Annotated in this window: 204 protein-coding genes, 4 tRNA genes, 7 pseudogenes and 1 riboswitch (2 of these 216 running past the window's edge); of the genes and pseudogenes, 97 read left to right on the plus strand and 118 right to left on the minus strand. The window is 59.2% G+C overall.

The window, feature by feature from the left end:
• A protein-coding gene (ygfZ, locus tag AC3IUA_RS23785) for a CAF17-like 4Fe-4S cluster assembly/insertion protein YgfZ (RefSeq protein ID WP_489357314.1) crosses the window boundary here: on the plus strand, positions 1-74 show its 3' end. The gene continues 868 nt to the left of window position 1, outside the view; 74 of the gene's 942 nt are visible here — the last part of the coding sequence; its start codon lies beyond the left edge, outside the window; it ends in the stop codon at positions 72-74.
• Positions 75-110: 36 nt separating this feature from the next.
• A complete protein-coding gene (locus AC3IUA_RS23790; RefSeq protein WP_489357315.1) occupies positions 111-932 on the plus strand; it encodes an HDOD domain-containing protein in 822 nt (273 codons plus the stop codon).
• A gap of 181 nt (positions 933-1,113) precedes the next feature.
• Here the strand turns inward: AC3IUA_RS23790 and AC3IUA_RS23795 are convergent, their stop codons facing one another.
• Together AC3IUA_RS23795 and AC3IUA_RS23800 are read right to left on the minus strand one after the other, a co-directional pair.
• Entirely contained in the window at positions 1,114-2,505 is a 1,392-nt protein-coding gene (locus AC3IUA_RS23795; protein WP_489357316.1) for a sensor histidine kinase, read from the minus strand.
• On the minus strand, positions 2,498-3,169 hold the full coding sequence (locus AC3IUA_RS23800; protein ID WP_489357317.1) for a response regulator: 672 nt from the start codon (positions 3,167-3,169) through the stop codon (positions 2,498-2,500). The genes AC3IUA_RS23795 and AC3IUA_RS23800 overlap by 8 nt, the downstream gene beginning before the upstream one ends.
• A 234-nt stretch (positions 3,170-3,403) precedes the next feature.
• Between AC3IUA_RS23800 and AC3IUA_RS23805 the strand changes: the two genes are divergently transcribed.
• The 7 genes from AC3IUA_RS23805 (at position 3,404) to AC3IUA_RS23835 (ending at position 15,485) form a co-directional block, all read left to right on the plus strand.
• A complete protein-coding gene (locus tag AC3IUA_RS23805) occupies positions 3,404-4,696 on the plus strand; it encodes an OprD family porin (RefSeq protein WP_489357318.1) in 1,293 nt (430 codons plus the stop codon).
• Between the two features lie 78 nt (positions 4,697-4,774).
• The gene (locus AC3IUA_RS23810; RefSeq protein WP_489357319.1) at positions 4,775-5,752 is read left to right on the plus strand and encodes a Bug family tripartite tricarboxylate transporter substrate binding protein; all 978 of its coding nucleotides are present in this window, start codon (positions 4,775-4,777) and stop codon (positions 5,750-5,752) included.
• A gap of 58 nt (positions 5,753-5,810) precedes the next feature.
• Positions 5,811-6,269: a tripartite tricarboxylate transporter TctB family protein gene (locus tag AC3IUA_RS23815; protein WP_489357320.1), complete on the plus strand. Its 459-nt coding sequence runs from the start codon at positions 5,811-5,813 to the stop codon at positions 6,267-6,269.
• Position 6,270: 1 nt separating this feature from the next.
• Positions 6,271-7,785, plus strand: coding sequence for a tripartite tricarboxylate transporter permease (locus AC3IUA_RS23820; RefSeq protein ID WP_489357321.1), 1,515 nt, complete (start codon positions 6,271-6,273; stop codon positions 7,783-7,785).
• The gene (locus AC3IUA_RS23825) at positions 7,778-8,806 is read left to right on the plus strand and encodes an AbrB family transcriptional regulator (RefSeq protein WP_489357322.1); all 1,029 of its coding nucleotides are present in this window, start codon (positions 7,778-7,780) and stop codon (positions 8,804-8,806) included. Before AC3IUA_RS23820 ends, AC3IUA_RS23825 begins: the two co-directional genes overlap by 8 nt.
• Before the next feature lie 176 nt (positions 8,807-8,982).
• Positions 8,983-12,054 carry a hypothetical protein gene (locus tag AC3IUA_RS23830; protein ID WP_489357323.1) on the plus strand — a complete coding sequence of 1,024 codons (3,072 nt, stop codon included), beginning with the start codon at positions 8,983-8,985 and terminating at the stop codon, positions 12,052-12,054.
• A gap of 329 nt (positions 12,055-12,383) precedes the next feature.
• Positions 12,384-15,485 (plus strand): hypothetical protein, encoded by a 3,102-nt coding sequence (locus tag AC3IUA_RS23835; RefSeq protein WP_489357324.1) that lies wholly within the window; start codon positions 12,384-12,386, stop codon positions 15,483-15,485.
• A gap of 97 nt (positions 15,486-15,582) precedes the next feature.
• Here AC3IUA_RS23835 and AC3IUA_RS23840 read toward each other — a convergent pair whose 3' ends face one another.
• From AC3IUA_RS23840 to AC3IUA_RS23850, 3 genes are all read right to left on the minus strand, one after another.
• The gene (locus AC3IUA_RS23840) at positions 15,583-17,919 is read right to left on the minus strand and encodes an autotransporter outer membrane beta-barrel domain-containing protein (protein ID WP_489357325.1); all 2,337 of its coding nucleotides are present in this window, start codon (positions 17,917-17,919) and stop codon (positions 15,583-15,585) included.
• A 307-nt stretch (positions 17,920-18,226) separates the two neighbouring features.
• A complete protein-coding gene (locus AC3IUA_RS23845; RefSeq protein ID WP_489357326.1) occupies positions 18,227-20,158 on the minus strand; it encodes a hypothetical protein in 1,932 nt (643 codons plus the stop codon).
• Positions 20,159-20,586: 428 nt separating this feature from the next.
• Positions 20,587-22,593, minus strand: coding sequence for a hypothetical protein (locus AC3IUA_RS23850; RefSeq protein WP_489357327.1), 2,007 nt, complete (start codon positions 22,591-22,593; stop codon positions 20,587-20,589).
• 247 nt (positions 22,594-22,840) lie between these two features.
• Here AC3IUA_RS23850 and AC3IUA_RS23855 point away from each other — a divergent pair.
• Positions 22,841-22,984 (plus strand): annotated as a pseudogene (locus tag AC3IUA_RS23855) (AbrB family transcriptional regulator); the annotation flags it as partial.
• Between the two features lie 62 nt (positions 22,985-23,046).
• On the opposite strand, the gene ung reads toward AC3IUA_RS23855, so the two are convergent.
• Complete coding sequence (ung, locus tag AC3IUA_RS23860; RefSeq protein WP_489357328.1) at positions 23,047-23,739, minus strand: uracil-DNA glycosylase; 693 nt, start codon at positions 23,737-23,739, stop codon at positions 23,047-23,049.
• Positions 23,740-23,869: 130 nt separating this feature from the next.
• Between ung and AC3IUA_RS23865 the strand changes: the two genes are divergently transcribed.
• The gene (locus AC3IUA_RS23865; RefSeq protein ID WP_489357329.1) at positions 23,870-24,982 is read left to right on the plus strand and encodes an enoyl-CoA hydratase/isomerase family protein; all 1,113 of its coding nucleotides are present in this window, start codon (positions 23,870-23,872) and stop codon (positions 24,980-24,982) included.
• Here AC3IUA_RS23865 and AC3IUA_RS23870 read toward each other — a convergent pair.
• Positions 24,976-25,110, minus strand: coding sequence for a hypothetical protein (locus AC3IUA_RS23870; RefSeq protein ID WP_489357330.1), 135 nt, complete (start codon positions 25,108-25,110; stop codon positions 24,976-24,978). The two genes, AC3IUA_RS23865 and AC3IUA_RS23870, sit on opposite strands and share 7 nt — an antisense overlap.
• A gap of 827 nt (positions 25,111-25,937) precedes the next feature.
• Between AC3IUA_RS23870 and AC3IUA_RS23875 the strand changes: the two genes are divergently transcribed.
• The 5 genes from AC3IUA_RS23875 to AC3IUA_RS23895 all read left to right on the plus strand — a co-directional run bounded on the left by AC3IUA_RS23875 (position 25,938) and on the right by AC3IUA_RS23895 (position 29,891).
• Complete coding sequence (locus AC3IUA_RS23875) at positions 25,938-27,425, plus strand: sensor domain-containing diguanylate cyclase (protein WP_489357331.1); 1,488 nt, start codon at positions 25,938-25,940, stop codon at positions 27,423-27,425.
• Positions 27,418-27,636 (plus strand): cysteine-rich CWC family protein, encoded by a 219-nt coding sequence (locus AC3IUA_RS23880; protein ID WP_489357332.1) that lies wholly within the window; start codon positions 27,418-27,420, stop codon positions 27,634-27,636. The genes AC3IUA_RS23875 and AC3IUA_RS23880 overlap by 8 nt, the downstream gene beginning before the upstream one ends.
• Positions 27,637-27,669: 33 nt before the next feature.
• Positions 27,670-28,362 (plus strand): pseudouridine synthase, encoded by a 693-nt coding sequence (locus AC3IUA_RS23885; RefSeq protein ID WP_489357333.1) that lies wholly within the window; start codon positions 27,670-27,672, stop codon positions 28,360-28,362.
• Positions 28,363-28,686: 324 nt separating this feature from the next.
• Positions 28,687-29,571, plus strand: coding sequence for an alpha/beta fold hydrolase (locus tag AC3IUA_RS23890; RefSeq protein WP_489357334.1), 885 nt, complete (start codon positions 28,687-28,689; stop codon positions 29,569-29,571).
• A 246-nt stretch (positions 29,572-29,817) separates the two neighbouring features.
• Positions 29,818-29,891 (plus strand) — tRNA-Gly (locus AC3IUA_RS23895).
• 366 nt (positions 29,892-30,257) lie between these two features.
• Here the strand turns inward: AC3IUA_RS23895 and AC3IUA_RS23900 are convergent.
• Positions 30,258-31,175 carry a LysR substrate-binding domain-containing protein gene (locus AC3IUA_RS23900; RefSeq protein WP_489357335.1) on the minus strand — a complete coding sequence of 306 codons (918 nt, stop codon included), beginning with the start codon at positions 31,173-31,175 and terminating at the stop codon, positions 30,258-30,260.
• 196 nt (positions 31,176-31,371) lie between these two features.
• On the opposite strand from AC3IUA_RS23900, the gene AC3IUA_RS23905 reads away from it, so the two are divergent.
• The 4 genes from AC3IUA_RS23905 to AC3IUA_RS23920 all read left to right on the plus strand — a co-directional run bounded on the left by AC3IUA_RS23905 (position 31,372) and on the right by AC3IUA_RS23920 (position 35,404).
• Positions 31,372-32,121, plus strand: a complete 750-nt coding sequence (locus tag AC3IUA_RS23905) for an SDR family NAD(P)-dependent oxidoreductase (RefSeq protein ID WP_489357336.1) — start codon at positions 31,372-31,374, stop codon at positions 32,119-32,121.
• A 98-nt stretch (positions 32,122-32,219) separates the two neighbouring features.
• The gene (locus AC3IUA_RS23910) at positions 32,220-33,518 is read left to right on the plus strand and encodes an MFS transporter (protein WP_489357337.1); all 1,299 of its coding nucleotides are present in this window, start codon (positions 32,220-32,222) and stop codon (positions 33,516-33,518) included.
• A gap of 18 nt (positions 33,519-33,536) precedes the next feature.
• A complete protein-coding gene (locus AC3IUA_RS23915; protein WP_489357338.1) occupies positions 33,537-34,385 on the plus strand; it encodes a transketolase in 849 nt (282 codons plus the stop codon).
• The gene (locus tag AC3IUA_RS23920; protein ID WP_489357340.1) at positions 34,382-35,404 is read left to right on the plus strand and encodes a transketolase family protein; all 1,023 of its coding nucleotides are present in this window, start codon (positions 34,382-34,384) and stop codon (positions 35,402-35,404) included. The genes AC3IUA_RS23915 and AC3IUA_RS23920 overlap by 4 nt, the downstream gene beginning before the upstream one ends.
• A gap of 163 nt (positions 35,405-35,567) precedes the next feature.
• Here AC3IUA_RS23920 and tam read toward each other — a convergent pair whose 3' ends face one another.
• A complete protein-coding gene (tam, locus tag AC3IUA_RS23925; RefSeq protein WP_489357341.1) occupies positions 35,568-36,335 on the minus strand; it encodes a trans-aconitate 2-methyltransferase in 768 nt (255 codons plus the stop codon).
• Between the two features lie 317 nt (positions 36,336-36,652).
• Here tam and AC3IUA_RS23930 point away from each other — a divergent pair, with 317 nt between their 5' ends.
• From AC3IUA_RS23930 to AC3IUA_RS23940, 3 genes are all read left to right on the plus strand, one after another.
• On the plus strand, positions 36,653-36,835 hold the full coding sequence (locus AC3IUA_RS23930; protein WP_489357342.1) for a type II toxin-antitoxin system HicA family toxin: 183 nt from the start codon (positions 36,653-36,655) through the stop codon (positions 36,833-36,835).
• Positions 36,836-36,869: 34 nt separating this feature from the next.
• Entirely contained in the window at positions 36,870-37,277 is a 408-nt protein-coding gene (locus tag AC3IUA_RS23935; RefSeq protein WP_489357343.1) for a type II toxin-antitoxin system HicB family antitoxin, read from the plus strand.
• A gap of 482 nt (positions 37,278-37,759) precedes the next feature.
• Entirely contained in the window at positions 37,760-38,032 is a 273-nt protein-coding gene (locus AC3IUA_RS23940) for a DUF3077 domain-containing protein (RefSeq protein ID WP_489357344.1), read from the plus strand.
• 326 nt (positions 38,033-38,358) lie between these two features.
• Here the strand turns inward: AC3IUA_RS23940 and AC3IUA_RS23945 are convergent, their stop codons facing one another.
• The 6 genes from AC3IUA_RS23945 to yiaY all read right to left on the minus strand — a co-directional run bounded on the left by AC3IUA_RS23945 (position 38,359) and on the right by yiaY (position 44,392).
• Positions 38,359-38,862 carry a DUF4142 domain-containing protein gene (locus AC3IUA_RS23945; RefSeq protein WP_489357345.1) on the minus strand — a complete coding sequence of 168 codons (504 nt, stop codon included), beginning with the start codon at positions 38,860-38,862 and terminating at the stop codon, positions 38,359-38,361.
• Positions 38,863-38,924: 62 nt separating this feature from the next.
• Complete coding sequence (locus tag AC3IUA_RS23950) at positions 38,925-39,092, minus strand: con-10 family general stress protein (RefSeq protein ID WP_489357346.1); 168 nt, start codon at positions 39,090-39,092, stop codon at positions 38,925-38,927.
• 188 nt (positions 39,093-39,280) lie between these two features.
• Positions 39,281-40,624, minus strand: a complete 1,344-nt coding sequence (locus AC3IUA_RS23955; RefSeq protein WP_489357347.1) for a sensor domain-containing protein — start codon at positions 40,622-40,624, stop codon at positions 39,281-39,283.
• 103 nt (positions 40,625-40,727) lie between these two features.
• A complete protein-coding gene (locus AC3IUA_RS23960; RefSeq protein WP_489357348.1) occupies positions 40,728-41,372 on the minus strand; it encodes a LysE family translocator in 645 nt (214 codons plus the stop codon).
• A 675-nt stretch (positions 41,373-42,047) separates the two neighbouring features.
• Entirely contained in the window at positions 42,048-42,956 is a 909-nt protein-coding gene (locus AC3IUA_RS23965) for a LysR family transcriptional regulator (protein WP_489357349.1), read from the minus strand.
• 287 nt (positions 42,957-43,243) lie between these two features.
• Positions 43,244-44,392 (minus strand): L-threonine dehydrogenase, encoded by a 1,149-nt coding sequence (yiaY, locus tag AC3IUA_RS23970; RefSeq protein WP_489357350.1) that lies wholly within the window; start codon positions 44,390-44,392, stop codon positions 43,244-43,246.
• Between the two features lie 155 nt (positions 44,393-44,547).
• Between yiaY and AC3IUA_RS23975 the strand changes: the two genes are divergently transcribed.
• Positions 44,548-45,567 carry a DUF4917 family protein gene (locus tag AC3IUA_RS23975; protein ID WP_489362450.1) on the plus strand — a complete coding sequence of 340 codons (1,020 nt, stop codon included), beginning with the start codon at positions 44,548-44,550 and terminating at the stop codon, positions 45,565-45,567.
• 273 nt (positions 45,568-45,840) lie between these two features.
• Here the strand turns inward: AC3IUA_RS23975 and AC3IUA_RS23980 are convergent, their stop codons facing one another.
• The 3 genes from AC3IUA_RS23980 to AC3IUA_RS23990 form a co-directional block, all read right to left on the minus strand.
• Positions 45,841-46,185: a YegP family protein gene (locus AC3IUA_RS23980; RefSeq protein WP_489357351.1), complete on the minus strand. Its 345-nt coding sequence runs from the start codon at positions 46,183-46,185 to the stop codon at positions 45,841-45,843.
• Between the two features lie 228 nt (positions 46,186-46,413).
• Positions 46,414-46,719 carry a ribbon-helix-helix domain-containing protein gene (locus tag AC3IUA_RS23985; RefSeq protein WP_489357352.1) on the minus strand — a complete coding sequence of 102 codons (306 nt, stop codon included), beginning with the start codon at positions 46,717-46,719 and terminating at the stop codon, positions 46,414-46,416.
• 17 nt (positions 46,720-46,736) lie between these two features.
• A complete protein-coding gene (locus tag AC3IUA_RS23990) occupies positions 46,737-47,318 on the minus strand; it encodes a DJ-1/PfpI family protein (RefSeq protein WP_489357353.1) in 582 nt (193 codons plus the stop codon).
• A gap of 328 nt (positions 47,319-47,646) precedes the next feature.
• Here AC3IUA_RS23990 and AC3IUA_RS23995 point away from each other — a divergent pair, with 328 nt between their 5' ends.
• Positions 47,647-48,570, plus strand: coding sequence for a DMT family transporter (locus AC3IUA_RS23995; protein WP_489357354.1), 924 nt, complete (start codon positions 47,647-47,649; stop codon positions 48,568-48,570).
• Between the two features lie 30 nt (positions 48,571-48,600).
• Here AC3IUA_RS23995 and AC3IUA_RS24000 read toward each other — a convergent pair whose 3' ends face one another.
• From AC3IUA_RS24000 to AC3IUA_RS24015, 4 genes are all read right to left on the minus strand, one after another.
• On the minus strand, positions 48,601-49,818 hold the full coding sequence (locus AC3IUA_RS24000) for a class I SAM-dependent methyltransferase (RefSeq protein WP_489357355.1): 1,218 nt from the start codon (positions 49,816-49,818) through the stop codon (positions 48,601-48,603).
• Positions 49,819-49,983: 165 nt separating this feature from the next.
• Positions 49,984-50,601, minus strand: coding sequence for a TPM domain-containing protein (locus AC3IUA_RS24005; RefSeq protein ID WP_489357356.1), 618 nt, complete (start codon positions 50,599-50,601; stop codon positions 49,984-49,986).
• A gap of 28 nt (positions 50,602-50,629) precedes the next feature.
• Positions 50,630-51,382: a TPM domain-containing protein gene (locus AC3IUA_RS24010; protein WP_489357357.1), complete on the minus strand. Its 753-nt coding sequence runs from the start codon at positions 51,380-51,382 to the stop codon at positions 50,630-50,632.
• Between the two features lie 82 nt (positions 51,383-51,464).
• Complete coding sequence (locus tag AC3IUA_RS24015; RefSeq protein ID WP_489357358.1) at positions 51,465-52,073, minus strand: LemA family protein; 609 nt, start codon at positions 52,071-52,073, stop codon at positions 51,465-51,467.
• 237 nt (positions 52,074-52,310) lie between these two features.
• Here AC3IUA_RS24015 and bglX (AC3IUA_RS24020) point away from each other — a divergent pair, with 237 nt between their 5' ends.
• Positions 52,311-54,602, plus strand: a complete 2,292-nt coding sequence (gene bglX, locus AC3IUA_RS24020) for a beta-glucosidase BglX (protein ID WP_489357359.1) — start codon at positions 52,311-52,313, stop codon at positions 54,600-54,602.
• Between the two features lie 73 nt (positions 54,603-54,675).
• On the opposite strand, the gene AC3IUA_RS24025 is transcribed toward bglX (AC3IUA_RS24020), so the two are convergent.
• The 5 genes from AC3IUA_RS24025 to AC3IUA_RS24045 all read right to left on the minus strand — a co-directional run bounded on the left by AC3IUA_RS24025 (position 54,676) and on the right by AC3IUA_RS24045 (position 59,174).
• On the minus strand, positions 54,676-55,833 hold the full coding sequence (locus AC3IUA_RS24025; RefSeq protein ID WP_489357360.1) for a phospholipase D-like domain-containing protein: 1,158 nt from the start codon (positions 55,831-55,833) through the stop codon (positions 54,676-54,678).
• 1 nt (position 55,834) lies between these two features.
• Positions 55,835-56,425 (minus strand): YceI family protein, encoded by a 591-nt coding sequence (locus AC3IUA_RS24030; protein ID WP_489357361.1) that lies wholly within the window; start codon positions 56,423-56,425, stop codon positions 55,835-55,837.
• A gap of 288 nt (positions 56,426-56,713) precedes the next feature.
• Positions 56,714-57,043 carry an amidase gene (locus AC3IUA_RS24035; RefSeq protein ID WP_489357362.1) on the minus strand — a complete coding sequence of 110 codons (330 nt, stop codon included), beginning with the start codon at positions 57,041-57,043 and terminating at the stop codon, positions 56,714-56,716.
• Positions 57,040-58,134, minus strand: a complete 1,095-nt coding sequence (locus AC3IUA_RS24040; protein ID WP_489357363.1) for a serine hydrolase domain-containing protein — start codon at positions 58,132-58,134, stop codon at positions 57,040-57,042. The genes AC3IUA_RS24035 and AC3IUA_RS24040 overlap by 4 nt, the downstream gene beginning before the upstream one ends.
• A gap of 161 nt (positions 58,135-58,295) precedes the next feature.
• The gene (locus AC3IUA_RS24045) at positions 58,296-59,174 is read right to left on the minus strand and encodes an acyl-CoA dehydrogenase (RefSeq protein WP_489357364.1); all 879 of its coding nucleotides are present in this window, start codon (positions 59,172-59,174) and stop codon (positions 58,296-58,298) included.
• 141 nt (positions 59,175-59,315) lie between these two features.
• On the opposite strand from AC3IUA_RS24045, the gene olsB reads away from it, so the two are divergent.
• Both olsB and AC3IUA_RS24055 read left to right on the plus strand, forming a co-directional pair.
• Positions 59,316-60,071: an L-ornithine N(alpha)-acyltransferase gene (gene olsB / locus AC3IUA_RS24050; RefSeq protein ID WP_489357365.1), complete on the plus strand. Its 756-nt coding sequence runs from the start codon at positions 59,316-59,318 to the stop codon at positions 60,069-60,071.
• A complete protein-coding gene (locus AC3IUA_RS24055) occupies positions 60,071-60,865 on the plus strand; it encodes a lysophospholipid acyltransferase family protein (protein ID WP_489357366.1) in 795 nt (264 codons plus the stop codon). Before olsB ends, AC3IUA_RS24055 begins: the two co-directional genes overlap by 1 nt.
• Positions 60,866-60,966: 101 nt before the next feature.
• Here AC3IUA_RS24055 and AC3IUA_RS24060 read toward each other — a convergent pair whose 3' ends face one another.
• Positions 60,967-61,539 carry an acyl carrier protein phosphodiesterase gene (locus AC3IUA_RS24060; protein ID WP_489357367.1) on the minus strand — a complete coding sequence of 191 codons (573 nt, stop codon included), beginning with the start codon at positions 61,537-61,539 and terminating at the stop codon, positions 60,967-60,969.
• A 155-nt stretch (positions 61,540-61,694) separates the two neighbouring features.
• Here AC3IUA_RS24060 and AC3IUA_RS24065 point away from each other — a divergent pair, with 155 nt between their 5' ends.
• The 3 genes from AC3IUA_RS24065 to AC3IUA_RS24075 are packed head-to-tail and all read left to right on the plus strand — an operon-like array spanning position 61,695 to position 64,259.
• Positions 61,695-61,997, plus strand: a complete 303-nt coding sequence (locus tag AC3IUA_RS24065; protein ID WP_489357368.1) for an ArsR/SmtB family transcription factor — start codon at positions 61,695-61,697, stop codon at positions 61,995-61,997.
• A 25-nt stretch (positions 61,998-62,022) separates the two neighbouring features.
• Positions 62,023-63,189, plus strand: a complete 1,167-nt coding sequence (locus tag AC3IUA_RS24070; RefSeq protein ID WP_489357369.1) for an MFS transporter — start codon at positions 62,023-62,025, stop codon at positions 63,187-63,189.
• A gap of 20 nt (positions 63,190-63,209) precedes the next feature.
• A complete protein-coding gene (locus tag AC3IUA_RS24075; protein ID WP_489357370.1) occupies positions 63,210-64,259 on the plus strand; it encodes an alkene reductase in 1,050 nt (349 codons plus the stop codon).
• A gap of 188 nt (positions 64,260-64,447) precedes the next feature.
• Here AC3IUA_RS24075 and AC3IUA_RS24080 read toward each other — a convergent pair whose 3' ends face one another.
• The 4 genes from AC3IUA_RS24080 to AC3IUA_RS24095 form a co-directional block, all read right to left on the minus strand.
• Positions 64,448-65,077 (minus strand): CoA transferase subunit B, encoded by a 630-nt coding sequence (locus AC3IUA_RS24080; protein ID WP_489357371.1) that lies wholly within the window; start codon positions 65,075-65,077, stop codon positions 64,448-64,450.
• A 2-nt stretch (positions 65,078-65,079) separates the two neighbouring features.
• Positions 65,080-65,778, minus strand: a complete 699-nt coding sequence (locus tag AC3IUA_RS24085; RefSeq protein ID WP_150645146.1) for a CoA transferase subunit A — start codon at positions 65,776-65,778, stop codon at positions 65,080-65,082.
• Between the two features lie 117 nt (positions 65,779-65,895).
• A complete protein-coding gene (locus AC3IUA_RS24090; RefSeq protein WP_489357372.1) occupies positions 65,896-66,780 on the minus strand; it encodes a DMT family transporter in 885 nt (294 codons plus the stop codon).
• Between the two features lie 161 nt (positions 66,781-66,941).
• Positions 66,942-67,574, minus strand: a complete 633-nt coding sequence (locus AC3IUA_RS24095) for a TetR family transcriptional regulator (protein WP_489357373.1) — start codon at positions 67,572-67,574, stop codon at positions 66,942-66,944.
• Between the two features lie 264 nt (positions 67,575-67,838).
• Between AC3IUA_RS24095 and emhA the strand changes: the two genes are divergently transcribed.
• From emhA to AC3IUA_RS24110, 3 genes are read left to right on the plus strand one after another with little or no spacing between them, the layout of a single operon-like run.
• Positions 67,839-68,996: an efflux RND transporter periplasmic adaptor subunit EmhA gene (gene emhA / locus AC3IUA_RS24100; protein ID WP_489357374.1), complete on the plus strand. Its 1,158-nt coding sequence runs from the start codon at positions 67,839-67,841 to the stop codon at positions 68,994-68,996.
• Between the two features lie 3 nt (positions 68,997-68,999).
• Entirely contained in the window at positions 69,000-72,164 is a 3,165-nt protein-coding gene (gene emhB / locus AC3IUA_RS24105) for an efflux RND transporter permease subunit EmhB (RefSeq protein WP_489357375.1), read from the plus strand.
• A complete protein-coding gene (locus AC3IUA_RS24110; protein ID WP_489357376.1) occupies positions 72,161-73,621 on the plus strand; it encodes an AdeC/AdeK/OprM family multidrug efflux complex outer membrane factor in 1,461 nt (486 codons plus the stop codon). Before emhB ends, AC3IUA_RS24110 begins: the two co-directional genes overlap by 4 nt.
• A gap of 163 nt (positions 73,622-73,784) precedes the next feature.
• Here the strand turns inward: AC3IUA_RS24110 and AC3IUA_RS24115 are convergent, their stop codons facing one another.
• The 10 genes from AC3IUA_RS24115 to ltaE form a co-directional block, all read right to left on the minus strand.
• Entirely contained in the window at positions 73,785-74,393 is a 609-nt protein-coding gene (locus AC3IUA_RS24115; protein WP_489357377.1) for a PA3715 family protein, read from the minus strand.
• Positions 74,394-74,640: 247 nt separating this feature from the next.
• Positions 74,641-75,042, minus strand: a complete 402-nt coding sequence (locus AC3IUA_RS24120) for a lysozyme inhibitor LprI family protein (protein ID WP_489357378.1) — start codon at positions 75,040-75,042, stop codon at positions 74,641-74,643.
• A gap of 13 nt (positions 75,043-75,055) precedes the next feature.
• On the minus strand, positions 75,056-77,680 hold the full coding sequence (locus tag AC3IUA_RS24125; protein ID WP_489357379.1) for a hypothetical protein: 2,625 nt from the start codon (positions 77,678-77,680) through the stop codon (positions 75,056-75,058).
• Between the two features lie 600 nt (positions 77,681-78,280).
• Positions 78,281-78,357: transfer RNA gene (locus AC3IUA_RS24130), tRNA-Arg, on the minus strand.
• A gap of 72 nt (positions 78,358-78,429) precedes the next feature.
• Positions 78,430-78,506 (minus strand) — tRNA-Arg (locus AC3IUA_RS24135).
• Positions 78,507-78,614: 108 nt separating this feature from the next.
• Positions 78,615-78,705 (minus strand) — tRNA-Ser (locus AC3IUA_RS24140).
• A gap of 62 nt (positions 78,706-78,767) precedes the next feature.
• On the minus strand, positions 78,768-78,956 hold the full coding sequence (csrA, locus tag AC3IUA_RS24145; RefSeq protein ID WP_002554426.1) for a carbon storage regulator CsrA: 189 nt from the start codon (positions 78,954-78,956) through the stop codon (positions 78,768-78,770).
• Positions 78,957-79,141: 185 nt separating this feature from the next.
• Positions 79,142-80,383, minus strand: coding sequence for an aspartate kinase (locus AC3IUA_RS24150; RefSeq protein WP_489357380.1), 1,242 nt, complete (start codon positions 80,381-80,383; stop codon positions 79,142-79,144).
• Positions 80,384-80,473: 90 nt separating this feature from the next.
• Entirely contained in the window at positions 80,474-83,092 is a 2,619-nt protein-coding gene (gene alaS / locus AC3IUA_RS24155) for an alanine--tRNA ligase (RefSeq protein WP_489357381.1), read from the minus strand.
• A gap of 146 nt (positions 83,093-83,238) precedes the next feature.
• Positions 83,239-84,243, minus strand: a complete 1,005-nt coding sequence (gene ltaE / locus AC3IUA_RS24160; protein WP_489357382.1) for a low-specificity L-threonine aldolase — start codon at positions 84,241-84,243, stop codon at positions 83,239-83,241.
• A gap of 219 nt (positions 84,244-84,462) precedes the next feature.
• A riboswitch (FMN riboswitch) is annotated at positions 84,463-84,634 on the plus strand.
• A gap of 121 nt (positions 84,635-84,755) precedes the next feature.
• On the opposite strand from ltaE, the gene AC3IUA_RS24165 reads away from it, so the two are divergent.
• Positions 84,756-85,265, plus strand: coding sequence for a 6,7-dimethyl-8-ribityllumazine synthase (locus tag AC3IUA_RS24165; protein WP_489357383.1), 510 nt, complete (start codon positions 84,756-84,758; stop codon positions 85,263-85,265).
• Positions 85,266-85,392: 127 nt separating this feature from the next.
• Here the strand turns inward: AC3IUA_RS24165 and astE are convergent, their stop codons facing one another.
• The 14 genes from astE to acs all read right to left on the minus strand — a co-directional run bounded on the left by astE (position 85,393) and on the right by acs (position 101,577).
• Positions 85,393-86,403, minus strand: coding sequence for a succinylglutamate desuccinylase (gene astE / locus AC3IUA_RS24170; protein WP_489357384.1), 1,011 nt, complete (start codon positions 86,401-86,403; stop codon positions 85,393-85,395).
• 12 nt (positions 86,404-86,415) lie between these two features.
• Positions 86,416-86,703 (minus strand): topoisomerase II, encoded by a 288-nt coding sequence (locus AC3IUA_RS24175; protein WP_150806678.1) that lies wholly within the window; start codon positions 86,701-86,703, stop codon positions 86,416-86,418.
• A gap of 63 nt (positions 86,704-86,766) precedes the next feature.
• The gene (gene astB, locus AC3IUA_RS24180; protein ID WP_489357385.1) at positions 86,767-88,113 is read right to left on the minus strand and encodes an N-succinylarginine dihydrolase; all 1,347 of its coding nucleotides are present in this window, start codon (positions 88,111-88,113) and stop codon (positions 86,767-86,769) included.
• A gap of 207 nt (positions 88,114-88,320) precedes the next feature.
• Positions 88,321-89,790 carry a succinylglutamate-semialdehyde dehydrogenase gene (astD, locus tag AC3IUA_RS24185; RefSeq protein ID WP_489362452.1) on the minus strand — a complete coding sequence of 490 codons (1,470 nt, stop codon included), beginning with the start codon at positions 89,788-89,790 and terminating at the stop codon, positions 88,321-88,323.
• Positions 89,787-90,821 (minus strand): arginine N-succinyltransferase, encoded by a 1,035-nt coding sequence (astA, locus tag AC3IUA_RS24190; protein WP_489357386.1) that lies wholly within the window; start codon positions 90,819-90,821, stop codon positions 89,787-89,789. The genes astD and astA overlap by 4 nt, the downstream gene beginning before the upstream one ends.
• A gap of 94 nt (positions 90,822-90,915) precedes the next feature.
• Positions 90,916-91,935, minus strand: coding sequence for an arginine/ornithine succinyltransferase subunit alpha (gene aruF / locus AC3IUA_RS24195; RefSeq protein ID WP_489357387.1), 1,020 nt, complete (start codon positions 91,933-91,935; stop codon positions 90,916-90,918).
• Between the two features lie 134 nt (positions 91,936-92,069).
• The gene (locus AC3IUA_RS24200) at positions 92,070-93,290 is read right to left on the minus strand and encodes an aspartate aminotransferase family protein (RefSeq protein ID WP_489357388.1); all 1,221 of its coding nucleotides are present in this window, start codon (positions 93,288-93,290) and stop codon (positions 92,070-92,072) included.
• 391 nt (positions 93,291-93,681) lie between these two features.
• Complete coding sequence (locus tag AC3IUA_RS24205; protein ID WP_489357389.1) at positions 93,682-94,662, minus strand: GlxA family transcriptional regulator; 981 nt, start codon at positions 94,660-94,662, stop codon at positions 93,682-93,684.
• A gap of 113 nt (positions 94,663-94,775) precedes the next feature.
• Positions 94,776-95,540 (minus strand): ABC transporter ATP-binding protein, encoded by a 765-nt coding sequence (locus AC3IUA_RS24210; protein WP_489357390.1) that lies wholly within the window; start codon positions 95,538-95,540, stop codon positions 94,776-94,778.
• 27 nt (positions 95,541-95,567) lie between these two features.
• Positions 95,568-96,680, minus strand: a complete 1,113-nt coding sequence (locus AC3IUA_RS24215) for a M14 family metallopeptidase (RefSeq protein WP_489357391.1) — start codon at positions 96,678-96,680, stop codon at positions 95,568-95,570.
• Between the two features lie 2 nt (positions 96,681-96,682).
• The gene (locus AC3IUA_RS24220; RefSeq protein WP_489357392.1) at positions 96,683-97,381 is read right to left on the minus strand and encodes an ABC transporter permease; all 699 of its coding nucleotides are present in this window, start codon (positions 97,379-97,381) and stop codon (positions 96,683-96,685) included.
• The gene (locus AC3IUA_RS24225; RefSeq protein WP_008154330.1) at positions 97,378-98,067 is read right to left on the minus strand and encodes an ABC transporter permease; all 690 of its coding nucleotides are present in this window, start codon (positions 98,065-98,067) and stop codon (positions 97,378-97,380) included. The genes AC3IUA_RS24220 and AC3IUA_RS24225 overlap by 4 nt, the downstream gene beginning before the upstream one ends.
• A gap of 91 nt (positions 98,068-98,158) precedes the next feature.
• Positions 98,159-98,932: an ABC transporter substrate-binding protein gene (locus AC3IUA_RS24230; protein WP_489357393.1), complete on the minus strand. Its 774-nt coding sequence runs from the start codon at positions 98,930-98,932 to the stop codon at positions 98,159-98,161.
• Positions 98,933-99,621: 689 nt separating this feature from the next.
• A complete protein-coding gene (gene acs, locus AC3IUA_RS24235; protein WP_489357394.1) occupies positions 99,622-101,577 on the minus strand; it encodes an acetate--CoA ligase in 1,956 nt (651 codons plus the stop codon).
• Between the two features lie 557 nt (positions 101,578-102,134).
• On the opposite strand from acs, the gene AC3IUA_RS24240 reads away from it, so the two are divergent.
• From AC3IUA_RS24240 to AC3IUA_RS24250, 3 genes are all read left to right on the plus strand, one after another.
• Positions 102,135-102,398, plus strand: a complete 264-nt coding sequence (locus AC3IUA_RS24240; protein ID WP_489357395.1) for a DUF2790 domain-containing protein — start codon at positions 102,135-102,137, stop codon at positions 102,396-102,398.
• A 331-nt stretch (positions 102,399-102,729) separates the two neighbouring features.
• Complete coding sequence (locus AC3IUA_RS24245) at positions 102,730-103,014, plus strand: hypothetical protein (RefSeq protein ID WP_489357396.1); 285 nt, start codon at positions 102,730-102,732, stop codon at positions 103,012-103,014.
• A 795-nt stretch (positions 103,015-103,809) separates the two neighbouring features.
• Positions 103,810-105,057: a ribonucleotide-diphosphate reductase subunit beta gene (locus AC3IUA_RS24250; protein WP_489357397.1), complete on the plus strand. Its 1,248-nt coding sequence runs from the start codon at positions 103,810-103,812 to the stop codon at positions 105,055-105,057.
• A 181-nt stretch (positions 105,058-105,238) separates the two neighbouring features.
• Here the strand turns inward: AC3IUA_RS24250 and AC3IUA_RS24255 are convergent, their stop codons facing one another.
• On the minus strand, positions 105,239-105,373 hold the full coding sequence (locus AC3IUA_RS24255) for a hypothetical protein (RefSeq protein WP_489357398.1): 135 nt from the start codon (positions 105,371-105,373) through the stop codon (positions 105,239-105,241).
• Positions 105,374-105,579: 206 nt separating this feature from the next.
• Between AC3IUA_RS24255 and AC3IUA_RS24260 the strand changes: the two genes are divergently transcribed.
• Both AC3IUA_RS24260 and AC3IUA_RS24265 read left to right on the plus strand, forming a co-directional pair.
• The gene (locus AC3IUA_RS24260; protein WP_489357399.1) at positions 105,580-106,296 is read left to right on the plus strand and encodes an HNH endonuclease; all 717 of its coding nucleotides are present in this window, start codon (positions 105,580-105,582) and stop codon (positions 106,294-106,296) included.
• A gap of 285 nt (positions 106,297-106,581) precedes the next feature.
• Positions 106,582-107,544, plus strand: a complete 963-nt coding sequence (locus AC3IUA_RS24265; protein WP_489357400.1) for a hypothetical protein — start codon at positions 106,582-106,584, stop codon at positions 107,542-107,544.
• 207 nt (positions 107,545-107,751) lie between these two features.
• Here AC3IUA_RS24265 and bglX (AC3IUA_RS24270) read toward each other — a convergent pair whose 3' ends face one another.
• Positions 107,752-110,043 (minus strand): beta-glucosidase BglX, encoded by a 2,292-nt coding sequence (bglX, locus tag AC3IUA_RS24270; protein ID WP_489357401.1) that lies wholly within the window; start codon positions 110,041-110,043, stop codon positions 107,752-107,754.
• Positions 110,044-110,431: 388 nt separating this feature from the next.
• Between bglX (AC3IUA_RS24270) and AC3IUA_RS24275 the strand changes: the two genes are divergently transcribed.
• The 3 genes from AC3IUA_RS24275 (at position 110,432) to AC3IUA_RS24285 (ending at position 111,473) form a co-directional block, all read left to right on the plus strand.
• Entirely contained in the window at positions 110,432-110,749 is a 318-nt protein-coding gene (locus tag AC3IUA_RS24275; protein WP_489357402.1) for an XRE family transcriptional regulator, read from the plus strand.
• 105 nt (positions 110,750-110,854) lie between these two features.
• On the plus strand, positions 110,855-111,160 hold the full coding sequence (locus tag AC3IUA_RS24280; RefSeq protein ID WP_489357403.1) for a type II toxin-antitoxin system RelE/ParE family toxin: 306 nt from the start codon (positions 110,855-110,857) through the stop codon (positions 111,158-111,160).
• Positions 111,153-111,473, plus strand: a complete 321-nt coding sequence (locus AC3IUA_RS24285) for a helix-turn-helix domain-containing protein (RefSeq protein ID WP_489357404.1) — start codon at positions 111,153-111,155, stop codon at positions 111,471-111,473. The genes AC3IUA_RS24280 and AC3IUA_RS24285 overlap by 8 nt, the downstream gene beginning before the upstream one ends.
• Before the next feature lie 13 nt (positions 111,474-111,486).
• Here the strand turns inward: AC3IUA_RS24285 and AC3IUA_RS24290 are convergent, their stop codons facing one another.
• Both AC3IUA_RS24290 and AC3IUA_RS24295 read right to left on the minus strand, forming a co-directional pair.
• Positions 111,487-111,783 (minus strand): P-loop NTPase family protein, encoded by a 297-nt coding sequence (locus AC3IUA_RS24290; protein WP_489357405.1) that lies wholly within the window; start codon positions 111,781-111,783, stop codon positions 111,487-111,489.
• 201 nt (positions 111,784-111,984) lie between these two features.
• Complete coding sequence (locus AC3IUA_RS24295) at positions 111,985-113,052, minus strand: MBL fold metallo-hydrolase (RefSeq protein WP_489357406.1); 1,068 nt, start codon at positions 113,050-113,052, stop codon at positions 111,985-111,987.
• A gap of 201 nt (positions 113,053-113,253) precedes the next feature.
• Here AC3IUA_RS24295 and AC3IUA_RS24300 point away from each other — a divergent pair, with 201 nt between their 5' ends.
• Positions 113,254-113,862 carry a TetR/AcrR family transcriptional regulator gene (locus AC3IUA_RS24300; RefSeq protein WP_489357407.1) on the plus strand — a complete coding sequence of 203 codons (609 nt, stop codon included), beginning with the start codon at positions 113,254-113,256 and terminating at the stop codon, positions 113,860-113,862.
• 374 nt (positions 113,863-114,236) lie between these two features.
• Here AC3IUA_RS24300 and AC3IUA_RS24305 read toward each other — a convergent pair whose 3' ends face one another.
• Positions 114,237-115,208 carry an IS110 family RNA-guided transposase gene (locus AC3IUA_RS24305; protein ID WP_489355766.1) on the minus strand — a complete coding sequence of 324 codons (972 nt, stop codon included), beginning with the start codon at positions 115,206-115,208 and terminating at the stop codon, positions 114,237-114,239.
• A gap of 292 nt (positions 115,209-115,500) precedes the next feature.
• Between AC3IUA_RS24305 and AC3IUA_RS24310 the strand changes: the two are divergent.
• Positions 115,501-115,596 (plus strand): annotated as a pseudogene (locus AC3IUA_RS24310) (antibiotic biosynthesis monooxygenase); the annotation flags it as partial.
• A 101-nt stretch (positions 115,597-115,697) separates the two neighbouring features.
• Here AC3IUA_RS24310 and AC3IUA_RS24315 read toward each other — a convergent pair.
• Positions 115,698-116,033, minus strand: a complete 336-nt coding sequence (locus tag AC3IUA_RS24315; protein WP_489357408.1) for a DUF2025 family protein — start codon at positions 116,031-116,033, stop codon at positions 115,698-115,700.
• 247 nt (positions 116,034-116,280) lie between these two features.
• On the opposite strand from AC3IUA_RS24315, the gene AC3IUA_RS24320 reads away from it, so the two are divergent.
• Both AC3IUA_RS24320 and AC3IUA_RS24325 read left to right on the plus strand, forming a co-directional pair.
• Positions 116,281-117,408 (plus strand): glycerophosphodiester phosphodiesterase, encoded by a 1,128-nt coding sequence (locus AC3IUA_RS24320; RefSeq protein ID WP_489357409.1) that lies wholly within the window; start codon positions 116,281-116,283, stop codon positions 117,406-117,408.
• An 84-nt stretch (positions 117,409-117,492) separates the two neighbouring features.
• Positions 117,493-117,807, plus strand: coding sequence for a PepSY domain-containing protein (locus AC3IUA_RS24325; protein WP_489357410.1), 315 nt, complete (start codon positions 117,493-117,495; stop codon positions 117,805-117,807).
• A 47-nt stretch (positions 117,808-117,854) separates the two neighbouring features.
• Here AC3IUA_RS24325 and AC3IUA_RS24330 read toward each other — a convergent pair whose 3' ends face one another.
• Together AC3IUA_RS24330 and AC3IUA_RS24335 are read right to left on the minus strand one after the other, a co-directional pair.
• Complete coding sequence (locus tag AC3IUA_RS24330; RefSeq protein WP_489362454.1) at positions 117,855-118,622, minus strand: methyl-accepting chemotaxis protein; 768 nt, start codon at positions 118,620-118,622, stop codon at positions 117,855-117,857.
• Between the two features lie 165 nt (positions 118,623-118,787).
• Positions 118,788-119,543: pseudogene (locus AC3IUA_RS24335) on the minus strand (methyl-accepting chemotaxis protein); the annotation flags it as partial.
• Between the two features lie 364 nt (positions 119,544-119,907).
• Between AC3IUA_RS24335 and AC3IUA_RS24340 the strand changes: the two are divergent.
• Positions 119,908-120,291: pseudogene (locus tag AC3IUA_RS24340) on the plus strand (LysR substrate-binding domain-containing protein); the annotation flags it as partial.
• A gap of 10 nt (positions 120,292-120,301) precedes the next feature.
• On the opposite strand, the gene AC3IUA_RS24345 reads toward AC3IUA_RS24340, so the two are convergent.
• Positions 120,302-120,733 carry a multidrug/biocide efflux PACE transporter gene (locus tag AC3IUA_RS24345; protein WP_489357411.1) on the minus strand — a complete coding sequence of 144 codons (432 nt, stop codon included), beginning with the start codon at positions 120,731-120,733 and terminating at the stop codon, positions 120,302-120,304.
• 89 nt (positions 120,734-120,822) lie between these two features.
• On the opposite strand from AC3IUA_RS24345, the gene AC3IUA_RS24350 reads away from it, so the two are divergent.
• Positions 120,823-121,677 (plus strand): LysR family transcriptional regulator, encoded by an 855-nt coding sequence (locus tag AC3IUA_RS24350; RefSeq protein ID WP_489357412.1) that lies wholly within the window; start codon positions 120,823-120,825, stop codon positions 121,675-121,677.
• Positions 121,678-124,261: 2,584 nt separating this feature from the next.
• On the opposite strand, the gene AC3IUA_RS24355 is transcribed toward AC3IUA_RS24350, so the two are convergent.
• From AC3IUA_RS24355 to AC3IUA_RS24370, 4 genes are all read right to left on the minus strand, one after another.
• A complete protein-coding gene (locus AC3IUA_RS24355) occupies positions 124,262-125,503 on the minus strand; it encodes an RNA polymerase sigma factor (protein ID WP_489357413.1) in 1,242 nt (413 codons plus the stop codon).
• A complete protein-coding gene (locus AC3IUA_RS24360) occupies positions 125,503-125,994 on the minus strand; it encodes an SRPBCC family protein (RefSeq protein WP_489357414.1) in 492 nt (163 codons plus the stop codon). The genes AC3IUA_RS24355 and AC3IUA_RS24360 overlap by 1 nt, the downstream gene beginning before the upstream one ends.
• Before the next feature lie 26 nt (positions 125,995-126,020).
• Entirely contained in the window at positions 126,021-126,365 is a 345-nt protein-coding gene (locus AC3IUA_RS24365; protein WP_489357415.1) for a YciI family protein, read from the minus strand.
• A 67-nt stretch (positions 126,366-126,432) separates the two neighbouring features.
• The gene (locus AC3IUA_RS24370) at positions 126,433-126,867 is read right to left on the minus strand and encodes a YybH family protein (RefSeq protein WP_489357416.1); all 435 of its coding nucleotides are present in this window, start codon (positions 126,865-126,867) and stop codon (positions 126,433-126,435) included.
• A gap of 196 nt (positions 126,868-127,063) precedes the next feature.
• On the opposite strand from AC3IUA_RS24370, the gene AC3IUA_RS24375 reads away from it, so the two are divergent.
• Positions 127,064-127,549 (plus strand): GNAT family N-acetyltransferase, encoded by a 486-nt coding sequence (locus AC3IUA_RS24375; protein WP_489357417.1) that lies wholly within the window; start codon positions 127,064-127,066, stop codon positions 127,547-127,549.
• Positions 127,550-127,667: 118 nt separating this feature from the next.
• Here the strand turns inward: AC3IUA_RS24375 and AC3IUA_RS24380 are convergent, their stop codons facing one another.
• The 3 genes from AC3IUA_RS24380 to AC3IUA_RS24390 form a co-directional block, all read right to left on the minus strand.
• Complete coding sequence (locus AC3IUA_RS24380) at positions 127,668-128,165, minus strand: GNAT family N-acetyltransferase (protein ID WP_489357418.1); 498 nt, start codon at positions 128,163-128,165, stop codon at positions 127,668-127,670.
• 94 nt (positions 128,166-128,259) lie between these two features.
• Positions 128,260-128,748: a GyrI-like domain-containing protein gene (locus AC3IUA_RS24385; protein ID WP_489362456.1), complete on the minus strand. Its 489-nt coding sequence runs from the start codon at positions 128,746-128,748 to the stop codon at positions 128,260-128,262.
• A gap of 67 nt (positions 128,749-128,815) precedes the next feature.
• On the minus strand, positions 128,816-129,478 hold the full coding sequence (locus AC3IUA_RS24390; RefSeq protein WP_489357419.1) for a LysE family translocator: 663 nt from the start codon (positions 129,476-129,478) through the stop codon (positions 128,816-128,818).
• 278 nt (positions 129,479-129,756) lie between these two features.
• On the opposite strand from AC3IUA_RS24390, the gene alaC reads away from it, so the two are divergent.
• A complete protein-coding gene (alaC, locus tag AC3IUA_RS24395; protein ID WP_489357420.1) occupies positions 129,757-130,974 on the plus strand; it encodes an alanine transaminase in 1,218 nt (405 codons plus the stop codon).
• 120 nt (positions 130,975-131,094) lie between these two features.
• On the opposite strand, the gene AC3IUA_RS24400 is transcribed toward alaC, so the two are convergent.
• Both AC3IUA_RS24400 and AC3IUA_RS24405 read right to left on the minus strand, forming a co-directional pair.
• Positions 131,095-132,447, minus strand: a complete 1,353-nt coding sequence (locus AC3IUA_RS24400; protein WP_489357421.1) for a GntP family permease — start codon at positions 132,445-132,447, stop codon at positions 131,095-131,097.
• An 85-nt stretch (positions 132,448-132,532) separates the two neighbouring features.
• Complete coding sequence (locus AC3IUA_RS24405) at positions 132,533-133,066, minus strand: gluconokinase (protein ID WP_489357422.1); 534 nt, start codon at positions 133,064-133,066, stop codon at positions 132,533-132,535.
• A gap of 214 nt (positions 133,067-133,280) precedes the next feature.
• Between AC3IUA_RS24405 and gntR the strand changes: the two genes are divergently transcribed.
• Together gntR and AC3IUA_RS24415 are read left to right on the plus strand one after the other, a co-directional pair.
• Complete coding sequence (gene gntR, locus AC3IUA_RS24410; protein ID WP_489357423.1) at positions 133,281-134,312, plus strand: HTH-type transcriptional regulator GntR; 1,032 nt, start codon at positions 133,281-133,283, stop codon at positions 134,310-134,312.
• Positions 134,313-134,692: 380 nt separating this feature from the next.
• Positions 134,693-135,130, plus strand: a complete 438-nt coding sequence (locus AC3IUA_RS24415; protein WP_489357424.1) for a GNAT family N-acetyltransferase — start codon at positions 134,693-134,695, stop codon at positions 135,128-135,130.
• A 60-nt stretch (positions 135,131-135,190) separates the two neighbouring features.
• Here the strand turns inward: AC3IUA_RS24415 and def are convergent, their stop codons facing one another.
• The 3 genes from def to AC3IUA_RS24430 form a co-directional block, all read right to left on the minus strand.
• Positions 135,191-135,730 carry a peptide deformylase gene (def, locus tag AC3IUA_RS24420; RefSeq protein WP_489357425.1) on the minus strand — a complete coding sequence of 180 codons (540 nt, stop codon included), beginning with the start codon at positions 135,728-135,730 and terminating at the stop codon, positions 135,191-135,193.
• 2 nt (positions 135,731-135,732) lie between these two features.
• On the minus strand, positions 135,733-136,674 hold the full coding sequence (locus AC3IUA_RS24425; RefSeq protein WP_489357426.1) for a YihY/virulence factor BrkB family protein: 942 nt from the start codon (positions 136,672-136,674) through the stop codon (positions 135,733-135,735).
• A 173-nt stretch (positions 136,675-136,847) separates the two neighbouring features.
• The gene (locus tag AC3IUA_RS24430) at positions 136,848-137,039 is read right to left on the minus strand and encodes a CsbD family protein (RefSeq protein WP_489357427.1); all 192 of its coding nucleotides are present in this window, start codon (positions 137,037-137,039) and stop codon (positions 136,848-136,850) included.
• Positions 137,040-137,238: 199 nt separating this feature from the next.
• Here AC3IUA_RS24430 and AC3IUA_RS24435 point away from each other — a divergent pair, with 199 nt between their 5' ends.
• The 4 genes from AC3IUA_RS24435 (at position 137,239) to AC3IUA_RS24450 (ending at position 141,526) form a co-directional block, all read left to right on the plus strand.
• On the plus strand, positions 137,239-137,616 hold the full coding sequence (locus tag AC3IUA_RS24435) for a hypothetical protein (RefSeq protein ID WP_489357429.1): 378 nt from the start codon (positions 137,239-137,241) through the stop codon (positions 137,614-137,616).
• Positions 137,617-137,856: 240 nt separating this feature from the next.
• Positions 137,857-140,361 carry a glycerol-3-phosphate 1-O-acyltransferase PlsB gene (gene plsB / locus AC3IUA_RS24440; RefSeq protein WP_489357430.1) on the plus strand — a complete coding sequence of 835 codons (2,505 nt, stop codon included), beginning with the start codon at positions 137,857-137,859 and terminating at the stop codon, positions 140,359-140,361.
• Between the two features lie 50 nt (positions 140,362-140,411).
• Positions 140,412-140,810: a YbaY family lipoprotein gene (locus tag AC3IUA_RS24445; RefSeq protein WP_489357431.1), complete on the plus strand. Its 399-nt coding sequence runs from the start codon at positions 140,412-140,414 to the stop codon at positions 140,808-140,810.
• A 26-nt stretch (positions 140,811-140,836) separates the two neighbouring features.
• Entirely contained in the window at positions 140,837-141,526 is a 690-nt protein-coding gene (locus AC3IUA_RS24450) for a DUF4197 domain-containing protein (protein WP_489357432.1), read from the plus strand.
• A gap of 952 nt (positions 141,527-142,478) precedes the next feature.
• On the opposite strand, the gene AC3IUA_RS24455 is transcribed toward AC3IUA_RS24450, so the two are convergent.
• Together AC3IUA_RS24455 and AC3IUA_RS24460 are read right to left on the minus strand one after the other, a co-directional pair.
• A complete protein-coding gene (locus AC3IUA_RS24455; RefSeq protein ID WP_489357433.1) occupies positions 142,479-145,550 on the minus strand; it encodes an efflux RND transporter permease subunit in 3,072 nt (1,023 codons plus the stop codon).
• Between the two features lie 6 nt (positions 145,551-145,556).
• Positions 145,557-146,657: an efflux RND transporter periplasmic adaptor subunit gene (locus AC3IUA_RS24460; protein WP_489357434.1), complete on the minus strand. Its 1,101-nt coding sequence runs from the start codon at positions 146,655-146,657 to the stop codon at positions 145,557-145,559.
• A 94-nt stretch (positions 146,658-146,751) separates the two neighbouring features.
• Here AC3IUA_RS24460 and AC3IUA_RS24465 point away from each other — a divergent pair, with 94 nt between their 5' ends.
• Positions 146,752-147,387, plus strand: a complete 636-nt coding sequence (locus AC3IUA_RS24465; protein WP_489357435.1) for a TetR/AcrR family transcriptional regulator — start codon at positions 146,752-146,754, stop codon at positions 147,385-147,387.
• A 145-nt stretch (positions 147,388-147,532) separates the two neighbouring features.
• On the opposite strand, the gene AC3IUA_RS24470 is transcribed toward AC3IUA_RS24465, so the two are convergent.
• Positions 147,533-148,315, minus strand: coding sequence for a class I SAM-dependent methyltransferase (locus tag AC3IUA_RS24470; RefSeq protein ID WP_489357436.1), 783 nt, complete (start codon positions 148,313-148,315; stop codon positions 147,533-147,535).
• A 93-nt stretch (positions 148,316-148,408) separates the two neighbouring features.
• Between AC3IUA_RS24470 and AC3IUA_RS24475 the strand changes: the two genes are divergently transcribed.
• Positions 148,409-149,026, plus strand: coding sequence for an energy transducer TonB (locus AC3IUA_RS24475; protein ID WP_489357437.1), 618 nt, complete (start codon positions 148,409-148,411; stop codon positions 149,024-149,026).
• 14 nt (positions 149,027-149,040) lie between these two features.
• Here AC3IUA_RS24475 and AC3IUA_RS24480 read toward each other — a convergent pair whose 3' ends face one another.
• The 7 genes from AC3IUA_RS24480 to ppc form a co-directional block, all read right to left on the minus strand.
• The gene (locus tag AC3IUA_RS24480; RefSeq protein WP_489357438.1) at positions 149,041-149,739 is read right to left on the minus strand and encodes an extensin-like domain-containing protein; all 699 of its coding nucleotides are present in this window, start codon (positions 149,737-149,739) and stop codon (positions 149,041-149,043) included.
• A 16-nt stretch (positions 149,740-149,755) separates the two neighbouring features.
• Positions 149,756-150,577: an isocitrate lyase/PEP mutase family protein gene (locus AC3IUA_RS24485; protein WP_489357439.1), complete on the minus strand. Its 822-nt coding sequence runs from the start codon at positions 150,575-150,577 to the stop codon at positions 149,756-149,758.
• Positions 150,578-150,609: 32 nt separating this feature from the next.
• The gene (locus AC3IUA_RS24490) at positions 150,610-151,470 is read right to left on the minus strand and encodes a DUF72 domain-containing protein (protein WP_489357440.1); all 861 of its coding nucleotides are present in this window, start codon (positions 151,468-151,470) and stop codon (positions 150,610-150,612) included.
• Positions 151,470-151,775: a hypothetical protein gene (locus AC3IUA_RS24495; RefSeq protein ID WP_489357441.1), complete on the minus strand. Its 306-nt coding sequence runs from the start codon at positions 151,773-151,775 to the stop codon at positions 151,470-151,472. Before AC3IUA_RS24495 ends, AC3IUA_RS24490 begins: the two co-directional genes overlap by 1 nt.
• Positions 151,776-151,970: 195 nt before the next feature.
• Positions 151,971-152,645, minus strand: a complete 675-nt coding sequence (gene tsaB, locus AC3IUA_RS24500) for a tRNA (adenosine(37)-N6)-threonylcarbamoyltransferase complex dimerization subunit type 1 TsaB (RefSeq protein ID WP_489357442.1) — start codon at positions 152,643-152,645, stop codon at positions 151,971-151,973.
• 90 nt (positions 152,646-152,735) lie between these two features.
• Positions 152,736-153,383, minus strand: coding sequence for an adenylate kinase (gene adk / locus AC3IUA_RS24505; RefSeq protein ID WP_489357443.1), 648 nt, complete (start codon positions 153,381-153,383; stop codon positions 152,736-152,738).
• Positions 153,384-153,673: 290 nt separating this feature from the next.
• Positions 153,674-156,304 carry a phosphoenolpyruvate carboxylase gene (gene ppc / locus AC3IUA_RS24510; RefSeq protein ID WP_489357444.1) on the minus strand — a complete coding sequence of 877 codons (2,631 nt, stop codon included), beginning with the start codon at positions 156,302-156,304 and terminating at the stop codon, positions 153,674-153,676.
• A 200-nt stretch (positions 156,305-156,504) separates the two neighbouring features.
• On the opposite strand from ppc, the gene AC3IUA_RS24515 reads away from it, so the two are divergent.
• The 3 genes and pseudogenes from AC3IUA_RS24515 to AC3IUA_RS24525 all read left to right on the plus strand — a co-directional run bounded on the left by AC3IUA_RS24515 (position 156,505) and on the right by AC3IUA_RS24525 (position 158,518).
• Positions 156,505-156,849 carry a pilin assembly protein gene (locus AC3IUA_RS24515; protein ID WP_489357445.1) on the plus strand — a complete coding sequence of 115 codons (345 nt, stop codon included), beginning with the start codon at positions 156,505-156,507 and terminating at the stop codon, positions 156,847-156,849.
• Positions 156,840-156,923 (plus strand): annotated as a pseudogene (locus tag AC3IUA_RS24520) (OmpA family protein); the annotation flags it as partial. The gene AC3IUA_RS24515 and the pseudogene AC3IUA_RS24520, both read left to right, overlap by 10 nt.
• A 332-nt stretch (positions 156,924-157,255) precedes the next feature.
• Positions 157,256-158,518, plus strand: a complete 1,263-nt coding sequence (locus AC3IUA_RS24525) for an OprD family porin (RefSeq protein WP_489357446.1) — start codon at positions 157,256-157,258, stop codon at positions 158,516-158,518.
• A 151-nt stretch (positions 158,519-158,669) separates the two neighbouring features.
• Here AC3IUA_RS24525 and pcaC read toward each other — a convergent pair whose 3' ends face one another.
• The 8 genes and pseudogenes from pcaC to pcaR all read right to left on the minus strand — a co-directional run bounded on the left by pcaC (position 158,670) and on the right by pcaR (position 166,052).
• Positions 158,670-159,062: a 4-carboxymuconolactone decarboxylase gene (gene pcaC, locus AC3IUA_RS24530; RefSeq protein ID WP_489357447.1), complete on the minus strand. Its 393-nt coding sequence runs from the start codon at positions 159,060-159,062 to the stop codon at positions 158,670-158,672.
• Between the two features lie 10 nt (positions 159,063-159,072).
• The gene (gene pcaD, locus AC3IUA_RS24535; protein ID WP_489357448.1) at positions 159,073-159,873 is read right to left on the minus strand and encodes a 3-oxoadipate enol-lactonase; all 801 of its coding nucleotides are present in this window, start codon (positions 159,871-159,873) and stop codon (positions 159,073-159,075) included.
• An 11-nt stretch (positions 159,874-159,884) separates the two neighbouring features.
• The gene (locus AC3IUA_RS24540) at positions 159,885-161,249 is read right to left on the minus strand and encodes a 3-carboxy-cis,cis-muconate cycloisomerase (protein WP_489357449.1); all 1,365 of its coding nucleotides are present in this window, start codon (positions 161,247-161,249) and stop codon (positions 159,885-159,887) included.
• A 48-nt stretch (positions 161,250-161,297) separates the two neighbouring features.
• Positions 161,298-161,540: pseudogene (locus AC3IUA_RS24545) on the minus strand (alpha-ketoglutarate permease); the annotation flags it as partial.
• Positions 161,541-161,655: 115 nt separating this feature from the next.
• The gene (gene pcaF / locus AC3IUA_RS24550) at positions 161,656-162,861 is read right to left on the minus strand and encodes a 3-oxoadipyl-CoA thiolase (protein ID WP_489362458.1); all 1,206 of its coding nucleotides are present in this window, start codon (positions 162,859-162,861) and stop codon (positions 161,656-161,658) included.
• On the minus strand, positions 162,858-163,640 hold the full coding sequence (locus AC3IUA_RS24555; protein WP_489362460.1) for a CoA-transferase subunit beta: 783 nt from the start codon (positions 163,638-163,640) through the stop codon (positions 162,858-162,860). The genes pcaF and AC3IUA_RS24555 overlap by 4 nt, the downstream gene beginning before the upstream one ends.
• Positions 163,637-164,494 (minus strand): CoA transferase subunit A, encoded by an 858-nt coding sequence (locus AC3IUA_RS24560; protein ID WP_489357450.1) that lies wholly within the window; start codon positions 164,492-164,494, stop codon positions 163,637-163,639. Before AC3IUA_RS24560 ends, AC3IUA_RS24555 begins: the two co-directional genes overlap by 4 nt.
• Before the next feature lie 715 nt (positions 164,495-165,209).
• Positions 165,210-166,052: a pca regulon transcriptional regulator PcaR gene (pcaR, locus tag AC3IUA_RS24565; RefSeq protein WP_489357451.1), complete on the minus strand. Its 843-nt coding sequence runs from the start codon at positions 166,050-166,052 to the stop codon at positions 165,210-165,212.
• A 702-nt stretch (positions 166,053-166,754) separates the two neighbouring features.
• Between pcaR and AC3IUA_RS24570 the strand changes: the two genes are divergently transcribed.
• Both AC3IUA_RS24570 and AC3IUA_RS24575 read left to right on the plus strand, forming a co-directional pair.
• Positions 166,755-166,955, plus strand: a complete 201-nt coding sequence (locus AC3IUA_RS24570; protein ID WP_150641610.1) for a hypothetical protein — start codon at positions 166,755-166,757, stop codon at positions 166,953-166,955.
• A gap of 376 nt (positions 166,956-167,331) precedes the next feature.
• Complete coding sequence (locus tag AC3IUA_RS24575; protein WP_489357452.1) at positions 167,332-168,807, plus strand: inorganic phosphate transporter; 1,476 nt, start codon at positions 167,332-167,334, stop codon at positions 168,805-168,807.
• Between the two features lie 186 nt (positions 168,808-168,993).
• Here the strand turns inward: AC3IUA_RS24575 and ccoM are convergent, their stop codons facing one another.
• From ccoM to AC3IUA_RS24590, 3 genes are all read right to left on the minus strand, one after another.
• Positions 168,994-169,110 carry a cytochrome c oxidase subunit CcoM gene (gene ccoM / locus AC3IUA_RS24580; RefSeq protein WP_318183215.1) on the minus strand — a complete coding sequence of 39 codons (117 nt, stop codon included), beginning with the start codon at positions 169,108-169,110 and terminating at the stop codon, positions 168,994-168,996.
• Between the two features lie 143 nt (positions 169,111-169,253).
• Entirely contained in the window at positions 169,254-169,547 is a 294-nt protein-coding gene (locus tag AC3IUA_RS24585) for a hypothetical protein (protein WP_489362536.1), read from the minus strand.
• A 32-nt stretch (positions 169,548-169,579) separates the two neighbouring features.
• Complete coding sequence (locus AC3IUA_RS24590; protein WP_489357453.1) at positions 169,580-169,921, minus strand: aspartate-semialdehyde dehydrogenase; 342 nt, start codon at positions 169,919-169,921, stop codon at positions 169,580-169,582.
• 154 nt (positions 169,922-170,075) lie between these two features.
• Between AC3IUA_RS24590 and rapA the strand changes: the two genes are divergently transcribed.
• Complete coding sequence (gene rapA, locus AC3IUA_RS24595) at positions 170,076-172,922, plus strand: RNA polymerase-associated protein RapA (RefSeq protein ID WP_489357454.1); 2,847 nt, start codon at positions 170,076-170,078, stop codon at positions 172,920-172,922.
• Positions 172,923-173,117: 195 nt separating this feature from the next.
• Here rapA and AC3IUA_RS24600 read toward each other — a convergent pair whose 3' ends face one another.
• A complete protein-coding gene (locus tag AC3IUA_RS24600; protein ID WP_489357455.1) occupies positions 173,118-174,464 on the minus strand; it encodes a spinster family MFS transporter in 1,347 nt (448 codons plus the stop codon).
• Between the two features lie 284 nt (positions 174,465-174,748).
• Between AC3IUA_RS24600 and AC3IUA_RS24605 the strand changes: the two genes are divergently transcribed.
• The gene (locus AC3IUA_RS24605) at positions 174,749-177,037 is read left to right on the plus strand and encodes a putative bifunctional diguanylate cyclase/phosphodiesterase (protein WP_489357456.1); all 2,289 of its coding nucleotides are present in this window, start codon (positions 174,749-174,751) and stop codon (positions 177,035-177,037) included.
• Here AC3IUA_RS24605 and AC3IUA_RS24610 read toward each other — a convergent pair.
• Positions 176,928-177,824, minus strand: a complete 897-nt coding sequence (locus AC3IUA_RS24610) for an NAD(P)-dependent oxidoreductase (RefSeq protein WP_489357457.1) — start codon at positions 177,822-177,824, stop codon at positions 176,928-176,930. The two genes, AC3IUA_RS24605 and AC3IUA_RS24610, sit on opposite strands and share 110 nt — an antisense overlap.
• A gap of 195 nt (positions 177,825-178,019) precedes the next feature.
• Here AC3IUA_RS24610 and AC3IUA_RS24615 point away from each other — a divergent pair, with 195 nt between their 5' ends.
• Entirely contained in the window at positions 178,020-180,200 is a 2,181-nt protein-coding gene (locus AC3IUA_RS24615; RefSeq protein WP_489357458.1) for a hypothetical protein, read from the plus strand.
• Between the two features lie 497 nt (positions 180,201-180,697).
• Here the strand turns inward: AC3IUA_RS24615 and AC3IUA_RS24620 are convergent, their stop codons facing one another.
• Positions 180,698-181,003 (minus strand): DUF2288 domain-containing protein, encoded by a 306-nt coding sequence (locus AC3IUA_RS24620; protein WP_489357459.1) that lies wholly within the window; start codon positions 181,001-181,003, stop codon positions 180,698-180,700.
• A gap of 328 nt (positions 181,004-181,331) precedes the next feature.
• On the opposite strand from AC3IUA_RS24620, the gene AC3IUA_RS24625 reads away from it, so the two are divergent.
• The 9 genes from AC3IUA_RS24625 to AC3IUA_RS24665 all read left to right on the plus strand — a co-directional run bounded on the left by AC3IUA_RS24625 (position 181,332) and on the right by AC3IUA_RS24665 (position 189,029).
• Positions 181,332-182,459: a branched-chain amino acid ABC transporter substrate-binding protein gene (locus AC3IUA_RS24625; protein WP_489357460.1), complete on the plus strand. Its 1,128-nt coding sequence runs from the start codon at positions 181,332-181,334 to the stop codon at positions 182,457-182,459.
• A gap of 231 nt (positions 182,460-182,690) precedes the next feature.
• Positions 182,691-183,614 carry a high-affinity branched-chain amino acid ABC transporter permease LivH gene (livH, locus tag AC3IUA_RS24630; RefSeq protein ID WP_489357461.1) on the plus strand — a complete coding sequence of 308 codons (924 nt, stop codon included), beginning with the start codon at positions 182,691-182,693 and terminating at the stop codon, positions 183,612-183,614.
• Positions 183,611-184,867 carry a high-affinity branched-chain amino acid ABC transporter permease LivM gene (locus tag AC3IUA_RS24635; protein WP_489357462.1) on the plus strand — a complete coding sequence of 419 codons (1,257 nt, stop codon included), beginning with the start codon at positions 183,611-183,613 and terminating at the stop codon, positions 184,865-184,867. Before livH ends, AC3IUA_RS24635 begins: the two co-directional genes overlap by 4 nt.
• Entirely contained in the window at positions 184,864-185,631 is a 768-nt protein-coding gene (livG, locus tag AC3IUA_RS24640) for a high-affinity branched-chain amino acid ABC transporter ATP-binding protein LivG (protein ID WP_489357463.1), read from the plus strand. Before AC3IUA_RS24635 ends, livG begins: the two co-directional genes overlap by 4 nt.
• On the plus strand, positions 185,632-186,333 hold the full coding sequence (locus tag AC3IUA_RS24645) for an ABC transporter ATP-binding protein (RefSeq protein WP_489357464.1): 702 nt from the start codon (positions 185,632-185,634) through the stop codon (positions 186,331-186,333).
• A 210-nt stretch (positions 186,334-186,543) separates the two neighbouring features.
• Positions 186,544-186,849, plus strand: a complete 306-nt coding sequence (locus AC3IUA_RS24650; protein ID WP_489357465.1) for a BufA1 family periplasmic bufferin-type metallophore — start codon at positions 186,544-186,546, stop codon at positions 186,847-186,849.
• A 22-nt stretch (positions 186,850-186,871) separates the two neighbouring features.
• The gene (bufB, locus tag AC3IUA_RS24655) at positions 186,872-187,765 is read left to right on the plus strand and encodes an MNIO family bufferin maturase (protein WP_489357466.1); all 894 of its coding nucleotides are present in this window, start codon (positions 186,872-186,874) and stop codon (positions 187,763-187,765) included.
• Positions 187,762-188,526 carry an HvfC/BufC family peptide modification chaperone gene (locus AC3IUA_RS24660; RefSeq protein ID WP_489357467.1) on the plus strand — a complete coding sequence of 255 codons (765 nt, stop codon included), beginning with the start codon at positions 187,762-187,764 and terminating at the stop codon, positions 188,524-188,526. Before bufB ends, AC3IUA_RS24660 begins: the two co-directional genes overlap by 4 nt.
• On the plus strand, positions 188,523-189,029 hold the full coding sequence (locus AC3IUA_RS24665) for a DoxX family protein (RefSeq protein ID WP_489357468.1): 507 nt from the start codon (positions 188,523-188,525) through the stop codon (positions 189,027-189,029). Before AC3IUA_RS24660 ends, AC3IUA_RS24665 begins: the two co-directional genes overlap by 4 nt.
• 122 nt (positions 189,030-189,151) lie before the next feature.
• On the opposite strand, the gene AC3IUA_RS24670 is transcribed toward AC3IUA_RS24665, so the two are convergent.
• Positions 189,152-190,060, minus strand: coding sequence for a LysR family transcriptional regulator (locus AC3IUA_RS24670; protein ID WP_489357469.1), 909 nt, complete (start codon positions 190,058-190,060; stop codon positions 189,152-189,154).
• A gap of 102 nt (positions 190,061-190,162) precedes the next feature.
• Between AC3IUA_RS24670 and AC3IUA_RS24675 the strand changes: the two genes are divergently transcribed.
• The gene (locus tag AC3IUA_RS24675; protein ID WP_489357470.1) at positions 190,163-190,762 is read left to right on the plus strand and encodes a short chain dehydrogenase; all 600 of its coding nucleotides are present in this window, start codon (positions 190,163-190,165) and stop codon (positions 190,760-190,762) included.
• Positions 190,763-190,794: 32 nt separating this feature from the next.
• Here AC3IUA_RS24675 and AC3IUA_RS24680 read toward each other — a convergent pair whose 3' ends face one another.
• Positions 190,795-191,148, minus strand: coding sequence for a SecDF P1 head subdomain-containing protein (locus AC3IUA_RS24680; RefSeq protein ID WP_489357471.1), 354 nt, complete (start codon positions 191,146-191,148; stop codon positions 190,795-190,797).
• A 183-nt stretch (positions 191,149-191,331) separates the two neighbouring features.
• On the opposite strand from AC3IUA_RS24680, the gene AC3IUA_RS24685 reads away from it, so the two are divergent.
• Both AC3IUA_RS24685 and AC3IUA_RS24690 read left to right on the plus strand, forming a co-directional pair.
• Positions 191,332-192,003 carry a COG3650 family protein gene (locus AC3IUA_RS24685; RefSeq protein ID WP_489357472.1) on the plus strand — a complete coding sequence of 224 codons (672 nt, stop codon included), beginning with the start codon at positions 191,332-191,334 and terminating at the stop codon, positions 192,001-192,003.
• A 110-nt stretch (positions 192,004-192,113) separates the two neighbouring features.
• Positions 192,114-193,727 (plus strand): NAD(P)/FAD-dependent oxidoreductase, encoded by a 1,614-nt coding sequence (locus AC3IUA_RS24690; protein ID WP_489357473.1) that lies wholly within the window; start codon positions 192,114-192,116, stop codon positions 193,725-193,727.
• 140 nt (positions 193,728-193,867) lie between these two features.
• On the opposite strand, the gene AC3IUA_RS24695 is transcribed toward AC3IUA_RS24690, so the two are convergent.
• Positions 193,868-194,962: a PLP-dependent cysteine synthase family protein gene (locus tag AC3IUA_RS24695; protein WP_489357474.1), complete on the minus strand. Its 1,095-nt coding sequence runs from the start codon at positions 194,960-194,962 to the stop codon at positions 193,868-193,870.
• A gap of 304 nt (positions 194,963-195,266) precedes the next feature.
• On the opposite strand from AC3IUA_RS24695, the gene nhaA reads away from it, so the two are divergent.
• On the plus strand, positions 195,267-196,454 hold the full coding sequence (nhaA, locus tag AC3IUA_RS24700; protein WP_489357475.1) for a Na+/H+ antiporter NhaA: 1,188 nt from the start codon (positions 195,267-195,269) through the stop codon (positions 196,452-196,454).
• 76 nt (positions 196,455-196,530) lie between these two features.
• Here the strand turns inward: nhaA and AC3IUA_RS24705 are convergent, their stop codons facing one another.
• Positions 196,531-196,995 (minus strand): outer membrane lipoprotein, encoded by a 465-nt coding sequence (locus AC3IUA_RS24705; protein WP_150641629.1) that lies wholly within the window; start codon positions 196,993-196,995, stop codon positions 196,531-196,533.
• Positions 196,996-197,168: 173 nt separating this feature from the next.
• On the opposite strand from AC3IUA_RS24705, the gene AC3IUA_RS24710 reads away from it, so the two are divergent.
• Complete coding sequence (locus AC3IUA_RS24710) at positions 197,169-197,405, plus strand: hypothetical protein (protein ID WP_489357476.1); 237 nt, start codon at positions 197,169-197,171, stop codon at positions 197,403-197,405.
• A gap of 5 nt (positions 197,406-197,410) precedes the next feature.
• Here AC3IUA_RS24710 and pdxH read toward each other — a convergent pair whose 3' ends face one another.
• The 5 genes from pdxH to dinG form a co-directional block, all read right to left on the minus strand.
• Positions 197,411-198,058 carry a pyridoxamine 5'-phosphate oxidase gene (gene pdxH, locus AC3IUA_RS24715; protein WP_489357477.1) on the minus strand — a complete coding sequence of 216 codons (648 nt, stop codon included), beginning with the start codon at positions 198,056-198,058 and terminating at the stop codon, positions 197,411-197,413.
• Positions 198,059-198,082: 24 nt separating this feature from the next.
• Complete coding sequence (locus tag AC3IUA_RS24720) at positions 198,083-199,192, minus strand: OmpA family protein (protein ID WP_489357478.1); 1,110 nt, start codon at positions 199,190-199,192, stop codon at positions 198,083-198,085.
• 141 nt (positions 199,193-199,333) lie between these two features.
• Positions 199,334-200,479, minus strand: coding sequence for a serine hydrolase domain-containing protein (locus AC3IUA_RS24725; protein ID WP_489362462.1), 1,146 nt, complete (start codon positions 200,477-200,479; stop codon positions 199,334-199,336).
• Positions 200,480-200,671: 192 nt separating this feature from the next.
• Positions 200,672-203,092: a beta-agarase gene (locus tag AC3IUA_RS24730; protein ID WP_489357479.1), complete on the minus strand. Its 2,421-nt coding sequence runs from the start codon at positions 203,090-203,092 to the stop codon at positions 200,672-200,674.
• 95 nt (positions 203,093-203,187) lie between these two features.
• On the minus strand, positions 203,188-205,332 hold the full coding sequence (dinG, locus tag AC3IUA_RS24735; protein WP_489357480.1) for an ATP-dependent DNA helicase DinG: 2,145 nt from the start codon (positions 205,330-205,332) through the stop codon (positions 203,188-203,190).
• A 98-nt stretch (positions 205,333-205,430) separates the two neighbouring features.
• On the opposite strand from dinG, the gene AC3IUA_RS24740 reads away from it, so the two are divergent.
• The gene (locus tag AC3IUA_RS24740) at positions 205,431-205,895 is read left to right on the plus strand and encodes a CopD family protein (protein ID WP_489357481.1); all 465 of its coding nucleotides are present in this window, start codon (positions 205,431-205,433) and stop codon (positions 205,893-205,895) included.
• Positions 205,896-205,918: 23 nt separating this feature from the next.
• On the opposite strand, the gene AC3IUA_RS24745 is transcribed toward AC3IUA_RS24740, so the two are convergent.
• The 4 genes and pseudogenes from AC3IUA_RS24745 to AC3IUA_RS24760 form a co-directional block, all read right to left on the minus strand.
• A complete protein-coding gene (locus tag AC3IUA_RS24745) occupies positions 205,919-206,677 on the minus strand; it encodes a collagen-like protein (RefSeq protein ID WP_489357482.1) in 759 nt (252 codons plus the stop codon).
• Positions 206,670-206,933, minus strand: a complete 264-nt coding sequence (locus AC3IUA_RS24750; protein ID WP_489357483.1) for a DUF1145 domain-containing protein — start codon at positions 206,931-206,933, stop codon at positions 206,670-206,672. The genes AC3IUA_RS24745 and AC3IUA_RS24750 overlap by 8 nt, the downstream gene beginning before the upstream one ends.
• A gap of 145 nt (positions 206,934-207,078) precedes the next feature.
• A pseudogene (locus tag AC3IUA_RS24755) lies at positions 207,079-207,585 on the minus strand (OmpA family protein); the annotation flags it as partial.
• Positions 207,586-207,675: 90 nt separating this feature from the next.
• The gene (locus AC3IUA_RS24760) at positions 207,676-208,371 is read right to left on the minus strand and encodes a PA1041 family peptidoglycan-binding anchor lipoprotein (protein WP_489357484.1); all 696 of its coding nucleotides are present in this window, start codon (positions 208,369-208,371) and stop codon (positions 207,676-207,678) included.
• A gap of 187 nt (positions 208,372-208,558) precedes the next feature.
• On the opposite strand from AC3IUA_RS24760, the gene AC3IUA_RS24765 reads away from it, so the two are divergent.
• The 4 genes from AC3IUA_RS24765 to AC3IUA_RS24780 all read left to right on the plus strand — a co-directional run bounded on the left by AC3IUA_RS24765 (position 208,559) and on the right by AC3IUA_RS24780 (position 210,317).
• Positions 208,559-209,056 carry a DUF6231 family protein gene (locus AC3IUA_RS24765; protein ID WP_489357485.1) on the plus strand — a complete coding sequence of 166 codons (498 nt, stop codon included), beginning with the start codon at positions 208,559-208,561 and terminating at the stop codon, positions 209,054-209,056.
• Between the two features lie 4 nt (positions 209,057-209,060).
• Positions 209,061-209,537 (plus strand): YchJ family protein, encoded by a 477-nt coding sequence (locus AC3IUA_RS24770; RefSeq protein ID WP_489357486.1) that lies wholly within the window; start codon positions 209,061-209,063, stop codon positions 209,535-209,537.
• A gap of 70 nt (positions 209,538-209,607) precedes the next feature.
• A complete protein-coding gene (locus AC3IUA_RS24775) occupies positions 209,608-210,096 on the plus strand; it encodes an LEA/WHy family protein (RefSeq protein ID WP_489357487.1) in 489 nt (162 codons plus the stop codon).
• A gap of 5 nt (positions 210,097-210,101) precedes the next feature.
• Complete coding sequence (locus AC3IUA_RS24780) at positions 210,102-210,317, plus strand: SEC-C metal-binding domain-containing protein (protein ID WP_489357488.1); 216 nt, start codon at positions 210,102-210,104, stop codon at positions 210,315-210,317.
• A 180-nt stretch (positions 210,318-210,497) separates the two neighbouring features.
• On the opposite strand, the gene AC3IUA_RS24785 is transcribed toward AC3IUA_RS24780, so the two are convergent.
• Entirely contained in the window at positions 210,498-211,055 is a 558-nt protein-coding gene (locus tag AC3IUA_RS24785) for a cysteine hydrolase family protein (RefSeq protein WP_489357489.1), read from the minus strand.
• Positions 211,056-211,200: 145 nt separating this feature from the next.
• Here AC3IUA_RS24785 and AC3IUA_RS24790 point away from each other — a divergent pair, with 145 nt between their 5' ends.
• From AC3IUA_RS24790 to AC3IUA_RS24820, 7 genes are all read left to right on the plus strand, one after another.
• Positions 211,201-211,845 (plus strand): glutathione binding-like protein, encoded by a 645-nt coding sequence (locus tag AC3IUA_RS24790; RefSeq protein WP_489357490.1) that lies wholly within the window; start codon positions 211,201-211,203, stop codon positions 211,843-211,845.
• 160 nt (positions 211,846-212,005) lie between these two features.
• The gene (locus AC3IUA_RS24795) at positions 212,006-214,456 is read left to right on the plus strand and encodes a penicillin acylase family protein (RefSeq protein WP_489357491.1); all 2,451 of its coding nucleotides are present in this window, start codon (positions 212,006-212,008) and stop codon (positions 214,454-214,456) included.
• Between the two features lie 239 nt (positions 214,457-214,695).
• Positions 214,696-215,478: a transporter substrate-binding domain-containing protein gene (locus AC3IUA_RS24800; RefSeq protein ID WP_489357492.1), complete on the plus strand. Its 783-nt coding sequence runs from the start codon at positions 214,696-214,698 to the stop codon at positions 215,476-215,478.
• Between the two features lie 57 nt (positions 215,479-215,535).
• Positions 215,536-216,264, plus strand: a complete 729-nt coding sequence (locus tag AC3IUA_RS24805) for an ABC transporter permease (protein ID WP_489357493.1) — start codon at positions 215,536-215,538, stop codon at positions 216,262-216,264.
• On the plus strand, positions 216,261-216,971 hold the full coding sequence (locus AC3IUA_RS24810) for an ABC transporter permease (protein WP_489357494.1): 711 nt from the start codon (positions 216,261-216,263) through the stop codon (positions 216,969-216,971). Before AC3IUA_RS24805 ends, AC3IUA_RS24810 begins: the two co-directional genes overlap by 4 nt.
• A gap of 9 nt (positions 216,972-216,980) precedes the next feature.
• The gene (locus tag AC3IUA_RS24815) at positions 216,981-218,099 is read left to right on the plus strand and encodes a succinylglutamate desuccinylase/aspartoacylase family protein (protein WP_489357495.1); all 1,119 of its coding nucleotides are present in this window, start codon (positions 216,981-216,983) and stop codon (positions 218,097-218,099) included.
• Positions 218,100-218,111: 12 nt separating this feature from the next.
• On the plus strand, positions 218,112-218,876 hold the full coding sequence (locus AC3IUA_RS24820) for an ABC transporter ATP-binding protein (RefSeq protein ID WP_489357496.1): 765 nt from the start codon (positions 218,112-218,114) through the stop codon (positions 218,874-218,876).
• 216 nt (positions 218,877-219,092) lie between these two features.
• Here AC3IUA_RS24820 and AC3IUA_RS24825 read toward each other — a convergent pair whose 3' ends face one another.
• Together AC3IUA_RS24825 and dcd are read right to left on the minus strand one after the other, a co-directional pair.
• Positions 219,093-219,302 (minus strand): hypothetical protein, encoded by a 210-nt coding sequence (locus tag AC3IUA_RS24825; RefSeq protein ID WP_150803640.1) that lies wholly within the window; start codon positions 219,300-219,302, stop codon positions 219,093-219,095.
• A 107-nt stretch (positions 219,303-219,409) separates the two neighbouring features.
• Positions 219,410-219,976 carry a dCTP deaminase gene (dcd, locus tag AC3IUA_RS24830; RefSeq protein WP_489357497.1) on the minus strand — a complete coding sequence of 189 codons (567 nt, stop codon included), beginning with the start codon at positions 219,974-219,976 and terminating at the stop codon, positions 219,410-219,412.
• 354 nt (positions 219,977-220,330) lie between these two features.
• On the opposite strand from dcd, the gene AC3IUA_RS24835 reads away from it, so the two are divergent.
• Complete coding sequence (locus AC3IUA_RS24835; protein WP_014336857.1) at positions 220,331-220,540, plus strand: cold-shock protein; 210 nt, start codon at positions 220,331-220,333, stop codon at positions 220,538-220,540.
• A gap of 951 nt (positions 220,541-221,491) precedes the next feature.
• On the opposite strand, the gene AC3IUA_RS24840 is transcribed toward AC3IUA_RS24835, so the two are convergent.
• Positions 221,492-222,499, minus strand: coding sequence for a DUF481 domain-containing protein (locus AC3IUA_RS24840; RefSeq protein WP_489357498.1), 1,008 nt, complete (start codon positions 222,497-222,499; stop codon positions 221,492-221,494).
• Between the two features lie 163 nt (positions 222,500-222,662).
• On the opposite strand from AC3IUA_RS24840, the gene AC3IUA_RS24845 reads away from it, so the two are divergent.
• The 3 genes from AC3IUA_RS24845 to AC3IUA_RS24855 all read left to right on the plus strand — a co-directional run.
• On the plus strand, positions 222,663-223,016 hold the full coding sequence (locus tag AC3IUA_RS24845) for an MGMT family protein (protein WP_489357499.1): 354 nt from the start codon (positions 222,663-222,665) through the stop codon (positions 223,014-223,016).
• 42 nt (positions 223,017-223,058) lie between these two features.
• Entirely contained in the window at positions 223,059-224,603 is a 1,545-nt protein-coding gene (locus tag AC3IUA_RS24850) for an AmpG family muropeptide MFS transporter (protein WP_489357500.1), read from the plus strand.
• A 126-nt stretch (positions 224,604-224,729) separates the two neighbouring features.
• Positions 224,730-225,359, plus strand: partial view of a proline--tRNA ligase gene (locus AC3IUA_RS24855; protein ID WP_489357501.1) — the 5' portion only. It continues 1,086 nt past the right edge of the window; 630 of the gene's 1,716 nt are visible here — the first part of the coding sequence; the start codon lies at positions 224,730-224,732; its stop codon lies off the right edge, out of view.

Here is a 225,359-nt window from a genome sequence, read left to right on the forward strand (position 1 = left end):
CGCTAGAGGGGCCCGCCCTGCAACTGCTCGACCTGCCTTACCAACTGGACCGTGATCGCGAAATCCAGCGTTAATTGCAGCACCCTTTTGCAACACCCTAGAGAACAGAAATGAGCGAGCTGGCGGAAAAGGTCCAACAGGATTTGGTTGAGGCCATCTATAACGATGACCTGGTTCTGCCAACGTTACCGGAAGTGGCCCTGAGGATTCGCCGGGCCGCTGAAGATCCGGATATCAGCGCCAGCACCCTGAGCAAGGTGATTGGCCGCGATACCGCGCTGTCGGCGCGCCTGATCAAAGTGGTCAACAGTCCGTTGCTGCGGGCGGCCCAGGAAGTGACCGATCTGCATACCGCGGTCAGCCGGCTGGGCGTCAACTACAGCAGCAACCTCGCCATCGGTCTGGTCATGGAGCAGATTTTCCATGCCCGCTCCGAGGTGGTGGAGCAAAAAATGCGAGAAATCTGGCGCAACAGCCTGGAGGTGGCCGGCGTCAGTTATGTCCTGTGCCGCAGCCATACTCAATTGAAGCCGGATCAAGCGGCGCTTGGCGGCCTGGTGCATCAGATCGGTGTACTGCCGATCCTGACCTACGCCGAAGATCACTATGAGCTGCTCTCGGACCCGGTCAGCCTCAACCATGTGATCGAACACATTCATCCATTGCTTGGCGACAAGCTGCTCAGCGTCTGGGAGTTTCCGGAAATGCTGATGAAGTTGCCCGGGCAATACCTGGACTTCAAGCGCCAGTCAGAGAAGGTCGACTATGTCGATCTGGTGCAGATCGCGACGCTGTGCTGTCATAAAAATACCGAGCACCCGCTGGCCAGGATCGACGTTATCAACGTGCCGGCCTTCAAAAAGCTCGGCATTGATCCCGAAAACAAAGTGATGTGCAGCGATCTGGAAGACGCGCGGTCGATGTTTTATTAATCACGATTGCGACTTGGGCAAATTGTGGCGAGGGGGCTTGCCCCCGTTCGGCTGCGAAGCAGTCGTAAAACCAGAGAATGCGGTGTGTCTGACACAGCGGGGTTGCAGATTTCAGGGCCGCTTCGCGACCCAGCGGGGGCAAGCCCCCTCGCCACAGGTGTTGTGTTCCACTTGCAAAATCTCAGCCCTCCCCCGCCACAAAACTCACCCGCACCTTCAACCCCGCCTGCGCGCCATCGTGCAGGCTGATCTGCGCCAGATGGGCGCGGCAGATTTCACCGACAATCGCCAGGCCCAGCCCTGAACCCGCACCCTGCTGGCTGCTTCGGTAAAAACGCTCGAACACCCGATCACGCTCCCCCTGGGGAATCCCCGGCCCGTCATCTTCGACCTCGAGCACCGCCGGGGCTGTCACCCGCAGGATTACATTGCCACCCGGCGGGGTATGGGCCAAGGCGTTATCCACCAGGTTGCTCAAGAGTTCATTAAGCAAGGTCGGCTCGCCCCGCAACCACACCGGTTCATCCGCCTCGAGTGCCAAGGCAACGCCGCGGGCGTGAGCCAGCGGCGCCATTGCCATCCCCAGTTCACGGGCCAATTGGCTGAGATCGAGCAACTGCGCGCCACCTTCGGCAATCGCCCGGGCGCCGTTTTCGATGCGGGCCAGCGAGAGCAGTTGGTTGGCCAGATGTGTCAACCGGTCGGTGCCTTGGGCGGCGCTTTCCAGTGTGCTGCGCCAGGTCTCGGGCTCCTTCGCGCGCAGGCCCAACTCCAGTCGCGCCTTGAGCGCCGCCAGTGGTGTGCGTAATTCATGGGCGGCATCGGCAATAAACTGCGCCTGACGCTCGAACTGTCCGCGCAAGCGCTCGGTAAAATGGTTGAGCGCACGCACCAGCGGCCACAGCTCATGTTGCACTTCCACCAGCGGCAAGGGCCGCAAATCATCCGGCTGGCGCTCTTCCACCGCCGTGCGCAAGCGTTCCAGCGGCCGCAACGCCGCGCTGACCGCAAACCACACCAGCATCAGGGCGCCGATCGCCAGCATGCCCAGGCGCAGCAGGGTATCGGCCGCCAGACTGCGAGCCATGCTGACCCGCGCCTCGTCCGTCTCCGCCACACGAATTTCCGCCATGCCGTTCATGTTCGGCTCGCTGACAGGCTTGAGCAGGCTCACCACCCGCACATTCTGCCCCTGGTATTTGGCGTTATAGAAACGCGCCAGCGCCGGATAATCGTCAGTGCGCGGCGTACCGGGTGGTGGCCCGGGCAGGTTTTCGTAGCCGGAAATCAGTTTCTGGTGAATGTCGTTGACCTGGTAATAAATCCGCCCGGCGCTGTCGTAGGCAAAGGTGTCGAGTGCGACATAGGGCACATCGGCGCTGAGGCTGCCATCGCGCTGGGACAGGCCGGCGGCAATGGTTCGCGCCGAGGCCAGCAAGGTCCGGTCATAGGCGGTGTCGGCGGCTTCCCGACCATTCCAGTAAGCACTCAAACCACTGGCCAGCATCAACACCACCAGCAGCAGCGCGAGGTTCCACAGCAACCGCCAACGCAGACTGCTGGGCTTATGCATCGCGGGTTTCCAGCAGGTAGCCAAGCCCTCTGAAGGTGACGATAGCCACCGACTGACCATCGAGTTTCTTGCGCAGGCGGTGGACGTAGATCTCGATTGCATCGGGGCTCGCCTCTTCGTCGAGGCCAAACACCTGGGAGGCCAGTTGCTCCTTGCTCATCACCCGCCCGGGCCTGGCGATCAAGGCTTCGAGCACCGCCTGCTCACGGGAGGTCAGCGTGAGCAAGTCATCGCCGAGGGTAAAGCGTCGAGTGTCCAAGTCATACACCAGGCCCCCGCAACGCTGCTGCCGCTCGCCGCCGAGCACACTGCGACGCAGCAGTGCCTTGACCCGCGCTTCCAGTTCAGTGAGCTCAAAGGGTTTGGCCAGGTAATCGTCGGCACCGAGGTTGAGCCCATGGACCCGATCCTTGACGTCGCTGCGGGCGGTCAACATCAGCACCGGCAGGTTTTTCCCGCGCCCGCGCAATCGCGCGAGCACCTCGAAACCATCCATGCGCGGCAGGCCGACGTCGAGGATAACCATCGCGTATTCCTCGCTGCTCAGGGCCAGGTCGGCGGCCACCCCATCGTGCAGCACATCGACGGTCAGACCGGTGCTTTTCAGCGCCTGGGCGACACTTTCGGCCAGCTGCAGATGGTCTTCGACAAGAAGAACACGCATGGTTTTGTACCTCGTTCAGGGATGGACGACGCCATTCTTTGGCGCGGAGTTTACAGCTGCATCCGCCACTGTGAAGCCTGGAAATATTCAAAGTCCGTTGAAAGGTTAGCGAAAGGTTGGCCCGTTAGAGTCCGGTTACGGACAGTTTCGACTGCCGTGACTATTTGAAGGGTAGTGACCGAAAAACGCCTCGAAGCGTTTTCGCCAATAAGAACAATAACGGAGTACTTCACCATGCTGTCCACGCAGCCACAGGCTCGCCCGCCTGCCCGCTTATCCCGCCTCAGCCAGACCGCCCTTGCCAGCGCCACCGCCCTCGCAAGCTTTTCGCCGCTCAGCCACGCCGCTTTCTTCGAAGACAGTAGCGCCACGCTGGAAACCCGCAACATGTATTTCAACCGCGACTTTCGCGACGGCACCAGCGCCCAGCAATCCAAGCGTGACGAATGGGCCCAGGGCTTCATGCTCAACCTGCAATCGGGCTACACCGAGGGGACTGTAGGCTTCGGCGTCGACGCGCTGGGCATGCTCGGAGTCAAGCTCGACTCCAGCCCCGACCGCACCGGTACCGGCCTGTTGCCGACCCACGATGACGGGCGTGCCGCCGACGAGTACTCCAAGCTCGGCCTGACCGGCAAGGTGAAAATTTCCGCCACCGAACTGAAGATCGGCAGCCTGTTCCCGGAACTGCCGATCCTCAAGGCCAACGACGGGCGCATTCTGCCGCAGACCTTCGAGGGTGGTCTGCTGACCTCTAAAGAAATCAAAAACCTGACCTTCACCGGCGGGCGTCTGGACCAGGCCAAGGATCGCGATGACAGCAACTACGAGGACATCGCCCTCAACAACAAGAACGGCCGCTTCGTATCGGGTGCCACCGGCGAGCATTTCGACTTTGGCGGCCTGGATTACAAGTTCACCGACAAGATCACCGCCAGCTACCACTACGCCCAACTCGATGAGGTGTACAACCAACACTTCATTGGCCTGGTCGCTTCGCAACCTTTAGGCCCTGGTACTTTCGCCAGCGACCTGAGACTGGCCATCAGTGACGACCAGGGCGCGGCCCGTGGCGGCAACATCGACAACAAATCCCTTAACGGCCTGCTCAGCTATGCCTTGAACGGGCATAAACTCAGCGCCGGTTATCAGCACATGTCTGGCGACAGCGCCTTCCCCTATGTCGATGGCAGCGATCCGTACCTGGTCAACTTCGTCCAGATCAACGACTTCGCCGAAGCCGAAGAACGCTCCTGGCAGGCCCGTTACGACTATGACTTCGTCAAACTCGGCATTCCCGGTCTGAGTTTCATGAGCCGTTACATCAGCGGTGACAACATCAAGCTGAAAAACGGTGACTCGGGCAAAGAGTGGGAGCGTAACAGCGAGATCAAATACGTCGTGCAAAGCGGCACCCTCAAGGACGTTGCGGTGCGCCTGCGCAATGCCACCTACCGCTCCAACTACTCGGCCCGCGACGCGGATGAAGTGCGTTTGCTGGTCAGCTATAGCGTTGCCCTTTGGTAATTGATTCATACCGCCAAGGGCAAAAGTTCGCAGCCTGCGGCAGCTCCAACCAAAACAACAACTCCTGTGGAGACGACGATGAACCTATCACTGCGTAAAGTTGCCCTGGCCGCCAGCTGCATGCTGTTCGCCGGCCAATTACTCGCCGAGCCGAAGCGCCCGGAATGCATCGCCCCAGCCTCGCCGGGCGGTGGTTTCGACCTGACCTGCAAACTGGCGCAAAGCGCGCTGGTCAACGAAAAACTGCTGAGCAAGCCGATGCGCGTGACCTACATGCCCGGCGGCGTCGGTGCGGTGGCCTACAACGCGGTGGTCGCTCAGCGCCCGGCCGATGCCGGCACGCTGGTGGCGTGGTCCAGCGGTTCGCTGCTGAACCTGGCCCAGGGCAAATTCGGTCGTTTCGATGAAACCAACGTTCGTTGGCTGGCGGCCGTTGGCACCAGTTATGGCGCTATCGCAGTGAAAAACGATTCGCCTTACAAGTCGCTGGACGATCTGGTTCAGGCGCTGAAGAAAGACCCAAGCAAAGTGGTGATCGGCTCCGGCGGCACCGTCGGCAGCCAGGACTGGATGCAGACCGCGCTGATCGCCAAGGCTGCCGGGATCAATCCGCGCGACCTGCGTTATGTCGCCCTCGAAGGCGGCGGCGAAATCGCCACCGCGCTGCTCGGCGGCCACATCCAGGTCGGCAGCACCGACATCTCCGACTCCATGCCGCACATCCAGAGCGGTGACATGCGCCTGCTCGCAGTGTTCTCCGACAAGCGTCTGGACGAACCGGAAATGAAGGACATCCCGACCGCCAGGGAACAGGGCTACGACATTGTCTGGCCGGTGGTGCGCGGTTTCTACCTCGGGCCAAAGGTCAGCGATGAAGACTACGCCTGGTGGAAAGACGCCTTCGACAAACTGCTGGCCTCGGAAGACTTCGCCAAGCTGCGCGATCAGCGTGAACTGTTCCCTTTCGCCATGACCGGCCCCGAGCTGGACACCTACGTGAAGAAACAGGTCGCCGACTACAAGGTGCTGGCCAAAGAGTTCGGTTTGATCCAGTGATCGCCCCTGTCTAGCGGTTGCGCCCCTGGGCTTCAGGGGCGCAACCCAGGAGTTTCCCATGCTCTTACAACGCATCTTCGCTTCGGTGCTGCTGCTGATCTGTGTCGGCCTGACACTGATGGCGTGGCCGTATCAGGCGGCCTTTTCCTACGAACCTGTGGGCCCGCGGGCCTTCCCCTTACTGATGCTCGGCTTGATGGGGCTGGGCCTGGCATACATGATTTTTCGCCCGAGTCCCATCGTGCACAGCGACGACGATCCGCCACTGGATCGCGAAACCCTGAACAAGATCGGCCTTTGCGTGGTGTTGCTGCTGGTGTTCGCGGGCCTGTTCGAACCCTTGGGCTTCATCCTCAGCAGCATCCTGATCGGCATTCCGATGGCGCGCCTGTACGGCGGTCGCTGGCTGCCCAGCGTGCTGATCATCAGCCTGATGAGCATCGGCCTTTACCTGCTGTTCGACAAAGTGATGGACGTGCCGCTGCCTCTGGGGCTGCTCGACGTTCTGGAGAACTGATATGGATACTCTCGGTTATTTGAGCCACGGCTTCGGCGTCGCATTGACCCCCTACAACCTGGTGACTGCCTTGTCCGGGACCCTGATCGGCACCGTCGTCGGCCTGCTGCCGGGCCTGGGTCCGATCAATGGCGTGGCGTTGCTGATCCCGATCGCCTTTGCCCTTGGCCTGCCACCAGAATCAGCACTGATCCTGCTGGCGGCGGTGTACCTGGGTTGCGAATACGGTGGCCGGATCAGCTCGATCCTGCTGAACATTCCAGGCGAGGCGTCCACCGTAATGACCACCCTCGACGGCTACCCGATGGCCCGTCAGGGCATGGCCGGCGTGGCGTTGTCGTTGTCGGCGTGGAGTTCGTTCATCGGCGCGTTCATTGCCACCTGCGGCATGGTCGTGTTCGCCCCGATCCTGGCGAAATGGGCGATTGCCTTCGGTCCGGCGGAGTACTTCGTGCTGATGGTCTTCGCGATTGTCTGCCTCGGCGGTATGGCCGGTAATCGTCCGCTGAAGACGTTTATCGCGGCGTTGATCGGGTTGTTTCTGTCGTGTGTCGGCATCGACGCCAACAGCGGCGTGTACCGTTTCACCGGTGACAATCTGCACCTCACCGATGGCATTCAGTTCGTGGTGCTGGTGTTGGGCCTGTTCTCCATCAGTGAGATTCTCCTGCTGCTGGAAAAAACCCATCGCGGTCAGGAAGCGTTCAAAGCGACCGGGCGCATGATGTTCAACTTCAAGGAAGCCGCGTCAGTGTTTGCGGTGAACCTCCGTTGCGGCGTGCTCGGCTTTATCATGGGCGTATTGCCGGGTGCCGGCGCAACGCTGGCCAGTGCTGTGGCCTACATGACCGAGAAGCGCATCGCCGGCGACAGCGGCACGTTCGGCCAGGGCGACAAACGCGGCCTCGCCGCCCCGGAAACCGCGATCGGCGCAGAGGCCTGCGGCGCGCTGGTGCCCATGCTGACCCTCGGCGTTCCAGGCTCGGGCACCACGGCGGTGATGATCGGCGCGCTGTCGCTGTACAACATCACCCCGGGTCCGTTGCTGTTCGAGCAACAACCGGACATCGTCTGGGGCCTGATCGCTTCGTTGTTCATCGCCAACATCATGCTGGTGATCCTCAACATCCCGATGATCCGCATTTTCACCCGCATCCTTGCCGTGCCGAACTGGGCACTGGTGCCGATGATCGCGATCATCACCGGGATCGGTGTCTACGCGGTGCATGCCACCACCTTCGATCTGTTCCTGATGATCGGTATCGGTATCTTCGGCTACATCCTGCGCAAGCTCGACTTTCCGCTATCGCCGGTGCTGTTGGGCTTCATCCTCGGTGGTTTGATGGAACAGAACCTGCGTCGGGCACTGTCGATTTCCAACGGCGCGCTGGAGATTCTCTGGTCGAGCCCGATCACCATGACTGTCTGGGCGCTGGTCGCGGTGATGTTGCTGGTGCCGATTCTGCGGATCTGGCGCAAACGTTCCGTGCAGCGTCGTGCCCTGGCCGATGTCTGAGGCCACCTTCAAGACCTGGTGGGGAACCCCGCTGGTCGGTCTGCTTGGCGGTTACCTTGCCAGCCAGATCGGCTGGCCGTTGCCGTGGATGGTCGGCTCGTTGCTGGCGATCATCCTCGTGCGCTGCCTGACACCCTGGCAACTGGCGGAAATCCCTGGCGGGCGCAAATGCGGCCAGTGGATCGTCGGCATCGGCATCGGCCTGCACTTCACCCCGGTGGTGATGGAGCAGGTACTGAGCCACTTCGGTCTGATCTTCTTCGGTGCGCTGGTCACCAGCCTGTCCGCTGTGGTCGGGGTCTGGTTGATGCGCCGTACCGGGGAGGATCGCGCCACCGCATTCTTTTCCAGCATGCCCGGCGGCTCCGGGGAGATGGTCAACCTCGGCGCCCGCAATGGCGCGGTGCTCAGCCGGGTGGCGGCGGGGCAGAGTCTGCGGGTGCTGGTGGTGGTGCTGTGCGTGCCGGCGGCGTTCAAGTATTTGCTGGGCGACGGTGCGCCGGTTTTTCATCCTTCGGCCGTCAACGGGTGGTGGCTGGCCCTCCTGTTCCCGGCAGGCGCGTTGGCTGCCTGGCTCTGGGAACGCCTTCGTCAACCCAACCCCTGGCTATTCGGGCCGTTGCTGGTGAGTGCGGCGGTGAGCATCGGTTGGGATCTGCATATCGGCTTGCCCGACGGCGGTAGCCAGATTGGCCAATGGTTGATCGGCAGCGGGCTGGGTTGTCACTTCAACCGGCAGTTTTTCCGCCGCGCGCCATCGTTCATGGGCCGGACCTTGATCGGCACGGCATTGACCATGCTGATCGCCGCCCTCGCGGCACTCGGCCTGAGCGCCCTGACTCAACTGGATCTACGTTCCCTGACGCTGGGCATGATGCCCGGCGGGATTGCCGAGATGAGCCTGACCGCCGAAACCCTGCAACTGTCGGTACCCCTGGTGACGGCGATGCAGGTGATGCGCTTGTTGTTTGTGCTGTTTCTCGCCGAGCCGTTGTTCAGGTACTGGAACAGATCGCCATAGTATTCAAGGACGAGCGATTCATCGGTATGGGCCGAGCGGGTTCATACCGTTCGTCGCTACTGTCATTTCTGTCAGCTATCCACACTCCCCCTCTACGGCGCTAAATCGTCTTCACGACCGCGCCCCTACCGTTCGGGTTTTCGGGTCGTTTCCTCTGTCATCTCAGGACGCCGAACATGGACCAGGAACAGCTCCCCGCAGGACCGCTCGACTTACTGCCCGTACGCTTCTCGCCCGAGAATACCGGTGTGGGCTCGGAATACACGTTCGACCTGTCCACCCCCGAACACTACACGCCCGTGCCGTTCAACCAGCTGCCACTCTATATTCCCGGCCTGACCACACCCGTGGTCGGCTTCGACGGCGGGATCAATCTCGCCGCCCTGGACACCCATCGCGACAAGGGCTTGCTGTGCGTTCTGCTGCCTTACCTGGACATGGCCGCACTGGATTTTGTCGAACTGTTCTGCCGCGATCTCACCACGCCAGTGGCCTTTCACACCGTGACCACGGACGAAGCCGAAAAGGGCTTGCTGATTCCCCTGGCCATTCCCCGCGCACGCCTGCCCGACGGGACGATCGAGTCGGTGTTTTTCCGGGTCACGCGGAGCGGCGGAGGAGAGGACGAAACCCGACGCTTCAGGCTCAAAATCGACACCGTGGCCCCCGCCGGGCGTGACCCGGTGCCCAGTACGCCCTGGCACGCCAACCTGGCCCCGCCCGAGCCGGAACTGGAGTTCGTCGACGAGGCGGCAGCGGGTCGAGGGGTAAAGGTGAGCATTCCCTTCTACCCGCTCGACAGCAGCCAACCCGTCAATACCCACCGCGCCGTGCGCGATCGCATTCGCCTGAGCATCGGCGGGGTGATCATCGAACACTTGGTCACCGAGGGCGAGGCGGCCGGCCGCGAACCGATCGTGATCTGGGTGTATGCCGGCACCTGGTCGCAGATCGGCAGCGGATCCCACGTCTGCGAGTACGAAATCGTCGACGAGGTGGGCAACTATTCCCTGGGCTGGTCGCCGGCGGTGTTCATCGAGGTCGAACTGGATGACGGCGCTGAACCGCTGCTGCCCGAGTGCTACATCTTCGAAGCCCCGGACGACATCCTCGATGCGGATGAGCGCGACGGCGAAGACGCCACCCTCGAGGTCGCCGTGCATCGTTTCGACTATGTCGTGGGCGATCTGATTCGGGTGAGGGCCAGGGGGCGCACGGTGGAGGGCGTCACCGTCGACACGTTCTATGAACACCGGGTCACGGTCACCGGGCGCAATGCACGCATCCCCTACCCCTTCGAGGATTTTCTGCTGCTGGTCGGCGGGCGTGTGGTGTTGTCGTATGAACGCATCCGCGCCGGCGTTCCCAACCGTCGTTCACGCAGCACTATTGTCCAGGTCATCGGCACGCCGGTCGGCATCGGCCTGCCACCGCCGAGTGTGGACGAAGCCCCGGACGGCGTCCTGCCGCCGGAGTCGTTGTTTGTCACCGTGAGAATTGACGCGTACACCGGCCAGGATCCTTTCGATCTGGTCACCCTGGTCCTGTACGGCACCTATGCCACCGGCACGGGGCATTATTACCGGGAGATCGACGATGTGGCCGGCAACGGCAACATCACCTTCCGCCTGATGAATGGGGCCAATGGCGACATCGCCCAACTCGAAGGCGGCAGCCTCAGGCTCTACTACCTCGTGACCGGTGCCGGAGGGACCCGCCCGTCGCGGGATCTGCTGCTCGATGTCGGCCAGCCCCAGGCCTCGTTGCCCGAACCCGCCGTGGATCAGGCACCGCCACCGGACTATGTGTTCGATCCGCAGCAGTCCCTGGGCGATGCGCGCATTCTGGTCCGGGCGCACACCGCTATCCGCGAAAACGACACCATCACCCTGCACTTCGAAGGCAGCGCCGTCGGCGGCAGTGCACCGCCGCAACCCTTCAAGGTACTGGCCCATTGGGTCGGCCGCGACTTGCCGTTCAGCGTTCTGCGTACCTATGTCCTGGCCAACCTCAACGGCTCGGCACGGATCTACTACACCCTCAGCCGGGACAACGAACGCACGCGGTTTTCCCATGCGGTCCCAATGAAAGTCGGTGCCGCGCTGGACCTGGACGTCCCCGAAGTACTGGAAGCCACGAAGACCGGCCCCATGAGTGCCCAGATCAATCCGCTGCATGTCGACAGTCCTCCGGTGTTCACGGTTCGTGTGCGATATGCGCCGATGCTGGCCACCGATGACATCACCGTGTTCCTGATCGGCAAGCCTGGCTTCACCGCACCGATCATCAACCCACAACCGGGAAATCCTGGTCAGGGATATGTCGACTTCAAAACGTCCAGCTCCAGTATTGCGGCCCACCTGGGTCAGATCCTTAAAGTGGGCTACCAAGTCAGACGCCAAGGCGCTACCACGGACTCTGACGAACTAGACCTGCGGGTGCAGGCGTTTGATGAGTTGTCGCCCAATCCACTGCCCTTCCCGACCATCAACGGCATCGCTTCAGGCGGGACGCTGGACCTGAACGACTTCACCGGCGATGCACTCGCTGCCGTGGCGAAATGGCCTTTGAGTGGAGCCGGACAACGCGTGTGGTTGTTTTGCAGTGCAGGCAGCAACGTGTTGCGGGTGCTGGATGGTTATGCGATCACCTCGGCCGAAGCGGCGAATGGGCTGGTCAACAAAGCGGTGTTGCGCAGCTGGTTAGAGGATCTGCCTGAAAACAGCCAGATCACCGTCACCTGCAAGGTGACTTTTGACGGCAGTACAGTTGAAGCGCAGGCAGTGGGCTTTCCAACAAGTAATTATACTGTGACATATGATGTACTTGAGACTTTTGAAAGTGCACCCTTCGACACATATTTCACCATGCAGTCACCTTTAGTCCTTCCAGCAATGACGATTTACCCCGTACCCGGGAGAGGGATTATTGGAGTTGCGACGTCTCCCGATATGTTTTTTAGTGGACAACTTATTTGGGTACTGGGCTCCCCTGAGCTTCACATAGTATTAAACAACCCAAGAAACTACGTAAAGCTTGCCTTGCACGGGCGCCAATTCAGTTCAGAATATCCTACGAAACTTGATTTTTTTGATGAGCAAGGACAAAAAATTCACGGATATACAGCACCTGCGGGAAGACAATTTGCAGAGTATAGAAGCCCTCTCGGGAGAAAAATAAAATCGTGGACGATAACGAATACCGTACGACAGGACTTGTTCGTAGATAACATAACACTGACCAATTAACCGTTAATTTTCGACCATAGGACCTAAAACCGATACTCAAACCGCAGTAAAACCGGGACAGATTTATTTAAACCATAAATCCGCCCCGGCTTTTCGGGTGTTCTCCTGTGCCTACAGGAATTCATCGGCAAACTATGTTCTCCTGAGAGCTTCCTGGCTGTACTCCTCCAGACTACAGACCGCCTGTCCCCAACCACAACCGTTCGTCGCTACTGTCATTTCTGTCAGCTATCCACACTCCCCCTCTACGGCGCTAAATCGTCTTCACGACCGCGCCCCCATCGTTCGGGTTTTCGGGTCGTTTCCTCTGTCATCTCAGGACGCCGAACATGGACCAGGAACAGCTCCCCGCAGGACCGCTCGACTTACTGCCCGTACGCTTCTCGCCCGAGAATACCGGTGTGGGCTCGGAATACACGTTTGACCTGTCCACCCCCGAACACTACACGCCCGTGCCGTTCAACCAGCTGCCACTCTATATTCCCGGCCTGACCACGCCTGTGGTCGGCTTCGACGGCGGGATCAATCTCGCCGCCCTGGACACCCATCGCGACAAGGGCTTGCTGTGCGTTCTGCTGCCTTACCTGGACATGGCCGCACTGGATTTTGTCGAACTGTTCTGCCGCGATCTCACCACGCCAGTGGCCTTTCACACCGTGACCACGGACGAAGCCGAAAAGGGCTTGCTGATTCCCCTGGCCATTCCCCGCGCACGCCTGCCCGACGGGACGATCGAGCCGGTGTTTTTCCGGGTCACGCGGAGCGGCGGAGGAGAGGACGAAACCCGACGCTTCAGGCTCAAAATCGACACCGTGGCCCCCGCCGGGCGTGACCCAGTGCCCAGTACGCCCTGGCACGCCAACCTGGCCCCGCCCGAGCCGGAACTGGAGTTCGTCGACGAGGCGGCAGCGGGTCGAGGGGTAAAGGTGAGCATTCCCTTCTACCCGCTCGACAGCAGCCAACCCGTCAATACCCACCGCGCCGTGCGCGATCGCATTCGCCTGAGCATCGGCGGGGTGATCATCGAACACTTGGTCACCGAGGGCGAGGCGGCCGGCCGCGAACCGATCGTGATCTGGGTGTATGCCGGCAGTTGGACCCAGATCGGCAGCGGATCCCACGTCTGCGAGTACGAAATCGTCGACGAGGTGGGCAACTATTCCCTGGGCTGGTCGCCGGCGGTGTTCATCGAGGTCGAACTGGATGACGGCGCTGAACCGCTACTGCCCGAGTGCTACATCTTCGAAGCCCCGGACGACATCCTCGATGCGGATGAGCGCGACGGCGAAGACGCCACCCTCGAGGTCGCCGTGCATCGTTTCGACTATGTGGTGGGCGATCTGATTCGGGTGAGGGCCAGGGGGCGCACGGTGGAGGGGGTCACCGTCGACACGTTCTATGAACACCGGGTCACGGTCACCGGGCGCAATGCACGCATCCCCTACCCCTTCGAGGATTTTCTGCTGCTGGTCGGCGGGCGCGTGCAGCTGTCCTATGAGCGCATCCGCACCGGCGTTCCCAACCGTCGTTCACACAGCACTATCGTCCAGGTCATCGGCACGCCCGTCGGCATCGGCCTGCCACCGCCGCGCGTGGACGAAGCCCCGGACGGCGTCCTGCCGCCGGAGTCGTTGTTTGTCACCGTGAGAATTGACGCGTACACCGGCCAGGATCCTTTCGATCTGGTCACCCTGGTCCTGTACGGCACCTATGCCAACGGCACGGGGCATTATTACCGGGAGATCGACGATGTGGCCGGCAACGGCAACATCACCTTCCGCCTGATGAATGGGGCCAATGGCGACATCGCCCAACTCGAAGGCGGCAGCCTCAGGCTCTACTACCTCGTGACCGGTGCCGGAGGGACCCGCCCGTCGCGGGATCTGCTGCTCGATGTCGGCCAGCCCCAGGCCTCGTTGCCCGAACCCGCCGTGGATCAGGCACCGCCACCGGACTATGTGTTCGATCCGCAGCAGTCCCTGGGCGATGCGCGCATTCTGGTCCGGGCGCACACCGCTATCCGCGAAAACGACACCATCACCCTGCACTTCGAAGGCAGCGCCGTCGGCGGCAGTGCACCGCCGCAACCCTTCAAGGTACTGGCCCATTGGGTCGGCCGCGACTTGCCGTTCAGCGTTCTGCGTACCTATGTCCTGGCCAACCTCAACGGCTCGGCACGGATCTACTACACCCTCAGCCGGGACAACGAACGCACGCGGTTTTCCCATGCGGTCCCAATGAAAGTCGGTGCCGCGCTGGACCTGGAGGTGCCCGAAGTACTGGAAGCCACGAAGACCGGCCCCATGAGTGCCCAGATCAATCCGCTGCATGTCGACAGTCCTCCGGTGTTCACGGTTCGTGTGCGATATGCGCCGATGCTGGCCACCGATGACATCACCGTGTTCCTGATCGGCAAGCCCGGCTTCACCGCACCGATCATCAACCCACAACCGGGAAATCCTGGTCAGGGATATGTCGACTTCAAAACGTCCAGCTCCAGTATTGCGGCCCACCTGGGTCAGATCCTTAAAGTGGGCTACCAAGTCAGACGCCAAGGCGCTACCACGGGTTCTGACGAACTGAACCTGAGGGTGCAGGCGTTTGATGAATTACCGGGCAATCCGCTGCCGCCTGTGACGGTTGTGGAAGAGATCGATGGGGTACTCGATGCTTCAGGCGCTGTCACCGTCAAGGTTGAGCAATGGCCCTTCTTCAAGGCTGGACTCGCGGTATGGATCTATCTGGAGGGCTCCAAGGCTGGTAATGCAGCCCACAACCTCACTTTGCGTAATGGTACGCCAGTGAGTGCGACGGAGTTCAACCAAAAATTTGTGCAGAATAGCGTACCAAGGAGTTACCTGAATGAATTGCTTCATGATAGTGAACTCACTATAAAGTGCCAGGTATCGGTACACAGCAACAATGACGAATCAAACCTGATCTCACTACCAGAACTTAAGCTTACTGCATTTACACAGCCCTTCTTCTTAGAAGAAAACTTTGATCACTTGGTGAACGAGACAGTACGCCCAGGAGAAAGCCTCAATATTCCGAGTATGAAAATAGAGTACTCGCGAGGTCCTGAGTATGGAGTCATATATAATGGCCCTAGCGCTCCGGGATTCAACGCCGGAAGGGTATATGGAACAAACACTGGCTATGGCTCGCATCCCGTTGAAAGCACTTCCAGAATTACACTAACCTCCAGTAGCCGCAGGATTAGATTTGCATGCGCCTTCCAGAAAGAACCCGTACATGTAATTTATTTTGATTCTCAAGGAATAAACATTGGAGAGAGAAAGCTGGCAATGAACCCTAATGAAATACATAGCTATATTGATTTCACTGCCCCCTCTGGAGAAAGAATAAAATCTGTTGAAATCACTACTGGAGACAACTGCAATTTAGACCTCTTCACTTTCACGAAGTAACAATGAAAAAGCCCCATTTCTCGCGAAATGGGGCATTTTTACCGCTATGTTGGATGAAACATGGCCGCTACAAAACGCCCTTGTTCAACCCTCATCCTTAAAAGTTGTAACGCACCCCCACATTAGCCCCCCACGGCTGGTCAATATTCTTGCCTTGGCTATGCTCGAAATCGGCATGCAGCTGCAGGTTCTTCGAGACCTTGACCGCTACCCCGGCGCCGAACTCGGCGCGCGAGCCCGACAAGTCATTTTTGAACACGTTGCTGTTGTTGACCGTGACCTGATTGTTATTGGCAAACTCATGGACCATGGCGGCGCGAAGGTAGGGTTGAATCACGCTGCCATCCTCCAGCTGGAAGTCACGACCCGCCGTCACACCGGCCTTGCCGAGGATCGAACGGGTGCTTTCGCCATTGGCCTTCAGACCGTTGTCCAGTTGATAGCTCGCGCCCTGGATGCTCACCGTCGACAGTTGGGCATAAGGTTCTACGAAGTAGTCATCCTTTAGCTTGATCTTGCGCCCGAACTCCGCCGAAACGCCGATCCCCGTGTTGTTGTAGCTGCCCTTCACCTTGCTGCCGTCACTGACCGCGACATTGGACTCATTCTGGAAACGGTTGGCCTTGGCCACGGCGTCAAAGTAGTAACCGTCCTCGTCCAGCCAGGTGGCATAGGCACCGAGGTAGTAACTCTTCACCGTACCCGAGGTGCCATGGGTCAGGTCCAACTGCGAATTGCTGTGGCCGGCCATCACACCTACCACCCACTGGCTTTCGGCGATTGGCATGTCCGCACCCAGGGTAAAACCTTGTTGAGTCTGCTTGTAGCCGCCCCCGGAGGACACGTCGAACCGGTTGCCGTAAGCCCGCACCCAGCCCCCGGTCTGCTCGGGATTGAAACGTACCTCGCCCATGCGAGTACGCAACGAGGTCATCTCGCCGTACCACACGGTTGGCGCGGTATTGAACAGCGCCAGCACGGAGCGCGTGCTTGGGCTGATGACTTTACTGCCCGGATCGAGGTGCCAGTCCTTGCCGTCGTTCTCATCGATCAGACGGTAGGAGTAAGTCCCGACATCGACCCGCTCACCCAACAAACTGAACGTCGCGCCACCGTCTTCGGTATGCACCACGTGCAAGCGGTCCTCGGACAACGGATCGGCACCGCTGCTGGCAATCAGCAATTGATGCGCGCCCGACGAGGTGCCGGTGACATTGAGGAAGTCGCCCTTCAAGTGAGCGAAGTCAGCGCTCATCACAAAGGTGCCGTTGCCCGACAGGTTCTGCACATCCAGCCGATAGAACTGCCCCGGCTCGCCAAACTTGACGTTACCGCCGCCGAGCGACAAATCGTTGATCTGCTGGTCAGCCGTCATCACCCAGGTCGCGTCGCTGTTGACGGCCAGGCCGTCGACGTTTTCCAGGCGCCCGGTCAGCACGGAATGGTTGTTCAGCGCTACGTTAGCCGTACCGCCGGCATTGACTACATCGCCGGTCATGGAGGCACGGTCCAGGTTGAGGTTCAACGCACTGTCCGCTCCCACTTGAATGTTGCCGATCAGGGCGCTGTGATTGTTCAGCGCTACGTTGGCTGTACCGCCGGAGTTGACCACATCGCCAGTCATGGACGCACCGTCCAGGCTGAGGTTCAGTGTACTGTCCTTGCCGACCTGAACATTCCCGTTGAGGGCACTGTTGTTGACGCGCATGTTGGCGTTGGCAACATTGGTCAACTCCAGCAGGTTGCCGTTACTACCTGTCAGGGTCGAGCCATTGTTGACGTCGATTTCGGCGGTGATGTTCTGATCCACCAGAATCGCCGCGCCGTTCAGCCCATGAACGCGCGACCCTTCCAGAACCAACTGCGGCGAAGTGAGTATCGTGCTGTGTTCACGGGTCATGCGCACGCCGCTCGTCGCACCGGTGAGGGTGCTGTCGACTGCCCTGGCATGGCCTCCGCGCAGGGTAAGGGCTTCCAGGCTGCCACCGATCAGTGTTGATTTGTTCAACAATTCGAGTGTGCTGAATGAGGTGACACTCGCCCCGTAAGTTCCGCCGCTGATTTCAGTGTTGTTCACCACCACTTCCGAGCCACTGATGGACGAAGGGTTGCGCACCACATTCAGCGCACCCGCACCCGTGCTGGTAATGAAGGAATTAGAGATCAAACCTTTGCTATTGGTGAATACCACGGCAGTCGTGGGCGAAGAAGAGGTTACCCGTCCCCCCGTCATGTTCACTGTGGAGTTTGAAGATTGAATACCCAGAACTTGCGCATTCTCATGAACATTCAACGTGGCGTTGTTGCGTAGTTGGTAAATGTACGGGGCGTCAGATGAAGTAACGTCATGCTTTCCCGTTCCGACATTACCATCGACCACGACGATGTCGGCCAACGCCTGCTGGCCAAAAAAGCAAAAGGGCGCAACGATCATGAGTTTGACCATTGCAGACAAAGGGGAATATTTAAAACAGGTTGCGTTAATGTGAGTCACTTTGTGTAAGTCTCTTAGAAAGGGCCAGTTCGAATCCGGACCCCATATCGAACAGGCTTCCGTCTTCAGCGGTGCAGAGACTACAGATGGGGCGCACCCAAGGATGTAGGACTTATCCTATGGCTATGAAGGATTTGACTTGCAGATCTATTGGCTTTTGCACAACTCTCACTGCACGTAATGTCATTGGACGCTGAACATCCGCAAGAACGGGCCTCACGGATGCTCAGCACTTCACCTCAGGTCTTCATTTACGGGTCGAGTTCGGCACACAGGTTCCCCCTGTAGCACCGCTACGAACGTCCCATCTCGCTTGCACTTCATCTGAGCTGCCTCTATCGCCCGGTCCTGGACGGAACAGGCTCCAGCTTACACCCACCCAACCGCGCCCCCCGGTCCCACTGAAGTCTGCGAAATAGGGCAGGTTCAGATTGACAATAAAACCATTCGTAACGTCATTGAACCCCACTTCCTGCTCCGGAGTGTTGATCTCGCTCCCCGGGATCGGTGTGGTGGGGTCGGCAAAGGCATACCTGACAACATGAACAATAACCCTGTCACCTACTTCAAGCGTCGCGGGGTCAAAAATCCTGACCGGCACCCCGCCCAGCGCCATGTCCCATGGCCGATGAGTACAAAGAATAGTGTTACTGATTGTATTGATTTTTTGATAGGTAACATCGGCAAGCCCTCCCAAACGGAATACATCGACTGTGACATCCTGTGCACGAGACTGCTTGTAGTTATTGGCATTTCTGATTCTGTAGTAGCAAGGGATCTTGCCATTACCGTAGGCGTCAATAATAACCCAATCAATTTTACCAGTGACGTCAAAGTCCACGGCCTCCGTCCCAGTGACAGCATAGGTAAACGCCAACAGCCCCATGCCGGTTCCGTAGAAAACATCAATGAAATCTCCGAGCACTAGCGCCGCAGGAATAGTAAAGGCTACGTCAGCAGGCTCACCATTATCGTCAGGAACCAGGACATTTGTTCCGCCTGTGAATCCTGTTACCTCCGGCAATTCAAGACTGGCGTCTTCAGGGCCTGGCCCTGGGTTAATAATACCCGGCTCCACCAGATCTACAGCCGCGTTGGCGATTGCCGAAGGGTAACGAGTGCTATCGCGTACGACAAAGTATTGTACGTCTGCGATATATAAATTCCCTGGCAAAGCAACAGCGGGGTAATCGGCATAAAACTCAAAAGGAAATAGAGGAAACGATCCGATCGGAATATCACCTATCAAACTGGTGCCCCAGTAAACCTGCACCCTGTCGGTGGGCAGGTAATCAGTGATACTTGCAATTGAAACTTTCACCCGGTTACGCGCCCGCTCCTTGGTGATCAACGGGGCTGGATTTGTCTCAATGATGGGATCGCTCAGCACTGGCGGTTCACTGAGACTGACTGTCACGGTCCTGGGGAACGAAGTCTGAGTAGCGTTACCTGCTCTATCGCGCACTTCATAAGTGATTGCTTTATCCCCTCCGTCGAGGCCGATAATATGCGCGCGGGTAAATGTAACCAGAATCGGCCCTGCATCGGGGACTGGGCCCGATAGACCCGGGTCATCATTCACACTCCAACGGACTGTATAGATATCTCCGGGTCTGGAATCCGCTGGCCGTGGGATAGTCAGTTCAACGCCGCCTTTATCATCCAGGTAGGTGGGTGTTACCACTCCCCCTGGCAAGTCCAGTGGCAGCCGGATTGCGTCAGGCTGATTATTCAAGTTAGGATCGATAGTATCGACAAAAACTGGCGCGGGAGTAGAAGTCGCTTCATTCATGTTCGCCAGCACCGTCCTGTAACTGACAGCCTTCGTTCCATGTGTCTGGAGATACTCGCCCGCTTTAATGGTCAGCGGCACCGGATCGGGTATAGCGGTCCCACCAGGGAACAAATGCACATCTACGACGCTTCCGTTTACCATTACAAAGACTGTGTCGTTTTCTCCCGGATCCGCCAAAGGAAACCACCGAGGAAGTGTAATCTGCAGCCCCGCGATTTGAACCGCGCGAGATACAACATTGGTCTGACTGTCGCCCGGAACATCCGCGAGAAGATTGGTAGGTGTTGGTGCTGTAGCCGGTGGATCTTCAAGCCTTGAGGCGTGTTTTTTCGGTACGCTGCCTGTTAGCTCTTGACTGCCTGAAAGCTTCTCTTGAGATGTCATTTCACTGATTCCTTGAATAGATGACAACCCCCGGGGCGAACAAAATCACGGACTCAAGCCCTGGGTGTAGGTATTGGGATAGACTTGACACACTACGTCAGGCCGCACTTTCATTAAACAGAGCTGCAACAGGTTACGTAACTGTCAGAGTTGACAAGTAGCAAAAACCAAAAAAACATGCATCAGCCAGATCGGCTGGTTATCTGGGTTAAAACGCCCAATCTAATAACGTTCAGCATTAATAACCTTTAATACGGTTTCAAAAAGATCTATCAGCCTCAAAAAGCTGAGCGTTGTCGCTGACAACCGTTCAACCAGCTGTCTGAAATAGCGAAAAAAAAGCCTGCTCAGTCGCAGGCTTTTTCCAGCACCGGAAAATCAAATCAGGCGCCTTGGTCTGTTTTTTTGAACAACTACGGTTCGCAAATTCAATCCTCTGAGAGGCAAGGTGGGCTGTTAGGACGAATCAATGTAACGAACACCAGGTTGCGCCCTGATGTACCGGCAGGCACACCGTTCCTGATGACCTCGTACTGCGCTATCGCCGAACCATGCCGAGGTCTGTTTGGATAATCGTCAGGCCTCACCAGGCCCGGGAGTTTGATGTAAGGATCGAAGGGTACGGTGAAGCTGTAACCGTTACTCGCTTCCTCCAGGGTGAGGGTATGAGACCAACTGTCTTCCGTACCCGGTATGAGTGTGCTGCTGTTGCCGTTGGTACTGGCATAACCGGCCCAGCTCAATTCGATGACATCGTGTTCTTCAAGACGGGTGGCATCGCCAGGGATTTTCACTTGCACGCCATGAACGGGATGCGGCTTAAGGGTACAGCCGATAAAGCCTGAATCCGGGCCCGGATCATAGGAAACCTGAGGGAATTCCGGCCGCTTCAAGCCGGCAATCGGCGTGACACTCACCGTTACCGGTTTGTCCGGCGCCCGCTGCCGATTGATCCCGTTGAAGGTCCAGTAGTAAAGGGGCACCACTGCATTTGCGATGGGCTCGATCAGCGCCCAGGGTATGAAAAACTCGATTTCTTGCCCTTCTCTGTCCCCCCTCTGCACTGGGTAGGTGTCGACCGGCGTTGGATGGTTATTCCATATCAACTCCAGTACCTGGCTTTCACGGGGATCAGCATAGAGCGGCACCACCACCCGCGCGGGCCTGCCACGGTCGGCAATTGTCAGAACATCATCGCCTGTAAGCCCCTTGACCGTCGCCCGCGCCAGCAACCGGTTGACCGGGTCAGGATTGTCCGGGTTTACAGGGCCGGCGACGGTCAGATCGACCGGGACAAACCGGGGGTCTGATGGCCTGGCCGCGCCCGTCCCGCGCTGCCAGGTGTAACCTGCGCGGATGACTCCCGGTGTCATCTCAAAACCACCGCTGGCCAGCGTGGGCCAATCGATTGGCACCCGAATAGGCCAAACCTGACCTGCTCCGATGATGATTTCCGGCAGGGAGATCAGGTTCCAGGAGGGCCGCAGGACATCGCCCTCATCAGTATCTGTGATTTCCAGGATGTTCATATAGACGCCGCCAGGCGCTCGGGCATCGTCCAGGTCGATACGTCCATTGGAGTCTGCATTCGCCTGGGGTACCTCGGGACGCCGCAACAGTGATGGAGACGGCGTCAGGTCGATCAACAGCGTAGCGGCAAGTGAGCGCGGCCCTTCGGTACCGCCCCTGTCGATCAAATAGTAATGAGCGTCGTAATCGCCGTTACGGTGGCGCCTGAGGGTATCGCCTTCGAAGACAAGCTCGACGGGAGCACCATCCTTGTGCCGCTGTTCGATCACAGCCCGGGCCACGACGTCGAGCGTGCGCGAGCGTCGATGTGAACGCCGGCCAGACGGCAGCAGCGACAGATACCCCTCGACCACGTCCTCCAGGCGCATGTCGGGCCAACCCGGTACGGTTGCCACCACTTGATCATTGTTGATCGGGTTTGCCAGGTAGTCATCGCTAACGCCGAAGTCAACGATATCGGGCGGGAAGACCAAACGCCTGCCGCGCTGCCCCTGGTTTGGGGCTTCCTTGTCGATATTCACCTCGATAGGTTCGGACGGCATCGTAATGTTGCCGTTCGATGTCAGATCAACGATGTACTGCAAACGATGCAGACCGGGAACACTGGAATAAATTTCCGGGATGGAACCGGAGAACGGAAGAATCTCAATTCCATAGGGCGCTTCTTGGGTTGTTGTTTCGACTTCCACGCCATCCCATAGAAAACTGACCGTGGTGATTTCCCCTGGATCAAGTGTGTCTGTACCGCCCCATAGCTCTTCAATGTCGACCTGCAAGTCCCCTACTTGCGCCGGGCGTGGAATGGTGTAGGCCACTTCATCATCCAGCAACGGCAGTGCTGCGGGGACTTCGGGTGCCGCCAGGTCGTCGGATAGTCGAATTTTCGTTGGCTGGATTGAACGCATGTCTACTCTCCTTGAACAATCGATCAATGACCGGCCATTGCCCATCGAACTGGAGCGCAGCGCACCGACAAGGCCAGGGAGAATATTGAATGCGTAAACCGGCGCGATGGATACTGTCAGAACTGACAGGTAGCTCGCAGAGTCAGGCCTGATCCAGCTGCCAGCAGCAGTGTAAGCCGCCGTGGAACAAGGCTTTCAAAGAAGGGTGGCGGGCCAGCCCGCGCGGGCACTCTCAGACCGGTGGCACCTGATTGAACTGGATCAACGCTCGCTGACTGGCATCGCCGAAATGAGCCTGACCACCGATACCCTGCAATTGTCGGTGGTGACGGCAATGCAGGTAATCCGCTGGTTGCTGGTGTTGTTTCTGGCGGAGTCGTTGTTTTGGTAATGGGACAAGCAGCCGCAAAGGGTCTGAGTCGAATACCTGTGGCGAGGGGGATCGCGTTTGCGTCAAACTGGCGGCAGTCGCCACTCGATCGGCGTTTCGCCGTTCTGTTCAAGATACTTGTTGGCGCGACTGAAGTGCCCGCACCCAAGAAAGCCACGATAAGCCGACAGCGGCGACGGATGCACCGAGGTCAGCACCAGATGCTTGGTCGCGTCGATCAGTTTCTGCTTGCTCTGGGCATGGGCACCCCACAACAGGAATACCAGGTGGGGCTGGTGTTCGCTGACGATCTCGATCACCCGATCAGTAAAGTGCTGCCAGCCCTTGCCCGCATGGGCGTTGGCATTGGCCCGTTCCACGGTCATGGTGGTATTGATCATCAGCACGCCCTGGTCAGCCCAGCTTTGCAGGCAACCGTGGGTCGGGATGTCGATGTTCAGGTCGCGCTTCAACTCTTTATAGATGTTCACCAGCGACGGCGGCGCCGGCACGCCTGGCTGTACCGAGAAGCACAAGCCATGGGCCTGCCCCGGTCCGTGGTACGGGTCTTGGCCGAGAATGACCACCTTGACCTTGTCCAGCGGCGTGGAGTTGAGCGCGTTGAAAATCATCGGTCCCGGCGGGTAGATCTCCTTGCCCGCAGCACGCTCCTGTTGCAGGAAAGTGCGCAACTCTGCCATGTACGGCTGGTCGAATTCGGCACGCAGTGCCTCCTTCCAGCTCGGTTCGAGTTTGATACGGTCGTCGGAAGTCATCACAAGGTCCACAAAAACAATGGGCGCACCCTAAGAAAGCCCGCCACGCTTGTCAATTGATCTGACACAGAACCGGCACTTTCCCACATTGCGATCATACTGAACGCTTAAATTCAAAATCGAGGTCACGATGAATCTGCACTTCGAAGAACTCACCGGTACCGACGGCGCGCGTATCGGCATCGCCAGCCTGGATGTCGAAAAGTCCCTGAACGCCCTTTCCTTGCCGATGATCCATGTCTTGAGCGAGCGTCTGAACGCCTGGGCCAAAGACCCGGAGATCGTTTGCGTACTGTTACGCGGCAATGGTGCCAAAGCGTTTTGCGCAGGCGGTGAGGTCCGCAGTCTGGTTGAAGCCTGCCGTGCTCATCCCGGTGAAGTCCCACCCGTGGCCGGACATTTTTTTGCGGCGGAATACCGCCTCGATTATAGCCTGCACACCTACCCCAAACCACTGATCTGCTGGGGTCATGGCTACGTGCTTGGCGGCGGCATGGGCCTGTTGCAGGGCGCCAGTATCCGCATCGTCACGCCGAGCAGCCGCCTGGCCATGCCGGAAATCAGCATTGGTTTGTACCCGGATGTCGGTGCCAGTTGGTTTCTTTCGCGCCTGCCGGGCAAGCTCGGACTATTCCTTGGCCTGACCGGCGCCCAAATGAATGGCCGCGATGCGATCGACCTGGATCTGGCCGACCGCTTTCTGCTGGATGAACAGCAGGAAGATCTGATCGAAGGCCTCCTGCAATTGAACTGGCAGGAACAGACCCCCATGCAACTCAACAGCCTGCTCAAGGCCCTGCAGCAGGAGGCTGTCGGGCAGAGGCCCGAGCCACAATGGTTGCCACGGCGCCAGCAGATCGATGAGCTGCTGGATGTCAGTGATGTGCGCTGCGCCTGGCGTGCCATCAGCCAGCTGCGCGATCACAACGACCTGCTGTTCAGCCGGGCGGCAAAGACCCTGATCGAAGGATGTCCGCTGACCGCGCACCTGGTCTGGGAGCAGGTTATCCGCGCCCGCCACCTGTCACTGGCCGAAGTATTTCAGATGGAATACACCATGAGCCTGAACTGCTGCCGTCATCCGGAGTTCAGCGAAGGGGTGCGCGCCCGGCTGATCGACAAGGATCAGAAGCCCCATTGGCATTGGCCGGATATCAATGCAATCCCGGACGCGGTAATCGAGGCGCATTTCCACAAGGTGTGGGAAGGTCGCCATCCGCTGGCGGATTTGTCCGGCTACTGAACATAAAAAAGCGGCGCATGATGCGCCGCTTTTTCGTTGGGAGGCTTAGCGGTTATGGCTTCCTCTATGATCTCGGTCGCCACGATCGCCACGTTGGTTGCGGTCACCTCGATGGTGACGATCGCCATGGCGGCTGTCGCTGTGGCGGTGATGGGAATCCCAGTCGCGATTCGGGTAAGACCGGTGTACCGAGCGTCGCGAGTCCTGGTAATGCCGTGGAGACTGGTAATGCCTTGGAGACTGGTAGTGCCTCGGAGACTGGTAATGGCGTGGAGACGACTGGTAATACCTTGGAGAAGGCTGGTAATACCTGGGCGCCGAGTAGTATCGCGCTGGCGGAGCATAGTAGCGGCTCCGATCCTGATAGTAGGACCCGCCTCCAGAGTAGTATGGAGACGGTGAGGTATAGACATCAGAGCGGTAGTAGCTCGATCCTCCATCGTGATAGGGCACGCACGCAGAAAGAGACAAACCCAGTACAAAAATCAGCAGAAGTCGTCGATACATGGCGGCCTCCTGGACCGCGAATGAGCACACACCAGCGACGCTGGTCGGCGACAGTCAACAATGAGCTGGCTGTCGAAACATCTGACAGCGAAATCGGAATCTGGTGCGCATCCGCAATACGTTGATACAACTAGCCTAAAGCCATGATTGCCCCATCCGCGCGTGGACAGCACCCGCCATCCCGGCGGGTGGCGGGCGTATCTGCAAAGCCGCGATTGATCAGGTCCCGTAGCAGCTGGCGCAGCCTGCGTTCGGGCGCGCAGCGGTCGCAAGTCAGGCGACTCCAGGTTACCTGATCCAGCACATTCTGAGGTTTTGCGACTGCTGCGCAGCCGAACGCAGGCTGCGCCAGCTGCTACGGGGATCTCGAATACCCCTGCACTGAAGCAGTTATTTCCAGCCTGTGCCATTAGAATGCCCGCACCCGGTCTCTGCCAACGGAATCGCTATGCTGCTTCGCTCCGCGCTGTATTCGCAACGCTCGCTGGTGCTCACACTGATCGCGTTACTGGGCTGTGGTTTCCTCGCCACCTCCTTGCTCAGCTACTACGCCTCGCGGGCGTCGATTCGCGACAGCATCGTCAATACCGAACTACCGCTGACCTCCGACACGGTCTACTCGGAGATCCAGAAAGACCTGGTCCGGCCGATCCTGATCTCCTCGATGATGGCCCGCGACACTTTCATGCGCGACTGGGTCGTCGCCGGCGAACGCGACCCCGAGCAAATGACCCGTTACCTCAACGAGGTCATGACTCACTACGATGCCTACACTGCCTTCTTCATCTCCAACGGCAGCCTGACCTACTACCACGCCAAGGGTGTGCTGAAAAAAGTCAGCGCCGACGAACCCCGTGACGCCTGGTACTTCCGCGTGCGTGACATGACCGAGCCGTATGAGATCAACGTCGATCCGGACCTGGCCAATCACGACAACATGACCTTCTTCATCAACTACAAAGTCTACGACTACAAAGACCGGTTCATCGGCGCCGCCGGTGTCGGCCTGACCGTCGATGCGGTGATCAAGCTGATCGACAAGTACCAGCAGCGCTACCAGCGCAGCGTGTACTTCGTCGACACCTTCGGCCGCATTGTCCTCACCGGTGCCGAGGGTGGACCGCAAGGCGCACGAACTGGCCAGACGCTCAGCGAACTCGACAACATGGAAGACCTGCTGACCAAACTGCCCAAACCCCACAGCGGCAGCTATGAATATTCGGCCCAGGGCCAGGGGCACTTTCTCAACGTCCGATTCATCCCCGAGTTGAACTGGTACCTGTTCGTCGACAAACGCGAGGCCAGTGCGCTGGGTGCGATTCGCCAGTCGCTGTACCTCAACCTGCTGATCTGCCTGGTCGTCACGCTGGCCGTACTGGCCCTGCTCAACCGCGTGGTCAATCGCTACCAGCGCAAAATCGAAGCCCAGGCCACCCTCGACAGCCTCACCGACCTGCCGAACTGCCGCGGCTTCGACCTGTTGGCGAGCCAGGCCATGCACGAAGCCCAGCGTGAACCGAAACCGTTGACCGCATTGCTGCTCGATCTGGACCACTTCAAGCGCTTGAACGACACCTGTGGCCACCTCGCCGGCGACCAGGTGCTGAGCGGTTTCGCCCGCGACCTGAAAAGCTGCCTGCGTCAGTCCGACATCGTTTGTCGCTGGGGCGGAGAAGAATTCATCGTGCTGCTCAAGGACACCGACAGTAACAAAGGCCTGATGATTGCCGAGAAAATCCGTCAACGGACCGAGCAACAGCGCTATGCCTATGAGGGGCAATCGCTGCAGACCACCGTCAGCATCGGCCTTGGCACCCTACAAGCCGAGGACACCCTGCATAACCTGCTATCGCGCGCCGATCAGGCGATGTACCGTGCGAAACAATCTGGTCGTAACCGAACCTGCGTGGAATTGCCTGACTCCAGCCATGAATAAACCCGAACTCTGCCCGGCCTGCGGCGCTCGCAACGACTGCAGCCTCGCCGATCCGCAAACCGCCGACCGGGCCTGCTGGTGCTATGCCGTCAGCATCGACCCGGCGGTGCTCCAGGCGCTGCCCGCCGAACTGCGCAACACCTCCTGCCTGTGCCCAGGCTGCGCGCAGGTCGAGACGCAGTTGCAAGCAGCCGTCTGGTCAATCGCGTAAGATACGCGGCCCTTTTCCGATCTGCCGATAGTCATGCGCGTTGACCGTTTCCTCAGCAACCTGCCCCGCTTCAACCGCAAACAAGTGCGCTTGCTGCTGGTGGAACGGCGGATCAAGGTCGACGGTCAGGTCGTCAGCGACCCGCACGTCGAGGTGCGCGAGTTCAGCCGCGTCGAGTGCGACGATGAAGTGCTGCAGGCCGGCAAGCCGCCGCGCTACTTCATGCTGCACAAACCGCCGGGCTGCGTCAGCGCTACCCGCGATCCACAGCACCCGACCGTGCTCGACCTGATGGATGAGCCGGACCTGCACGAGCTGCACATCGCCGGGCGGCTCGACTTCAACACCACCGGCCTGATGCTGATCACCAACGACGGCAGCTGGTCGCGTCGCCTGACCCAGCCACAGACCAAACTGGCGAAGATCTACTACGTCGAAACCGAACAGGACATCGGCCCCGAGTACGCGCAGACCTTCGCCCAGGGCCTGTACTTCGCCTTCGAAGACCTCACCACCCAGCCGGCTGAACTGCTCGTGCTGGGGGCAAAGTCCGCGCGATTGAGTATCGTCGAGGGCCGCTATCATCAGGTGAAACGGATGTTCGGCCACTTCAACAATAAAGTCCTGCGCCTGCATCGCGAACGCATGGGACCGCTGGTGCTCGACAACGCCCTCGCACCCGGCGAATACCGCCCGCTGACGGCCGAAGAAATCCAGCAAATCTAAAACCCGCTGCCAAGTCACTACCATTCAGCAGAAAGTTGCCGATCAACTCACCCATGGCACTTGCAGGATGAATCGCACCCTGCTTGAATCAAGCCGTCGGCCGAAATATGACCGATGAGTCACCAGCATGTTTCCAAGAAACTTTTTGTCGGCAGAGAGCCCCCAGGCTCCACCTCCCCGACAGACTGCCCGCCAATAACAATACCCGTCGACCAGACCGTAACGGATCGACATGGGCCTCAAAATTCCAGGGCGTATGCCTACCTGTCACAAAGCTCGTGCAATCTCATTGCGCGCATACCCGCTTGCCAGGAGTCTTATGACATGAGGCCAGAAATCGCTGTGCTGGACATCCAAGGTCAGTACCGGGTTTACACGGAGTTCTATCGCGCAGACGCCGCAGAAAAGACCATCATTCTGGTCAACGGCTCAATGGCCACTACTGCATCGTTTGCCCAGACCGTGAAGAACCTGCACCCGCAGTTCAACGTCGTACTCTACGATCAGCCCTACGCGGGCAAGTCCAAAGCCCACAATCTGCACGAGAAAATGCTCACCAAGGAAGTCGAAGGGCAGATCCTCCTGGAGCTGATCGACCACTTCGCCGCCGAACATGTGATGTCATTCTCATGGGGCGGCGCGCCGACCTTGGTCGCCCTCGCGCACCGTCCACGACGCATCAAAAAAGCCGTGATCAGTTCGTTCTCCCCAGTGATCAACGAACCGATGCGCGACTACCTCGAGCGCGGTGTCGACTATCTTGGCAGCCGGGATGGCGACCGGGTCGGCAACCTGGTGAACAGCACCATCGGCAAACACCTGCCGTCGTTGTTCAAGCGCTTCAACTACCGCCACGTCAGCACCCTGGCCGAGCACGAATACGGGCAGATGCACTTCCACATCAGCAACGTGCTCAACAGCGATCGCCTGTGCTACATCAACGCCGCAAAGAAAATCGACATACCGGTGCTGTTCATGAACGGTGAATGGGACGAGTACACCGCCGCCGACGACGCGCGAATCTTTGGCAACCACATGCAGCACAGCACCTTCAGCACCCTCCAGGCCACCGGGCACTTTCTCGACATGGAACACAAATCTGCCTGCCGAGACAGCCGCAATGCCTTGCTGGGATTCCTGAAACCGGCCCAACACGAAAACCGAACGCGTTACCAGTACGTCCAGGACCACCATGCATTGGCCATTTGAAACAGCGTCATCGCGGGTCAGCTAGCGCCCTCAGAACCAAGCAACACCTGCAGGAGCCTGGCTACCCGCGAAAGACCGCAACGCGGTCGCGCATTTCACCTCTGCCGCAATCGTCAGCGCTGACCCCAGCCGCCGTCGACGACTGAAGGCTGCCCCGCTATCCGCAAAAAACCGCGCAAATCACAGATACCGCAAAGAAAAACTTCAAATCCCCGCCCACATCTGGTACAAAGTCAGCCGCTCTGAGCGGGTGTCGTATAATGGCATTACTCCAGCTTCCCAAGCTGATAACGAGGGTTCGATTCCCTTCACCCGCTCCACTATTTTCAAGGGCTCCAGCCTTCTCCGCTTCAATTAGGTGTCTGTTAAGGTGTCTGTTTCTTGTTTTTGCAGACTCCGAATGAACTGAACAGACACTCGCACCTAGATACTTCGCCTTTGCTGACTCATCCCCGCGTCCTACCGGCCGATCGCCAGGTTTCCAACTGCACATCCCCCCATTTCTGCGCCACCGTGATTCCTCCTGTTTCAACATGAGGCTCTAGAAACATTTCCTCTTGCATTCCGGTCCGGGGTTTCAGTCAAGGCAATCAGAGAGCTTGAAGAAGGCCGGCAGTATGACGTTTGCGATGCTCATGACGCCAGAGTGACGAGTCTCCATCCTGGCAAAGGAGATCAGCAGACATTCAATAAGTGAAACTATGACCCAGCTCACTCTCCATCCACTCTAGAAAGCGTCTTACTCTAGGAAAGCTGGAATGCGCCTTTGGAAACACCAAATGGTGAGCCGCCACCGGGGCGCTAAGTGATTCCCTCGCCACTTCGATCAACGTTCCTGTCGCGAGATACTTTTGCGCTAGTAGCGTACTTTCTAACGCGAAGCCCAGCCCGTGGCTAGCGGCTTCCAAACTCATGTATGACCGATCGAAGCTCAATGCGTAAGGATTTTCGGGGCGAGCCAAACCGTGTTGGGCAAACCACTGTGGCCATTTAAGCATCGTGGCTTCGGAGAGAATGAGATCACGGTCCAGCAAATCGGCCGCGTGCTTAATCGGACGTTGCGAAAGTAATTTCGGAGAGGCCAAGACAGCGAAGGTTTCGTTGCGCACGGTTCGAACCTCATAGCTCGGCCAGTTGGGCGTACCGTGGCGAATATCGACGTCAATCTTGTCCCGGCTAAAGTGCAACGATTCATACGAACATGACAGGTTGATCTGGATATCCGGATGGCTCGAGCGAAACGCCTCCAATCGAGGCATCAACCACAACAATCCGAAGCTTGGTGACGAATGCAGTCGAAGGCAGTCAAGACTCATATCGCTGGCTGCCCGCTCGGTAGCTATGGCCAGGCTATGAAGTAACCCGGAAACCTCTTTCAAATACTGCTCCCCTACTGGCGTTAGCGTCACCCCGCGTGCAGCTCGTACAAACAGCTGCCGGCCGATCATCCCTTCAAGCTTGGCTAGTTGGTGACTGACTGCAGACGGCGTCAGATCCAAAACCTCGGCAGCCCTAGCAACATTTCCGAATCTAGCCGTTTGCTCGAAGGCCTGAATTGCTCTCAGCGGTGGGAGTGTGGCTGGCGCGGCGGTATCAGGGCGCATGACGAAAGACTCCACTGTAATTCTTATGATCGTTGAGTTTTCCATTCAATCATCTGTCCCCTTGCTTGACGAGTGCTGAATTTTTTTCAGCACCGAGTGACATTCGCGTTATTGCTCAGGGTTGTCCTGAAGAACAAGCTGAGTCATCGGTTCATTGCCGATCGTCTCCAATAAAAACAATCAGAGGTACTCTTCCATGCTTCTTCAAGGCAAAGTCGCGATCATCACCGGTGCAGCCTCTGCACGTGGCATCGGCCGTGCTACAGCAACCACCTTCGCGCAACAAGGCGCTCACGTCGTGATCCTCGATCTGGACGAATCCGCCGCACGCGATGCCGCGGCCTCCCTGGGTGACGGTCATCTCGGTCTCGCTGCCAACGTCGCTGACGAATCGCAAGTTCAACAGGCTGTAGCGAAAATCATCGAACGTTTCGGCCGTATCGACATTCTGGTCAACAACGCCGGCATCACCCAACCCCTCAAGACCCTGGACATCCGCCCTTCTGACTACGACAAGGTGCTGGACGTCAGCCTGCGTGGCACGTTGCTCATGTCGCAAGCGGTCATTCCGACCATGCGTCAACAATCTTCCGGCAGCATCGTGTGTATGTCCTCAGTTTCTGCTCAACGCGGTGGCGGCATTTTCGGGGGCCCGCATTACAGCGCCGCCAAAGCAGGTGTGTTGGGCCTGGCCAAAGCCATGGCTCGCGAACTGGGCCCGGACAGGGTACGCGTCAACTCCATCGCCCCCGGCTTGATTCATACCGACATCACCGGCGGCTTGATGCAGGACGAGCGTCGCCACGCGATCATTGATGGCATCCCGCTGGGACGTCTGGGTGAAGCGCAGGATGTCGCGAATGCGGCCCTGTTCCTGGCTAGCGACCTATCCTCCTACCTGACCGGTATCACGCTGGATGTGAACGGCGGCATGCTGATTCACTGATTACACCTGGCGGGCCTATAGGCCCGTGCGGTTCTGGATCGACGACGCAGCCGGGCCTCATCGCCTGGCGGTCAATAAAAACAAGAGATCAGACCATCATGACAACTATGTCGCTTGAAGCGGTTTCGACCGTGCGCACTAACGCCTATCGCAAAACTGCGTGGCGTCTGATGCCCTTTTTGATGTTGTGCTACCTGTGCGCCTACCTTGATCGCGTCAATGTCGGCTTTGCCAAGCTGCAAATGATGAATGATCTGGCGCTCAGCGAAACGGTCTACGGACTGGGCGCCGGCATGTTCTTCATCGGTTATTTCCTCTGTGAAGTGCCTAGCAACATCATCCTGCACAAGGTCGGTGCGCGTGTGTGGATCGCCCGCATCATGATCACCTGGGGCATCGTCTCTGCGTTGTTCGCCTTCGTCGAAACCGCGTGGCAATTCTATGCCCTGCGCTTTCTGCTCGGCGTTGCCGAAGCCGGTCTGGCGCCGGGACTGTTGCTCTATCTGACCTACTGGTTTCCGTCCTACCGGCGTGCGCGTATGACTGTATTGTGGTTCATCGCCATTCCGCTCTCGGGCATGGTCGGTGGCCCGCTTTCCGGCTGGATCATGAACCACTTCGCCGGGATGCACGGCTGGGCCGGCTGGCAATGGATGTTCGTGCTGGAGGCGGTGCCTACGGTGATAGTCGGATTGCTGGTTCTGAGCTATCTCAAGGACGGCGTGCATCAGGCCAGTTGGCTGGATGACGATGAGAAAGCACTGATCAGCCGCGAACTGGCCGAAGACGACCAGCAGAAAGTTACCCATGCCTCGGTGGGCGAGTTCATTCGCGACCGGCGTTTGTGGTTGCTGGCCGCTATCTACTTCTGCGTGGTGATGGGCCAGTACGCCATTACCTTCTGGCTGCCGACCCTGGTGCGTAACGCGGGGGTTTCCGATCCGCTGCACATCGGCTTGCTGACCAGCCTGCCCTACCTCTGCGCGATTGTGGCCATGCTGTATGCCGGACGCAGTGGCGACAAACATCGCGAGCGCCGCTGGCACCTCATTTTACCGATGATCGCGGGTGCTATCGGGTTGAGCCTGGCTGCTCTGATGGGCGGAAATGTACTGCTCTCTATTCTGAGTCTTTGCCTCGCCGCTTCCGGAATTCTGTCCGCGACGTCAATGTTCTGGATGTTACCCACCACGTTGCTTGGTGGCGTCTCCGCCGCCGCAGGAATCGCTGCGGTCAATAGCTTCGCCAATCTCGCGGGGTTCTGCTCGCCTTATCTGATCGGCTGGATCACCACGCAAACCGGTTCCAGCGCCATCGGCATGTACCTGATCACCGGGGTACTGCTGGCCGGGGCCACGCTAGTGCTGCGCATTCCCGCCGCCTCGGTCAATCGTTGATTTATTGGAGTTTTCACCATGACTGCTATTCCTGCATTCACGACAGCCACGACGCTGGCGCAGCGTGCCCACAATATTCGCCGCCACGCCTTGCGCATGGGCCAGGTTCAGGGACAAGGCTACGTCGGCCAGGCCCTCGGTGCCGCCGATCTGCTGGCCGTATCTTACTTCCACGCCCTGAGCTATCGACCCGAAGATCCTGAATGGGAGGCACGCGATCGATTCTATCTGTCGATCGGTCACTACGCGATTGCGCTGTATGCGGCCCTGATCGAAGCGCAAATCATTCCGCTGGACGAACTGGAAACCTACGGCGCCGACGACAGTCGCCTGCCGATGTCGGGCATGGCCGCTTACACCCCTGGCATGGAGATTACTGGTGGTTCGCTCGGCCAGGGCCTGGGCATCGCGGTCGGTGCCTGCCTGGGTCTCAAACGCAAAGAATCGCCCGCCTTCGTCTACAACCTGCTGTCGGACGGCGAGCTGAATGAAGGCTCCACCTGGGAAGCCGTGATGTCGGCGTCGCATTGGAAGCTCGACAATCTGATTGCCATTGTCGACGTCAACAACCAGCAAGCCGACGGCTACTCCAGTGAAATCCTTTCGTTCGAACCCATCGTCGATCGTTGGCAAGCATTTGGCTGGTTTACCCAACGCGTCGATGGCAATGATCTTGAGGCGCTGGTCGCAGCCTTCGATGCAGCACGTAACCACCCTGGAGCGCAACCTCGCGTGATCATCTGCGATACCAAAATGGGCAAAGGCGTGCCTTTCCTCGAAACCCGCGAGAAGACCCACTTCATCCGCGTGGAAGAACACGAATGGGATCTGGCACTGAGCAACCTTGAAGAAGGAAAAAACCAATGAGCAACGCAGCCAACACTCCGACTTCCACGGTTGAACCGGCCAAAAAACGCCTGACTACATCGGCGATGATCGCCTCGATTGCCTCTGAAGGTCAGGCCACTAAATCCGCACCTTTTGGCCATGCACTGGCCGCGCTGGCGGATCAACGTCCGGATATCGTCGGCCTGTCCGCCGACTTGTCCAAGTACACCGACCTGCACATTTTCGCCAAGGCGCATCCAGATCGTTTCTATCAAATGGGCATGGCCGAGCAATTGCTGATGAGTGCGGCAGCGGGGATGGCCCGTGAAGGCTTCGTGCCCTTCGCCACCACCTACGCCGTGTTCGCTTCGCGCCGTGCCTATGACTTCATCTGCATGGCCATTGCCGAGGAAAACCTCAACGTCAAGATCGTCTGCGGCTTGCCCGGTCTTACTACCGGCTATGGCCCAAGCCACCAGGCCACGGACGACCTGGCGATCTTCCGCGCCATGCCCAACCTGATGATTGTCGACCCGTGCGATGCCCTGGAAATCGAACAGGCCGTGCCTGCCATCGCAGCGCATAACGGGCCGGTCTACATGCGCCTGTTGCGCGGTAATGTGCCGCTGGTGCTGGACGAATACGGCTACAAATTCGAGATCGGCAAGGCTAAAACCCTGCGCACCGGCAACGATGTGCTGATCATCTCCACCGGCTTGATGACGATGCGCGCACTGGAAGCAGCCAAGGAGCTGCAAGCAGATGGCGTTGACGTCGCAGTGCTGCACGTACCGACGATCAAACCACTGGACGAGCAAACCATTCTGGCTGAAGCCAGAAAACCCGGTCGACTGGTCGTCACCGCGGAAAACAGCTCCATCATCGGTGGACTGGGTGAGGCGGTTGCCACTGTCCTGCTACGGAACGGCGTAACACCCACCTTCAGGCAAATAGCGTTACCGGACGCCTTCCTCGATGCGGGGGCTCTGCCAACACTCCATGATCGCTACGGTATTTCAACTCAAGCCGTTTGCACGCAAATCAAAGCCTGGCTGTAACTGCAACGTCAAGGCACCTGGAAACAGGTGCCATTTAGCTCCATGCAAAGGGGCCAAGTTGTTGAAGTCACATGATTTACTGGATTCAGAGTTTCATGGCTTAGCTTTCAAGGCAGACGTACTGCCGGTGTAGAGAAGTCTGTCAGGACGAGGTCGACCGTGGCTACCGCGTCGCCACAATAAACATCCGTGGAAACGGCAGCAGCACCTCGCCATCAGCCAACACGGGATACGCCTGTTCGATCGCCGCGGTATAGCGCCTCAGGTACTCCTCCCGCTCAGCCTCGTCGAGCGGATCAAGAAAGGGCCGCAAGCCACTGCCCTTGAACCACTCCACCACCGCAGCGGCGCCTGCGAGGGGGTGATGGTAGGTGGTGCGCCACACATCCACCCGGGTACAACTTGAACGCAACAATCCGTAGTAGCTGTTTGCGTCGGCCATCGCCGGGCGCTGGCCAGCGGCACCGACGAGTTTGTCGGCCCACGGGCCCTGGGCTGCCGTTTCGCGCATCAGGCGGTGGGCGGGTTGGTCGAGGTTATCCGGCATCTGGATGGCCAGACTGCCACCCGGAGCGAGCCGAGCCACAAGGGACGGCAGCAGGGTCGTATGGTCAGGCACCCATTGCAGAACGGCGTTGGCCAGAATCACATCGAACGGGCCTGCCTCATCCCACGCTTCGATAGCCACCGTGTCGAACTGAACATTCGGCAGGCGCTTGCGGGCGGCGTCGATCATGTCGAGCGAACTGTCCAGCCCGCGGACCGTCGCATCTGGAAAGCGCGCCGCCAGCAACTCGGTTGAATTACCGGGACCGCACCCGATATCGATCACGGAGCGGGCTTGCATCGTGGGTACCGCGGCCAGCAGATCACGTGCCGGACGCGTGCGCTCATCTTCAAAGGCAACATATTGCTTGGCAGACCAACTCATCGCGCGCTCCTGTCGGTTTGGTTCTTTGTGCGGACGGGCATACCACTCTTCAGTGTCTAACACAGCATATCGACAAGCGTGCTTTGCCCCTGCGCTCGCTAAGGTATGCCGTGGCTGACATTCGGGCAATCCACTGCCAGCCCCCGAAAAGATTCAGAAACACACCAAGCCCACGCAATCGGCACTATTGCTCCTTCACCTTTCTACACTTTGACCCTTATCGCTCATCACCATCCATCAAATTTTTCGGTGGTTATAGTGTTGATAATCAAACAGCAGTAGGTATAGTAACCACTTACACACCACATGGAGGTGATGTGAATAGCCGATATTTGATAGGCCAAATTGTCGCGGATGGATGGTATCTGGTAAGGATCAGAGGCAGTCATCACCACTTCAAGCATCCAACGAAGCCCGGAGTGGTGACGATTCCACATCCGAAAAAGGATCTGCTGAAAAAGACGGCCACCAGCCTATTGAAACAGGCCCTGCTCTATTGAAGCGGCTGCACACCGTCCGAGGAGGACAACGAACATGCTTTACCCTATTGCGATCTCGATGGGCGATGACGAACACGCCTGGGGTGTAGAAGTGCCGGATATCCCTGGCTGCTTCTCGGCTGGCGATGACCTGGATGACGCCATGGCCATGGCTCGGGAAGCCATTGAAGGGCACTTCGAAATTCTGGCGGAGGACGGTGCCCCGATCCCGGTGGCGAACAAAGTCACCGTTCATGCAACCAATCCGCAATATGCGGGCTGCACCTGGGCCGTGGTTGATATCGATGTGACCAAATACCTTGGCAAAGCCCAAAAACTCAACATCACACTGCCCGGCTATCTGCTGACCCGTATCGATGAATACGTGCTGCATCACCCGGAAGAGAAAAGCCGCTCGGGCTTCCTCGCCTCGGCAGCGTTGAAGGTGCTGCAGCAGGGTTGAATTCATTTGATCTCCATGTAGCCGACGCTGTCGGTAGCCGTGATCCAGAGGAAACAACAGCTAGTACCACATGGGTTGTCTCTCGGCTCGACAAGCTTGCAGCCCTTGCTCCTTCCACGCTACCCTTCCCATCGTCGCTGCCAATTCAGCGACCGGGCCTGAGAACCTGAGTAAACAATAGGCGCATAGGCGCCACCATCACGATTGCTGGCGCTTTTTTGTGCTCGCATGTTCGTGCTATGGCGGCTGTGCGTGGGAGACCTTCGGGTCTGCCGGGTTCCTATTGTCCCGGTTCTCAGCCTGCGCACAGCTGCCACCCATTTGCCTGAGAACGAACGTGGCAGCTCCTCAACATTAGGAGTTACGCCCATGCACACCTTAAATCCATCCAAAATCCGCATTACCGCTCACCGTCCTGCGGTCTCGAGCACGCTTCAACCCTCCGCCCTCACCCGCCACTTCCCAACCCTCGGAGGTGCGTTATGACCGATTTCTCCAACGTTAAAACCATTGGCATCGTGCCCTTTTCATTTTGCGGCGAATCCGACGAGCCGTTGTTTCGGGTCAATGGCGGTGTGCAGATTCGGCAGGCATTGGCCCACGCTTCTGATCTGCTCCATTGCGCGAAAATGCTGGCAGAGGATGCGGCGATGGAGAGGGACAAGGACCGTTATGCCTGGGCGTCGCATTATTTGATCGAGATGAGCAAGGCGGTGGTTGATGATGTGGTGAAGGTGATTACGCCGAGGCCGTGAGGGTTGAGTCAGGCTCGGCGCTGAGGATCGCAATGTGCGTCGGGCTTTTTGCCGCGGATGGTTAAACGCCGAATCCAACCCAACCGTCAGGCTCGCCGGCGTTTGTAGATCGCCAAGATCGCAGCCTGCGGCAGCTCCTACAAGGGGTTTGCGTACACCTGCCATATCAAGGGTGAAACACAGTCGGCGTAGGAGCTGCCGCAGGCTGCGATCTTTTGGGACATCTTCCACCTCGGGTTATCGAAGCAACCTTGCAGGACGAACAGGCCGCTCTCACCGTGATCGGGCCAACAGGCGGAATCTGAGCAAGTCGTCCAGGCGAGCGGTTACCGGCTGGCTTGCAACGCCCGGGCTCTTTGCAAATGATTTTCGAGTTTGGGCAGGGTTTCTTCGGCGAAAGCTTTTATCTCAGGCACCTGGGTAGTCTGAGCTGCCTGTTGCAGCTGCTGGATGGCCTCTTCGGTGGTTTTCACCTGACTGGCGGCATAGCCCTCGTCGAACGCCTCGCCTTCCGGTACATCGGGCATCAGGGCTTTGGCCTTGTTCAGCACCTCTTCTCTGCCGGCGATCGGCAGCTCGAGTTTTTTGGCGATTTTGGCCAGGTGCTGGTTGGCCGTGGTGCGGTCATTGATCACCTGGATGGTGTAGTCCTTGACCTCTTTAGAGGAGGTTTTCTGATGGGCCAGGCGGCTGGCTTCAATGTCGGCGATACCTTTGGCAGAGGCCTCATTGATGAATTCGGCAGGCGTTTGGGCAAAGGCACTGCTGGCGCCAAGTCCCAGCAGCACGGCGAAACTGGCGGTGCGCAATCGGCTGGTTGTTCGGCTCATGGGTTGTGCCCTCCTTAAAACAATTCAAGCGGGAGCTTGCGCTCCCGCCTCTCATTCACTGACTAGCTGCGGCCACTGCCTGGGCTGTGTTGGCCACCTTTGCGACCGGCTTCGCCTTTTTCTTTATCGACATTGGTGGTTGTGGTTTTCCCGCCTTTACGGCCGGCTTCAGAGGCCTTGTTACGGTCGTTGGCGGTGTTTCCCATGTTCGGATTTTTTGAGGTAGGCATGATTTCTCTTCCTCTTGTGAATGATTCAGCGAGCAAGGCCCGCATAGAATCTGAATTTTTACGGCCACAAAGGTTTAGAAAAGTTGCGTCTGCTGCGACGAACGGTGCCGATAAAAACGCCAAAGCCCGATCAATGATCGGGCTTTGGCGTTGAATGGGGTGGGTACAGGGACTGCAGTCGATTTAATTCAGGCCTGTATTCGCTGTGCTCGTTTGACCTCATACATGGCTTCGTCGGCGTGCTTGAACAGCTGTTCTTCTTCACTGCCGTGCTCGGGGTAGAGCGCGATACCGATGCTCGGCTGGACACTCAGGCTGTGGCCGTCCAGCCGCAGTGGCTGGTTGAGCACGTGGCGAATTTTATCGTCCACGGTGCTGGCATCCTGCGCCTCCTGAATGCTGTCGAGCAGGACCACGAATTCATCGCCGCCAATGCGCGCTACGGTGTCGGTTTCACGCACACAACCTTTGAGGCGATTGGCGATGGCTTGCAGCAGCAGGTCGCCGACCCCGTGCCCATAGGTGTCGTTGACCTGTTTGAACTTGTCGAGATCGACGTACAGCAGTGCCATGCGTCCGGACTCTTTTCTGGCCCGCTCCAGTGACGCTTTCACCCGTTCGTGGAGCAATCCCCGGTTAGGCAGATGGGTCAATTGATCGTACTGCGCCATGTACTGCAGCCGGGCATGCAGTTGTTTGCGCTCGATGGCTGCCGCAACCTGCGCGCAGACGTATTGCAACAGCTCTTTGTCCTGCTCGGTGTAACGCTCGCCGCCAGGCGTGCTTTTTACAATCAGCGCGCCGATGGTGCCTTTCTGTGAGCTGAGTGGCACCCCCAGCCAGCAAGGGGAATCCTGACCGCTGATCAGCTCCAGAAACTCAGGCAGCGGACCGTAGTCATCGGGGGTCAGCAGGACTGGCAGGCCACTGCGAATCACCTCGGCGCACAGGCTGCCGGTGACCGTACCCGCGGGCTCCGGACATTGCTCGTGGTCGTCGACATGGTAGGGAAAGCTGATCTGCCCGCACTGTTCGTCGTACAGCGCGACGGAGAAATTCAGCGCCGGCAGCCATTCGCCGATGATCCGGTGGATACGCTCGAACAGCGCCAGCAAATCCTCTGCGGCATGCGCCGCTTCGGAGATCGCATAGAGCGCCGCCTGCTTGGACTCGGCCAGTTTGCGCTCGGTAATGTCCCGGGCCACGGCGATCCGCAGTTGATCGACCTCGGACCAGCGCGCCGACCACATGATGTGCGCCACTTGCCCGTCCTTGCGCACATAGCGGTTCTCGAAATTCGGCTTGGGCTGGCCGTCCATGATTTCCCGGGCAGCCTGCAGGGTTCGCTCGCGATCGGCGGGATGCACCAGATTGATCATCGGCTGACCGACCAGCTCGTCCGGCATGTAACCAAAGATACGTTCGCAAGCGGCGCTGACAAAAACGAAGCGCCCTTCGACATCGACCGCGCACACGGCATCCAACAACAGGTCGATGTAGCTCGCCAGCGGCGCGGAGTTCTTACTTGCCATCAGGAATCGATACTGCCCATTAAGTTGAAGCGCCGAGTATCAATCCTTCGATCCGATCAACGGCGGTCGCCGATGAACTCTTTTTGCTGCCGCAGTCCTGCAGTCAGCCTCCAGTCTTGTTCACTAACAGCCCCGGCAATGCATGCACCAGGGCATTGATGGCAAAACCGATGAACATTACCCCGCAAATCCGGGTGATTGCCAGCTCATGCCGTTGGTACACCCTGCGCACGCGCCGTGCGCCGACCACTGCGATGAGAATAGCGTATGCAACGATCCCGCCAACGAAACTCAAGAAGATCAGCCAGGGCAACATCGACCAGCTCAACAACTCGGCACGGCTGGAGAGCAACGCAGTGAAGGTCGCCACGGCCACCGGATAGGCTTTGGGGTTGGTCAGACCGAACATGATGCCGTGCCAGAACGGTTGCCGCGCCGGGCCCTGGGGCGTTTCGGGGCTGGCACGGCGGGCGCGAATTGCCCGTGCACCGAGCCAGAACAGGTAGAGGCCGCTGAGCACACCCAGCACATCGAATGCCGTGCTGCCGATCTCCCGCGCACCGACGATGGCGATCAGCGCGGTGCTGCACCAGACCACATCGCCCAGCAGATGCCCGCAGAGAAACCCTGCCCCGGCACGTCGCCCGTGGGCCGCCCCGATACCGAACACCGCCAGCACCCCGGGCCCGGGGGTGATGCCGTAGATGAAGCCGGAAGCCAGAACGGCCAGGAGCAGTGAGGGTGTCATCAATGATTCTCAGCAAGCGCCATGCCCCAATCGGCGGGCGAACGGCCCGGATTCTAGCGCAAGCCAGGCGGGTTGCGGGATACCATCGGGCAAGTGCTCATGAATAGGCATACTGAGACGAATGGGACTGGCGCTTGGGCCACCAAATGCCTGGTGAAACCCGCCAGGCTGCGATCTTTTAGGGCCTTCAATCCCCCTGAAGCAAAGATCAAAAGATCGCAGCCTGCGGCAGCTCCTACGCCGATGGCATTCGCCGCTGGATCAGCGGGGAACACAGATCCCGTAGGAGCTGCCGCCAGGCTGCGATCTTTTAGGGCCTTCAATCCCCTGAAGCAAAGATCAAAAGATCGCAGCCTGCGGCAGCTCCTACGCCGATGGCATTCGCCGCTGGATCAGCGGGGAACACAGATCCCGTAGGAGCTGCCGCCAGGCTGCGATCTTTTAGGGCCTTCAATCCCCCTGAAGCAAAGATCAAAAGATCGCAGCCTGCGGCAGCTCCTACGCCGATGGCTATGGAGCAAAAAGCGGCATAAACACCGTAATCGGTGTCTGGGATTACTTGACCAGTTCACTGCGGTATTCCAGACAAATCGTGGACGCAGGGTTGGCGACTGCTGCGCAGCCGAACGCAGGCTTCGCCAGCTGCTACGGGGGCCGGAACAGTCAGCGACGCGATCAAGCCGACCCGCGCAAAGCCTCAAACAACAACTGACTCACCGGCGACAACGCCGCCTCATCGCGCACCACCAGTATCAGCGTGCGCTCGGACCAGTCGTCACTCAGCGGCACTGCATGCAGGCCCAGCGCCCGTCCAAACAGTTCATAGGCGCGCTGCGGCAGAATACCGATGCCCATATTGGCCTGGACCATGCGGCACATGGCGTCGAATCCCGGTACATGAATCCGCAGGCGCAGTACCTTGCCCGCGCTACGCGCCGCCGCATGGGTGCGCATGTTGATCGAACTGGCGGCGTGCAAGCCGACGTAATCGAAGTCCAGCGTGTCGGCAAACGCCAGTTCATGCTCGATGGCCAGCGGATGATCCGGGCGCATCAGCACCACCAGCTTGTCCTGTCGGTAAGGCACGCTGTGCAGGCCTTTTGTATCACTGTCACTGGAACAGATGCCGAGGTCGGCCACGCCATCCAGCACGCCCTGAATCACCCCATTGCTGGGGCGTTCTTCAAGGTCGGTCTTGACTTGCGGATGACGTTCGGAGAAATCCCGCAGGTCCTCGGGCAAGAACTGAATGATCGCCGAGAGGTTGGCCAGCATCCGCACATAACCACGTACGCCGTGGCTGTGCTCACCGAGCTCGAGGCCCATTTTCTCGACGTTGAACAGCATCTGCCGCGCATGGTGCAACAGGGTTTCGCCTGCGGCGGTGAGGCTCATGCCCTTGGCCTGGCGCACGAACAGGCTGATCCCCAACGCCTCTTCAAGCTCCATCAAACGCTTGCTCGCCGCCGACACCGCAATCGCCTCACGGGCGGCGGCGCGGGTCAGTGTGCCCTCCTCATGGACGGCAACGAACAACTGCAGCGTGAGCAGATCCAGGCGACGTATCAGGCTTTTGTGCAGCATCAAAGGCTCGGCGATATCGGCTTAGTTGGAGATCGCAGGATAACGCCAAATCACAGAGCCGATGCCAGTTGATTGATGTCCCTCGACTCTCGAGCCGATTGGTCTGGCGCATTCGCGGGCAAGCCCCAATGCCAGTCAGTTAACGTAAACCTTTAGTCTGGTGAGGACCTGTGGCGAGGGGACTTGCCCCCGCTGGGGCGGTGCGGCGTTCCGACAAGCCTCCTCGCCACAGGTTTTGCATTCGGCGGACAAGCCCGCAAAGGGAGCGCTTGGGCTTCAGGCCTGGCTCAAAACGCGCTACGGAATATCTCTTCGATCTGCCGTTGATCCGCTGCACGCGGGTTGGTCAGTCCGCAGGCGTCTTTCAGGGCGTTGGTTGCCAGGATCGGGATGTCTTGCAGCTTGGCTCCCAGGTCGCGCAGCCCGGCCGGGATATCGACGTCCGTGGACAGGCAGCGGATCGCCGCGATGGCTGCCTGGGCGCCCTCTTCCTCGCTCAAACCGCGGGTGTCGGCACCCAACGCACGGGCAACATCGGTCAGGCGTTCGGCACAGACGCTGGCGTTGAAGATCTGTACGTGGGGCAGCAGTATGGCGTTGCACACACCATGGGGCAGGTCATAGAAACCACCCAACTGGTGGGCCATGGCATGCACGAAACCCAGGGATGCATTGTTGAACGCCATCCCGGCGAGGAACTGCGCGTAGGCCATATTTTCCCGTGCAGCCAAGTCACTGCCGTCGCGGACCGCCAGGCGCAGGTTGCCGCTGATCAGCTCAATGGCTTTCAGCGCGCAGGCGTCGGTGATCGGGGTAGCGGCGGTGGACACGTAGGCCTCGATGGCGTGAGTCAGCGCGTCCATGCCCGTGGCGGCAGTCAGGCTTTTGGGCATGCCGACCATCAGCGCCGGGTCGTTGACCGACAGTAGCGGCGTGACGTTGCGATCGACGATGGCCATTTTCACGTGGCGTGATTCATCGGTGATGATGCAGAACCGGGTCATTTCGCTGGCAGTGCCAGCGGTGGTATTGATGGCGATCAGCGGCAATTGTGGCTTGCTCGATTGGTCGACGCCTTCGTAGTCGCGGATCTGCCCGCCGTTGGTGGCGCACAGGGCGATGCCCTTGGCGCAGTCATGGGGCGAACCGCCGCCCAGCGACACGATGAAATCGCACTGACTTTCCTTGAGCAGCGTCAGGCCGCTCTCGACGTTGGCCACGCTCGGGTTCGGCCTGGCGCCGTCGAAAATCACCGATTCGATATCCTGAATCACCAGTTTTTCGGCGATCATCTTCGCGATGCCGGCCTTGGCCAGCCCTGCGTCGGTGACGATCAACGCCTTGCGAAAGCCGTAGTTGCTAATGGCTTTCATGGCTTCGTCGAGGCAACCGATGCCCATGATGTTCACCGCGGGAATAAAAAACGTGCTGCTCATGGCCAATCCTCTTGTTGTGGCTGAACCGGGAATACCGATCCAGCGGGTGCCTGCAGGATCGGCCCATAAGTGCAGGCATATCTTGATCTGGCTCAATTCCATGTCGTGATAAAGTCTGCGCCCTGCACACCTTCAGCCTGAGACGACGAAACGTGATAATGGATTTCCAGGAATTTGATGCCGAACTTGAAGACTGGAACGCCGTGCGCGCAACCACCTCGTTCACCGCACTGCTGGTGGGTAACGGCGCCAGTCGCGTGGTGTGGGACGACTTCGGTTATGACTCGCTGTTCGAGAACGCCCGGACCGTCGAAGAAAAGCCCCTGAGCCAGTCCGAACTGAGCGTCTTCGAGGCCATGGGCACGCGGATTTTCGAGCAGGTGCTGAGCGCATTGAAGACCACCAGCCGGGTCAACAAGGCACTGGCCGTCAGCTCGGCCGCGCCGCGCAATCGCTACTACGCGATCAAGGAAGCGCTGATCAATACCGTGCATGGGGTGCATATCCCCTGGCGCCTGATGCAGGCGTCGAGTCTGGCGAAGATCAATCAGGAGCTGGGCAGCTACCCGACGGTGTTCACCACCAACTATGACCTGCTCAATTACTGGGCCATCATGCAGGACCCGCAGGCCATTACCGACCTGTTCAATGGCGCCGATTCAAACTTCGACTTGAGCAATACCCAGACGGACAAGGCGCGTGTGCTCTACCTGCACGGTGGCCTGCACCTGGTGAGAAACTCCGACGGCAGCGCGCGCAAGCTGACCGCCACTGAAGGCACGCTGCTTGGCAGCTTTGCCATCAATAACACCATCAAGACCCTGGACGATGTGCCGCTGTTCATCAACGAAGGCACCAGCCAGGACAAGCTCAAGATCATCCGCGGCTCGGACTATCTGTCCTTCTGCTACGATCAGCTGCTGACCCACGACGGCGCCCTGTGCGTCTTCGGCCACAGTCTCGGTGAGCAGGACAACCATATCGTCCACGCTCTGCGCCAAGCGCAACTCAAGACCATCGCCTTCTCGATCTACCCGCGCAGCAAGGCGTTTATCCAGCACCAGAAACGGCATTACACGAAACTGTTCGAGGGGCTGGATGTGACGCTGCGCTTTTTTGATTCAAAGAGCCACGGGTTGGGAAATCCACAGCTGTCGGTGCCGGTCGAGCGTTGAAGAGGTATTGGCCTGACACATGACCTTTGTGGCGAGGGGGCTTGCCCCCGCTGGGGTTGTTGACCACCTTGCGTTGAAGTGGTCGCGGGCTTTGCCCTGAAAGATCAAAAGATCGCAGCCTGCGGCAGCTCCTACAGGAGATTGGCGAACCGACGGGCAAACGCGGTCGGCGTAGGAGCTGGCGTAGCCTGCGATCTTTTCGGCGGACAATGCGTTGCCTGGACGGACGCCAGGATCAAAAGATCGCAGCCTGCGATCTTTTGACCTTTGCGATTAAAGCACCGGCAAGGTCTTGTCCTTGATCACGCCGCTCGGCCCGTTGGACTTGACGCTGGCAATGCCTTTTTGCAGTGCCGCATCGGATGAATACGCTTCACTGCTGCCGATGATTTGGTGGTTGGCAGCCTTTAGGTTGAAGTATGGATGACCATCCTTGGTGGTTTTTTTCTCGTAGCGCTCGTCCAGCGGACTATTGGCCTGGACCGACGCGATGCCGCTCTCGGCAGCACTGCGGGTGGTGTACAGCTCGCTGCTGAGTATGGTTTCGGCGTTGGCCGCCTTGAGGACAAAGCGGAACTGACCACTACTGCTTTTGCTCAACTCATACCATCCGGACATGCTTGAACTCCTGGCGATTGATAAGACTTTCTGCGCCATCAGAGTAAAGACCTTGTCCGGCGTTTAGCCAATATCACGCGCGGATTTCCAGGAGAGTTTTGTCGCCTGATACATCGCATCGCGAGCAAGCCCGCTCCCACAAGTGATCGCGCACCCTTGTGGGAGCGACGGTGCGGCGATCCGGCTTGCCCGCAAAGAGGCCGGCAAGACCAATCCAAAAAACCAGCCTTACTTCACCGCCGAACGCACCACACTCAACTCCGGCGCCACCCCTCGGCGCTGAGTCAGATAACGCGTGCAACTGACCCGCAGGAACGAGGCGAAATTCACCACTTCGCCGCGGTAGTCCATGACCTCTTCATACAACTTGGCGATCAGTTGGTTGGTGGTCATACCGTCGACTTCGGCGATCTCGCTGAGGATGTCCCAGAACTGGTTTTCCAGGCGCAAGGTGGTCACTACCCCGCAAATGCGCAGCGAGCGGGAGCGTGACTCGTAGAGAATCGGGTCGGCTTTGACGTAGAGCTCGCACATCGGATGAGCCTCTCTTTTTACAAGGTGATCCTGGTACCGAGCAAACCGAGGAAGCCCGCCAGCCAGCCTGGATGCGCCGGCCAGGCGGGAGCCGTGGCCAGATTGCCCTGAACATGGCCTTCGGTCACCGGAATATCGATGAACGTACCGCCAGCCAGGCGAACTTCCGGGGCACAGGCCGGGTAGGCACTGCACTCGCGGCCTTCCAGAATACCCGCCGCCGCCAACAATTGCGCGCCGTGGCAGACTGCGGCAATCGGTTTGCCAGCCTTGTCGAAGGCTTGCACCAGCTGCAGGACTTTCTCGTTCAAACGCAGGTATTCCGGGGCACGACCACCGGGCACCAGCAGCGCGTCGTAATCAGCAGCATCGACCTTGGCGAAGTCGAAATTCAGCGCAAACAGGTGCCCCGGCTTTTCGCTGTAGGTCTGATCGCCTTCGAAATCGTGGATCGCGGTGCGCACAGTCTGCCCAGCGGTTTTATCCGGGCAGACCGCATGCACGGTGTGACCGACCATCAGCAGTGCCTGGAATGGCACCATTACTTCGTAGTCTTCGACGTAATCGCCGACCAGCATCAGAATTTTTTTAGCGGCCATGGGGATGACTCCTCTCGTAGAAATACGTGGGCAACAAGAGTATTCAAGGTAGTCCTTATCCATGGGGGTGGGTAATAACCAGCTACTACGGTATCCCCTGCGTAGGAGCTGCCGCAGGCTGCGATCTTTTGATCTTGCGGGTTATTGATGTATCGGGATGGGGGTGCGGTTGGGAAAAAGATCGCAGCCTCGCTGCGCTCGACAGCTCCTACGCGTTGGGGCATTACCCCAACTGTACGGACAATTCTACGCCCAGCTGTAAGAGCGCAATCCCCGGGTTTATGGCTAGATGAAGGCTCATCCGCCACCCTTGATTCCGGTTCATCTTATGTCTTCGCGCGAAAATACCGGCATGGCCCTTGGCCTGCTCGGTGTCGTCATCTTCAGCCTGACCCTGCCGTTCACACGGATCGTCGTGCAGGAAATCCATCCACTGCTCAACGGCCTCGGGCGTGCACTGTTTGCGGCGATTCCGGCGGCGCTGTTGTTGCTCTGGCGCAGGGAGAAATGGCCGACCTGGAAACAGATCAAAGGCCTGAGCCTGGTGATCGCCGGTGTGATTCTGGGGTTCCCGGTGCTGTCGGCCTGGGCCATGCAGACCTTGCCGGCGTCCCATGGGGCGCTGGTCAACGGTTTGCAGCCGCTGTGCGTGGCGCTGTATGCCGCGTGGTTGTCCCACGAGCGACCGTCGAAAGCCTTTTGGGCCTGTGCGGCGCTGGGTAGCGCGCTGGTATTGAGTTATGCCTTGATCAGCGGTGCCGGCAGTATTCAGGCCGGTGACTTGTTGATGCTCGGGGCGATTGCCGTCGGTGGCCTGGGTTATGCCGAAGGTGGCCGACTGGCCAGGGAGATGGGTGGCTGGCAGGTGATCTGTTGGGCGCTGGTGCTGTCGACGCCACTGCTGATCGGGCCGGTAAGCTACCTGGCGCTGCAGCATCAGGGGGAGATTTCCAGCAAGACCTGGTGGGCGTTCGGCTATGTCTCGCTGTTCTCGCAGTTCATCGGTTTCTTCGCCTGGTACGCCGGGCTGGCCATGGGTGGCATCGCCCGGGTCAGTCAGATCCAGCTGCTGCAGATCTTCTTCACCATCGCCTTTTCCGCGCTGTTCTTCGGCGAGCATATCGAGCCGATCACCTGGCTGTTCGCCGCGGGGGTGATCGTCACTGTAATGCTCGGGCGCAAGACCAGCGTGCGCCCGGCTAAAAATCAAAAGACCGCAGCCTTCGGCAGCTCCTACACCCGAACCCCGTAGGAGCTGCCGCAGGCTGCGATCGTTTCGGGCTTAACTCAAATACCCGTCATCGCGCAGCAAGGTTTCCAGGCAATGCTCGCTGATGTTGTAGAACGCCTTGAGCTCTTGAATCTTCACCAGCAGTTGAGCCGGATCGACCGGTTCGGCGCGCTTCACCGCCAGAATCATCTTGTTCTTGTTGGTGTGCTCCAGGGAGATGAACTCGAAGACCTTGGTCTCGTAGCCACAGGCTTCGAGGAACAGCGCGCGCAGGCTGTCAGTGACCATTTCCGCCTGCTGGCCCAGGTGCAGGCCGTACTGCAGCATCGGCTTGAGCAGCGCCGGGCTCTGGATTTGCAGGCGGATCTGCTTATGGCAGCACGGTGAGCACATGATGATCGAGGCGCCGGAACGAATGCCGGTGTGAATCGCATAGTCGGTGGCGATGTCGCAGGCATGCAGCGCGATCATCACATCCAGCTCGCTCGGGGCCACACTGCGCACATCGCCACATTTGAATACCAGCCCCGGATGCTCCAGCTTTGCGGCCGCGATGTTACACAGCTTGACCAGGTCTTCGCGTAACTCGACGCCGGTCACCTCGGCTTCGGCTTTCAAGGTATTGCGCAGGTAGTCGTGGATCGCAAAGGTCAGGTAACCCTTGCCCGAACCGAAGTCCGCAACCTGAACCGGCTTGTCCAGCGCCAGCGGTGACGAGGTCAGCGCATGGCTGAAGACTTCGATGAATTTGTTGATCTGCTTCCACTTGCGCGACATCGCCGGGATCAGCTCATGCTGTTTGTTCGTCACACCGAGGTCGGCGAGAAAGGGCCGGCTCAGGTCGAGGAAGCGGTGCTTCTCCCGGTTGTGTTCAGCGGACGGTACTTCACGCAATTGCTGGGGTTTGCTTTTGAACAACGAACTCTTGCCCTTTTTGCTGTATTCGAGCTGGGCTTCGTCGGTCAGCGACAGTAAATGCGCATTCTTGAACGACGCCGGCAACAGCGCCGCAATCGTCGCGACCCCTTCGGCAATCGGCAGATTCTTGGTGATGTCGCGAGTTTTGTAGCGGTAAACGAAGGACAGGCAGGGCTGATCCTTGACCGTGAGCTGCTTGATAATCAGCCGCTGCAAGTCCACCTCGGTGCCGACGTACTTGGCCAGCACCAGCTTGATGAAGGCGTTCTGCTCCAGGCTCGATTGCAGCAGGTCGATGAACTGCGCGTGATGATCCGGCGCGAGGCTGGCGGGAGTTGCGGTGACTGACATGAAAAAAGCGCCTCGGTGATGCGGATCGGGGAATGGCGGGTATTTTAGGGGGGGATGGGGTGCGAGGGCACGGGTAATTTCCCGAACGGTGTACATCCTGTGGCGAGGGGGCTTGTCGGAACGCCGCACCGCCCCATTGGGGTGCGAAGCAGCCCTAATCCGCTATCACCCCAACACCACCAACCGGTTCGGCAGCTCATTGCGCACATGCGTCACCGGCACATGCACCTTGAGCAGTTCACCGCAGGCTTCGATGCAGTTGATAAAGCCCTGCAAGGTCTGGCCTTGTTTCACTTGCCGGGTGAAGTCGGCGACGATGGCGTCCCAGGTTTTGTTGTCCAGGCGCTTGGAAATGCCCTCGTCCACCAGAATCTCCACGTAACGCTCCGCCTCGCAGACGAAGATCAGCATGCCGGTGCTGCCAGCGGTGTGGTGCAGGTTCTGTTCGAGAAACTGCCGCCGCGCCAAGTTCGAGGCACGCCAGTGCCGAACCGAACGCGGGATCAGGTGAGTAGTGATCTTCGGGATCCGGAACACCAGGCACAGAATGATAAAGCTGACCCACTGCACCAGCAGCAAGGTATGCATGTTCATCCAGCCGGACAGGTAGTGCACGACGCCCGGCACGATCAGCGCCAGCAGGCTGGCCCAGAGCAGCGGGATGTAGGCATAGTCGTCGGCGCGGGCAGCGAGGACGGTGACCAGTTCGGCATCGGTGTGTTGCTCGACCCGCGCAATCGCTTCGGCAACCTTGCGCTGTTCGTGTTCACTCAGTAATGCCATGTCTTCACATACTCATTCATTATTTTAGTTACCAGCCGCCCGACGATCCGCCGCCGCCAAAGCTACCACCGCCGCCACTGAAGCCGCCGCCCCCGGAACCGCCACCAAAACCACCACCGCCGAAGCCGCCTGAACCTCCCCGACCACCACCGCCACTGGGCAGAATACCGAGCATCTGGCAGACAAAAATCGTCACGATAAACAGCAACACCAGAAACACGAACACACCCGGGTGGCTTTCGAGGAAGTCGCTGCCGCGCTCCCCTCCCGACCCGGCCAGGTTGGCAGGTTCATCCAGCGGGTTGCCGCCCAGCACCACCAGCATCGCGGCAACCCCGTCGCTGATGCCCTTGCTGAAGTTGCCGGCCTTGAAGGCGGGAGTGATGACTTGATGGATGATGACCGAGCTTTGCGCATCAGTGAGGCGGCCTTCCAGGCCATAACCGACTTCGATGCGCAGCTTGCGCTCATCGCGCGCGACGATCAGCAGCGCGCCGTTGTTCTGATCTTTCTGGCCAATCCCCCAGTGCCGGCCCAACTGGTAACCGAAGTCGTCGATGCTGGTGCCTTGCAGGTCCGGCACCGTCACCACCACCAGTTGCTCGCCGGTGGCCTGTTCGTGGGCCGTGAGCTGTTGCGTCAATTGCTCGCGCACCGACGGCTCGATCATTTGGGCGTTATCCACCACCCTTCCGGTCAGCGCCGGAAACTTCAGTTCGGCCTGGGCCGTGACTGCCAACACCCAGAGCAATAGCACCAGGCCAACTCTCAACACGCGCATTGGAACCTCATCCTTGGGTGACGCCTGGCCTGATCTAGCAACAAGCAGCCGGCGCCCTCATGCAGAGGGCGCCCGACGCAGATCAGAACTTCACTTCCGGCGCTTTTTCGGCATCCGCGCTGGTCGCCTCGAAGTTCTCGCGAACCGGCAGATCGCTGTACAGCACGGCGTGCCACAGACGACCGGGGAAGGTGCGGATCTCGGTGTTGTACTTCTGCACCGCGAGGATGAAGTCACGACGAGCCACGCTGATGCGGTTCTCGGTGCCTTCGAGTTGTGATTGCAGGGCCAGGAAGTTCTGGTTGGCCTTGAGGTCCGGGTAGCGTTCGGAAACCACCATCAAGCGACTGAGGGCGCCGGTCAGCTGATCCTGGGCCTGCTGGAACTGCTTGAGTTTTTCCGGGTTGTCCAGGGTGCTGGCATCGACCTGGATCGAGGTCGCCTTGGCCCGGGCTTCAATCACCGCGGTCAGGGTCTCCTGCTCATGCTGGGCGTAACCCTTGACCGTCTCCACCAGGTTGGGGATCAGGTCGGCGCGACGCTGGTACTGGTTTTGCACTTGCGACCAGGCCGCCTTGGCCTGTTCGTCGAGTGTCGGAATGGTGTTGATGCCGCAACCCGTGAGGAATGTGCTGAGCAGCATCAGTACCGCCATTTGCCAGCCCGAGCGATAGCGCTGTTGTAGCTTCATGTGGTGACGCTCCCTTGTACAACCCTATGGAAAAGAACCTGCGACCCTTAAATCGAGCGCTTGGGGCATAATCTGCGACCGCCACTGGATTGCATCGAGCCAATCAGCTAAAAGATGCCCTGCGCGAAAAGAGTTCAGAAGTGTGCTGCATTTATCCGAACAACAATAGTCGCTCCCTAATTTTTGGCTAACTGGCGCGTTTCAATAGTGACGGTTGAGCCTGCGAGAAAAGTATTCATGAAGAAGTTGTGTTTGCTGGGTCTTGTTATCGGCCTGGCCAGTCACCCTGCCCTGGCCGACACCAAGCCGGCACCTATTCAGGACAAAGATGCTTTTGTTGCCAACCTGATGAAGCAGATGACCCTCGATGAGAAGATCGGCCAGTTGCGCCTGATCAGCATCGGGCCGGAAATGCCCCGCGAGATGATCCGCAAGGAAATCGCTGCCGGGCGTATCGGCGGCACCTTCAATTCGATTACCCGCCCGGAAAACCGGCCGATGCAGGATGCGGCCATGCGCAGCCGGCTGAAGATCCCGATGTTCTTCGCCTATGACGTGATTCACGGCCACCGGACGATCTTCCCTATCAGCCTGGCCCTGGCCTCGAGCTGGGACATGGACGCCATCGCCCTGAGCGGGCGTATCGCCGCCAAGGAAGCCAGCGCCGACAGCCTCGACATCACGTTCGCGCCGATGGTCGACATCTCCCGCGATGCGCGTTGGGGCCGCACCTCCGAAGGCTTCGGCGAAGACACCTACCTGGTCTCGCGGATTGCCAAAGTGATGGTCAAGGCCTATCAGGGCGTCACCCCGAGTGCGCCGGACAGCATCATGGCCAGCGTCAAGCACTTTGCCTTGTACGGCGCGGTCGAAGGCGGTCGCGACTACAACACCGTCGACATGAGCCCGGTCAAGATGTACCAGGACTACCTGCCGCCCTACCGCGCCGCCATCGATGCCGGCGCCGGCGGGGTCATGGTTGCCCTGAACTCGATCAACGGCGTGCCGGCCACGGCCAATATGTGGCTGATGCAGGACCTGCTGCGCAAGGACTGGGGTTTCAAGGGCCTGGCGGTCAGCGACCACGGGGCGATTTTCGAGCTGATCAAACACGGCGTCGCCAAGGACGGCCGCGAAGCCGCCAAGCTGGCGATCAAGGCCGGCATCGACATGAGCATGAACGACACGCTCTATGGTCAGGAACTGCCGGGGCTGTTGAAGTCCGGAGAGATTGCCCAGAGCGATATCGACAACGCGGTGCGTGAAGTACTGGGCGCCAAGTACGACATGGGCCTGTTCAAAGACCCGTACCTGCGTATCGGCAAGGCCGAGGAAGATCCGGCCCAAACCTATGCCGAAAGCCGCATGCACCGCGCCGAGGCTCGCGACGTCGCGCGCCGCAGCATGGTGCTGTTGAAAAACCGGGGCGAGACCCTGCCACTGAAGAAAACCGCGAAAATCGCCCTGGTCGGCCCGCTGGCCAAAGCGCCGATCGACATGATGGGCAGTTGGGCCGCCGCCGGCAGACCGGATCAGTCGGTGACCCTGTTCGACGGCATGACCCGCGCGCTGGGCAATCAGTCGACGCTGATCTACGCCCGTGGCGCCAACATCACTGCCGACCAGAAAATCGTCGGTTACCTGAACTTCCTCAACTTCGATGCCCCGGAAGTGGTGGACGACCCGCGTCCGGCAGCAGAAATGATCGAAGAAGCGGTCAAGGCCGCGCAGCAGGCTGATGTGGTCGTGGCGGCGGTCGGTGAATCGCGCGGCATGTCCCATGAGTCCTCGAGCCGCACTGACCTGAACATCCCGGCCAGCCAGCGTGAACTGATCAAGGCCCTCAAAGCCACCGGCAAACCGCTGGTACTGGTGTTGATGAACGGCCGTCCGCTGTCGATTCTCGAAGAGCAGCAACAGGCTGACGCGATCCTCGAAACCTGGTTCGCCGGTACCGAAGGCGGCAATGCGATTGCCGACGTGCTGTTCGGCGACTACAACCCGTCCGGTAAGCTGCCCATCACTTTCCCGCGCTCGGTGGGGCAGATTCCGACCTACTACAACCACCTGACCATCGGCCGGCCGTTCACTCCGGGCAAGCCGGGCAACTACACCTCACAGTACTTCGACGACACCACAGGTCCCCTGTACCCATTCGGCTTCGGCTTGAGCTACACCGACTTCAGCTTGTCGAACATGGCGCTGTCGGCCACCACCTTGAGCAAGACCGGCAAGCTCGACGCCAGGGTGACGGTTAAAAACACCGGCAAGCGCGATGGCGAAACCGTGGTGCAGATGTACATCCAGGATGTCAGCGGCTCGATGATCCGCCCGATCAAGGAGCTGAAAAACTTCCAGAAGATCATGCTCAAGGCCGGCGAAGAGAAAGTCGTGCACTTCAGCATCGAAGAGGATGACCTGAAGTTCTACAACACCCAGCTGAAATTCGCTGCCGAACCTGGTGAGTTCAACGTACAGATCGGCCTGGATTCCCAGGACGTGACCCAGCAGAGTTTCGAGTTGTTGTAAGACCGCACAAGCAAAAGATCGCAGCCTGCGGCAGCTCCTGCGCAGGCTGCGATCTTTTGATCTTATGGACCGCCTACCCCCGCCGATCCAACAGATTCACCACCACCCGATCCACCCAACCCCAGACCCGCTGCTTGACCCTTCGCCACAGCGGCCGGCGTCGCCACGCCTCAAGGCTGACGGCCTGGCTCTGGGCAAAGTCCGCCTCGAAACTCGCCGCCACCGCACGCGTCAACTCAGGGTCGAGGGCTTCCAGATTGGCTTCCAGGTTGAAGCGCAGATTCCAGTGATCGAAGTTGCACGAACCGATGCTCACCCAATCATCGATCAAGACCATTTTCAGGTGCAGAAAACACGGCTGATACTCGTAGATCTTCACCCCGGCCTTGAGCAGACGCGGGTAGTAGCGATGCCCGGCATAACGCACCGACGGGTGATCGGTGCGCGGCCCGGTGAGCAGCAGACGCACATCAATGCCCCGTGCTGCAGCCCGGCGCAACGAGCGGCGGACCTTCCAGGTCGGCAGGAAGTACGGGGTCGCCAGCCAGATCCGTCGCTGCCCGCTGTTCAAGGCGCGAATCAGTGATTGCAGGATGTCCCGATGTTGACGGGCGTCGGCATACGCCACCCGGCCCATGCCCTGCCCCGCCGACGGTACCTTTGGCAGACGCTGCAGGCCAAAGCTCGAGGCCGGCTTCCAGGCCTTGCGGTGACGGTTGGCGATCCATTGCCGGTCGAACAGCATCTGCCAGTCGAGCACCAGCGGGCCGACGATTTCCACCATTACCTCATGCCATTCGCTGGCGTCCTCGCCAGGAGTCCAGAACTCATCGGTGACGCCCGTGCCGCCGACCACCGCCATGCGTTGATCGACCAACAGCAGCTTGCGATGATCTCGGTAAAAGTTGCGCACCCAGCGCCGCCAGCTCAGGCGATTGTAGAACCGTAGCTCGACCCCGGCCAGGATCAGTCGGTTGCGCAAACTCAAGGTGAAGGCCAGGCTGCCGTAATCGTCGAACAGGCAGCGCACGCGAACGCCGCGTTCGGCCGCCTGCACCAGCGCCTGGACCATCGATTCGGCACAGGCTCCTGCCTCCACCAGGTACAACTCAAGCTCAACCTGAGTCTCGGCACGGGCAATCGCCACCAGCATGCGTGGGAAGAAACCCGGCCCGTCGATCAGCAATTCGAAGCGGTTACCTTCACGCCAGGGGAATACCGGACCACTCATGTCAGCGCGCCGTGAAAATCAGCACCGCACCTACCGGCACCGAGAGACTGATCGCCGACAATCCCGCGGTTTTGCGTAGCGCATTCAAGCCCGGAGCCAAATCGAAGTCCTCGGCATTGAGCACCAGCGGCTCGAGGGTGACTACCTGGAAACGCCGGTCATCCAGCCGGGTGGCCAGGAGTTCAGCGTTGTAGTTCTGTTCTTTGCCGTGGAGCTTTACGGTCAGCGGCAGCCGCAGTTCAAGCTGCGCACCGGGGGCCAGATCGTTGATCGGCTGCAGATTGATTTGCGCGGATATCAGCGCCTGGGGGAAGGTCTTGACCTCGAACAGGTCCTTGCGCATGCGCTCATCACGTAGCGGAATCCCGCTGTTGACCGAATCCAGGTCGACCTGCACGTGCGCCATTCCCTTGGGGTCGACCTTGCCGTGCAGCACCAGAAAGCGCTGAACTTCGGAGATATTCGCGTTCTTGGTGGAGATAAACGACAGTCGTGAAGACTCGCCATCCAGGTACCAGCTGGCGTGGACAGACAAGGAGGCGCAGGCGGTGAGCAGCAAAGCGCACAGTTTGAAAAACGAAGCGTTGGGCATAACAACTCATGGGCAAATAAACTTGAGCTGAACCTTAACTGGACTGCGGCAGGTTGCAAACTTTCTGTTGATTCGCCGAACCACAGATATAGACCCGAGCACGCGGACCGTAGCAGCTGCCGAAGGCTGCGTCCGGCTGCAAAGCAGTCGTAAATCCTGCTTCCACGGTTTGTCTAGAATACCGCAGTGCCTGATTTTACGACTGCTGCGCAGCCGAACGCAGCCTCGCAGGCTCGGCAGCTGCTACGGAGGGCAGTCCTCCTCACCCCAAAAGCCCCCTCGCCACAGTCAAGGCATCAACCGGCAACCCTGGCGCTCGCCGAGCCAGGCCGCGGTACTGCTGCGCCCCATCCCACTGGCCGTCACCTGCTTGCTTGCCGCGTCATCAACAAACCCGCTAGTGGGCAGGTACTGCTTCACATAAGCCTGGCAATACTCGGCCGGGTTATTCATCACATACCGGCAGGAACAATACTCCTTGGCGGTGTAGGCGCCGATGATGTCCGGAAACGCTTGCAACGCTACCCGCTCCTGCCAGCCCCAACCGAGCAGCGCGACCACTAGCACCAGCAGCAGGCTGCTAAACGGTCGGCGACGGACAAAACCCCGGCGACTCATGGCGGCACCGGTGGCGCAAACGCGGCCAGGACGCGTTTGAGCAATTCGTTATGCCGGTAACTGCCATCGCGGTCATCGCCATAGCGCACGATCACCAGCTGTTCGCTGGGAATCACATACATCGCCTGGCCCCAATGACCCAGTGCGGCAAAGGTATCGGCGGGTGCCGCCGGCCAGGGCTTGCTTGCACCCTCCAACGCGAGATTGAGCCACCAATGACCACCGGGCACGGCGTCGTCCTGATTGGCTTGATAGTGCGCAAAGGGTTGGCGATTGAACTCGACCCAGTCCCTGGGCAGCAGTTGCCGCTCCTGCCAACGACCATCGCGCTGCATCAACAGACCGATCCGCGCCAGATCGCGAGCAGTCAGGTAGGCATAGGACGAGGCGACAAACGTACCGCTGGCGTCGCTTTCCCATACGGCATTACGAATGCCCAAGGGCTCGAACAGCGCCGTCCACGGATAGTCCGGGTACTGCGCGCCGAGCATGTGCTTGAGTGCCGCGGATAACAGGTTGCTGTCGCCGCTGGAGTAACGAAACGCCTGGCCCGGCGCACTGAACTCGTCATGAGCGGAGGTGAAGGCGGCCATATCACCGCGGCCACGGGTGTACAGCATGGCCACCACCGACGATTTCAACGGGGCGTATTCATAGTCTTCCTGCCAGTCCAGACCCGACGCCCAGTGCAACAGGTCGGCCATGGAAATCGCCGGATGACGTTGCAGCGGTGGATAGAACTTCATCACCGGGTCCTGCAATTTGAATCGTCCCTCGCCATAAGCCACGCCCAACACCGTGGCCATCAGGCTTTTGCTGATCGACCAGGTGAGATGCGCGGTAGTGGCGGTGGTTGGCCCGGCATAACGTTCGTAGATCAACTGACCGTCGCGAATCACCAGCAAGGCATCGGTGCGGATGCCTGTGTGAGTACTGTCGTCGCGGGGCTGGAAGGCGTAGTCCTCGAGTTCCTCGAGCGCCGGACCAGAGACCAGTGAACCCTGTGACCATTGTTCAGCAGGCCAGTACTCGGCGACGGCGTGAGCACTCATGAAAAACAGCGCGATCAGCAGGCTCGAGCCTTTGAACATGGCGGGGACTCAGGGAGATGAACCTGCTGAGCCTAGTCGAGATAGATGACAGTTTTGAGCGAACATAGATCCCGTAGGAGCTGCCGCAGGCTGCGATCTTTTCGCAAACACACCGGTATCACAGAGAATCAAGATCAAAAGATCGCAGGCTACGCCAGCTCCTACACCGCCAGCAACGCCTTCGCCAAGCGCTTGGCCCGTGCCCCGGCGGCCAATTCCAGCACCGCCCGATCACGCCCCCAGAGCGTCGCCCACTCCGGCGGGCCATCGGCGAATGCATCATCCAACTCGGTCCGGAGCGAATCAAACTGCGCGAACAAGCCACCCAGCAACACATGCCCGGCACTCGAACCCGGGTTCTGCCGACTGACCTCCGCGCACCCCGCCAGCAGCGCCAACAGCCGCAGTTGCAGGCTTTGCGGCCAGTCGCTGTCCTGGCCGACGCCATACAACCAGGCGCTCATGGCACTGAGCACATAGATGTCTTCCAGGGTGCGGAACGGTTTGACATAGGCGTCCCACCCATCCCCGGCGAGCAACTCACACAGGGCATTGTCGAGAAACAGCCGACCGTGGCTGATGTCCGGCATCAACGCAATTGCCGGCAGTTTTTCCAGGCGTACCCCGGATTCGCCTGGGTACACCACGGCCAGACTCAACCGTGGCGATTCACCCGGTGCCTCGCAGCGCGCGGCAATCAGTAACCAGTCCGCTGCATCGCCAGCGGTGACAAAATCCTTGCGCCCGCTCAGCCGCAAGTCATCCAGACGGGTCTGCATGTCCGCCGCACGCAAGCTGTGCTGTTCGGTCGCGCACAAGGCGCCCAGGCTCGGCGGCGCGCTGGGCCAAAGCATGCGCAACGCCGCCTGATAGCCCACCAGAAATGCCAGCCCGGGCGTAGCCATCAACCGGCCGCCGCGCACGGCCAGTTCGAACGGCGTGACACTGCCCAGTTGCTGTAACAACGTCCCATAACCCTCGGCCAGATCCGGATTGGCGGGCAGACGTTTGCGGTGGTTCAACAGGGCTTGCCAAGGCATGGGAGGTTCCTCAAGGGGCTGTCATATAAGCATCACCAAAGCTTCATGGCGATGACACCGGGGCTACATAGCCTGACTTTGCACAACAAAGTCGATCGGCTGCAACCCACGACGGGTGAGTAGCCCGTATGGAGATTCGCAATGACTCAGATCGCCCGTATCAGCGACACTGGCAATGAACGCCGCCTGAAAGCCGAACGCCTGATCGGTGCCGAGGCTTTGCAGGAAGCCCAGACCTTGCGCTTCAACGTTTTCAGCGGCGAGTTCAACGCCAGGCTGAAGGGCGCGGAACTCGGTCTGGACATGGATGACTATGATGTTCACTGCGCTCATATCGGCGTACGTGACCTGAACACTGGCCGCCTGGTTGCCACCACCCGCTTGCTCGACCATCAGGCCGCCAGCAGTCTGGGGCGATTCTACAGCGAAGAAGAGTTCAGCCTCCACGGTCTGGTTCATCTCAAGGGCCCGATCCTCGAAATCGGTCGCACCTGCGTCGACCCGGCCTACCGCAACGGCGGCACCATCGCCGTGCTTTGGGGGGAACTGGCGGAAGTGCTCAACCAAGGTGGCTACGCCTACCTGATGGGCTGCGCCAGCATTCCGATGCAGGACGGCGGGATTCAGGCCCAAGCGATCATGCAACGCCTGCGCGAACGTTACCTGTGCACCGAGCACTTGCGCGCCGAACCGAAGAAACCGCTGCCGGCCCTCGACATTCCGTCCAATGTGATTGCCGAAATGCCGCCGCTGCTCAAGGCCTACATGCGCCTGGGCGCGAAAATCTGCGGCGAACCCTGCTGGGACGAAGACTTCCAGGTCGCCGACGTGTTCATCCTGCTCAAACGCGATGAGTTGTGCCCGCGCTACGCCCGGCACTTCAAGGCGGCTGTCTGATGAGCCGGCTACGGGTGTACGCGCGGATTGCGCGAGTATTGGTGGTGGTCGCCCTGGGGTTGAGCATGGCCAGCCTGTTCGGCCTGTTCGAGCGCCTGGGCGTGGCCAGTTCCATGCTGCGGCGCCAGCGCTGGTCGCGGTTTTTCATGGCGCGGCTGGGCAATGCCCTGCCCTTTCGCGTGACCGTTCACGGTGAACTGCCGCAACAGCCGATGCTGTGGGTCAGCAACCATGTGTCCTGGACCGACATTCCGTTGCTCGGCATGCTCGCGCCACTGTCGTTCCTGTCCAAGGCCGAAGTGCGCACCTGGCCGGTCGCCGGCTGGCTGGCGGCCAAGGCCGGCAGTCTGTTCATCCGTCGCGGATCGGGCGACAGCCAGTTGATCCGCAAACAGATGAGCCGTCATCTGCAGCAGGAGCATCCGCTGCTGATGTTTCCGGAAGGCACCACCACCGACGGCCGTTCGCTGCGCACGTTCCACGGCCGCTTGCTGTCTGCCGCCATCGACGCCGACGTCGCTCTGCAACCAGTGGCCATTCGCTACTTGCGTGAGGGTCAGATCGATCCGCTGGCCCCTTTCATTGGCGACGATGATCTGCTGTCGCACCTGATGCGGTTATTCGCCAACGATCAAGGCGAGGTGGAAATCCATCTGCTCAAACCGATTGCCTGTAATGGCCAGGAACGTGCGGCGCTGGCGTTTCAGGCGCAGCAGGCGGTGCAAAAAGCCTTGTTTGGTGAGGTTGTCCAACCCGCTGAGCCGCGTCGTGCCGGCGAGCTGGTTGCTGCCTGAAAATTTCGGTGTTAATGCAAAAAAGATCGCAGCCTGCGGCAGCGCCCACAGGCGTGCGTAGGAGCTGCCGCAGGCTGCGATCTTTTGATCTTCCGTCTTGACTATATATGCCCCGCCGCAAACCCCTGCAACTCGGGATAGAACAACCGAAAATCCTCACTCAACGGCTCATACAACCTTTCCAGTTCCTGCATCGCCGCGGCCAATTCCTCGGGCCGCGACAAGCGCCGCGAGATGCCCCGCAGCACTTGCTCGATCACCGCAAAATCCCGATACGAACCCAACCAGTCATGGGCCGCCATGTGCGGCGCAATTTCCGCCAGGCGCCCCGGCAACCGCGGTTGCGCGGCAAGCACCCGATAAACCTCAGCGGTGAAGCTGTCCAGCGGGCGGTCGGCATACTGCTGCCAGTCCCGCGCCAGGCAATGGTCGAAGAACACGTCCAGGACAATCCCGGCATATCGCCGCCGCGTCAGCGAAAACCGCGACAGCGATACGTCCACCAGCGGATGGCGATCGGTAAACACGTCGATATGGCGATGCAACTGAATCGCCGCCTCGATTTGCGGATCGAACTGCCCCTGCAGGCGGCCTTTGACGAAGTCGCCATACAGGCTGCCGAGCATCTGGGACGGAAGTTGGCCGCCGAGGTGAAGATGTGCGAGATAATTCATGGCGTGCAGTTTAGCACCACGCCTCTCATATCGTTATAACTCGATATACCGATTTACTCTGATACCAGATCAAAATCATATTGGTATATCGCGATTCAACGATTTAAAGTTCGCCTTATCGCGATATAACGTTTTACTCATCACGAGCAACCGCCATGCCCATCGACCTCGACGAAATAATAAAAGCCCTGGCGCACCCAGTACGGCGAGAAATCCTTCACTGGCTCAAAGACCCGACGGTCGAATTTCCCGACCAGAGTCACAGCAACGAGCACGGCGTCTGTGCCGGACAGATCGATCAACGTTGCGGCCTGTCGCAGTCGACCGTCTCCGCACACTTGGCGACCTTGCAGCGTGCGGGTCTGATCAGTAGCCGGAAAGTCGGCCAATGGCACTTCTTCAAACGCAACGAGGAAGTGATTCAGGAGTTCCTCCGCGCCATCAGCAAAGAGCTCTGACCCAGAGCTTTACAAGGACTGCACAATGCCCCTCTCGCTCCTCATCCTGGCCCTGAGCGCCTTCGCCATCGGCACCACCGAGTTCGTCATCATGGGCTTGCTGCCCGAAGTGGCGGCCGACCTCGGTGTGTCGATCCCCGGCGCCGGCTGGCTGGTGACCGGCTACGCCCTGGGCGTGGCCATCGGTGCGCCGTTCATGGCGCTGGCCACCGCCAAACTGCCGCGCAAGGCTGCCTTGGTGGCGTTGATGGGCATTTTCATCGTCGGCAACCTGCTCTGCGCATTGGCCAGTGACTACAACGTGTTGATGTTCGCTCGGGTGGTGACAGCCCTGTGTCACGGTGCGTTCTTCGGTATCGGTTCGGTGGTCGCCGCCGGCCTGGTACCAGCCAACAAACGCGCATCGGCAGTGGCCTTGATGTTTACCGGCCTGACTCTGGCCAACGTGCTGGGCGTGCCCCTGGGCACTGCACTGGGTCAGGAAGCCGGCTGGCGTTCGACCTTCTGGGCAGTGACCGTGATCGGTGTGGTTGCGTTGATCGGCCTGATCCGCTTCCTTCCCGCCAAGCGTGATGAAGAAAAACTCGACATGCGCTCGGAACTGGCCGCGCTCAAAGGTGCCGGGGTCTGGTTGTCGCTGAGCATGACCGCACTGTTCGCCGCCTCGATGTTCACCCTCTTCACCTATGTAGCACCGCTGCTGGGCGACGTCACCGGTGTCTCGCCAACAGGCGTGACCTGGACCCTGCTGTTGATCGGCCTGGGCCTGACCGTCGGCAACATCATCGGCGGCAAGCTGGCGGACAAACGCCTGGCGGCCACGCTGATCGGGGTCTTCATCTCCATGGCCGTGGTTTCGACCGTATTGAGCTGGACCAGCGTTGCGGTGATCCCGACTGAAATCACCTTGTTCCTCTGGGCTACCGCATCGTTTGCCGCCGTACCGGCCCTGCAAGTGAACGTAGTGACCTTCGGCAAAGACGCACCGAACCTGGTGTCGACCCTGAATATCGGCGCCTTCAACATCGGCAACGCACTCGGCGCCTGGGTGGGCGGCAGCGTGATTGCCCACGGTTTCGGCTTGACCAGCGTGCCCCTGGCCGCTGCAGCACTGGCAGTCCTCGCACTGCTGGTGACGCTGATTACTTTTCGTCAGAGCGGCAATGCCGAGCTGGCCCCTGCTACCAACTGACCACCCAGAGGGTTGTATCCATGGCAACTATTTTCGATCCCATCACACTCGGCGACCTCGACCTGCCGAACCGCATCATCATGGCGCCGCTGACTCGCTGCCGCGCTGATGAAGGCCGTGTGCCGAACGCGCTGATGGCTGAATACTATGTGCAGCGCGCCTCCGCCGGGCTGATCCTCAGCGAGGCCACTTCGGTCACGCCGATGGGCGTCGGTTACCCGGACACTCCGGGCATCTGGTCCAACGACCAGGTACGCGGCTGGAGTAACGTGGTCAAGGCCATTCACGGCGCTGGCGGGCGGATCTTCTTGCAGCTGTGGCACGTCGGGCGGATTTCCCACCCGTCCTACCTGAACGGTGAAGCGCCGGTCGCCCCGAGCGCCATTCAACCCAAAGGTCATGTCAGCCTGGTTCGTCCGCTGGCCGACTACCCGACTCCACGGGCACTGGAAACCGCTGAAATCGCCGACATCGTCGACGCCTACCGCGTCGGTGCCGAGAACGCCAAGGCCGCCGGATTCGACGGGGTGGAAATCCACGGCGCCAACGGTTATCTGCTCGACCAGTTCCTGCAAAGCAGCACCAACCAGCGCACCGACCACTATGGCGGTTCCCTGGAAAACCGCGCACGGCTGATGCTCGAAGTGACGGACGCGGTGATCGAAGTCTGGGGCGCTGGCCGGGTCGGCATGCACCTGGCACCACGGGCCGACTCCCATGACATGGGTGACGACAACCTGTCCGAGACCTTCACTTATGTCGCCAGTGAACTGGGCAAACGCGGCATCGCGTTCATCTGTTCCCGTGAGAAAGAAGGCGCCGACAGCCTCGGCCCGCAACTCAAGGAAGCCTTCGGCGGCCCGTACATCGCCAACGAACGCTTCACCAAGGACAGTGCCGACGCCTGGCTGGCCAGCGGCAAGGCCGATGCCATTGCCTTCGGCGTGCCCTTCATCGCCAACCCGGACCTGCCGGCGCGCCTGAAGGCCGATGCCGAATTGAACCAGGCGCATCCTGAAACCTTCTATGCCAAAGGCCCGGTCGGTTATATCGACTATCCGGTGCTATAAAAGCAAAAAGCCCCGAGTTGTGAGAGACGGGGCTTGTTGGGGATAAACCAGAGACGTTCAGCGCGTATGAGATCGCCAAGATCGCAGCCTGCGGCAGCTCCTACGGGTTCTGGGTACACCTGATATTTAAAAGGTGAACCGGCTCGGCGCAGGCTGCGATTTTTTGGCCCCCCCCCGCCCCTTACAGATCAAGCGCTGATCGGACACCCGGTCGCCGCCTGCAGCTCTTCCAGGCTCACACCCGCCGCCAGCTCGACCAGTTTCAGACCTTGCCCGGTCACGTCCAGCACCGCCAGATCGGTGATGATCCGGTCCACCACGCCGACACCGGTCAGGGGCAGGTCGCAGTGTTTGAGCAATTTGTGGCTGCCACCCTTGGCCGTGTGCTCCATCAACACCACCACACGCTTGACTCCGGCCACCAGGTCCATCGCCCCGCCCATGCCCTTGACCATCTTTCCGGGGATCATCCAGTTGGCCAGATCGCCCTGCTCCGAAACCTGCATGGCACCGAGAATCGACAGGTTGATATGACCGCCGCGGATCATGGCAAAGGAGTCGGCACTGTTGAAGAAGCTACTGCCGGGCAAGGTGGTGATGGTCTGTTTGCCAGCGTTGATCAGGTCCGGATCAACCTCGTTGTCGAGCGGGAACGGGCCGATGCCGAGCAGGCCGTTCTCGCTCTGCAACCAGACGTCCATGCCTTCAGGGATATAGTTGGCTACCAGCGTCGGCAAGCCGATGCCGAGGTTGACGTAGAAACCGTCCTGCAATTCTTGGGCGGCGCGTTGCGCCATTTCTTCACGAGTCCAGGCCATGATCAGGCGCTCCGCACAGTGCGTTGTTCGATGCGTTTTTCCGGGTTGGCATTGAGCACCAGCCGCTGCACGTAGATACCCGGCAAGTGAACCTGATCGGGATCCAGCTCACCGATCTCGACAATTTCCTCCACCTCGACCACGCACACCTTGGCAGCCATGGCGGCCAGCGGGTTGAAATTGCGGGCGGTCTTGTTGAACAGCAGGTTGCCGGACTTGTCGGCCTTCCAGGCTTTGACCAGGGCCACGTCGGCGCGCAGCGAGCGCTCCATCACGTACCACTCGCCATCGAATTCACGGGTTTCCTTGCCTTCGGCCACCAGCGTGCCGTAGCCGGTCTTGGTGAAGAACGCCGGGATACCGGCACCGCCGGCACGGAGTTTTTCCGCCAGGGTGCCTTGGGGAGTGAACTCCAGTTCCAGTTCACCGGCGAGGTACTGACGCTCGAATTCCTTGTTCTCGCCAACGTAGGAGGAAATCATCTTGCGGATCTGCCGGGTAGTCAGCAGCTGGCCCAGACCAAAGCCATCGACGCCGGCGTTATTACTGATCACCGTCAGCTCGCGCTTGCCGGTGTCGCGTAATGCCTCAATCAAGGCCTCAGGAATACCGCACAACCCAAAGCCACCGACTGCGAGGGTCATACCGTCTTCGACGAGACCTTGCAGGGCGGATTCAGCACTCGAGTAAATCTTGTTCACTTATTCTTCCTCGAATTCACCACGACACACACGTATGTGGCCACGGCCTGTTTGCTCGGGCCGGGAGCAGACAGAGCCATCCAGCACTGTCCCCCCGATTTTCGCTACTGCGTCAGCTTAGCCCTTGCGCTGCCCCCAGGCCACGGCCAGACCACTGACACAAATCACGACAATGCCGATGACCCCGAACATATCCGGCGTATGACCAAAAATCAGGTAGCCATACATCCCGGCAAACAGGATCTGCCCATAGCTGAAGGGCGCGAGCATGGCGGGTGCGGCGTGGCGAAAGGCCTGAGTCAGCAACATATGGCCGAGCATGCCGCAGGTGCCCAGGCCGATCATGAACAGCGCGTGAAGCAGTGTCGGCATGCTCCAGAAGAAGGCCAGCAGCGCGCTCATGATCAGGCTGTTGAGAATGCCGGTGAGGAAGTTGCTGGTGGTCGGGCTGTCGATGCCGCTGAGCTTGCGGGTCAGCAATTGATAGAAGCCGAAACACAGCGCCGAGCACAACGGCAGGATAATCGCCGGGGTAAACAGCGCCCCGCCTGGACGCACCACGATCAGCACGCCGACAAAACCGGCCAACACCGCCAGCCATTGGCTACGGGTAACCCGCTCTTTGAGCAGTGGAACCGACAACGCCGTCACCAGCAACGGCGCGAGGAAGTTGACCGCCGTGGCTTCGGCCAGCGGGATGTAACGCAAGCCCGTGGTGAAAAACAGGCTGGTGCCGATCAGGCACAGTGCGCGCAACACCTGGAGCCCGGGGCGTTTGGTGCGCACCACCGCGGAAAAACCGCTGCGAGGCACAAAGATCACCAACATCAGCAGCGTGTGCACCACGTAACGTGCCCACACCACCATGACGATCGGATAAAACCCCGACAAGTATTTGGACAGCGCGTCGTGACTGGCGAACAGCAATACTGCCAGGCCAATCAATGCGATCCCTTTGACCGGCTGCTCGGCGCCCTTGTATGACGGGGTGTTCACACTCATTCACATACTCGACACAATTTCCCTACAAAATACATAGCTCGCTACCTGTCAAGATAGCCCAAGCACGTATATAAAGGCACCCCATCGAAACAAGGCGAATGAACGGTCGATCTTCCCGCGCCTTATCTGTTGAAACAACAGGACCCGATTCGCCTTTTGTCTCAGTTGCGCAACGCAGGACTCAAGCGCAGCATGTCCATCACGGTATCGACCAGACGCTCGGCCTCCCGGTGCAGCTCATAGTTGTCGGGCGCCAACAGCCATTGGTAAAGGATGCCGTCGATGAACGCATGCAGGCTGATCGCAGCCCGGACCGTATCCAGATTCTCCGGAAGCTGCCCTCGATTCACTGCATTGCGTAATGCCAGCCCGATACGCACATTGCACTCCAGGCTGGCGACGCGGCGCTGCTGACGCAGATCGCACATTTCATCGGTGAGTTCGCACTTATGAAACAGAATGTCATTAATACGCTGGGTCTTCGGGTCCAGGGCAACTTGATGAAGCAAATGAATCAGCAGCTTGCGCATGCAACCCAAGGGGTCGAGCTCCGCTTCATCTTCACTGGCCTTGGCCATCTCATCCAGCGGCTCATGCAAGGTGTCGAGCATGGCCTGAACCAGGTCCCCCTTGTTGCTGAAATGCCAGTAGATGGCCCCGCGCGTAACACCCGCCAGCGTTGCGATATCCGCCAGTGTGGTGCGCGCCACACCCCGCTCATGAAAGGCTTTCTCTGCCGCTTCGAGTATCTGGCTACGGGTTTCCAGGGCTTCCTCTTTGGTACGACGGACCATGGCAGTACTACCTCAATCAGGGGGCTTTCAGGCGATACGTAATGATCATCTGAATAAATGTGGGGCGAAGTCTCTTGAGTCTCGTCCCCAACCTACATTCACGTCTTTTATGGCTTTTTGTAACGAGAACGGTACGTAGCCAGGTATTTACAAACAACCATGAACGTAAGTATATTCCTTAGTAAGCTACTTATCTACTCAGCGCCTATTTTTTAACCTTCCATCTTTTCTTGTGTGCAATTGCGCGCCTGACCGAGGATTTTCATGCAATTCAAACCAGCTATTACCGCTCTGGTTGCTGCCGTTGCCCTGGCAACGCTGCTCAGCGGCTGCAAAAAGGAAGAGGCAGCCCCTGCCCCACAAGCCCCTCAGGTCGGCGTTGTCACCCTGCAAGCTCAAGCCTTTACCCTGACCTCCGAGCTTCCGGGCCGCACGACAGCGTTCCGCATGGCGGAAGTCCGCCCTCAGGTCAACGGCATCATTCTCAAGCGTCTGTTCAAGGAAGGTGGCGAGGTCAAGGCCGGCCAGCAGCTGTATCAGATCGATCCATCGGTCTATGAAGCCACCCTGAAAAGCGCCCAGGCGAACCTGCAATCGACCCGGTCGATTTCCGATCGCTACAAGCAGTTGGTCAACGAGCAAGCGGTCAGCCGCCAGGAATACGACACGGCCCTGGCCAATCGGTTGCAATCGGAAGCCAGCCTGCAAAACGCACAGATCAACCTGCGCTATACCAAAGTGCTCGCCCCGCTGTCCGGGCGTATCGGTCGTTCGTCGGTCACCGAAGGTGCACTGGTCAACAACGGCCAGGCCGACGCCATGGCGGTGATTCAACAACTCGACCCGATCTACGTCGACGTCACTCAGTCGTCGGTAGAGCTGCTCGAACTGCGCCGCGAACTGGAAAGCGGTCGTCTGCAAAAGGCCGGCACGAATGCGGCCATGGTCAAGCTGACCCTGGAAGACGGCAGCCAGTACACACAGGACGGCAAACTGGAGTTCTCCGAAGTCTCGGTCGACCCGACCACCGGTTCCGTGACCCTGCGCGCCGTGTTCCCGAACCCCGACCACACCCTGCTGCCGGGCATGTTCGTCCACGCGCAGTTGCAGGCCGGGGTGAACGCCGCCGCGATTCTCGCCCCACAGCAAGGCGTGACTCGCGACCTGAAAGGTACTCCAACCGCGCTGGTGGTTGGCCCGGACAACAAGGTCGAACTGCGTCAGCTCAAGGCCAGCCGCACTGTCGGCAGCCAGTGGCTGATCGAAGATGGCCTCAAGGCCGGCGATCGTCTGATCACCGAAGGTCTGCAATTCGTCAAACCTGGCATTGAAGTCAAGGTCAGCGAAGCGACCAACGTTTCTTTGAAAAACCCGGCCCCTGCACAGGCATTAAACAAAATTGCAGGCGGCAAAGGGGAGTAAACCATGTCGAAATTTTTTATCGACCGTCCGATTTTCGCCTGGGTAATTGCCCTGGTGATCATGCTGGTCGGGGCTCTATCGATCCTCAAGTTGCCGATCAACCAGTACCCGAGCATTGCGCCACCTGCTATCGCAATCCAGGTGACCTACCCAGGTGCTTCTGCACAGACCGTGCAGGACACCGTGGTGCAAGTCATCGAGCAGCAGCTCAACGGTATCGACAACCTGCGTTATGTCTCCTCGGAAAGTAACTCCGACGGCAGCATGACCATTACCGCGACCTTCGAACAAGGCACCAACTCCGATACCGCCCAGGTTCAGGTCCAGAACAAGCTGAACCTGGCCACCCCGCTGCTGCCGCAAGAAGTGCAGCAGCAGGGTATCCGCGTGACCAAGGCAGTGAAGAACTTCCTGTTGGTGATCGGCGTGGTCTCGCGCGATGGCAGCATGTCCAAGGACGACCTGTCCAACTACATCGTTTCCAACATGCAGGACCCGATCTCGCGGACCGCGGGTGTCGGCGACTTCCAGGTATTCGGTGCCCAGTACGCCATGCGTATCTGGCTCGACCCGGCCAAGCTGAACAACTTCAACCTGACGCCGGTGGACGTGAAAGCCGCGGTTGCGGCGCAGAACGTCCAGGTCTCCTCCGGGCAACTCGGTGGCCTGCCGGCCATGCCGGGGCAGCAACTGAATGCCACGATCATCGGCAAGACCCGCCTGCAGACGGCCGAGCAGTTCAAGTCCATCCTGCTGAAGGTCAACAAAGACGGATCGCAAGTGCGTCTGGGTGACGTGGCCGATGTCGGCCTCGGTGGCGAGAACTACAGCATCAGCGCCCAGTTCAACGGCAGCCCGGCTTCCGGCCTGGCGGTAAAACTGGCCAACGGCGCCAACGCTCTGGACACCGCCAAAGCCTTGCGCACCACCATCGATGGTCTCAAGCCGTTCTTCCCGGAAGGGATGGAAGTGGTGTTCCCGTACGACACCACCCCGGTGGTGACCGAGTCGATCAAGGGTGTGGTTGAAACCCTGGTCGAAGCGATTGTGCTGGTGTTCCTGGTGATGTACCTGTTCCTGCAGAACTTCCGCGCCACAGTCATCACCACCATGACCGTACCGGTGGTATTGCTCGGGACCTTCGGGATCCTCGCGGCGTTCGGTTTCAGCATCAACACCCTGACCATGTTCGGTATGGTGTTGGCCATCGGCTTGCTGGTGGACGATGCCATTGTCGTGGTGGAAAACGTCGAACGGGTGATGAGCGAGGAAGGACTGTCACCCAAGGAAGCCACCAAGAAATCCATGGGGCAGATCCAGGGCGCCCTGGTCGGTATTGCCCTGGTGCTCTCGGCGGTACTGCTGCCGATGGCGTTCTTCAGTGGCTCGACCGGGGTGATCTACAAGCAGTTCTCGATCACCATCGTTTCGGCCATGGCGCTCTCGGTACTGGTCGCCCTGATCTTCACGCCGGCGCTCTGCGCCACCATGCTCAAGGCGATTCCCAAAGGCGAGCACGGCGTACCGAAACGCGGCTTCTTCGGCTGGTTCAACCGCAACTTCGACCGTGGCGTGCAAAGCTACGAGCGCGGTGTCGGCAACATGCTCAAGTACAAGGCGCCGTACCTGCTGGCCTACCTGATCATCGTGGTCGGCATGATCTGGCTGTTCACCCGCATCCCCACGGCCTTCCTGCCGGAAGAAGACCAGGGCGTACTGTTCGCCCAGGTGCAGACCCCGGCCGGCTCCAGTGCCGAACGGACTCAGGTGGTGGTCGACGAAATGCGCGAATTCCTCCTGCGTCCAAGCGCCGAAGGTGGTGAAGGTGATGCGGTCAACTCGGTATTTACCGTGACCGGCTTCAACTTCGCCGGCCGTGGTCAGAGTTCGGGCATGGCCTTCATCATGCTCAAGCCATGGGACCAACGCTCCGCGGAAAACAGCGTGTTCAAGCTCGCGGCCCGTGCACAACAGCACTTCTTCACCTTCCGTGACGCCATGGTGTTCGCCTTCGCCCCGCCAGCGGTATTGGAGCTGGGTAACGCCACCGGTTTCGACGTCTTCCTGCAGGACCGTGCCGGCATCGGTCACGACAAGTTGATGGCGGCGCGTAACCAGTTCCTCGGCATGGCCGCGCAAAGCAAGGTGCTGTCGCAGGTCCGCCCCAACGGTCTGAACGATGAGCCGCAGTACCAGCTGACCATCGACGACGAACGCGCCAGCGCCTTGGGCCTGACCATGACGAACATCAACACCACCCTGTCGATCGGACTGGGCAGTAACTATGTCAACGACTTCATCGACCGCGGTCGGGTGAAGAAGGTCTACATACAGGGTCAGCCCGGCGCTCGCATGAGCCCCGAAGACATCAAGAAATGGTACGTGCGCAACGCCAGCGGAACCATGGTGCCCTTCACCGCCTTTGCCAAGGGTGAGTGGATTTACGGTGCACCCAAGCTGTCGCGCTACAACGGTGTGGAAGCCATGGAAATCCTCGGCGCTCCGGCACCCGGTTACAGTACCGGTGAAGCCATGGCCGAAGTCGAGGCGCTGGCCAAGAAGCTGCCGGCGGGTGTCGGTATCTCCTGGACCGGTCTGTCCTACGAGGAACGTCTCTCCGGCTCGCAGGCGCCGGCGCTGTATGCGTTGTCGCTGCTGATGGTGTTCCTCTGCCTGGCGGCCCTGTACGAAAGCTGGTCGATCCCGATCGCGGTGATGTTGGTGGTGCCACTGGGGATCATCGGTGCCCTGCTCGCCACTAGCCTGCGCGGTCTGTCCAACGACGTGTATTTCCAGGTGGGCTTGCTGACAACCATCGGTCTGGCATCGAAAAACGCCATTCTGATCGTCGAGTTCGCCAAGGAACTGCATGAACAGGGACGCACCTTGAGCGAGGCGGCCATTGAAGCCTGCCGGATGCGTCTGCGACCGATCATCATGACCTCGCTGGCCTTCGTGCTCGGCGTGGTACCACTGGCAATCTCCACCGGCGCGGGTTCCGGCAGCCAGCATGCGATTGGTACCGGGGTAATTGGCGGTATGATCACCGCGACTGTTTTGGCGATCTTCTGGGTACCGCTGTTCTTTGTCACCGTGTCCGCCATGGGTCAAAGAAAAGTCGCGGACGAACCCGACTCCATTGAAACTGCAAACGAGGCTGGCCAATGAGCAAGTCGCTACTCTCCCTGGCAATCACTGCATTCGTGCTCGGTGGTTGCTCGCTGATACCTGATTATCAGCGACCGCCAGCGCCGGTTGCGGCGCAGTACCCGCAAGGTCCGGCCTACTCCCCTGTGGAGGCTGCCAACATGGCGGCCGCTGAACAGGGCTGGAAGCAGTTTTTCCATGACCCGGCGCTGCAACAACTGATTCAGACCGCCCTGGAAAACAACCGCGACCTGCGTGTCGCGGCCCTGAACATCGACGCCTTTGCGGCTCAATACCGCATTCAGCGCGCCGACCTGTTCCCGGCCGTCTCGGCGACCGGCAGCGGCAGCCGCCAGCGAGTTCCGGCCAACCTGTCGCAAACCGGTGAGTCGGCCATCACCAGCCAATATTCGGCGACCCTGGGTATCAGCGCCTACGAACTGGACCTGTTCGGTCGGGTTCGCAGCCTGAGCGAACAAGCGCTGCAGCAATACTTTGCCACTGAAGAAGCGCGGCGCAGCACCCAGATCAGCCTGGTGGCCAGCGTGGCCAACGCCTACCTGACCTGGCAGGCCGACAAGGAACTGCTCCAGCTGACCAAAGACACCCTGGGTGCATTCGAGGAGAGCTACAAACTCACCGCGCGCAGCAATGAAGTGGGTGTGGCCTCGGCGCTGGATCTGAGCCAGTCACGGACTTCCGTGGAAAACGCTCGGGTGCAATATGCGCGCTATACCCGTCTGGTCGCACAGGACGAGAACATTCTCGCGCTGTTGCTGGGCACCGGGATTCCGGCCAACCTGCCGGGCAGTCAGCCGCTGGCCGACGACCTGTTGAGCGAAGTCCCGGCCGGCTTGCCGTCGGACTTGCTGCAACGTCGTCCGGACATCCTTGAAGCCGAGCACCAGCTCAAGGCGGCCAACGCCAACATCGGCGCGGCACGGGCAGCGTTTTTCCCGAGCATCAGCCTGACGGCCAACGCCGGCACCGCAAGCCCGGACCTGTCCGGCCTGTTCAAGGGTGGTTCGGGAACCTGGTTGTTCCAGCCGCAAATCAATCTGCCAATCTTCAATGCCGGCAGCCTGAGAGCGAGCCTGGATTACTCGAAAATCCAGAAAGACATCTCCGTGGCACAGTACGAAAAGTCCATCCAGACCGCCTTCCAGGAAGTCTCCGATGGCCTGGCCGCGCGCCAGACCTTCAACCAACAGTTGCAGGCCCAGCGTGATTTCGTCAATGCCAACCAGGACTACTACCGCCTGGCCGAGCGTCGCTACCGGATCGGCGTCGACAGCAACCTGACCTTCCTCGATGCCCAGCGCCAGCTGTTCAGCGCGCAACAGGCATTGATCACCGATCGCCTGGCGCAACTGGTCAGCGAGGTCAATCTGTACAAGGCCCTTGGTGGCGGCTGGAACGCACAGACCGCGAAGAACGAGCCAGTGGCTGAAGAAGCGCCGAAGCTCAAGTTGTTTTGAGGGCCTGACTGAGGAGCGTTGAGCGCTTCTTGATGAGAAAAAAATCCGGAACCTGATAAGGGCTTCGGATTTTTTTTGCCTGCGCCACAGGATTAGAGCGCTTGCGCAGGACGCGGCCAAGGAGCGAGCTTGCTCGTGATAGCGGCTGCCCCGGTTTCCTCGCTTATCTTACGACTGAGCGCAGGTCTTCTGGAACTAGGTAATGCCCTCCTTCATATTTTAGTAAGTGTTTCTTTACCTCAGTTTTCAGCAGAACATCCTTGCAGCCCTCAGCAGCCTCTCGAGATAGTACTTTCGTTGCCTTCTCTTTAATAAGCAGGTCTGCATATGTCCGTGCTGACTGCATCATGATCACGGTCATTTCTCGTGTAGTGAACTCACCAGCACAACGGGTATCCCACTCGCCAGAATACTCATGCACATTCAGCCCGTTTAGAACGCTAACCAAGCTATTGTCATGCGTAATGTATAACCTTAAAGATTCAGAGCTATATGGATTTGGCTGTGACGAACCTCGCCATGAGGTGCGAATCCCGAACGCCAAGGTATCCCTGTCAAGCCGGTAGTTTGCCGTATCAATTTTTATTCCAGTATTGTAAATAGCATCACCCGTTAACGCATCAATTTCGCGACCAGTTCCAACAATAGTGTTGGTTTTTGAATCAAAAACCATTACCCCCAAATCAGTCCTTCCATCCAGCTCAATTGATGTTGCAAAGATGATATATCCTGTTGCTGGCCACACCTTGCAAACAGAGCTATGTCGAATCACTCCTGCCCCGTCATAGAGATTACCAATGAGATCTTTGTGCTCATCTAGACATGATGCATTTGTCAACGCAGAGAAAAAAAAAACAATAACATCAAAATAATTTTTTTAACGACGATTGGAGATGACCTGATTAATTAGAAATTTATTCGACAACATGCGCCAAGAGCACATCCCATATAAGTGCTGTTGAGCTGTAGATTTTTCGGTGGACCTCCCTATTGCTAGCACATTCTTAATGCGCACTGCGTCAGAACCTCAAGTTCTTTAGATAGCTGGACCTTTCGATACTTTCTCTAGCAAGACAGTTATTTCTTATTGCTTCAAATGCTTGAGATTCAGGGGAAATCACAAAGCTCTCAATAGCACAGTTTGCGTCTCTTAGATTAATCCAAGCTCTCTGTGATTTTTTTATATACTCTTGAAGCTCCCCTCCTAACTTTGGATCCGCCTTGTACTCTGTAGATATTCTATTATTTAGATCTTTGTAAACGTCATTCAATTCCTTGTCAGCGCTTTCAGCTTTATACTTGGAACATTCATATACATCTTGACTATCCACGCCTCCAGATAAACATAAATCAGGATAAGCAGCGTCTGCATAACACACCCCACACCCAAACAACATCACCACAATAAATCTTGCGATCATTAAACCTCTCCAGTTAATTATTTTTTAAATACTTGACCCTATGCCGACCTGGCTCATACTGACTAATTGCAGGAGTATTTTCAATATAAGACATTAACTCTGCCCTGCTGTTGCGCATCCCAGCTTTCATTGGATTGGCGCCCAAAGTAAAACCTTGATACACAAAATCAACTAATACTTCTTGAATGACGGGATCAAGACTTACCCATTCCACCCTGTCGATCTCAGACAAAGTCCATTTGTTATAATTTGAAATAGCCCTTTCAATGTAGCCAGGGTAGATGATGTTAAAAATTGATATTTGTTGATCTTTAGTTATTTCGCCAATTGAAATCTTGCTGCTTATTACAAAATCTCTCGCAGCCACTCCTTTCAGGCCGCGAGCTAAAGAAATTTCTCTAGCCTTTTTATCGTCGATTCCCGCTCGAGTCATATGGGCGTAAACTTCGTTTTGCGTTCGATTTCCCATATCGTACCCTCGCCCCAAAGTTACGCCAGACAAATCATTTCCTGGCCAGTGAATGACTCTGCTGTAGTGCATCGAGCCTGGATTATCATTACCTTCAGCATCGAAGGTTATCTTGCCTGCAAGGATTTTTAATCCGTCAATAGAGTTGAAATACGTTGCCAACCCCACCGGATGAAAGTGATACACCTTCCCATGCGCCGGCAATCCGACTTTCTCCGCCACTTCATCCCACCAACTCAGCTGTTTGATTCTTCTCTTCTCCGCCACCCAGTTCAGGATGGGCGTCGAACCGCTATGGCCGAGCATTTCATCCAGCACGTCCCACTTCTGCGGTTTGTAATACCACTCGCTTTCATAATGGATGATCAACTGCGAGATCGACTGGGCATGGGCCGGCAGGCGGAGGGCCGCTTGCAGTTCTTCAGCGGTCATCTTGCCGTCGCGGTTGCGGTCGATGATGTCGTACAGCCGGCTCTTGATCGGCCCCTTGTCCCCTTCATCGGCCATGGGGCCGTAGCGCTCGAGTTGCTGTTCGCTGAAGTGGTCAACGGCACGCAGGAACGAGGCCAGGACTTCCCGAGGGGAGTCGTAGTCGAAGATGACGTCGTAGCCGTCCCATGACCAGGGACTGACCCAGGGGGTGACGCCCACTTCTTCGCGCACCCAGCCGTCGAGCAGGGTGTTGTCGGCGTCGTGGAGCAAACCATCGAGGCGGTACCAGTTGTAGGCCCTGCGGTCAGGCGTTGCCGGTACCGCGATTTTTCTCTCGGCCGCGAGGCCGTCGAGCAGGCTCTTGGGGACCAGCAGGTCGGCGTCGCTCAGGGGGTTGGCCGCACTCAGGATGGGCCATCGCGTGACGCTGTAGGTGCCCTGATGCGCCACCACCGCCGTGCCCTTGGCGAGTTTCAGCCAGGTCCTGTCCTGGGCCGGGAGACGATCGGCCCAGGCGCGACTGGCCGCGATGAAGGTTCTCAGGGTGTCGGGGCTGAATACTTCCAGGTGCAGTTTCTTTTCCGGGCGCTGCGCATGGCAGTCCTGATACAGGCCGAGGTGGCCGATCAACTCCCCGGCCTTGATCGCGACGGGCGAATCGAGCACCACCACCCGATCCTGCGCCAGCGGTTCCAGTGCACCTTGCAGCGATTGGAAATGCACGTACTGGTTGATGCGTTCCAGCTTGCGGTACTCGCCTTCACCGCTGACCGTTAATTCCGTGCCATCCGGCAGTTCCGTGAGCACTTCGCTGTGAAAGCTCGGTTCGGCGTAGACATTGAGCGAGCCCCAGCGTGTCGCCACGTGATATTCGTCCCCGGCAATCTGTTTCAGCTGGGTGATGGCAACATAGCCGCGTAGCGAACCCTCGGCGTTGGTCAGCTTGGCCGGTCCGAGGGTGTTCTCCAGCTTGCGGTAATCACCGTCGCCGCTGACGGTGACCTCCGCCCCCCGTGGCAGGAGGTCGAGCACCTTGCCCCGCCACGCGGCCTGGTTGCGCACGTTCAGGCCGCGGAGCTCTGGATGGCCGGGGCGGACGTCGTTCACCGTCGCCTTGACGCGACGGACCGCCGCCTCGGGCCAGAACGCCGGGCGGGCCAAGGTGGAATTCGCCTGGTAAACCGCCCAATCCTGCAGGTGCAGGTACAGGCTGTAGAAGGTCAGGCTCGGCGGAGTCTCGCTGCTGCCTTCGATTTTCGGCGCTTCCAGGCGATGGCGAACCAGTACGAAGCCGCTGGCAAACGGCGCCTCGACGGTCACCTCTGGCTCTGGAAAGAAAGTGTTGGTAGGGGTGTGCTCGGGGATGCGATAGGCCACCACCTCACCATCGGCCAGGCAACGCACCAGGGACTGATCCAGGATGCCCTCGGTGCCGGCATCGAAGTGCACGCCACCGTGCCACATGCCACTACGGCCCAAGGGGTAGTAACCGGCTCCGGCCTTGGCGAGTTGGGTCAACTGCAGCAGTGGGTTGCGCTGGTCCTTGTTGCGCTGGTCCTTGAACGGATGGCTCCAGTTCTGTAACGGTTGCAGTGCGTCGGCACTGGTCTCGGGAGGCAAGGATGACCGGACCGGGCCTGTGTCGGGCGTCGGCAGGATCGGGGCATCGCGCACATCAAACCGAGAGTTCCGGCCACTGGAGCGCCGTCCAAAAAGCCAAGTGAACAAGGTGGTCATGCGGTGTTTTGCTCCTTGCGAAGGGGTCAGCCAGAGAGAGGTACCGGTCTCTTCTCTATAAACAACGATGGATCATCTTGAGCGACCGCAACACCCCCTGATGTATCAACAGGAACGCCCCTATAACCTTTGCCGAATCTGCCTACAATCGGCTGCCAGCTAAATGACGGATTGGGTACTCAAGGCGGCAAAAGCGCAAAGATCTTGAAGGGCTGGCTGCAAGCGCGAAACCCTAAGTGGCCGTTACTGCGGGAATGGGTATGTACGCCGGCCAAAAGCCAGGATCAAAAGATCGCAGCCTGCCGCAGCTCCTACGGTGGGATTTGGGTACATTCGCGAGAGACAGGTTGGCAATAGAGTATCTACAGGTGATCGAATGCCTTGGCAGGAGCTGTCGGTCGATGCTCGATTGCTCGCGATAGCGGCTTCAATGCCCCTACGTGCCCCCTTGGGCGCGGCGGCGAAACAAAGAGCCCATGACCGCAGCGTAGCTGCCTTCCCATCCACTACGGCCAACTGAGCGGGCATCCAGCGACGCCTGAAAAAATCACCACGAAAAAAAACGCCCCGGTCCGTGAGGACTGGAGCGCTTTTCATGTTTGGTGCACTCGACAGGATTCGAACCTGTGACCGCTCGGTTCGTAGCCGAGTACTCTATCCAGCTGAGCTACGAGTGCATTTGTGTTTGTTAGACCAGACCACCGCTGGTTGAAGCAAAGTTGCTCACATCACTGCAAACAACTCTTAAATGGTGCACTCGACAGGATTCGAACCTGTGACCGCTCGGTTCGTAGCCGAGTACTCTATCCAGCTGAGCTACGAGTGCATTTGTTGCCGCGCATTATAGTCCGTTAAATCTTTTTGTAAAGCGCTTTTTTCTAGTAATTTCAACAACTTACCGAAGAAGCCAGATTACAACGTACTAAGTAAATAATGGCGGAGAAGGGGGGATTCGAACCCCCGACACCCTTTTGAGGTGTACTCCCTTAGCAGGGGAGCGCCTTCGGCCACTCGGCCACCTCTCCGCAACACGGGGCGTATCTTAACCAACCTTTTCCCCGTTTGCAAACATAAAAAACGATAAAAATTAATGGCTTGGTTCTTCATCCTTCTCTTTCTTGATCCGCAGGTAGATTTCCTCGCGGTGAACCGCCACTTCCTTGGGTGCGTTGACACCAATACGCACCTGATTTCCTTTGACGCCGAGCACCGTAACAGTGATTTCGCCATCACCAATAATCAGGCTTTCTGCGCATCGACGAGTCAGAATCAGCATACCTTTCTCCTCACGCATTTCATTTCAGGGACAACAGTCTGCAAAAAAAAGGCACTCGACCCACAACCGGAGCGGTCGCAGCCCTACATGCCTAAGTATTGACTAGCGCGAGCAAAAGAACAGATTTCAGTCGTGCCGATCAAAAAAACAAAAGGCGCGGAAAACCGCGCCCTTCGGGAAACGCATCACTCGCCCTGTCGGACCGGAGCGTCCAGGTCGAAAGCCGTGTGCAGAGCGCGCACAGCCAGTTCCAGGTACTTCTCTTCGATCACCACCGAGACCTTGATCTCCGATGTCGAGATCATCTGGATGTTGATGGTCTCTTTGGCCAGCGCTTCGAACATGCGGCTGGCAACTCCCGCATGGGAGCGCATGCCAACGCCGACGATCGAGACTTTGGCAATCTTGGTATCGCCAACGACTTCGCGGGCACCGATCTCGCGAGCGGTGTTTTCCAGGACCGCCTGAGCCGCCAGGTAGTCGTTGCGGTGAACGGTGAAGGTGAAGTCGGTGGTGTTATCGTGCGCAACGTTTTGCACGATCATGTCGACTTCGATGTTCGCGGCACTGATCGGGCCGAGAATCTTGAAGGCCACGCCGGGAGTGTCTGGCACACCACGGATGGTCAGCTTGGCTTCATCGCGGTTGAAAGCGATGCCGGAAATGATCGGCTGTTCCATGGATTCCTCTTCATCAATAGTAATGAGGGTGCCCGGACCCTCCTTGAAGCTGTGCAATACGCGCAGCGGAACGTTGTACTTGCCGGCGAACTCGACCGCACGGATCTGCAACACCTTGGAACCGAGGCTGGCCATTTCCAGCATCTCTTCGAAGGTAATCTTGTCCAGGCGCTGAGCCACGGACACGACGCGCGGATCGGTGGTGTAGACACCGTCGACATCGGTATAGATCTGGCACTCATCAGCCTTCAAGGCTGCCGCCAGCGCCACACCGGTGGTATCGGAACCGCCACGACCGAGGGTGGTGATGTTGCCGTGCTCGTCGACGCCCTGGAAACCGGCGACCACAACCACGCGACCGGCCTTGAGATCGCCACGAATCTTCTGATCATCAATCTGCAATATGCGCGCTTTATTGTGCGCGCTATCGGTCAGAATCCGTACCTGGTTACCGGTGTACGACACCGCCGGCACGCCACGCTTGATCAGCGCCATGGCCAACAGGGCAATAGTCACCTGCTCGCCCGTGGAGACAATCACATCCAGCTCACGGGGAACCGGTTGGCCGTCACCACTGATTTGTTTGGCCAGATCGATCAGACGGTTGGTCTCGCCGCTCATTGCAGACAACACAACCACCAGGTCATCGCCGGCTTCGCGGAATTTCTTAACCTTGTCGGCGACCTGCTCGATTCTCTCGACAGTGCCGACCGAGGTGCCTCCAAATTTCTGTACGATCAAAGCCATTTCAAAGCCGCCTCTGCCCGTGAAGGGCGCCCAATAATCACTCAAACAGCTGCGAAGCCCGTCACTAGACGACGGGCTCGGCACGCAGCCTTATAAACCCTGCTCTACAAATGGAACGGCCAGGGCCAGTGCGGCATCCAGGGCGCCAGCGTCAACACCACCGCCTTGCGCCATGTCCGGACGACCACCGCCCTTCCCGCCCACTGCCGCAGCGGCTTGCTTCATCAAATCACCGGCTTTGAGTTGGCCAGTCAGGTCTTTGGTCACGCCTGCAACCAGAACGACCTTTTCCTCATGGACACTGCCGAGCAGGATCACTGCGCGGCCGAGTTTGTTCTTCAATTGATCGACCAAGGCCAACAGCGCCTTGCCGTCCTGACCGTCCAGACGCACGGCCAGCACGTTCACCCCTTTGACATCCAGTGCATTAGCCGACAGATCGTCACCGGCGGCGCTGGCGGCCTTGGCCTGCAACTGCTCGAGTTGCTTTTCCAGCGCGCGGTTGCGCTCAAGCACAGCCAGGAGCTTGTCGATCACGTTGTCGCGACTGCCCTTGACCAGGCTCGCCGCTTCCTTGAGTTGTTCTTCAGCACCGTTCAGATAAGTCAGCGCCGCGGCGCCGGTCAGCGCTTCGATACGACGAACACCGGATGCGACACCGCCTTCGCTGATGATTTTCAGCAGGCCGATGTCACCGGTGCGATTGGCGTGGATACCGCCGCACAGCTCGACGGAGAAATCACCGCCCATGCTCAGCACTCGCACGTTATCGCCGTATTTCTCGCCAAACAGTGCCATGGCGCCTTTTTTCTTGGCGGTTTCGATATCGGTTTCTTCGGTTTCGACCGCGGTGTTGTTACGCACTTCACGGTTGACGATGTCTTCCAGGGCCTTCAACTGCTCGGGCTTGATCGCCTCGAAGTGGCTGAAGTCGAAGCGCAGACGCTGGCTGTCGACCAGCGAGCCTTTCTGTTGCACGTGCTCGCCCAGCACCTGGCGCAGCGCGGCGTGCAGCAAGTGGGTCGCGGAGTGGTTCAGCGAAGTGGCGTGCCGCACGTCAGCGTCGACCTGAGTCTCGACCTCTGCGCCGATAATCAGGCTGCCCGAAGCCAGCACACCGTGGTGCAGGAACGCGCCGCCGGTCTTGGTGGTGTCACGCACATCGAAACGCGTCACGCCGGTTTGCAGATAGCCGCAATCGCCGATCTGGCCGCCCGATTCAGCGTAGAACGGCGTTTGATCGAGAACGACCACGCCCTCTTCGCCTTCACTCAACACGTCGACCGATTGCCCGTCTTTATAGAGCGCAATCACTTTGGCCGAACCGCTAGTCGCTTTGTAGCCGGTGAACTCGGTGGCCACATCAACCTTGACCAGGCTGTTGTAGTCCATGCCGAACGAGCTGGCCGACCGCGCGCGTACACGCTGGGCTTCCATCTCGCGCTCAAAACCTTCTGCGTCGATGGTCAGGTTGCGCTCACGGGCGATGTCGCCGGTCAGGTCCATCGGGAAGCCGTAGGTGTCGTAAAGTTTGAACACCACATCGCCCGGAACCACGTCGCCCTTGAGCTCGGCCAGATCCTGCTCGAGGATCTTCAGGCCCTGCTCCAGGGTCTTGGCGAACTGCTCTTCTTCGGCTTTCAGTACGCGCTCGATGTGCGCCTGGCCTTGCGTCAACTCAGGGAAGGCATCGCCCATCTCGGCGACCAGTGCGGCGACGATCTGATAGAAGAAGCTGCCCTTGGCGCCCAGTTTGTTGCCGTGGCGGCAGGCGCGACGGATGATCCGGCGCAGCACGTAGCCACGACCTTCATTGGACGGCAGCACGCCGTCAGCAATCAGGAAACCGCAGGAGCGAATGTGGTCGGCGACCACTTTCAGCGAAGCCTGGTTGTCGTTGGTGCAACCGATGGCCTTGGCCGAAGCGCTCAGCAGGCTCTGGAACAGGTCGATTTCATAGTTCGAGTGAACGTGCTGCAGCACGGCGCTGATCCGCTCCAGGCCCATGCCGGTATCCACCGACGGTGCCGGCAGTGGATGCAACACGCCATCGGCGGTGCGGTTGAACTGCATGAACACGTTGTTCCAGATTTCGATGTAACGGTCGCCGTCTTCTTCCGGCGAGCCTGGTGGGCCACCCCAGATGTCGGCGCCGTGATCGTAGAAAATCTCGGTGCAAGGACCGCACGGGCCGGTATCGCCCATGGTCCAGAAGTTATCGGAAGCGTACGGCGCGCCCTTGTTATCGCCGATACGGACCATGCGCTCGGCCGGGACCCCGATTTCCTTGGTCCAGATGTCATAGGCTTCGTCATCGCTGGCGTAGACCGTGACCCAGAGTTTTTCCTTGGGCAGGCCCAGGACCGACGTCAGGAAAGTCCAGGCGAAGCTGATCGCATCACGCTTGAAGTAATCGCCGAAGCTGAAGTTACCCAGCATTTCGAAGAAAGTGTGGTGACGAGCGGTATAACCGACGTTTTCCAGGTCGTTGTGCTTACCGCCGGCGCGTACGCACTTCTGGCTGCTGACGGCGCGGGTATAGGCGCGCTTTTCCTGGCCCAGAAAGCAGTCCTTGAACTGGTTCATCCCCGCGTTGGTGAACAGCAGGGTTGGATCGTTGCCCGGAATCAAAGAGCTGGAGGCTACACGGGTGTGGCCTTGCTCTTCGAAGAAGCGAAGGAAGGCTTCACGGATTTCTGCGCTTTTCATTAGGTTCTTCCACGGAGACTGCGGCCAAAGGCCGGTGCAAAACGTCCAAAGACGGAGCGACGGCAAAGGGCCGCATTATATCGGCCCTGCGCTTTGGGTACAGCGTGTTTATACGATAGAAAGGGTCAATCAGACCGCTAGCTTTATCATTTTCCGGAAAACTCGGCAAATGTGTCGACGACTTGCTCGATCTGCGCGCGGCTGACATCCAGGTGAGTCACCATCCGCAACCGCGTGGCGGCGCTGAGCTTGATCCCGCGCTCGGCGGCAAAAGCCTTGATCGCCTCGGCCCGCTCGTCCATCTGCACGTAGACCATATTGGTCTGCACCGGCTCGACCGCATAACCGGCCGCGCGCAGGCCTTCGGCCAGCAACTGGGCGTTGGCATGGTCATCGGCCAGACGCTGCACCTGATGATCCAGCGCATACAGCCCCGCCGCCGCGAGAATGCCGGCCTGGCGCATGCCGCCACCGACCATCTTGCGCAGTCGCCGCGCCTTGCCGATCAACTCGGGCGTGCCGCACAGCACCGAACCAATCGGCGCGCCAAGGCCTTTGGACAGGCACACCGACACCGAATCGAAATGCCGGGTGATCTCCCGCGCATCGACACCCAGTTTGACCGCGGCGTTGTACAACCGCGCGCCATCCAGGTGCAGGGAGAGGCCATGCTCCTGGGTAAAACGGCGGGCCTGGGCCAGGTACTCCAGCGGCAGGACTTTGCCCTGCATGGTGTTTTCCAGGGCCAGCAAGCGCGTGCGGGCGAAATGGAAGTCGTCCGGTTTGATTGCCGCGGCCACTTGGGCCAGGTCCAGCGAGCCGTCGGCCTGGACGTCCAGTGGCTGTGGCTGGATCGAGCCGAGCACCGCCGCGCCGCCACCTTCGTACTTATAGGTATGCGCCTGCTGGCCGACGATGTATTCGTCGCCGCGCTCACAATGGGCCATCAACGCCAGCAGGTTGCTCATGGTGCCGCTGGGCACAAATAAAGCTTGAGCAAAACCCAGGCGTTGGGCCAGTTCGGCTTCAAGGCGGTTCACCGTTGGGTCTTCACCGTACACATCGTCCCCGGTGGCGGCAGTTGCCATGGCCTCAAGCATTCCGGCAGTCGGTTGGGTCACTGTGTCGCTACGAAGATCGATAACACTCATGGAACAGGCCTCGGCAATGGGACGCGAACGTCGCCGCTCACTAAACGGGAAAATCCCTTTCGAACCCGATTACTGCGGTCATCGCGCTGGATAATCAAGGCTCGGGTCAAGAAAAGCCTGTTCACGCCAACGGAAAATTCGATTCATATCATCAAAAAGCAGCGATGCGCAGCTCAGAAATATATGTTAAAAACTCACCGCCGCCAGAAATGCTGGTGGCAACGTTCTCAGGGCGGGGTGCAACTCCCCACCGGCGGTAATTGCGCGCAATGCGCATAGCCCGCGAGCGCTTGGTGACACGGACGGCTTCGGCAGTATGCGTCGGCAAGGTCAGCAGACCCGGTGTGATCCCGGGGCCGACGGTCATAGTCCGGATGAAGAGAGAACGGGATTGGCGCCAAAGGGCCGTCCCAGGCATTCGTGCGGTTAGCTGCGCGGATCGACCGGAACGTACCCTTAAATCCCATTCGATTCATAAGCCCTGTTTTTCACACAAACAGGAGTCAGAACAGATGCAACCCACCGCAATCGATAGCAAGAGCAAAAACCATCAGGGCGAACGCGTCGCGTTTATCCAGGCCTGCTGGCACAAGGAAATCGTCGACCAGAGCCGTAAAGGTTTCGTCGCCGAAATGCTCGTCCAGGGCTATCAGGAAAGTGACATCGATTTCTTTGAAGTCGGTGGCGCCTTTGAAATCCCGCTGCACGCCAAGCTGCTGGCCAAATCCGGCCGTTATGCCGGCATCGTCGCTGCCGGGCTGGTGGTGGACGGTGGCATCTACCGCCACGAATTCGTCGCCCAGTCGGTGATCAGCGGCCTGATGCAGGTTCAGCTGGAAACCGAAGTACCAGTGTTCTCGGTCGTACTGACCCCGCACCACTTCCATGCCGGCGAAGAACATCAGAAGTTCTTCTTCGAGCATTTTGTGCATAAAGGTCAGGAAGCGGCGAAGACGTGTGCCGACACCCTGCACAAGACCCGCGCATTGCGTCGCAGCGAACCGCGGGCGGTAGCGGTTTAAGGCTCAGCCTCGCTCCCACAGAATGACGCAATACCTGTGGGAGCGCGGTTGTTGTGGCGAGGGGGGCAAGCCCCCTCGCCACCCAAGGCTCGCCCACATTAGATTTGTGTCGGGATTGAGATCCGGGTCAGACCAGGTCTTCGGCGGTGGTCGGCACTATCAGAATCCCTGCCCGCAAGCCGTTCTTCACTTTTGGATTGGGGAAGATGATTCGTGCGCCGTCTTCTTCGACGATCCAGCGAGTCTGGGCGATGTCTTCCGCCAGCAAGAAACCCTTTTCCAGCTCCGAGAAGTTCTCGATATCCGCCGGCAGGTGCAGGTGGAAGGTGTCGCTGTGCTTGATGATCTCCCGTGCCACGCTGAACAGCTGCAAGCCGTCCAGCCCGTCATCGGCGAACGATGGCTCGTTGCCTTCGATGATTTGCTTGAGGCGGGTTTCCAGGCGATCGACGTTGACCCCTTCGTTCTGTCCGAATGGCCGGGCCTTGCCCAGTTCCAGGGTGAAGGACTCGGCGCCGAGTTTGTCGTAGGTGTAGGAACTGAAAACGATCGAAGGCTTATTCTGCAGCAGCACCGCGTCCATACCGGCCGCGCGCAGGCGCATCAGCTCCTGGCGTGAATGCTGGCGGCCTTCCTTCCACGGATACAGCGCGAATTGCTCGATCTTCGAGCCGCGAATGGCGGTGTGCAGGTCGTAGTGCAAGCGGCTGCGATCCGGCAGGCTGAAGAAGCTCGCGGCCAGCCGCTCCAGCTCGCAAGCGCGCAGGGCTTCGGAACCGCTGGTCAGTTCGTGACGGCCGTTGAACAGCCGGTTGACGTCCTGCTCGATATAACGCTCACCGTGGCGCATAGCCTCGGGGTTACCGAACAGGAACAGAATGCGTGCACATGGCTTCAAATCACCACGGGCGATGTCATGCAACAGACGGTCGAGCAACTCGATAGGGGCTGTCTCGTTGCCGTGGATGCCGGCCGACAACAGCAAGTCCTTGCCGTTATCGCGAGCTTCAGGTGGCCGGACTTCCAGCGCACCTTCGCTCAACCAGCGCATCCGCACGCCTTCGACAGTCAGTTGAGTCTTCTCCGCCGGTTCGCGGCCGGCGAGGGTCAGTTCAAGCAGTTTGCCGAGGGCGAGCATAGAGCAATTTCCTTAATGGTCGTGTGCGCAATCCGGGCCATGCACGTGGTCTTCGTCACCGACTTCGGCCGGTTCCATTTCCAGTTGCAGACTTACAAGATTAGTCGCCAATGGGCGCAACAGCAGGTTGGCGTACTCAGCATCGCCTTCTTCGACGTCTACGCCGATCAGCAACTGGCCGCGGCCGTCGTGCTGGATCCACAATTCCTTGCCTTGCCACATCACCGCAACGCGGGTGCAGGTCGTTTCCAGTTGAGTGCCGTCGGTGTCTTCAAGGATCAGCTGCAGGGTATCGCTCATTAGTACGTTCTCATCTGGAAATAAAGCGGCGCGCCCGGCTCTGTTGGATCCGGGCGCAAGCTTTTAATTGATCTGGAATGGATAAACCGCGCCCAGTTTAAGGATTTGTGTCAGTTCATCCAGTGCCGTCCGGCACTCAAGCAACAATTGCGGGTCCGCCAGATCGCTTTCGCTCAAGACGTCGCGGTAGTGCTTGTCGACCCATTGGGTCAGTGTGTCGTACAACGGCGCGGTCATGATAACCCCTGGGTTGACCGCTGCCAGCTCGGTTTCATTCAGCGCGACACGAAGACGCAGGCACGCCGGGCCACCACCGTTCTGCATGCTCTGCTTGAGGTCGAAGACTTTCACTTCGCGGATCAGCCCGCCGGAGCTGGTCAGGCTTTGCAGGTATTGCCAGACGCGGTCGTTGTTCTGGCACTCTTGCGGCACGATCAACAGCATCGAACCATCGGCGCGCGACAGCAGCTGGCTGTTGAACAGATAGGAACGCACTGCGTCTTCGACTGTCACCTGGGAGCGTGGTACGCAGATCGCCTTGAAGTTGCCGCCACGCTTGGCCAGCTTGGTCTGCAGTTCAACCAGCATTGCGTCGGTGTCGAGGAATGCGTCCTCGTGATAGAACAGCGCCTCGCCATTGCCCACCGAAATCACGTCGTTATGGAACACGCCCTGATCGATCACCGATGGATTCTGCTGGGCGAAGACCGTGCCCTCTTCGCTCAATCCGTGCAGGCGGGCGACCGCTTGCGAGGCTTCGAGCGTCTGGCGCGCCGGGTACTTTTGTGGAGCCGGGTAGCGGGTATCGAACGCGCTGCGACCGTACACGAAGAACTCGACGCCGGCTTCGCCGTATTCACGGCAAAAGCGTGTGTGGTTGGCCGCGCCTTCGTCACCGAACTGCGCCACTGCCGGCAACGCGGCGTGGTGGGCGAAGTGTTTCTGGTCAGCGAACATTGCCCCCAGCACGCGACTGGTGGTCGGGTGCTCGATGCTGCGGTGGTATTTGCAGTTGAGGTTGGCGGCGGTGAAATGCACGCGACCGTCAGCAGTGTCGGCGCTCGGGCTGACGGTGGCGGCGTTGGCCACCCACATGCTCGACGCCGAGCAGCTGGCGACCAGCAACGGCATGGCCTGTCTGGCCGCCTGCTCGATCACTTGCGCGTCAGTGCCGCTGAAACCCAGCTTACGCAGGCCTGCCACATCCGGACGCTCCTGGGGGGCGAGCACGCCTTGCTGAAAGCCCATTTCCATCAGCGCTTTCATTTTCGCCAGGCCTTGCAGCGCCGCTTCCTTCGGATTGGAAGATTGCTGGCTGTTGCTCTGGGACGCGACGTTGCCGTAGGACAGACCGCCGTAGTTATGGGTCGGCCCCACTAGACCGTCAAAATTGACTTCATAGGATTTCATCAGCGAGGCTCCACGAAAATCTGTTGTTATAGGCATCAATTGCTAAAAATCTGACCAAAATCCCGTAGCAGCTGCCGAAGGCTGCGTTCGGCTGCGAAGCAGTCGCAATTCAGGCTCCCGAGATTCTGACCCAGAATCACGGTGTACCGTTTTGCGACCGCTTCGCGCTCGAACGCAGCCTGCGGCAGCTGCTACGCGCGAAGCGGCTTACGACATCCGCACGCCTGGAGTCAGCGCCGTCGGCAAGGTCAGGCTCGGGGTTTCCAGCGAGGCCACCGGGTACGCGCAGTAATCCGCTGCGTAATAGGCACTGGCGCGATGGTTGCCCGAGGCGCCCACGCCGCCGAACGGTGCGCTGCTCGCGGCACCGGTCAGTTGCTTGTTCCAGTTGACGATCCCGGCGCGGCTTTCCAGCCAGAACTGCTGATAACGATCCTCGGAATCCGACAGCAAGCCGGCTGCCAGGCCATATTGAGTATCGTTGGCTTCAGCGATCGCTGCTTCAAAATCAGCGTAGCGAATCACTTGCAGCAACGGGCCGAACAGCTCCTCATCCGGGCGATCCAGCACTGCGGTCACGTCGAGAATCCCCGGCGTCAGCAACGCGGCCTGGGCGAGGGGCTGAGTCATTTCCAGCAGCGCCACGGCGCCGTTACCGAGCAAGTGTTCCTGGGCTTCCATCAGCGCACGGGCGGCGCCGAGGGAAATCACCGAGCCCATGAACGGTGCCGGTTGTTTGTCGAACTCGCCGACTTCAATCGTCGAGCTGACCTCCACCAGACGCGCCAGCAGCGCATCGCCCCAGGCGCCTTGCGGTACCAGCAGACGCCGAGCGCAGGTGCAGCGCTGCCCGGCGGAAATGAACGCCGATTGAATAATGGTATAGACCGCGGCATCGAGGTCAGCGACCTGATCGACCACCAGCGGGTTGTTGCCACCCATTTCCAGTGCCAGGATCTTGTCCGGACGACCAGAGAACTGTTGGTGCAAATGGTTGCCGGTGCGGCTGGAACCGGTGAAGAACAAACCGTCGATACCCGGATTGGCCGCCAGGGCGATCCCGGTTTCGCGAGCGCCTTGCAGCAGGTTCAGCACGCCGGCCGGCAGGCCGGCTTCGATCCAGCACTTGACCGTCAGCTCGGCGACTTTCGGCGTCAGCTCGCTCGGTTTGAACAGCACGCTGTTACCGGCCAGCAACGCCGGAACGATATGCCCGTTCGGCAAGTGACCCGGGAAGTTGTAGGGGCCGAACACGGCCACTACGCCGTGAGGCTTGTGGCGCAATACCGCGGTGGCGTCGCCCAATGGGCCACTCTTCTCGCCGGTACGCTCGCGGTAGCTTTGCACCGAGATAGCAATCTTGTTGATCATGCTGGTGACTTCGGTGGCCGACTCCCACAGCGGTTTGCCGGTTTCTTCACCAATGCAGCGGGCCAGTTCGTCGGCATGGTTTTTCAGGCTGGCGGCAAAGGCCTCCAGCACGCCGATACGATCTTCCAGCGAGCGTTTGGCCCAGGCCGGAAAGGCCTGCCGGGCAGCCTGTACGGCTGACTCGACTTGCGCGACATTGGCGCCATTACCGGACCACAGCACTTGTTGGGTCACCGGGTTCAACGATTCGAAACCTTCGCCCTGCCCTTCCAGCCATTCACCAGCGATGTATAGCGTGCCCATTATTTCGACTCCCGAGAAACTGGCTGGGCCGACAACGGCACAGCACGTACCTGATCGCCCGCCGTCAGTTGAAGACGTTTGGCTGTTAGTTGATCGACCACCAGGGTGCCAGCGGCGTAACGTGCCGGAGCGGCAGTGATCCGGCAGTCTTCGCGTTTGCGGTTGTGGATCAGGAATGGCGTGGCATCGTCACCCGGGGTGCCGATGGCCAGCACCAGCGCCTGACTGTCGCGCACCGCACGAATCTTGGTGGTTTCGCATTCCACCGCCGGACCGGCGTCGAAGATGTCGACGTAGCCCTGATAACTGAACCCTTCGCTCTTGAGCATGGCCAGCGCCGGCTCGGTGTCGGTGTGAACCTTGCCAATCACGTTACGCGCATCTTCGGAGAGGAAGCAGGTGTACAACGGGAATTTCGGCATCAATTCGGCGATAAAGGCCTTGTTGCCGACCCCAGTCAGGTAGTCGGCCTGGCTGAATTCCATCTTGAAGAAGTGCCGACCCAGGCTTTCCCAGAACGGCGAGCGCCCGGCTTCGTCGGACATGCCGCGCATTTCGGCGATGATCTTGTTGCCGAACAGTTGTGGGAATTCCGCGATGAACAGCATCCGCGCCTTGGCCAGCATGCGGCCGTTGAGACCCGTGCGGTAATCGGCATGCAGGAACAACGAGCACAGCTCGGAGTTGCCGGTCAGGTCGTTGGCCAGGAACAGCGTCGGGATCTCGCGGTAGATATTCAGCTCCTGAGAGGCGCTGACCGTCAGACCAACCCGGAAGTTGTACCAGGGCTCGCGCAGGCCAACCGCACCGGCAATCGCCGAAATGCCCACCACCCGGCCGTCGTCGTCTTCGAGCACGAACAAGTAGTCCGCGTCACCGCGCTCGGCTTCGCCGCGAAAAGTCTTTTCCGCCCAGCCGACCCGATGCGCCAGGCGCTCTTCGTTGGCCGGCAAGGTAGTCAGGCCGGTGCCGGTGCTGCGGGCCAGGTCGATCAGAGCGGGTAAATCGCTGCTGCGTACGGGACGAACGATCATGCTATCTCCTCAGACAGGTGGCTGGCGCCACCCGTGAAACTCGCTGCTTTCCAGGATTCTTTCCAGGCACTCTTTATAGGCGTGGCAGCAGGTGTTAAACCGCCACCAGGCGCACACTGGCACCTTCTCCAACGCCCAGGGCTTCGGCCGCTTCAAGATCCAGAGTCACCGGTTTACCCGGCGCGTAGTCCAGCTCGAGCAATACCGCGCGGTAATCCTGCAACTGCGCATTCGCCACCAGGTATTGACGACCGGCGCCTTTGACCGGCTCGCCGATTTTCACCGGCACCACACGGCTCTGGGCGATCGAACGGATCCCCGAAACGCGGGCATGCAGGGTCGGGCCACCGTCGAAGATGTCGATGTAGTGGTCGGTCTCGAAGCCTTCGCGCATCAGGATGTCGAAGGTGATCTGCGCCCGTGGATGCACTTGGCCCATCGCCTCTTGGGCGGAATCGGGCAGCAGCGGCACGTAGATCGGGTAGTGCGGCATCAGCTCGGCGAGGAAGGTCCGGCTTTTCAGCCCGCACAGACGCTCGGCCGCGGCATAGTTCAGGTCGAAGAAATTGCGGCCGATGGCGTCCCAGAACGGCGAATCGCCATTCTCGTCGCTGTAACCGACGATCTCGGTCACCACCGAATCGGCAAAGCGTTCCGGGTGGCTGGCAACGAACAGCAGACGACCACGGGAGTTGAGTTCCGACCACGGCGAACCCACCAGCTCAGGGACCACGTAGAAGCTGGTCAGCAGGCTGTTGCCCGTCAGGTCATGGCATTGGGAGAGCACGTGGATCTTGTTATGAATCTTCAGCTCACGGGAAGCATGAACGAAGGTTTCATTACGGAAACTGTAGAACGGCTCGGAGTAACCGGCCGAGGCCACGATCGCCGAACAGCCGACCAGTTTCCCGGTGCTGGTGTCTTCGAGCACGAAAAAGTAGCTTTCTTCACCGTTGAAGCTGACTTCGGCGGCGAACGAGGCTTCGGACGCAGCGATCTTGTCGCTCAGGCGTTCGACATCATCCGGCAAGGAAGTGACACCAATCGGGCTGTCCGCAGCCAGACGCTGTACCTCGCCCAGATCAGCCATTTGCGCGGGGCGCATCACCAGCATGGTGTCACTCCTTACTGAAAAAACAGGTCGGTCAAAGTGCCGACTCGGGGAAAAAAATGCCGGGCAGGCCCGGCACAGGAATTTGGCTCAGGGCCTATTACAAGAATAGGCCCCGAGGGGTAGCACGGCCTGTATCAGGCTTGAGTCAGTTTCGCCACGGCGCGCTCGAAACGCTCCAGGCCCTGCTCGATATCGGCGTCTTCAACCACCAGGCTTGGCGCGAAACGAATCACGTCCGGGCCGGCCTGCAGGATCATCAGGCCTTCGCTTTCAGCGGCGTTGAAAATGTCTTTGGCCTTGCCTTTCCAGGCATCGCTGAGGACGCAGCCGAGCAACAGGCCCAGACCACGCACCTCAGTGAACAGGCCGTATTTGGCACCGATCTGTTCCAGGCGGGTCTTGAACTTGTCGTGCTTGGCTTTGACGCCATTCAACACTTCTGGCGTGTTGACTACATCGAGCACCGCGCCAGCCACGGCACAGGCCAATGGGTTGCCGCCGTAAGTGGTGCCGTGAGTACCGACGACCAGGTGCTTGGCCAACTCTTCAGTGGTCAGCATTGCCGCGATCGGGAAACCGCCGCCCAGGCTCTTGGCGCTGGTGAGGATGTCCGGGGTCACGCCGTAGTTCATGTAGGCGAACAGCTCACCACTGCGGCCCATGCCGGTTTGCACTTCGTCGAACACCAGCAGCGCGTTGTGCTCATTGCACAGTTCGCGAGCGCCTTGCAGGTAAGCCAGTTCGGCCGGCAGTACGCCGCCCTCGCCCTGGACCGGTTCCAGCACCACCGCGCAGGTCTTGTCGGAGATGGCCGCTTTCAGCGCGGCCAGATCGTTGAACGGCACGTGAGTGATGCCAACGATCTTCGGACCGAAGCCGTCGGAGTACTTCGACTGACCGCCAACGTTGACGGTGAACAGCGTACGACCGTGGAAGCTGTTCAGCGCGGCGATGATTTCGTACTTTTCAGAACCGAAACGATCGTGAGCCACACGACGGGCCAGCTTGAAGGCGGCCTCGTTGGCTTCGGCGCCGGAGTTGCAGAGGAATACCCGGTCGGCAAAGGTGGCGTCGATCAGCTTATGGGCCAGGCGCAAAGCCGGCTCATTGGTGAAGACGTTGGAGACGTGCCACAGCTTGTTCGCTTGTTCGGTCAAGGCACCGACCAGCGCCGGATGCGCATGGCCCAATACGTTAACCGCGATCCCGCCGCCGAAATCGATCAGCTCACGACCCGACTGATCCCAGACTCGGGAGCCGGCGCCACGCACAGGAATGAAAGCAGCAGGCGCATAGTTGGGAACCATTACCTGGTCGAAATCGGCGCGTTGCACCGGAGCTAGCTCAACGGACATCGGAGTCTCCTGAAGAGGAACGCTTGCCTGAAACTGGCAAGCGATGGGGGGATTGTAAGGACAGTTTTCAGCTTGGCCTTGCCGCCAAGCGACAACTTCTTATAGCGCCAAACCGGCTTTTACCGGGGTTTACGGCAATGCGACAAATAGCGTCGCAAAGGCGCAGTTTAAACGCTGAAGGGGATTGATGCAGCGGGGCATGGCATTTGATTTGACCGAGACTTGGGGCGCGTTTTCGTAGCAGTTGCCGAAGGCTACATTCGGCCGCGAAGCGGTCGTAAATCAGGCGACTCGATTCTTACAGGGAAATCGCGCTACATCCCTTTACGACTGCTGCGCAGCCGAACGCAGGCTTCGCCAGCTGCTACGAGGAGAGCCGCGCCCAAGAACATCAACCGCGCTCTGAAGGCGCCGACGACAATTCGAACGGGCTGCTGTTGCGGCGCTGGTTGCGGTCTTCACGCGGGGTGGCGCCGAAGAAATTGCGGTAGGCGCTGGAGAAGTGCGGCCCCGAGGAGAAGCCGCAGGACAAACCGATCTGGATGATCGACTTGCTGGTCTGCATCAACATCTGCCGAGCCTTGTTCAGGCGCAGCTCCAGGTAATACTGGCTCGGCACGCGATTGAGGTACTGCTTGAAGATCCGCTCCAGCTGACGGCGAGACACGCAGACATGCTGGGCAATTTCATCGGTGGTCAGCGGCTCTTCGATGTTCGCTTCCATCAGCAACACCGCCTGCGTGAGCTTCGGATGGCTCGAACCCAGACGATTCTGCAAGGGAATACGCTGGCGTTCGCCACCTTCGCGAATCCGCTCCACCACCAACTCTTCAGACACCGCGCCTGCCAGCTCGGCGCCGTGGTCACGGGCCAACACTGCCAGCAGCAGGTCCAGCACCGACATGCCACCGCAAGCAGTCAGGCGATCACGGTCCCAGTCGAACAGATGACTGGTGGCGATGACCTTCGGGTAACGCTCGGCGAAATCATCCTGCCAGCGCCAGTGCACCGCAGCGCGGTAGCCGTCGAGCAGGCCCAGTTGCGCCAGAGGATAAACACCGGCGGACAAACCACCGATCACACACCCCGCCCGCACCTGCTGCTTGAGTGCACTGCTCAGTGCCGGGGCCAGGCTCGTCGGCGGCTCGTCCGCCAGCAGAAACAGCTTCTGAAAACCTTCGAGTTTTCCGGCCCAGGGCTCACCCGGCAATTGCCAGGCGCCTTCGACGGGCAGTTCGGCCTGCAGAAACGAGAGCTCGTAAACAACATCCGGATGCACGCGCTGAGCAACACGCAAGGCCTCCTCAGCCAGCGCCAGCGTCAAGGCTTTAGTGCTGGGCCAAATCAGGAAACCAATTCGATGGGCAGTCATGGCGAGCAATCCGAAAACAAAACAGTGTTAGAAGCCGGAAGCGGCAGCAACCAAATTAGACCATCTGGCGCGCGGTGCGCAGCATGACCTAATTTGGTGCACAACGGGAGCGATTACTTCAGGCTGCCCGAGAGGAATTGTTGCAGACGTTCGGATTGCGGATTGACCAGCACCTCACGCGGGTTGCCGCTTTCTTCCACGATACCCTTGTGCAGGAACACCAGCTGGTTCGACACTTCACGGGCGAAGCCCATTTCGTGGGTGACCACGACCATGGTCCGGCCTTCTTGGGCCAAAGCCTGCATCACCTTGAGCACGTCGCCCACCAGTTCCGGGTCGAGTGCCGAAGTCGGCTCGTCGAACAGCATCACTTCCGGCTCCATCGCCAGCGCCCGGGCAATCGCCACGCGCTGCTGCTCGCCGCCGGACATATGGCCCGGGTAGGCATCCTTGCGATGGGACACACCGACCTTGGCCAGGTACAGCTCGGCCTTTTCACGGGCCTCGGCCTTGGAGATGCCAAGCACGTGCACCGGCGCTTCCATGATGTTTTCCATCGCGGTCATGTGCGACCACAGATTGAAATGCTGGAACACCATCGACAGCCGCGAACGCATGCGCTGCAGCTGTTTCGGGTCGGCAGCCTTGAGCCCGCCATCCTTGTTCGCTACCAGTTTCAGCTCTTCATTGTTGAGCAGAATCCTGCCCGCGTGGGGCTGCTCGAGCAGATTGATGCAACGCAGGAAAGTACTTTTGCCGGAGCCACTGGAACCGATGATGCTGATCACATCGCCAGCCGCCGCTTTCAGGGACACGCCCTTGAGCACTTCGTGACTGCCATAGCGTTTATGCAGGTCTTGGACTTCAAGTTTGTACATGCGGTCGGTTCTCACAAAAACAGTCAGTCAGTCGTTGAGCAAGCGCCCGTGACGCAGCGCTTCGCGCCCCGCCACCTTGGCCAGCCAGAAACCGGGTTGGGCATAACGTAGCCGTTCAATGGCAAACAGCACCCCGGACGTACCAGCACACACCGTGCTGACCCGATCGGATAAAGGATCGATCACTTCAAAAATTTCGTCGCCGGCCTCAACCCACTCACCGGGCTGACGCAAAAAGCTCACCACGCCCGGGTGCGGCGCGAACAGCAACTCGGTGCCTTCGAACGGCATGCCTTCGCAAGCGTCCCGGGCAGGTTTGGGCCATTCGCCGCTGATCAAACCCTGCTCGGCAAGAAACGCCAGAATGCCTTCGGCGTGAGCCTCGGCTTGCGGGCGAGCGGTATCGGCCTGACCACCCAATTCAAGGGTGGTCGCCAGGCAGGCCAACGGGATCTTCGCCTGCGGAAACAGTCGCGACAACCGCAGCCACGGCAGCGAGCAGGCCTCGTCAAAGGAACTGCCGCCGGAATCTTCCGCCAGCAGCCCGACCCGCACATCCAGATGCGCCGCCAGCGAACGCCACTGCGGCCAGTGCTGCGGCAAGGCGTACATGTGCAGCGCAGCCTCGGTGTCGCAATGCAAATCAAGCACCACGTCCGCGGTACAGGCATGACTCAGCAGCACTCGCTGCATGCCTTGCAACTGGCTTTCGGCCGGCGGCAACGCGGCCAGCGCATCGGTCATGGCCAGGCGGATCAGCTCGATATTGGCGTGCGGATCATCGCCCAGGCTGCCTGCCAGCTGCGCCGCTACCGGCTCGCTCAGCTCAAAAAAATCGCGGTTGAAATTCTTGCCGCTGGCGAACTCGAAACGCCCTTGATGACTGCCCTGCAGCAGTTGACTGAGGCCCATCGGGTTGGCCACCGGGACCAGTTCGATCACGCCATTCAAGGCGCCTTGGGCTTCCAGTTCGATCAGGCGCTTTTTCAGCTCCCAGGCCGTGCGCATTCCCGGCAGTTCATCGGCGTGCAGGCTGGCCTGGATATAGGCCTTGCGCTCGCCTTTGCCGAAGCGGAACACCGATACATGGCGCTCGCTGCCCAGGTGGCTCCACGGCAATGGATGATCGATACGTTCCATGGTCAGGCCTTGCGTGGGGCCATATAGCCCAGCCAGCGGTGCTCGGCCATTTTAAACAGGCGCACCAGGATGAAGGTCAGGCACAGGTAGAACACGCCTGCGGTGATATAGGCTTCGAACGGCAAGTAAAACTGAGCGTTCACCGTGCGCGCGGCACCGGTGATGTCGATCAGGGTCACGATGGAGGCCAGACTGGTGGTCTGCAGCATCATGATCACTTCGTTGCTGTACTGCGGCAGCGCCCGGCGCAGAGCCGACGGCAGCAGGATCCGGCGATAGAGCTTGTAGCGCGACATGCCCATGGCCTTGGCCGCCTCGATCTCGCCATTGGGCGTGGCACGCAGGCTACCGGCAATGATTTCAGCGGTGTAGGCACTGGTGTTGATGGCAAACGCCATGCAAGCGCAGAACGTCGCGCTCGATAGCCATGGCCAGAGAAAGCTTTCGCGCACTGCTTCGAATTGCGCCAACCCGTAGTAGATCAAAAACAGCTGCACCAGCATCGGCGTGCCGCGGATCACGTAGGTGAAAAGCCAGGCGCTCAAGTTGATGACCGGCTGTTTGGAGACGCGCATCAGCGCCAGCGGCAAGGCCGCCAGCAGGCCGAAGAACAGCGACAGCGCGAGCAGTTTCAAGGTGGTCAACAAGCCGCTGAAGTACAGCGGCAGGGCCTCCAGAATGACGTTGTAGTCGAAGATCATAGATCAGCCGCCCTTACGCCTACCGAGTAGCGCTTCTCAAGGTGACGCAATGCCAGCAACGAAACACTGGTGATGACCAGGTACATCGCCGCCACTGCTAGGAAGAAGGTGAAAGGCTCGCGGGTGGCATCTGCCGCCTGCTTGGCCTTGAACATCATGTCTTGCAGACCGACCACCGAAATCAGCGCGGTAGCCTTGGTCAATACCAGCCAGTTATTGGTGAAGCCCGGAATCGCCAGGCGAATCATCTGCGGCACCAATACCCGGAAAAACACCTGGAAACTGCTCATGCCATAAGCCATGCCGGCTTCTGCCTGACCCTTCGGGATCGCCATGAAGGCCCCTCGGAAAGTTTCCGACAGGTACGCACCGAAGATGAAACCCAGGGTGCCAATACCGGCCGCCAACGGGTTCAAGTCGATGTAATCGTCAAAACCGAGCATCGGTGCAACACGGTTGAGCAGATCCTGACCGCCGTAGAAAATCAGCAGGATCAGCACCAGGTCGGGAATCCCGCGGATCACCGTGGAATACAGATCGCCCAGCCAGGCCAGCCAGCGTATCGGCGACAGGCGCAAGGCGACCCCGATCAGACCCAGAACAATGGCCAGGACCATGGACGACAAGGCGAGCTGAAGCGTCAGCCATGCGCCATCGAGGATGACAGCCCCGTAGCCTTTCAACATGATTCAGGTCCTCGAAAGTTGGGATGAAAAAATGGCGCAAACCTCAGAGATCCTGTTGCTTGCGCCATTTCGGACTTATTGCTGCGACGAATTACTTGCCGTAAATGTCGAAAGCGAAGTACTTGTCCTGGATTTGCTTGTACTTGCCGTTTTCACGAATGGCAGTGATCGCGGTGTTGATCTTGTCTTTCAGCGCGTCGCCTTTGCGTACCGCGATACCCACGCCGTCGCCGAAGTATTTGACGTCGGTGAAGGCCGGGCCAACGAAAGCAAACCCTTTGCCGGCGTCGGTTTTCAGGAAACCGTCATCCAACAGGGTAGCGTCTGCCACGGTGCCGTCGAGGCGACCGGCCGCTACGTCCAGGTAAATTTCGTTCTGCGAACCGTAAGGCTTGATTTCAGCACCCAGCGGAGCCAGTACTTCGCGCGCGAAACGCTCGTGAATCGAACCGCGCTGCACGCCGATGTTCTTGCCCTTGAGCTCGGCCAGGCTGTCGCTGACCGAAGTACCGGCCTTCATCACCAGACGCGCCGGGGTGTTGTAGTACTTGTTGGTGAAGTCCACGGACTTCTTGCGATCTTCAGTGATCGACATGGACGACAGGATCGCGTCGATCTTGCGCACTTTGAGTGCCGGGATCAGACCGTCGAACTCTTGCTCGACCCATACGCACTTGACCTTCATCTCTTCGCACAGGGCGTTGCCGATGTCGTAGTCGAAACCAACGATGCTGCCGTCCGGCGCTTTCGATGCGAACGGAGGGTACGCCGCCTCGATGCCGATTTTCAGAGGCTTTTCATCAGCGAACGTTGGCAAGGACAATACGGACAATGCCAGGGCGCCAAGCAGCACAAGTTTCTTCATCTTGGGACTCCATCGGTAAAGGACTAAAACGGCAGAGTGAGCGACAGCCCAATATGCGAATGAGTGGAACCTGATTGCGGTGCTTCGGCGCAGGAACCTTGAGTTGAATTCAACGCAAGCAACGACGAGCAAGTGATCGGCATTCTAACGACAGGCCCGAAGCCGATATTTCTTCAATGCGACAACAATTTACAGAAGCACCGAGAAAGCCGACCGAGCTCATTGACAGCCCTGCAAGTTTATGCAGAAGCAAAAGACAGAGAACCGATCTATGTTGCAAATAGCGGGCCTATTATTCGCAAACCCTTCTATTGCGGCAAGTGTAGCGTTGTATCTTATTTTTCGTCGGAATGTGGTGGCCCTGAAATGGGGCTTTGCGTTTCGCTTTGCCTCGAAATCATCCGTTCGGTTACACATTCGGTTACTTGAAAGGCATTGGGTAACAGTAGGAGAGCTCTTACGCGCAGACCGATAATTATTGGTTCGCCATCGCGGGATTGCCCCAATACCAGTCAGCCAAGGATTTTGAGACGAACATCGCCACAGGTGATCGTCCGACCATAGATTTCTGCTAACTGGCTGACATTAGGGCAATACCCTCCACCCCCCAGGCCAACCAAAAAACCCAGCCCACAAAAAAGCCCCACCCGGCTCAACACCAAATGGGGCTCGATGACGCTGAACTCGCTTTACGCGACGTTCATGACCTTGTGTGTTTCGATCAAATGTTGCACCACACCCGGATCTGCCAGGGTGGAGATATCGCCCAGGCCCTCATATTCGCCGGTGGCGATCTTGCGCAGGATACGGCGCATGATTTTCCCCGAACGGGTTTTCGGCAGGCCCGGCGCCCACTGGATGACATCCGGCGAGGCAATCGGACCGATCTCTTTACGCACCCAGTTCTTCAGCTCCAGGCGCAGCGCTTCGCTCGGCTCTTCGTCGCCGTTGAGGGTGACGTAGACATAAATGCCCTGCCCCTTGATGTCGTGCGGCACACCGACCACCGCCGCTTCGGCGACTTTCGGGTGAGCGACCATCGCGCTTTCGATCTCGGCGGTGCCCATACGGTGACCGGAAACGTTCAACACGTCATCCACACGCCCGGTGATCCAGTAGTAACCATCCTCGTCGCGACGCGCACCGTCGCCGGTGAAGTACATGCCGCGGAACGTCTTGAAGTAGGTATCGACGAACCGGTCATGGTCGCCATACAGGGTGCGCGCCTGGCCTGGCCACGAATCGAGAATCACCAGGTTGCCCTCGGCAGCGCCTTCGATGATGTTGCCCAGGTTGTCCACCAGCGCCGGCACTACGCCGAAGAATGGGCGTGCAGCCGAGCCTGGCTTGAGCGCGTGAGCACCCGGCAACGGGCTCATCAGGGTGGCGCCGGTCTCGGTTTGCCACCAGGTATCGACGATCGGGCAACGCGACTGGCCGACGTTCTTGTAGTACCAGTCCCAGGCTTCCGGATTGATCGGCTCGCCGACCGAACCCAGCAGGCGCAAGCTGCTGCCATCAGCACCTTCAACCGCGGCCTTGCCCGAAGCCATCATCGCGCGGATTGCGGTCGGCGCGGTGTAGAGAATATTGACCTTATGCTTGTCGACGATCTTCGCCACCCGGGTGATATCCGGGTAGTTCGGCACGCCTTCGAACAGTACGGTGGTCGCGCCATTGGCCAGCGGGCCATAGACGATATACGTGTGGCCGGTGACCCAGCCGACGTCGGCGGTGCACCAGTAGACTTCGCCCGGACGGTAGTCGAACACCCGCTCATGGGTCATCGCCGCGTACAGCAGATAACCGCCGGTGGTGTGCTGCACGCCCTTCGGCTTGCCGGTCGAACCGGAGGTGTAAAGGATGAACAGCGCTTCTTCGGCGCCCATTTCCTTCGGCGCGCAGACAGTGCCCGCCACTTTCATCAAATCTTCGTACCAGATGTCGCGATGCTGGTTCCACTTGATGTCGCCACCGGTGCGCTTGCACACGATGACCTTCTGAATGCTGTGGGTATCCGGGTTGGTCAGCGCGTCATCGACGTTGGCCTTGAGCGGAATTTTCTTGCCGGCACGCAGGCCTTCGTCAGCGGTGATCACCACTTTGGATCTGCAGTCGATGATCCGACCGGCCAGGGCTTCCGGCGAGAAACCACCGAACACCACCGAGTGAATCGCGCCGATCCGGGTGCACGCCAGCATCGCGACCACGGCTTCGGGGATCATCGGCATATAGATAGTCACCACGTCGCCGCGGTGCACATCCTGGCCGCGCAGGGCGTTGGCGAACTTGCAGACTTCTTCGTGCAGCTCGCGGTAGGTGATGTTGCGGCTCTCGGCAGGGTCATCGCCCTCCCAGATAATCGCGATCTGGTCGCCGCGCTCGGCGAGGTGACGGTCCAGACAGTTGTAGGAAACGTTCAGGGTGCCATCGGCAAACCATTTGATGTCGACATGGTGATCATCGAAGGAAGTCTGCTTCACCGTGGTGAAAGGCTTGATCCAGTCGAGGCGCTTGGCCTGCTCACGCCAGAAGCCGTCAGGATTGACCACCGACTGCTGGTACATGGCCTTATAAGTCGCTTCATCAGTCAGCGTGTTGGCCGCAACCTCGGGACGAACGGGATACAGAGAAGCCGCACTCATCTTTTTTACCTCGGTGACATAGTTGTTTTTGTATGCCTCAGTTGTAGCCGGGGCGGGCCTATAGAACCATTCGACGATGGTAGTAACAAGCCCCTACAAAATGTCGTATTCCCCCCGTAGGAGCTGCCGCAGGCTGCGATCTTCTGGCGCCCACAAGCACGCTAAAGATCAAAAGATCGCAGCCTGCGGCAGCTCCTACAGGGGTTTGTGTGCACCCACCCCATTGCAGGTGTACCCGGTCGGCGTAGGAGCTGCCGCCAGGCTGCGATCTTTTCGGGGGCGCCGCAAAGGCAGGATCAAAAGATCGCAGCCTGCGGCAGCTCCTACGGGTCGTTTTTGCGGCGATTGTTACAGAATCAGTCAATAGTCTTTATCAAAAGCACGTCTATATGAATGCCCTTCACCCGCCTAAAATCAGTCTCGCCAGCAACGGCAATGTGATTAACCAAGTTACAGCCCCCACGAAGGCCGGTTACTCAAGATTCTTTTTTCAAGCTCCACACGCAACCCCAAAAAGGTTGCGTGCCCCCTCACGACCCTGGAAAGGTAAAACGGAAATGAAAGCTTTAGTAGTGTTGGCCCTCAGCAGCTTGTGCGCCACTGCGATGGCTGACGAGGCCCCGACAGACGTCGCCAGCCAGCAATCACCGGTGATGGAGTACAGCTACTCGACTCACCTGGACATCGCCAAAGTTATATCCATGAGCGAAGTTCCGAATGTCTGCGAAGTTGTACCGGCCCGCATGGAATATGAAGACTCCAAAGGCCAACGGCATATCCTGCAATACAGCCTGATGGGTAATGGATGCTCTAACGGCTAAACGCCCGGATCAGACCCAGACACTCGTTACAACTGCCGGCCACAAGAAATCACTCTTGCAGCAAAGATGCCCGGATGCACCGCCCGCCCTGGGACTGTTGCACAGCATCGCCAAATGAAGTGCGACCACGGCACTCGCACTCAACTGATTCTCATCCGATCGTTTTATCGCACTGCTCAGCGCTCCTGGCTGCAGGCGCAAAAAACGCCCGGCGCAACACATCGATTTATACGATTGGTTTTAGCGTATTTATGCGCTTTTTAATCTAATTGGTCAGCGTAGTATGACCTTCACACCCACTGAACAAAACGAACAACCCGGAGCCATCACCATGAAAACCAAACTGATCATCGCCCTGACCCTCTCCGTACTGGCTGCCAACACCTTCGCCGCTGATGGTTATGACCGCACCATCGCCGCCGATGGCTACGACCGCACCGGTGCTGCCACTGTTGCTGCTGATGGCTTTGATCACACCGGCTCCGCCACCCTCGCTGCTGATGGCTTCGACCGCACCGGTTCCGCTACCCTCGCTGCTGATGGCTTCGATCACACCGGTTCCGCTACGCTGGCTGCTGATGGCTTCGACCACACTGGCACCAACCGCCTCAGCTAACAGCTGACCGCGACGTCACAGCCCGGCTTCGGCCGGGCTTAGTTGTTTCTGGAGGAACAAAAAACCCTGCAACTCATCCACAACTGTGGGAGCGGGCTTGCCCTGATGCCAGCCAATTAAGGCTACGACGCGATCCGTAGCAGCTGGCGAAGCCTGCGTTCGGCTGCGCAGCAGTCGCAAATCATGCAATCACGGTTCACCTGTAACACCACAGTGCCTGACTTTACGACTGCTGCGCAGCCGAACGCAGCCTTCGGCAGCTGCTACGAGGAATGCCCTAAGCCAGGAATTCCTTAACTGGCCGGGATTGGGGCCTGCTCGCGATGACCGCGCAGCGGTCACACTAAACGCCACCCAAATTTCCCGCCCGTTCGCAACACCCAAGCTGACAAAAAAATCTCCCCAGCCCCAATCCCCCGCAAACCCTTGCCCCACCTCAACAAAGCCCAGGCCACCCCTCCTCACTGAGCCAATCCGTCGCAGCGGATCTTAAAAACTGGCTGAAATACCCTGATGAAAACCCTTATACTGGCGCAGTCAAAAGGGCTTGAAATATCCCCAAGTCGGGCTATAAACCCACGCTGACTCAGCCTTCAACGGCCATAGGGAAAGGCCCAGCGCCCGCCTCCCATCAGCGACTCCGGGGTCAACCCCAACCAAATTTATGTTTTTTGCGTGCGTTAACCGCCACTGCAAACAATCCTTTAGATCCAAAGCGGCCACTAGCCGTGTGAAAAACCCACCATAAGTGTTAATCACACGGGCTTCTGGCCCTCACGCAGGAGACGACACGTCATGCTGAGCTGGGACGAATTCGACAAAGAGGACGGCGAAGTTGCCGCCAAAGGCGCCAACGCCGGCCACGCTTCTGAAGCCAACATGGACCGCCTCGACAGCGCCGGCGGTGCCGCCGCGCTCGAAGCCCGCGCCGTGACCGCCAGTGACTCCGCCGCGATCATCCGCGCCAAGGCAGCCCTGGACAACCTCGACATCGCCGAAGGCCTGGCCGAACTCGAAGGCGCTTCCGCCCGTGTTGCCGTCGACGAAAAGCGCATGATCAACTGCCGCGCCGACCTCAACCAACTCGTCCCGTTCAAATATGACTGGGCCTGGCAGAAGTACCTGGACGGCTGCGCAAACCACTGGATGCCGCAAGAAGTCAACATGACCGCCGACATCGCCCTCTGGAAAGACCCGGAAGGCCTGACCGACGACGAGCGCCGCATCGTGATGCGCAACCTCGGCTTCTTCTCCACCGCCGACTCCCTGGTTGCCAACAACCTGGTCCTGGCCGTGTACCGTCTGATCACCAACCCGGAATGCCGCCAGTACATCCTGCGCCAGGCGTTCGAAGAGGCGATCCACACCCACGCCTACCAGTACTGCATCGAATCGCTGGCCATGGATGAAGGCGAAATCTTCAACATGTACCACGAGATCCCATCGGTCGCGAAAAAAGCCACCTGGGGCCTGAAATACACCCGTTCGATCTCCGATCCGAAGTTCGAAACCGGCACCGTCGACACCGACAAAGAACTGCTGCGCAACCTGATCGCCTACTACTGCGTTCTGGAAGGCATCTTCTTCTACTGCGGCTTCACCCAGATCCTCTCCATGGGCCGCCGCAACAAAATGACCGGCGTCGCCGAGCAGTTCCAGTACATCCTGCGCGACGAATCCATGCACCTGAACTTCGGCATCGACGTGATCAACCAGATCAAAATCGAAAACCCACACCTGTGGGACGCCGAAATGAAGGAAGAAGCTTCGCAGATGATCCTGCAAGGCACTCAACTGGAAATCGAATACGCACGCGACACCATGCCGCGCGGCGTACTGGGCATGAACGCCGCGATGATGGAGGACTATCTGAAGTTCATCGCTAACCGTCGTTTGAGCCAGATCGGTTTGAAAGAAGAGTACCCAGGGACCACTAACCCGTTCCCGTGGATGAGCGAAATCATGGACTTGAAGAAAGAGAAGAACTTCTTTGAGACTCGGGTTATTGAATACCAAACCGGCGGCGCGCTTAGCTGGGATTGATTCCTTGCGCTGACCACGATCTGCCGGTCATGTCTTGAACCGGCACATCGGAAAAAACAAAAAGCCCTGACTTGTTCAGGGCTTTTTATTGGAAAAACAAACATCCCCCCGCGCGTAGGAGCTGCCGCAGGCTGCGATCTTTTGATCTTGCTCCTCGGCAATCGCCCTAATCGCAAAAAAACTATTCAATGAAATCCCGAAGAGCCCAATCAAAATCCACCGACATACGAATCTGCCCTTTAAGCCGCCCAGGCTTGCGCAGGCGCACAACACCAACATGCGGCAGCAAATCCAGATAAGGCTTACCGTCCTTCATAATCACAACCCTATCACCGACCCAAGCGCGCTTGGCAACGCCAGCGCGCTACCTGGTCTCATGAGAGCGAAATGTCGTTGTGGATTAGTGCTGCGGCACCTTCCTAAAATCGCGAGAAATAAATCTGTTTTTGTTGTAGGAATATTCGTAGACAGTCGTGATGGCCACTCAGTATCGTCCGAGGGTATTCAACCCTCGGCGACTGTATGGACACTGAAAAGGAAAAAACCGGCTGGAATGATGCGGAGCTTGAGGCTTCGGTCGATGCCTACTTGAGGATGTTGGCGCTTGAGATAAGTGGTCAGCCGATCAAGAAGTCTGTCGAGAATCGCCTACTGCGTGAGGGTCTACTGCACAAACGCAGCGCCTCTTCGGTTGAGTACCGCATGCAGAATATTTCTGCGGTATTCGAACAACTGAATTTGCGGCGTATCACTGGCTATATGCCGGCCAAAAATATCGGCGCAGGCGTGAGTGAGAGAATTCGCAAAGTACTCGAAACTAAAGCCATTCCTGATGCGGACGATTACACACCTACTTCTGATGAGGAAACGCTCAATCGTCGCGCCGCAAAGATTCAAAAACAAAAGCCTAAGGCTGAGCCGATCGGCGTAGTGAATCCACAACAATCGAGTAGTACAGGCACCTCGTTCGTGCGCGATCCAGCGGTGAGAGCTTGGGTTCGGGATGCGGCCAATGGCAGCTGCGAAGGCTGTGGAGAGGCAGCACCGTTTGAGAAGGACGGTTTACCGTTTCTTGAGGTGCATCACGTTAAGCATCTGGCACAGAAGGGTTCGGACCGGACTAGCAATGCTGTGGCGCTGTGCCCTAACTGTCATCGGCGTTGTCATCACTCCAGTGATCGGGACGAGTTCACGTTATCGCTTTATAAGAGGGTGAAGCGGTTGGTTGCCGAGGATTAACGGCCTAATGCAGAACCTGTGGCGAGGGGGCTTGCTCCCGTTGGATCGCGAAGCGGTCCCAAATCAGGCAATGGGATCATTCAGTTAGAACCCGAGCGCCAGTATTGCGGCTGCTTCGCAGCCGAGCGGGGGCAAGCCCCCTCGCCACAAAATGTCACCCGACTGAAAAAATCGCGTTAACTGACTGGCACTCCCACAGGTTTGGCGGTGTGTTTAAAAGATTGGGGCACTCCGAAGCCCCGCCCGCTATTAATAGGCCATCCCCTTCCCAGGACCTGAGCGCTCATGAAATTCGACAAAGCCTACTGCCTCAGCCTCGACGAAAAGCTGTCGATCTATGACGTGCGGGATTTGAATTTCGACGAGACGATGGCGTTTGATTCGGCCAAGGAAAGTTTTCACTGCCCTAACGATGCCTGCCGGACGGGGTTCGATTCGCAGAATGTGCTGGGTACGTTCAATGCGAAGAACGTCAATTACATCCGCACGCCGCATTTCAAGAATCTGCCCAGCACCCGGCATGTTGAAGGCTGCCCTTATGGCAGTTCCAGAGCCTTGGCAGGCGGAGAGGATGCCGAGGGCGATACCGATCGGGAGGAGCATTTCCCGTCGGAGTTGCTGCTGACTCGCCGCCAGTATGTGCGCAGGCCGCCTGGTTCGGCGGTAGACGGCGGATCGCCGCGGGATGAGTTGAAGACGCCGTCTGCGAACGCTGCCACAGAGCATGCACCTCGGGAAACAGCACCGGACAAGACCAGCGTCTTCGCCCATCCAGTGGAGTGTTTTGTATCGAATTTCGATGACAAGGACACCCTCAAACGCATGCCGCTGAAGATTGGCGAGCACACGGCGCCTTATGCTTCGTTTTTCAAGAAGATCGAGTACCTGCAGGACAATAAGGGGCTGATTTACTGGGGCAAGATCAAGGAGATCAAGGATTACAAAACCAGTTTCCGGATCGATTTCGAGAAGAAGGTCTGGGTCGAGAAGAAGCCTTACTCAGTGAATGTTTACCTGAGTAAACAGCTGATCGAGAGCTACCGAAAACGTAAAGCCTTCCTCGAAGAAATCAAGAACGCGATTGAGAGCGAGCGGGATCTGTATTGCTTCTTCTACGGCGTGACGCCGGAGTTGAAACAGGTGCCTAGCAAGAAAAGCCCCGAGCAGACGTTCGGGGTGTTCAGTGGGGATATCGAGAATCTCGACCATTTCATCATTCGTGAAGCGCCGGGGTTGGAGGCGAAATAATGAGTCATCCAACGCCCATTCTTCTTTGATAACTGTCCGTACGCAGTACGACTCCCGTCACTCCTGGCGCGCGTTTTCTTCAACCCACTTCAGCTGTCAGGCAAACCGCATGCGCAAGATTTACGACTGCTTCGCAGCCGGACGCAGCCTCGCAGGCTCGTCAGCTGCTACATGAGCCGAACGAAGGCTTCGGCAGCTTCTACGGCCTTACAGCAGCTCAAAACTCCGCTCTTTCACATGCTGCGAATCCAGCCCGATCAGCACCCTGAACTCGCCGGATTCTGCCGCGTGCTTCAACTGTGCGTCGTAAAACTTTAGATCATGCTCGTTGAGGGTGAATTGGATGACTTTCTCTTCGCCGGGCTTGAGCATGACCTTTTGAAAGCCCTTCAACTCTTTGATGGGGCGACTGATGGAGGCGCTCACGTCCCGCACATAGAGCTGCACCACCGTTTCGCCCTCCCGCTGCCCGGTGTTTTTCACCACGACGCTGGCACCCAGGGTCTCGCTGCGCTCCAGGCGTTGGCTGGTCAAGGTCACGTCGGACAGACTGAATTGGGTATAGCTCAGACCGAAACCAAAGGGGTAAAGCGGGCCGTACGCTTCGTCGAAGTAGCGAGAGGTCACTGCGCGAGGATTATCCAGCAGGTGTGGCCGGCTGGTGTTCAAGTGGTTGTAGTAGGTCGGAATCTGGCCCACGGAGCGCGGGAATGAAACTGGCAGTTTGCCGGAAGGATTGTAGTCGCCGAACAGCACATCGGCGATTGCGTTGCCGCCTTCGGTGCCGCTGTACCAGGTTTCCAGCACCGCATCGGCAGCGTCCTGTTCCTTGCCAATGGAAAGCGGACGGCCGTTCATCAGGACCAGCACCATGGGTTTGCCGGTGGCCTTCAGCGCTTTGATCAGTTCGGACTGATAGCCCGGCAATCCCAGGCTGGCACGACTCGCCCCTTCATACGACATGCCGCGGGATTCTCCGACCACTGCGATAACGATGTCGGCCTGCTCAGCGACCTTGACCGCCTCCTCGATCATTTGTTTTGCCGGGCGTGGATCGACCTCGACATCGGACGGGTTGGCGCCAGGCTGGTTCAGGTAGTTGAGGACCGATTGGTCATCCGTGATATCGGCGCCCCGGGCGTAAAGCAATCGATTTGGGTCACCCAGCGCATTGGCAATGCCGTCATAGACCGATACCGCCTGCACCGGTGAGCCGATGGAACTCCAGGTACCGAGGATATCGAGACGGCTTTTCGCCAGGGCCCCGACGATGGCCACCACGCCGTCCTTCTTGAGCGGCAGTACATTGTCCCGGTTCTTCAACAAGACCAGACTCTTGCGCGCGACTTCACGGGCCTGCGCCCGGTGCAGGCGGTCCTCGGCATGGTTATCTGGCGGATCTTCAGGGGCGGCGCCAATTCGCAGGTAGGGATTTGCGAAAAGCCCCAGGTCGTATTTGGCGCCCAGCACGGCTCGCACGGCGTCGTCGATTTCCTTCTGCGAGACCTCTCCTGATTTCAACAGACCCGGCAGCTCCTTGCGATAAAGCGTGTCGGTCATGCTCATGTTGACCCCGGCCTTGATCGCCCGCAGGGCAGCCTCACGGCCATCGCGCGCCACACCGTGGGTCACCAGTTCGTTGACCGCATCGAAATCGCTGATGGTCAGGCCTTTGAAATCCCACTGTTTGCGCAACAGATCGTGGATCAACCAGGTATTGGAGGTGGCGGGCGTGCCATTGATGGCGACGTAGGTCAGCATCATGGCGCCCACGCCAGCGTTTACCGCAGAACGGTAAGGTGGCAGGTAGTCCTGATACATCTTCGGCAGGCTCATATCGACCGAGTTGTAGTCGCGGCCGCCCTCCGCCGCACCGTACAAGGCAAAATGCTTGGCGCTGGCCATGACACTGTCCACCGCACCCAGTTTCGATCCTTGCAGCGCGTTGACCATCACCTGGGCATAACGCGAGGCCATATAGGTATCTTCGCCCAGACCTTCAGACATCCGTCCCCAGCGCGGGTCTCGGGTGATATCGACCATGGGCGAGAACACCATGTCCAGGCCATCGGCACTCGCCTCCTTCGCTGCGATGCGTGCGCTCAAGGCGACGGCGTCCACGTCCCAGGTGGAAGCCAGGCCGAGGCCGATCGGAAACAGCGTGCGATGACCGTGAATGACGTCGTAGGCAAAGAACAAAGGGATTTTCAAACGGCTGCGCAAGGCGGCGTCCTGAAACGCTCGCAGATCCGAACGGCCAGTCACATAGAAGAGGCCACCGACTTGCCCCTGGGTTGCCTCTTCAAGAAAGGTCTCTTGAGGCATTTGCTGGCCGATGCAGTTGAGTCTGAGCTGACCGATCTTTTCTTCAATGGTCATGCGCTGCAGGAGATCGGCGATGAACAAGGCTTTGTCATCCCCGGGAACGGAACCCGACTCGGCCCGCCCCGGCTGACAAAGCAGCAGAGTGACCAGGCCAATCACCGTTACCATTTTCACTTTTGTCCGTCCTCGGACCAACAATAAGGTGCTGAGCCCTAGACTCGGCCAAAGGAGGGGCTATGTCTACTGGTAGTTCTTGTAGCAGCTGGCGAAGCCTGCGTCCGGCTCGTGTAGCAGCTGCCGAGCCTGCGAGGCTGCGTTCGGCTGCGCAGCAGCCGTAAAATCATGCACTGCGGTATTTCCGACAAACCGTGTTAGCAGGATTTACGACTGCTTCGCAGCCGGACGCAGCCTTCGGCAGCTGCTACGGAGCAAGAGCGCCAACTGTTTATCCGATCGAGAAAAAACGAATCGATCAAAAAATTGAGTTTGATCCGGGCACAAGACAACTGTACAAAAACACAGTATTTTATTGAATCGCCACTCTCGTGCCCCGGAGAAAACCATGGCCTCTCTTGCGATGAAAGTCACCCTCGAACGTATTGCCCTGTTTCAATTCACCCCCGAACACTGTGCCCAGGCCCGCGATTTACTGGGCTGGAGCCTGGAGCGGCTGTCACAGGAGTCAGGGGTTTCAGTAGAAGCCATCCGGCTGTTTGAAGCCCATGGGGATTTGCTGGACGTCACCCGTTTGGCCCTGGCGTTTCGGCTTGAGGCCGAAGGCCTGGTGTTTTTCCCGGGCTTTGCGCCTGGCAGAGGGATGAACGTCAGAGGTGCAACGCCTGATCCGGTCGGGCGGGCTGATTACGCGATGATTGAGTGAGCAACGTTCCTTTGTTGACGATTATCCCCATTTAGGTATATTTCGCATGAGTACATGGAAGCCACTCTTGTGGTTTAGCAGCAGCAAAAAAAAGACCTCAAGCAAATGCCTGCAGACGTCCAGGACGTCATTGTATTTGCCCTTCACCTGGCACAAGACGGCGAGAAGCATCCGCAAGCTAAACCATTGAAAGGCTTTGGCGGCGCAGGTTTGCTTGAGGTAGTCGAAGACTTCGACACAAATACTTATCGAGCGGTTTATACCGTTCGATTTGGTAAGGCCATTTATGTACTTCATTGCTTCCAGAAGAAGTCGACCAAGGGCATCGAAACCGCACACTGCGATATAGATCTGATTAAGAAGAGACTTCGGGCGGCCCAAGATCATGCAACAGGATCAGAACATGATTGAAATCGAAGAAAGCACTGGCAATGTCTACGAAGACCTTGGGCATGCCGACGCCAATGAGATGCGGGTCAAGGCCCAACTTGCCGCGAAGATCGGTGAAATCATCAAGGCACGACATCTGACTCAGGTTCAAGCTTCAGAGATTCTCGGGCTGTCGCAACCGAAGCTCTCCGAGATGCTTCGAGGAAAGTTTCGCGGTATCAGCGAAGCTAAAATGATGGAATGCCTTTCCCGGCTTGGACGTGATGTGCAGATCATCGTCAAATCAGCCCCACGATCAAGGCGCGAAGGGCGGATTGAGGTCGTATTCACTTAAGCTCCCAGCTACCTCAGGCCGAGTGAACATGCTCCTGCTTGCCAGCGCTCTGGCGGCTATGCCTATCCAGATTCTCCAACACCTGCTCCACCAGTTCCTCAACCGAACAATCCGTTGAGTCCAGCCGCATCACCGGACAGGTCAGGGTTTTGATCCAGGTTTCATGTCGGCGCAGGCTGCGGTTGCCATGGCCACCCTCGTCGTAGCCGGCGGCCCAGGCGAGGAAGGTTTGGGTTTCGCCGAAGCGTTCTCCACCCTCGAAGACCTGTTCGCCGTAGCGCCGGAGTTCCCGGGCGCGCAGGCGTTGCAAGCGGATCTGTGGATCGAGGCGGACGAAGATGGCGTGGGTAAATGTGCAGGTTATCGGGTCGCCCCAGCCGCAGAGAGAACCGGAAGCACCCAGCTGTTCAGGCTTGTGACCTGTTCTTGCAGCAGTTGAATGCGTTCGTCGCGAGTGCGCCTGCTGCTGAAGGGCTTTTCGCTGGGGTGCCAGTAGAGGCTGGCCAACGGGTTACAGGTTGTTGACAACGACTTGCTCCGTCCCGCTTTCGACCTCCAGCCACCACGCCCATCCACGCTGGGGCTGTTGCAGGTTGAAGACTTCACCCATTTGCGGCGTGGCGATGGACACATTGCGCTCCCAGGCCAAGGCCAGGATGCGATCGAAGGGTTCGTGCCAGGCGTGCATCGACAGGTCGAAGGTGCCGTTGTGGATCGGTAGCAGCCAGCGGCCCTTGAGGTCGATATGTGCCTGCAGGGTTTGTTCGGGCTGCATATGGATGTGCGGCCAGTCGACGTTGTAGGCACCGGTTTCCATCAGGGTCAGGTCAAAGGGTCCGTACTGTTCGCCAATGCGCTTGAAACCATCGAAATAGCCGGTGTCACCACTGAAGAAGATCCGCGTGTCGCCGTCGATCATGACCCACGACGCCCATAACGTGCGGTTGCCATCGAACAGGCCGCGACCGGAAAAGTGTTGCGAAGGCGTAGCGATAAAGCGAATGCCGTCCACCTCGGTGTCCTGCCACCAATCCAGTTGGCGCACTTTGCCGGGCTCGATACCCCACTTGATCAGGGTATCGCCCACGCCCAGCGGCGTGAGGAAGTACCGGGTTTTGTCGGCCAGTTTGAGGATGGACTGATGGTCGAGATGATCATAGTGATCGTGAGACAGGATCACCGCCTCGATCGGTGGCAGCTGTTCGAGGCTGATGGGGGGCTGATGGAAGCGCCGCGGGCCGGCCCATTGCACTGGCGATGCGCGCTCGGCGAAGACCGGGTCGGTCAGCCAGAATTTATCGTGCAGTTTGAGCAGCACGGTGGAATGGCCGAGACGGAATACGCTGTGATTCGGCGCGGCGAAGAGCGCTTCGCGGGTCAGGGCTTGAACCGGGATATCCCCTGCCGGGCGGGTATTACGCGGTTTATGGAACAGCATGTTCCAGAATATCCGCAAGGTTTTGCGCACGCCTTCGCGCTGCACCGGCGCGTGGTTGCGGTAGTGACCTTGATCTTGCAAAGACGCTTCAAGGCCGACAGCGCGGTCGGCGCGGTCGGCGCGAGATAAGGGAGTGGCCATGATGGATGGGGCTCCAAGGAATACGACGAGGTTGTCGCGTTCCGTTGCTGGACGATAATTGGCCAATGCATGCACGCTTGGGCCGAGACTCTATTCTTACCGAGCAATTACACTGCACGGTGTAGTTTCTAGATTGCAACAAACTCGAGAGCAAGTAAACTGCAGAGTGTAAGTTTCCCTAGTTCCCGCCGAAGCCTATTTATGACAGCTCCACTGCGTCTCACCGACCGTAAACGCGACGCCATCATCCAGGCGGCCATTGTCGAATTCCGTGCCAACGGTTTCGATATCACCAGCATGGACAAGATTGCCGCTACGGCGGGGGTTTCGAAGCGCACGGTGTACAACCACTTCCCCAGCAAGGAAGAGCTGTTCGCCGAGATCCTGAACAAATTGTGGAACAGCATCTGCGCGGAACAGGAAACGCCGTACTACAACGACCAGCCGCTGCGCCCGCAACTCGAAGCAGTGCTGCGGGCCAAATTGCAGATGCTCTCGGACAATAATTTTCTCGACCTGGCTCGAGTGGCGATCGCCGCCACTATCCACTCTCCCGAGCGCGGCCAGGACATGGTCGCGCGGCTGGGCGAACGGGAAGAAGGTCTTACGGTGTGGATTCGTGCAGCCCAGGCAGATGGTCGGTTGAAAGCTGTCGACCCGGTTTTTGCCGCGCACCAGGTGCAAGGGCTGATCAAGGCGTTCGCCTTCTGGCCGCAGATTTCCATGGGCCAGCCCGGGTTGTCGACAGAGATGCAGACCTCGGTCGTCGAGTCGACCCTGGACATGTTCCTGAACTGCTATCAGCTGTAGGCCGAGGCTGCCGTCAGACCAGTTACCCTTTCCTGCTGGGCTTCTGCGCAGCTCTAGTGTCTGGAATAAATGACACTATTCCTGGCATTTCCCGTGCGCCACTAAAACACGACAATTTGTTTCTGAAGAAAATAGGTAAAGATGGAACCCGCACACTTCCATCAGCAAAAGCTACAAAGGTTATGGTCTATCGACCTTAACTCTGAAGGAGTTTTCTGGCCGTCCCAAAACAATATGCCAGACCATCACTTAGGCAAACGCTCAGCTGCGACAGGCAGATCGCCAAGATCGCAGCCTGCGGCAGCTCCTACGCCGATCCCATACACCCACAAATTATCGGGTGTATGCAAACCCCGTAGATACCGTCTTAACCCTCACCGGGCAAGCGCAAGTTTCGGGTCAAATGGTTGGCCCGATTTGATCACTCCAAAGATGATGTGCAGCAGCTTGCGCATCGCTGCACAGATGATCTGCTTGGGGGCCTTGCCGTTGGCTTTCAATCGCTCTTTGAGCGCGATAATCGCTTCGTTATGCTGCATCGCCACCAGACCTGGCATGTAGAGCCCGGTGCGGAGTCGCGCTGATCCGATTTTCGAGATAAAGGTGCGGCCCTTAAGCTGGCCAGACTCTTCCAGCTTTGGATTTAAGCCCGCCGCCGCCACCATTTGTCGAGGATTCGAATACTTTCGCAGGTCGCCCAGCTCGGCAAAAAGCATCTGCGCCGATTTGTCGGCAATGCCATCAATGGTCACCACCAAGTCGCGCATTTGGCGCATGTCCGGGTCGTCATCAATGTGTTTCTTCAGCGCCTTTTTGGTTTCGGCAATCTCTTTCTGGATGTGGTTGATGACGGAATTGATCGAAACCTTGACGCTGTCGTCGGACACGTCCAGACGATTACGTTCCATTTGCAGCATTTCCTGAAGGTCATTCAGGCGACGAACCATGGCCTTCACCTGTCGATACTTCAGTGGCTCCGGCGCCCACAGCGTTAGCTTTTCATGCTTTTCCTTGGCGAAATCGGCGATTAGCTTGGCGTCGGTCTTGTCTGTTTTGACCCGTTGCAAATCACTCCTGGCATGGGCTTTGGTCTGCGCAGGATTGACGACACAGACCCGATAGCCCTTGTTGTACAAGAACTCGGCCAGCGCTTCGTGGTAGATGCCGGTGGCTTCCATCACGATTAAGGCTGAAGGCTCGACGTGCTTCTGCAGCCAGGCGTGGAACTCCTCGAACCCCTTGATTGCATTGGGCAATTTTGCTTTGGTTTTATGTTTGCCGTTAGGCAGGTATTTGGCGATGTCAAAGGTGTGTTTAGCGGCGTCGACGCCAACATAATCGGACATGATCGTCTCCCAATTGAATCAATTGTGATCATCACTGCACTCTGTCCAACCTTGCGAATGCGGGCTCTCGCCAGAGACGGGCCCAAGATACCGTTCGAACTATATGAGTGAGTGTGGAGGGTTGGAGCACGATCTACGTCGCAGGCTCTAGGCCTAAGGAGCTGCACGGCTTCCAAATCCCTCCCTCGATGATCAGTCGAGAACTATCGCTCCTGGCGGAGCGATAGTCGAGATACAAGGAGCTGCCGCAGGCTGCGATCTTTTGGCGGCCCCCCTGACTGGCTTGCCTGCGAACACCGAAGTCCGGGAGCGTGGGCGCTCGACCGGGTATGCGGCCTGTCACACCAGGGTGTGCAGGGTTGAGCGGGACTATCGATTCGAGAAGTAGTCGCACCTGTGGCGAGGGAGCAAGCTCCCTCGCCACAGTTAATCGTCCGAGCATAGATTTCTGTTAACTGACTGGCCTAAGGGCAAGCCCTCTACCTCGAATCACCCCACCACCGGCTGCACCAGACTGCGCTGCGCCGAAATCTCCGGCACGTCCTCGCGACGCATGTAGACCCGCAGCGGTTCGGTGATGTTGATGCGATCGTCGATATTCTGGTCTAGCAGCAGCTGAATCAGCTCGCGCTTGAGGGTCATGGTTTGATGGATCGCCGGCTGCCAGACAAATTCGCTGCAGGGGATGATCGCGTCATCCGCGACGTCCATGCCGAAGGAGTCTTCGCTGAAACGAACGATATGCCGGCCGGCCTTGCGATTGAAACCGACGAAACCCCTGAGTTGGTCGGCGGCCTGGCAGATAAGCTCGGAAGTGATGCGCATGCTAAACCTCACGGTAGGTCCCGAAGGACAAGTGATCGATGGTTCGCACGCGAGGCAGGAGCAGCATTTTCTTCAGGTTTCCCTCTGACGGGGAAACTGTTGGGCCAAAGAATACTGCAAAGAACCGCACAAAAGCGCTGAAAAAATGCCTCAGACACCGGTTGATGTCGGTTTGGCGATAGCACTGGTAGCGCTCAGTTGTTAAAACTGGTCCTTTGAAATCGCTCTCCACGAAAGGACCTCGACTATGCCTGCCACTTTCCGCAAAAGCGCCCTGCTGCTGAGCCTGATGCTCGGCCTTGGCCAGGCACAGGCCAGCAGCCAGCCAAGCCCCACCGCCCTGGCCACCGCGACGGGCATCCCGCACCCGGCGGTCATTGCCCACCGCGGCGCATCCTTCGATGCACCGGAATCCACCGCGGCCGCTTACAAACTGGCACGCGACCTGGGTGCCGACTACCTGGAACTGGACCTGCAACGCAGCAAGGATGGCGTACTGTTCGCCCTGCATGACGACAACCTGCAACGCACCACCGACGTCGCGAGTAAATTCCCCGAGCGCAAAGACAGTCCCGCCAATCAATTCACCCTGGCCGAACTGAAAACCCTGGATGCCGGCAGTTGGTTCAACAGCGCCTACCCGGACCGCGCGCGTCCGTCCTATGTCGGTTTGAAAATTCTGACCCTCGACGAAATCATCGATATCGCCCAGGGCAACCCGCTGCACAAGCCCGGGCTGTATATCGAAACCAAGGAGCCGAAGCAGTTTCCGGGCCTGGAGCGCGACCTCAAGGATAAATTGCAGGACCGTGGCTGGCTCAGCCCGATCGGCTCGAAACTGGCGAAAGGTGCTATTGCGGTCGGCCAGGGCAAAGGCAAGGTCGTGCTGCAAACCTTCGACAAGAGCAGCCTGGAGCTGTTGCAAAAAGAGATGCCGCAGGTCCCGAAAATCCTCCTGCTGTGGATCGGTGAAGGCAATATCGAACCGAAATCCAGCGTCACTTTCGCCGACAGCGGGGAAAAGGATAAGGCCACCTTCTACGCCAGACAGGAACCCAAGGACAACGCCGAATTCGAGAAGTGGGTCGACTACGCCAAGGCTCAAGGCGCCATTGGCACCGGACCTTCGGCAGCCCTGACCGCCGGTGGCGATCAAAGCTATTCGGACCTGGTGCAGCCGTGGATGAATACCTTCACTCACGACAAAGGCCTGTTGGTGCATGCCTACACCATCGACGAGCCCGTGGATTACCAGAAAGTGATGGATGCCGGCGTCGATGGCATCTTCACCAACCGCACCGCCGAGCTGCTCAAGTACTTCAAGCGCCCGGCGCCAGCCAGTGTCGCGCAGTTGCTTGAGGCCAACGGCTATTAAACGCCCGGTTTAAATTAAGGGTGAATTAAGTTCAGCGGGCTAATCTGATCCCACTTAAACAGTTCATCCCAAGGAAAGAATCCCATGAAAACGTTGACTGCCCTGTTCGCCGCTGCCGCCTTGACCCTGACTGCCGGCCTGGCCCAGGCCGACGTTCGTCCCGACCAGATTCCGGGCTTGCTCAAGGCCGGCACCATCATGGACCTGGAAAAACTCAACCAGGCCGCCCTCGCCCAGCACCCAGGCACAACGGCGGCCAACATCACCGACACCGAGCTTGAGCTAAAAGGTGCTGACTACATCTACCAGGTGGAAATCCGCGACGCCAAAGGCGTCAAGTGGGACGTGGACCTGAACGCCAAGACCGGTCAGGTACTGAGCAACAAACAAGACAAGTAACTGCATCACGGCAAAAGCCGCGCGGCCTTCGGGTCGCGCGGCTTTTTTCATGCGCTCAGGCGCCCGGTCACTTCATTCAACTGCCCCGCCAACCCGTGCAAATTCCGGCTCGCCGCTTCAGTGCGCTGCACGTTGTTCAGGTTGGTACTGGCGATGGTGGTGATTTCGGTGAGGTTGCGTGAAATGTCTTCAGCCACCGAAGTCTGCTCTTCGGCGGCCGTAGCGATTTGCCGGTTCATGTCGCGTATCGCTTCCACCGCAGTGGTGATCCGCTCTAGCATCGCGCCGGCCTGAGTCACTTGTTCGACGCTTTCTTCACTGCGTGACTGGCCGCTGTCGATGGCTTGGGCCGCATCCACTGCACCCTTCTGCACCGTTTGAATGATCTGATTGATCTCGATGATCGACGCCGCCGTGCGCTGAGCCAGGCTGCGAACCTCATCGGCGACCACGGCAAATCCGCGTCCGGCCTCGCCGGCGCGGGCCGCTTCGATGGCGGCGTTGAGCGCCAGCAGGTTGGTCTGTTCGGCAATGGCGCGAATCACTTCCAGCACCTTGCCGATCCGCCCGCTGTCGGTCTCCAGCTGACGGATGACGGTAGCGGTACTGGCGATTTCGCCACGCATCCGGGTGATGGTGTGAATGGTCCCCTGCATGACTTTTTCACCCTGCTGAGCTGAGTGATCGGCATCATCGGCAGCCCGTGCCGCATCCGCGGCATGCCGGGCGACTTCCTGCGCCGTGGCGGACATCTCGTTCATCGCCGTGGCCACTTGATCGGTGCGGTTGAATTGCTCGTTGGTGCCCTGGGTCATCTGGCTGGCAATCGAATTCAGCTCGCCACTGGCGCTGTCCAGATCCGTGGCGCTGCGCTGCAAGCCGCTGAAGGTTTGCGCGAGAAAATCCCGCAAGGTATTGGCGGCAACAGCCAGCTTGCCCAATTCATCCTGACGATCGCTGGCGACGCGTTCGTCGAAGCGGCCCTGGCTGAGCTGGGCGACGTATTCGATCAGTTTACGGATTGGCTCGACCAGATTGCGGTTGACCAGCCACAGGCTGAGCAGGCCGATCAACAGGCCCGAAGCCAGCATCACCACGATCCCCAGCAGTACGGTGCGATCAGCATCGGCACTGATCCGGGTCGATTGCTCGGCACCCTGCTTGCGCAGTTCGTTGACCAGCTCACTCATTTGCTCGCTGACGGCGCGGTCCACGCCTTTGACCGCGCTATCGCCGGCAGCGGCGTCGGCTCCGGCGGCCAGATAGGCCTCACGGCCCTTCTGATAGGCCGTGCCCAAAACGCGGTGCTCTTCGCGCAGCCGCTCGATACGAGTCTTAAGTTGCGCATCAATTCCCGGGGCGCTGTCCAGTTGGCCGAGAATGCCTTGTACATCGCGCTGGCGATCTTCGAATTGCTTCCAGTACTTGTTCAAGTCTTCCGGCCGCTTGCCGCGCAGCAAGACATTTTTCCATTCCTGAACCTGAACCTTGAATTGCAGGTTGGCTTCATCGATCAGTTGCGAAGTATGCAGCGGGCCATCGATCAGATTGCGATAGTTCTGAACACCGCTGGAAAGAAAATGAAAGCACCCCAGCGCAATCAGCAGCATTGCAAACAGGCTACCGCTCAGCAGTGCCAGGATTTGAGTTCTCAGGGATTTGTGCACAAACATCGAGTGGGATCTCATGACAGGGATAAAGCAGGCCAACAAGAGGCATGCATGACGTCCCGACATCCCTGTCAGAAACACCAAGCCTTTGGCCAACGGCGCGAAAGACTACCTGAGCTTGATCGGCGCACCGCTCACATTCTTTAATGGCTCCGACCACTGGTCATGGCGCTCTTACCGATGTCACCAAGCTGTCATAAAAACGTCAAACAGCCTTGTCATGATGCGGTTCAAGCGAACCTGTGAAACCTGTGACAGACGCGTCCCGCCAGCGAGACTCCATGAACCACAGCATCGGCCAAAGCCATCGTGACACTGATCTGTTCGGTCTGCTCTACGGGTGGCGATGCAGCGACAGGGTGCTGGCCATGCCGGTCAGGCTGGTGTTTTGCAGCGCGATACGGGCACGGGCCAGGGCTTCGGCGCGATCGAACGCTCGGCGGTCAGCCTCGCCGATGTGGCGCAAGAACCCTACATCCTGCTGACGGTCGACGAGGCCGAACAAAGTGCGATGCGTTACTGGGAACACGCCGGCCAACAACCCAAGGTGCGGGTATGCACCAGTTCAGTGGAGGCGGTGCGCAGCATGGTCGCCAATGGCAGCGGCGTAGCGATCCTCTCCGACCTGGTGCATCGTCCCTGGTCGCTGGAAGGCAAACGCATCGAGACCCTCACCGTGACCGACCCGGTGACGCCCATGAGCGTCGGCCTGGCCTGGCACCGCGAACACGCCTTCACCCCGGCGATGCAAGCGTTCCGTGATTACTTCCATGATGCGTTCCTCGCGCCGCAGCAGCATTCGGTGCGGCGCTGAACGCGTTGGCTCAGATCATCCGACCCAGCAGCAGTCGCTCGCGCAGCACGTCATACGCCCAGTGGTAGACGTAGGTGTACGGCAGGAAAAACAGCAGCACGCCGAGGTCCAGAATCAATGCCTGCAACAGGCTGATGTTCAACCACCAGGCTATCAGCGGCACACTGACCGCCACCAGGCCACCCTCGAACAACAGCGCGTGCAGCACGCGGGTCCAGCTGCTCTGAATCATGCCGAGGCGCTTGAGCAAGCGGTCGAACAGGCCGTTGAACACTACGTTCCAGCCCAGGGCGATCAGGCCGATGGCGATAGTCGCGATCCCCATGTCGACCACGGGTTTGCCCATCAGCCAGGCGAGCAGCGGAGTACACAACAGGACCGCGAGCAGCTCGAAACCGATGGCCTGGAAAATACGTTCGGTGATGGATTTGTTGGTGTTCATGGCTGGGCTCCCTAAGTGACGGTGGTTGCCATCATCACCTTAGAGACCGATACTTAATAATCAATAACCATCGATCAAGGCGATAGTTCATGGCCTCTCACGAAGTGTTACTGGCCTTTGTCCAAGCCGCGACCCAAGGCTCGTTTTCCGCGGCTGCACGCAAGCTGGGCAGGAGCCAGTCGACCATTAGTGCCGCCGTTGCCAGCCTGGAAATCGACCTGGATGTGGTGCTGTTCGATCGCAGCAGCCGCAAGCCGACACTGACCCCGGCCGGGCACGTCATGCTGCAGCGCGCCGAAGACATCCTGGACGCTACCAGTCGTCTGGAAATGGCCGCCAGTCAGCTGTCTCAAGGTTTCGAACCGAAGCTGACCGTGGCCATTTCCGACACCTACCAGTCCGACCGTTTCGAGGCGAGCTTGAGCGCCTTCGAGCAGCGTTACCCAGACCTCGAACTGGAATGCCTGATTGCCGAATGCGCCGACCTGATCGCCCTGGTTCAGAGTGGCCGGGCGCAGATTGCTTTCGCCGAGATGCAGCCGAACTACCCGGCGGACCTCGCCAGTTCGACGGTGGACGAACGCACGGAAATTGCCTTATTTGTGTCTCGTGACCATCCGTTGGCAGCACTGGGCAAGGTCGACAAGGACAGCCTGCAACAGCACCGCGAGTTGCGCCTGGCGACCATCGTCAACCCTTATGAAAGCCGCGCCCAGGGCCGGGTCTGGTCGGCGCCGAGCTACCTGATGCTGCTGGAAATGGCCCAGCGCGGGTTCGGCTGGGCACCCTTGCCGCGCTGGCTGGTGGGCCGTTTTGGTGCCGGTTCGCTGCAGGAACTCAAGGTGCGCGGCTGGCCGCGACCGGTTTCGGTCGATGCCCTCTGGTCACGCCTGCATCCCCCGGGGCCGGCGGGAAGCTGGCTGCTGGGAAAAATGCTGGAGTGAGCGCGCGTAGGAGCTGCCGAAGGCTGCGATCTTTTCGGCGGGCAATGCGTTACCCGGACGGGCGCCAGGATCAAAAGATCGCAGCCTGCGGCAGCTCCTACAACGCATCGGCGAACCGACGGGCAAGCGCGGTCGGCGTAGGAGCTGGCGTAGCCTGCGATCTTTTCGGCGGGCAATGCGTTGCCCGGATGGACCTCAGGATCAAAAGATCGCAGCCTGCGGCAGCTCCTACAAGGCATCGGCGAACCGACGGGCAAGCGCGGTCGGCGTAGGAGCTGGCGTAGCCTGCGATCTTTTCGGCGGGCAATGCGTTGCCCGGACGGGCGCCAGGATCAAAAGATCGCAGCCTGCGGCAGCTCCTACAAGGCATCGGCGAACCGACGGGCAAGCGCGGTCGGCGTAGGAGCTGGCGCAGCCTGCGATCTTTTCGGCGGGCAATGCGTTGCCCGGACGGACGCCAGGATCAAAAGATCGCAGCCTGCGGCAGCTCCTACAAGGCATCGGCGAACCGACGGGCAAGCGCGGTCGGCGTAGGAGCTGGCGTAGCCTGCGATCTTTTCGGCGGGCAATGCGTTACCCGGACGGGCGCCAGGATCAAAAGATCGCAGCCTGCGGCAGCTCCTACAAGGCATCGGCGAGCCGACGGGCAAGCGCGGTCGGCGTAGGAGCTGGCGTAGCCTGCGATCTTTTCGGCGGGCAATGCGTTGCCCGGATGGACCTCAGGATCAAAAGATCGCAGCCTGCGGCAGCTCCTACAAGGCATCGGCGAACCGACGGGCAAGCGCGGTCGGCGTAGGAGCTGGCGTAGCCTGCGATCTTTTCGGCGGGCAATGCGTTGCCCGGACGGACGTCAGGATCAAAAGATCGCAGCCTGCGGCAGCTCCTACAAGGCATCGGCGAACCGATGGGCAAGCGCGGTCGGCGTAGGAGCTGCCGAAGGCTGCGATCTTTTCGGCGGGCAATGTGTTGCCCGGACGGGCGCCAGGATCAAAAGATCGCAGCCTGCGGCAGCTCCTACAAGGCATCGGCGAGCCGACGGGCAAGCGCGGTCGGCGTAGGAGCTGGCGCAGCCTGCGATCTTTTCGGCGGGCAATGCGTTACCCGGGCGGACCTCAGGATCAAAAGATCGCAGCCTGCGGCAGCTCCTACAAGGCATCGGCGAGCCGACGGGCAGCGCGGTCGGCGTAGGAGCTGGCATAGCCTGCGATCTTTTCGGCGGGCAATGCGTTGCCCGGATGGACCTCAGGATCAAAAGATCGCAGCCTGCGGCAGCTCCTACAAGGCATCGGCGAACCGACGGGCAAGCGCGGTCGGCGTAGGAGCTGGCGTAGCCTGCGATCTTTTCGGCGGGCAATGCGTTGCCCGGATGGACCTCAGGATCAAAAGATCGCAGCCTGCGGCAGCTCCTACAAGGCATCGGCGAACCGACGGGCAACCGCGGTCGGCGTAGGAGCTGGCGTAGCCTGCGATCTTTTCGGCGGGCAATGCGTTGCCCGGACGGACGCCAGGATCAAAAGATCGCAGCCTGCGGCAGCTCCTACAAGGCATCGGCGAACCGACGGGCAAGCGCGGTCGGCGTAGGAGCTGGCGTAGCCTGCGATCTTTTCGGCGGGCAATGCGTTACCCGGACGGGCGCCAGGATCAAAAGATCGCAGCCTGCGGCAGCTCCTACAGGGGATCGGCGAACCGACGGGCAAGCGCGGTCGGCGTAGGAGCTGGCGTAGCCTGCGATCTTTTCGGCGGGCAATGCGTTGCCCGGACGGGCGCCAGGATCAAAAGATCGCAGCCTGCGGCAGCTCCTACAAGGCATCGGCGAACCGACGGGCAAGCGCGGTCGGCGTAGGAGCTGGCGTAGCCTGCGATCTTTTCGGCGGGCAATGCGTTGCCCGGACGGGCGCCAGGATCAAAAGATCGCAGCCTGCGGCAGCTCCTACAAGGCATCGGCGAGCCGACGGGCAGCGCGGTCGGCGTAGGAGCTGGCGTAGCCTGCGATCTTTTCGGCGGGCAATGCGTTGCCCGGATGGACGTCAGGATCAAAAGATCGCAGCCTGCGGCAGCTCCTACAAGGCATCGGCGAACCGACGGGCAAGCGCGGTCGGCGTAGGAGCTGGCGTAGCCTGCGATCTTTTCGGCGGGCAATGCGTTGCCCGGACGGGCGCCAGGATCAAAAGATCGCAGCCTGCGGCAGCGCCTACAAGGCATCGGCGAGCCGACGGGCAAGCGCGGTCGGCGTAGGAGCTGGCATAGCCTGCGATCTTTTCGGCGGGCAATGCGTTGCCCGGACGGGCGCCAGGATCAAAAGATCGCAGCCTGCGGCAGCTCCTACAAGGCATCGGCGAACCGACGGGCAAGCGCGGTCGGCGTAGGAGCTGGCGTAGCCTGCGATCTTTTCGGCGGGCAATGCGTTGCCCGGATGGACCTCAGGATCAAAAGATCGCAGCCTGCGGCAGCTCCTACAAGGCATCGGCGAACCGACGGGCAAGCGCGGTCGGCGTAGGAGCTGGCGTAGCCTGCGATCTTTTCGGCGGGCAATGCGTTGCCCGGACGGACGTCAGGATCAAAAGATCGCAGCTTGCGGCAGCTCCTACAGCTCTTCAAGCCGCCGCTCGATAAACCGCCGTTCAGGCAATTGTCGAGTCAGTTCCAGGGCACGCTGATAGGACGCCTTCGCCTGTTCGACCCGTCCCAACTGCCGGCAAAATTCCGCCCGAGCCGAATGCGCCAGGTGGTACTCGAGCAACTCGCCGCGCGCCAGGATGCCCTCGATCAATTCCAGCCCCGCCAACGGGCCATCGCGCCGGGCCAGGGCCGCCGCGCGATTCAATTCGATCACCGGCGAAGGCAGCGCCCGCAGCAGCACGTCATACAGGCCGACAATCTGTGCCCAGTCGGTCTCCCCCGCAGTCGGCGCTTCGGCATGCACCGCGGCAATCGCCGCTTGCAGACAGTAGGGGCCAAAGCGCCGGGTGCCCAGCGCCTTCTCCACCAGCCCACAACCCTCGGCGATCTGTTCGGTATTCCACAGTGAGCGGTCCTGTTCATCCAGCACAATCAGTTCACCCGCCGCCGAGGTCCGTGCCAGGCGGCGCGACTCATGCAGCAGCATCAGCGCCAGCAAGCCCATCACCTCCGGTTCCGGCAGCAGCTCCATCAACAATCGAGCAAGGCGTATGGCCTCTGCAGTCAAGTCTTCGCGGGTCAACTGCGCGCCCATCGACGCCGAATACCCTTCGTTGAACACCAGGTAAATCACCCGCAAAACACTGTCCAGACGCTCCGGCAATTCGGCCAGGGACGGCACTTGGTAAGGGATCTTCGCGTCGCGAATTTTCGCCTTGGCGCGCACGATGCGTTGGGCGATGGTGGCCGGAGTCGTGAGAAAAGCCCGGGCGATTTCCTCGGTGGTCAGGTCGCAGATTTCCCGAAGCGTCAACGGCACCTGGGCATCTGCTGCCAGGGCCGGGTGACAACAGGTGAAGATCAAACGCAGGCGATCGTCTTCCACGTCGTCCTCGCTCCAACCGGCCTCTTCAAGCTCTTCCAGCTGGTGGACCAGGGCGGCCCGGGAGGCACTGAAACGCGCCCGCCGACGCAGCGCATCAATGGCCTTGAAGCGCCCGGTCGACACCAGCCAGGTGCGTGGATTATTCGGCACACCGTCACGCTGCCAGCGCTCGACCGCGACGAAGAAGGCTTCGTGTAATGCCTCTTCGGCGAGGTCGAAATCACCGAGCAGGCGAATCAGGGTCGCCAGGATCCGTCGCGACTCAGTGCGATAGACCGTCTCGACCAGAGCCTTGACCGACCCGTTCGCGTCGCCCGCCATCAGTCGGGCATGCCTTCGGTGACCAGTGTCTCCAGCCGATCCAGACTTTGCCCCCAGCCCTCATGAAAGCCCATCGTCTCATGGGCCTGACGATCCTCTTCAGTCCAGTGCATGGCGCGCGCGGTGTAGAGGGTCTTGCCGTCGATATCGTCGAAGGTTACTTCGGCGGTCATGAAAGGTTTTGCGGATGGAGTCCAACCCGGTTTAAAGGCGTCGGTGAAAACAATCCGCCGTGGCGCGACGATCTCCAGGAAGACGCCCTGGGTCGGATACTCGCTGCCGTCCGGCGCGCGCATCAAGGTCCGGAACAGGCCGCCGACCCACAATTGCATCTCACACTCCGGCGTCGTCATCCCATGGGGTCCCCACCACTGCGCCAGCAACTCTGGTTCGGTCCAGGCGCGGAATACCTTGCGGCGCGGTGCATCAATCAAACGGCTGATGGACAACTCGAATTCTGCGGGCTGCGGTGGAGCCAGTGGAGCGTTCATCGGGGATCTCCTGCTGATGATTGTTCTCAGGGATTCAATTCACGTACCGGGCGCACCTCGACACTGCCGACCCGGGCCGCCGGGATATTGCCGGCGACCTGGATGGCTTCATTGAGGTCCTTGGCATCGATCAGATAAAACCCGGCCAGTTGCTCCTTGGTTTCAGCGAAGGGGCCATCGGTGATCGACAGCTTGCCGTTGCGCATGCGCACTGTGGTTGCGGTCTGCACCGACTCCAGCGCCTCGGCGGCGAGCATCCGGCCACTGCCCTGAACCGACTCGGCATAGGCCATACACTCAGCGTCCTTCGGGCTCTCGGGCAGGCTGTGCAGCAGTTGTTCGTCGCTGTAGACCAGGCATAGGTATTTCATGAAGTTCTCCGTCATCAAGCTGATCAACTATGGCTGCTGATTCACGGTTTGGCGAAAAACCCGACGATCAGGGTTGCAGGTCGAACAGCACCGTACCGCTCAGCATGTCGAACGGTGCCGACCAGTGCTCATGCACCACCAACCATTGGCCGTTGATGCGCTGGTAACCGGCGGTCACCCGCATCCAGCAGGCTTTGGTTTCGCCTTTTTCATCGGTTCCGCCGCAATGGGCCAGCCAGTGGGCAAACGCGATATCGGCAGCGGGCACGACGTGCAGTTGGTGAAACTCGAAAATGCCCGGGCCGGGGCAGACTTTCATGCACTCTACCCAGTGGGCGCGGTAGGCCTCTTTGCCCTTGAATTGCAGCGCAGTCACGGCGTCGAACGAGGTGATGTCGTCCGCGTAAAAGCTGACGATTTTCTCGATATCCTTGTCGATCACGGCTTGTTGCCAGGTTTCGATCAAGGCGCGAATTTCAGTTTCGGTGTTGAAAGTGCTCATGATGGTTCTCCTTGCGATTGAGTTGCAGAGGGTCATCGAGTCGCCTGATTGGCGAGGTGTAAATCGTGAAGACACCCATAGTCGTATGACCAAAACTGAAATCGACAGATTCGATCGATTGCCACAAAAATATTTTTGTCTGCCGCAAACTCGATAGAATCTGCCTCTCGCATTCGCCGGAAAACGGACACCGCCAGTGACTACTCAACTTGTGCCCTACGAAAGCCTGAATCCGGTTCAGCGCCGACAAGTCGAGGCCATCGAAATCCACCCGCAGCAAAGGGAATTCTCCGGCGATATCCATGGCGCCTTGCACGCCCTGCTGTCTAACGCCAACCCCGGCGTCAAAGGCTTTGCCCTGCTGTCGCAAGAGGTTCCGGTAGCCTTCCTGCTGCTCAAACGTCCGCCGTGTCTTCCCCATTGGGCCGATAAAGATACTGCCACCCTACACGCCCTGCAGGTCGACCACCGCGTCCAGGGCAAAGGCTATGGCAAAGCCTGCCTCCAAGCCTTGCCACAAGTCGCTCGCCAAGCCTGGCCGGAGATCAACGGCTTGATGCTCTCGGTGGACGCCCACAACGAAGCGGCCGTCAACTTGTACCTCAAGCTCGGATGGGTCGATTCCGGCGAAGCCTACAAGGGCCGGATCGGCTATGAACGCAGGCTGGCGCTGGCGTTCTGAAGAGCTATTTCGACCTGACACGAATAGCTTCGGCGCAAGGAAGATCGCCAGGATCGCAGCCTCCAGCAGCTCCTACGCGCCGAAAAATGCATACCTGTGCCAATCATTCTGTCTTCCCTTACAAACTCAACTCCATTTCATGCCAGGCCATCCCGCCATGATCAGAGTCTGAAGCCTTGAGGTAGATGAAATCGAACTGTTCATAAAACGCTACATGTCGTTCCTTGCACATCAGGTGGATGCTCGCCTTGCTCAGGCCTCGCATGCGTTTGATGAACTCGCTCATCAATAACTTCGCTACCCCCTGCCCTTGATAATCCGGATGCACCACCACCGACATGATCACCACATGCGGGCCGTCCGGATCGTGGCCGATCAGTTCCTTGAAGGCTTCATCAGCCATTTCCACCTGCCAGGCGGCACCGGAGTTGATAAAGCCTGCGACCACACCCTCGATTTCAGCCACGATGAACCCTTGAGGCCAGGTGGCGATGCGCGTGGCGATTTTCTCTCGGGTCGCGGCTTCGTCACCTTCGTAGGCAACGGATTCGATGGCGAAACAGCGGTCCAGATCAGCGGGTGTGACCTGGCGGATAACAGCGTTTGATAATTTCATAGAAGACAACAGTTACCTTGTAAGGCGAAAACGATAGGCGCAACGGCCGGTTTTGTGGGCTTTTCTTGCCGGCCGCGACCGCCTGCAAAGCGGATCAGCCCTCCTTGAGCGGCAGCCAGATCTCCAGAGTCCCTTCTTCTGTCTGCGGATTGAAGTCCGCGCTGTAACGCTCGAACTCCGGCGCATCCGCGGCTTCATGGGCAGAATTGGGCAACCAGGTTTTCCAGATGTATTGAAAGGTCTGGGGCAAGGTATCCAACGGGCCTTTGTGCTCGAACACCGCATAGTATTGTGGCTGTACTTCAATCCAGCGGTACTGCTCGGGCAAGTCATCGAGCTTGCTGATTTCGACTCCGGCAATGTATTCAAAACCGCCTTTTCCGTCCGGGTTACAGCAGATGCCGTAGGTCACGTCACCCTTTTGGCCCGGGACTTTGCCGATATGCGGAATGAATGCTTCCCAAAGCTTTGGGATGCCCTGGGTTGTCTCGATAGTAAAGCGCCCGCCAAGCCCCGCGATCAGCAGAAAATGTCCATGTTCAAAACGTGGTTCAGGCCGATCGGCATTTTTTTGCTCGTCCATGAAAGCAACCTCGATAGGTGAAAGTGGGTTCGGCTGGGAGTATAGAAGCCGACTCAAATTTCCCCAGTCAAAGACCTGGAAGTTCAACGACAGCTGCCGATCCGATAAACTCGTGATAACCGGATACGATCACGTAGACTGCGAAATAACAGAAGATCGCTGCAGATGCCATATAGGAATACCGTAGCAGCTTGTCGCCCATCAACTTGCCACCGTGGGTGGCGGCCAGGCATAAACCGATCACCCAGACCAATCCGGCACAGAAGAACCCTGCCAGAAATAGCGCGGAACTGAGCAGGCTGCCACCGCCCGAACGGGCAATGAGCGTCCCGCCTACCGCGGCGAACCAGAGGATGGCGCTCGGCGATGACATCGCCAGGAAGATCCCGCGGAAAAACTCCCGGCGATGGGAGCCGCTGCTGACCTCACCTGCTTCGACCAGTGTCGCTTGATGATAGATCGCCGAATAAATCATCTTCGCGGCGAAGTACAACAACAGTGCCGAGCCGCCGATCCACAGCACCCAGCGCACCGCCGAGTACTGCAACAGAACGGTCATGCCGGCCAACGCCAGCAGCGCGTAGATCAAATCACCGACACAGGTCCCCAGCCCCAGGGCAAAACCCTGGAAGTAACCACGTTGCATGGCGAGGGTGATCATCGCGATATTGGCCACGCCGATATCCAGGCACAAAGAGAGGCTCAGCAAGAAGCCACTGGTAAATTCCATCGTTCATTCCATCGAATGGGGTGAATTGTCGGCGGGTATCAAACACAGTTTTTAAAAGACTTTTTAACGCAGCTTTTTTAACCCGAAACGGGCGCAGGGCGTTTCGCAGAACAATGCGCCGATGGTAAATGTGCCGAAAGTTGGCGCAAACGGCCATCGAAATATTTGAATACATGCGCTGGACAACCTGCCATCCCTGCCCTTATCGTGCGCTGCAGGCCACCGCAGTGGCCGACGTCGCTCGGACGGTTCCGGGCGCTTACGTACCAGAGGCAACAATGGCTGACCAAGGTTCGCCGCGCCGCTTTGCGCGCATAGATCGACTCCCCCCTTACGTATTCAACATCACTGCCGAGCTGAAGATGGCCGCCCGTCGTCGTGGCGAAGACATCATCGACTTCAGCATGGGCAACCCCGACGGTCCGACGCCGCCGCATATCGTCGAAAAACTCGTCACTGTTGCCCAGCGTGAAGACACCCACGGTTATTCCACGTCCAAGGGCATTCCGCGCCTGCGTCGGGCGATTTCCAATTGGTACAAGGATCGCTACGAGGTCGACATCGACCCGGAAAGCGAAGCCATTGTCACCATCGGCTCCAAGGAAGGCCTGGCACACCTGATGCTCGCCACCCTCGACCAGGGCGACACAGTGCTGGTGCCGAACCCCAGCTACCCGATCCACATTTATGGTGCGGTGATTGCCGGCGCCCAGGTGCGCTCGGTGCCTCTGATCCCTGGCGTGGACTTCTTCGCCGAACTGGAACGGGCGATTCGCGGCTCGATCCCGAAACCGAAGATGATGATCCTCGGCTTCCCGTCCAACCCCACAGCGCAGTGCGTGGAGCTGGACTTCTTCGAGCGGGTCATTGCCTTGGCCAAGCAATACGACGTGCTGGTGGTCCACGACCTGGCCTACGCCGACATCGTCTTCGACGGCTATAAAGCCCCGTCGATCATGCAGGTGCCGGGCGCCAAGGACATCGCGGTAGAGTTTTTCACCCTGTCCAAGAGCTACAACATGGCGGGCTGGCGCATTGGTTTCATGGTCGGTAATGCCGAACTGGTCAGCGCCCTGGCGCGGATCAAGAGTTACCACGACTACGGCACGTTCACCCCGCTGCAGGTCGCGGCCATTGCGGCGCTGGAAGGTGATCAGCAGTGCGTGAAAGACATCGCCGAGCAATACCGGCAGCGGCGCAACGTGCTGGTCAAAGGCCTGCATGAACTGGGCTGGATGGTCGAGAATCCAAAGGCTGCAATGTACGTCTGGGCCAAGATCCCGCAAGCCTATGCACACCTCGGCTCGCTGGAATTCGCCAAGAAAATGCTGGCGGAGGCCAAGGTCTGTGTGTCGCCGGGAGTGGGGTTTGGTGAATACGGTGACGACCATGTGCGCTTTGCCCTGATCGAAAACCAGGACCGGATTCGCCAGGCAGTGCGCGGGATTCGCGGGATGTTCAGGGCGGATGGTTTGGTAGCGAAAACCGGCGTCTAGCGCAAACCCGCCAGATTACCGGCCACAAAAAAACCGCAGCGATGCGGTTTTTTTGTGGGTGGTACGAGCGGGTACCCCGATCCCCTGTGGCGAGGGGGCTTGCCCCCTCGCCACAGCTTTTTAGATCACCAGCGACAGCAGCAGGATGAAGATCAAGGCAACGACGGAGAGGATGGTTTCCATCGCGGTCCAGGTCTTGAAGGTTTCGGCGACGGTCATGTTGAAGTACTGCTTGACCAGCCAGAAGCCCGCATCGTTGACGTGAGACAGAACCAACGAACCTGCGCCCGTTGCCAGCACCAGCAATTCAAGATTGACCCCCGGAACCATTCCCACCACCGGCACCACAATGCCCGCACCGGTAATGGTTGCCACGGTCGCCGAACCAGTGGCAATACGAATCACCGCCGCTACCAGCCACGCCAGCAAAATCGGCGAGATCTGCGCATTGACCGCCATATGGCCGATCACATCGCCCACACCGCTGGTCACCAGCATCTGCTTGAAGCCACCGCCAGCACCGATGATCAGGATGATCGCGGCCGTTGGCGCAAGGCTGGAGTCGAGCAGTTTGAGCATTGTCTTCGAATCAAAACCGCGTCTGTAGCCAAAGGTGTACAGCGACAGCAGCAAGGCCAGCAGCAAGGCAGCGATCGGGTGACCGATCATGTCCATCCAGTTGCGCACGCCGTTACCTTCAGGCAACACCACATCGGCGAAAGTCTTGAGCAGCATCAGGAACACCGGCAACAGCACGGTGATCAGGGTGATGCTGAAGCTTGGCAGCGTGGAGGCTTCCGGCTCATGGGCCAGTTGATCCACCAACTCCTGATTCGGATGACCCGGAATGTATTTGGCGATGAACGTACCAAACAAGGGACCGGCAATGATGGCAGTCGGCAGCGCGACGATCAGGCCGTAGAGAATGGTTTTGCCAATGTCGGCACCGAATATGCCGATGGCCAGCAACGGACCCGGGTGTGGCGGAACAAGACCGTGAACCGCAGACAGACCGGCGAGCAGCGGGATACCGATTTTGATCAGCGACACGCCGGTACGTTTGGCGACGATGAACACCAGCGGAATCAGCAGCACGAAGCCGATTTCGAAGAACAACGGAATGCCGACCAGAAACGCCGCAAACATCATTGCCCATTGCACGCGCTCTTTGCCGAACGCCTGGATCAGGGTGCGGGCGATCTGATCCGCCCCGCCTGATTCGGCCATCATTTTGCCGAGCATGGTGCCTAACGCCAGGATGATGCCGACGAACCCGAGAACGCCGCCAAAGCCGTCCTGGAAGGCCTTGATGATCTTGTCCACTGGCATGCCAGAGGTCAGCCCGAGGAAACCGGCAGCAATGATCAACGCAATGAACGGGTGCATCTTGAATCGGGTGATCAACACGATCAGACCGATGATGGTGACCACTGCATCGACTAGCAGATAGGTCTCTTGGGACATGCCAAACATAGGGGGTGTCTCCTGCTTGTTGTTTTTATTAAAGTCGGTTTGAACCGTCTGCTAATGGGACAGCGCTATCTCTATGGAGCAAAACTTACACCTCAGGTTCCAGACCATGTTCGAGCCACCAGACATTGGCCAGCTCGGCAAGACGTTCAACACTGTGAGAAGACGCGTCGAGAGCCAGGGTCAGGGGCTCGCCGACGGGCGACTCGAGGGTGGCGAACTGACTTTCGATCAGTGTCGAAGGCATGAAATGCCCCGGACGATGGGCGACGCGCTCGGCGGCGACCTCGGGAGTCAGCTGAAGAAATACGAAACCCAACCCCGGCAAGGCGCGGCGAAGGCGTTCACGGTAGATAAGTTTGAGAGCCGAGCAGGTCAGCACCGGACGTCGGCCACTGGCATCGACGCGGCGCAACTCATCGCACAGGCTATCGAGCCATCCGGCACGGTCGTCGTCGTTCAAGGGAATGCCCGCGCTCATCTTTTCGATATTGGCGGCAGGGTGAAAAGTATCGCCTTCAATGGGGGTAGCGCCGCTGAGCTCGCACAGGGCCTCGCTCACGCAGGTTTTGCCGCAGCCGGCGACGCCCATGATGACCAGGGCGGTGATGGGTTGATTCATGTAACACCTCAGCACGAAGACAGCGCTACCTTTGCGAAATAAAGCTCTAGTGCAAAAATAGATTCTGCCGACGCCTTCTTGTCATTTTTATGGGTTGCAGCGCGTTCTGTTTCGATGCTGAAAAGTGGGATCAGGCACGCCACACTCAAGCATTTGCAGCGGCATCGAGACAGCGCTACCTTAGTGCCTTGAATATTGTTTGGCAAGCCGTCCGATGACCTCCTCTAAAAACGATAAAAATACCCGCACTACGGGACGCCCTACCCTCAATGAAGTCGCGCGCCTGGCCGGTGTCAGTCCGATCACCGCTTCCCGGGCCCTGCGCGGCATCAGCAGCGTGGCCACCGAACTGGTGGAAAAAGTCCAGCAGGCAGCCCTCGAGCTGAACTACGTGGTCAACCCCGCAGCCCGCGCCCTGGCTTCGGCTCAGAGTCATTCGGTGGTGGTTTTGGTGCCGTCGCTGTCCAACCTGCTGTTCATCGAAACCCTCGAAGCCATTCACACGGTGCTGCGCCCCAAAGGCTTCGAAGTGCTGATCGGCAACTATCACTATTCGCGCGATGAAGAAGAAAACCTGCTGCGCAATTATCTGGCCTATCAGCCTCGCGGTTTGCTGCTGACCGGTTTCGACCGTACCGAAAGCGCCCGACGGATGGTCGAGCTTAGCAACATTCCTTGCGTCTACATGATGGACCTGGACCCCGGTGCCGGGCTTAACTGCGTCGGCTTCTCGCAATTGAGCGCTGGCGAGACCGCGGCCGAGCATTTGATCTCACGCGGTCGCAGGCGCCTGGCCTACGTCGGCGCGCAACTCGACCAGCGCACCTTGTTGCGTGGCGAAGGCTTTCGCCGGGCCCTGCAAAAAGCCGGCTTGTATGATCCGGACCTTGAACTCCTGACCCCGCGTCCTTCGTCGGTCGGTCTGGGCGGCGAATTGTTTCTGCAACTGATGACCAGCCATCCGCAGGTCGACGCGATCTTCTTCGGTAACGACGACCTGGCCCAGGGCGCGCTGCTCGAAGCCATGCGCTGCGGAATCAAAATCCCCCAGCAGGTGGCGGTCCTCGGTTTCAACGACCTGCCCGCCTCGGCCCATATGGTGCCGCGCTTGAGCAGCATCAGCACCCCGCGAGAAGCCATTGGCCGCCGCGCCGCCGAGCAGATGCTGACGTTGATGGCTGGCAACACCGTTGCCAAACCGGTGCAGGACATGGGCTTTGAGTTGATGGTGCGCGAGAGTACTTAAGCTAATTTGCCGGCTTCGGCGTTGGCTGATCCAGCTGGAGCAAAAGTCAGATCAAAAGATCGCAGGCTGCGCCAGCTCCTACGGGGGAAGGTTATTTATTCAGAAGTGAAAGCGGAGCCCGAATGACGGGCTCCGTTAAAGTCGACTCAGTGACCGAACACGCCGACTTTCTTGGCTTTTTTGTCCGCGCGTTTTTCATCGGCGGTTTTCGATGGTTTTTTCTTTGCCGCTTTCTTTGAATCCATGCCTTTGGCCATGATGCACGCTCCACTCATACGGGATGTAAGATGAGGTATAACACCTATTGCGCAGCAGAGTTTTGTTTCCGCGATTTATAATTTTTTGCTGTTCACCGCCCTTCATAGAAATTCACTCAAACCATGCCAGAGCTTCATTTCAGCCCGCTTGCCGAGCCGCTACGCCCCCTGCTGAACAAGTTCTATCGCCAGCACAATTCGCCGATGCGCGCGGCCAGCAAGGGGGAGCCATGGGTAGCCAAACGGCTGGAGATCATTGCCGGCCTGTGCCTGACACCGGTTGCCGAGGGGCAGTGGCTGACCGGGTTGTTTGTCGATCCGGCCTGCCGAGGCCAAAGGATTGCCACGCAACTGGTAGAGCATGCTCTTGCGCCTGTCGACGGGCCGGTCTGGCTGTTTTGCCATCCGGACCTGCAAGGGTTTTACGAGAGTTGGGGATTTGCCAGCGACCCACGATTGCCCCAGTCGCTGGCAGACCGTCTGGCTCGCTACGCTCGCAGCAAACCCATGATTGCCATGGGCATAGAACCGCCGATTCGGTCGACCTCGGAAAATAGGTGATTGAGCGGTGAATGTTAAAGATCGCAGCCTGCGGCAGCTCCTACGGACCGAATAATCGACTCACTCGCCCGCGGCAGGATCCAGATTCGGGAACATCACCTCGATAAAACCGAACTTGCTGAAGTCGCTGATCCGCGACGGGTACAACCGGCCGATCAGGTGATCGCATTCGTGTTGTACAACGCGGGCATGGAAGCCTGAAGCGATGCGCACGATCGGCTCACCCTTGGGGTCGAACCCTTCGTAGCGAATCTGCTGATAGCGCTCTACTGCGCCACGCATGCCGGGCACCGACAGACAACCTTCAAAGTCCTCTTCCAGGAGTGGTCCCAACGGTGTGATCAGTGGGTTGATCAGGATGGTCTGCGGTACTGCTTCCGCGTCCGGATAGCGCTCACTGTGCTCGAAACCGAAGATCACCAGTTGCAGGTCAACGCCCACCTGCGGTGCCGCCAGGCCAACGCCGCCCACATGTTCCATGGTCTGGAACATGTCATCGATCAACTGCCAGAGTTCCGGGCTGTCGAACATCTCGGCCGGCACCGGCGGGGCAATGCGTAGCAGGCGTTCGTCGCCCATTTTCAGAATTTCACGGATCATGTTCAGGCTTCGTCAGTGGTCGGTTTGAGCGAGTGGTCCCGTCCCAATCCCGAAACGTGGAGTTTTTCGTCGTCCCCGAAGTCTTTCTCGCCAGGATGCTTGCCATGGGTCGACATGTGCTCGATCACCGCGTTCATTTCCGCGCCGAGCAGCAACACCGCCGCAGAAATATAGAAGTACAACAACAGCACGATGATCGCGCCGATACTGCCATACATGGCGTTGTAATCAGCAAAGGTTTTCACGTAATAGCCAAAGCCCAGGGACGCGATGATCCATACCACCACCGCCAGCACCGAGCCCGGCGTGATAAAGCGGAACTCCTGCTTCACGTCGGGTGTGACGTAATAGATCAATGCCACCGCGACCATCAGCAACACCACGATCAATGGCCAGCGCACCAGGGTCCAGACGGTGACGATAAACTCCTCCATGCCGATCTGCCCCGCCAGCCAGCCCATCACTTGCGGCCCCAGGACCATCAGCGCCGCGGCGACCAGCAGCATCCCGGCGATGCCGATGGTGTAGATAATCGACAGCGGAAAGCGTTTCCACATCGGTCGCCCTTCGACCACATCGTACGCCGCGTTCATCGCGCTCATCATCAGCCGCACACCGGCCGAAGCGGTCCATAGTGCAATCACGATACCCACCGAAAGCAGCCCGCCCTTGGATTGCTGCAGCTGGTCGATCACCGGGTTCACTTGCTCGAGGGCCTGGGGTGGCAGTACCAGTTCCGATTGCAGACGCAGCCAGGAGAAAAAGTCCGGCAGGTGCAGGAAGCCGATCAGGGCGATCAGAAACAACAGGAACGGAAATAGCGAGAACAGCATCTGATAGGCAAGCGCCGAGGCATAGGTCGACATTTCGTCGTCGACGAACTCGGTGACTGTGCGTGTCAGGACGCGGTGCAGCGGCAAGCCTTTCAGATCCGGAAAAAACATAAGTCTTCTTTCGCCGCAAATGGGTTGAAGTCGATGGCGACTCAGGGGCCGTTTTGTACATCAAAAGTAGCTCAGTTGACCGCGTTGAAACAATTTCGATTCATTGTTAACTGTAACTGATATGAAAACGGCCATCCGCGGATGGCCGTTCTGCTGCAATCAAGCCGTCCACGTCAGGCTTTATCGATGGTTTTCTTGATCGCATCCTTGGCCTTGCCGATGGCTTGCTGGGTTTCGCCTTTGTTTTCCTGGATCTTGCCTTCAGTGCGCAGTTTTTCGTTGTCGGTGGCTTTGCCTACGCCTTGTTTGATGTTGCCGACCGCTTCGTTGGCCATGCCTTTCACTTTATCGCCAGTACTGCCCATGATAGTTCTCCTGCAAAGGTTCAAGGGGTAATAGACGCTACGTAAGGGTTGACCCGGGGCCTTTGCGCGGAGTTTCATTTATTTTCACGGGGTCATTTCATCGCCACGCGCAGGTTTGACTTTATGTTTATTCATCAACCCATGAGAATGCGCGACGTATTCAGGCCGTGTCGCTGAAGATCCAACCCGTAGGAATGTTATGAAACTCAATAAAACGCAGGCCATTGCCCGCAGAAACCAGGAACTCGGCGGCGCTGTGCTGGGCGTCAACAACTGCCACTTCACCGAACTGAACCGTAACAAGAATATCTGGTGGTTCGATATTCCCGTCAGCCGCCTGGCCATCGGTCAATACGAGTGGATTCACTTGTTGCTACACACCCCGAGCACCGATCAGCTGTTGCACCTGAAAGTGCCGACGGTGTTCCTGCGCGAGAAGATGGAAGGCCTGGTGGTACGCAACCAAGGCAAACGCAAGCCAACCGTAAGCCTGGAACTGAGCGCTGACAAGGACGCGTTCCTTGAAGACGTGCGCCCAGCCGGTACTGGCGTGAATTTCGCGAAATTTTTGCTGTAACCCGCGAAGTTTCCAGCGCAATAAAGACCACCGAAGAATCCGGAATCCGACAAGAATTCCGGATTTTTTATGCCTGTCACACTCGATCCGGAGACTGTTCCGAACGGACACAGGTGTAAGGCCGGCAGAAAAACCCTCGAAACAAGTTTACTTCCCTGCTTTTTTGCCGATTTTCGGTGAATACGGCACACTACCGGGCCCGAGCAACTGCTCGGTTTTTTTAACTAACGCAGAAGCCGTATGACCCGCTCCCCGTTCCGCCGTCTGGTATTTGGCACCTTGCGCCGACTGTTGTACCTCTGGGTTCGCTCGGAGACGATCAATCAGTCGTCCTTCACCCTCAACCTTGACCGCAGTCGTCCGGTGTTCTACGTCCTGCAAAGCCCTTCGCTGACCGATCTGGCGGTGCTCGACACCGAGTGCAGCAAGGCCGGCCTGCCACGCCCGGTGTTGCCGGTATCGGTAGGCAATTTGCTGGAGCCGGCAGCGTTTTTTTACCTGACGCCAGAGCCCGACTGGCTTGGCCGTCAGGACAAACGCGGGGCACCGCCAACCCTGACGCGACTGGTCAGTGCCTTGAGCCAGAACGCCGCTGAAGACGCCCAGATCATCCCGGTCAGCGTGTTCTGGGGCCAATCCCCGGACAGCGAGTCGAGTCCGTGGAAACTGCTGTTCGCCGACAGCTGGGCCGTCACCGGACGTCTGCGCCGACTACTGAGCATCATGATTCTGGGGCGCAAGACTCGCGTGCAGTTCTCAGCGCCCATTCATTTGCGCGAACTGATCGAACACAACAAAGGCCACGAACGCACCGTTCGCATGGCCCAGCGGATTCTGCGGGTGCATTTCCGTAACCTGAAAGCAGCGGTGATCGGCCCCGACATTTCCCACCGACGCAATCTGGTCAAGGGCCTGCTGAATCAGCCACTGGTCAAGCAAGCGATTCTCGAGGAAGCCGAACGCGAGAACATCTCCGCGGAAAAAGCCAAGGCCCAGGCGCTGCGCTATGGCAATGAAATCGCCTCGGACTACACCTTCACCGCGATCCGCTTTCTGGAAGTGGTGCTGAGCTGGTTCTGGAACAAGATCTACGACGGGATCAAGGTCAACCATATCGAAAGCGTACAAGCCGTCGCCCAGGGTCACGAAGTGATCTATGTGCCGTGCCATCGCAGCCATATCGACTATCTATTGCTGTCCTACCTGCTGTTCCGCAACGGTCTGACCCCGCCGCACATCGCCGCCGGGATCAACCTGAACATGCCGGTGATCGGCAGCCTGTTGCGCCGTGGCGGAGCGTTTTTCATGCGCCGCACCTTCAAGGGCAACCCGCTCTACACCTCGGTGTTCAACGAATACCTGCACACCCTGTTCACCAAAGGCTTCCCGGTGGAGTATTTCGTCGAAGGCGGGCGCTCGCGCACCGGGCGCATGCTGCAACCCAAGACCGGAATGCTCGCCATTACCCTGCGCAGCTTCCTGCGCTCATCGCGGATGCCGATCGTCTTCATCCCGGTTTACATCGGTTACGAGCGCGTCCTCGAAGGCCGGACCTACCTCGGCGAGCTGCGCGGAGCGACCAAGAAGAAAGAATCGATCTTCGACATCTTCAAGGTCGTCGGTGCCCTCAAACAGCGCTTCGGCCAGGTTGCGGTGAACTTTGGCGAACCGATCAAACTGGCTGAATTCCTCGACAGTGAGCAGCCAGGCTGGCGCTCCCAGGAACTCGGCCCACAATTTCGTCCAGCGTGGCTGAATGAAACCACCCATCGCCTCGGCGAACGAGTAGCCCGGCACTTGAACGAGGCCGCGGCGATCAACCCGGTCAACCTGGTAGCACTGGCCTTGCTCTCCACCAGCCGCCTGGCTCTGGATGATCGCGCCATGGCACGGGTGCTGGATCTGTACCTGGCGTTATTGCGCCGGGTGCCCTACTCACCCAATACCACTCTGCCGGAAGGTGATGGCCGCGCGCTGATCGAGCACGTCAAAGACATGGACCTGCTTTCCGAGCAGAGCGATGCCTTGGGCAAGATCCTCTATCTGGACGAGCAGAACGCCGTCCTGATGACCTACTACCGCAACAACGTGCTGCACATCTTCGCCCTGCCGGCGCTGCTGGCGAGCTTCTTCCAGAGCAGTTCGCGCATGAGCCGCGAGCAGATACTGCGCTACACCCGCGCGCTGTATCCGTACCTGCAATCGGAACTGTTTATCCGCTGGTCACTGGATGAGCTGGATGCGGTGGTCGATCAGTGGCTGGAAGCCTTCGTCGAGCAAGGCCTGCTGCGCTTCGAGAAAGAGGTGTACCTGCGCCCGGCACCGAGTTCACGGCATTTCGTCCTGCTGACCTTGCTGTCCAGGAGCATTGCGCAAACCCTGCAACGCTTCTACATGGCCATCTCGCTGCTGCTCAACAGCGGCCAGAACAGCATCAGCGCCGAAGAACTGGAAGACCTGTGCACCGTCATGGCCCAACGCTTGTCGATCCTGCATGGCCTGAACGCACCGGAATTCTTCGACAAGAGCCTGTTCCGCCACTTCATTCAAACCTTGCTGGATCTCGATGTGCTGCGGCGCGACGAAGCCGGCAAGCTGAGTTATCACGAACTGCTCGGTGAACTGGCCGAGGGCGCGGCCAAGCGCGTTTTGCCGGCGGAAATCCGCTTGTCGATCCGCCAGGTCGCGCTGCATCGCAGCGAAGATGCGGCCGACCAGGTCGAAGCTCCGCAGCAAACCGACTAGATTATCTCAGGCGCCAGTCTTTTCTGGCGCCATCGATACGGAGATCCCGGATGAAAAAACTCTCTTTAGTTGTCCTCACTGCCCTGCTCAGTGCGTGCCAAACCATGCAACCCGCGGCAAAAACCGCTCTCGACGGTGAGGTTTTCTACCTGCAACGCATCGCCCTGCCGCCGAACGCGACCCTGAGCGTCAGCCTGCAGGATGTTTCCCTCGCCGACGCCCCTGCGGTGGTGCTGGACGAACAGAGCGGCCTGGTCAAAGGCCAGGTGCCTCTGCCCTTTCACCTCAGTTACGACCCGGCCCACGTCAAACCCGGTCATCGTTACTCGGTCAGCGCGCGGATCGAAGTGGATGGCAAGTTGATGTTCATTTCCACTGAACATCACGCCGTACAACTCGACGGCAAGGATCCGCAGCCATTGAAAATTCGCGTCGATGCGGTACGTTGACTCCCTCTTTGATTAAGGAAGCTGCCATGCTCCGTCCCTCCCTTCGCTTCGCCGGCCTGTGCGCAGGCTTGTTGATATCCGCCAGTGCGCTGGCCTTGTCCCTGAACGATCTGTCGCAGACAGATGCCACCGGTGGGCTCAAGGATGCGCTGACCCAAGGTGCACAAGTCGCCGTCAAGCAACTGGGGACTCCCGGCGGTTTCAGCAACAACCCGGAAGTAAAGATTGGATTACCGGGCCAACTGGGCAAGGTTGCCAAGAAAATGAAGCAGTTCGGCATGGGTGCCCAAGTCGATGAGCTGGAAGCCAGCATGAACAAAGCCGCAGAAGCGGCGGTTCCACAAGCCCAGGCGCTGCTGGTGGATGCGGTGAAGAAGATGAGCGTTGACGATGCCAAGGCCATTCTCAAAGGCGGCAAGGATTCAGCCACGCAGTACCTGAGCACAACCAGCCGCGAGCAGATCCGCGTCAAGTTCCTGCCGATCGTCAAACAAGCCACCGACCAGGTCGGTCTGGCCAAGCAGTACAACGCCTTCGCCGGCCAGGCGGCGTCCCTCGGCGTACTGGACGCGAAAAGCGCCAATATCGAAGGTTACGTGACCGAGCAGGCGCTCAACGGCCTGTTCGAAATGATCGCCAAGCAGGAAGAAACCATTCGCCAGAACCCGGCGGCAGCAGCCACCAGCCTGGCGAAGAAGGTGTTTGGGACGTTGTAAGAAACGAAGATCAAAAGATCGCCGAAATTTTACGGATGTACAGGATCGGCGTAGGAGCTGGCGAAGCCTGCGATCTTTTCAGTGGACAACGCATGCGCAGAGATACCGCAAGATCAATAGATCGCAGCCTGCGGCAGCTCCTACACGGGGCGGCGTACACCCAGGAGATTACGGGTGTACGGGATCGGCGTAGGAGCTGGCGAAGCCTGCGATCTTTTCAGCGGACAACGCATGCGCAGAGATACCGCAAGATCAAAAGATCGCAGCCTGCGGCAGCGCCTACACGGGGTGGCGTACACCCAGGAGATTACGGGTGTACGGGATCGGCGTAGGAGCTGGCGAAGCCTGCGATCTTTTCAGCGGACAACGCATGCGCAGAGATACCGCAAGATCAAAAGATCGCGGCCTGCGGCAGCGCCTACACAGGGCGGCGTACACCCAGGAGATGACGGATGTACGGGATCGGCGTAGGAGCTGGCGAAGCCTGCGATCTTTTCAGCGGACAACGCATACGCAGAGATACCGCAAGATCAAAAGATCGCAGCCTGCGGCAGCGCCTACACGGGGCGGCGTACACCCAGGAGATTACGGGTGTACGGGATCAGCGTAGGAGCTGGCGAAGCCTGCGATCTTTTCAGCGGACAACGCATACGCAGAGATACCGCAAGATCAAAAGATTGCAGCCTGTGGCAGCGCCTACACGGGGCGGCGTACACCCAGGAGATTACGGGTGTACGGGATCGGCGTAGGAGCTGGCGAAGCCTGCGATCTTTTCAGCGGACAACGCATGCGCAGAGATACCGCAAGATCAAAAGATCGCGGCCTGCGGCAGCGCCTACACGGGGCGGCGTACACCCAGGAGATTACGGGTGTACGGGATCGGCGTTGGCGCTGGCGAAGCCTGCGATCTTTTCAGTGGACAACGCATACCCGCAGGTCCGGCAAAAATTGATCAGGCCTGCTCTTTCTTCACCCTGAACCACGCCGCATACAGCGCCGGCAGGAACAGCAGGGTCAGCGCCGTCGCGACAATCAGCCCGCCCATGATCGCCACCGCCATCGGCCCGAAGAACACGCTGCGTGACAGCGGGATCATCGCCAGGACGGCGGCCAGTGCGGTCAGTACGATGGGCCGGAAGCGTCGCACGGTGGCCTCGATGATCGCTTGCCAGGGTTTCAGCCCGGCGGCGATGTCCTGTTCGATCTGATCCACCAGGATCACCGAGTTGCGCATGATCATCCCCGACAGCGCAATGGTGCCGAGCATCGCCACGAAGCCGAACGGCTGGCGGAACACCATCAGGAACAAGGTGACGCCGATCAACCCCAGGGGCGCGGTGAGAAACACCATGATCGTGCGCGAGAAGCTGCGCAGTTGCAGCATCAACAACGTCAGTACGACGACGATGAACAACGGTACCCCGGCCTTGACCGAGTTCTGTCCACGAGCCGAGTCTTCGACGGTACCACCCACGTCCAGAAGGTAGCCGTCGGGCAATTGCGCGCGAATCGGCTCCAGGGTCGGCAGGATCTGCTGGACCAGGCTCGCCGGCTGTTCCTTGCCATAGATATCCGCACGCACCGTCACGTTCGGCAGGCGGTTGCGGTGCCAGATAATGCCTTCTTCGAAGCCATATTCCAGGGTCGCGATCTGCGACAAGGCCACACTTTTACCGTTGTCGGTCGGCACGGCGAGGCTCGGCAGCAAGGACAGCTCGGTGCGCTCATGCAAGGTGCCGCGCAGCAGGATTTCGATCAGCTCGTTGTCTTCGCGGTACTGGCTGACGCTTGCACCTGTGAGCGAGCTTTGCAGGAACCTCGACAGGTTCACGGTGCTCACGCCCAGTGCCCGGGCACGGTCCTGGTCGACATTCAAATAGACGACTTTGCTCGGTTCTTCCCAGTCCAGATGGACGTTGACCACGTGGGGATTCTCGCGCACCTTGGCCGCGACTTTGCGCGCCAGTGCCCGAACTTGTTCGATGTGCTCGCCGCTCACCCGGAACTGCACCGGATAGCCGACCGGCGGGCCGTTCTCGAGTCGAGTGACCCGCGAACGCAGCGCCGGGAATTGTTCGTTGAGGGTTTCGATCAGCCAGATACGCAGGCTTTCGCGATCCTCGATAGTTTTGGCCAGCACCACAAACTGCGCAAAGCTCGCCGCCGGCAGTTGCTGGTCCAGTGGCAGATAGAAACGCGGCGAACCGGTGCCGACATAGGCCACGTAGTTATCGATCCCGGCGTGGTCCTTGAGCAGCCCTTCCAGACGCTTGACCTGATCGGCGGTGTTGCTCAGCGAAGCACCTTCGGCCAGCTTGAGGTCAACCATCAATTCCAGGCGCCCGGAGGCCGGGAAGAACTGTTGCGGCACGAAGCGAAACAGCACCACCGAAGCCACGAACAGCACAATGGTCAGGCCGATGACGGTTTTGCGCCGGCGCACACACCACTCCACCAGACGCCGCACCCGTTGGTAGAACGGCGTGCCGTACGGGTCGGGTTGCCCATCACCGGTACCGTGTTTGGCGGCATGAATTTTCGCCAGATCCGGCAACAGTTTTTCACCCAGATACGGCACGAACACCACGGCGGCGATCCACGACGCCACCAACGCGATGGTCACCACCTGGAAAATCGACCGGGTGTATTCGCCGGTACCCGATTGCGCGGTGGCAATCGGCAGGAAGCCGGCGGCGGTGATCAAGGTCCCGGTGAGCATCGGGAACGCGGTGCTGCTCCAGGCATAGCTGGCAGCCTTGATCCGGTCGTAACCCTGCTCCATTTTGATCGCCATCATTTCCACGGCGATGATCGCGTCGTCCACCAGCAGGCCCAGCGCCAGCACCAGCGCCCCAAGGGAAATCTTGTGCAGGCCGATCCCCAGGTAATACATGCTGGCAAAGGTCATCGCCAACACCAGCGGAATCGCCAGCGCCACCACCATGCCGGTGCGGACTCCGAGGGAAAAGAAACTCACCAGCAAGACAATCGCCAGCGCTTCCACCAACACCCGGACGAATTCACCGACGCCGGTTTTGACCGCGGCCGGCTGATCGGAAACCTTGCGCAGCTCCATGCCGGCCGGGAGGTTTTTCTGGATCCGGGCGAACTCGACTTCCAGCGCCTTGCCCAATATCAGAATGTCGCCGCCTTCTTTCATCGCCACAGCGAGCCCGATGGCGTCCTCGCCCATAAAACGCATGCGCGGCGCCGGAGGATCGTTGAAACCGCGGTGCACGTCGGCGACATCGGAGATGCGGAACGTTCGATCGCCGACCCGGATCGGGAAGCCCTTGATCTCTTCGACAGTCTGAAAATTCCCCGAGACCCGCAGTTGCAGGCGTTCACCAGGTGTCTCGAAGAAGCCTGCGGTGGACACCGCGTTCTGCTCTTCCAGCGCTTGCTGGACTACGGCCAGTGGCAGCCCGAGAGTGGCCAGCTTGACGTTGGACAGCTCGATCCAGATCTTCTCGTCCTGCAGCCCCAGCAAGTCGACCTTGCCGATATCCTTGACCCGTTGCAGCTGAATCTGTACCCGGTCGGCGTAGTCCTTTAGCACCGCGTAGTCGAAACCGCTGCCGGTCAGCGCATAGATATTGCCGAAGGTGGTACCGAACTCATCGTTGAAAAACGGACCCTGGATGCCCGGCGGCAAGGTGTGACGGATATCGCTGATCTTCTTGCGGACCTGATACCACAGCTCGGGAATCTGCGCCGAATGCATCGAGTCCCGGGCCATGAAGGTTACCTGGGACTCACCGGGTCGGGAGAACGAGACAATCCGTTCGTACTCGCCGGTTTCCATCAGCTTCTTCTCGACGCGCTCGGTGACTTGCCGCGACATTTCCTCGGCGGTAGCCCCCGGCCAGATGGTGCGAATCACCATGGCCTTGAAGGTGAAAGGCGGGTCTTCGCTCTGCCCCAGCTTGGTGTAGGACAGCGCGCCGACTACGGCCAGCAACAGCATCAGGAACAGTACGATCTGGCGATTGCGCAACGCCCATTTGGAAAGATTGAAACCCATCGGGGACTACTCCTTGACCGCCAGATTGACCGTGCGATTGGAGCGATCCACCGGGCGCACCTGCTGGCCTTCGTGCAATACGTGCACACCCGCGGCGACCACCCAGTCGCTGGCGTTCAGGCCTTCAAGGATCGGCACGGTTTTTTCACTGAAGGCCCCGACGCGCACGGGAGCGCGCTTGAGGGTGTTATTGGCGTCTACCCGCCAGACGTAGGTCGCACCGTTTTCCGCGGTGAGTGCCGAGAGCGGCACCGACAGCGATACGACACCTGCAGTTTGAATGAATACCCGGGCGCTCTGACCGAGTTCGGCCGGGACCTTGCCGGCGCTGAAGGCGATACGTGCGGCAAAGGTCCGGGATTTCGGGTCCGCGGCCGGTGACAGTTCACGAATGTGCCCGGCGAAGCGCTGGTCCGGTTGCGTCCACAACTCCACCGAGACTTCCTGGCCGACCTTGAAACGACCAAAGTTCTGCTCCGGCAGGCTGATCAGTACTTCCCGCTCGCCGTCGGTAGCCAGGGTGAACACCGTCTGCCCGGCCGCCACCACTTGCCCGACTTCGACCGCGCGCCTGGCTACCACGCCATCCTGCGGCGCACGCAGCACCGCGTAGCTGGCCTGATTGCTGGAGACATCAAACTCGGCCTTGATCTGCTTGAGCCGTGCTTCGCCTGCGCGGTAAAGGTTTTCCGCATTGTCGTACTGCGAACGGCTGACCATCTGCCGCTCCATCAAGGTCTTATAGCGATCTCGCTCGGCGCGCACCATATTGAGGTTGGCCTGGGCCGCTGCGACCTGGGCACGAGTGGCTTCCAGTTGCAGGCGCACATCCTGGGGATCGAGCTCCGCCAGCGGCTGATTGGCCTTGACCCGCTCGCCCTCTTCAACCAGTCGTCGGCTGACCTTGCCGCCGATACGGAACGCCAGATCGGGTTCGTAACGCGCGCGAACTTCACCGGGATAGCTGTCCATCGCCTGGGCCGAAGGCTCTGGCTGCACCACCATGGCCGGACGCACGGTGACCTGCGCCGGCTCTTCGTGACCGCACGCCGACAACAAAAACGCCAGACTGACTGGCAACGCGAAGGACAAGGCATAGCGGAACATGGTGAAGGACCTTTCGCTAATGGTGCTTTGAATAATTATACTGACGGGTATGTTATTAATAGCAAACTCACCAGTCCAGTATTAAAAGCGAAGAATGTCGAACAATCTTTCTGCATCCAATGGTCCCGGCCGCCCCAAGGACCTGGCAAAACGCCAGGCCATCCTCGACGCGGCGAAAAATCTGTTCCTCAGCAATGGCTATGCAAGCACCAGCATGGATGCGGTGGCGTCGGCGGCCGGTGTGTCCAAGCTGACGGTGTACAGCCATTTCAACGACAAGGAGACGCTGTTCTCGGCGGCCGTGGTGGCCAAATGCGAAGAGCAACTACCGACATTGTTTTTCGAGCTGCCGGACGGCATCCCGATCGAACATGTGCTGCTGAACATCGCACGCCGCTTTCACCTGCTGATCAATAGCGATGAATCGGTGAACCTGCATCGCCTGATCATGGCCTTGGGCAGCCAGGACCCGAAGCTCTCGCAGATTTTCTTCGAGGCCGGACCGCAACGCATGCTGCAGGGCATGGAACGCTTACTGACCCGGATCGACCAGATCGGCGCCTTGCGCATCGACAAGCCGCGCAATGCCGCCGAGCATTTTTTCTGCCTGCTCAAGGGTGCGGCGAATTTTCGTCTGCTCTATGGCTGCGGCGCGCCCCTGAGCGGTGACGCGGCCGAGGCCCATGTGCGGGAAGTGGTGGAGTTGTTTATGCGGGCTTATCGGGTTTGAGTAACACCAAAAGTATGTGTCGCTAGCAAAAAGATCGCAGCCTGCGGCAGCTCCTACGCGCCGACTGCGTTCACCCGTTAATCCCGGGTGTACGCAAAATCCCGCAGGCTGCGATCTTTTGATCTTCCAGGCTTAACCTCGGCTCTCAACCCTTGAGCGCTTTCTTCGGATAGATATCGTAGCGGCTGGACTTGCCGTCCAGCGAGTGGCTCGGCTTGGGCCCTTCAATACACGGCGCTTTACGCGGGCGTTTGACCACAACCCTGTGGCTGGCCAGCGCCAAAGCCGCTTCAAGCAGCGCCGGTGCGTCAGGATCATCGCCAACCAGCGGACGGAACAAACGCATTTCCTTTTTCACCAACGCCGTTTTCTCACGATGGGGAAACATCGGATCCAGGTAGATCACCTGCGGCGGCTCGCCTTCCCAGTTGCGCATCACCTCGATCGAGTTGCCTTTGAGCAATCGCATCCGTGAAACGATGGGCGCCACCTCGAAATCCTCAAGCCCACGGGCCAGACCATCTTCCAGCAATGCGCCAATCAACGGCTGGCGTTCGATCAAGCTCATTTCGCAGCCCAGGCTGGCCAGTACGAAGGCGTCCTTGCCGAGCCCTGCCGTGGCATCCAGCACTCGCGGGCGTACGCCCTGAGCGACACCCACCGCCTTGGCAATCATCTGGCCACTGCCTCCGCCATACAGCCGTCGATGGGCGGCGCCGCCTTCGACGAAGTCCACACGCACCGGTCCCGGCGCATCCGGCCCGAGCTGTTGCAACTGCAAACCCTGCTCCGTGAGCTGTAACGCGAACTCGGCATCGTCCATCGACAAGGGCAGACCGAGTCGCTCGGCCCACTGCTGCGCTTGCGCGGCAGACGCTCCGGCTAGCGCCTCGACTTTGATGCGGCAGGCCGCTGGTTGCTCAATCATGGGGAAACACGCTCAAAAAATTAATGATCGGCAAAAACTGCCGATAAAAGAACTATCAGGCATTTTGCCAGAGCTGAGCGTCGACCGAGAGAAATGTCAGACATTCGCCCCCTATCGATAGGCTTTATCTCGCCCCACGGCGATTACGGCCTGCGCAATTCCCAGGCACTGAGCGGCGTCAGCCATCTGTGGCAGGATTTTTTTGCCCGGGCACTGGCCGATCAGTTGGGCGATGCGCCGAGTGTTGGTGAAAAAAACCAGGTCGCCATCGATGGCCCGATCGAGCCAAGCGGTGGCACTGATCTGCTCACCCAAATCATCTCCCAACGCCTGTGCGACGTTCAGGACACTGTGATTCGCCCACCGGAGCCACTGTTTCTGCCGATTGCCGAATTCGAGATGGAGCTTGCCGACAAACCGGCCATCCCGTTCCCTGCAGAAGAAATCATCGCACAACAACAGCAACAGAATTTCGACAGCAGTTGGCTGCGGCCGATCGTGCTCAATGCCGGCCAACCGCTGCCAGAGCCCGGCCCGGCGCCGCAGCCTCGCGCGCTGCACCTGCCGATTGCCGAGTTCGAACTCGAGCTGTTGGACAAGCCGGCACTCCCCTATCCGCCGGAAGAACTCGTCGAACAACAGAAACAATTCGATTTCGATAACGGCTGGGCTCGCCCACTGATCCTGCACAATCTGCGCCTCGCCGCCTGAACCTCAAGCCGGGCTCAGCGACATATCCACCACGGCCCCATGTCCAGGTGAAAATGGTTGTGATGGGCGGCGTTGTAATCCGGGCTCAGCACCACATTGAAGGTATCGCAGGCACCCTCGCGGACTTGCCGCAGAAACCGCGAATCGGGATTTTCCTTCGGCCAATCCTTGAGCACGCTGATGGTTCGCCCGTCGGCCAGACGAAACCCGGCAATGTCCAGGGCGTTGGCCGTCGCATGCTGACTGCGGGCACCATCCTCGCGGTTGTACATGTTGCGGCAGGCAAAACTACCCAAATGCTCGACGCGCGTCACCGCTTGCCCATACACCGCCTGCGCAGCGGGTTGCAGGGCGTGGCGCTCGAACAGCGCGAACGCCACCGCCAATGGGCAACTGGCCAGAAAGCTGCTGCTCAATGCCACCTCACCGCCCTCCACGCGCAGGGCATTGCTCAACGGGCAAGCCGCCTGCGGATCGCTGTCACGTTGGCGAGTCACGCGCAAACCGGAGCTGCCTAGCGCTTGATCACACAGCGCCGGGTCGCCCCGCAGGCGCATCAACTTGAAGCGCGTCCACAGGTTCGGCGAGGCTCGCACATCCAAAGGTGCCCAGGGATTCCATTCGGTCGACAACGGCAACCAGCCACGCCAGACGCCGAGCAACAAGCCGCCAGCGACCAGCAGCAACAGCCCGAGCACTTTCAGAAACCGCACGTCGACTCCCTATGAATCAATCCTTGAATAGCTGATTGGCTTGCTGAAATGGCATGGACTGCGCAGTAAAGGTGAACGTACCCCGCTCGTGAATTTCCTGGGCCGCCCGGAAGAACTCGCCATAGGCCGCCAAGGCCAGGGCCGAGCCGACGCTGATGCGTTTGACGCCCATCTCGCCGAGCTGCGCAACGCTCAACTTGAGCCCACCCGACATCAACACATTGACCGGTTTCGGCGCCACCGCCCGGACCACCGCGAGCACCTCATCGGCGCTGCGCAAGCCCGGTGCGTAGAGCACGTCGGCGCCAGCTTCGGCATAGGCCTGCAAGCGGCGGATGGTATCCGCCAGGTCTGGCTTGCCATGCAGGAAGTTCTCGGCGCGTGCGGTCAACATGAAAGGGAACGGCAGACTGTGGGCCGCCGCGACCGAGGCTTCGATCCGTTCGACGGAATGCAGGAAATCATGGATGGGATCGTCAGCGTGACCCGTGGCGTCTTCAATCGAGCCACCGACCACACCGGCAGCCGCTGCGAGCAGGATAGCCTCGGCGCAGCCCTTGGGGCTGTCGGAGAAACCATTTTCCAGGTCCACCGCCACCGGCAGTTCTGTTGCGCCAACAATCGCCTGGACGTTTTCAAGGGTATCGCTCAGCGACATCGCCCCGTCCGGACGACCTCGAGAAAAGGCAAACCCGGCGCTGGTGGTCGCCAACGCCCCATAGCCAAGACTGGCAAGCATTTTGGCCGAGCCGGCGTCCCACGGATTAGGGATCACGAAAGCAGTGTCACGCTCATGGAGGGCCTTGAAGGCCTGGGCACGAAGGTGTTGCGCATCCATTTTCTCGCTCCTGAAGAGAGGATTGGTCCACCTCAGAGCAAGCCAAGTTGCTCCGCCGCGGGCTCTCTGTATAGCTCAGGCAGCGCCGGCAAGCCAGGCAATCGCAGCATCAACCGGGCGTGAAAGCGCTGTGCCAGTTTGGCCGCGAGCAGGTTATCGGCGGTGTGCAGAAAGATATACGGCGTGCGCCCTTCTTCGATCCAGCCGGCGATCTTCTCGACCCACGGCAGCAGGAATGGATCATTGGCCTCAAGCTCGGGATGACCGATAAAGCGCACCTGCGGAAACTGGCTGAAGGCCGCCGGACGTGGCGGCACTTTGGGCTTTTTCGATTGCGCATGCAGCACCGACGGATCGCTCGAGGTGCAGCTGAACAATGCCCGAGGATCGAGACAGATGCGCTCCACGCCACGATCCAGCAACAGCCGATTGAGCATCCGCTCGGCATCGCCTTTGGCAAAGAACTCACGATGGCGCACTTCCACCGCCAGCGGTCGTTCCAGACCATCGATAAAACCGGCCAATTCCGCCAGTCGCTGTGGCGCAAAGCTCGCCGGCAATTGCAGCCATAGCGGTGAGACGCGCGCTCCAAGCGGGCTGAGCAATTGCAGGAACGTCTCGGCGGCGGTCAATTGCTCGCGCAGGTCGCCGCCATGGCTGATATCACCCGGGAATTTGGCAGTGAAGCGAAAGTGTTCAGGCATGGTCTCGGCCCAACGCTGCACCGTCGAGGCAGCAGGACGCGCATAGAAGGTGGTGTTGCCTTCCACGGCATTGAACACTTGGGAGTACAGGCCGAGAAACTCCGCCGGCCGCGCGTTTTCCGGATAAAGATACTCACGCCAGGCGTTTTCGCTCCAGGAAGGGCAACCGAGGTAATAAGGGAGCAGCATCAGATGTGCAGATCGAGCCCCAGCACTTCCATGTCCCAATCGACAAAACCGGCAGTGGTCAGGTAGCTGGCCAGGGCATTGGCCACGTTTTTACTCATGGCGCGATGGAAAATCATGTCTTGCTGACGGGCCGGGAGATTACCGGTACGTCCAGCCGCGGCCTGGGAACGTGCATTGGGCGGCGTATCGGCCTGGAGATCAAGCTCGCCATCGATATCCTCGCGGGACTCGTCCACCAGCGTATTGCCTTTGCGAGGCGTGCGCTTGATGGGATAGGACTGAGATGAATAGCCGTCTATACGCATAAGTGTATGCTCGGTATCAATGATGGCAACTTAGCGGCACTGCACCGACTAAGCAAATGCCCAAGTGATAACTAGAACACAGAAAACGCAAAAGGTTTAAAAGCGCGGGAAAATTGCTGGGGAAACCTGATGATTGGCAGTGTTTAAGCAAACCCTGTGGTGAAGGCCACAACCAGCCCTATCACCACATGGGACTTACCGTGCTTTAGGCGTTGCCACTTTATCGCGCAGGTACACCGGTTGCGCCTGGTCGGCAGGAATGGCTTCACCACGCTCCCAGGCAAACCGCGCCAGGGTCAACAGGTCTTCGGCATGGGGCAACATGCCGGTGTCTTGCCCTGTCAGGCTGACGCCGATCCGCTCGGCATATCCCCAACCGGTGCCTGCGCCAAACCACTCGCCACTGGCGTCGGCCGGCAAGGCGACCACTTCTGGCGGCAGCACCGCTTCAGCCCCGACCAGGCGCATTTCACCGGCGGTTTCGCGGTAGCAGCCCCAATACACTTCATCCATTCGCGCATCGATGGCCGCAGCGACCTGGTGCGCACCGTGCTCACGCAATGCCCGCTGGGCCAGCACCGCCAGGTTGGACACCGGCAACACCGGACGCTCCAGAGCGAAAGCCAGCCCCTGAACCACGCCGATAGCGATCCGCACGCCCGTAAAGGCACCCGGTCCACGACCAAAGGCAATCGCGTCGACCGCTTGCAGGGTGGTCCCCGCCTCGGCCAGCAGTTGCTTGATCATCGGCAGCAGCTTCTGCGCATGCAGGCGCGGGATCACCTCGTAATGGCTCGTGACCTTGCCGTCATGCAGCAAGGCAACGGAGCAAGCTTCAGTCGCGGTGTCCAGGGCCAGCAAGGTGCTCATCGGTGTTTCCATCGGTGTGAAAAAAGTCCGCCAGTATAAACAACAACGGCCCGCAAGCGGGCCGTTGAAGGTGAAGCATCAGCAGACTTTTCAGCTCAGAGCTTCAAGCACCTTGCCGGTGATCGCTTCAACCGAGCCGACACCAACGATGTGGCTGTACTTCGGCTTGCCCTGGCCTTCGGCCAGATTCTGGTAGAAGGCCACCAGTGGTTTGGTCTGGGAATGGTAGACCGACAGGCGATGACGCACGGTTTCTTCGGTGTCGTCTTTGCGCTGCACCAGGTCTTCGCCGGTCACGTCGTCTTTGTCAGCCACTTTTGGCGGGTTGTAGACAGTGTGGTAAACGCGACCGCTGGCCTCGTGCACACGACGACCGGCGATACGCTGAACGATTTCTTCATCATCGACGGCAATTTCAACCACGTGATCCAGCTCGACACCGGCCTTGACCAGTGCTTCAGCCTGGGGAATGGTGCGCGGGAAGCCGTCGAACAGGAAGCCGTTGGCACAATCAGGCTGGCTGATGCGTTCCTTGACCAGGTTGATGATCAAGTCATCGGAGACCAGGCCGCCGCTGTCCATCACGCTCTTGGCGATCAGGCCCAGCTCGGTGCCGGCCTTGACGGCAGCACGCAGCATGTCGCCAGTGGAGATTTGCGGGATGCCGAATTTTTCGGTGATGAACTTTGCCTGAGTACCTTTACCGGCCCCGGGAGCTCCCAGCAGAATTACGCGCATCGATGTGCTCCTCAATTTTTTATATAGATAACGTCAGATTCGCCTCGTGGGGCCAACCTCATAAATAGGGTGGTGACCGCCCAAACGGCCAAGGGCTGATCAAGATACACAGCAGACCGGGACCACACAAGCCGCCGAAAGTAGCAAGAACCCGCGACAAATTTGCCACTGCAACGAGGTGCTCCTAGTCGCAACCCCACAACAAAGTGTCGCCTGGCAGTAGCGATCACCCCTTTTGAACCGACCGTCAGGGTGATGCGCCAAGTCGCTGCATACTGCCGAAAAAACAATTAGCCGGTATTACGCAAACCGGCGGCAATCCCCGCCACAGACACCAGCAGCGCCTGTTCCAGCGGGCTGTCTTGCTCGGCGTCCTGTTGCCTTGATCGCTCCAGCAGTTCGGCCTGCAATAGATGCAGCGGGTCCAGGTAGGTGTTGCGCAAACGGATGAATTCAAGGGTGTCTGGGCTATGTGCCAGCAGCAAAGACTGACCGGTCAATCCCAATACCACGGCACAAGCCTGCGACAATAGGTCGCGTAAATGCGCACCCAAAGGTCGCAATTGTGGCTCGACCAATCGCTCATCGTAAGACTGCGCGATATCCGCATCGGCCTTGGCCAGGACCATTTCCAGCATATCGATGCGGGTGCGGAAGAATGGCCATTGTTCACGCATCTGCGTAAGCAACTCGCCTTCACCGCGTTCCAGGGCCTTGCTCAATGCGCTTTCCCAGCCGAGCCAGGCCGGCAGCATCAAGCGCGTCTGGGTCCAGCCGAAGATCCACGGAATCGCCCGCAAACTCTCGATGCCGCCAGCACGGCGTTTGGCCGGACGACTGCCCAGCGGCAAACGGCCCAGTTCCTGTTCCGGTGTCGACTGGCGGAAATACTCGACGAACTGCGGATTGTCCCGCACCACGGCGCGATAGGCCTTGACCCCATCAGCCGCCAATTCATCCATCAGTACCCGCCAGGCCGGTTCCGGTGGCGGCGGCGGTAATACGGTGGCTTCCAGCACCGCGGCCAGGTACAGATTGAGGTTTTGCTCGGCAATGTCCGGCAGGCCGAACTTGAAACGAATCATTTCACCCTGCTCTGTGGTGCGGAAGCGCCCCGCCACCGAACCCGGCGGTTGCGACAAGATTGCCGCGTGAGCCGGACCACCGCCGCGTCCCACCGTGCCGCCGCGACCGTGGAACAACAGCAGTTCGACCTGCTGCTCGCGGCAGATGTCCACCAAGCGTTCCTGCGCCCGATACTGCGCCCAGGCCGCGGCCGTGGTGCCGGCGTCCTTGGCCGAATCGGAGTAACCAATCATGACTTCCTGCGGTCCCTGCAACCGCGAGCGATAGCCGGGCAGCAGCAATAGCTTTTCGATTACCGGGCCGGCGTTATCCAGGTCGGCCAGGGTTTCGAACAGCGGCACGACGCGCATCGGCCGCAGCACCCCGGCCTCTTTGAGCAGCAGTTGCACGGCAAGCACGTCGGAAGCCGCACCCGCCATGGAGATCACATAAGAACCCAGGGAGGCCGCAGGCGCCGCAGCGATTTCCCGGCAGGTCGCCAGTACTTCGGCAGTCTCGCCGGATGGTTTGAAATACGCGGGTAGCAATGGCCGGCGATTATTCAACTCACCCATGAGGAAGCTGATGCGTTCTTCCTCGCTCCAGTCGCCATAGCGTCCCAGGCCGAGGTAGTCGGTGATTTCGGTCATCGCCGACGAATGCCGCGAGGAGTCCTGACGCACGTCCAGGCGCACCAGGAACAAGCCGAAGGTCACGGCACGGCGCAGGCAGTCGAGCAGCGGCCCATCGGCGATCACGCCCATCCCGCACTCGTGCAGCGACTGATAACAGAGCTCCAGCGGATCGAGCAGGTCACGGTTGTTCTGCAAGACGTCGGTGCTCGCCACTGACGCGCTATTGAGCGATGCGTGGGCCCAGGCACGGGTCGCCCGCAGGCGCTCACGCAACTGCTTGAGTACCGCGCGATAAGGTTCTGCGCTGTCTCCCGCCTTGGCCCGCAATTCGGCGCTGGCCTGTTGCATCGACAGCTCGGCTGCCAGTTGATCGACATCGCGCAGGTACAAGTCGGCGGCCATCCAGCGCGCCAGCAGCAACACCTCGCGGGTGACCGGCGCCGTGACATTCGGGTTGCCGTCACGGTCGCCGCCCATCCACGAGGCGAAGCGAATCGGCGCGGCTTCCAGCGGCAAGTGCAGGCCGGTTGCGGCAAACAGCGCCTTGTCCGCCTTGCGCATGTAGTTGGGGATCGCCTGCCACAGGGAGTGCTCGATCACCGCAAAGCCCCACTTGGCTTCATCTACCGGCGTCGGTCGGGTGCGGCGGATTTCTTCTGTGTGCCAGGCCTCGGCGATCAACCGCTGCAAGCGCTGGCGGATCTGCTCACGTTCGGCGGTGGTCAGGTCGCGGTGATCCTGCGCCGCCAGTTGCGCGGCGATGGCATCGTATTTCTGGATCAGGGTGCGACGGGCGACCTCGGTCGGGTGCGCGGTCAGCACCAGCTCGATCTCCAGCCGTCCCAACTGCCGGGCCAGCGAGTCGGCGCTATGCCCTTCAGCGAGCAAACGCGTCAATAGCTCCGGCAATACCCGCGATTCGAACGGCGCGGGCTCCGCCTCGTCGCGCCGATGAATCAACTGATATTGCTCGGCGATATTGGCCAGGTTGAGAAACTGATTGAACGCACGCGCCACAGGCAGCAATTCGTCCTCGCTCAACTGGTTCAGGCTGGCGCTCAGTTCGGCATTCGCCGAGCCACGCCGATCGGCCTTGGCGCCCTTGCGAATCTGCTCGATCTTGTCGAGGAAATCCTCTCCATACTGTTCACGAATGGTGTTGCCCAACAGTTCACCCAGCAGGTGAACATCTTCGCGCAAGCGTGCATCAATATCAGTCATTCAGGTGTTCTCCAGCAGACTCGGGGCGGCTCGGAAGGCTCAAGAGTGCCGCTCGCGTCACGTTCTTACAAGCGTGCGACGATTCGACTGTAAACCTTGCGCGATAAAGCTAGTCTCAAGAGTAAGCCACACAAGGGCTTGCTACCGGCCCACGCCGGTATTCATTACTGCCTGCCACGAGCAGGTGATTAGAGGTCGCCATGAAAATCCGTGAGCTCGCCCAACATTGGGAAGAAAATGCCAAAGGCCGTTTGACCAAGACCGGCTACACCATCCGCCTGGACGTGGAAGCCGCTGCACGCCTGGCAGCCATAGCCGAGATGTACCCCAAACGGCATATCGAAGAACTTCTCGGCGAACTGATCGGTGCCGCGCTGGAAGAGCTCGAAGAGAGCTTTCCCTACGTCAAGGGATCCCAGGTAGTCGCCACCGACGAAGAAGGTGACCCGCTTTACGAAGACGTCGGCCCTACCCCCCGTTATCTGGCGTTATCAAGGCGCCACCTGCAGGATTTGTCCGCTCAGACCGACAAGCAAAAACACTGAATCGCCGTGTGGAAGTCACTATTTCCAACGACAACCAGTCGGTTGTTCCACGCTCGGCGATCAGTTCCAACTGATGGGTTCGGGAACTGTCTCTATCGTTAATCCTTGAACAGCAGATCATTCGGAGTCCGATACGGGCTCCGGATTTTTATGTCTGAACGCCAACCTGTTCCGTTCGATTACCGCCCAAAACCCGCCACGGCCAATTGAACCGCTCTGACCATCCAACGCACCATCCCCTCGCACCGACAACAACCAATAACAACAGGTTCGACCCCATGACTGCGCACCCTGCCCGCTCCGGCTGATCCGGCCCGTTCTTCCCCCCAGTTCGAATTTTTTGTCTGCGACTCGACATCGCGGCAGCGTCCTGCCTCATCCCTGACAATGAGAGAGCCCGATCATCATGAAGCCATTCACTTCTTACTCAGCTACTGCGCCCGCCGTGATGTTCATTGCGCTGGCGAGCACGGCATTGCCGGTCATGGCCGAGGAGTCCGGCTTTGTCGAAGGCGCCAAGGTCAACCTGAACCTGCGCAATTTCTACCTCAACCGCAACTTCACCAACCCGACCAAGCCCCAGGGCAAGGCCGAAGAATGGACCCAGAGTTTCATCCTTGATGCCAGGTCCGGGTTCACTCAGGGCACGATCGGTTTCGGTGTCGACGTGCTGGGCCTGTACTCGCTGAAACTCGACGGCGGACGCGGCACTGGCGGCACACAGTTGCTGCCGCTCGATCACGACGGCCGCCCGGCGGATCACTTCGGACGCCTGGGCGTGGCCTTCAAGGCGAAGCTGTCCCAGACCGAATTGAAAGTCGGCGAATGGATGCCGGTGTTACCGATCCTGCGTTCGGACGATGGGCGTTCATTGCCACAGACCTTTCGTGGCGGCCAGATCACCTCGAAGGAAATCGACGGCCTGACGCTCTACGGTGGCCAGTTCCGCGCCAACAGCCCGCGTGACGACAGCAGCATGAGCGACATGTCGATGACCGGCAAAGCCGCATTCACCTCCGACCGTTTCAACTTCGAAGGCGCCGAATACGCCTTCAATGAAAAACGCACCCAGATCGGTCTGTGGAACGCTGAACTCCAGGACATCTACAGCCAGCAATACCTCAACCTGACCCACACTCAACCCGTGGGCGACTGGACCCTGGGCGCCAATCTGGGGTTCTTCTATGGCAAGGAGGACGGCAGCGCCCAGGCCGGTGACCTGGACAACAAGACCTGGTCCGGACTGTTCTCGGCCAAATACGGCGGCCATACCTTCTATGTCGGCCTGCAAAAAGTCAGCGGCGACAGCCCCTGGATGCGGGTCAACGGTACCAGTGGCGGCACCCTGGCCAACGACAGCTACAACTCAAGTTATGACAACGCCAGGGAAAAATCCTGGCAGCTGCGCCATGACTACAACTTCGTCGCCATGGGCGTGCCCGGCCTGAGCTTGATGAACCGCTACATCAGCGGCGACAACGTGCATACCGGAACCATCACCGACGGTAAGGAATGGGGACGCGAGACCGAACTGGCCTACACCGTGCAGAGCGGCACGCTGAAAAATCTCAACGTCAAATGGCGCAACTCAAGCATCCGCCGCGACTACAGCAACAATGAGTTCGACGAAAACCGGGTGATTGTGAGTTACCCGATCAGCTTGCTGTAAGCCATAAACAGCTTCGCGGGCAGATCGCCAGGATCGCAGCCTGCGGCAGCTCCCACACCGACCGCATACACCGTTGACCAAACGGTGTATGCGAATCCCGTAGGAGCTGCCGCAGGCTGCGATCTTTTCGGGGCACCAAGACAGTCCCGGATTATTCCCGCGACTCAACCCCCAACTCATCCCACACCGACTCCGCCAGGTGGAAGGTCGCATTGGCCGCCGGAATGCCGCAGTAGATTGCACTCTGCATCAGCACTTCCTTGATCTCGGCGCGGGTCACGCCGTTGCTGGCGGCGGCACGCAGATGCAGCTTGAGCTCTTCGTTACGGTTCATGCCGATCAGCATGGCGATGGTGATCAGGCTGCGGGTGTGCCGAGGCAAGCCCGGGCGGGTCCAGATATCACCCCAGGCGTGACGAGTGATCATTTCCTGGAACTCCGAGTTGAACTCGGTGAGGGTATTCAGGCTGCGGTCGACATGGGCATCGCCGAGGACCGCGCGACGCACCTGCAGGCCTTCGTCATAACGTTGTTTCTCGTCCACGGTCAGCTCCTCAAACGCGCTGGTCAGCTAACAGGAAGGCCAACACCCGATCGCTGAACGCAACGCCGGCCTGTACGTTGGACAGGTGCGCGGCATAGAACTCGGCGTATTCGGCGCCCTGCACGTGCTCTTGAATAAAGTGCCCGCCCGCCGGTGGCGTGACCGCATCTTCAGTGCCGCAAATCACCAGTGTCGGCACCTGGATCGATGACAACTGCTCGCGGAAATCGGCATCGCGCACCGCCGCGCAGTTGGCGGCATAGCCTTGTGGTGAGGTGGCGGCGAGCATGTCGGTGATCTGCTTGGCCTGCTGCGGATTGGCCTCGGCAAAGTCCGCGGTGAACCAGCGGGCAATCGACGCATCGCGCAGTGCAACCATCGCTGCCGGGCCGTCTCGCAGCACGGTTTCGATCCGTGGGTTCCATACCGAAGGATCACCGATTTTCGCCGCTGTGTTGCACACCACCAGCTTGCGCAGACGCTCGCCAGCATTGATCCCCAGCCACTGGCCGATCAGCCCGCCCATGGACAAGCCGCAGAAATGTGCGCGCTCGATATGCAAGGCATCCAGCAACGCCAGCACATCCTGGCCCAATTGCTCGATGCTGTACGGCCCCGGGGTCACCAGTGAACGACCATGGCCGCGAGTATCGAAACGCAGCACCCGGAAATGCTCGGCAAAGGCCGGAATCTGCAGGTCCCACATGTGCAGGTCGGTGCCCAGTGAGTTGGACAGCACCAGCACCGGTGCATCTTCCGGGCCGTCGAGTTGATAGTTCAGTTCGCCATCGACGAGTTGTACGAATCCCACAGCAGTCTCCTTCATGCGCTCAAGGCAAAATGTTCAGCCACGGCTCGCTCGACCCAGGTATGGGCCTGACCGAGGTAATGGGCAGGGTCCAGCAGATGATCGAGTTCATCGGCCGATAGGTGGGTGGTCACTTGCGGTTCATCGCCGAGTACCGCACGCAAATGCCGCTGCTCGGCGACCGCGCGCTTGCAGCAGTGCTCGAGCAGATGATGAGCCGCATCGCGGCCCACCCGTTGGGCGAGGACGATGCTCACCGCTTCGGCCAGCACCAGCCCCTGAGTCAGGTCGAGGTTTTTAGTCATGCGCTCGGTGTCGACTTCCAGTCCTTCAGTCACCAGCAAGGCCTGCTGCAACGCACCGGAGACCAGGCAGCAAATGTCCGGCAGGGTTTCCCATTCGGCATGCCACAGACCCAGGCTGCGCTCGTGTTCCTGGGGCATCGCGCTGAACAGCGTCGCCAGCAAGCCCGGCACCCGGGTTGCGGCGCCGATCAACACCGCAGCGCCGACCGGATTGCGTTTGTGCGGCATGGTCGACGATCCGCCCTTGCCCGGCGCCGCAGGTTCGAACACCTCAGCGGCCTCGGTCTGCATCAGCAGGCTGATGTCGCGACCGAGCTTGCCCAGGCTGCCAGCGATCAGGCCCAGCACTGAGCCGAACTCCACCAGTCGGTCGCGCTGGGTGTGCCAGGGTTGCTCCGGCAGCCCGAGTTGCAGTTCCTGCGCCAGTGCCTCGGCAACCGGCATTGCTTGCTCACCGAGCGCCGCGAGGGTCCCGGAAGCGCCGCCGAATTGCAGCACCAGCAAACGCAGTTTGAGTTCCTGCAGCCGTTGGCGATTGCGGGTCACGGCGCCCAGCCAACCGGCGATTTTCATGCCCAGGGTCACGGGTGTCGCGTGTTGCAGCCAGGTGCGCCCGGCCAACGGTGTAGCCACATAGCGTTGTGCCTGGGTGGCCAGGATCTCGCCGAGTCGCGCCAGTTGAGCTTCGATCAGCAGCAAGGCACTGCGCAGTTGCAGCACCAGCCCGGTGTCCATCACGTCCTGACTGGTGGCCCCCAGATGCACATACCGCTCGGCTTCGACGTCATGGCTGGCGATCTGTTTGCCCAGCGCCTTGACCAGCGGGATCGCCGAGTTGCCCGCCGTGGCAATCGCCTCGCCGAGCGCGAAGAAGTCATAGTGTTCTGCCCGGCATGCCGCTTCGATCGGCGTGACCGCAGTCTGCGGAATCAATCCGACCCGCGCCTGCGCCCGGGCCAGCGCCGCTTCGAAATCGAGCATCGCCTGTACCCGACCCTGATCGCAAAACACTTCACGCATATCGCGGGCAGTGAAGTAAGCATCGAACAATTGATTGCTCGGTCGGTCGTTCATAAACAATCCCTTGGAGGCGTGCCCCCGCAACGGGCGCACGCGGACAGATCAAAGATCGTGGTGCAGATAAGCCGCCTGTTTTGGCAGACGCAAGCTGAACAGGAAGGCCACCGCCATCGTCGCCGTGACGTACCGGTAGAAACTGTTCTCCATGGCCATGGTTTTCAAGCCCAGGGCCACGTATTCCGCCGAACCACCGAACACTGCGTTCGCCACCGCATAAGCCAAGCCTACCCCCAATGCCCGAACCTGTGCCGGGAACATTTCGGCTTTCACCAGGCCGCTGATGGAGGCGCTTCGTGAACGAGCGCGTCACCGGTCCGGCGGGAGCAAGCCCCTCGTCACACAAAGCCCACTCCCACAAGAGCGAAGCTGTACCTGTGGGAGCGGCGGTGTAGCGAACGCGTCAAACGCGCTCGATCGCCAAAGCCAGGCCCTGGCCGACGCCGACACACATGGTCGCCAGGCCTTTTTTGCCGCCGGTCTTTTCCAGCTGATGCAACGCAGTCAGCACCAGGCGCGCACCGCTCATACCCAGCGGGTGACCCAGGGCAATGGCGCCGCCGTTCGGGTTGACCTGCGCGGCGTCATCGGCCAGACCCAACTCTCGCAGTACCGCCAAGCCCTGACTGGCGAAGGCTTCGTTGAGTTCGATCACGTCGAAATCGCTGACGGCCAGCCCCAGACGCTCAGTCAATTTGCGCACCGCCGGCACCGGGCCAATGCCCATGACCCGTGGCGCGACACCGGCACTGGCCATGCCCAACACCCGGGCGCGGGCGGTCAGGCCATGTTTCTTCACGGCCTCGGCCGAGGCCAGGATCAATGCCGCCGCACCATCATTGACGCCCGAGGCGTTGCCGGCGGTAACGGTCTTGTCCGGGCCATTCACGGGCTTGAGTTTGCTCAGGGTTTCCAGGGTCGTTTCGGCGCGCGGGTGCTCGTCCTGCTCAACCACACTCTCGCCCTTCTTGTGGACAATCCGCACCGGGACGATTTCTTCAGCGAAGAATCCGGCGGCTTGCGCGGCCGCAGTCCGTTGCTGACTGCGCAAGGCGAAAGCGTCCTGATCGGCGCGGGAAACCCGGAAGTCATCGGCGACGTTGTCGGCGGTCTGCGGCATCGCATCGACGCCAAATTGAGCCTTCATCAAGGGGTTGATGAAGCGCCAGCCAATGGTGGTGTCTTCAAGTTTCATGTTGCGCGAGAACGCTGCGTCAGCCTTGCCCATGACAAACGGCGCACGGGACATCGATTCGACGCCGCCGGCAATCGCCAGCTCCATCTCGCCGCTGGCGATCGCCCGGAACGCGGTGCCGATGGCGTCCATGCCCGAAGCGCAGAGACGGTTGAGGGTTACGCCGGGAATGCTCTCTGGCAAACCGGCCAGCAACAAGGCCATGCGCGCAACGTTACGGTTGTCTTCGCCGGCCTGGTTGGCGCAGCCGAGGAACACCTCGTCCACCGCGTTCCAGTCCACCGAAGGGTTGCGCTCCATCAGCGCTTTGATCGGCACAGCGGCCAGGTCGTCGGCACGAACAGCCGCCAGCCCACCGCCGAAACGGCCTATAGGAGTACGGATCGCGTCACAGATAAAGACTTCGCGCATCAGGCTTCTCCCGGTGCTTGGCCGTGGGCCGCCGCGGTGCGTGCTTCGAGATCACGCAAAGCGCTCAGCTCTACTTCTGTTGGTTCTGCAGTGTGCTCGACCTGATCGGCAAAGCGAACGGCCCAACCGGTGGCAGCAACCACCTGCTCGCGGGTCACGCCCGGGTGCAGCGCGGTGACCACGAATTCGTGGCTGCCGGCTTCCGGCTCCATGATGCACAGATCGGTGATGATCCCCACCGGCCCGGCACCTGGCAGGCCCAGACGTTGACGCGAATCGCCACCTTCGCCATGACCGACCGAAGTAATGAAGTCGAGCTTGTCGACAAACGAACGGGCCGACTGCTTGAGGATGATCAGCACGCTTTTCGCCGAACCGGCGATCTCCGGCGCGCCACCGGCACCCGGCAGGCGGACTTTTGGCTGGTGATAGTCGCCGACCACCGTGGTGTTGATGTTGCCGAAGCGGTCGACCTGCGCAGCACCGAGGAAGCCGACGTCGATGCGCCCGCCCTGCAGCCAGTAGCGAAAAATCTCACCGGTTGGCACGACAGTGTCAGCGGTTTCGGCCAGTTCACCGTCACCGATCGACAGCGGCAGTACACTCGGCTTGGCGCCAATCGGGCCGGATTCGTAGATCAGCACCACGTCCGGCGAGGAGGTCAGCCGAGCCAGGTTGGCGGCCTTGGAAGGCAGGCCGATGCCGACGAAGCATACCGAACCGTTCTTCAACCGGCGCGCGGCGGCGACGGTCATCATTTCATTGGTGGAGTAAGTCATTATTTGGCCTCCGAAGCGCGGGCCAGCTTGGCCTGGAATTCACTGAAGTCAGCGCTGCCGTGAATGTATTCGTTGATCCAGGCGGTGAAGGTTTCGCGATCGCGGGCGATTGCATCCCAAGCCTGGTAGAAACGGTTGTCACGCTCGGTGTAACCGTGGGCGTAGGACGGATGCGCCCCACCTGGCACATGGCAGACAGCGCTCAAGGCCCAGGTCGGCAACACGCAGGCGTTCATCGGCGCCTTCAGGTCATCGACGATTTCTTCAACAGTGACGATGCAGCGTTTGGCCGCCAGCGCCGCTTCTTTCTGCACACCGAGGATGCCCCAGAGCAACACGTTGCCTTTGCGGTCGGCCTTCTGAGCGTGGATCACGGTGATATCCGGGCGCACCGAAGGCACTGCTGCCAATACTTCACCGGTGAATGGGCAGGTCACGCTTTTGATCAAGGGGTTGACCTTCGGCAGATCGGAACCGGCGTAGGCGCGCAACACTGCGAATGGCAGACCAGAAGCGCCAGCCACGTAGGCATTGGCCAGGTCGGCGTGACTGTGTTCTTCGATCTCCAACGCGTGCGGCCATTGCTTCTCGACCGCGTCACGCAGACGGTGCAGCGAGCCCACGCCCGGGTTGCCACCCCAGGAGAAAATCAACTTGCGAGCACAACCGGAACCGATCAGCTGGTCGTAGACCAGGTCAGGCGTCATACGCACCAGAGTCAGGTCTTTCTTGCCCTGGCGAATGATTTCATGACCCGCCGCTGTCGGGATCAGGTGAGTGAAGCCTTCGAGCGCGACGGTATCGCCGTCGTTGACGAACTGCTTCACCGCGTCATGCAGCGAAAGGATTTCAGCCATGGAGTGGACTCCCGAATTCAGTAAACCGACGTGGAAGAGAGGCGCGATGAGCAGCGCCGGATGACTGAAGATTAAGCCTCTAAAAATCGCCAAACAATCCGATAATCGACTAAGCGTTCGATTATCGAACAGATTGTTGTCAGGCTATCGGTTCTGCATTGCTACAAAACAGCTTCAGGCCAATCCCACTTCCACCGGAAAACACGGTACCTGTGGCGAGGGAGCTTGCTCGCGCTGGACCGCGAAGCGGGCCCAAAGCCTGCAACCGCGATTTATCAGGCAGAGCACATCAGCCGGATTACGACCGCTGCGCGCCCGAGCGGGAGCAAGCTCCCTCGCCACAAAGGCCCACTCACCGTAACGACAGCAACCTGGTCAAAACCTGATCAAGTCGCATCGGCATGACTAACCATGCCCTTGATCAGCACCGCGCTGGTCGCCAGCGCCGCCGGAATCACCTCAGACACTCCCGGCCCGCAGGCTGAAACAGTGCAGGCAACCGCTGTCGGGAAACGTGCTCATTGAGGCAGGCCTCATCATTATTATTGAGGCGCGCCCGGCGGATGGAGCAGACGCACTTCGCCGGATGACGCTGCCGCGACATTAATGAAGCACGGGAAACAGCGTCAATTGAGCAACGGCGTATCTGTGCGTTTATCGAACAGCTTAGGGTTTGCTGAGGATTGATCGAGCCTCAGGTTGCTGCCAACTGCCCCTAGGCGAACAACTGTGCGCTCAGATCGCGACTGGCGCTCAGCAGCTCCGGGAGAAAACGCTGCTCAAGCTCATTGCGGCTGACGCGCCCCGCATGGGTGCTGACATTCAACGCCGCCAGCACCTGCCCCGAGGCGTCGTACACCGGTACGGCGATGGAACGCAGGCCCTGCTCGAGTTCCTGATCGACGATGCACCAACCTTGTTGACGGACCTGTTGCAGGCATTCAAGCAGCGCTTCGGGGGTGTGCAACGTGCGACTGGTCTTGGTTTGCAGCTCCGCGTGGTCGAGGTATTCATGGAGCGAGGCATCATCCAGCGCCGCCAGCAGGATCCGCCCCATGGAGGTGCAATAGGCTGGCAGACGCCCGCCCACTGACAGATCGACCGAGATAAGGCGCTGGGTCGTCGCGGAGCGGGCTATATATAGAATGTCATCACCCTCCAGCGTGGCCATGTTGCAAGCCTCGTGAAGTTGTTCGCTCATGCGATCCAGATAAGGCTGGGCCGAAACCGCCAGCGGCGTCGAGGACAGATAGGCATGGCCCAGGGTCAGCACCTTGGGCAGCAACGAATAGGTACGCCCATCGGTGGTCGCATAACCCAGCTTGATCAGCGTATGCAGGCAACGGCGCACTGCCGCCCGAGGAATTTCCGTGCGGTGGCTGATCTGGGCGATGGTCAGATGGCGCTTGCGCTCCTGAAAGGCCTGCACCACTGCCAGACCGCGCGCCAGGGAGGTCATGAAGTCCGGATCACCGGTCAGTGCCTGGATCCGCTTGGCCGGCGAGGCGACGATCGGCGGGGCCACTGAAGCGAAAGAATTGCGCAGTTGATCGTTCATTTCAGGTCCTATGCCCACAGATCGACATCTATTACAGGCTGCTGCGCAGCAGATACGCAAGCCACGAACAGCCGAGTTGGGCGATTATCGAACCATCAATCGATAATCGCAATCGGCACCTTTCTCTCACAGGGGGGATTCCTTCTCCCACGACTCATGGATGACGCCAGATATACAAAAGTTCACACTTCCCCGCATGAGTAGGCGTCAGCCTCCGAAACGAGCGCTTACCCCTCACAACATTGCGTGCATTAATTTCACCGCAAGCACACAACTGTCCTGAGGAAAACCTACTTACAACCCGAAATTTATCCGTAACAAAAAGCCCTCACACAAAGTTGACGAGTTTTAACTTCTTGGTGATAGTGTTATTCAAATCGACCGCTATAATGATCCGTGTGATGACCGGGGTTTCTTTTATACCTTCGGATCCAATCACCCAGGTGGTGCCTGTTCCAGCGGCGCCCCCTGCAGCAACCGCCTGGCGTTCATTCACTATCAGCCAAAGCGCTTGCACGCGAAAACTGTTGCACGGCAGTTATTCCTCTCTGGTGCCGTGAGTGCTTGCAACAAGGATGCTGTTTATCAAATCGCTGTCAAAAGCCAAGGGCTTGTATAACCCGGCCTGTGACCCCATCTTGATAATCAACGATGCTGCAAGGTGTATCACCAGAATTCATCTCAACTCAATTAGGTAATACTGTGACGAAAGACGAACTGCGCGCGGAACTTGAGCGTCAGGAACAACGCTACAAGGATGTCTACGGCGGGGAAATCACCACCTACGCCGCCCAGCCTGAGCCGGAACGCAAGCCTTGGCGCAAACGCGCGAGCATTCTCGATCAGGCTTTTACTCAAGAATTGCAGAAAATGGAAAAGGAACTCAAAGCCGAAGAGCCATGACCGCTCCGGCTTGAGCCCTTCAGGGCTGGCTACTTCCCTGCCATATAGAAGCTGGCTCGGGTCACCACCCTGTTCCGCTCGCTACACGCGGGCGGCTGCCGCCCCAGCCCGAAAGGATGAGTAAATAGGCCATGGCTGGCCTGTACCGCTGAAACTTCCCACAGCTATTTCAGCGCATCGGCACTTCCCGAAAAGCCTGACTTCTCGATCATCACCAACAAAATCAATAGCTTGCCTGACCGGCAGAAACCCCGGGGGCTAGGGGGCTGTTACAAAGTAATTCGTTGAAGAATGTTACCGATGAGCATGTAGTGCATCGATTACTGAGGTTTTCTGGCATAATCGCGCCCCCTTACGACCGGGTCAGAAAACCTTCATGATCGATTTATTCAGCGGACTGGATGCTTGGGTGCTTGTGAGCCTCTTGCTCGCCCTGGCCTTTGTCCTCGCCTTCGAGTTCATCAACGGCTTTCATGACACCGCTAATGCGGTGGCCACTGTTATCTACACCAAAGCCATGCCACCCCACCTGGCCGTGTTCTTTTCCGGTGTGTTCAACTTCCTCGGCGTATTACTGGGCGGGGTCGGCGTGGCCTATGCAATCGTCCACCTGCTGCCGGTAGAACTGCTGATCAATGTGAACACTGGCCACGGGCTGGCGATGGTGTTCTCGTTGCTCGCGGCCGCCATCACCTGGAACCTGGGCACCTGGTACTTCGGTATCCCGGCCTCCAGCTCGCACACCTTGATCGGCTCGATCCTGGGCGTGGGCCTGGCGAATGCATTGATCAACGACATTCCGCTGGCCGATGGTGTCAACTGGCAGAAGGCGATTGATATCGGCGCCTCGCTGGTGTTCTCGCCGATGGCCGGCTTCCTGGTCGCTGGCCTGGTGCTCGTTAGCCTTAAATGGTGGCGCCCACTGTCCAAGATGCACAAGACCCCGGACGAGCGCCGCAAGCTCGACGACAAGAAACATCCACCGTTCTGGAATCGCCTGGTACTGGTGATCTCCGCAATGGCCGTGAGTTTCGTGCACGGTTCCAACGATGGCCAGAAAGGCATCGGCCTGATCATGCTGGTATTGATCGGTATCGTCCCGGCGCAGTTCGTGCTCGACCTGACCAGCACTACCTACCAGATCGAACGAACCCGCGATGCGACCTTGCACCTGAGCCAGTTCTATCAGCGTAACAGCGAATCGCTGGGCGAGTTCCTGGCGCTGGGCAAAAGCATACCGGGCGACTTGCCGGAGAAATTCCGTTGCAATCCGCAACAGACCGAACCGACCATTTCCGCGCTCCTCGGCACGCTCAAGGGTGTAGCGGACTATCACTCGCTGCCGGCGGAAAGCCGTATCGAAGTGCGTCGTTACCTGCTCTGCCTGGATGACACGGCGAAGAAAGTCGGCAAGCTGCCAGGCTTGGCAGCCCGTGAAAAGGATGACCTGAACAAGCTGCGCAAAGACCTGACCGCGACCACCGAATATGCGCCGTTCTGGGTAATTCTGGCAGTGGCCCTGGCTCTGGGGCTCGGTACCATGGTCGGCTGGAAGCGCGTGGTTCTGACCATCGGTGAAAAGATCGGCAAACAAGGCATGACCTACGCCCAGGGCATGTCGGCCCAGATCACCACCGCCTGCGCCATCGGCCTGGCCAACATCTTCAGCCTGCCGGTATCCACCACCCACGTACTGTCCTCGGGTGTCGCCGGGACCATGGTCGCAAACAAAAGCGGTCTGCAAGGCGGTACGGTGAAGACCATCCTGCTGGCCTGGATCCTGACCCTGCCGGCGACGGTGGGCTTGTCGGCCGGTTTGTTCTGGCTGGCGTCGAAAGTCCTCGTCAGCTGATCTTCAGCCTGTTTGCAAAAAAAAAAGGTGCGATCCCGTCTGGATCGCACCTTTTTTTATGCCTTTTGGAATGCGTTCAACCTGAAAAGATCGCAGCCTGCGGCAGCTCCTACGGCGGCGCGCAGACAAAAAAAAGGGCGACCGAAGTCGCCCAAAATGCCTTGCGTGCTCGTGTACCGGAAAGACTTAAGGCTTTTTGCTCTTATGTGCATCTTTCCAGATAAAGAATCCAAACCCTGCGAAAAAAGCCACCATGAGGCCGACTGTCAGCACTCCGGCGATCACTACGTTGTCGAAAAACATGACTGGCCTCCTGCTCTTGCCCTGTTGCGATGGGGCTAAGTTAACCAATCCGGCTTCGATAAAAATTGACCGGGATCAATAGCGCCCGAAAGAAGAGGTAAAGGAGGAAAATAACTGACCTGCGTCAACGGATGCAGGGGGATTCAACGTTTTTTCGGTTTGTTTTTCGGCTTTTTCCTGGCTTTTCCCAATGGCATGGCCTGCTCGAAAGCCTGGCGCACTTCGTTCAGGCGCTTTTCATTGAGATCATGCACGCGCTTGGCACGTTCGGAATTCAGGTCTATCAGCTTGTCGTCTTGGCTCATGGCGTTGATTGCATCATCTGGCTGGCGGTCGAATTCAAGCGCAGCAGTCAACCGCCCTGCACGCCGGGGTCTGCCCATAATGCGGTGTGATCCCGGCGCTGACCAGTCGCCAGCGAAGTCGGTAGCGAACATTTTGCGCCGTGATACACATAAAAAGCCCGACGCTAAACCTCGACATCCACCCACAATCCCTGACGAGGCTGATCTTCCATCAGTGGCACCACGGGCACGGTGTTGTCCGCGTTGAGCTCGTCACCGGGCAGGGCCAGGTGCGTTTGCGAGTCTTCATCGACTTCACGCCGACGCTTGTTGCGTTCCTGCTGGCGCTGCTGCTCTTCACGCAATAACAACGCCGAATGTTCGGCATCGCGCTTTTGCAGGTCGATGGTGCTTTCATTGGAGCTCGGTTGCACCGGCACTACAGGCGGAATGTCCGGCGTGGAGCGGACCGGATCCTGCTGGGAGGTGATCGGCACGACACTCAAGGGAAGTATCGGTGGCAGCATAATTATTAGTCTCCTGTCAGCAGGCTGTCGGCTGCCGGGGTGACGACTTGAGCCATCGGGCGCAAACTTGTGACCCCTCGTCGCCGTAACCCTTTGGTCTGGAGGCCTTGATCCGTTAAGATAGTCGGCTTTTTCAAGGCGGGAGTCAGGCAGCATGGCGCAGCAGTATCAACCGGGGCAACGCTGGATTAGTGACAGCGAAGCCGAGCTAGGTTTAGGCACCGTTCTGGCACAGGACGGTCGCTTGCTGACCGTGCTCTATCCGGCCACTGGCGACACTCGTCAGTATGCGCTACGGAATGCGCCCCTCACACGTGTGCGGTTTTCGCCAGGTGACTCGATCACTCACTTCGAAGGCTGGAAACTGACCGTGCGCGAGGTCGACGATGTCGACGGCTTGCTGGTCTATCACGGGCTCAACGGGCAGAACGACGTGGTTACCCTGCCGGAAACCCAACTGTCGAACTTCATTCAGTTCCGCCTGGCCAGCGACCGACTGTTCGCCGGGCAGATCGACCCGCTGGCGTGGTTCTCGCTGCGTTACCACACCCTCGAACACACCAGCCGCCAGTTGCAATCTTCACTCTGGGGCCTGGGTGGCGTGCGTGCGCAACCTATCGCTCACCAGTTGCACATCGCCCGCGAAGTGGCCGACCGGATCGCGCCACGGGTTCTGCTGGCCGATGAAGTGGGCCTGGGCAAGACCATCGAAGCAGGCTTGGTGATCCATCGCCAACTGCTCTCCGGTCGCGCCAATCGGGTGCTGATCCTGGTTCCGGAAAACCTCCAGCACCAGTGGTTGGTGGAAATGCGCCGGCGCTTCAACCTGCAGGTTGCCCTGTTCGATGAGGAACGTTTCATCGAAAGCGATGCCGCCAATCCGTTCGAAGACACCCAGCTCGCACTGGTCGCTCTGGAATGGCTGGTGGACGACGAGAAGGCCCAGGACGCGCTGTTCGCTGCCGGCTGGGACCTGATGGTGGTCGACGAAGCGCACCACCTGGTCTGGCATGAAGATCAGGTCAGCGCAGAATATGCACTGGTCGAGCAGCTTGCGGAAGTGATTCCTGGCGTGCTGCTGCTGACCGCCACCCCGGAACAACTGGGTCAGGACAGCCACTTCGCGCGACTGCGCCTGCTCGATCCGAATCGTTTTCATGACCTGCATGCGTTCCGCGCCGAAAGCGAAAACTATCGCCCGGTCGCCGAAGCCGTTCAGGAACTGCTGGACCAGGGGCGTCTGTCCCCGGCCGCGCATAAAACCATTCAAGGCTTCCTCGGTGACGAAGGCGAAGCCCTGCTAGCCGCCGTCAACGATGGCGATATTGAAGCCAGCGGTCGTCTGGTCCGTGAACTGCTGGACCGCCACGGCACCGGCCGCGTGCTGTTCCGCAACACTCGTGCCGCCGTGCAAGGCTTCCCGGAGCGCAAGCTGCATCCGTACCCGCTGCCGTGCCCGGACGAATACCTCGAGTTGCCGCTGGGCGAACACGCCGAACTGTACCCGGAAGTCAGCTTCCAGTCCCAGCCGGACGCCAACGAAGAAGAGCGCTGGTGGCGCTTCGACCCTCGTGTCGAGTGGCTGATCGACACGCTGAAGATGCTCAAACGCACCAAAGTGCTGGTGATCTGCGCCCACGCTGAAACCGCGATGGACCTCGAGGACGCCCTGCGCGTGCGCTCGGGCATCCCGGCCACGGTCTTCCATGAAGGCATGAACATCCTTGAGCGTGACCGCGCCGCCGCCTACTTCGCGGATGAAGAGTTTGGCGCCCAGGTGCTGATCTGCTCGGAAATCGGCAGTGAAGGCCGCAACTTTCAATTCTCCCACCACCTGGTGCTGTTCGATCTGCCGTCGCACCCGGATCTGCTGGAACAGCGTATCGGTCGTCTGGACCGGATCGGCCAGAAACACACCATCGAATTGCACGTGCCGTACCTGGAAACCAGCCCGCAACAACGCTTGTTCCAGTGGTACCACGAGGCACTGAATGCCTTCCTCAACACCTGCCCGACCGGCAACGCCCTGCAACATCAATTCGGCCCGCGCCTGTTACCGCTGCTGGAAAGCGCCGATGACGGTGAATGGCAAGCCCTGATCGACGAAGCGCGCAGCGCCCGTGAGCACCTGGAAAGCGAGTTGCACACCGGTCGCGACCGCTTGCTGGAACTCAACTCCGGCGGTGCCGGCGAAGGTGATGCGCTGGTTGAGGCGATCCATGAACAGGACGATCAGTTCGCCCTGCCGATCTACATGGAAACCCTGTTTGACGCCTTTGGTATCGACAGTGAAGACCACTCGGAAAACGCCCTGATCCTCAAACCGAGCGAAAAAATGCTCGACGCCAGTTTCCCGCTGGGCGACGACGAAGGCGTGACCATCACTTACGACCGCAACCAGGCGCTGTCTCGCGAAGACATGCAGTTCATTACCTGGGAGCACCCGATGGTGCAGGGCGGCATGGACCTGGTGCTGTCCGGTTCGATGGGCAACACTGCCGTCGCACTGATCAAGAACAAGGCGCTCAAACCCGGGACCGTGTTGCTGGAACTGCTCTACGTCAGTGAAGTAGTTGCTCCGCGCTCGCTGCAGCTGGGTCGTTACCTGCCACCGGCCGCCCTGCGCTGCCTGCTTGATGCCAACGGCAACGACCTGTCGACCCGGGTTTCCTTCGAGACCTTGAACGACCAGCTCGAAAGCGTGCCACGGGCCAGCGCCAACAAGTTCATCCAGGCCCAGCGCGATCAGCTGACACCGAAGATCAACGCCGGCGAAGCGAAGATCGCCCCACGCCACGCCGAGCGGGTCGCCGAAGCGCAACGTCGCCTGGCCGCCGACACCGACGAAGAACTGGCGCGCCTGACCGCCTTGCAAGCGGTCAACCCGACCGTGCGCGACAGCGAGCTGATCGCCCTGCGCCAGCAACGCGAACAAGGCCTGGCCATGCTCGACAAAGCGGCTTTGCGTCTGGAAGCGATACGGGTGTTGGTGGCCGGCTGATTAGCTGCTCCCCTCCTCCGAAGAACAAAGGCCCGCGTAATGCGGGCCTTTTTAATTACGACTGAAAACCATCAGTGTGAAGAAGACCGCCAAGATCGCAGCCTGCGGCAGCTCCTACGGGATTTGCGTGCATTCGCAATATTGCGGGTATACAGGGTCGGCGTAGGAGCTGCCGCAGGCTGCGATCTTTTGATCTTAAGCAGTCACCACCGGAATCTGCGGCCCAACAGCCACCAGCCCTTCCTTCATTCGCTGCGCATCCCGAACGAAACAACGCGAAGCCTGGAACAGAAACAGCATGGTCAGGAACAACGCCACCGGGATCAGGTACATCGCGTCATGCAGGCCAACGGCCTTGAACGCCTCGGTCATCTGTCCGGCGCCAGCCGAAAGCATTGCGGTATGTGCAAAGTGATCGGACAGAGCGCCAACCACCACCGGCCCCAACCCACCCCCCAACAGATACAACCCGGCAAAGAACAACGCCATGGCGGTGGCCCGCAAGCGCGGCTCGACCACGTCCTGAATCGCCGTGTAGACGCACGTATAGAAGTTGTAGGCAAACAGCCAGCCCAGGCTGAACACCGCGACAAACACTCCGATCTCGATCCGGCCGGCATGCAGCGCCCACGCGGTGGCCAAGGTCGAAATGATCAGGCTGCCGGCGGCGAACAGCAGTCGACCGTTAGCCACTCGCTGGTGAATCTTGTCGGCAACCCAGCCGCCAAGGGTCAAGCCGATCAGCCCGGTCACGCCGACGATCACCCCGGTCGCCACCGCCGCTTCCTGCAAGGGCATCAGGAAATAGCGCTGCAGCATCGGCACCAGAAAGGAGTTGCAGGCATAGGTGGCGAAGTTGAAGGTCAGCCCCGCTAACACCAGCCACAGGAAGGTCGGGATCGCCAGCACCCGACGAATGGGTTGATCGACCCGCTCCTGGGAGACCTGAACGGTCTCCGCCGCGCCGCGCTTCGGCTCCTTGATAAAAAACATGAACACCGCCAACAGCAATCCCGGTACCGCAGCGATAAAAAACGGCGCGCGCCAACTGTCGAACGCCTGGACCATCGCACCGATGGTAAAAAACGCCAGCAACAGGCCCAGCGGCAACCCGAGCATGAAAATGCCCATGGCCCGTGCCCGCCGGTGGGCTGGGAACAGGTCGCCGATCAGCGAATTGGCGGCCGGGGCATAACTGGCCTCGCCAATACCCACCCCCATGCGTACCAACAGAAACCCCCAGAAACTGCCCACCAGGCCATTGACCGCGGTCAGCCCACTCCACGCCGCCAGGCCCCAGCCCATCAACTTGCTGCGAGAACCGGTATCGGCCATCCGCCCCAGCGGCAGCCCGGCGATGGCGTACACAATGGTGAAGGCAGTACCGATGATGCCGATCTGGAAATCACTCAGGTGCCATTCCATCCGGATGGGTTCGATGATGATGGCCGGGATGGTGCGATCGAAAAAGTTGAACAGGTTCGCCAGAAACAGCAGGAACAGAATGCGCCAGGCATTCGCCGCTTGGTTCGAGTTCTGCATAGTCCGTCTCTTTTATTGTTATTGGGGCGTGGCTGCCACCCGGAATCAGCAATCTAGTCAGCCCGGTCCGGCCTGTCTGTCATTATTTGTAAAGCTGATACCGGCTCATGGAGACGAGCGCGGACGCTGATTTATTTTTGGTTCTAAGCAATGCCCAATTCATTGCAAAATCATTGATATTAATATGCCACCATCACTTGCGTTTCATACAGGGTCTCTATACTCCAACCACTTATCAGCTCTTATGGCGCTGTGCGCTGAATGACTCATAGACGGAGCTTGCTATGGATTGGCTTGGTTTGCATTTTGTTACCGAGCTTCCAGAAAGCGGACAAGTTGTACTTGATTGCAGTCATAACCCCTTTCTGGTGCTGTTGGCTTATGTGGTCGCCTGCGTTGCCGGCTTTGCTGTTCTGGATATGACCGAACGGGTCGGTCATGTGGAAAAATTCGCCTCAAAACGAGTCTGGTGCTGGGTCGGAGCTTGCGGTCTGGCTGGCGGTATCTGGGCCATGCACTTCATCAGCATGCTGGCGTTCCAGGCGCCGATTGAAATCCATTATGAGCTGCCGATCACCCTGATCTCGCTGCTGATCGCCTTGATCGCCTCATTGCTGGCGATGAACACCCTCAGCCACGCACACCTGAGTCTATGGCAGTACCTGCAAGCGTCGGTGTGGATGGGGCTGGGAATTGCCGCCATGCATTACACCGGTATGGCCGCCATGCGCTCCAACGCCACTGCCTACTACCAGCCCATGCTGTTTGGCCTGTCCGTCGTGATCGCCATAGGTGCCAGCCTTGCAGCCTTGTTGCTGTCCCGTCATTTGCGCGACGGCAGAGGCTTTTTCCACCAACTGCTCAAATACAGTGCCAGCCTGGTGCTGGGGGCCGGGATCGTCAGCATGCATTTCACCGGCATGTGGTCAATGACCCTGGTACTGCCCGCCGGCAATCTTGAGCAACTCCCTGCCGGCAACAACCATATGCAATTGGGCCTGACCATCGCTGTCATTACCTTGCTGATTATCGGCAGCAGCATCAGCGCGGCAATGGCCGACAAAAAACTGCAAAACAAGGAGCACGATCTGCGCCGGGTCAACGCGCTGCTCAGTCAACTGGATCAGGCCCGTATGTCGTTGCAGCATGTGGCCCATTACGATGCCTTGACCAATCTGATCAATCGCCGCGGCTTCAACCAGATCTTCGCCGAGAAGCTCATTGAGAAAAGTACACACGGCGGCATGCTGGCGGTGTTATTCCTGGATATCGATCACTTCAAGCGCATCAACGACAGCCTCGGCCATGACGCCGGGGACGAGCTGTTGAAAGTACTTGCCAGCCACATCAAGGGCGCGACCCGCAGCCATGACAATGTAGTAGCGCGCTTTGGTGGCGACGAGTTCTGCATCCTGATCAACCTCCACGATCGTGATGAAGCACGGCACATGGCGCTACGGATCATGCAAAAAATGAAGGAGCCCATCGAGCTGGCCGGGCGACGCATGGTCATGACCACCAGCATCGGCATCAGCGTGTTTCCCGACGATGGCAAGACCTGCGAGGAATTGCTGAAGAATGCTGACCTGGCGCTCTATCAATCCAAAGGCAGCGGTCGTAACAGCCTGCACTTCTTCAGTCCCAACCTGAAAACCAAGGCCACCCTCGAACTGCAACTCGAAGAAGAATTGCGCAATGCATTGCGCAATGAAAGCAGGCTGATGCTCTATTACCAACCGATCCTGGACCTGGAAAGCGGCCGGGTCACCAAGCTTGAAGCCCTGGTGCGCTGGCAACACCCAACTCATGGATTGCTGGTACCTGATCAGTTTATCGGTATTGCCGAAACCAACGGGCTGATCGCCGAGCTGGATAATTGGGCGCTGCGCAAAGCTTGCGAGGACCTGAGCACGCTCTCGCGGCAGGGGTATTCAGCGCTGAAAATCGCGGTGAACTGTTCGGCCCTCAACCTGTCACGCGAAGAACTCCCCGACGAAATCGAAAGCGCTCTGCGAGCCAATGGCGTTGCTCCGCAACGGCTGGAACTGGAAGTCACCGAAAACGCCCTGATGGGCAACATCGCCAACACGCTGGATTTGCTGCGGCAGATTCGCGCCCTCGGCGTCTCCCTGTCGATCGACGATTTCGGCACCGGCTACTCATCCCTTGCCTACCTCAAGCGGCTTCCGCTGAACACCTTGAAAATCGATCGCTCGTTCATCCAGGACATTCCCAAATCGGCCCAGGACATGGAGATAGTCCAGGCCATTATCGTCATGGCCCACACACTGCATTTGCAGGTCGTCACTGAAGGCGTCGAAACCGTCGAGCAATACGATTTCCTCAAGCTCTTCGGCTGTGATTTCGTTCAAGGCTATTTGCTCAGCCCGCCGGTCCCGCTCGCTGAGTTGCATCCGGTTCTGAACGAAATCAACCAGCGTAGACAGCCCATCCCGACGGCCCTCAGTCTTCTGGGCATCGCCCACGGTACAGATGGACCAATGTCGAGGGATCTTTTTCTTGATAACCCTGGCCGCTATGCAGGCGCATCAGTTGAGCAGCCAGTCCGCTGATGGGCGTGGCCGAGCCTTGCTCGCGGGAAAACTTCACCGCCGCGTCCAGGTCCTTGAGCAAGGTGCGCACATGCCACTTCACCGGTTCGAATCGACTTTCGGCCATTTGCGGGGCAAGAATCTGCAGCGGTCTGGAATCAGCAAACCCACCGGCCAGTGCCTCGGCAATCAATTTCGCATCGACACCTGAACGCTCAGCCAGGGCCACCACCTCGGCGATCACCAGTGCATTGCAGGCGACGATCATCTGATTGCAGGCTTTGGTCACCTGCCCTGCCCCCACCGCGCCCATGTGCGTGACCCGCTGCCCCAGACTCAATAGCACAGGCCGCATACGCTCGACATCCGTCGCGTGCCCGCCGACCATGATCGCCAGGCTGCCCGACTCGGCTCCTGCAGTGCCGCCCGAGACCGGTGCATCGAGCCAGCCCATACCCGTTTCACTGAGTAACTGCGCGGCCATCTCCCGGGTTGCGGTCGGCTCCAGACTGGAAAAATCCACCAACAATTTCCCGGCCGTTGCACCCTGCGCCACACCCGCCGCACCGAATACCACCTCTCGCACGACCGCCGTGTCGGCCAGGCACAGCATCACCACATCCGCCTGCTGGCACAGCTCCGCGGGAGTGGCCACTTGCCGCGCTCCGGCCTCGACCAGCGCCGCGCACTTTTCCGGGTTGCGGTTCCAGATTGTCAATGGGTAACCCGCGGCCAGCAGACGGCGACACATCGGCAAGCCCATCAAACCGATACCGGCAAAGGCCAAAGAAGGTAATGCAGCACTCATAATTCACTCCTGCGAACTAAAGAACGTCGAATATTGGCCGATTCATTCTGATTCAGGAAGGATTCCCCCTAGCGACCCCTAAGGTTAAACCCTATCGCTCGGGCCTATATCGCACTGTAAAGTCGCGAGATCCCATCCGTGATGGCTTGATGATATCTCGTCACCGAGCCGACCAGTCCAGGTACATGGCGCACAATGACTTCTAAAAACAACCCTGCCAACGCGATATCCGAACTGACACTGACCTCCCCGGATAAACCCTCAGGCTCGAAGCCATTGACCAGTTCGCCGCCGCTTGCCAGCCCACAGTACCTGTACTTCACCGAGACCAACACCGATCGCATCCTCGATAACCTCAATGGCCTGCGCGACATGGTGTTCCCCCGCGCGCCGCACCTGGAAGACGGCAGCGAAATGCGCCGCGACCAGGAATTTCCTTCGGTCTGCCTGATCGGCCTGGGTCGCTGCGGATCAAACATTGCGCTGGACGTGGCGGAGCTGGTGTACAACGCCCGCAAGTTCTACCTGAACGAATTCAATACCGATGACAAGCCCTATGCCGACAAGGGCTACAGCCCTGCGCAGTGGATCCGCAACAACCTGCGCCTGGGCGCCGGCAAGGCCAGTAAACCGGTGTTCCTGGTCGAACCTCTGGTGATGCTGGGCGACCTGGACAAAGACATTGCCGGTCGCATCCGTTTCTCCCGCAAAGGCGAAAAAAGCAGCTTCCTGCGCGACTACAGCAAAATGAAAATCATGGACCTTTCGGAAGTCCATGCAGGGGGTGCGGGTAACGCGCCGATCCTCGGCCAGTACCTGGCGAAGATTATTCTCAACAAGGATACCCAGCGCTTTTCCAGCCCGGACTGGAAGATGATCCACTCCTACCTGATCGATTCCTGCGGGATCAAGGCCAACCAGTCACGGCTGTACTTCTCGATCTTCAGTGCCGGTGGCGGTACCGGTTCGGGCATGGCTTCGGAGTTCGGCCTGGCACAGCAATACTCTTACATGAACAAGACGTTCGATACCAAACCGGTTGACGAACATGACAGCAAAAGCGGCCACGCTTTCGTCTTTGAACCGATCTTCACCAGCGGCATTTGTGTACTGCCGAACATTTCCGATCACCGCAGCGAAATGTCCGAAGCGCTGCACATCAACGCCGGTCGTTTGCTCTGCAAGTACCTGTCGGAAGAATGGGACTTCTCCTATAACTTCGACAACGAAGACAGCAGCGAAGCCAGCGTCATGGGCCGGATCCGGCCCTGGAACGCGATGATGCTGATCTCCAACGACATCATGCGTTACGCCGAAGAGAGCGATGACGGCAACATCCAGAACATCGATGTCAATGCCATGGAAAAGCACGCCAACCAGTACATCTCTCAACAGATTTTCAACATTCTCACTGCGCAGGCGGTGACCACCGACTATGACCAGAACTATTTCCGTCGAGCCGGTATCGACATCGGCGAAACCATTCGCCTGGACGCCAATGACCTGTTCATGAGTCTGGCCGGTCCGGTAGCGATTGCCTACGCCGAATCCGTGGTGCCAGAAACGCCGGCACCGTCGGGCGACAAGTTCAAAGTCTTCGAGAAAGAGCCACAACGGTTGAACATCGACGACCTGTTCTTCCGCTCCATCGACCTGCCGCACTTCAACAAGGTGACGCAGGCCATCGAAGGCATCAGCCTGCTGCCGATCGAGTCCAAGCGTTACCGTGCGGCACTGGAGCAATACAAGGCTTCGGGCTACGACGCCGCGGCCCTGCACGATCTGCACTTCTTCAAGAACTGTTCATCGGTGGTGTCGATCGTCTCCTTGCCCAAGGACTACAAGCTGTCGTACATGGACCTGAACCGACTGAAGACTCACCTCAACAGTCTGTTCCCCAATACCACGCTCAAGCGTTATGCCCTGGTGATCGGCGCTTCGGCCAACCTGTCGCTGACCACCCTGATTGCCAAGAGTCCGTGCCTCTCCGACGATTTCCTGACCCTGATAGTGGCGTTCATCAAGCGCTGCTTTGCGCGTACCCCGTACCGCTTCGACGAGACGCTGGACAACTCGATCCTCGACTTCATCATCAATGAAGAGTTCGACGAAGGCCTCATCGACGAGTTGCTCAACGAGTTCGAAAACCCGGCGAAGATCCTCGACACCAACTGGTACGCGATCAAGCCGATGTACGAGAAAAAGTATCGTGAGCTGATCAACGACAAGGACAAGTTCGTCTCGATCAACGACATCCGCCTGTCTCGCGATTGCGTGAAAAAGGCCATCAAATACTTGCGCGAGATCTATCGCCACCGCATTGGCAAGACCAAGGTTATTTCGCTGAATAACCATACGGGCAAGACGGCGCACTGAAGCCAAGCGGTTGATCATTCCCATGCAGAGCGTGGGGATGTTCTCACTCGCGCCTTGGCCAAACCAGTCAACCAGATTGAGCGCTTTGACCATTGCCCCATTCGCCGCCCAGCGCCAGTATCTGCCCGCTTCTTCTACAGTCCGACCCAATAAAAACAAAGATAAAGACTGAGGGATTCTGGTAATGCGCGGCTATTTGACTGCACTTTCATATTCATACATTGATCGACAAAAGGCCGGTGCGACCTTTAAAGGCCATCTGGCGCTCGCTGTCCGCGATGAATGCCGCGACCCATTTTCGCTGTCGGTTGCTCACGCCCAGAAACAATTTTGCGCCCCTCGGTATCTCCGGCCAACTGTTCCGTCTTTGAGCACCCTAAACGCCGCCCTTCAACAGGTGGGGCGTTTCTCTACGGCAACGTGCCATCACTCTGATCGTAGTTACTCGCCTACACACTTTTACTCGCCGAACAGCAGCACCAAATTGGTGCGCTCACTCAGGCCTGCGCCTTTTCCTGAATTAAAATCCACGGCGAAACAACCACTGCCCATAGCAGCGGATCGCGCTCCAGAAGATCCTGCGCCCGCGACGCAGACACCTTGGCAAGCACATCATCGGTCAACCAGGCAGCCACTTTCTCGGCCTGGTTCTCGGCTACGGCTTCTGCGACTGCAATCAAATCCAGAGTGGTATCGACCCACAATAGGGCACCCTTGGCAAAGAACGGTTCAAGCTCCTTCCAGGTAATAGATGCGGTTTCACCGAGCAGTTTGGCATAGAGGGTGCTAGCTTCTTGAGTCATGGGTCTCACCAGGAAAAAAGTCGGTGCAATGATAACGCCGCTGATCCGGTAGAAAAACCCAGTTGCAAATGAGTGACTGATCGAAAAGTTCAGAAAAGCCAAGGATTGCCGCTCAGTTCAGGCAAAACCCGCGCCGCAATTCTGTCTTTTTCTGTCAATTAAGCGACATACCCGGGTTTTGCCCCCAGCACCCAGCTTTTCAAGCGATTGACCGGCGCTCTACACTGTACCGGTACAGTTGCCAGGGGCACTTCCGGAGATATCTGATCCGGTTCTGCAGCTTTGGCCGCCAGGACTATAAAAACTACAACAGCAAGAGTGGAGCACTATGAATAAGGCTACTAAGCAGATTTCCAAACTGTTTGCCGCTATGGTTCTGGCCGGGGTTGCCAGCCATTCGTTCGCAGCTGACACCATCAAGATTGGTATCGCCGGCCCTAAAACCGGTCCGGTCACTCAGTACGGCGACATGCAGTTCATCGGCGCCAAAATGGCCATCGAGCAGATCAATGCCAAAGGCGGTGTCGACGGCAAGATGCTCGAAGCCAAGGAATACGACGACGCGTGCGACCCTAAACAAGCCGTGGCCGTCGCCAACAAAGTAGTCAACGATGGTGTGAAATTCGTTGTCGGTCACCTGTGCTCCAGCTCCACCCAACCGGCTTCGGACATCTACGAAGACGAAGGCGTGATCATGATCACCCCGGCTGCCACCAGCCCGGACATCACCACCCGTGGCTACAAAATGGTGTTCCGCACCATCGGTCTGGACAGCGCCCAGGGCCCTGCCGCCGGTAACTACATCGCCGATCACGTGAAACCGAAAATCGTTGCTGTGCTGCACGACAAACAGCAATACGGCGAAGGCATCGCCACCGCCGTGAAGAAAACCCTCGAAGGCAAGAACGTCAAGGTTGCCGTGTTCGAAGGCCTGAACGCCGGTGACAAGGACTTCTCCTCGATCATTCAGAAGCTCAAGCAAGCCAACGTCGACTTCGTCTACTACGGCGGCTACCACCCAGAGCTGGGTCTGATCCTGCGCCAGTCCCAGGAAAAAGGCCTGAAAGCCAAGTTCATGGGGCCAGAAGGCGTCGGCAACGACTCCATCTCGCAAATTGCCCAGAACGCTTCCGAAGGCCTGCTGGTGACCTTGCCGAAGTCTTTCGACCAGGACCCGACCAACAAGGCACTGGTTGAGGCGTTCACCGCCAAGAAACAGGATCCGAGCGGTCCGTTCGTGTTCCCGTCCTACTCGGCCGTTGAAGTGATCGCCGAAGGCATCAAGGCCGCCAAGAGCGAAGACACCACCAAGGTGGCTGAAGCCATTCACGCCGGTACCTTCAAGACTCCGACCGGCGACCTGTCGTTCGACGCCAAGGGCGACCTGAAGGACTTCAAGTTCGTGGTCTACCAGTGGCACTTCGGCAAACCTAAAACCGAAGTTTCGCCTCAGTAAGGCGCTGCCTGACTGACTGCCAATAGAGCCCACGGCGTGCCGTGGGCTTTGTTTTACGAGGTAATGGGCCGTGCCTCCGTGATCCGGAAGCCTTCCCACCTGAAAATCTCAAAACCGTCATCAGCGGTTCGCTGGCAAACCTCACGTTCAACGTGGATGCAGATCCACGTGACCTGAGCGGGAAAATGACTCCACCAGTGAAATGCGTATCAGGTTTTTAGGAGCGTTGTAATGCCTGAGATCTATCACTTCTTCCAACAGCTGGTCAATGGTCTGACCATTGGCAGCACCTATGCCTTGATCGCCATTGGCTACACAATGGTTTACGGCATTATTGGAATGATCAACTTCGCCCATGGCGAGGTCTATATGATCGGTTCCTACGTGGCCTTCATCGTCCTTGCCGGACTGGCCATGCTGGGTTTCGATTCTCTGCCACTGTTGATGACCGCCGCATTCCTGGCGACCATCGTTGTAACCAGTGCCTACGGCTACAGTATCGAACGGATCGCCTACCGCCCTCTACGGGGCAGTAACCGGCTGATTCCGCTGATCTCGGCCATCGGCATGTCGATCTTCCTGCAAAACACCGTGTTGCTCTCGCAGGATTCCAAGGACAAATCGATCCCCAACCTGATTCCGGGCAGCTTCAGCTTCGGTTCGGGCGGAGCACAGGAAGTGCTGATCTCCTACATGCAGATCCTGGTGTTCGTGGTGACCCTGGTGGTGATGCTCTGCCTCACCCTGTTCATCTCGCGTTCACGTCTGGGACGTGCCTGCCGAGCCTGTGCCGAAGACATCAAGATGGCCAACCTGCTGGGCATCAATACCAACAACATCATCGCCCTGACCTTCGTCATCGGTGCGGCCCTGGCCGCTGTGGCGGCTGTGCTGCTGAGCATGCAGTACGGCGTGATCAACCCCAACGCGGGCTTCCTGGTGGGCCTCAAGGCCTTCACCGCAGCCGTATTGGGCGGCATCGGCAGTATTCCGGGCGCCATGCTCGGCGGGCTGGTGCTGGGGGTGGCCGAAGCATTCGGCGCCGATATATTCGGTGACCAGTACAAGGACGTAGTGGCTTTCGGCCTTCTGGTTCTGGTGTTGTTATTCCGGCCAACTGGCCTGTTGGGTCGCCCGGAGATTGAGAAAGTATGATCAGGAATCTTAAACAGGCGCTGTTCAGCGCCCTACTGGTATGGGCCGTCGCCTATCCGGTACTCGGTCTGAAACTGTCCATCGCCGGCATCAACCTTGAAGTGCTGGGCGCCAGTACCTCAACGCTGATCATCATCACCGCCTGCTCGGTACTGATGTTCCTGCGCGTGCTGTTCGACCGGGAATACACGGCCGCCATGCGCTCCGTGCCCAAAGGTAAATTGATCCCGGCCGGCGCGAGCCACTTCCTGACCCTGCCCAGCACCCAGCGCTGGGTCATCATGGGATTGATCGTCCTCGCTCTGGTCTGGCCGTTCTTCGGCTCGCGCGGTGCGGTGGATATCGCCACGCTGATTCTGATCTATGTGCTGCTCGGTCTGGGCCTGAACATCGTGGTCGGTCTGGCGGGTCTGCTCGACCTGGGCTACGTCGGTTTCTACGCGGTGGGCGCCTACAGCTATGCGCTGCTGTCGCACTACTACGGCCTGAGCTTCTGGATCTGCCTGCCGATTGCCGGGATGATGGCGGCGACCTTCGGCTTCCTGCTGGGCTTCCCGGTGTTGCGTCTGCGTGGTGACTATCTGGCGATCGTGACCCTGGGCTTCGGTGAGATCATCCGTCTGTTCCTGCGTAACCTGACGGACCTCACGGGCGGACCGAACGGCATCAGCAACATCCCCAAACCGACGCTGTTCGGCCTGAGCTTCGATAGAACGGCTGCCGAAGGCATGCAGACCTTCCACGAGTACTTCGGCCTGACTTACAACCCGATCAGCAAGGTGGTTTTCCTCTACCTGGTGGCACTGTTGCTGGCGCTGTTCGCACTGTTCGTGATCAACCGTCTGCTGCGCATGCCGATCGGCCGTGCCTGGGAAGCCTTGCGTGAAGACGAAATCGCCTGCCGTGCCCTGGGCCTGAACCCGACCGTGATCAAGCTGTCGGCCTTTACCCTGGGCGCCTGCTTCGCCGGTTTTGCCGGTAGCTTCTTCGCCGCACGTCAAGGGCTGGTGACGCCGGAGTCGTTCACCTTCATCGAGTCGGCCACCATCCTCGCCATCGTGGTGCTGGGCGGCATGGGCTCGCAACTGGGCGTGGTCCTCGCGGCTGTCGTGATGATTCTATTGCCCGAGCTGATGCGTGAATTCAGCGAATACCGCATGTTGATGTTCGGCGCCTTGATGGTGCTGATGATGATCTGGCGCCCACAAGGTCTGCTGCCCATGCAACGTCCTCACATGGAGCTGCGTAAATGAGCAGAGAGATCCTGAAAGTAGATGGCCTGAGCATGCGCTTTGGCGGTTTGTTGGCGGTCAATAGCGTAGCCCTGAGCGTGAAAGAGAAGCAGGTGGTGTCGATGATCGGCCCTAACGGTGCCGGCAAGACCACCGTATTCAACTGCCTGACCGGGTTCTATAAACCCACCGCAGGCAGCATTCTGCTCAACGGCGAAGCCATCGAAGGCCTGCCCGGTCACAAGATCGCCGGCAAAGGCGTGGTACGTACCTTCCAGAACGTGCGGTTGTTCAAGGATATGACCGCCGTGGAAAACCTGCTGATCGCCCAGCATCGGCACCTGAACACCAACTTCCTGGCCGGCCTGTTCAAGACCCCGGCGTTTCGCCGCAGCGAACGCGAGGCGATGGAGCTCGCCGAGTTCTGGCTGGAGAAGGTCAACCTCAAGGAGTTCGCCAACCGCCCCGCCGGAACCCTGGCCTACGGTCAGCAGCGCCGCCTGGAAATCGCCCGCTGCATGATGACCCGTCCAAGCATCCTCATGCTCGACGAACCGGCTGCCGGCCTCAACCCGCGGGAAACCGACGACCTCAAGGCGCTGATCGGCATCCTGCGTGAAGAGCATAACGTGACCGTGCTGCTGATCGAACACGACATGAAACTGGTCATGAGCATTTCCGACCACATTTTCGTGATCAACCAGGGCACACCTCTGGCCAACGGTACACCGGAGCAGATCCGGGATAACCCTGAAGTGATCAAAGCCTACCTGGGGGAAGCGTAAATGCTGCAATTCGAAAACGTTTCCACCTTCTACGGCAAGATCCAGGCCCTGCACAGCGTCAACGTCGAAGTCCGCCAGGGCGAGATCGTCACGCTGATCGGTGCCAACGGCGCGGGCAAGTCGACCCTGCTGATGACCCTCTGCGGTTCGCCGCAGGCTCATAGCGGCAGCATTCGCTACATGGGCGAAGAGCTGGTCGGCCAGGACTCCTCAAATATCATGCGCAAGAGCATTGCCGTGGTACCGGAAGGTCGCCGGGTGTTCGCTCGCCTGACCGTGGAGGAAAACCTTTCCATGGGCGGCTTCTTCACCGACAAGGGCGACTATCAGGAGCAGATGGACAAAGTGCTGCAACTGTTCCCGCGGCTCAAGGAACGCTTCACCCAACGCGGCGGCACCATGTCCGGCGGCGAACAGCAGATGCTCGCTATCGGCCGGGCACTGATGAGCAAGCCCAAGCTGTTGCTGCTCGATGAGCCGTCGCTGGGGCTGGCACCGATCATCATTCAACAGATCTTCGACATCATCGAACAACTGCGCCGCGATGGCGTGACGGTGTTCCTGGTGGAGCAGAACGCCAACCAGGCGTTGAAGATCGCCGACCGTGCCTATGTACTTGAAAACGGTCGGGTGGTGATGCAAGGCACGGGTGAAGACTTGCTGACTGATCCAAAAGTGCGCGAAGCCTATCTGGGCGGTTAAGCACTTGCTTTAAACGAAACGGCCTGCGGGCCGTTTTTTTTGGCCCGCGAAAACCATTTGCCTGAGAATTTTGTGGCCGGACAGAGGGTCGGCATGTGTTTATTTTTGAAAAAATCCGGATTGGGCTGTAACGGATCGGGATGGCGTTTCTCTAGTGGGATAAGCAAGCAAAAACGCTTCCTTATCCAAACTCACTACTGGAGAAACATCATGACCGCTACCACTCGCACATTGTCCGCCGCCGCCCTCGCTCTGGCCCTTGGTTCTGCCTTGAGTATTGCCGCCCTGCCGACCACCGTTCACGCCGCCGACGACATGGAAAAATGCTTTGGCGTCGCTCTGAAAGGTAAAAACGATTGCGCCGCGGGCGCGGGCACCACCTGCGCCGGCACCTCGAAAGTCGACCATCAGGCCAATGCCTGGAAGCTGGTTCCAAAAGGCACCTGCGAAAAAACCGCCAGCCCTACCTCGCCGACCGGCTTCGGTCAAATGGCCGCTTACAAAGCCAAATCGTAATCACCCTTCTGCCTGAGTGTTGATGATGACCACTTCATTGCTGCACCGCGCACATCCCCGCACTCAGGCTCCGGCGTCCAAACTCCCGCGCCGCGCCGGGCTGGGCCTCAAGACCGGGCACTTTGCCGAAGTGCTCGGAACCCTCCCCGACCTGGGCTTCTTCGAAGTGCACGCGGAAAACTACATGGTCGCCGGCGGCCCGTTTCATCACTACCTGGGATTGATCCGCGAGCAGTATCCGCTGTCGCTGCATGGCGTCGGCCTGTCGATCGGCGCAGAAGGTTCGCTGGACCGCGAGCACCTTGCACGCTTGGCTCAACTGATCGAACGTTATCAACCTCAATCGTTTTCCGAACACCTGGCCTGGTCCAGCCATGGCCCGGTGTTCCTCAATGATCTGCTGCCCCTGGCCTATGACCAGCCGACGCTGAACCGCGTCTGCGAGCATATCGATCAGGTTCAAAACACCCTGAAACGCCCGATGCTGCTGGAGAATCCGGCGACTTACCTGGAGTTCCAGCGCTCGAGCATGGATGAAGCGACATTCATCCGCGAAGTGATCCGCCGTACCGGCTGCGGCCTGTTGCTCGATGTGAACAACCTCTATGTATCGAGCATCAATCATCAGCGCGATCCGCTGGCCTATATCGATGCCCTGCCGCTGCACGCAGTTGGCGAGATCCATCTTGCAGGCTTTGCCGAAGACAGTGATAGCCTCGGTGACCGGCTGCTGATCGACGACCATGGCGCTGCCGTCGACACTGCGGTGTGGCAATTGTATCGGCGGGTTTTGCAGCGCACGGGGCCGATTGCCACGCTGATCGAGCGCGATAATCACCTTCCGGCATTTGCCGAGCTGTACGCCGAGGCCCGGCAAGCGGATGAGTGGCTAAGTTGCGTCGAGGTCCGGCCATGAGCATTCAGGTCTCCTTCGCCGCCGCCCTGCTCGACCCGCAGCAGCCTTGTCCGTCAGGTTTATTCAGTGCCAACCGTGCCGATCCGGCCACCCGCTTCGCGGTTTATCGCAATAACGTACAGAGCTCGCTGATCAACGCGTTGGCCGACAGTTACCCGGTGGTCTTGCAGTTGGTCGGCGACGCGTTCTTCCGGGCCATGGCTCAGTTCCATGTCCGACAGCGTCCACCGCAAGGCCCGCTGCTTAACGAGTACGGCAGCGATTTCGCCGACTTCATCGAAGGTTTTGCACCCGCTGCCAGCGTGCCATACCTGGCGGACGTCGCCCGGCTGGAAAGACTGCGGGTGCAGGCCTATCACGCGGCCGATGCCCAGGCTTTGAGCCACGAGCAGATCGGCGCAGTCCTCGCAGATCCACACGTGCTGGGCGAACTTCATTTCCAGCTTCATCCCTCGGTCAGCACCCTGAATTCGGCCTATGCCGTGGTTGCGCTCTGGGCGGCGCACCAGGACGAAACCCTGGAAAACGTCGACCCGCTTCAGGAGCAAAGCGCTCTGATTCTGCGTAATGGCCTCGAAGTCGAGGTTTTTGCCATCGACCTCGGTGCAACGATGTTCATCCGCAGCCTGCAAAACGACTGGTCCCTGGAACAAGCCGTGGCCTGTGCCCTGGACGCAGCGCCTGGATTTGATCTGAGCCAATGCCTGGCACTGTTGATCGGCCACAGCGCCATCACCCACTTACAACGAGTATCGTCATGAACACCCGCCATGAACCGCAAAATCCCGTCGCGCTACTGATTGAACGCGTCATTCGCTTGTTCGAGATGATCCCTCACAGCCTGATCGCTTTTATCGCGCGCTTCTCCATTGCCGCAGTGTTCTGGAAATCCGGGCAGACCAAGGTCGAGGGCCTGGCCATTGACCTGATCGACGGCACCTTCCAGCTTGGTGTTCCACGTCTGGCGGATTCGACCATTCCCTTGTTCCAGAGTGAATATCAGGTTCCCCTGCTCTCCCCGGAACTGGCGGCGCATCTGGCCGCGTTCGCCGAACATTTTTTCCCGGTACTGATTCTCCTCGGGTTCGCCACGCGCTTCTGCGCCCTGGCACTGCTGGGCATGACCCTGACCATTCAATTTTTCGTGTATCCCGACGCGTATCCGACCCACGGCACCTGGGCGGCGATCCTGCTGTACTTGATGGCAACGGGGCCGGGCAAGCTGTCGATCGATCACTTGATCGCCAGGCGTTACGGCTTGTAGCAGCTGGCGAAGCCTGCGTTCGGCTGCGAAGCAGTCGTAATCCGGCAGAAGGCGTTTACTTGAAGAAACACGATTGCAGGTTTTGCGACGGCTTCGCCGCCGAACGCAGCCTTCGCCAGCTGCTACAAGCGATCAAGCGCCTCGCCACTGCGTTTGAACCAGTCGATCAGGTATTCGGCCAGCACCTGCGTGCGTTTGGGCAGGCCTCCCTGATAGGGATGCACCAGGTACATCGGCATGCTGCGGGTCTGGTAGTCACGCAGCAACCAGCGCAGACGGCCATCGGCCAGTTCCGTATGCAACATATAGGAAGGCAGCCGAGCGATACCGGCACCGACCAGCGCGGCTTTCTTCAGCAGGTTGTAATGGTTACTGGCAAACGGCCCCGAGACGCGAACCCTGAGTAACTCATGCTGCTGGTGATAGAGCCATTCTTCACGGCCGCTGTAATGGCTGTTGAGCAGGCAGCCGTGCTCGGCCAGCTCCGCCGGGGTCCGTGGCTCGCCATACTGTTGAAGGTACGCCGGACTGGCGCAAGTCATCTCGTGCCAGGCCAACAATGGTTTGGCGACCAATCGCTCATCGTTGGACACCTCCGAGCGAATCGCCAGATCGAAGCCGTCGCGGGACAAATCACGGTAGCTGTTGTTCAGCTCCAGTTCGATCTGCACCTGGGGGTACTGCCGGGAAAACTCCAGCAACAAACCATCGAAAAAGGTCTCACCCAATGACACCGGTACGGTCATGCGCACCGGACCGGCCATGTCATCCTTCAAGCGAGCCAAGGCCTGGCGCGCTCGCTCGAGTTGAATCACCAATGCCTGGGCTTGCGGCAACAGCGCCGCCCCCGCTGCGGTCAGGCTCAGGCGTCGGGTAGTGCGTTGCAACAGCACCACCGCAAATCGCGTCTCCAGCTGACTGATGCGTTTGGACAATTGTCCCTTGCTGCACCCCAGTTGCTGCGCCGCCAGGGTAAAACTGCCAGCCTCGATCAGCACCGCAAACGCCGCCAGATCATCCATTTCGCTCATGGATTGTTTCCATCTGAAAACCAAAGGTTGCCTATTAGCGCGCTTATCAATCGAAAAAACCACTCTAGACTGAAACCTCGCCCCTACTTGAGGAACAGCACGATGAAAATTCTTTTGATTGGCGCCAACGGCACCATAGGTTCAGCCGTTGATCGCGAACTGGCGCCGCGCCATGAAATCATTCGGATCGGTCGTAAAAGCGGTGATTTCCAGGTGGATATCAGCGATAGCACGTCGATTCGCAAGCTGTTTGAACAAACCGGAAAATTCGATGCGCTGATCTGCGCCGCCGGCAACGTCAACTTCGTCCCCCTGGCGGACATGACCGAAAAAGACTTTACCCTGGGCCTGCAAGACAAACTGATGGGCCAGGTCAACCTGCTGCTGATCGGTCGCGAGTTCGCCAATGACGGGGCATCGTTCACCTTCACCACCGGCGTCCTCAGCCATGACCCGATTCGCACTGGTAGTTCCGCTGCGCTGGTCAACGGCGCCCTCGATAGCTTCGTCCGCGCCGCGGCAATCGAATTGCCACGCGGCCTGCGCGTCAACTCGGTGAGCCCGAACGTGCTGGTCGAAGCCATGGGCAGCTATGCACCGTACTTTCGTGGCTTCAAACCGGTTCCAGCCGTTGACGTGGCGCTGGCATACGCGAAAAGTGTGGAAGGTTTGCAGACGGGGCAGACGTTTCACGTCGGCTGACGACTTCGAGCATCAGGCGCGCGGGAATCCCGTCATTCGATCAGCGTGGGCAAAAGGTCGCGGGCAATCGCCCGTGGCACCCCAATCCAGAACTGGGCGCCCAACTCCGATTGCACGGTCGCCGTGGTTATCTGCCGGCCATTGATAAGGATCGTCAATGGTTGCTTCATCGAGTCACGGCTGATCTTGCGCATTCGCTCGGCCGCTTGAGGGCTGAGTGTGACGTTCAACCCCACCGTATCGGGGTTGTGACTGTCGATATCCTTTAGCACTGCGTCCACTTTGATGAAGTCCGAGGCCGACAAAAAATTGATCTCGGCCGCCTGACTGGGCATCACGCCCATCATCGCCAGTGACACCACAACCCATTTCCAACCTCTTGGCATTTTCTGTTCCCTCGCATTTTTTCAACAGTTTTCGAAGCTTAGCTTTTGCACCCCGTTGAAGCAGCCTCTGTTAATGCTCAGAATGTTGCTGAAAAATCCTTACCGTCAGGTCCGGTTCAACGTCGGTCTTGTGATGCTCCGCCAGCCTGAGTAACGTGGCGGCACTTGTCAGGAGACCACTCAATGCGAGCTACCCGTTCCATAGCGATTCTTGCCCTGCTGCCGCTGTTCGCCGGTTGCCAGATGTTCAGCAGTCAACCGGCAACTTCTTCCAACGCAGGCCTGACCCGCATGCAGGGCGAACTCAGCGCCGTCGATGGCAAATTGCTGTTCCAGCCGTGCCGGGACACTCGTCGTTATGTGGTGAAGGACACCGGTGGCACCAGTGTCTTACAGGAAACAGCGGATCTGTCAGACCAGCCCGGCAAGATTTTTGCCGACCTGCGAGGCAAGTTATCCAGCGCCGCTCCCGGCACCGAAAGCCAGGTCGATTTACAGCAACTCTATCGCCTTGAACGTTCGAACACCGCCTGCGATGATCCGGAGTTCAAGCGCATGATTCTGCGTGCCGGTGGTCACACGCCTGAATGGAGCCTCAAGGCCAGCGGCAAGGGCATGGTCCTGGAGCGCGAAGGCCAGCCCGCTCTCGCGGTGCCTTACCTGGAAGAACAACTGGGTGAAGGGCGTTTCAACCTCGCCACCGAAGCCAATGGCCAGCACGTCGAACTCTGGGCGGCGCCGCAGCGTTGCGTCGACAACGTCACCGGCAGCGTGCAACACATGAGCGCCGAACTGCGGGTCAACGGCCAGGTACAGCGCGGTTGCGCCTCGTTTGGCGGTTCGCGGGGCGACTGATTCGACGAACCGGATATTTTAGCCTCACGGAAAACCGCCGTTGAGGCTTATAATCGCTGGTTTTGTAAAACTGCCTGCGCACTTAACTGCGCCGCATATCGGATCCTGTCATGTTACGAATCACCGAACTCAAGCTGCCCATCGACCATCCCGAAGAAGACCTGCGGCCTGCCATTGTGCAGCGCCTGGGCATCGCCAGTGATGACCTGCTCGATTTCACCTTGTTCAAGCGCAGCTACGACGCGCGCAAGAAGTCTTCCGAACTGTGCTTCATCTACACCATCGACCTCAGCGTTCGCGATGAGGCGAAGCTGTTGCACAAGTTCACCGACGACCGCAACGTCAATCCGGCGCCGGATGTCAGCTACAACGTCGTCGGTCAGGCCCCTCGGGACCTGAGCGAGCGGCCGATCGTGGTCGGCTTCGGCCCGTGCGGGATCTTCGCCGGGCTGTTGCTGGCACAGATGGGCTTCAAGCCGATCATCCTTGAGCGTGGCACTGAAGTCCGCCAGCGCACCAAGGACACATGGGGCCTGTGGCGCAAAAATGTGCTCAACCCTGAATCGAACGTGCAATTCGGTGAAGGCGGCGCGGGCACCTTCTCCGACGGCAAGCTTTACAGCCAGATCAAGGATCCGAAGCATCACGGCCGCAAGGTCCTGCATGAGTTCGTCAAGGCCGGCGCGCCGGAAGAAATCCTCTACGTCAGCAAGCCGCATATTGGTACGTTCCGCTTGACCGGTGTAGTCGAGAACATGCGGCATCAGATCGAAGCCCTGGGCGGCGAGGTACGCTTCCAGCAGCGGGTAACCGATGTGCTGATCGAGGATGGCCAGCTGAAGGGCATTGAGCTGGCAAGCGGTGAACAGATCCATTCCCGCCATGTGATCCTTGCCCTTGGCCACAGCGCCCGGGACACCTTCCGCATGCTTCACGGTCGCGGGGTGTACATGGAGGCCAAGCCGTTTTCGGTGGGTTTCCGCATCGAACACCCACAATCGCTGATCGACAGCGCGCGGCTGGGCAAATACGCCGGTCACCCGAAACTCGGAGCGGCCGACTACAAACTGGTGCACCACGCCAGGAACGGCCGCTCGGTCTACAGCTTCTGCATGTGCCCGGGCGGCACGGTGGTGGCGGCAACCTCCGAGCCGAACCGGGTAGTGACCAACGGCATGAGCCAGTACTCACGCAACGAGCGCAACGCCAACTCGGGGATCGTGGTCGGTATTACCCCTGAAGTGGATTATCCGGGTGGTCCGCTGGCGGGTATCGAGTTGCAGGAACGCCTCGAGTCCCACGCCTTCATCCTTGGCGGCAGCAACTACGAAGCCCCGGCGCAACTGGTCGGCGACTTCATCGCCGGCAAGCCATCCACCGCACTGGGCAGCGTCGAGCCGTCCTACAAGCCGGGCGTGGCACTCGGCGACCTGGCGCTGGCCTTGCCGGACTACGCCATCGAAGCCATTCGTGAAGCCTTGCAGGCGTTCGACAAGCAGATCAAGGGTTACTCCCTGCACGACGCCGTGCTGACCGGGATCGAGACCCGCACCTCATCGCCACTGCGGATTACCCGTAACGAGACAATGCAAAGCCTGAACGTCAAAGGCCTGTTCCCGGCCGGCGAAGGCGCAGGTTATGCCGGCGGGATTCTATCGGCGGGTGTCGACGGGATCCGCATCGCCGAAGCGGTGGCGCGGGACATGCTCGGGATCGAAGCTTAAAACCTCAAGATCAAAAGATCGCAGCCTGCGGCAGCGCCTACGCCGACCGCGCACACCCACAGAATTTGTGAATGTACGCAGCCCCTGTAGGAGCTGCCGCAGGCTGCGATCTTTTCAGGCACACCGCAAAATACGGCCTATCAGATCCCGGCGCGCAACACGCTGGCCGGCAACGCCTCACCGCGCTCCACACTGGCTGCAACCGTGTCGATCAAGCCACTCAACTCATACCCCTGAGCCGTCAACCAATTCTCGTCGTAGTAGGTGGTCGCATAACGCTCACCGCCATCACACAGAATCGCCACGATCGAGCCCGCCTCCCCCGCCTCGACCATCTGCCGGGCCGCTATCAAGGCGCCGATCAGATTGGTACCGCTCGACCCGCCCACTCGCCGCCCCAGACGTTGCGCCAGGTAATGCATGGCCGCCAGGGACAAGGCGTCCGGCACTTTGACCATCGCATCGATGACCTTGGGCAGGAACGACGCCTCGACCCGTGGCCGGCCGATGCCTTCGATCCGCGAACCGCAGTCCAGCCGCAAGTTGGCGTCACCGCTCTGGTAGTAGTCGAAGAACACCGAACGCTCGGCATCGGCACAGAGCACGCGGGTACAGTGCTGGCGATAATGCACATAACGCCCAAGGGTCGCCGTCGTGCCGCCCGTGCCGGGACTGGAAACCAGCCAGCTCGGCTCCGGATGACGCTCGAAGCGCAGTTGCTGGAAAATCGACTCGGCGATGTTGTTGTTGGCGCGCCAGTCAGTGGCACGCTCGGCGTAGGTGAACTGATCCATGAAGTGCCCGCCGCTTTCGCGGGCCAGGCGTTCGGATTCGGCATAAATCTGCGTCGGGTCGTCGACCAGATGGCTGTTGCCACCGTAGAAGGCGATTTGCGCGATCTTTTCCTGAGAGGTGGTGGCAGGCATCACCGCAATAAACGGCAAGCCCAGTAATCTTGCGAAATACGCCTCGGAAATCGCCGTCGAACCACTGGATGCTTCAATCACCGGCGCGCCCGGCTTGAACCAGCCATTACACAGTGCATAGAGGAACAACGAGCGCGCCAGACGATGTTTCAGGCTACCGGTGGGGTGACTGGACTCATCCTTGAAGTACAGCTCGATACCCGGCAGGCCTGGTAGTGGCAAGGGGATCAGGTGAGTATCGGCGCTGCGCTGGAAATCGGCTTCGATGATGCGGATGGCTTCGCGGGCCCACTGTCGGTTGTCGCTCATGGTTGGTTTCTCTGTGAAGCGGGCACGCTCGAAGGCGCTGACGACTGGCTGCGCCATTGGCCGGTGGGCCATACCGAAAAAGGAAATTCGCGGGCCAGGCCGCAAGGTATACACCCCAAGCTTAGGAAATTTCCTACGCAACGCAAAGGTACAGTCTGACCTCAATTAGACACACAACTGCTAGGCTCCTCGGCAACCCGGTGATCACCATGCTATATAACAAAAAAGAATATAACTTTTGTTTTAACAACTAACCGTACGGGTTAGGGTGTGCCACCTTTTGACTATCTGATGGAGAGCGACCTTGCCTCTGCGTAGCACTTTCACGCGCTTCTTTCAGTTGGAGGCTGCCAGCGGTCTGTTACTGATCGCCGCTGCAGCCCTGGCTTTGATCATTAACAACTCACCGCTGTCCTGGCTTTACAACGGCCTGCTGGACACTCCCGTGGTCGCGCAGATCGGCGCCTTGAAAATCGCCAAACCCTTGCTGCTATGGATCAACGACGGCCTGATGGCGATGTTCTTCCTGCTGATTGGCCTGGAAGTCAAACGCGAAGTCCTCGAAGGTCATCTGTCGAAGCCTTCGCAGATTGTCCTGCCAGGCGCTGCGGCGATTGGCGGCATGGTCGTGCCGGCGCTGATCTACTGGTTCCTCAACAAGGACAACCCGGCGGCGCTGGGCGGTTGGGCCATTCCGACGGCCACCGACATCGCGTTCGCCCTGGGCGTACTCGCCCTGCTGGGCAAACGCGTACCGGTCTCGTTGAAACTGTTCCTGATGACCCTGGCGATCATCGACGACCTCGGCGCGATCATTGTCATCGCGATCTTCTACTCGGGTGCACTGTCCACGCTATCGCTCATGCTGGCGGCGGCTTGTCTGGTGGCACTGGTAGCGATGAACCGGCTCGGCGTGGTGAAACTCGGGCCGTACATGATCATTGGCCTGATCCTCTGGGTCTGTGTGCTCAAGAGCGGAGTCCATGCGACTCTGGCCGGCGTGACTCTGGCGTTCTGCATTCCGCTGCGCACCAAAAATGCCGAGCCTTCGCCCCTGCTGAGCCTGGAACACGCGCTGCATCCTTGGGTGGCGTTCGGCATTCTGCCGCTGTTCGCCTTCGCCAATGCCGGGGTATCGCTGGCCGGCGTCAATCTGGAAAGCTTCACCCACCATGTGCCAATGGGCATTGCCGCAGGCTTGCTGCTGGGCAAGACCGTCGGCGTCTTCGGCCTGACCTGGCTGGCGGTCAAGATCGGCATTGCCGTCCTGCCCACCGGGGCGAACTGGGGCCAGGTGTTCGGCGTGGCGATCCTCTGCGGGATCGGTTTCACCATGAGCCTCTTTGTCGGGTCCCTGGCATTTATTCCGGGCAGTAGCGATTACGCCGGGATGGACCGCATGGGCATCCTCACCGGCTCCATACTCGCCGCGCTGATCGGTTATGCCGTGACCGCGGCGGCCAGTCGCAAGAATCCGCCGCAGCCTTTGTAAACGTCGATGGTTCAACGGTGCAAAATATAAAACCCCGACCAGTCACCTGATCGGGGTTTTGTTTTGAGCGCTTCGCTTAGTGGGTAACGCGGCTGGTACCGTCGACCGTCGCGATACGAACGCGCTCGCCGACACGGAAAACTTCGTTTTCCTGAACCTGCTGCACATAGGCACGCATGCTGCCGTCGTCTTCGCGAACAGTGATTTCCACACCTTGAGTGCGGGTGAAACCTTCTTCAGTGGCCGAGCCGATCAGGCCACCCGCCACCGCACCGATCACTGCCGCAACAATGCTGCCGCGACCGCCACCGATGGAGCTACCACCCACACCACCGACCACCGCACCGGCAGCACTGCCGATCGGGGTCTTGGTGCCTTCGATTTTCACCGGACGCAACGCTTCGATGGTGCCCATGCGAATCGTCTGTACACGACGCGCTTCGTCACGGGAGTAAGAGTCACCGGTCAGGCTGGATTGGCAGCCACCGAGCAACATCGCCATCGTGGTGAAAGAAGCAACCAGCAGAACAGACTTACGCATAGCATCAACTCCAAAGGACAGATATTCATTAAACTCCGCAGCTTGACGCCTGTCACGGTATCGACCAGATAAAATTGGTTTCATTCAGCAACAGTACAGGACAGGCATACCTGAAAACGCACCACACAGTAGCGTCAACTTCACCCATGTGCGCCGCCGGCTAAAGGATTTCCATGGACTACTTCATCATTGTCGTCACCACCGTTGCCGGGCTGTACTTCCACTGGTGGCTGTACGTACGGATCAAACGCTGGATGGACCGCGACCTGGCTTTATCGCTGGCCAATGGCGATGAACCGAAAAAAGCCTTTATGTTGCGGCAACTGGCCCGCGCTCGACAGCAGAACATCAAGCGCAAGGATTTGCCGCGCTGGCTTGAAGCCGCCGCGGCAGAATATCCCGATCAGTAGACTGTTTAAGGCGCCAGGCGTTCGCGGGCCCAGTCGCTGCCCTGTAGACGATAGTTGAGCCGATCATGCAGACGGCTCGGACGGCCCTGCCAGAACTCGATACGCTCCGGCAGCAAGCGATAGCCACCCCAATGCTCGGGGCAATGGGGCTGAGAGTCGCTGAAACGCTGTTCGGTGGTTTTGAGCAACGCTTCCAGCTCATCGCGACCGGCAATCACCTGGCTTTGCGGTGAAGCCCAGGCGCCGATACGGCTGCCCAAGGGGCGCACCTGGTAATACGCATCGGATTCCTGCGGCGTGACCTTGACCACGCGCCCCTCGATGCGCACCTGGCGCTCCAGGGTCGGCCAGAAAAAGGTTATGGCAGCGAACGGACAAACCGCCAGCTGCTGCCCCTTGGCACTCTCGTAGTTGGTGAAGAAGGTAAAGCCCTGCTCATCGAGGCCTTTGAGCAGGAGGATACGGCAATGCGGGCGACCGTCCAGATCGACGGTGGCCAGGGTCATTGCGTTCGCTTCGACCGGCGGCTGTTCGGTTTTCACCGCCTCGGCAAACCACTGATGGAACAGCGCGAAGGGCTCGGCCGGGGCCTGGGCCTCGGTCAAGCCATCGCGGGTGTAGTCGCGACGCATATCAGCCAGACTTTGGGTCATGGCGCTTTCCTTGTGCGTGAATAATCAGTTCTTGACTGGCTCGGCAGCTGCGACTTTCTTCGCTGGCGCGGCGGTTTTGGCCGGGGCTGGCTTTTTCGCCGGGGTCGCTTTCTTGGCGGGGGCTTTCTTGGCCACTACGGCCTTTTTCGCCGGAACGGCTTTTTTCGTCTCGACGACGGGTGTCACCGGCGTGGCAACCGGTTTGGTTTGTTGGACGGCGACCTGAGTCAGCGGCCGTGGTGCTGGCATATTGTATTTGCTCAGCAGCGCGACCATGGTGTCTTGCGGCGTCAGCATGATTTCCACCCGGCGGTTCAAGGCACGCCCTTCAAGGCTGTCGTTGGCCGCACGTGGCGCTTCCGAGCCCATGCCACGCAGCATCAGGCGGTCACGCTGCAAGCCGCTGAGACGGAAGATCGCGGCAATCGACTGCGCACGCTCCTGGCTCAGTTTCTGGTTCGCTGGAGCGGCGCCCGAGCTATCGGCGTGACCGAGTACCAGCACGGAGGTTTTCGGATCGGCTTCGAGGATCTTTGCCACCCGGGTAAACGGCCCCAGGGTGACCGGCAGCAGCATGGCCGGGCGATCCGGGTTGAACGAACTGTCGGCGGGCGCCGTCACTACCAGCACGTTTTCGCGGCGCTCGAGTTGCAGGTTGCTGTCCTTGATGGCGGTACGCAAGCGCGGCTCATAGTCATCCAGCCAGGCTTGAGTGACTTTTGGATCGGGCATCGGCACGGCCTTCTTGGCCGGGGTCTTATCCTTGCCACCGAACGGCCACCACCCACTTTTGCCTGCATCGGCATCGACTTTAGCGACTGTAGCCGGCGCGGCGGGTTTGATTTCAGGCTTGGCCTCGACTTTGGTTTCAGGCTTTTTGGCCGCGTCGTCGGAGCCAAACGGCCAATACCAATGGCTGGCGCTTTCAGCCTTGGCTACCGGGGCCGAGGCCGCCGGCTTGAGCGGCGCAGGAGCCGGCTTGAGTGGCTCCGGAGCTGGCTGTTTGCTGGCAACCTTGTCGGATGAGCCGAATTGCCACCAGCTGTGACCGCCTTCAGCATCTTTCTGCGGAGTTTGTGCGCACCCGGTGATTGCCAGGCAAAGCGCCAGAATGAGAGATTTATTCGATGACATGAGACAGTCCACAAAAATGAGATGAAGAAAAATCGGGCACCGGGCCCCGCATAAACAGACGCTTTGAAAGCAGAAAAGCCGCCGGGTTCCAGCCAGGAACTTTTCCGCTATATTTGCGAATCCTTGTCGATCAGCCGCCCGTTACAGGCAACCAGCCAACACTCGCGCCAGCTGTTGTGCCCGTGGGTCCATCAGGACGTACGGGCCCAGGGTATTGGTTACAAAACCGAACGCCACGTCGTACTCCGGGTCGGCAAAGCCGATCGAGCCTCCGGCACCCGGATGGCCAAACGCCCGGGGGCCGAGGCCGTAGGTCGCGTTGGCGACATCCGGTTGATCGAGCATGCAACCCAGACCGAAGCGGGTCTGGGTCAACAAGGTCTTGTCCGGCCCGATGCTGTGTTCACGGGTCAACTCGTCGAGCATTTCGGCCTCCAGCAGGCTGCCGTCGAGCAATCCGCTGTAGAACCCCGCCAGGCTGCGGGCATTGCCGTGGCCATTGGCCGCCGGTTGCTGCATACGCCGCCATTCCGGCTTGTTGGTGCTGGTCATGATCGACGGCGGGTTGGTAAACGCCCGGGTGGTCATGGCCGTCGGCTCGCGCATGGTCACTTGCAGCAAGCGCTGGGCAGCGGCGTCGCCGACATTGCCCTTGCCGCGAGCGATATGCGCGACACGATGAAATTCTTCGTCCGCCAGGCCCACATGAAAATCGAGTCCCAATGGCCGCGCAACCCGCGCCACGATCGACTCTCCCGGACCGCGGCGGTCGGCGCGGCGCAACAGTTCGCCGATCAGCCAGCCGTAAGTGATCGCCGCATAACCGTGGCCTTCGCCGGGTGTCCACCAAGGCGACTCAACGGCCAGGGCGTCGACCATGGTTTGCCAGTCGTAAAGCGCTTCGGGCGCCAGCAGCTCGCGCAATGCCGGCAAGCCGGCCTGATGACAGAGCAGTTGGCGCAGGGTGACCGATTCCTTGCCGGCGGCAGCAAACTCGGGCCAGTACCTGGCAATCGGCGCATCCAGTTGCAACTTGCCTTCGGCCACCAATTGCAGGGCGGTGACGGCGGTAAAGGTCTTGGTGCAAGAGAACAGGTTGGCGATAGTATCGCTATGCCAGGCCTCGGCGCCGTCCTTGTCTGCCGTGCCGGCCCAGAGGTCGACTACGGTTTCCCCACCGATCTGAATACACAACGCGCCGCCGCGTTCCTGGGGATCATCGAAGAGTGCCGCAAAGGCTTCGCGTACTGCTTCGAACTTGAGTTCGTAATGACCCTGAATCTGCACCCACACCTCTCCAGACAAACGTTCTACAAAGTGATGCATTGTTCCAGCCCTTGAAGGTTTTGGGAACCGACTTGGGCTGGGCGGTCACCCTTGCCGGGGTGGATCCGAAATCTGCGGTGCCCATCAGGACGCTTTCGCGAGCAAACGAACGTCGCCCGGCCCTTCCCACAAATGCGAGGCGGATCTCAGGATTTAGTGGCCATTCGCCGAAGGCCCACCGGCATGTCCGCCCTGCCCCGTGCCCTTGTCCGGGCTGCCTTGCTTGCCACCCTCATCCTTTTGGGTCGCGATTTTATCGGCAGCGGCCTTGGCTTGCCCGGTCTCTTTGCCCAGCTGATCGATCGCCTGCAGGTTGCTCTTGCGCACGCTGTCGACAAAACCCTGGAACGGCACATCGGTGAGCCCCACCAGACCAAAGTGACCGTTTTCGCCATCCAGCAGGCGACCGGTCACCGGTTGATCGAGGTACTGGAACCAATGCACGCCGACAATCGCCGGCTCGGCCAGCGCCTGCTTGATGAAGTTGGCGTAGGCAGGACCACGATCTTCCTCCTTCGCCACTTCGGTGACACCGGCCCAGAACGGACCACGATCCCGAGAGCCGAAGTTGAACTCGGTGATCAACACCGGCTTGTCCAGCTCGCGCAACCGGGCGAAGTCATAGCCGTCCTGCGGCTTGAGCGTGTACATGTTGAAGCTCACTACATCGCAATACTGCGCGCAGGATGCCACGGCTTCAGGGGTACTGACGGCAAATCGACCACCCAGTAACAGGTGGTTCGGTGCATGCCATTTCAGCGAGTCGGAAATGGTCTTGAAGTAGGTATCGGCGAAGACTTTCTGGAAGTACTTGAAGTCGGCTTCGATTTCCGGATATTCCGGGCTTGGCAGCGGCGGCTCGAAGCCAGGGTCTTCCATCAGTTCCCAGGCCGGGAGGTCGATACCCCAGGCCTTCGACAGGCCCGCCTGGTTGCGGTATTTGTCGCGCAGCTGCTTGAGGAATGCACGCTTGGCCGGGACGTCGGTGGTCATCCGCAACGTGCCGTAAGCCAACGCGTAACGGGCCTTCGGATCATCACCGGGGCCGGCCCAGGCCAGCTCGTTATCGGCGAAATAGCCGATCACCCAGGGATCATCCCGATGATCGCGGGTGGCAATGGCGACGGCGCGCTCGGTGGCCATGGCAAACCGCGGGTCGAATGGGTCAGGCATGCCACCCCACCAGTCGATGCCAGTACTGATGCTGGTGTAGTCGCCAACAATCGACAACGGCAAGGTGTACGGTACCCGACCCTTGAGGCCCAGCGCCGGATCGCTCCAATTGCCGAGGGTGTTGAAGCCCCAGGCTTGCAGGCGATCAAGGGTGTGGCCGGTCCAGCGCTTTTCATCGAAGCCTGGCGCGGCGCACGGAGCGGACGCTGGTGTTTCGGCCAGCTTCTCGACCTGCGCCGCATTCGCATCGACCTGTGCCGCCGCTACTCCGGCCTGGGTTTCGCTGGTCGGTGCACAAGGCTGACCGTAAGTCCGCTGCAGGTTGGCACCATAGAAGTCATACCATTTGCCGGCGTTGAAAGCGCGGCCCTTGTCGACACCGTTACCGCCACGGTTATCACCCTCACCGTAATAGCTGGCCAATGGCTCATCGGCCTTGGGCAGCGCGCCGAACATCCATTCACGACCGGCGACATAGGTCTGATTAGTATCGGCAGTGACCGCATTGACCCCCAGGGAATAGAACGGATGACCTTGCGGGGTCACCAGATACCAGCGCCCGTCACGCTTTTGCGTGCGAAAGAAGCCGCTCGCCTCGAAGGCCGGGCCCTTGTTCCAGCCACCATAGGTGTCCAGGGATGAACGTTCGCGCTCGGCGAGCCAGGTTTTCAGCTGTTGCTGTTCTTTACCGGCGGCGCTTTTGAGCTGCTCGTCGCTGGCGACTTTCTCCGGCCATTTGGCCCGAGTGGATTGACCGTAGGCATCGACCAGCGAACTGTAAGCAGCCTTCTCCACGGCTTCACCGTCCTGCACACCGAAGCGCTCGAGCATGATGCTTTGGGCGACTTTGGGCTTGTCCATCGACAGCGTGACCGACACCACCTGGCTGCGATCCAGCTCACCGCTGCTGCTGGCGAGCAAGACCCGTTGACCGTCGACGGTCATCGGCATCGGAGGCCCGGCTTTCATGCCCTGACTCAGTGGCGAACTGGCCTGCAATGGCACCAACAGGGTTTGTGCCGGGCCGGCTGGCAAGTCGATGCGGCTGACCAGGGTCTTGCCGTCATTGCTCTGGATTTTCACGTAAAGGGTCAGCGGCCAGTTCATCGCGCTCTGGATGCGCAAGCTCATGGCTCCCGACTGCGACCAGTCCCAGGCACCGGATTGCGGCGTCAGGCGCAGACTCGGCTGGACTGCCGGGTTGAAGGTCACCCGACGCAACACCTCGCCTTCGGCCGTTTGCTCTGCGTTGGATTGCGGCAGGCTGGCATCTTCAGTCGCCACCTGAACCACATCGGCGGGGCGTACAAAATTGAATAGCGTCTGTTGTCCGGCAGGCGCAGCCAGCAGCGGAGTGGCGAACAACAGAGCAAAAACGGCGGGCAACGAACGGCGGATCATAGGAACGAGGTTCTCTCTAACGACCAGTTAACGGCCTGGGGAAAATCGGTGATAGGAGATAGACAACGTGGTGGGCGAATTTCGCCCACCTTGTCTCAAGAAATTTCCCGGCGGAATGGCGGCAGCGCATTAAGAATGGCTTTGCCATAGCGTTGCGTGACCAGGCGCCGGTCAAGCAAGGTGATGGTGCCGCGGTCCTCCTCGGTTCGCAGCAGCCGGCCACAGGCCTGGACCAGCTTCAGCGAGGCGTCCGGTACGGAGATTTCCATGAACGGATTGCCGCCCCGGGCCTCGATCCACTCGGCCAGCGCCGCTTCGACCGGGTCATCCGGCACCGAGAACGGAATCTTGGCGATCACCACATGCTCGCAATAGGCTCCGGGCAAGTCCACGCCTTCGGCGAAACTGGCCAGGCCGAACAGCACGCTGGAATCGCCACCATCGACCCGCGCCTTGTGCTTGTTCAGGGTTTCCTGTTTCGACAGGTTGCCTTGAATGAACACCTGTTTGCGCCAGTCGCGGTCCAGGCCGTCGAACACGTCCTGCATCTGTTTGCGCGAGGAGAACAGCACCAGAGTCCCGCGCGAGCCTTCGACCAGCGACGGCAGGTCGCGGATGATCGCCGCCGTATGCGCCGGGGCGTCCCGAGGATCGGCGCGCAGGTCCGGGACACGTAGCACACCAGCGTCGGCGTGATGGAAAGGGCTTGGCACCACCGCTGTCACGGCTTTTTTCGGCAGGCCGGCGCGCATGCGGAAGCGGTCGAAAGTACCGAGGGCGGTCAAGGTGGCCGAGGTCACCAGCGCGCCGTAGGCGACATTCCACAGGTTGCGGCGGAGCATTTCTGCCGCAAGAATCGGGCTGGCGTTGACTTCGATATCGAACAGCGAGCCACTTTCGGCCAGCGTCAGCCAGCGAGCCATCGGCGGGTTGTCTTCCGGATCTTCGGCGGTGAATGCGGTCCACAGTTCCCAATTGCCCTGGGAGCGGGACAGCAAGCTACCGAACAACGGGTACCACTCTTCTGCCTGATTGCTGGCGATGCCAATGTTGACCTCGCCATCCATGCCTTCCTTGAGCAGCTCGGTGAGCCGGGTGAAGACGTCGGTCAGCCGCGAAAAGCCCTTCTTCAGCTCGACGCCCATTTCGCGCATATGCTCGGGAATCACCCCGCCGACGAAACGATGGCGCGGCCGTTCACGGCCCTCCACGTCTTCACCGGGCTTGAAGTCGGCCACTTGCTCGCAGGCAGTGAACATGAATTGTTGCTGGGTCTTGATCTCGCGCGCCAGCTCCGGAACCTGTTCGATCAGTTTGCCCAGGTCACCGGGCAACGGATGTTGGGCCAGCAGTTTGGTGAGATTCTTGGCGGTCTGTTCCAGCCAGTCGGCGGTGGAGCGCAGACGGGTGTAATGGGCGAAATGACCGATGGCCTTGTCTGGCAGGTGGTGTCCTTCGTCGAACACGTAGAGCGTATCGCGCGGGTCCGGCAGTACCGCACCGCCGCCCAGCGCCAGGTCGGCCAGGACCATGTCGTGGTTGGTGACGATCACGTCGACCTTGCCCATGCCTTCGCGGGCCTTGTAGAAGGCGCACTGACCAAAGTTGGGGCAATGACGGTTGGTGCACTGGCTGTGATCGGTGGTCAGCCGCGCCCAGTCCTGATCCTCGAGGGCGGTGGACCAGCTGTCGCGGTCGCCGTCCCACTTATTCCCGGCAAGTTTTTCGATCATGCTGGTGAAGAGCTTCTGACTGGCCTCATCGACCTCGATCTTGAAGCCCTCTTCCTCGAAAAGCTGCGCCGTAGCGGTTTGTGCGTGGCCTTCCTGCAACAACATGTCGAGTTTGGACAGGCACATGTAGCGCCCGCGCCCCTTGGCCAGGGCGAAGGTGAAGTTCAAGCCGCTGTTGCGCATCAGGTCGGGCAAATCCTTGTAAACGATCTGCTCCTGCAATGCGACGGTCGCGGTGGCAATCACCAGGCGTTTGCCGGCAGCCTTGGCGGTCGGAATCGCCGCCAGGCTGTAGGCCACGGTTTTCCCGGTACCGGTGCCGGCTTCCACCGCCACTACCGCGGGGTCGCCACTGCGCCGGCCTTCGTCATCGGTAGCGATGTCTCCAAGGACTTTGGCGACTTCGGCGATCATCAAACGCTGGCCGTAACGCGGCTTGAGGCTCTTGGCTTCGAGAAAACGCGAATAAGCGCCCTGGATCTGGGATTTGAGTTCGTTGCTGATCATGGTCTTCGGGCGCGAGAAACGCTGGATAAATTTTCAGTGGTTCGAATCGGTCGCTATCATAACCCGCTAATCCATCCCGCGCAGAACGGAGTACCCGAATGACACCCTTTACCCTTGCTTACACCCTGCATGTACTGGCTGCCCTGGTCTGGGTCGGCGGCATGTTTTTCGCCTGGCTGGTCCTGCGCCCGGCCGCTATGGCGGCACTCGAAGGTCCGGCGCGACTGAAGCTGTGGGTAGAAGTGTTTCAACGTTTTTTTGTGTGGGTTTGGGTCGCCGTGGTGCTTTTGCCGATCAGTGGTGTCGGCCTGATCCATTTGCGCTTCAACGGTTTTGAAACCGCACCGCGTTATGTGCAGGTGATGATGGGGTTGTATGTGGTAATGACCGCGCTGTTTATCCGTATTTCGGCGTTGCAACTGCCGGAGCTACGGTTAGCGGTGCTGGCCGAGGATTGGCCGAACGGCGCGGCGACCCTGGGGAAGATTCGACGTTTGGTGGGGATTAATCTGATTATCGGGTTGCTGCTGGTGGCGGTGGCTTCGGCAAGGCCGATGTTTTAGGACTGTGGAGAACTCATTTCCTGTTACAACCGCTGCACCGTCACCGATCCCGCTTCACCGGCAGGCCCGGGCTGGCCTTCAACGCCAGGGCGCCCGCTCTTGCCGCCATCGGCGCGGTAAACGAAGCAACCTTTGGACTTGCCGCCCGCGCCTGGCTTGCCAGCCGCTCCGGCCAATCCACCGGCGCCACCGTCAACCCGGACGTTGATCTGCGCAGCCGGATAGTCTTTTGGCAATTGCACCCGAACTAGCGCACCGCCAGCGCCGGGATGGCCATCACCACCATTGTCACCATCGGCACCACGACCGGCCTGGCCCCAGGTGCAACCCGGTGCCTGACCGTTGGCACCATCCAGACCTGCATAACCCGGCGCACCCGCACCACCGCGGGCATCCACCGATAACTGCGGAGCATTCAGCGAGTTGATGCGCAGATTGAGATTGCGCCCCGGCCTGGCCGCCTTGAAGTAAGTACCGGGCGCACCGCGGGAGGTGATCTGGCTGCCGCTGCCCAATTGAGCATGAGTAACGTTCAATTGCAGGCTTTGTTCAGCCGGCACTATGGCGATCCGCGCTTCGTGACCCAGACGCAGTTCGCCGACAGTCACTTCGGTCACATTGGAAGGAATCAGCAGGGTGCCGTAATCGGCGACTTCCAGACGCTCCAGCTGCAGAACACTGGTGGTGTTCGGCAAACGCAGCAACGAATTGGTTTCGACCTTTACCACCTGGGCATAGGCCAAAGGACTGCACAAAGCGGCCAGCAGACAGAGACTACGCATGCTTGCGCTCCGGGATTGTTTGCAGATGAAAAACGCCCGACAGCAGAATCTTCAAGCGATCACGCCAGGGATGGGGGCGGCCTTTGAGGCTGCGATTGCACAACACCAACTCCAGCAGATGGGTCAGCAACAGCAGGCTACCAGCAATATTGAGCAATAGATTGAACGGATTGATCAACGGGCTGAGCAGATTGACCACCACGACTAACCAGAACAGCAAGGTCAAAAACTTTCCGAGCCCCCACAACACCTTCATAGCTCCCCCGTTGAGAATCGTTCTTTACATGCACAGTACCGAGTTCCTCAAGGGATTGGCCAGCGGGCAACAAAAAATTCTTCTACAACGCGTTGTTTGGCCGCCGATCGGCGTCCGACCACCAACTCGACACGCCGGTTTAGCGCACGACCTTGATGCTCAGCACATCGGTGCTTTTGAGTTTGGGCACCCGCGCCAGTAGCTGGTTATGGCCTTGCGGGGTCAGCTGCGAAGAATCGAAGGCGAACAATACTTCGCCCTGATCACTGAGGGTGATGACTTCACTTTGCGGCACCGATGCCTTGACCGTGGCAGGGTATTGCGGGATTGGGCAACCGCGGTTGTCGATCGAGGTGTTGGCAGGAGTATCGGCGCAACGATCACGCCGGTCGAATACCCCGTCATCATCTTCATCGCCATCCTGTGCGTAACAGATCAAGCCACCGGTGAGCAGACCGAGAGCCGCACCGCCGCCCGCCCAGCCAGCGCTTTTTATCGAGCCCAGGCCGCCACCCACAAGACCGCCAATGACACTGCAGATTGGCCAGGTACGTTGATTGAGCGCGGCGCTGCCATCGCTATGAGTGGCGCAGCCTGAAAGCAGGCTGCCGAGCAGTAGAACCGGCAGGACGATCCGTGAGAGAACTCTCATTATTAAGGCTCCTGTGTTACCGGCCCATACCGGTCCCACAGGAGTAAAGACCCGCATCCGCGACTGCACAAGCCGCGGGATGCGAGGGGTTTAGCGGTTGATTTGAATTTCCGTGCGACGGTTCATGGCGCGCCCGTCGGCCGTTTTGTTGTCGGCTACCGGCTGGCTCTCACCCGCACCGACCACCGAGACGAAGTTGCTGCGAGGCACTCCCGAGCTGATCAGGTATTCCGTCACCGAGCGTGCACGTTTCTCCGAGAGCCGCTGGTTGTAGGCATCACCGCCAACGCTGTCGGTATGCCCAGTGACGCGCAGCTGGGCACTCGGCGCTTCTTTTTTAAGGCGAGTAGCGATGAGGTCGAGTTTGGTTTTATCCGCAGCGGTGAGCTTCGCCGAGTCGAACTCGAAGTGCACATCACGGATTACGATGGTTTCCTCTTTGACGACCACCACCTCTTCGACGACGACAGGCTCTGGCACTGGAGGGCAACCGTTGGCGTCGACCTGCACACCTCTCGGCGTTCCCGGGCACTTGTCGCGGCTATCCGGCACGCCATCGCCGTCTTCGTCGCCATCGCCATGCACCCAGCAGTAGGCCGCGGCCATGCTGGCACCGAACAAGGCACCACCGCCTGCCCAAGAGGTGCTCTCGAACGCGCCCAGCGCAGCACCACCGATGCCCCCGACAGCGGCGCAGGTGGGCCAGTCGGTTTTTTGCAAACCTGCGCAACCAGTCAACACACTGGTTAGCAGAACCAGGGGTAACGCTATCCGAACTATGCTCATTGCCTTTCTCCTGAGAAGACCGGCTGCCAATTCAAGAAGTAAAGACTGCAGTTTTAATCTCCGCCAGCAATACGCCATCTGCGATTTTGTCCGGTATTCGCCGTAGATGCCTTCAATTAGGTAAAACCCGCTCTAGGCCCGAGCGTTCGAGCGCGCTAGTCTTTGCAGTTCTGATTGAGGATTTTCAATGATCGCAGGTATTTCTTCGCGCACACCCCAGCAAGCCCTCGCCGCTTTGCTCGATCGTTATGCACCGCATCGTCTGCTGTTGATCGGTGCCAGCGACTTCCCGGCACTCGCAGCCTTCAAGCTGGCGCATCCGGACTCCTGTGTAGCGCAAGCCGCACCCGGCCCACTGCCGGCAGAGCTGGCGGCACGCCGCTTCGACCTGGCACTGGTGGTCGATTGCCTCGAACATTTGCCCAAGCGCGAGGGTCTGAACCTGTTAGGCGGGATTCGTAATCTGAATGCCAGCCGCATTGCCGTGCTGGCGGATCTTTCGGCCTGTGGCTGGCAGGAGACCGATTTTTTCTCCCTGGCGCTGCAAGCCAGCGAACGCTTCCAGCGTGACGAGCAGGAGCTGACCCTGTTTACCTACGATCTGCTTGACTACAAACAAGTGCCCGACTGGCTGAATGCCCGGTTCTGGGCCAATCCGGAAAACTTCGGCAAGTATTGGTGGTAATGCGATGAGTACCTCGATTTGTCCCTGTGGTAGCGGCAACCTGCTCGATGTCTGCTGCGGCCACTACCATGCAGGCCACCCGGCGCCGTGCGCCGAGTCATTGATGCGCTCGCGCTACAGCGCTTATGTGCTGGGCCTGGTGGACTATCTGGTGGCGACCACCCTGCCCGCGCAGCAGGGTGGCCTGGATCGTCAATCCATCAGTGACTGGAGCGCCCAAAGCACCTGGCTGGGCCTGGAAGTGGAGAGCTCGGAGGTGTTTGGCGGCCAACCCGAGCACGCTTTCGTGACGTTCACCGCGCGCTGGCATGACAGCGCCGGCGAACACAGCCACCGCGAACGCTCGTCGTTCGTGCAGACCAGTGGCCATTGGTACTTTATCGATCCGACGGTGCAACTCAAGGCGGGACGCAACGACGCCTGCCCTTGCGCCAGCGGTCAAAAATTCAAGAAGTGCTGCTCGAGCTATTTCGCCAGCTGAGCGTCAACCAGGCCACGTCCAACACCCTGAACACCCGGTTGCTAGACTGGGGTATCAAAGAGGTAATGGCATGGTCTCCGATTCTCGCGCATTAAGGACAATCAGCCTGCTCCTGCTGCTGTCATTGGGCGGTTGCGCGTCCTGGTTTATGGACGAGGACTGGATTGATCCGCAAGTGCACCTGGTCAAGGTTGAAGTAGTCCGCGCCAAACTCCTGGAGCAAAGGTTTCGTCTGCACTTTCGCGTCGACAATCCCAACGACAGCGACCTGACGGTGCGCGGACTGGAATACCGGATTCACCTGGGGCAAATGCTGCTGACCGAAGGCGAGTACGAAAAGTGGTTCACTGTGAAGCCGAAAAGCAGCGGCTATTTCCAGGTACCGATCCGCACCAATCTCTGGCCGAAGGTTCGCGAAGTGGTGAAACTGCTGCGAAAACCCCAGCAACCCATCCCTTATCGGCTGGAAGGTGAACTGGAAACCGGATTATTCATCGCCTATTACGTGCACCTGAAGCGTATTGGCGAGATAATTCCCGCCGATTTTATTCCGGAGTGACCTCGATGACCCAAGAACCTCATGTCCATGGCCCTGACTGCAACCACGATCATGACCAGCACCAGCACCAGCACCATGATCACGACCATGGCCATGTTCATGGCCCCAATTGCGGACACGCTCATCAGGAGCCCGTGCGCAATGCGTTGAAAGACGTCGGCCGCAACGACCCTTGCCCGTGCGGTAGCAGCAAGAAGTTCAAGAAGTGCCACGGCGCTTGATGCCTAAAGCTCCCCTGTAGGAGCTGCCGCAGGCTGCGATCTTTTGATCTTGACGATTGTGGCGTCCGCCGAAAAGATCGCAGGCTTCGCCAGCTCCTACGCCGACCGGGTGCACCCGCAATGGGGTGGGTATCCCTTGGAGCGAGCTTGCCCGCTCCTACACAAGCCGCCCCCTTGGCATCAATTTCTCTTCAGAATTTCCTCCGTCGCCACCACCGTCGCATATTCCCCATCCAGATTGCCCAACGACATCGCATGCACCGCTTCGGCTGAGTGCGCATTGCCAAAATAATCAGCCTTGTCGAAGGTGTAGCAGGCGTCTTCCACCACCCAGGTTTGAAACCCCAGATTGCCCGCCGTGCGCGCGGTGGACTCGACCGAGTTGTGAGTCGCCACGCCGACAATGATCAATTGCTCGATCCCCGCCTCTCGCAAACCGGTCTCCAGTCCCGTTGAACAAAACGCGTCCGGTACTTGCTTCTGAATCACCTGCTCGCCCGGCAATGGCACAAATCGCTGCTGAAACTCGACACCCGACTGCTGCGGCCAGAACACCGAGTCGGGTGCGCGGGACAGATGCTGCACATGAATCACCGGCCGCGCAGTGTCGCGCCAATGGTCCAGCAACTCGGCCATCCGGTCCTCGGCGTGGGGATTGTTGCGCCGTCCGAGCTTCGGGTGATGAATGCCTTTTTGTTGATCGATCAGAATCAGCGCTGCGTTTGCCTTGAGCTCCATGCCGACTTTTCTCTTGCAGGGTCATTGAATTTTCCGAACTTCAACATCACCTATTCCTACTGGCAAGTCATCGAAAGCAAACAGGACGACCTGATGCCAGAGTTTGCTGTCCGTAGACAACGACGCATCTCACCTGGAGAACTCCATGATCGACCTGTATTACTGGACCACCCCCAATGGCCACAAAATCTCCCTGTTCCTGGAAGAAGCCGGCCTGCCGTACAAAGTGCATGGGGTGAATATCAGCAATGGCGACCAGTTCAAGCCTGAGTTCCTGAAAATTTCCCCGAACAACAGAATCCCGGCCATTGTCGACCAGCAGCCGGTGGATAATGGCGAGCCGTTAGCGCTGTTCGAATCCGGGGCGATTCTTTTGTACCTTGCGGAAAAAACCGGAAGATTTCTGCCCAAGGACCTGCGCGGTCGCCAGCAAACCCTGCAATGGCTGTTCTGGCAAATGGGTGGCCTGGGGCCTATGGCCGGGCAGAATCATCACTTCAGCCAGTTCGCCCCGGAGAAAATCCCCTACGCGATCAAGCGCTACATCAACGAAACCGCACGATTGTATGGCGTCCTCGACAAGCAACTGGCCGACCGTGACTTTGTCGCCGGGGCCCAATACAGCATCGCCGACATGGCGATCTACCCCTGGATCGTCTCGCACAAGTGGCAAAGCCAGAACCTGGAGGACTTCCCGAACCTGCAGCGCTGGTTCAACCACATCCAGGATCGCCCGGCGACTGTAAGAGCCTATGCCCTGGCGGCAAGGATCAACCCACCTAAACCCTGAGGAATGCAGGATCCCCTCGCCACAGGGAACGCCTTGCCTGGACGTCTTGCGAGAATTATCAGACAAATCTTGAAATAAGATTCGCCCCTGCTTGCGCGGCAACCTCCTGCTCACTAACGTAGCGCCTTTATCAGCACTACCCCCCCGCAGGAGCTTTGCCATGGCCTCGCCAGCCTTTACACATTTTTTTCCCCGGTTCGGCGTTGCCGCAGCAGTGGCCGGTGCTCTGGGCCTGACCGGTTGTCAGACCTGGAACACACAAGACACCGTGCCCCCCACTTCCGGCGTGCAATCGCTCAAGGGGTTGGCACAGAACGTATCGGTGCGGCGCAATGCCATGGGCATGCCGCTGATCGAGAGCAACACTTTCCACGACGCACTCTTTACCTTGGGTTATGTGCACGCCAGTGATCGCATCACCCAGATGCTCACCATGCGCCTGCTGGCTCAGGGACGCCTGGCCGAGATGTCCGGCCCTGATGTACTGGAAGCCGACCGGTTGATGCGGGCGGTCAATCTGAAGAAAAACGCCGGTGAGCTTTATACCGCCGCTTCGCCCCGCCTCAAGCGCTTCTTCGAGGTCTATGCGCGTGGCGTCAACGCCTACCTGTTTCGCTACCGCGACAAGCTGCCAGCAGACCTGGCCGCCACTGGCTACAAGCCCGAATACTGGAAACCGGAAGATTCGGCGCTGATCTTTTGCCTGCTCAACTTCAGCCAATCGGCGAACTTGCAGGAAGAAATCGCCTCGTTGGTACTGGCGCAGAACGTCGGCACCGACAAGCTTGCCTGGCTGACTCCGTCCTACCCGGATGAAGCGCTGCCTTTGGCCGAAGCGGAAAAACTCAAGGGCCTGAACCTCAGCGGACAAGTCCCGGGCCTGGCTGATCTCGGCAAGGTCACCGAGCAACTTTCCGAACTGAATCTGCTGAGCGTCGCGGCGTCGAACAACTGGGCCGTTGCACCGCAGCGCAGTCGCAGCGGTAAAAGCCTGCTGGCCAGCGACAGCCACCTGCCGATAGCCGTGCCGTCGTTATGGAACTACGTGCAACTGCGCGCGCCGAAATACCAGGCCGCCGGTGTCTCGGTCGCCGGGATCCCGGCCATCGTCGCCGGTTTCAACGGCAAGGTCGCATGGAGCATGAGCATGGTCATGGGCGACAATCAGGATCTGTTCCTCGAAAAACTCAAACGCCAGGGCAACGCACTCTATTACGAGGTCGAAGGCAAATGGCAGCCGGCTATCGTTCGTAACGAAACCTACTTTGTCAAAGGTCAGCGGCCGATTCGCGAAGTGGTGTACGAAACCCGCCACGGCCCGCTGCTCAATAGCGCGCTGGGCACCACACTGAGCAGTGGTTACGGTCTGGCGCTGCAAACGCCGAACCTCAAGGACGACAAGAGCCTGGATGCGTTCTTCGACCTGTCCCGTGCGCAAAACGTCGAAAAGGCTTCCGACGCCAGCCGCGAGATCCGCGCCATCGCCCTGAACATGGTGTTCGCCGACGCCAGCAATATCGGCTGGCAAGTCACTGGCCGCTTCCCCAACCGTCGCGAAGGTGAAGGCTTGCTGCCATCGCCGGGCTGGGAAGGTCGTTACGATTGGGACGGTTACGCCGACCCGATGCTGCACCCCTATGATCAGGATCCGGCCCAGGGCTGGCTCGGCACCGCCAACCAGCGGATCATTCCCCACGGCTATGGCATGCAGTTGTCCAACTCCTGGTATTACCCGGAGCGCGGTGAGCGCATCGCCGAACTGGCCGGTGCGGGCAAACACGACAGCCGCAGCATGATTGCCATGCAGTACGACCAGACCACCACTTTCGCCGCCAAGCTGAAGACAATGTTCGCAGCCCCGGGCATGTCCCAGCCACTCAAGCAGGCCATCGAGACGCTGCCCGAAGCCGAACGGGGCAAGGCCCGCGAAGCCTACGGCCGCTTGATGGCGTTCGACGGCAAACTCGGCCCGACTTCAGCCGACGCCGCCATCTACGAGTTGTTCCTGCAGGAAAGCGCCAGGCAGATATTCCTCGACGAACTGGGCCCGGAATCCAGCCCGGCCTGGAAAGCCTTTGTCGCCAACGGCAACCTGTCGTACTCGGCTCAGGCCGACCACTTGCTCGGCCGCGAAGACAGTCCGTTCTGGGACGACAGCCGCACGCCGGGCAAGGAAGATAAACCGGCGATCCTCGCCCGCAGCCTGGCAGCGGCGATTACTGTCGGTAACAGTCAGATGGGGGCCGATCACCGCGCCTGGCAGTGGGGCAAACTGCACCGCTACGAGTGGAAAAACGCCAGCGGCCAGACCGTGCGCGGCCCACAACCTGCGGGCGGCGATCACACCACGCTGAATACCGCCGCGTACGCATGGGGCGAGAGTTTCGACACCACGCTGATCCCGGCCATGCGCTTTATCGTCGACTTCGGCCAGACTGAACCGATGATGGGCCTCAACAGCACGGGCCAGTCCGGCAACCCGGCCAGTCCAAATTACCTCAACAGCATCGATCCGTGGTTCAAGGGCCAATACATGAGTTTCCCGATGCAGCCGCAGAACTTCGACAAGGTCTATGGCAAGACCCGATTGACCCTGGTGCCCGGAAAATAAACCCTGATGATTGTTCCCACGCAGAGCGTGGGAGCAAATCATACGCTCCAGCCTGGTGCAGCCATTTGCGCCTGCCCGTTTTCGGGCAAGCCATGACAATTCTTCTGGGGGAAAACCACCTTTTAAAACACTTGTTCGGGACTATGGTTCGGAAATTGCTACCTTCTATGGGTCTTACGCTTTCCAGTAACAATAATTCTGCGCCACAAGCGCTCATATTGGTTTTTAGGGATTGAATAATGAAAAAAGCATTGCTGACCCTTTCTGCACTGGCGTTGTGCATGGCAGCCGGTTCCGCGCTAGCCAAGGAATACAAAGAGCTGCGTTTTGGTGTTGACCCTTCCTACGCGCCGTTCGAGTCCAAAGCGGCTGACGGCAGCCTGGTGGGTTTCGATATCGATCTGGGCAATGCGATCTGTGCCGAACTGAAGGTCAAGTGCAAATGGGTCGAAAGCGATTTCGACGGCATGATCCCGGGCCTCAAAGCCAATAAATTCGACGGTGTAATCTCCTCCATGACCGTGACCCCGGCCCGAGAGAAAGTCATCGACTTCTCCAACGAGCTGTTCTCCGGCCCGACCTCCTTTGTGTTCAAGAAGGGCTCGGGGCTGACTGAAGACACCGCTTCGCTCAAGGGTAAAACCGTCGGCTACGAGCAAGGCACCATTCAGGAAGCCTACGCCAAAGCCGTGCTGGACAAGGCCGGGGTGAAAACCCAGGCCTATCAGAATCAGGACCAGGTGTACGCCGACCTGATTTCCGGCCGTCTTGATGCCTCTATCCAGGACATGCTGCAAGCCGAGCTGGGCTTTTTGAAGTCACCACAAGGGGCTGATTTCGAAGTCAGCAAGCCGGTCGACAGCCCATTGTTGCCAGCCAAAACCGCTATCGGTATCTCGAAAGGTAACAAAGAGCTCAAGGAGCTACTCGATAAAGGTATCAAAGCGTTACACGATGATGGCACCTACGCCACTATTCAGAAGAAACACTTTGGCGATCTGAATCTTTACAGCGGGAAATAATCCCTTGGCGCCCACCGAAAACGGTGGGCGCTTTTTCGATTGTCAAAGGCACGACCCATGTTCGAAGACCTGTTGCAAACCTTGGGACTTTCCGCCTTTAGCCTGCAGGGTTTCGGCCCGCTGCTGATGGAAGGCACCTGGATGACCATCCAATTATCGGTGTTGTCATTGCTGCTGGCCGTTTTGCTCGGCCTGATCGGCGCCAGTGCCAAGCTTTCCCCCGTCAAGCTGCTGCGAATTCTGGCCCAGCTCTACACCACGCTGATTCGTGGAGTGCCGGATCTGGTGCTGATGCTGCTGATTTTCTACAGTCTGCAAACCTGGCTGACCACCTTTACCGACTTCATGGAATGGGAATACATCGAGATCAACCCATTCAGCGCCGGGGTGATTACCTTGGGCTTCATTTATGGTGCGTATTTCACCGAGACCTTCCGCGGCGCAATTCTCGCTGTGCCTCGCGGCCAGGTCGAAGCCGCCACCGCCTATGGCCTCAAACGCGGTCAGCGCTTTCGTCTGGTGGTGTTCCCGCAGATGATGCGCTTCGCCCTGCCGGGCATCGGCAATAACTGGATGGTGATGCTCAAGGCCACGGCGCTGGTGTCGATCATCGGTCTGGCCGACCTGGTCAAGGCGGCTCAGGATGCCGGTAAAAGCACTTATCAATTGTTCTACTTTCTGGTGCTGGCGGCCTTGATCTACCTGCTGATCACCAGCGCCTCGAACGTTGTCCTGCGCTGGCTCGAACGCCGTTACGCGGCCGGTTCCCGGGAGGCCGTGCGATGATCGAACTTCTGCAGGAGTACTGGAGACCCTTCCTCTATAGCGACGGTTACCACATTACCGGCCTGGCCATGACCATGTGGCTGCTCAGCGCCTCGATCTTTATCGGCTTCCTGGTGTCGATCCCGCTGTCCATCGCCCGGGTTTCACCCAAGCCCTATATCCGCTGGCCAGTGGAGTTCTACACCTACCTGTTCCGCGGTACCCCGCTCTATATTCAGTTGCTGATCTGCTACACCGGGATCTACAGTCTGGCCGTCGTGCGTGCGCAGCCGGTGCTCGATGCGTTCTTTCGCGACGCGATGAACTGCACCATCCTCGCCTTCGCCCTGAACACCTGCGCCTACACCACGGAGATTTTTGCCGGGGCGATCCGCAGCATGAACCATGGTGAAGTCGAAGCGGCAAAAGCCTATGGCCTAAGCGGCTGGAAGTTGTATGCCTATGTGATCATGCCTTCGGCACTGCGCCGCTCGTTGCCGTACTACAGCAACGAAGTAATCCTGATGCTGCATTCGACCACCGTGGCCTTCACCGCGACCATTCCGGATGTACTGAAAGTCGCCCGCGACGCCAACTCGGCGACCTTTTTGACCTTCCAGTCGTTCGGCATAGCCGCGCTGATCTACCTGACCGTCACCTTTGCGCTGGTCGGTTTGTTCCGCCTCGCCGAACGCCGCTGGCTGGCTTTCCTCGGGCCGACCCACTAGGACCTTCACATGCGCCACCAGATTCATGACCTGCTTGCCCCGCTACCGGGGACTGCACGACAGATTCACAGTTTCCACTTCGGTCCGCAGCAGGCCGAAGGCAAGATCTACATCCAGTCATCCCTGCATGCTGACGAACTGCCCGGCATGCTGGTGGCCTGGCACCTCAAGCTGCGGTTGGCCGAGCTGCAAGCTCAAGGCCGCCTGCGCAGTGAAATAGTGCTAGTGCCGGTGGCCAACCCGGTCGGCCTGGAACAGGTGCTGATGGACCTGCCGCTGGGTCGCTACGAGCTGGAAAGCGGGCAAAACTTCAATCGCTGGTTCGTCGACCTCAGCGAAGAAGTCGGTAACGAGATCGAAGGCCAGCTCAAGGACGACCCTAAACATAACCTGCAACTGATCCGCAGCAGTTTGCGCAAGGCTTTGGCTCGGCAAACCGCCAGCACCCAACTGCAATCCCAACGCCTGACCCTACAACGACTGGCCTGCGATGCGGACATGGTGCTGGACCTGCATTGCGATTTCGAAGCCGTCGCGCACCTGTACACCACCCCTGAAGCCTGGCCGCAGGTCGAGCCTTTGGCGCGCTACATCGGCGCCGAAGCCAGCCTGCTGGCGACCGACTCGGGCGGACAGTCCTTCGATGAATGCTTCACCCTGCTCTGGTGGCAACTGCAACAGCGCTTCGGTGAGCATTTCGAGATTCCGCCGGGCAGTTTTTCGGTCACCGTCGAGCTGCGCGGCCAGAGTGATGTCAATCACGGGCTGGCCAGCCTGGACTGCCAGGCGATCATCGACTATCTGACGCAATTCGGCGCCATCGCTGGGGAACCGGCGCCTCTGCCCGAACTGCCCTACCCGGCGACCCCACTGGCGGGCGTCGAACCGGTGGCAACGTCCGTTGGCGGTCTGCTGGTATTTGCCGCGTTGCCAGGTGAATACCTTGAGGCCGGACAACTGGTCGCCGAAGTCATCGACCCGATCAACGACAGTGTCACGCCCATTCATTGCAACAACGCCGGGTTGATGTACGCTCGCTCGCTGCGGCGCATGGCCACCGCCGGCATGGTGATTGCCCATGTCGCAGGCACCGAAGCCTATCGCAGCGGCTACCTTCTTTCGCCTTGAGGATGCATGCCCATGTACAAACTGACCATAGAAGGCCTGCATAAATGTTACGGCGACCATGAAGTGCTCAAAGGTGTTTCGCTCAAGGCCAAAACCGGCGACGTCATCAGCCTGATCGGCGCCAGCGGCTCGGGCAAAAGTACCTTTTTGCGCTGCATCAACTTCCTCGAGCAGCCCAACGAATGCGCCATGACCCTGGATGACCAGCCGATCCGCCTGATCAAGGACCGGCATGGCATCCGCGTGGCCGACGAGGACGAGTTACAGCGGATCCGCACTCGTTTGGCGATGGTGTTCCAGCACTTCAACCTGTGGAGCCACATGACGGTACTGGAAAACATCACCATGGCCCCGCGCCGAGTGCTGGGTTGCAGCAAGAAAGACGCTGAAGACCGCGCCCGGCGTTATCTCGACAAGGTCGGCCTGGCCGCCCGGGTCGCCGATCAATACCCGGCGTTTCTCTCCGGAGGGCAACAGCAGCGCGTGGCCATCGCCCGGGCCCTGGCGATGGAACCGGAAGTCATGCTGTTCGACGAACCGACCTCGGCCCTGGACCCGGAACTGGTGGGCGAGGTGCTCAAGGTGATCCAGGGCCTGGCTGAAGAAGGCCGGACCATGATCATGGTCACCCACGAAATGAGTTTCGCCCGCAAGGTGTCGAATCAGGTGCTGTTTCTGCACCAGGGACTGGTAGAGGAAGAAGGTACGCCGGAGGAAGTGCTGGGCAATCCGAAGAGTGAACGGCTCAAGCAGTTTCTCAGCGGTAACCTGAAATAACTCCCCTTCCCGGATACTCTGTTGCCAGTCACGCCTTTCGCGGTCCGTAGCAGCTGGCGAAGCCTGCGTCCGGCTGCGCAGCAGTCGTAAAATCAGGCACTGCGGCTTTACAGGTTAACCGTGGTGGCAGGATTTACGACTGCTGCGCAGCCGAACGCAGCCTCGCAGGCTCGGCAGCTGCTACGGGAGGAATGTGCGGCCCCGCCCCCCCTTGCATCAGGCAACAGGTGCGGGAGGCGGCTCATCTGGAAGGGTAGGCTCACCGGGTTCGGTCGGTTGTTCGTTCGGAGTATCCGGATCAGGTTGGCCAGGAATGCCGCCCGCCATCGTGACCGACGGATGCGCCAACAAAGACCAGGCCAGCATCCCGACCTGATTGGGCTCAAGTCTTGCCAGTTCGGCACTTATTCGCGGATCGATTTTCATAGGGCACTCCTGAGCGTTGGCCCGGCTCGCATTCCGCGAACCGGAGCAGTACCTTCAATAGAGTATCTGCCCGCCCAAGAATTCCCACTGTTCGTCAGATGCCTGAATCAGGTACGCGGCAAGGTGACGCCAAGCTGACCCTGGTACTTGCCACCACGGTCTTTATAAGAGACTTCACACTCTTCGTCAGATTCGAAAAACAACATTTGCGCCACGCCTTCATTGGCGTAGATCTTTGCCGGCAGCGTGGTGGTATTGGAAAATTCCAGGGTCACATGACCTTCCCACTCAGGCTCGAGCGGCGTGACGTTGACGATGATGCCGCAGCGCGCGTAGGTGCTTTTTCCCAGGCAGATCGTCAGTACATTGCGCGGAATACGGAAAAACTCCACGGTACGAGCCAGGGCGAAGGAGTTCGGCGGAATGATGCACACATCGCTTTTAACGTCGACGAAACTCTTCTCATCAAAGTTCTTCGGATCAACGGTCGCCGAGTTGATGTTGGTGAACACCTTGAATTCATCGGCACAACGCACATCGTAGCCGTAGCTCGATACGCCGAAGGAAATCACCCGGTCAGCGGCTTCGCCGCGCACCTGACGCTCTACAAAGGGCTCGATCATGCCGTGCTCTTGCGCCATGCGGCGAATCCACTTGTCCGATTTGATGCTCATGGCGGGTGTCCTGAATAGCGAGGTGGAAAAATTCTGTCCGGCATCTTACCGGGGCGCGCCGCCGGGTTCAAAGTCTAGGGGGCTTTTCTCGTCGATCCTCGGAATAGTTGCCGCCCACAGCCCTGTGCGTTGCACCGTCAGTCACGAAAATAGAGAAACCTTCGCAAAGACCATTGGCACGTTCCGGAAAAAGGGTTAAGGTGGCGCCACTGTGCTGCTTGTGTCACTGAGAATCTCTACACGATATGTTGAATTTCGATCCAACCATCTCCAAGAATTTTTCCTGCTCTTTGCACTCAGTCTCGGCCAGGGCTTTTCCTGAGTCGCAGTTAACTTTGTCCAAGGAGATACACCATGTCTAATCGCCAAACTGGTACCGTTAAGTGGTTCAACGATGAAAAAGGCTTCGGCTTCATCACTCCACAATCCGGTGACGACCTGTTCGTTCACTTCAAAGCTATCCAATCTGACGGCTTCAAAAGCCTGAAAGAAGGCCAACAGGTCTCTTTCGTCGCTACCCGCGGCCAGAAAGGCATGCAAGCTGAAGAAGTTCAAGTTATCTAACTTGTAACTGATACAGCAAAAGCCCCGCCCTTAAAAGCGGGGCTTTTTTGTGCCCGTGTGTTTTGTCTGATGTAAAGGATCGCCAGGGAGCAGCCTGCGGCAGCCCCTACGGGATCGTGTGCTCCTGCGATGTCACAGGTGTACCGGTCGGCGTAGGAGCTGGCGCAGCCTGCGATCTTTTGGCGGTTCGGGAGATGGCCCAGGAGCACGATCAAAAAATCGCAGCCTGCGGCAGCTCCTACGGGATCGCGTGCCCCTGCGATGTCACAGGCCTACCCGGTCGGCGTAGGAGCTGGCGCAGCCTGCGATCTTTTGGCGGTTCGGGAGATGGTTCAGGAGCACGATCAAAAGATCGCAGCCTGCGGCAGCTCCTACGGGATCGCGTGCCCCTGCGATGTCACAGGTGTACCGGTCGGCGTAGGAGCTGGCGCAGCCTGCGATCTTTTGGCGGTTCGGGAGATGGTTCAGGAGCACGATCAAAAGATCGCAGCCTGCGGCAGCTCCTACGGGATCGCGTGCCCCTGCGATGTCACAGGCCTACCCGGTCGGCGTAGGAGCTGGCGCAGCCTGCGATCTTTTGGCGGTTCGGGAGATGGTTCAGGAGCACGATCAAAAGATCGCAGCCTGCGGCAGCTCCTACGGGATCGCGTGCCCCTGCGATGTCACAGGCCTACCCGGTCGGCGTAGGAGCTGGCGCAGCCTGCGATCTTTTGGCGGTTCGGGAGATGGTTCAGGAGCACGATCAAAAGATCGCAGCCTGCGGCAGCTCCTACGGGATCGCGTGCCCCTGCGATGTCACAGGCCTACCCGGTCGGCGTAGGAGCTGGCGCAGCCTGCGATCTTTTGGCGGTTCGGGAGATGGTTCAGGAGCACGATCAAAAGATCGCAGCCTGCGGCAGCTCCTACGACGGGTGTGCACCGGTCAAATGCAGGAGCTACCGAGGGACAGACTTACCAGGTAACGCCAAACCCTGCGGTGTAACGGGTCTTGCTCAAGTCGCTGTCATCGGTACCACTGATGATGTCCTTCTCCGCCTTGAGGTTGAGCGATGCCCATTCCGTGACCCGGTAACGCAAACCGACCTCGGTATCGAGGGCGTAATCGGCCACACCCGATAGCGGCTTGCCGACTTCGCCATTGCTGAAGAACTCGACGCTCTTGCCGATCAGGAAACGGTTGTAGTCCCACTTCATTGCCAGGGAATAGAAGTTGTCCTTGCCGCCGTCCGCGTATTCATAGTCGGTACGGTTCAGCAGCGAGCCCAGGGAAAACGCGCCCAATTCATTATCCCAGAATTGATAACCCGGACCGGTACCCACGGTACGCTGGCGAGCCAGGTCTTCGACCTTGTCGCGCTTGTAGATCGCGCGCCCCTGCCAGAACCATTTCTCGGTCAGGAAGCGATCGAGCGAATATTCGCCTTTCCAGTTGTCTGTGGTCACCACATCGTCCTGGAATTCGCGGTTGTATTCGCCTTCGGCCGTGTGCCGCCACCTGCCGTGACGCGCGGTGGTCTTGAAACCAACGTCGTAATCGTCGGTATCCTTTTCCGCACGCTGATAGTCCAGCGCCATATCAATATTGCCCTTCAATACCAGGTCTTCGACAACCGGCTTGGGTTTGAGGATCTGCTGGATACTCGCCAGTTCAACGGTCTTGGGCGCATCACCGTTGGCCAGGGTCACCTTGCCGTCCTCCGCCGCATGCAGGGCTTTGGCCTTCTCCCCGGTGTAGGCATCCTGCTTGACCAGCAGCTGCTGATCGCTCTCCAGGGTCTTGACCTGTTTCCAGTCAATCGGGACAGCCCCGGCGTATTCGGTCTGGATCAGCAGTTTGCCGCCATCGAAGACGCTGATCTTGCCGCTCAGCCGGTCACCGTTCTTCAACCAGACTGTATCGGCAAGCAAGGGAGTGGAGGCAGTAGCAATAGCGAGGCACAGCAGGGTTTTGGACAACATAAGCAAAGCAAGACTCAGGTTCGCGAAAAAAAGGCGGCATTATCCCCATAGAGAAAGCCTGAGCAAGGACTGACCCAACGATTAGTATTGAGTTCATTTCTCATCCAGCAATTAAGGACTTACTCTACAGACGGTCATACGACCTCCTTGAGGATCCACAAGCGTGACTGACTCACCTGCCGATTCCGAAAGCCCGGCGCAAATCCGACGCACGACGCTCTATCTGACACTTGCCCAGGTCCCTGCGGGCAAGGTGGTGAGTTATGGCCAACTGGCCGAACTGGCCGGGCTCGGCCGCGCCGCGCGCTGGGTCGGACGCACCCTCAGCCAATTGCCCGGCGATACCACATTGCCTTGGCATCGCGTGCTCGGTGCTGGTGGGCGCCTTAGCCTGCCGGCCGGTAGCACTTCCGGGGATGAACAGCGCGCACGTTTACGCATGGAAGGCATTAGTATCCTGAACAATCGTGTTGATGTTCAGCGTCATGGCTGGCGCCCGGTAGAGCACAGCGGTTAGAGTGCGCGCTTTGTTTCCGTAATTTGAGGCAGACTCCAGCCCATGCCCCGTCAAACCTGGCGCGCCGCTCTCGCCGCCTATGCCAGCCCCTCGACCCTCGTGTTGTTGTTGCTGGGTTTCGCCGCCGGCCTGCCTTACATGCTGGTGTTTTCGACGCTTTCAGTCTGGTTGCGAGAGGCCGGAGTAGCCCGCGAAACCATCGGTTACGCAAGCCTGATCGGCCTCGCTTATGCCTTTAAATGGGTATGGTCGCCGCTGCTCGACCAATGGCGCCTGCCATTTCTCGGCAAACTCGGTCGCCGTCGCTCCTGGCTGGTCCTGGCCCAGGCACTGGTCGTCCTCGGATTGATCGGCATGGGCTTCTGCGACCCGCAAAAACACCTGTCATGGCTGATCGCCATCGCCGTGGTCGTCGCTTTCGCCTCGGCCACCCAGGACATCGCAGTCGACGCCTACCGCCTGGAAATTGCCGAAGACAGCCGCCAGGCCGCCCTCGCCGCTGCCTATATGTCCGGCTATCGAATTGCGGCACTGCTGGCCACGGCCGGAGCGCTGTTCTTCGCCGAAGGTTTCGGCTCCACTGGGTTCAACTACAAACACTCAGCCTGGGCCGGTACGTATATCCTGTTCGGTGCGCTGATGATCCCGGCACTGCTCACCAGCCTCTTCATGCGTGAGCCGCCCGTACCGCTGCGCACTCAACTGTCCGCGGGCCGCTACAGTTTCGTACATCAACTGGCCTCGGTGTTCGTCCTGATCGTGCTGTTGGTTTCTGTGCCGGCGATGTTTACCCAGCTCTACAACACCGATTTCTCCAGCGTCCTGTTCGACGGCACCAGCCCGCTCGACCTGCTGCTGGAGGACCGCGCCTTCCTGCGGGCCATTCTCTACGTCACGCTCACCAGCCTGTGCCTCTCGAGCCTCGGACGTCGCGGCCTGGCACCGGTGCTGACACCGGTCAACGACTTCATCCTGCGTTATCGGTGGCAGGCGCTCCTGCTGCTGGGACTGATCGCCACCTATCGGATGTCCGATACGGTCATGGGCGTGATGGCCAACGTGTTCTACATCGACCAGGGCTTCACCAAGGATCAGATCGCCAGTGTCAGCAAGATTTTCGGTCTGATCATGACTCTGGTCGGCGCCGGAATGGGTGGCTTGCTGATCGTGCGCTTCGGCATCCTGCCGATCCTGCTGATCGGCGGTATCGCCTCGGCCGCGACCAATCTGCTGTTCCTGATGCTCGCGGACATGGGCGCCAACCTGAACATGCTGATAGCCACCATCTCGCTGGATAACTTCAGCTCGGGCCTGGCCACTTCGGCGTTTGTCGCTTACCTGTCGAGCCTGACCAACCTGAAGTTCTCCGCCACTCAATACGCCCTGCTCAGCTCGATCATGCTGTTGCTGCCACGGCTGATCGGCGGTTATTCTGGGGTAATGGTGGAAAAATTCGGCTATCACGACTTTTTCCTGATCACAGCCCTGCTTGGCGTGCCAACCTTACTCTTGATTGGTTTGCAGTGGCGTCAGGAAAACCGCCGCGCCCGCGTGGCCAATGACGCCACAGTCACCGAAGAGTCCTGACAAGCCCCTGGGGGGCGACTTTGGTCGCCTACCCCGGTTCGTCCGGCTGCAATCCTGTACGCCAACGGTTCTCGCCCGTACAATGCTCCGTCATTTCTAGTCATCAGCAACCGACAACGGCCAACCATGCGCACCAGTCAATATTTGCTCGCCACACAGAAAGAAACGCCTTCCGATGCGGTCGTGATCAGCCATCAGCTGATGCTTCGCGCCGGCATGATCCGCAAACTCGCCTCGGGCCTGTACACCTGGCTGCCGATGGGCTTGCGAGTGATGCGCAAGGTCGAAGCCATCGTTCGTGAAGAAATGAACGCCGCAGGCTCTCTTGAAGTGTTGATGCCGAGCACGCAACCGGCTGAGCTGTGGCAGGAGTCCGGTCGCTGGGAAGAATACGGCCCTGAATTGCTGCGCTTCAAGGATCGCCACGGTCGCGACTTCTGCGCCGGCCCGACTCACGAAGAAGTCATCACCGACCTGATGCGTAACGAATTGAGCAGCTACAAACAGCTGCCGATCAACCTGTATCAGATCCAGACCAAATTCCGTGACGAAATCCGCCCACGCTTCGGTTTGATGCGCGGCCGCGAGTTCATCATGAAGGACGCCTATTCGTTCCACGCTGATCAGCCTTCGCTGCAGATCACCTACGACCGCATGTACCAGGCGTATTGCAATGTATTCACCCGCCTGGGACTGAAGTTCCGTGCTGTTGAAGCCGACAACGGCTCGATCGGCGGTGCTGGCTCCCACGAGTTC

The organism is Pseudomonas sp. KH_050 (assembly GCF_057838875.1).

What these genes read in the sequence shown, in the direction of transcription:
- AC3IUA_RS24060 (WP_489357367.1), bottom strand. Translation starts at nt 61,539, where the DNA reads ATGAATTATCTCGCACATCTTCACCTCGGCGGCCAACTTCCGTCCCAG.
- AC3IUA_RS24240 (WP_489357395.1), top strand. Translation starts at nt 102,135, where the DNA reads ATGAAAGCTTTAGTAGTGTTGGCCCTCAGCAGCTTGTGCGCCACTGCG.
- AC3IUA_RS24710 (WP_489357476.1), top strand. Translation starts at nt 197,169, where the DNA reads ATGGACTACTTCATCATTGTCGTCACCACCGTTGCCGGGCTGTACTTC.
- AC3IUA_RS23935 (WP_489357343.1), top strand. Translation starts at nt 36,870, where the DNA reads ATGCTTTACCCTATTGCGATCTCGATGGGCGATGACGAACACGCCTGG.
- AC3IUA_RS24255 (WP_489357398.1), bottom strand. Translation starts at nt 105,373, where the DNA reads ATGAAGGACGGTAAGCCTTATCTGGATTTGCTGCCGCATGTTGGTGTT.
- AC3IUA_RS24785 (WP_489357489.1), bottom strand. Translation starts at nt 211,055, where the DNA reads ATGGAGCTCAAGGCAAACGCAGCGCTGATTCTGATCGATCAACAAAAA.
- AC3IUA_RS24645 (WP_489357464.1), top strand. Translation starts at nt 185,632, where the DNA reads ATGCTGCAATTCGAAAACGTTTCCACCTTCTACGGCAAGATCCAGGCC.
- ppc (WP_489357444.1), bottom strand. Translation starts at nt 156,304, where the DNA reads ATGACTGATATTGATGCACGCTTGCGCGAAGATGTTCACCTGCTGGGT.
- AC3IUA_RS24415 (WP_489357424.1), top strand. Translation starts at nt 134,693, where the DNA reads ATGCCAGAGCTTCATTTCAGCCCGCTTGCCGAGCCGCTACGCCCCCTG.
- AC3IUA_RS23825 (WP_489357322.1), top strand. Translation starts at nt 7,778, where the DNA reads ATGTCTGAGGCCACCTTCAAGACCTGGTGGGGAACCCCGCTGGTCGGT.
- AC3IUA_RS23830 (WP_489357323.1), top strand. Translation starts at nt 8,983, where the DNA reads ATGGACCAGGAACAGCTCCCCGCAGGACCGCTCGACTTACTGCCCGTA.
- AC3IUA_RS23870 (WP_489357330.1), bottom strand. Translation starts at nt 25,110, where the DNA reads ATGGCGATCGTCACCATCGAGGTGACCGCAACCAACGTGGCGATCGTG.
- csrA (WP_002554426.1), bottom strand. Translation starts at nt 78,956, where the DNA reads ATGCTGATTCTGACTCGTCGATGCGCAGAAAGCCTGATTATTGGTGAT.
- AC3IUA_RS23815 (WP_489357320.1), top strand. Translation starts at nt 5,811, where the DNA reads ATGCTCTTACAACGCATCTTCGCTTCGGTGCTGCTGCTGATCTGTGTC.
- AC3IUA_RS24780 (WP_489357488.1), top strand. Translation starts at nt 210,102, where the DNA reads ATGACCCAAGAACCTCATGTCCATGGCCCTGACTGCAACCACGATCAT.
- AC3IUA_RS24825 (WP_150803640.1), bottom strand. Translation starts at nt 219,302, where the DNA reads ATGAAAATCGATCCGCGAATAAGTGCCGAACTGGCAAGACTTGAGCCC.
- AC3IUA_RS24525 (WP_489357446.1), top strand. Translation starts at nt 157,256, where the DNA reads ATGAAGCCATTCACTTCTTACTCAGCTACTGCGCCCGCCGTGATGTTC.
- AC3IUA_RS23790 (WP_489357315.1), top strand. Translation starts at nt 111, where the DNA reads ATGAGCGAGCTGGCGGAAAAGGTCCAACAGGATTTGGTTGAGGCCATC.
- AC3IUA_RS24390 (WP_489357419.1), bottom strand. Translation starts at nt 129,478, where the DNA reads ATGGAATTTACCAGTGGCTTCTTGCTGAGCCTCTCTTTGTGCCTGGAT.
- AC3IUA_RS24750 (WP_489357483.1), bottom strand. Translation starts at nt 206,933, where the DNA reads ATGAAGGTGTTGTGGGGGCTCGGAAAGTTTTTGACCTTGCTGTTCTGG.
- AC3IUA_RS24760 (WP_489357484.1), bottom strand. Translation starts at nt 208,371, where the DNA reads ATGAGCATAGTTCGGATAGCGTTACCCCTGGTTCTGCTAACCAGTGTG.
- AC3IUA_RS24620 (WP_489357459.1), bottom strand. Translation starts at nt 181,003, where the DNA reads ATGACTCAAGAAGCTAGCACCCTCTATGCCAAACTGCTCGGTGAAACC.
- AC3IUA_RS24730 (WP_489357479.1), bottom strand. Translation starts at nt 203,092, where the DNA reads ATGATCCGCCGTTCGTTGCCCGCCGTTTTTGCTCTGTTGTTCGCCACT.
- AC3IUA_RS23915 (WP_489357338.1), top strand. Translation starts at nt 33,537, where the DNA reads ATGACTGCTATTCCTGCATTCACGACAGCCACGACGCTGGCGCAGCGT.
- AC3IUA_RS24380 (WP_489357418.1), bottom strand. Translation starts at nt 128,165, where the DNA reads ATGAAATTATCAAACGCTGTTATCCGCCAGGTCACACCCGCTGATCTG.
- AC3IUA_RS24040 (WP_489357363.1), bottom strand. Translation starts at nt 58,134, where the DNA reads ATGTTCAAAGGCTCGAGCCTGCTGATCGCGCTGTTTTTCATGAGTGCT.
- AC3IUA_RS24770 (WP_489357486.1), top strand. Translation starts at nt 209,061, where the DNA reads ATGAGTACCTCGATTTGTCCCTGTGGTAGCGGCAACCTGCTCGATGTC.
- AC3IUA_RS24615 (WP_489357458.1), top strand. Translation starts at nt 178,020, where the DNA reads ATGACTTCTAAAAACAACCCTGCCAACGCGATATCCGAACTGACACTG.
- AC3IUA_RS23835 (WP_489357324.1), top strand. Translation starts at nt 12,384, where the DNA reads ATGGACCAGGAACAGCTCCCCGCAGGACCGCTCGACTTACTGCCCGTA.
- AC3IUA_RS24070 (WP_489357369.1), top strand. Translation starts at nt 62,023, where the DNA reads ATGCCCCTCTCGCTCCTCATCCTGGCCCTGAGCGCCTTCGCCATCGGC.
- AC3IUA_RS24460 (WP_489357434.1), bottom strand. Translation starts at nt 146,657, where the DNA reads ATGTTCCGCTATGCCTTGTCCTTCGCGTTGCCAGTCAGTCTGGCGTTT.
- AC3IUA_RS24475 (WP_489357437.1), top strand. Translation starts at nt 148,409, where the DNA reads ATGTCAGACATTCGCCCCCTATCGATAGGCTTTATCTCGCCCCACGGC.
- AC3IUA_RS24650 (WP_489357465.1), top strand. Translation starts at nt 186,544, where the DNA reads ATGACCGCTACCACTCGCACATTGTCCGCCGCCGCCCTCGCTCTGGCC.
- AC3IUA_RS24080 (WP_489357371.1), bottom strand. Translation starts at nt 65,077, where the DNA reads ATGGCCTGGACTCGTGAAGAAATGGCGCAACGCGCCGCCCAAGAATTG.
- ccoM (WP_318183215.1), bottom strand. Translation starts at nt 169,110, where the DNA reads ATGTTTTTCGACAACGTAGTGATCGCCGGAGTGCTGACAGTCGGCCTC.
- AC3IUA_RS24690 (WP_489357473.1), top strand. Translation starts at nt 192,114, where the DNA reads ATGTTACGAATCACCGAACTCAAGCTGCCCATCGACCATCCCGAAGAA.
- AC3IUA_RS24745 (WP_489357482.1), bottom strand. Translation starts at nt 206,677, where the DNA reads ATGCGTAGTCTCTGTCTGCTGGCCGCTTTGTGCAGTCCTTTGGCCTAT.
- AC3IUA_RS24210 (WP_489357390.1), bottom strand. Translation starts at nt 95,540, where the DNA reads ATGTACAAACTTGAAGTCCAAGACCTGCATAAACGCTATGGCAGTCAC.
- olsB (WP_489357365.1), top strand. Translation starts at nt 59,316, where the DNA reads ATGACTCAGATCGCCCGTATCAGCGACACTGGCAATGAACGCCGCCTG.
- AC3IUA_RS24400 (WP_489357421.1), bottom strand. Translation starts at nt 132,447, where the DNA reads ATGTTTGGCATGTCCCAAGAGACCTATCTGCTAGTCGATGCAGTGGTC.
- AC3IUA_RS24300 (WP_489357407.1), top strand. Translation starts at nt 113,254, where the DNA reads ATGACAGCTCCACTGCGTCTCACCGACCGTAAACGCGACGCCATCATC.
- AC3IUA_RS24150 (WP_489357380.1), bottom strand. Translation starts at nt 80,383, where the DNA reads ATGGCTTTGATCGTACAGAAATTTGGAGGCACCTCGGTCGGCACTGTC.
- AC3IUA_RS24635 (WP_489357462.1), top strand. Translation starts at nt 183,611, where the DNA reads ATGATCAGGAATCTTAAACAGGCGCTGTTCAGCGCCCTACTGGTATGG.
- AC3IUA_RS23920 (WP_489357340.1), top strand. Translation starts at nt 34,382, where the DNA reads ATGAGCAACGCAGCCAACACTCCGACTTCCACGGTTGAACCGGCCAAA.
- AC3IUA_RS24685 (WP_489357472.1), top strand. Translation starts at nt 191,332, where the DNA reads ATGCGAGCTACCCGTTCCATAGCGATTCTTGCCCTGCTGCCGCTGTTC.
- AC3IUA_RS24325 (WP_489357410.1), top strand. Translation starts at nt 117,493, where the DNA reads ATGAAAACGTTGACTGCCCTGTTCGCCGCTGCCGCCTTGACCCTGACT.
- AC3IUA_RS24350 (WP_489357412.1), top strand. Translation starts at nt 120,823, where the DNA reads ATGGCCTCTCACGAAGTGTTACTGGCCTTTGTCCAAGCCGCGACCCAA.
- AC3IUA_RS24025 (WP_489357360.1), bottom strand. Translation starts at nt 55,833, where the DNA reads ATGAGTGGTCCGGTATTCCCCTGGCGTGAAGGTAACCGCTTCGAATTG.
- AC3IUA_RS24450 (WP_489357432.1), top strand. Translation starts at nt 140,837, where the DNA reads ATGCTCCGTCCCTCCCTTCGCTTCGCCGGCCTGTGCGCAGGCTTGTTG.
- AC3IUA_RS24215 (WP_489357391.1), bottom strand. Translation starts at nt 96,680, where the DNA reads ATGGAACGTATCGATCATCCATTGCCGTGGAGCCACCTGGGCAGCGAG.
- AC3IUA_RS24175 (WP_150806678.1), bottom strand. Translation starts at nt 86,703, where the DNA reads ATGAGCGATACCCTGCAGCTGATCCTTGAAGACACCGACGGCACTCAA.
- AC3IUA_RS24250 (WP_489357397.1), top strand. Translation starts at nt 103,810, where the DNA reads ATGCTGAGCTGGGACGAATTCGACAAAGAGGACGGCGAAGTTGCCGCC.
- AC3IUA_RS24245 (WP_489357396.1), top strand. Translation starts at nt 102,730, where the DNA reads ATGAAAACCAAACTGATCATCGCCCTGACCCTCTCCGTACTGGCTGCC.
- gntR (WP_489357423.1), top strand. Translation starts at nt 133,281, where the DNA reads ATGACCTCCTCTAAAAACGATAAAAATACCCGCACTACGGGACGCCCT.
- AC3IUA_RS24605 (WP_489357456.1), top strand. Translation starts at nt 174,749, where the DNA reads ATGGATTGGCTTGGTTTGCATTTTGTTACCGAGCTTCCAGAAAGCGGA.
- AC3IUA_RS23910 (WP_489357337.1), top strand. Translation starts at nt 32,220, where the DNA reads ATGACAACTATGTCGCTTGAAGCGGTTTCGACCGTGCGCACTAACGCC.
- AC3IUA_RS24205 (WP_489357389.1), bottom strand. Translation starts at nt 94,662, where the DNA reads ATGACTGCCCATCGAATTGGTTTCCTGATTTGGCCCAGCACTAAAGCC.
- AC3IUA_RS23995 (WP_489357354.1), top strand. Translation starts at nt 47,647, where the DNA reads ATGTCTTCGCGCGAAAATACCGGCATGGCCCTTGGCCTGCTCGGTGTC.
- AC3IUA_RS24775 (WP_489357487.1), top strand. Translation starts at nt 209,608, where the DNA reads ATGGTCTCCGATTCTCGCGCATTAAGGACAATCAGCCTGCTCCTGCTG.
- AC3IUA_RS24000 (WP_489357355.1), bottom strand. Translation starts at nt 49,818, where the DNA reads ATGTCAGTCACCGCAACTCCCGCCAGCCTCGCGCCGGATCATCACGCG.
- livH (WP_489357461.1), top strand. Translation starts at nt 182,691, where the DNA reads ATGCCTGAGATCTATCACTTCTTCCAACAGCTGGTCAATGGTCTGACC.
- AC3IUA_RS24320 (WP_489357409.1), top strand. Translation starts at nt 116,281, where the DNA reads ATGCCTGCCACTTTCCGCAAAAGCGCCCTGCTGCTGAGCCTGATGCTC.
- AC3IUA_RS24090 (WP_489357372.1), bottom strand. Translation starts at nt 66,780, where the DNA reads ATGAGTGTGAACACCCCGTCATACAAGGGCGCCGAGCAGCCGGTCAAA.
- ung (WP_489357328.1), bottom strand. Translation starts at nt 23,739, where the DNA reads ATGACTTCCGACGACCGTATCAAACTCGAACCGAGCTGGAAGGAGGCA.
- AC3IUA_RS23900 (WP_489357335.1), bottom strand. Translation starts at nt 31,175, where the DNA reads ATGCGCCCTGATACCGCCGCGCCAGCCACACTCCCACCGCTGAGAGCA.
- AC3IUA_RS24275 (WP_489357402.1), top strand. Translation starts at nt 110,432, where the DNA reads ATGGCCTCTCTTGCGATGAAAGTCACCCTCGAACGTATTGCCCTGTTT.
- AC3IUA_RS24330 (WP_489362454.1), bottom strand. Translation starts at nt 118,622, where the DNA reads ATGACCCAGGGCACCAACGAGCAATTCAACCGCACCGATCAAGTGGCC.
- AC3IUA_RS23890 (WP_489357334.1), top strand. Translation starts at nt 28,687, where the DNA reads ATGAGGCCAGAAATCGCTGTGCTGGACATCCAAGGTCAGTACCGGGTT.
- AC3IUA_RS24610 (WP_489357457.1), bottom strand. Translation starts at nt 177,824, where the DNA reads ATGAGTGCTGCATTACCTTCTTTGGCCTTTGCCGGTATCGGTTTGATG.
- alaC (WP_489357420.1), top strand. Translation starts at nt 129,757, where the DNA reads ATGGCTGACCAAGGTTCGCCGCGCCGCTTTGCGCGCATAGATCGACTC.
- AC3IUA_RS24455 (WP_489357433.1), bottom strand. Translation starts at nt 145,550, where the DNA reads ATGGGTTTCAATCTTTCCAAATGGGCGTTGCGCAATCGCCAGATCGTA.
- AC3IUA_RS24485 (WP_489357439.1), bottom strand. Translation starts at nt 150,577, where the DNA reads ATGGATGCGCAACACCTTCGTGCCCAGGCCTTCAAGGCCCTCCATGAG.
- AC3IUA_RS24260 (WP_489357399.1), top strand. Translation starts at nt 105,580, where the DNA reads ATGGACACTGAAAAGGAAAAAACCGGCTGGAATGATGCGGAGCTTGAG.
- AC3IUA_RS24540 (WP_489357449.1), bottom strand. Translation starts at nt 161,249, where the DNA reads ATGAACGACCGACCGAGCAATCAATTGTTCGATGCTTACTTCACTGCC.
- AC3IUA_RS24585 (WP_489362536.1), bottom strand. Translation starts at nt 169,547, where the DNA reads ATGTTCGCTACCGACTTCGCTGGCGACTGGTCAGCGCCGGGATCACAC.
- AC3IUA_RS24315 (WP_489357408.1), bottom strand. Translation starts at nt 116,033, where the DNA reads ATGCGCATCACTTCCGAGCTTATCTGCCAGGCCGCCGACCAACTCAGG.
- AC3IUA_RS24015 (WP_489357358.1), bottom strand. Translation starts at nt 52,073, where the DNA reads ATGAAGCTACAACAGCGCTATCGCTCGGGCTGGCAAATGGCGGTACTG.
- AC3IUA_RS24720 (WP_489357478.1), bottom strand. Translation starts at nt 199,192, where the DNA reads ATGTCATCGAATAAATCTCTCATTCTGGCGCTTTGCCTGGCAATCACC.
- AC3IUA_RS24010 (WP_489357357.1), bottom strand. Translation starts at nt 51,382, where the DNA reads ATGCGCGTGTTGAGAGTTGGCCTGGTGCTATTGCTCTGGGTGTTGGCA.
- AC3IUA_RS24430 (WP_489357427.1), bottom strand. Translation starts at nt 137,039, where the DNA reads ATGGGCAGTACTGGCGATAAAGTGAAAGGCATGGCCAACGAAGCGGTC.
- AC3IUA_RS24230 (WP_489357393.1), bottom strand. Translation starts at nt 98,932, where the DNA reads ATGAAGAAACTTGTGCTGCTTGGCGCCCTGGCATTGTCCGTATTGTCC.
- bufB (WP_489357466.1), top strand. Translation starts at nt 186,872, where the DNA reads ATGATGACCACTTCATTGCTGCACCGCGCACATCCCCGCACTCAGGCT.
- AC3IUA_RS24790 (WP_489357490.1), top strand. Translation starts at nt 211,201, where the DNA reads ATGATCGACCTGTATTACTGGACCACCCCCAATGGCCACAAAATCTCC.
- AC3IUA_RS24120 (WP_489357378.1), bottom strand. Translation starts at nt 75,042, where the DNA reads ATGATCGCAAGATTTATTGTGGTGATGTTGTTTGGGTGTGGGGTGTGT.
- AC3IUA_RS24360 (WP_489357414.1), bottom strand. Translation starts at nt 125,994, where the DNA reads ATGAACGCTCCACTGGCTCCACCGCAGCCCGCAGAATTCGAGTTGTCC.
- AC3IUA_RS24110 (WP_489357376.1), top strand. Translation starts at nt 72,161, where the DNA reads ATGAGCAAGTCGCTACTCTCCCTGGCAATCACTGCATTCGTGCTCGGT.
- AC3IUA_RS23840 (WP_489357325.1), bottom strand. Translation starts at nt 17,919, where the DNA reads ATGATCGTTGCGCCCTTTTGCTTTTTTGGCCAGCAGGCGTTGGCCGAC.
- AC3IUA_RS24560 (WP_489357450.1), bottom strand. Translation starts at nt 164,494, where the DNA reads ATGGCTGAAATCCTTTCGCTGCATGACGCGGTGAAGCAGTTCGTCAAC.
- AC3IUA_RS23980 (WP_489357351.1), bottom strand. Translation starts at nt 46,185, where the DNA reads ATGTCCGGATGGTATGAGTTGAGCAAAAGCAGTAGTGGTCAGTTCCGC.
- AC3IUA_RS24850 (WP_489357500.1), top strand. Translation starts at nt 223,059, where the DNA reads ATGCCCCGTCAAACCTGGCGCGCCGCTCTCGCCGCCTATGCCAGCCCC.
- AC3IUA_RS23945 (WP_489357345.1), bottom strand. Translation starts at nt 38,862, where the DNA reads ATGAGCCGAACAACCAGCCGATTGCGCACCGCCAGTTTCGCCGTGCTG.
- AC3IUA_RS24625 (WP_489357460.1), top strand. Translation starts at nt 181,332, where the DNA reads ATGAATAAGGCTACTAAGCAGATTTCCAAACTGTTTGCCGCTATGGTT.
- AC3IUA_RS24795 (WP_489357491.1), top strand. Translation starts at nt 212,006, where the DNA reads ATGGCCTCGCCAGCCTTTACACATTTTTTTCCCCGGTTCGGCGTTGCC.
- rapA (WP_489357454.1), top strand. Translation starts at nt 170,076, where the DNA reads ATGGCGCAGCAGTATCAACCGGGGCAACGCTGGATTAGTGACAGCGAA.
- AC3IUA_RS24280 (WP_489357403.1), top strand. Translation starts at nt 110,855, where the DNA reads ATGCCTGCAGACGTCCAGGACGTCATTGTATTTGCCCTTCACCTGGCA.
- ltaE (WP_489357382.1), bottom strand. Translation starts at nt 84,243, where the DNA reads ATGAGTGTTATCGATCTTCGTAGCGACACAGTGACCCAACCGACTGCC.
- AC3IUA_RS24345 (WP_489357411.1), bottom strand. Translation starts at nt 120,733, where the DNA reads ATGAACACCAACAAATCCATCACCGAACGTATTTTCCAGGCCATCGGT.
- AC3IUA_RS24125 (WP_489357379.1), bottom strand. Translation starts at nt 77,680, where the DNA reads ATGACCACCTTGTTCACTTGGCTTTTTGGACGGCGCTCCAGTGGCCGG.
- AC3IUA_RS24355 (WP_489357413.1), bottom strand. Translation starts at nt 125,503, where the DNA reads ATGGCGGGCGACGCGAACGGGTCGGTCAAGGCTCTGGTCGAGACGGTC.
- AC3IUA_RS24515 (WP_489357445.1), top strand. Translation starts at nt 156,505, where the DNA reads ATGAAAATCCGTGAGCTCGCCCAACATTGGGAAGAAAATGCCAAAGGC.
- astB (WP_489357385.1), bottom strand. Translation starts at nt 88,113, where the DNA reads ATGAAATCCTATGAAGTCAATTTTGACGGTCTAGTGGGGCCGACCCAT.
- AC3IUA_RS24035 (WP_489357362.1), bottom strand. Translation starts at nt 57,043, where the DNA reads ATGAGTCGCCGGGGTTTTGTCCGTCGCCGACCGTTTAGCAGCCTGCTG.
- AC3IUA_RS24490 (WP_489357440.1), bottom strand. Translation starts at nt 151,470, where the DNA reads ATGCTGCTCCCTTATTACCTCGGTTGCCCTTCCTGGAGCGAAAACGCC.
- alaS (WP_489357381.1), bottom strand. Translation starts at nt 83,092, where the DNA reads ATGAAAAGCGCAGAAATCCGTGAAGCCTTCCTTCGCTTCTTCGAAGAG.
- pcaR (WP_489357451.1), bottom strand. Translation starts at nt 166,052, where the DNA reads ATGAACGATCAACTGCGCAATTCTTTCGCTTCAGTGGCCCCGCCGATC.
- AC3IUA_RS24005 (WP_489357356.1), bottom strand. Translation starts at nt 50,601, where the DNA reads ATGGCATTACTGAGTGAACACGAACAGCGCAAGGTTGCCGAAGCGATT.
- AC3IUA_RS24225 (WP_008154330.1), bottom strand. Translation starts at nt 98,067, where the DNA reads ATGTTGAAAGGCTACGGGGCTGTCATCCTCGATGGCGCATGGCTGACG.
- AC3IUA_RS23955 (WP_489357347.1), bottom strand. Translation starts at nt 40,624, where the DNA reads ATGGCAAGTAAGAACTCCGCGCCGCTGGCGAGCTACATCGACCTGTTG.
- AC3IUA_RS23800 (WP_489357317.1), bottom strand. Translation starts at nt 3,169, where the DNA reads ATGCGTGTTCTTCTTGTCGAAGACCATCTGCAGCTGGCCGAAAGTGTC.
- AC3IUA_RS23845 (WP_489357326.1), bottom strand. Translation starts at nt 20,158, where the DNA reads ATGACATCTCAAGAGAAGCTTTCAGGCAGTCAAGAGCTAACAGGCAGC.
- livG (WP_489357463.1), top strand. Translation starts at nt 184,864, where the DNA reads ATGAGCAGAGAGATCCTGAAAGTAGATGGCCTGAGCATGCGCTTTGGC.
- AC3IUA_RS24740 (WP_489357481.1), top strand. Translation starts at nt 205,431, where the DNA reads ATGACACCCTTTACCCTTGCTTACACCCTGCATGTACTGGCTGCCCTG.
- emhA (WP_489357374.1), top strand. Translation starts at nt 67,839, where the DNA reads ATGCAATTCAAACCAGCTATTACCGCTCTGGTTGCTGCCGTTGCCCTG.
- AC3IUA_RS23795 (WP_489357316.1), bottom strand. Translation starts at nt 2,505, where the DNA reads ATGCATAAGCCCAGCAGTCTGCGTTGGCGGTTGCTGTGGAACCTCGCG.
- AC3IUA_RS24095 (WP_489357373.1), bottom strand. Translation starts at nt 67,574, where the DNA reads ATGGTCCGTCGTACCAAAGAGGAAGCCCTGGAAACCCGTAGCCAGATA.
- pdxH (WP_489357477.1), bottom strand. Translation starts at nt 198,058, where the DNA reads ATGACCCAAAGTCTGGCTGATATGCGTCGCGACTACACCCGCGATGGC.
- AC3IUA_RS24815 (WP_489357495.1), top strand. Translation starts at nt 216,981, where the DNA reads ATGCGCCACCAGATTCATGACCTGCTTGCCCCGCTACCGGGGACTGCA.
- AC3IUA_RS24385 (WP_489362456.1), bottom strand. Translation starts at nt 128,748, where the DNA reads ATGGACGAGCAAAAAAATGCCGATCGGCCTGAACCACGTTTTGAACAT.
- AC3IUA_RS24265 (WP_489357400.1), top strand. Translation starts at nt 106,582, where the DNA reads ATGAAATTCGACAAAGCCTACTGCCTCAGCCTCGACGAAAAGCTGTCG.
- AC3IUA_RS24065 (WP_489357368.1), top strand. Translation starts at nt 61,695, where the DNA reads ATGCCCATCGACCTCGACGAAATAATAAAAGCCCTGGCGCACCCAGTA.
- AC3IUA_RS23960 (WP_489357348.1), bottom strand. Translation starts at nt 41,372, where the DNA reads ATGACACCCTCACTGCTCCTGGCCGTTCTGGCTTCCGGCTTCATCTAC.
- AC3IUA_RS24405 (WP_489357422.1), bottom strand. Translation starts at nt 133,066, where the DNA reads ATGAATCAACCCATCACCGCCCTGGTCATCATGGGCGTCGCCGGCTGC.
- acs (WP_489357394.1), bottom strand. Translation starts at nt 101,577, where the DNA reads ATGAGTGCGGCTTCTCTGTATCCCGTTCGTCCCGAGGTTGCGGCCAAC.
- AC3IUA_RS24665 (WP_489357468.1), top strand. Translation starts at nt 188,523, where the DNA reads ATGAACACCCGCCATGAACCGCAAAATCCCGTCGCGCTACTGATTGAA.
- AC3IUA_RS23990 (WP_489357353.1), bottom strand. Translation starts at nt 47,318, where the DNA reads ATGGCCGCTAAAAAAATTCTGATGCTGGTCGGCGATTACGTCGAAGAC.
- AC3IUA_RS23905 (WP_489357336.1), top strand. Translation starts at nt 31,372, where the DNA reads ATGCTTCTTCAAGGCAAAGTCGCGATCATCACCGGTGCAGCCTCTGCA.
- AC3IUA_RS24470 (WP_489357436.1), bottom strand. Translation starts at nt 148,315, where the DNA reads ATGATTGAGCAACCAGCGGCCTGCCGCATCAAAGTCGAGGCGCTAGCC.
- AC3IUA_RS23820 (WP_489357321.1), top strand. Translation starts at nt 6,271, where the DNA reads ATGGATACTCTCGGTTATTTGAGCCACGGCTTCGGCGTCGCATTGACC.
- AC3IUA_RS23940 (WP_489357344.1), top strand. Translation starts at nt 37,760, where the DNA reads ATGACCGATTTCTCCAACGTTAAAACCATTGGCATCGTGCCCTTTTCA.
- AC3IUA_RS24670 (WP_489357469.1), bottom strand. Translation starts at nt 190,060, where the DNA reads ATGAGCGAAATGGATGATCTGGCGGCGTTTGCGGTGCTGATCGAGGCT.
- AC3IUA_RS24820 (WP_489357496.1), top strand. Translation starts at nt 218,112, where the DNA reads ATGTACAAACTGACCATAGAAGGCCTGCATAAATGTTACGGCGACCAT.
- AC3IUA_RS24835 (WP_014336857.1), top strand. Translation starts at nt 220,331, where the DNA reads ATGTCTAATCGCCAAACTGGTACCGTTAAGTGGTTCAACGATGAAAAA.
- AC3IUA_RS24805 (WP_489357493.1), top strand. Translation starts at nt 215,536, where the DNA reads ATGTTCGAAGACCTGTTGCAAACCTTGGGACTTTCCGCCTTTAGCCTG.
- yiaY (WP_489357350.1), bottom strand. Translation starts at nt 44,392, where the DNA reads ATGAGCAGCACGTTTTTTATTCCCGCGGTGAACATCATGGGCATCGGT.
- AC3IUA_RS24660 (WP_489357467.1), top strand. Translation starts at nt 187,762, where the DNA reads ATGAGCATTCAGGTCTCCTTCGCCGCCGCCCTGCTCGACCCGCAGCAG.
- aruF (WP_489357387.1), bottom strand. Translation starts at nt 91,935, where the DNA reads ATGCTGGTGATGCGCCCCGCGCAAATGGCTGATCTGGGCGAGGTACAG.
- AC3IUA_RS23985 (WP_489357352.1), bottom strand. Translation starts at nt 46,719, where the DNA reads ATGTGCGAGCTCTACGTCAAAGCCGACCCGATTCTCTACGAGTCACGC.
- AC3IUA_RS24495 (WP_489357441.1), bottom strand. Translation starts at nt 151,775, where the DNA reads ATGCGTATAGACGGCTATTCATCTCAGTCCTATCCCATCAAGCGCACG.
- AC3IUA_RS24800 (WP_489357492.1), top strand. Translation starts at nt 214,696, where the DNA reads ATGAAAAAAGCATTGCTGACCCTTTCTGCACTGGCGTTGTGCATGGCA.
- AC3IUA_RS24045 (WP_489357364.1), bottom strand. Translation starts at nt 59,174, where the DNA reads ATGCCTTGGCAAGCCCTGTTGAACCACCGCAAACGTCTGCCCGCCAAT.
- astE (WP_489357384.1), bottom strand. Translation starts at nt 86,403, where the DNA reads ATGCTCGCCCTCGGCAAACTGCTTGAACTGACCCTCGCCGGCCGCGAA.
- bglX (WP_489357359.1), top strand. Translation starts at nt 52,311, where the DNA reads ATGAAGAAGTTGTGTTTGCTGGGTCTTGTTATCGGCCTGGCCAGTCAC.
- AC3IUA_RS24305 (WP_489355766.1), bottom strand. Translation starts at nt 115,208, where the DNA reads ATGTCCGATTATGTTGGCGTCGACGCCGCTAAACACACCTTTGACATC.
- AC3IUA_RS23885 (WP_489357333.1), top strand. Translation starts at nt 27,670, where the DNA reads ATGCGCGTTGACCGTTTCCTCAGCAACCTGCCCCGCTTCAACCGCAAA.
- AC3IUA_RS24165 (WP_489357383.1), top strand. Translation starts at nt 84,756, where the DNA reads ATGCAACCCACCGCAATCGATAGCAAGAGCAAAAACCATCAGGGCGAA.
- AC3IUA_RS24765 (WP_489357485.1), top strand. Translation starts at nt 208,559, where the DNA reads ATGATCGCAGGTATTTCTTCGCGCACACCCCAGCAAGCCCTCGCCGCT.
- AC3IUA_RS24370 (WP_489357416.1), bottom strand. Translation starts at nt 126,867, where the DNA reads ATGAGCACTTTCAACACCGAAACTGAAATTCGCGCCTTGATCGAAACC.
- AC3IUA_RS24435 (WP_489357429.1), top strand. Translation starts at nt 137,239, where the DNA reads ATGAAACTCAATAAAACGCAGGCCATTGCCCGCAGAAACCAGGAACTC.
- AC3IUA_RS24030 (WP_489357361.1), bottom strand. Translation starts at nt 56,425, where the DNA reads ATGCCCAACGCTTCGTTTTTCAAACTGTGCGCTTTGCTGCTCACCGCC.
- AC3IUA_RS24705 (WP_150641629.1), bottom strand. Translation starts at nt 196,995, where the DNA reads ATGCGTAAGTCTGTTCTGCTGGTTGCTTCTTTCACCACGATGGCGATG.
- AC3IUA_RS24590 (WP_489357453.1), bottom strand. Translation starts at nt 169,921, where the DNA reads ATGCTGCCACCGATACTTCCCTTGAGTGTCGTGCCGATCACCTCCCAG.
- AC3IUA_RS24425 (WP_489357426.1), bottom strand. Translation starts at nt 136,674, where the DNA reads ATGTTTTTTCCGGATCTGAAAGGCTTGCCGCTGCACCGCGTCCTGACA.
- AC3IUA_RS24295 (WP_489357406.1), bottom strand. Translation starts at nt 113,052, where the DNA reads ATGGCCACTCCCTTATCTCGCGCCGACCGCGCCGACCGCGCTGTCGGC.
- AC3IUA_RS23965 (WP_489357349.1), bottom strand. Translation starts at nt 42,956, where the DNA reads ATGCTGCACAAAAGCCTGATACGTCGCCTGGATCTGCTCACGCTGCAG.
- astA (WP_489357386.1), bottom strand. Translation starts at nt 90,821, where the DNA reads ATGATCGTTCGTCCCGTACGCAGCAGCGATTTACCCGCTCTGATCGAC.
- AC3IUA_RS23810 (WP_489357319.1), top strand. Translation starts at nt 4,775, where the DNA reads ATGAACCTATCACTGCGTAAAGTTGCCCTGGCCGCCAGCTGCATGCTG.
- dcd (WP_489357497.1), bottom strand. Translation starts at nt 219,976, where the DNA reads ATGAGCATCAAATCGGACAAGTGGATTCGCCGCATGGCGCAAGAGCAC.
- AC3IUA_RS24575 (WP_489357452.1), top strand. Translation starts at nt 167,332, where the DNA reads ATGATCGATTTATTCAGCGGACTGGATGCTTGGGTGCTTGTGAGCCTC.
- plsB (WP_489357430.1), top strand. Translation starts at nt 137,857, where the DNA reads ATGACCCGCTCCCCGTTCCGCCGTCTGGTATTTGGCACCTTGCGCCGA.
- tam (WP_489357341.1), bottom strand. Translation starts at nt 36,335, where the DNA reads ATGAGTTGGTCTGCCAAGCAATATGTTGCCTTTGAAGATGAGCGCACG.
- AC3IUA_RS24055 (WP_489357366.1), top strand. Translation starts at nt 60,071, where the DNA reads ATGAGCCGGCTACGGGTGTACGCGCGGATTGCGCGAGTATTGGTGGTG.
- AC3IUA_RS24465 (WP_489357435.1), top strand. Translation starts at nt 146,752, where the DNA reads ATGTCGAACAATCTTTCTGCATCCAATGGTCCCGGCCGCCCCAAGGAC.
- AC3IUA_RS23875 (WP_489357331.1), top strand. Translation starts at nt 25,938, where the DNA reads ATGCTGCTTCGCTCCGCGCTGTATTCGCAACGCTCGCTGGTGCTCACA.
- AC3IUA_RS24200 (WP_489357388.1), bottom strand. Translation starts at nt 93,290, where the DNA reads ATGTCCGTTGAGCTAGCTCCGGTGCAACGCGCCGATTTCGACCAGGTA.
- AC3IUA_RS24220 (WP_489357392.1), bottom strand. Translation starts at nt 97,381, where the DNA reads ATGATCTTCGACTACAACGTCATTCTGGAGGCCCTGCCGCTGTACTTC.
- AC3IUA_RS24810 (WP_489357494.1), top strand. Translation starts at nt 216,261, where the DNA reads ATGATCGAACTTCTGCAGGAGTACTGGAGACCCTTCCTCTATAGCGAC.
- def (WP_489357425.1), bottom strand. Translation starts at nt 135,730, where the DNA reads ATGATCCGTGAAATTCTGAAAATGGGCGACGAACGCCTGCTACGCATT.
- adk (WP_489357443.1), bottom strand. Translation starts at nt 153,383, where the DNA reads ATGCGCGTAATTCTGCTGGGAGCTCCCGGGGCCGGTAAAGGTACTCAG.
- AC3IUA_RS23880 (WP_489357332.1), top strand. Translation starts at nt 27,418, where the DNA reads ATGAATAAACCCGAACTCTGCCCGGCCTGCGGCGCTCGCAACGACTGC.
- emhB (WP_489357375.1), top strand. Translation starts at nt 69,000, where the DNA reads ATGTCGAAATTTTTTATCGACCGTCCGATTTTCGCCTGGGTAATTGCC.
- AC3IUA_RS24675 (WP_489357470.1), top strand. Translation starts at nt 190,163, where the DNA reads ATGAAAATTCTTTTGATTGGCGCCAACGGCACCATAGGTTCAGCCGTT.
- dinG (WP_489357480.1), bottom strand. Translation starts at nt 205,332, where the DNA reads ATGATCAGCAACGAACTCAAATCCCAGATCCAGGGCGCTTATTCGCGT.
- AC3IUA_RS24075 (WP_489357370.1), top strand. Translation starts at nt 63,210, where the DNA reads ATGGCAACTATTTTCGATCCCATCACACTCGGCGACCTCGACCTGCCG.
- AC3IUA_RS24285 (WP_489357404.1), top strand. Translation starts at nt 111,153, where the DNA reads ATGATTGAAATCGAAGAAAGCACTGGCAATGTCTACGAAGACCTTGGG.
- AC3IUA_RS24680 (WP_489357471.1), bottom strand. Translation starts at nt 191,148, where the DNA reads ATGCCAAGAGGTTGGAAATGGGTTGTGGTGTCACTGGCGATGATGGGC.
- AC3IUA_RS23850 (WP_489357327.1), bottom strand. Translation starts at nt 22,593, where the DNA reads ATGCGTTCAATCCAGCCAACGAAAATTCGACTATCCGACGACCTGGCG.
- AC3IUA_RS23865 (WP_489357329.1), top strand. Translation starts at nt 23,870, where the DNA reads ATGAATCTGCACTTCGAAGAACTCACCGGTACCGACGGCGCGCGTATC.
- AC3IUA_RS24445 (WP_489357431.1), top strand. Translation starts at nt 140,412, where the DNA reads ATGAAAAAACTCTCTTTAGTTGTCCTCACTGCCCTGCTCAGTGCGTGC.
- tsaB (WP_489357442.1), bottom strand. Translation starts at nt 152,645, where the DNA reads ATGAGCACCTTGCTGGCCCTGGACACCGCGACTGAAGCTTGCTCCGTT.
- AC3IUA_RS24840 (WP_489357498.1), bottom strand. Translation starts at nt 222,499, where the DNA reads ATGTTGTCCAAAACCCTGCTGTGCCTCGCTATTGCTACTGCCTCCACT.
- AC3IUA_RS24600 (WP_489357455.1), bottom strand. Translation starts at nt 174,464, where the DNA reads ATGCAGAACTCGAACCAAGCGGCGAATGCCTGGCGCATTCTGTTCCTG.
- AC3IUA_RS23950 (WP_489357346.1), bottom strand. Translation starts at nt 39,092, where the DNA reads ATGCCTACCTCAAAAAATCCGAACATGGGAAACACCGCCAACGACCGT.
- AC3IUA_RS24365 (WP_489357415.1), bottom strand. Translation starts at nt 126,365, where the DNA reads ATGAAATACCTATGCCTGGTCTACAGCGACGAACAACTGCTGCACAGC.
- AC3IUA_RS24695 (WP_489357474.1), bottom strand. Translation starts at nt 194,962, where the DNA reads ATGAGCGACAACCGACAGTGGGCCCGCGAAGCCATCCGCATCATCGAA.
- AC3IUA_RS23805 (WP_489357318.1), top strand. Translation starts at nt 3,404, where the DNA reads ATGCTGTCCACGCAGCCACAGGCTCGCCCGCCTGCCCGCTTATCCCGC.